This is a genomic window from Anaeromicropila populeti (assembly GCF_900112775.1).
In the GTDB taxonomy this organism is placed as follows: Bacteria; Bacillota; Clostridia; order Lachnospirales; family Lachnospiraceae; genus Anaeromicropila_A; species Anaeromicropila_A populeti.
In genome coordinates this window covers 57672-288357 of the sequence record NZ_FOYZ01000001.1, presented here as the reverse complement: position 1 = coordinate 288357, position 230686 = coordinate 57672, and the positions used below count along the sequence as shown (strand labels likewise).

At 35.4% G+C, this 230686-nt stretch carries 202 protein-coding genes, 1 other RNA gene, 2 pseudogenes and 1 riboswitch (2 of these 206 only partly in view); of the genes and pseudogenes, 179 read left to right on the top strand and 26 right to left on the bottom strand.

Annotation, left to right across the window (positions count from 1 at the left end):
- The 24 genes from BM305_RS19925 to BM305_RS01195 form a co-directional block, all read left to right on the top strand.
- A protein-coding gene (locus tag BM305_RS19925) for an ATP-binding cassette domain-containing protein (protein ID WP_092558882.1) crosses the window boundary here: on the top strand, positions 1–926 show its 3' portion. 583 nt of this gene lie to the left of the window's left edge; only the last 926 of its 1509 coding nucleotides appear in the window; its start codon lies off the left edge, out of view; the stop codon is at positions 924–926.
- 21 nt (positions 927–947) lie between these two features.
- On the top strand, positions 948–1649 hold the full coding sequence (locus BM305_RS01305; protein WP_092558881.1) for an amino acid ABC transporter permease: 702 nt from the start codon (positions 948–950) through the stop codon (positions 1647–1649).
- 29 nt (positions 1650–1678) lie between these two features.
- Positions 1679–2362, top strand: a complete 684-nt coding sequence (locus BM305_RS01300; protein ID WP_092558880.1) for an amino acid ABC transporter permease — start codon at positions 1679–1681, stop codon at positions 2360–2362.
- Between the two features lie 203 nt (positions 2363–2565).
- Positions 2566–2997 carry a MarR family winged helix-turn-helix transcriptional regulator gene (locus BM305_RS01295; RefSeq protein WP_207649449.1) on the top strand — a complete coding sequence of 144 codons (432 nt, stop codon included), beginning with the start codon at positions 2566–2568 and terminating at the stop codon, positions 2995–2997.
- A gap of 47 nt (positions 2998–3044) precedes the next feature.
- A complete protein-coding gene (locus BM305_RS01290) occupies positions 3045–3536 on the top strand; it encodes a GNAT family N-acetyltransferase (RefSeq protein WP_092558878.1) in 492 nt (163 codons plus the stop codon).
- 32 nt (positions 3537–3568) lie between these two features.
- Positions 3569–4405: a nucleotide-binding protein gene (locus tag BM305_RS01285; RefSeq protein ID WP_242940423.1), complete on the top strand. Its 837-nt coding sequence runs from the start codon at positions 3569–3571 to the stop codon at positions 4403–4405.
- Positions 4406–4431: 26 nt separating this feature from the next.
- On the top strand, positions 4432–5781 hold the full coding sequence (locus tag BM305_RS01280; RefSeq protein ID WP_092558877.1) for a nitrogenase component 1: 1350 nt from the start codon (positions 4432–4434) through the stop codon (positions 5779–5781).
- A gap of 25 nt (positions 5782–5806) precedes the next feature.
- The gene (locus BM305_RS01275) at positions 5807–7111 is read left to right on the top strand and encodes a nitrogenase component 1 (protein WP_092558876.1); all 1305 of its coding nucleotides are present in this window, start codon (positions 5807–5809) and stop codon (positions 7109–7111) included.
- Positions 7112–7126: 15 nt separating this feature from the next.
- Entirely contained in the window at positions 7127–7312 is a 186-nt protein-coding gene (locus BM305_RS01270) for a hypothetical protein (RefSeq protein ID WP_092558875.1), read from the top strand.
- A 30-nt stretch (positions 7313–7342) separates the two neighbouring features.
- The gene (locus tag BM305_RS01265; RefSeq protein ID WP_092558874.1) at positions 7343–8542 is read left to right on the top strand and encodes an acetylornithine/succinylornithine family transaminase; all 1200 of its coding nucleotides are present in this window, start codon (positions 7343–7345) and stop codon (positions 8540–8542) included.
- Between the two features lie 23 nt (positions 8543–8565).
- On the top strand, positions 8566–9444 hold the full coding sequence (gene dapA / locus BM305_RS01260) for a 4-hydroxy-tetrahydrodipicolinate synthase (protein ID WP_092558873.1): 879 nt from the start codon (positions 8566–8568) through the stop codon (positions 9442–9444).
- Positions 9445–9495: 51 nt separating this feature from the next.
- Positions 9496–10497: a tRNA lysidine(34) synthetase gene (locus BM305_RS01255; protein ID WP_092558872.1), complete on the top strand. Its 1002-nt coding sequence runs from the start codon at positions 9496–9498 to the stop codon at positions 10495–10497.
- A 16-nt stretch (positions 10498–10513) separates the two neighbouring features.
- Complete coding sequence (locus BM305_RS01250) at positions 10514–11476, top strand: hypothetical protein (RefSeq protein ID WP_092558871.1); 963 nt, start codon at positions 10514–10516, stop codon at positions 11474–11476.
- A 55-nt stretch (positions 11477–11531) separates the two neighbouring features.
- The gene (locus BM305_RS01245; RefSeq protein ID WP_092558870.1) at positions 11532–11780 is read left to right on the top strand and encodes an acyl carrier protein; all 249 of its coding nucleotides are present in this window, start codon (positions 11532–11534) and stop codon (positions 11778–11780) included.
- Positions 11781–11802: 22 nt separating this feature from the next.
- Positions 11803–13278 (top strand): AMP-binding protein, encoded by a 1476-nt coding sequence (locus BM305_RS01240; RefSeq protein WP_092558869.1) that lies wholly within the window; start codon positions 11803–11805, stop codon positions 13276–13278.
- 28 nt (positions 13279–13306) lie between these two features.
- On the top strand, positions 13307–14119 hold the full coding sequence (locus BM305_RS01235; RefSeq protein ID WP_092558868.1) for a radical SAM protein: 813 nt from the start codon (positions 13307–13309) through the stop codon (positions 14117–14119).
- A 52-nt stretch (positions 14120–14171) separates the two neighbouring features.
- Positions 14172–14876, top strand: a complete 705-nt coding sequence (locus BM305_RS01230) for a DUF5714 domain-containing protein (protein WP_092558867.1) — start codon at positions 14172–14174, stop codon at positions 14874–14876.
- A 31-nt stretch (positions 14877–14907) separates the two neighbouring features.
- Positions 14908–16692, top strand: coding sequence for an FAD-binding protein (locus BM305_RS01225; RefSeq protein WP_092558866.1), 1785 nt, complete (start codon positions 14908–14910; stop codon positions 16690–16692).
- A gap of 42 nt (positions 16693–16734) precedes the next feature.
- The gene (locus BM305_RS01220; protein WP_092558865.1) at positions 16735–17910 is read left to right on the top strand and encodes a homocitrate synthase/isopropylmalate synthase family protein; all 1176 of its coding nucleotides are present in this window, start codon (positions 16735–16737) and stop codon (positions 17908–17910) included.
- Positions 17907–18260 (top strand): cupin domain-containing protein, encoded by a 354-nt coding sequence (locus tag BM305_RS01215; protein ID WP_092558864.1) that lies wholly within the window; start codon positions 17907–17909, stop codon positions 18258–18260. Before BM305_RS01220 ends, BM305_RS01215 begins: the two co-directional genes overlap by 4 nt.
- A 9-nt stretch (positions 18261–18269) precedes the next feature.
- A complete protein-coding gene (locus tag BM305_RS01210) occupies positions 18270–19523 on the top strand; it encodes a 3-isopropylmalate dehydratase large subunit (protein ID WP_092558863.1) in 1254 nt (417 codons plus the stop codon).
- A gap of 24 nt (positions 19524–19547) precedes the next feature.
- The gene (locus BM305_RS01205) at positions 19548–20069 is read left to right on the top strand and encodes a LeuD/DmdB family oxidoreductase small subunit (RefSeq protein ID WP_242940422.1); all 522 of its coding nucleotides are present in this window, start codon (positions 19548–19550) and stop codon (positions 20067–20069) included.
- A 14-nt stretch (positions 20070–20083) separates the two neighbouring features.
- Positions 20084–20725, top strand: coding sequence for a hypothetical protein (locus tag BM305_RS01200; RefSeq protein ID WP_092558862.1), 642 nt, complete (start codon positions 20084–20086; stop codon positions 20723–20725).
- A gap of 29 nt (positions 20726–20754) precedes the next feature.
- Positions 20755–21261, top strand: a complete 507-nt coding sequence (locus tag BM305_RS01195) for a pyridoxamine 5'-phosphate oxidase family protein (protein ID WP_092558861.1) — start codon at positions 20755–20757, stop codon at positions 21259–21261.
- 112 nt (positions 21262–21373) lie between these two features.
- On the opposite strand, the gene BM305_RS01190 is transcribed toward BM305_RS01195, so the two are convergent.
- A complete protein-coding gene (locus BM305_RS01190; protein WP_143099110.1) occupies positions 21374–22741 on the bottom strand; it encodes an esterase/lipase family protein in 1368 nt (455 codons plus the stop codon).
- Between the two features lie 10 nt (positions 22742–22751).
- Complete coding sequence (locus tag BM305_RS01185; protein ID WP_177214489.1) at positions 22752–23642, bottom strand: LysR family transcriptional regulator; 891 nt, start codon at positions 23640–23642, stop codon at positions 22752–22754.
- Between the two features lie 143 nt (positions 23643–23785).
- Between BM305_RS01185 and BM305_RS01180 the strand changes: the two genes are divergently transcribed.
- The 29 genes from BM305_RS01180 (at position 23786) to BM305_RS01040 (ending at position 49195) form a co-directional block, all read left to right on the top strand.
- Entirely contained in the window at positions 23786–24439 is a 654-nt protein-coding gene (locus BM305_RS01180; RefSeq protein ID WP_092558859.1) for an L-threonylcarbamoyladenylate synthase, read from the top strand.
- Between the two features lie 13 nt (positions 24440–24452).
- On the top strand, positions 24453–25637 hold the full coding sequence (locus BM305_RS01175) for an MFS transporter (RefSeq protein ID WP_092558858.1): 1185 nt from the start codon (positions 24453–24455) through the stop codon (positions 25635–25637).
- 14 nt (positions 25638–25651) lie between these two features.
- Entirely contained in the window at positions 25652–26341 is a 690-nt protein-coding gene (locus tag BM305_RS01170) for a metal-dependent hydrolase (RefSeq protein WP_207649448.1), read from the top strand.
- A gap of 22 nt (positions 26342–26363) precedes the next feature.
- A complete protein-coding gene (locus BM305_RS01165) occupies positions 26364–26627 on the top strand; it encodes an acyl carrier protein (RefSeq protein WP_177214488.1) in 264 nt (87 codons plus the stop codon).
- Between the two features lie 79 nt (positions 26628–26706).
- On the top strand, positions 26707–27192 hold the full coding sequence (locus tag BM305_RS01160; protein WP_092558856.1) for a LeuD/DmdB family oxidoreductase small subunit: 486 nt from the start codon (positions 26707–26709) through the stop codon (positions 27190–27192).
- On the top strand, positions 27183–28442 hold the full coding sequence (locus BM305_RS01155; protein ID WP_092558855.1) for a 3-isopropylmalate dehydratase large subunit: 1260 nt from the start codon (positions 27183–27185) through the stop codon (positions 28440–28442). The genes BM305_RS01160 and BM305_RS01155 overlap by 10 nt, the downstream gene beginning before the upstream one ends.
- A 14-nt stretch (positions 28443–28456) precedes the next feature.
- Entirely contained in the window at positions 28457–28981 is a 525-nt protein-coding gene (locus tag BM305_RS01150; RefSeq protein ID WP_092558854.1) for a LeuD/DmdB family oxidoreductase small subunit, read from the top strand.
- Positions 28941–30191, top strand: a complete 1251-nt coding sequence (locus BM305_RS01145) for an aconitase/3-isopropylmalate dehydratase large subunit family protein (RefSeq protein ID WP_330393391.1) — start codon at positions 28941–28943, stop codon at positions 30189–30191. Before BM305_RS01150 ends, BM305_RS01145 begins: the two co-directional genes overlap by 41 nt.
- Before the next feature lie 11 nt (positions 30192–30202).
- A complete protein-coding gene (locus BM305_RS01140; RefSeq protein ID WP_092558853.1) occupies positions 30203–30598 on the top strand; it encodes an acyl-CoA thioesterase in 396 nt (131 codons plus the stop codon).
- 15 nt (positions 30599–30613) lie between these two features.
- The gene (locus BM305_RS01135) at positions 30614–31735 is read left to right on the top strand and encodes a beta-ketoacyl-[acyl-carrier-protein] synthase family protein (protein WP_092558852.1); all 1122 of its coding nucleotides are present in this window, start codon (positions 30614–30616) and stop codon (positions 31733–31735) included.
- Positions 31732–32790 carry an NAD-dependent epimerase/dehydratase family protein gene (locus BM305_RS01130; RefSeq protein ID WP_092558851.1) on the top strand — a complete coding sequence of 353 codons (1059 nt, stop codon included), beginning with the start codon at positions 31732–31734 and terminating at the stop codon, positions 32788–32790. Before BM305_RS01135 ends, BM305_RS01130 begins: the two co-directional genes overlap by 4 nt.
- An 18-nt stretch (positions 32791–32808) precedes the next feature.
- Entirely contained in the window at positions 32809–33204 is a 396-nt protein-coding gene (locus BM305_RS01125) for a hotdog family protein (protein ID WP_092558850.1), read from the top strand.
- Complete coding sequence (locus tag BM305_RS01120) at positions 33194–33937, top strand: SDR family NAD(P)-dependent oxidoreductase (RefSeq protein WP_177214487.1); 744 nt, start codon at positions 33194–33196, stop codon at positions 33935–33937. The genes BM305_RS01125 and BM305_RS01120 overlap by 11 nt, the downstream gene beginning before the upstream one ends.
- Before the next feature lie 28 nt (positions 33938–33965).
- Positions 33966–34754, top strand: coding sequence for an enoyl-ACP reductase FabI (locus tag BM305_RS01115; RefSeq protein WP_092558848.1), 789 nt, complete (start codon positions 33966–33968; stop codon positions 34752–34754).
- Entirely contained in the window at positions 34754–35125 is a 372-nt protein-coding gene (locus BM305_RS01110; protein WP_092558847.1) for a hypothetical protein, read from the top strand. The genes BM305_RS01115 and BM305_RS01110 overlap by 1 nt, the downstream gene beginning before the upstream one ends.
- An 11-nt stretch (positions 35126–35136) precedes the next feature.
- The gene (locus BM305_RS01105; protein WP_092558846.1) at positions 35137–35904 is read left to right on the top strand and encodes a beta-ketoacyl synthase N-terminal-like domain-containing protein; all 768 of its coding nucleotides are present in this window, start codon (positions 35137–35139) and stop codon (positions 35902–35904) included.
- A gap of 3 nt (positions 35905–35907) precedes the next feature.
- Positions 35908–37320 carry a class I adenylate-forming enzyme family protein gene (locus BM305_RS01100; RefSeq protein ID WP_092558845.1) on the top strand — a complete coding sequence of 471 codons (1413 nt, stop codon included), beginning with the start codon at positions 35908–35910 and terminating at the stop codon, positions 37318–37320.
- Positions 37321–37555: 235 nt separating this feature from the next.
- Positions 37556–37990 carry a hypothetical protein gene (locus BM305_RS01095; RefSeq protein WP_092558844.1) on the top strand — a complete coding sequence of 145 codons (435 nt, stop codon included), beginning with the start codon at positions 37556–37558 and terminating at the stop codon, positions 37988–37990.
- Entirely contained in the window at positions 37968–38951 is a 984-nt protein-coding gene (locus BM305_RS01090; RefSeq protein WP_092558843.1) for a hypothetical protein, read from the top strand. The genes BM305_RS01095 and BM305_RS01090 overlap by 23 nt, the downstream gene beginning before the upstream one ends.
- A gap of 34 nt (positions 38952–38985) precedes the next feature.
- Positions 38986–39864, top strand: coding sequence for a diadenylate cyclase CdaA (gene cdaA / locus BM305_RS01085; protein WP_092558842.1), 879 nt, complete (start codon positions 38986–38988; stop codon positions 39862–39864).
- Positions 39845–41215 carry a CdaR family protein gene (locus BM305_RS01080; RefSeq protein WP_092558841.1) on the top strand — a complete coding sequence of 457 codons (1371 nt, stop codon included), beginning with the start codon at positions 39845–39847 and terminating at the stop codon, positions 41213–41215. Before cdaA ends, BM305_RS01080 begins: the two co-directional genes overlap by 20 nt.
- Positions 41216–41257: 42 nt before the next feature.
- Positions 41258–41512 (top strand): HPr family phosphocarrier protein, encoded by a 255-nt coding sequence (locus BM305_RS01075; protein ID WP_092558840.1) that lies wholly within the window; start codon positions 41258–41260, stop codon positions 41510–41512.
- 23 nt (positions 41513–41535) lie between these two features.
- On the top strand, positions 41536–42222 hold the full coding sequence (locus tag BM305_RS01070) for a response regulator transcription factor (RefSeq protein ID WP_092559038.1): 687 nt from the start codon (positions 41536–41538) through the stop codon (positions 42220–42222).
- Positions 42207–43667 carry a sensor histidine kinase gene (locus BM305_RS01065; protein WP_092558839.1) on the top strand — a complete coding sequence of 487 codons (1461 nt, stop codon included), beginning with the start codon at positions 42207–42209 and terminating at the stop codon, positions 43665–43667. Before BM305_RS01070 ends, BM305_RS01065 begins: the two co-directional genes overlap by 16 nt.
- 201 nt (positions 43668–43868) lie before the next feature.
- On the top strand, positions 43869–45536 hold the full coding sequence (gene leuA / locus BM305_RS01060) for a 2-isopropylmalate synthase (protein WP_092558838.1): 1668 nt from the start codon (positions 43869–43871) through the stop codon (positions 45534–45536).
- 97 nt (positions 45537–45633) lie between these two features.
- Entirely contained in the window at positions 45634–46035 is a 402-nt protein-coding gene (gene tagD, locus BM305_RS01055; RefSeq protein WP_092559037.1) for a glycerol-3-phosphate cytidylyltransferase, read from the top strand.
- Entirely contained in the window at positions 46032–46844 is an 813-nt protein-coding gene (locus BM305_RS01050) for an HAD-IIA family hydrolase (protein WP_177214486.1), read from the top strand. The genes tagD and BM305_RS01050 overlap by 4 nt, the downstream gene beginning before the upstream one ends.
- 43 nt (positions 46845–46887) lie before the next feature.
- Positions 46888–48057 carry a CDP-glycerol glycerophosphotransferase family protein gene (locus tag BM305_RS01045; RefSeq protein ID WP_242940421.1) on the top strand — a complete coding sequence of 390 codons (1170 nt, stop codon included), beginning with the start codon at positions 46888–46890 and terminating at the stop codon, positions 48055–48057.
- Position 48058: 1 nt separating this feature from the next.
- The gene (locus tag BM305_RS01040; protein WP_177214485.1) at positions 48059–49195 is read left to right on the top strand and encodes a CDP-glycerol glycerophosphotransferase family protein; all 1137 of its coding nucleotides are present in this window, start codon (positions 48059–48061) and stop codon (positions 49193–49195) included.
- Positions 49196–49740: 545 nt separating this feature from the next.
- On the opposite strand, the gene typA is transcribed toward BM305_RS01040, so the two are convergent.
- A complete protein-coding gene (typA, locus tag BM305_RS01035; RefSeq protein ID WP_092558836.1) occupies positions 49741–51573 on the bottom strand; it encodes a translational GTPase TypA in 1833 nt (610 codons plus the stop codon).
- Between the two features lie 176 nt (positions 51574–51749).
- Between typA and BM305_RS01030 the strand changes: the two genes are divergently transcribed.
- The 7 genes from BM305_RS01030 to BM305_RS01000 all read left to right on the top strand — a co-directional run bounded on the left by BM305_RS01030 (position 51750) and on the right by BM305_RS01000 (position 59161).
- Positions 51750–52382 carry a single-stranded DNA-binding protein gene (locus BM305_RS01030; RefSeq protein WP_092558835.1) on the top strand — a complete coding sequence of 211 codons (633 nt, stop codon included), beginning with the start codon at positions 51750–51752 and terminating at the stop codon, positions 52380–52382.
- A 141-nt stretch (positions 52383–52523) separates the two neighbouring features.
- Complete coding sequence (locus tag BM305_RS01025) at positions 52524–53021, top strand: cob(I)yrinic acid a,c-diamide adenosyltransferase (RefSeq protein ID WP_092558834.1); 498 nt, start codon at positions 52524–52526, stop codon at positions 53019–53021.
- Between the two features lie 71 nt (positions 53022–53092).
- Positions 53093–53266: riboswitch (Lysine riboswitch) on the top strand.
- A gap of 155 nt (positions 53267–53421) precedes the next feature.
- Positions 53422–54306, top strand: coding sequence for a 4-hydroxy-tetrahydrodipicolinate synthase (gene dapA, locus BM305_RS01020; protein WP_092558833.1), 885 nt, complete (start codon positions 53422–53424; stop codon positions 54304–54306).
- A 123-nt stretch (positions 54307–54429) separates the two neighbouring features.
- Positions 54430–55185, top strand: coding sequence for a 4-hydroxy-tetrahydrodipicolinate reductase (gene dapB / locus BM305_RS01015; protein WP_092558832.1), 756 nt, complete (start codon positions 54430–54432; stop codon positions 55183–55185).
- A gap of 177 nt (positions 55186–55362) precedes the next feature.
- Entirely contained in the window at positions 55363–56310 is a 948-nt protein-coding gene (locus tag BM305_RS01010; RefSeq protein WP_092558831.1) for an ABC transporter ATP-binding protein, read from the top strand.
- Complete coding sequence (locus BM305_RS01005; protein ID WP_092558830.1) at positions 56304–58574, top strand: Gldg family protein; 2271 nt, start codon at positions 56304–56306, stop codon at positions 58572–58574. The genes BM305_RS01010 and BM305_RS01005 overlap by 7 nt, the downstream gene beginning before the upstream one ends.
- On the top strand, positions 58574–59161 hold the full coding sequence (locus BM305_RS01000; RefSeq protein WP_177214484.1) for a DUF4340 domain-containing protein: 588 nt from the start codon (positions 58574–58576) through the stop codon (positions 59159–59161). Before BM305_RS01005 ends, BM305_RS01000 begins: the two co-directional genes overlap by 1 nt.
- Before the next feature lie 58 nt (positions 59162–59219).
- On the opposite strand, the gene BM305_RS00995 is transcribed toward BM305_RS01000, so the two are convergent.
- Positions 59220–60611: an NCS2 family permease gene (locus BM305_RS00995; RefSeq protein WP_092558828.1), complete on the bottom strand. Its 1392-nt coding sequence runs from the start codon at positions 60609–60611 to the stop codon at positions 59220–59222.
- 189 nt (positions 60612–60800) lie between these two features.
- Between BM305_RS00995 and BM305_RS00990 the strand changes: the two genes are divergently transcribed.
- Positions 60801–62654: a SpoIID/LytB domain-containing protein gene (locus tag BM305_RS00990; protein ID WP_092558827.1), complete on the top strand. Its 1854-nt coding sequence runs from the start codon at positions 60801–60803 to the stop codon at positions 62652–62654.
- Here the strand turns inward: BM305_RS00990 and BM305_RS00985 are convergent.
- Positions 62638–63426 carry a YihY/virulence factor BrkB family protein gene (locus BM305_RS00985; RefSeq protein WP_242940429.1) on the bottom strand — a complete coding sequence of 263 codons (789 nt, stop codon included), beginning with the start codon at positions 63424–63426 and terminating at the stop codon, positions 62638–62640. The two genes, BM305_RS00990 and BM305_RS00985, sit on opposite strands and share 17 nt — an antisense overlap.
- A gap of 471 nt (positions 63427–63897) precedes the next feature.
- Between BM305_RS00985 and BM305_RS18865 the strand changes: the two genes are divergently transcribed.
- The 8 genes from BM305_RS18865 to BM305_RS00945 all read left to right on the top strand — a co-directional run bounded on the left by BM305_RS18865 (position 63898) and on the right by BM305_RS00945 (position 75006).
- Positions 63898–67776: a pectate lyase family protein gene (locus BM305_RS18865; RefSeq protein WP_092558825.1), complete on the top strand. Its 3879-nt coding sequence runs from the start codon at positions 63898–63900 to the stop codon at positions 67774–67776.
- A gap of 285 nt (positions 67777–68061) precedes the next feature.
- Positions 68062–68532: a VanZ family protein gene (locus tag BM305_RS00975; RefSeq protein WP_177214483.1), complete on the top strand. Its 471-nt coding sequence runs from the start codon at positions 68062–68064 to the stop codon at positions 68530–68532.
- Positions 68529–68855, top strand: coding sequence for a DUF6142 family protein (locus BM305_RS00970; RefSeq protein WP_092558823.1), 327 nt, complete (start codon positions 68529–68531; stop codon positions 68853–68855). The genes BM305_RS00975 and BM305_RS00970 overlap by 4 nt, the downstream gene beginning before the upstream one ends.
- 118 nt (positions 68856–68973) lie before the next feature.
- Complete coding sequence (locus tag BM305_RS00965; RefSeq protein ID WP_092558822.1) at positions 68974–69675, top strand: response regulator transcription factor; 702 nt, start codon at positions 68974–68976, stop codon at positions 69673–69675.
- 1 nt (position 69676) lies between these two features.
- On the top strand, positions 69677–70882 hold the full coding sequence (locus BM305_RS00960) for a sensor histidine kinase (protein WP_207649447.1): 1206 nt from the start codon (positions 69677–69679) through the stop codon (positions 70880–70882).
- Positions 70879–73191, top strand: a complete 2313-nt coding sequence (locus tag BM305_RS00955) for a hypothetical protein (RefSeq protein WP_092558820.1) — start codon at positions 70879–70881, stop codon at positions 73189–73191. The genes BM305_RS00960 and BM305_RS00955 overlap by 4 nt, the downstream gene beginning before the upstream one ends.
- The gene (locus BM305_RS00950; RefSeq protein WP_092558819.1) at positions 73188–74132 is read left to right on the top strand and encodes an ABC transporter ATP-binding protein; all 945 of its coding nucleotides are present in this window, start codon (positions 73188–73190) and stop codon (positions 74130–74132) included. Before BM305_RS00955 ends, BM305_RS00950 begins: the two co-directional genes overlap by 4 nt.
- Complete coding sequence (locus BM305_RS00945) at positions 74116–75006, top strand: ABC transporter permease (RefSeq protein WP_330393388.1); 891 nt, start codon at positions 74116–74118, stop codon at positions 75004–75006. Before BM305_RS00950 ends, BM305_RS00945 begins: the two co-directional genes overlap by 17 nt.
- A 107-nt stretch (positions 75007–75113) precedes the next feature.
- Here BM305_RS00945 and BM305_RS00940 read toward each other — a convergent pair whose 3' ends face one another.
- A complete protein-coding gene (locus BM305_RS00940; RefSeq protein WP_092558817.1) occupies positions 75114–75902 on the bottom strand; it encodes a hypothetical protein in 789 nt (262 codons plus the stop codon).
- Positions 75903–76372: 470 nt separating this feature from the next.
- Between BM305_RS00940 and BM305_RS00935 the strand changes: the two genes are divergently transcribed.
- The 9 genes from BM305_RS00935 (at position 76373) to BM305_RS00895 (ending at position 92599) form a co-directional block, all read left to right on the top strand.
- Complete coding sequence (locus tag BM305_RS00935; protein ID WP_092558816.1) at positions 76373–77305, top strand: cell wall hydrolase; 933 nt, start codon at positions 76373–76375, stop codon at positions 77303–77305.
- A gap of 108 nt (positions 77306–77413) precedes the next feature.
- A complete protein-coding gene (thrC, locus tag BM305_RS00930) occupies positions 77414–78904 on the top strand; it encodes a threonine synthase (protein WP_092558815.1) in 1491 nt (496 codons plus the stop codon).
- A gap of 472 nt (positions 78905–79376) precedes the next feature.
- A complete protein-coding gene (locus tag BM305_RS00925) occupies positions 79377–81890 on the top strand; it encodes an Ig-like domain-containing protein (protein ID WP_092558814.1) in 2514 nt (837 codons plus the stop codon).
- A 148-nt stretch (positions 81891–82038) separates the two neighbouring features.
- A complete protein-coding gene (locus BM305_RS00920; RefSeq protein WP_177214481.1) occupies positions 82039–83916 on the top strand; it encodes a ComEC/Rec2 family competence protein in 1878 nt (625 codons plus the stop codon).
- A 166-nt stretch (positions 83917–84082) separates the two neighbouring features.
- On the top strand, positions 84083–86479 hold the full coding sequence (locus BM305_RS00915; RefSeq protein ID WP_092558812.1) for a CDP-glycerol glycerophosphotransferase family protein: 2397 nt from the start codon (positions 84083–84085) through the stop codon (positions 86477–86479).
- Positions 86480–86481: 2 nt separating this feature from the next.
- A complete protein-coding gene (locus BM305_RS00910) occupies positions 86482–88758 on the top strand; it encodes a polysaccharide pyruvyl transferase family protein (protein ID WP_092558811.1) in 2277 nt (758 codons plus the stop codon).
- Positions 88759–88777: 19 nt separating this feature from the next.
- On the top strand, positions 88778–91009 hold the full coding sequence (locus tag BM305_RS00905; protein WP_092558810.1) for a Coenzyme F420 hydrogenase/dehydrogenase, beta subunit C-terminal domain: 2232 nt from the start codon (positions 88778–88780) through the stop codon (positions 91007–91009).
- Positions 91010–91023: 14 nt separating this feature from the next.
- Complete coding sequence (locus tag BM305_RS00900; RefSeq protein WP_092558809.1) at positions 91024–91803, top strand: ABC transporter permease; 780 nt, start codon at positions 91024–91026, stop codon at positions 91801–91803.
- 94 nt (positions 91804–91897) lie between these two features.
- Positions 91898–92599, top strand: a complete 702-nt coding sequence (locus BM305_RS00895; RefSeq protein WP_092559034.1) for an ABC transporter ATP-binding protein — start codon at positions 91898–91900, stop codon at positions 92597–92599.
- A gap of 55 nt (positions 92600–92654) precedes the next feature.
- Here the strand turns inward: BM305_RS00895 and BM305_RS00890 are convergent, their stop codons facing one another.
- Both BM305_RS00890 and BM305_RS00885 read right to left on the bottom strand, forming a co-directional pair.
- Complete coding sequence (locus tag BM305_RS00890; RefSeq protein WP_092558808.1) at positions 92655–95156, bottom strand: Ig-like domain-containing protein; 2502 nt, start codon at positions 95154–95156, stop codon at positions 92655–92657.
- A gap of 155 nt (positions 95157–95311) precedes the next feature.
- Entirely contained in the window at positions 95312–95857 is a 546-nt protein-coding gene (locus tag BM305_RS00885) for a peroxiredoxin (RefSeq protein ID WP_092558807.1), read from the bottom strand.
- Positions 95858–95930: 73 nt separating this feature from the next.
- On the opposite strand from BM305_RS00885, the gene BM305_RS00880 reads away from it, so the two are divergent.
- The 6 genes from BM305_RS00880 to BM305_RS00855 all read left to right on the top strand — a co-directional run bounded on the left by BM305_RS00880 (position 95931) and on the right by BM305_RS00855 (position 101669).
- Entirely contained in the window at positions 95931–97430 is a 1500-nt protein-coding gene (locus BM305_RS00880) for a recombinase family protein (RefSeq protein ID WP_092558806.1), read from the top strand.
- 173 nt (positions 97431–97603) lie between these two features.
- On the top strand, positions 97604–98026 hold the full coding sequence (locus tag BM305_RS00875) for a hypothetical protein (protein ID WP_092558805.1): 423 nt from the start codon (positions 97604–97606) through the stop codon (positions 98024–98026).
- An 84-nt stretch (positions 98027–98110) separates the two neighbouring features.
- Positions 98111–99277: a hypothetical protein gene (locus BM305_RS00870; RefSeq protein WP_092558804.1), complete on the top strand. Its 1167-nt coding sequence runs from the start codon at positions 98111–98113 to the stop codon at positions 99275–99277.
- An 18-nt stretch (positions 99278–99295) separates the two neighbouring features.
- Positions 99296–100156, top strand: a complete 861-nt coding sequence (locus BM305_RS00865) for a hypothetical protein (protein WP_092558803.1) — start codon at positions 99296–99298, stop codon at positions 100154–100156.
- On the top strand, positions 100149–101018 hold the full coding sequence (locus BM305_RS00860; protein WP_092558802.1) for a hypothetical protein: 870 nt from the start codon (positions 100149–100151) through the stop codon (positions 101016–101018). The genes BM305_RS00865 and BM305_RS00860 overlap by 8 nt, the downstream gene beginning before the upstream one ends.
- 9 nt (positions 101019–101027) lie before the next feature.
- On the top strand, positions 101028–101669 hold the full coding sequence (locus BM305_RS00855; protein ID WP_092558801.1) for an ATP-binding cassette domain-containing protein: 642 nt from the start codon (positions 101028–101030) through the stop codon (positions 101667–101669).
- A gap of 497 nt (positions 101670–102166) precedes the next feature.
- Here BM305_RS00855 and BM305_RS00850 read toward each other — a convergent pair whose 3' ends face one another.
- On the bottom strand, positions 102167–102313 hold the full coding sequence (locus BM305_RS00850; RefSeq protein ID WP_092558800.1) for a redoxin domain-containing protein: 147 nt from the start codon (positions 102311–102313) through the stop codon (positions 102167–102169).
- A gap of 722 nt (positions 102314–103035) precedes the next feature.
- Between BM305_RS00850 and rfbA the strand changes: the two genes are divergently transcribed.
- From rfbA to BM305_RS00825, 5 genes are read left to right on the top strand one after another with little or no spacing between them, the layout of a single operon-like run.
- Positions 103036–103908, top strand: a complete 873-nt coding sequence (gene rfbA / locus BM305_RS00845) for a glucose-1-phosphate thymidylyltransferase RfbA (RefSeq protein WP_092558799.1) — start codon at positions 103036–103038, stop codon at positions 103906–103908.
- Between the two features lie 32 nt (positions 103909–103940).
- Complete coding sequence (gene rfbC, locus BM305_RS00840) at positions 103941–104480, top strand: dTDP-4-dehydrorhamnose 3,5-epimerase (RefSeq protein ID WP_092558798.1); 540 nt, start codon at positions 103941–103943, stop codon at positions 104478–104480.
- A gap of 27 nt (positions 104481–104507) precedes the next feature.
- On the top strand, positions 104508–105401 hold the full coding sequence (gene rfbD, locus BM305_RS00835; protein WP_330393401.1) for a dTDP-4-dehydrorhamnose reductase: 894 nt from the start codon (positions 104508–104510) through the stop codon (positions 105399–105401).
- Positions 105398–106474, top strand: coding sequence for a dTDP-glucose 4,6-dehydratase (gene rfbB / locus BM305_RS00830; RefSeq protein WP_092558796.1), 1077 nt, complete (start codon positions 105398–105400; stop codon positions 106472–106474). The genes rfbD and rfbB overlap by 4 nt, the downstream gene beginning before the upstream one ends.
- Before the next feature lie 20 nt (positions 106475–106494).
- Positions 106495–107418, top strand: a complete 924-nt coding sequence (locus tag BM305_RS00825; protein WP_330393385.1) for an AEC family transporter — start codon at positions 106495–106497, stop codon at positions 107416–107418.
- A 14-nt stretch (positions 107419–107432) separates the two neighbouring features.
- Here BM305_RS00825 and BM305_RS00820 read toward each other — a convergent pair whose 3' ends face one another.
- A complete protein-coding gene (locus tag BM305_RS00820) occupies positions 107433–108104 on the bottom strand; it encodes an Ig-like domain-containing protein (RefSeq protein WP_092558794.1) in 672 nt (223 codons plus the stop codon).
- Positions 108105–108324: 220 nt separating this feature from the next.
- On the opposite strand from BM305_RS00820, the gene BM305_RS00815 reads away from it, so the two are divergent.
- The 5 genes from BM305_RS00815 (at position 108325) to BM305_RS00795 (ending at position 113088) form a co-directional block, all read left to right on the top strand.
- Complete coding sequence (locus BM305_RS00815) at positions 108325–109017, top strand: response regulator transcription factor (RefSeq protein ID WP_092558793.1); 693 nt, start codon at positions 108325–108327, stop codon at positions 109015–109017.
- A gap of 23 nt (positions 109018–109040) precedes the next feature.
- Complete coding sequence (locus tag BM305_RS00810; RefSeq protein ID WP_092558792.1) at positions 109041–110540, top strand: sensor histidine kinase; 1500 nt, start codon at positions 109041–109043, stop codon at positions 110538–110540.
- Positions 110541–110556: 16 nt separating this feature from the next.
- A non-coding RNA gene (gene ssrS / locus BM305_RS00805) (6S RNA) lies at positions 110557–110738 on the top strand.
- 141 nt (positions 110739–110879) lie between these two features.
- Positions 110880–112826: an NAD(+) synthase gene (locus BM305_RS00800; RefSeq protein ID WP_092558791.1), complete on the top strand. Its 1947-nt coding sequence runs from the start codon at positions 110880–110882 to the stop codon at positions 112824–112826.
- Positions 112810–113088 carry a hypothetical protein gene (locus tag BM305_RS00795; protein ID WP_092558790.1) on the top strand — a complete coding sequence of 93 codons (279 nt, stop codon included), beginning with the start codon at positions 112810–112812 and terminating at the stop codon, positions 113086–113088. The genes BM305_RS00800 and BM305_RS00795 overlap by 17 nt, the downstream gene beginning before the upstream one ends.
- Positions 113089–113147: 59 nt before the next feature.
- Here BM305_RS00795 and BM305_RS00790 read toward each other — a convergent pair whose 3' ends face one another.
- Complete coding sequence (locus BM305_RS00790; protein ID WP_092558789.1) at positions 113148–113588, bottom strand: hypothetical protein; 441 nt, start codon at positions 113586–113588, stop codon at positions 113148–113150.
- Between the two features lie 133 nt (positions 113589–113721).
- Between BM305_RS00790 and addB the strand changes: the two genes are divergently transcribed.
- From addB to BM305_RS00775, 3 genes are all read left to right on the top strand, one after another.
- Positions 113722–117192, top strand: a complete 3471-nt coding sequence (addB, locus tag BM305_RS00785; protein ID WP_177214480.1) for a helicase-exonuclease AddAB subunit AddB — start codon at positions 113722–113724, stop codon at positions 117190–117192.
- Entirely contained in the window at positions 117149–120799 is a 3651-nt protein-coding gene (gene addA, locus BM305_RS00780) for a helicase-exonuclease AddAB subunit AddA (protein ID WP_177214479.1), read from the top strand. The genes addB and addA overlap by 44 nt, the downstream gene beginning before the upstream one ends.
- A 179-nt stretch (positions 120800–120978) precedes the next feature.
- Positions 120979–123186 carry a methyl-accepting chemotaxis protein gene (locus BM305_RS00775; protein WP_177214478.1) on the top strand — a complete coding sequence of 736 codons (2208 nt, stop codon included), beginning with the start codon at positions 120979–120981 and terminating at the stop codon, positions 123184–123186.
- Positions 123187–123203: 17 nt separating this feature from the next.
- On the opposite strand, the gene BM305_RS00770 is transcribed toward BM305_RS00775, so the two are convergent.
- Complete coding sequence (locus BM305_RS00770) at positions 123204–123410, bottom strand: small, acid-soluble spore protein, alpha/beta type (RefSeq protein WP_092558785.1); 207 nt, start codon at positions 123408–123410, stop codon at positions 123204–123206.
- A gap of 77 nt (positions 123411–123487) precedes the next feature.
- A complete protein-coding gene (locus tag BM305_RS00765; protein WP_177214477.1) occupies positions 123488–124669 on the bottom strand; it encodes an ROK family transcriptional regulator in 1182 nt (393 codons plus the stop codon).
- 173 nt (positions 124670–124842) lie between these two features.
- On the opposite strand from BM305_RS00765, the gene BM305_RS00760 reads away from it, so the two are divergent.
- From BM305_RS00760 to BM305_RS00705, 12 genes are all read left to right on the top strand, one after another.
- Entirely contained in the window at positions 124843–125607 is a 765-nt protein-coding gene (locus BM305_RS00760; RefSeq protein ID WP_092558783.1) for a class I SAM-dependent DNA methyltransferase, read from the top strand.
- 20 nt (positions 125608–125627) lie between these two features.
- Positions 125628–126515 carry an Hsp33 family molecular chaperone HslO gene (gene hslO, locus BM305_RS00755; protein WP_092558782.1) on the top strand — a complete coding sequence of 296 codons (888 nt, stop codon included), beginning with the start codon at positions 125628–125630 and terminating at the stop codon, positions 126513–126515.
- 93 nt (positions 126516–126608) lie between these two features.
- The gene (locus BM305_RS00750) at positions 126609–129002 is read left to right on the top strand and encodes a glycoside hydrolase family 94 protein (RefSeq protein WP_092558781.1); all 2394 of its coding nucleotides are present in this window, start codon (positions 126609–126611) and stop codon (positions 129000–129002) included.
- Positions 129003–129148: 146 nt separating this feature from the next.
- Positions 129149–130387: a serine hydroxymethyltransferase gene (gene glyA, locus BM305_RS00745; RefSeq protein ID WP_092558780.1), complete on the top strand. Its 1239-nt coding sequence runs from the start codon at positions 129149–129151 to the stop codon at positions 130385–130387.
- A gap of 130 nt (positions 130388–130517) precedes the next feature.
- Positions 130518–131105 (top strand): P-loop nucleotide/nucleoside kinase family protein, encoded by a 588-nt coding sequence (locus BM305_RS00740; protein ID WP_092558779.1) that lies wholly within the window; start codon positions 130518–130520, stop codon positions 131103–131105.
- Between the two features lie 100 nt (positions 131106–131205).
- Entirely contained in the window at positions 131206–132090 is an 885-nt protein-coding gene (locus BM305_RS00735) for a DegV family protein (protein ID WP_092558778.1), read from the top strand.
- A 24-nt stretch (positions 132091–132114) separates the two neighbouring features.
- The gene (locus BM305_RS00730; RefSeq protein ID WP_092558777.1) at positions 132115–132750 is read left to right on the top strand and encodes a lactate utilization protein; all 636 of its coding nucleotides are present in this window, start codon (positions 132115–132117) and stop codon (positions 132748–132750) included.
- 66 nt (positions 132751–132816) lie between these two features.
- The gene (locus tag BM305_RS00725; protein WP_092558776.1) at positions 132817–133293 is read left to right on the top strand and encodes a TspO/MBR family protein; all 477 of its coding nucleotides are present in this window, start codon (positions 132817–132819) and stop codon (positions 133291–133293) included.
- A 58-nt stretch (positions 133294–133351) separates the two neighbouring features.
- Complete coding sequence (locus BM305_RS00720) at positions 133352–135358, top strand: DNA topoisomerase (protein WP_092558775.1); 2007 nt, start codon at positions 133352–133354, stop codon at positions 135356–135358.
- A gap of 24 nt (positions 135359–135382) precedes the next feature.
- Complete coding sequence (locus tag BM305_RS00715; RefSeq protein ID WP_092558774.1) at positions 135383–136048, top strand: acyltransferase; 666 nt, start codon at positions 135383–135385, stop codon at positions 136046–136048.
- 199 nt (positions 136049–136247) lie between these two features.
- The gene (locus BM305_RS00710; RefSeq protein ID WP_092558773.1) at positions 136248–136940 is read left to right on the top strand and encodes an iron-sulfur cluster assembly scaffold protein; all 693 of its coding nucleotides are present in this window, start codon (positions 136248–136250) and stop codon (positions 136938–136940) included.
- 39 nt (positions 136941–136979) lie between these two features.
- Complete coding sequence (locus tag BM305_RS00705) at positions 136980–137990, top strand: GGGtGRT protein (protein ID WP_092558772.1); 1011 nt, start codon at positions 136980–136982, stop codon at positions 137988–137990.
- 344 nt (positions 137991–138334) lie between these two features.
- Here BM305_RS00705 and BM305_RS19920 read toward each other — a convergent pair.
- Positions 138335–138465, bottom strand: a pseudogene (locus BM305_RS19920) (IS91 family transposase); the annotation flags it as partial.
- On the opposite strand from BM305_RS19920, the pseudogene BM305_RS00700 reads away from it, so the two are divergent.
- From BM305_RS00700 to BM305_RS00650, 11 genes and pseudogenes are all read left to right on the top strand, one after another.
- A pseudogene (locus BM305_RS00700) lies at positions 138463–139011 on the top strand (transposase); the annotation flags it as partial. The pseudogenes BM305_RS19920 and BM305_RS00700 overlap by 3 nt on opposite strands.
- Positions 139012–139356: 345 nt before the next feature.
- Positions 139357–139539 (top strand): hypothetical protein, encoded by a 183-nt coding sequence (locus BM305_RS00695; RefSeq protein WP_092558770.1) that lies wholly within the window; start codon positions 139357–139359, stop codon positions 139537–139539.
- Positions 139540–139694: 155 nt separating this feature from the next.
- Positions 139695–139886, top strand: a complete 192-nt coding sequence (locus tag BM305_RS00690; RefSeq protein WP_092558769.1) for a hypothetical protein — start codon at positions 139695–139697, stop codon at positions 139884–139886.
- A gap of 241 nt (positions 139887–140127) precedes the next feature.
- Positions 140128–141513, top strand: a complete 1386-nt coding sequence (locus BM305_RS00685) for an MATE family efflux transporter (RefSeq protein ID WP_330393382.1) — start codon at positions 140128–140130, stop codon at positions 141511–141513.
- 261 nt (positions 141514–141774) lie between these two features.
- Positions 141775–142758: a SagB/ThcOx family dehydrogenase gene (locus BM305_RS00680; protein ID WP_177214476.1), complete on the top strand. Its 984-nt coding sequence runs from the start codon at positions 141775–141777 to the stop codon at positions 142756–142758.
- A complete protein-coding gene (locus BM305_RS00675) occupies positions 142759–145947 on the top strand; it encodes a non-ribosomal peptide synthetase (RefSeq protein ID WP_092558766.1) in 3189 nt (1062 codons plus the stop codon). It begins immediately after the preceding gene.
- A gap of 15 nt (positions 145948–145962) precedes the next feature.
- Positions 145963–147120: a LuxE/PaaK family acyltransferase gene (locus BM305_RS00670; RefSeq protein WP_092558765.1), complete on the top strand. Its 1158-nt coding sequence runs from the start codon at positions 145963–145965 to the stop codon at positions 147118–147120.
- A 25-nt stretch (positions 147121–147145) separates the two neighbouring features.
- A complete protein-coding gene (locus tag BM305_RS00665) occupies positions 147146–148435 on the top strand; it encodes a U32 family peptidase (RefSeq protein WP_092558764.1) in 1290 nt (429 codons plus the stop codon).
- A gap of 49 nt (positions 148436–148484) precedes the next feature.
- The gene (locus BM305_RS00660; RefSeq protein ID WP_092558763.1) at positions 148485–149186 is read left to right on the top strand and encodes a thioesterase II family protein; all 702 of its coding nucleotides are present in this window, start codon (positions 148485–148487) and stop codon (positions 149184–149186) included.
- Positions 149187–149283: 97 nt separating this feature from the next.
- Complete coding sequence (locus BM305_RS00655) at positions 149284–150327, top strand: HAMP domain-containing sensor histidine kinase (protein ID WP_092558762.1); 1044 nt, start codon at positions 149284–149286, stop codon at positions 150325–150327.
- 16 nt (positions 150328–150343) lie between these two features.
- Complete coding sequence (locus tag BM305_RS00650; RefSeq protein ID WP_092558761.1) at positions 150344–151033, top strand: response regulator transcription factor; 690 nt, start codon at positions 150344–150346, stop codon at positions 151031–151033.
- Here BM305_RS00650 and BM305_RS00645 read toward each other — a convergent pair.
- Genes BM305_RS00645 through BM305_RS00635 form a run of 3 tightly spaced genes read right to left on the bottom strand, consistent with a single transcriptional unit; the run spans position 151020 to position 153240 of the window.
- Complete coding sequence (locus BM305_RS00645; RefSeq protein WP_092558760.1) at positions 151020–152087, bottom strand: sensor histidine kinase; 1068 nt, start codon at positions 152085–152087, stop codon at positions 151020–151022. The two genes, BM305_RS00650 and BM305_RS00645, sit on opposite strands and share 14 nt — an antisense overlap.
- Entirely contained in the window at positions 152071–152757 is a 687-nt protein-coding gene (locus BM305_RS00640; protein ID WP_092558759.1) for a response regulator transcription factor, read from the bottom strand. Before BM305_RS00640 ends, BM305_RS00645 begins: the two co-directional genes overlap by 17 nt.
- Before the next feature lie 12 nt (positions 152758–152769).
- On the bottom strand, positions 152770–153240 hold the full coding sequence (locus BM305_RS00635) for a MarR family winged helix-turn-helix transcriptional regulator (protein WP_092558758.1): 471 nt from the start codon (positions 153238–153240) through the stop codon (positions 152770–152772).
- Positions 153241–153474: 234 nt separating this feature from the next.
- Between BM305_RS00635 and BM305_RS00630 the strand changes: the two genes are divergently transcribed.
- Positions 153475–154032 carry a TetR/AcrR family transcriptional regulator gene (locus BM305_RS00630; protein WP_092558757.1) on the top strand — a complete coding sequence of 186 codons (558 nt, stop codon included), beginning with the start codon at positions 153475–153477 and terminating at the stop codon, positions 154030–154032.
- 123 nt (positions 154033–154155) lie between these two features.
- Positions 154156–155925 (top strand): oleate hydratase, encoded by a 1770-nt coding sequence (locus BM305_RS00625; protein ID WP_092558756.1) that lies wholly within the window; start codon positions 154156–154158, stop codon positions 155923–155925.
- Positions 155926–155975: 50 nt separating this feature from the next.
- On the opposite strand, the gene BM305_RS00620 is transcribed toward BM305_RS00625, so the two are convergent.
- From BM305_RS00620 to BM305_RS00610, 3 genes are all read right to left on the bottom strand, one after another.
- The gene (locus tag BM305_RS00620) at positions 155976–156830 is read right to left on the bottom strand and encodes a pyridoxamine 5'-phosphate oxidase family protein (protein ID WP_092558755.1); all 855 of its coding nucleotides are present in this window, start codon (positions 156828–156830) and stop codon (positions 155976–155978) included.
- 34 nt (positions 156831–156864) lie between these two features.
- The gene (locus BM305_RS00615) at positions 156865–157635 is read right to left on the bottom strand and encodes an EFR1 family ferrodoxin (protein ID WP_092558754.1); all 771 of its coding nucleotides are present in this window, start codon (positions 157633–157635) and stop codon (positions 156865–156867) included.
- Positions 157636–157768: 133 nt separating this feature from the next.
- The gene (locus tag BM305_RS00610) at positions 157769–158593 is read right to left on the bottom strand and encodes a response regulator transcription factor (RefSeq protein WP_177214474.1); all 825 of its coding nucleotides are present in this window, start codon (positions 158591–158593) and stop codon (positions 157769–157771) included.
- A gap of 222 nt (positions 158594–158815) precedes the next feature.
- Between BM305_RS00610 and BM305_RS00605 the strand changes: the two genes are divergently transcribed.
- The 9 genes from BM305_RS00605 to BM305_RS00565 all read left to right on the top strand — a co-directional run bounded on the left by BM305_RS00605 (position 158816) and on the right by BM305_RS00565 (position 166509).
- A complete protein-coding gene (locus BM305_RS00605) occupies positions 158816–159211 on the top strand; it encodes a RidA family protein (RefSeq protein WP_330393381.1) in 396 nt (131 codons plus the stop codon).
- 30 nt (positions 159212–159241) lie between these two features.
- The gene (locus BM305_RS00600) at positions 159242–160378 is read left to right on the top strand and encodes a tyramine oxidase subunit B (RefSeq protein WP_092558751.1); all 1137 of its coding nucleotides are present in this window, start codon (positions 159242–159244) and stop codon (positions 160376–160378) included.
- Positions 160379–160403: 25 nt separating this feature from the next.
- Positions 160404–160727 (top strand): (2Fe-2S)-binding protein, encoded by a 324-nt coding sequence (locus tag BM305_RS00595; protein WP_092558750.1) that lies wholly within the window; start codon positions 160404–160406, stop codon positions 160725–160727.
- Positions 160728–160730: 3 nt separating this feature from the next.
- Complete coding sequence (locus BM305_RS00590) at positions 160731–162308, top strand: FAD-dependent oxidoreductase (RefSeq protein ID WP_092558749.1); 1578 nt, start codon at positions 160731–160733, stop codon at positions 162306–162308.
- A 1-nt stretch (position 162309) separates the two neighbouring features.
- The gene (locus BM305_RS00585; protein ID WP_092558748.1) at positions 162310–162639 is read left to right on the top strand and encodes a (2Fe-2S)-binding protein; all 330 of its coding nucleotides are present in this window, start codon (positions 162310–162312) and stop codon (positions 162637–162639) included.
- A gap of 2 nt (positions 162640–162641) precedes the next feature.
- Complete coding sequence (locus BM305_RS00580) at positions 162642–163769, top strand: NAD(P)/FAD-dependent oxidoreductase (protein ID WP_092558747.1); 1128 nt, start codon at positions 162642–162644, stop codon at positions 163767–163769.
- 103 nt (positions 163770–163872) lie between these two features.
- Positions 163873–165237, top strand: a complete 1365-nt coding sequence (locus tag BM305_RS00575; RefSeq protein ID WP_092559033.1) for an APC family permease — start codon at positions 163873–163875, stop codon at positions 165235–165237.
- An 88-nt stretch (positions 165238–165325) separates the two neighbouring features.
- Positions 165326–165913, top strand: coding sequence for a superoxide dismutase (locus tag BM305_RS00570; protein ID WP_092558746.1), 588 nt, complete (start codon positions 165326–165328; stop codon positions 165911–165913).
- Between the two features lie 224 nt (positions 165914–166137).
- Complete coding sequence (locus BM305_RS00565) at positions 166138–166509, top strand: type II toxin-antitoxin system PemK/MazF family toxin (RefSeq protein ID WP_092558745.1); 372 nt, start codon at positions 166138–166140, stop codon at positions 166507–166509.
- 366 nt (positions 166510–166875) lie between these two features.
- Here BM305_RS00565 and BM305_RS00560 read toward each other — a convergent pair whose 3' ends face one another.
- Positions 166876–167448: an N-acetylmuramoyl-L-alanine amidase family protein gene (locus BM305_RS00560; protein ID WP_092558744.1), complete on the bottom strand. Its 573-nt coding sequence runs from the start codon at positions 167446–167448 to the stop codon at positions 166876–166878.
- Between the two features lie 158 nt (positions 167449–167606).
- Here BM305_RS00560 and BM305_RS00555 point away from each other — a divergent pair, with 158 nt between their 5' ends.
- From BM305_RS00555 to BM305_RS00440, 24 genes are all read left to right on the top strand, one after another.
- Complete coding sequence (locus BM305_RS00555) at positions 167607–170972, top strand: tetratricopeptide repeat protein (protein WP_092558743.1); 3366 nt, start codon at positions 167607–167609, stop codon at positions 170970–170972.
- A 10-nt stretch (positions 170973–170982) separates the two neighbouring features.
- Positions 170983–172674, top strand: coding sequence for a molecular chaperone HscC (locus BM305_RS00550; protein ID WP_092558742.1), 1692 nt, complete (start codon positions 170983–170985; stop codon positions 172672–172674).
- Positions 172675–172692: 18 nt separating this feature from the next.
- Positions 172693–173547 (top strand): DUF5685 family protein, encoded by an 855-nt coding sequence (locus BM305_RS00545; protein ID WP_092558741.1) that lies wholly within the window; start codon positions 172693–172695, stop codon positions 173545–173547.
- Positions 173531–174139, top strand: a complete 609-nt coding sequence (locus BM305_RS00540) for a J domain-containing protein (protein WP_092558740.1) — start codon at positions 173531–173533, stop codon at positions 174137–174139. The genes BM305_RS00545 and BM305_RS00540 overlap by 17 nt, the downstream gene beginning before the upstream one ends.
- A complete protein-coding gene (locus BM305_RS00535; protein WP_143099108.1) occupies positions 174124–174663 on the top strand; it encodes a hypothetical protein in 540 nt (179 codons plus the stop codon). The genes BM305_RS00540 and BM305_RS00535 overlap by 16 nt, the downstream gene beginning before the upstream one ends.
- A gap of 162 nt (positions 174664–174825) precedes the next feature.
- A complete protein-coding gene (pflA, locus tag BM305_RS00530) occupies positions 174826–175545 on the top strand; it encodes a pyruvate formate-lyase-activating protein (protein ID WP_092558738.1) in 720 nt (239 codons plus the stop codon).
- A gap of 16 nt (positions 175546–175561) precedes the next feature.
- Positions 175562–177790, top strand: a complete 2229-nt coding sequence (gene pflB, locus BM305_RS00525) for a formate C-acetyltransferase (protein ID WP_092558737.1) — start codon at positions 175562–175564, stop codon at positions 177788–177790.
- Between the two features lie 130 nt (positions 177791–177920).
- Positions 177921–179513, top strand: coding sequence for a putative bifunctional diguanylate cyclase/phosphodiesterase (locus BM305_RS00520; protein ID WP_177214473.1), 1593 nt, complete (start codon positions 177921–177923; stop codon positions 179511–179513).
- Positions 179514–179802: 289 nt separating this feature from the next.
- The gene (locus tag BM305_RS00515) at positions 179803–180576 is read left to right on the top strand and encodes an amino acid ABC transporter ATP-binding protein (RefSeq protein ID WP_330393379.1); all 774 of its coding nucleotides are present in this window, start codon (positions 179803–179805) and stop codon (positions 180574–180576) included.
- 43 nt (positions 180577–180619) lie between these two features.
- Complete coding sequence (locus BM305_RS00510; protein ID WP_242940419.1) at positions 180620–181495, top strand: ABC transporter substrate-binding protein; 876 nt, start codon at positions 180620–180622, stop codon at positions 181493–181495.
- A gap of 24 nt (positions 181496–181519) precedes the next feature.
- Positions 181520–182254, top strand: coding sequence for an amino acid ABC transporter permease (locus BM305_RS00505; RefSeq protein ID WP_242940418.1), 735 nt, complete (start codon positions 181520–181522; stop codon positions 182252–182254).
- On the top strand, positions 182251–182952 hold the full coding sequence (locus BM305_RS00500) for an amino acid ABC transporter permease (RefSeq protein WP_092558735.1): 702 nt from the start codon (positions 182251–182253) through the stop codon (positions 182950–182952). Before BM305_RS00505 ends, BM305_RS00500 begins: the two co-directional genes overlap by 4 nt.
- A 39-nt stretch (positions 182953–182991) precedes the next feature.
- A complete protein-coding gene (locus tag BM305_RS00495; RefSeq protein WP_092558734.1) occupies positions 182992–184152 on the top strand; it encodes an iron-containing alcohol dehydrogenase in 1161 nt (386 codons plus the stop codon).
- A 16-nt stretch (positions 184153–184168) separates the two neighbouring features.
- A complete protein-coding gene (locus tag BM305_RS00490; protein ID WP_092558733.1) occupies positions 184169–185440 on the top strand; it encodes an aspartate aminotransferase family protein in 1272 nt (423 codons plus the stop codon).
- Positions 185441–185472: 32 nt separating this feature from the next.
- Positions 185473–186456 carry a C-terminal binding protein gene (locus BM305_RS00485; RefSeq protein WP_092558732.1) on the top strand — a complete coding sequence of 328 codons (984 nt, stop codon included), beginning with the start codon at positions 185473–185475 and terminating at the stop codon, positions 186454–186456.
- 33 nt (positions 186457–186489) lie between these two features.
- Complete coding sequence (locus BM305_RS00480; RefSeq protein ID WP_092558731.1) at positions 186490–186864, top strand: RidA family protein; 375 nt, start codon at positions 186490–186492, stop codon at positions 186862–186864.
- A gap of 19 nt (positions 186865–186883) precedes the next feature.
- Positions 186884–187207: a (2Fe-2S)-binding protein gene (locus tag BM305_RS00475; protein WP_092558730.1), complete on the top strand. Its 324-nt coding sequence runs from the start codon at positions 186884–186886 to the stop codon at positions 187205–187207.
- Positions 187204–188352 carry an NAD(P)/FAD-dependent oxidoreductase gene (locus BM305_RS00470; RefSeq protein WP_092558729.1) on the top strand — a complete coding sequence of 383 codons (1149 nt, stop codon included), beginning with the start codon at positions 187204–187206 and terminating at the stop codon, positions 188350–188352. Before BM305_RS00475 ends, BM305_RS00470 begins: the two co-directional genes overlap by 4 nt.
- A gap of 5 nt (positions 188353–188357) precedes the next feature.
- The gene (locus BM305_RS00465; protein ID WP_092558728.1) at positions 188358–188861 is read left to right on the top strand and encodes a 4Fe-4S binding protein; all 504 of its coding nucleotides are present in this window, start codon (positions 188358–188360) and stop codon (positions 188859–188861) included.
- Positions 188858–189142: a (2Fe-2S)-binding protein gene (locus BM305_RS00460; protein ID WP_092558727.1), complete on the top strand. Its 285-nt coding sequence runs from the start codon at positions 188858–188860 to the stop codon at positions 189140–189142. Before BM305_RS00465 ends, BM305_RS00460 begins: the two co-directional genes overlap by 4 nt.
- The gene (locus BM305_RS00455) at positions 189139–190320 is read left to right on the top strand and encodes an NAD(P)/FAD-dependent oxidoreductase (protein WP_092558726.1); all 1182 of its coding nucleotides are present in this window, start codon (positions 189139–189141) and stop codon (positions 190318–190320) included. Before BM305_RS00460 ends, BM305_RS00455 begins: the two co-directional genes overlap by 4 nt.
- Positions 190321–190338: 18 nt before the next feature.
- A complete protein-coding gene (locus tag BM305_RS00450; protein ID WP_092558725.1) occupies positions 190339–191115 on the top strand; it encodes an aspartate/glutamate racemase family protein in 777 nt (258 codons plus the stop codon).
- A gap of 20 nt (positions 191116–191135) precedes the next feature.
- On the top strand, positions 191136–192050 hold the full coding sequence (locus tag BM305_RS00445; RefSeq protein ID WP_092558724.1) for an AEC family transporter: 915 nt from the start codon (positions 191136–191138) through the stop codon (positions 192048–192050).
- A 20-nt stretch (positions 192051–192070) separates the two neighbouring features.
- Entirely contained in the window at positions 192071–192757 is a 687-nt protein-coding gene (locus BM305_RS00440) for a FadR/GntR family transcriptional regulator (protein ID WP_092558723.1), read from the top strand.
- 60 nt (positions 192758–192817) lie between these two features.
- On the opposite strand, the gene BM305_RS00435 is transcribed toward BM305_RS00440, so the two are convergent.
- Positions 192818–193384: a manganese efflux pump MntP gene (locus BM305_RS00435; RefSeq protein WP_092558722.1), complete on the bottom strand. Its 567-nt coding sequence runs from the start codon at positions 193382–193384 to the stop codon at positions 192818–192820.
- An 863-nt stretch (positions 193385–194247) separates the two neighbouring features.
- Here BM305_RS00435 and BM305_RS00430 point away from each other — a divergent pair.
- From BM305_RS00430 to BM305_RS00380, 11 genes are all read left to right on the top strand, one after another.
- A complete protein-coding gene (locus tag BM305_RS00430) occupies positions 194248–194724 on the top strand; it encodes a glutathione peroxidase (protein ID WP_092558721.1) in 477 nt (158 codons plus the stop codon).
- Between the two features lie 164 nt (positions 194725–194888).
- Complete coding sequence (locus BM305_RS00425) at positions 194889–196607, top strand: methyl-accepting chemotaxis protein (protein WP_092558720.1); 1719 nt, start codon at positions 194889–194891, stop codon at positions 196605–196607.
- A 250-nt stretch (positions 196608–196857) separates the two neighbouring features.
- Complete coding sequence (locus BM305_RS00420) at positions 196858–198516, top strand: dynamin family protein (RefSeq protein ID WP_177214472.1); 1659 nt, start codon at positions 196858–196860, stop codon at positions 198514–198516.
- A gap of 19 nt (positions 198517–198535) precedes the next feature.
- Positions 198536–200656, top strand: a complete 2121-nt coding sequence (locus BM305_RS00415; protein WP_092558718.1) for a dynamin family protein — start codon at positions 198536–198538, stop codon at positions 200654–200656.
- 112 nt (positions 200657–200768) lie between these two features.
- A complete protein-coding gene (locus BM305_RS00410; RefSeq protein WP_092558717.1) occupies positions 200769–202358 on the top strand; it encodes a peptide chain release factor 3 in 1590 nt (529 codons plus the stop codon).
- A gap of 75 nt (positions 202359–202433) precedes the next feature.
- Complete coding sequence (locus BM305_RS00405) at positions 202434–203324, top strand: aldose 1-epimerase family protein (RefSeq protein ID WP_092558716.1); 891 nt, start codon at positions 202434–202436, stop codon at positions 203322–203324.
- A 43-nt stretch (positions 203325–203367) separates the two neighbouring features.
- A complete protein-coding gene (locus BM305_RS00400) occupies positions 203368–203979 on the top strand; it encodes a cytidylate kinase-like family protein (RefSeq protein WP_092558715.1) in 612 nt (203 codons plus the stop codon).
- Between the two features lie 230 nt (positions 203980–204209).
- Entirely contained in the window at positions 204210–204986 is a 777-nt protein-coding gene (locus BM305_RS00395; RefSeq protein ID WP_092559029.1) for an ABC transporter ATP-binding protein, read from the top strand.
- Positions 204983–207127, top strand: a complete 2145-nt coding sequence (locus BM305_RS00390; RefSeq protein WP_092558714.1) for a COG1361 S-layer family protein — start codon at positions 204983–204985, stop codon at positions 207125–207127. The genes BM305_RS00395 and BM305_RS00390 overlap by 4 nt, the downstream gene beginning before the upstream one ends.
- A gap of 22 nt (positions 207128–207149) precedes the next feature.
- Positions 207150–207686: a hypothetical protein gene (locus BM305_RS00385; protein WP_092558713.1), complete on the top strand. Its 537-nt coding sequence runs from the start codon at positions 207150–207152 to the stop codon at positions 207684–207686.
- Positions 207673–209013: an ABC transporter permease gene (locus BM305_RS00380; RefSeq protein ID WP_092558712.1), complete on the top strand. Its 1341-nt coding sequence runs from the start codon at positions 207673–207675 to the stop codon at positions 209011–209013. Before BM305_RS00385 ends, BM305_RS00380 begins: the two co-directional genes overlap by 14 nt.
- Before the next feature lie 99 nt (positions 209014–209112).
- Here the strand turns inward: BM305_RS00380 and mgrA are convergent, their stop codons facing one another.
- Positions 209113–210102, bottom strand: coding sequence for an L-glyceraldehyde 3-phosphate reductase (mgrA, locus tag BM305_RS00375; RefSeq protein WP_092558711.1), 990 nt, complete (start codon positions 210100–210102; stop codon positions 209113–209115).
- Between the two features lie 176 nt (positions 210103–210278).
- Between mgrA and gltX the strand changes: the two genes are divergently transcribed.
- The 4 genes from gltX to BM305_RS00355 all read left to right on the top strand — a co-directional run bounded on the left by gltX (position 210279) and on the right by BM305_RS00355 (position 216919).
- Entirely contained in the window at positions 210279–211739 is a 1461-nt protein-coding gene (gene gltX / locus BM305_RS00370; RefSeq protein WP_092558710.1) for a glutamate--tRNA ligase, read from the top strand.
- Between the two features lie 71 nt (positions 211740–211810).
- Complete coding sequence (locus BM305_RS00365) at positions 211811–213832, top strand: ATP-dependent helicase (protein ID WP_092558709.1); 2022 nt, start codon at positions 211811–211813, stop codon at positions 213830–213832.
- 13 nt (positions 213833–213845) lie between these two features.
- A complete protein-coding gene (locus tag BM305_RS00360; protein ID WP_092558708.1) occupies positions 213846–216248 on the top strand; it encodes an ATP-dependent DNA helicase in 2403 nt (800 codons plus the stop codon).
- 11 nt (positions 216249–216259) lie between these two features.
- Positions 216260–216919, top strand: coding sequence for an HAD family hydrolase (locus tag BM305_RS00355; RefSeq protein WP_092558707.1), 660 nt, complete (start codon positions 216260–216262; stop codon positions 216917–216919).
- A 62-nt stretch (positions 216920–216981) separates the two neighbouring features.
- Here the strand turns inward: BM305_RS00355 and BM305_RS00350 are convergent, their stop codons facing one another.
- The 3 genes from BM305_RS00350 to BM305_RS00340 all read right to left on the bottom strand — a co-directional run bounded on the left by BM305_RS00350 (position 216982) and on the right by BM305_RS00340 (position 220601).
- A complete protein-coding gene (locus BM305_RS00350; RefSeq protein ID WP_092558706.1) occupies positions 216982–218019 on the bottom strand; it encodes a proline-rich domain-containing protein in 1038 nt (345 codons plus the stop codon).
- An 80-nt stretch (positions 218020–218099) separates the two neighbouring features.
- Entirely contained in the window at positions 218100–219149 is a 1050-nt protein-coding gene (locus tag BM305_RS00345; protein ID WP_092558705.1) for an LCP family protein, read from the bottom strand.
- A gap of 21 nt (positions 219150–219170) precedes the next feature.
- The gene (locus BM305_RS00340) at positions 219171–220601 is read right to left on the bottom strand and encodes an undecaprenyl-phosphate glucose phosphotransferase (RefSeq protein ID WP_092558704.1); all 1431 of its coding nucleotides are present in this window, start codon (positions 220599–220601) and stop codon (positions 219171–219173) included.
- 261 nt (positions 220602–220862) lie between these two features.
- On the opposite strand from BM305_RS00340, the gene BM305_RS00335 reads away from it, so the two are divergent.
- From BM305_RS00335 to BM305_RS00295, 9 genes are all read left to right on the top strand, one after another.
- A complete protein-coding gene (locus tag BM305_RS00335; RefSeq protein ID WP_092558703.1) occupies positions 220863–222410 on the top strand; it encodes a S1C family serine protease in 1548 nt (515 codons plus the stop codon).
- Positions 222411–222538: 128 nt separating this feature from the next.
- Positions 222539–223945, top strand: coding sequence for an ATP-dependent Clp protease ATP-binding subunit ClpX (clpX, locus tag BM305_RS00330; protein WP_092558702.1), 1407 nt, complete (start codon positions 222539–222541; stop codon positions 223943–223945).
- 238 nt (positions 223946–224183) lie between these two features.
- Positions 224184–225554, top strand: a complete 1371-nt coding sequence (locus BM305_RS00325; RefSeq protein ID WP_092558701.1) for an alanine/glycine:cation symporter family protein — start codon at positions 224184–224186, stop codon at positions 225552–225554.
- Positions 225544–225990, top strand: coding sequence for a GNAT family N-acetyltransferase (locus BM305_RS00320; RefSeq protein ID WP_092558700.1), 447 nt, complete (start codon positions 225544–225546; stop codon positions 225988–225990). Before BM305_RS00325 ends, BM305_RS00320 begins: the two co-directional genes overlap by 11 nt.
- Before the next feature lie 224 nt (positions 225991–226214).
- Positions 226215–227339, top strand: a complete 1125-nt coding sequence (locus tag BM305_RS00315) for an ABC transporter substrate-binding protein (RefSeq protein WP_092558699.1) — start codon at positions 226215–226217, stop codon at positions 227337–227339.
- Positions 227340–227495: 156 nt separating this feature from the next.
- Positions 227496–228377, top strand: a complete 882-nt coding sequence (locus BM305_RS00310) for a branched-chain amino acid ABC transporter permease (RefSeq protein WP_330393376.1) — start codon at positions 227496–227498, stop codon at positions 228375–228377.
- Between the two features lie 9 nt (positions 228378–228386).
- On the top strand, positions 228387–229364 hold the full coding sequence (locus BM305_RS00305; RefSeq protein ID WP_092558698.1) for a branched-chain amino acid ABC transporter permease: 978 nt from the start codon (positions 228387–228389) through the stop codon (positions 229362–229364).
- A gap of 3 nt (positions 229365–229367) precedes the next feature.
- Positions 229368–230126: an ABC transporter ATP-binding protein gene (locus tag BM305_RS00300; RefSeq protein ID WP_092558697.1), complete on the top strand. Its 759-nt coding sequence runs from the start codon at positions 229368–229370 to the stop codon at positions 230124–230126.
- Between the two features lie 13 nt (positions 230127–230139).
- Positions 230140–230686 carry the 5' portion of an ABC transporter ATP-binding protein gene (locus BM305_RS00295; protein WP_092558696.1) on the top strand. It continues 164 nt past the right edge of the window, so the window shows 547 of its 711 coding nt (coding positions 1–547); the start codon lies at positions 230140–230142; its stop codon lies off the right edge, out of view.

The window sequence follows — 230686 nt, the reverse complement described above, 5'->3', positions numbered from 1 at the left end:
ATGGTATGACTATGGTAGTTGTTACGCATGAATTAAGTTTTGCCCGTAGAGTTGCTACTCGAGTGGCATTTCTTGATAAAGGAGAGCTTATCGAGATAGGGAAACCTCATGATATTATTATGCATCCCAAAATGGAACGTACCAAGTTATTTATGAATAAAATCCACAATGAAAGGTCTAGACTTTATGATATAAAAAAGAGAGGTTCCATTAATATTGGAATTGTAGATAATGCCCCACCTATGTGCTTTCATGAGAAAGGCGGAGAACTGATAGGATTTGACGTAGACTTGGCGCATAGTATTGCACGGCGTTTAAATGTAACTTTGAATCTGATTCTTCTAAAAAATGAAAACAGAATGGATTATATCCTTGCCAACAAAGTGGATGCTTGTATTGCGAAATTAAATCATACCAAATCAAGGGATAAAATGATTGACTTCAGTGTTTCCTATCTTCAAGATTGTAAAAAGATTCTTATGTACAAAGACAATATAAAGTCCATACGGGATCTTGCGGGGAAAGATATTGCTTATTCCATAGGGACAAGTACGGCAAATGAGATTGAATCTTGTTTCAAAAAGTGCAATTTGGAGAAACCTAATTTTATTGCCTACTCATCAGATGCCCAGGCATTTGAAGCTATGAAAAATAAACTTGTAGAAGGATACGCAAGTGATGAAATCATCGGTAATTATTTCATCACTACGGAGATTGATAAGGAGGAATTTCAATATCACCCAGAAGTATGCTGTTATTCCTACTTTTCTATAGGGGTTTCGGAAAATGATTCCCAGTGGCTGAATGAATTAAATAACATTTTGCTTGATATTTACGACACAGGAGATTATGAGAAGATTTTTAACACGTGGTTTAAGACGAAAGATAAGAAGTTTTTAAGACCATTCGAAAAATGGGATGTATAATTTCAATTAGAGGAGATAATTATGAATTACGAATTTGACTGGCAGGCAATTTTAAGTGGGCAATACTTAGAATGGATATTGCAGGGACTTCAATGCTCAATAAGTCTTATGATACTGTCGTCTTTGATTGCCGTTGCTATAGGGGTATTTGTTACTTTTGGTAATTTATCAACGAATCCACTAATACATTTCATTTCTTCCGTTTACATAGAGTTGTGCAGAAATATTCCTACACTTATCTGGCTGCTGTTTTTTTACTACGTATTTCCGGAACTTTTTCCAGAGAAAATCGAAATAGCACTCAATTCCAGCACAATGCTCAATTACTGGGCTGCAATAGCAGGATTATCAATCAGCAGCAGTGGATACATTAGTGAAATCATTCGTGGAGGAATCATGGCTGTCCCGAGAGAACAAATTGCAGCTGCGTACTCGTTAGGTCACTCAAAAGCCCATATATGGAAATATATTATCTGGCCTCAAGCGATACGAAACTGTTTTCCACCTCTAGTTACTAGAATTATTCATAATGTGAAAAATACTTCGTTGGCATTATCTTTATCAGTACATGAGATTATGTGGGCTACCCAGCAGATTGAGTCCATCACATTCAGAGGATTGGAAGTGACCATATTAGCAACCATATTCTATTTGACCATCAACTTTGTGTTGAGCCATCTGGCTTCGTTGGCAGAAAAGCATGTATTAGCTACTAAAAACTGAACTGTATATGGATAAAGAAGGTGAAAAAAATGACTGATATTCTAAAAATAATAAAGATGTTCTTGATTGGACCCTTTCCACAAGGGGAGCTTGGTGGACTTGCAATTAATATTATCCTAGCATTACTTACAATGGTTTCAGGATTTGTATTGGGCTTACTCTTAGTATTGGGCCGGATATCAAAAAAGGCTGTTATCCGTAAAATTACTACATTTATTGTTGAAATGATTCGTGCCTTGCCTTTGTTGTTAATCGTTTTTTGGTTCTATTTTCTAATTCCTCTTTTTTCAGGGAAGACATTGCCACTCTTTTTAAGTGCGTATCTTTCCGTTACCTTGTATTCAGCAGTAAATCAGTCGGAGATTTTTCGTGCTGGTTTTATGAACATCAGTAAAGGACAGTGGCAGGTAGCATCCTGTATGGGAATGTCTTATTCCCAGTGTATTATACATATTATTTTACCTCAGACATTAAGAATGATGCTTCCTTCGTTTGTTGGATTCTTGTTATCCCTTTTCAAAGATACTTCAGTCATATCTATTATAGGTCTTATCGATTTGACTCAGACAGGTATAATGCTTAGTCAGAGAGAACCGAATAAGCTTGTATTTTCCTACATAGTAATGGGTGGACTATATTTTGTATTCTGCTTTGCGCTCTCAAGGGTTGCAAAAAAAATAGAGTTGAAGCAGCAGGGATGTGGTGCTAAGTAGTTGTAACTATCAACTAAATAGTTGTTAATTGCAACTAAATAGTTGACAAATGCAACTAATTATGATACTGTAAATTTAATGAAAAGGGCTGATAAACATAAGAAAAAAGTCCAAAGTAACTGAAAGGTTTTATAGACAAAATCTAGGAAAGGAAAGAGTGATACTTCATAATTTAGTGAATGTCAAGAAAAAGTGTATATAATATGGATGAAATAATTTTACGTGAACTCATTAGAACAATGGAGAAAAAACTGGGAATTATACTGGAAAAGGGAAAAACAGATTATTGTTGTCCCATTTCATTTTCCCAGTGTCATATTATAACGGAAATCGGAAAGAGTGGAAAAATGACTCTAAACGAATTGTGTGTTAGCTTAAATGCAGATAAAAGCATTATGAGCCGTACTACCCATAAGTTGATTGCCAAAGGATTATTAAATAGTTGTGTCAATGAGAAGGACAGACGATCCATTACACTTACGCTTACCGAACATGGCTATCAACTATATGAGATGATACAAGACAATATGCAGCAATATTTCAAAGGAATTTTAGAAAATATACCAGCTGATAAAAGAGAATCCGTTTTAGAAAGTCTTGAAATTCTAAATGAAGCTATTACAAAGCATATTTAGCTGCTTGTATACATGCAATTACGAAAGAAAGAGGATGTTATTGTAAGATGAAAGTAATAGAGATTACCAACCAAAAAGAAAGTAACAGTTTAATTGTGTTCCTCGACAAGATGTTTGCCAATTGGCTTGAGAAGAGTTCCTTTGCCAAGGAAAATGCATGCTGTCCAGGCAGAACCTATGATCAGATCAAAGAGAAGATTGAGCAGATGGACGAGAACCCATATAAATTTATCGTATGCACAGATAACGAAGAAGTTGTGGGGATGACTTATGTATCTTACTTCGATGAGGAATGTCTGTATCTAGGGTTAATTAATGTACATCCTGAATATAGAAAGAAGGGTGTCTTTAAAGAAATTCTAGATAAGGCAGAAGAGATATGTAATGAAAAAAATATGAAATACATGCGTTTGTGTACATGGCAGGGTAACGAAGCAGCCATACATACATTTCAAAAATGTGGATTTGAAGTCTACGCTGAAAATGAAAAGTCTATTGAATTACGAAAATACATGAAGATAAGTGACGAGTATAAATAAGTTTTGATATACAAATCATAAGGAGAAGGATTATGAAAAAGATGAAGCAAATAGCTATATATGGAAAGGGTGGAATTGGTAAGTCAACTACATGTTCAAATCTTTCAGCATCACTATCATTGCTCGGCTATAAGGTGTTACAAATCGGATGTGATCCAAAAGCGGATTCTACAAAAAATCTGATTGGAGGAAAATCAAAGCCAAGCGTGCTGGACTATATCAGAGAAAGTTCGGTCAAGGTAACCAAGGAAGGTATTTTAACAAAGGGATTTTCTAATACATACTGTATCGAAGCAGGAGGACCTGAACCTGGTGTGGGATGTGCAGGAAGAGGTATTATAACTGCAATAGAAATGATTAATGAATTAAATATTTTTGAGGAATTAGATATTGATGTTGTAATCTATGATGTCCTTGGCGATGTAGTATGCGGAGGTTTTGCAGTTCCATTGCGAATGGGCTTTGCAAAAGAAGTATATCTGGTAACCTCTGGTGAAGCAATGGCATTATATGCAGCCAATAATATTTCAAAAGCAATCCAAAGATTTGGTCAGCGAAGTGATGTTCGATTGGGGGGCATTATTTGCAATCAGAGAAATGCATATATGGAGAAAGAAATTGTAACAGGCTTAGCTAAAAATCTGTCTTCACAGGTTATCGGCTGGATTCCAAGGGACAATATCGTGCAAGAGTGTGAGCTGAAAAATGCCACAGTTGTAGAAGGAAGTCCAGAGTCAGATATGGCAAAGGTATATTCCCAACTAGCCAGCAACATTATGTCCAATGAAAACTTCGTGATACCAACTCCGATGGACGATATGCAATTTGATTTCATGATAAAGCAACCAATGAAAATGCAAATACAATAAGAAAAGGTTGAGGAATACAAAATAATATGAATACAAATAATGAACGAAAGATGGCAAAATTAATAGACTTAGTTAAACTAGTTAAAAGTGACAGACTTAAAATCAAAGAATGTATGGATATGCATCAATTTTGTGCTTTTTGGGGTTCATACGATGTATTAGCGTATTTTCAAGATGTAATAATTTTAGTTCATGGAGCAACAGGGTGTGTGGGAAATCGCCACTTCCTGAATGCAATGGGCAGTCACAATAAGTGTGATAATAAGGCGCATCTATCTACTGAACTAACGGAAAAAGAAATAATCTTTGGTGGTGAAAAGAAACTTACGGATTGCATCTTTGAAGTGGAGGAGAAGTATCCAGATAAAACAATAGCGATATTAACCAATTGCTGTGCAGATATTATCGGTGATGATGTTGAGGGGTGTGTGGAATCATTACCAGCCAGATTGAGAGAGAAAATCATCTTTCTTAACACAGGTGGATATTCTGGTAAATCATATCGTCATGGAACAGAGAATGCATTTCATATGTTAGGAACAATAGCAGGAGAAGGCAAAGAACATGCAATAGATGCCTCTGATTCAAGTAAGAAAGTGAATCTGTTTCTACGAAGATGGCTGTGGGATACAACCAAAGATAAGGAAATAGAAGAAGTCAGAAGAATGCTTGATATGTTAGGCATAAAGATTAATGAGATATTTAATGATGATATGACTTTTGATAAATTAAGAAGAATGAAAGATGCTGATTTAAATATCGCATTATGTTTATTCTTTGCCCGCGGATTCTTTGAAGCAATGGATCAGCAATTTGGGATACCACACTCTCAAGAAACCACACCAATAGGTTTAAAGGCAACAATAAGCTGGTTAAAGGATATTGCAGATACTTTGGATATTGAGGTAGATATTGAGAGTTTTGACGAAGTGCAAAAGCTAGAAGAAAAGAGAAAAGAATTAGTACATAAGATTGGAAAAGGCAGAGACTGCATTATATGGAATCAGACAGGTGACAGATTACTTGCACTTACAAAATTTGCAATAGAGTTAGAAATGAATCCGATTATTGTGGGCATCGAACCGTCTATCATAAAAGATAAAATTTTTATATTTGAAAAGGAAGTTTTGGAACATAATCTGGATGCGAAAATTTTTGCGTCTAAGTATATTGAAGATATTCAGCAGCTCATTGATGAGTTAGACGATCCAATCGTTATATGTAACAATAATTATTTTCCTAAGAATAAAGTCTTTAAATATAGATTTTCTAATAATCCAGTATATGGATTTCGTGGAGTTGAACAGATGTATGAGGAATTGTCTGAAACACTGGATAGAAAAACAAATGATTACTCTTTCTTTATTGAAAATTAAGTGTATTTAAAACATAGGAGAAATTATGAATAATGAGATTGATAATACAGTACATAAGAAATGTCTGGATTCTATTGAAAAATGCGGAATCCTGGGAGTTTCCCAAGTGATGGCACAGATAAAAAATGCATCAGTTGTAATACATGGTCCACGAGGATGTGTATTTCCAGCATATGAAGCATCAATAGTCGATAATTTAAACTTCTCATATACAGAAATGTGTAGACGTTCCACTATTTTTGGGGGCGAAAATGATGTTGCTGAGAAAATTCTTGATGAGTATTATGAAAATCATCCTAGTACAATTGCAGTTGTTACCACATGTGGATCTCAGATTATTGGAGATGATATAAAAGGCAGTATTAACAAACTGGACTTACAGATTCCAGTCATTTGCATTGAGGGTGGAAGTTTTACCAATTCACAAATAAAGGGCTTAAATAAGACGATGTATCAGATTGTAAAGTCTATCTGTAGAAAAAATAGTAATCCACAACAAATTATAAATATATTTGCTACAGTCGGAAAAAGCTATACATGGAAGGAAGACGCAAGACAGTTAAAGGCTCTTTTGCATGAATTTGGTGTGGAAGCAAGAGTCCTGTTCCTGGACGCAGAGATAGAGGAGATTAAGGAATATTCTGACGCTATACTAAACGTAATGCTTGACCAGAATTATGGTAAGCAATGTGCTGAGTATATGAAGGAAGCTTTTTCGATTCCATATATTCAAGTGCCGTATCCAATAGGATTAAAGAACTCTGAGAAATTCGTTCAGAAGGTAATCCAGGCATGTAACATGGAAGTGTTAGATTTGGAAGAAAAACTGATGGAGAAAAGGACGCAGGCAAGAAATAAATTTTTAAGCAGCTTAGGCCGCGTTAATACATTTCGACATTTTGAATCTATAAAGCGACTGACAAAAGCAATTGCCGCGTATGAAGATATATCCTTTGGGTTGTTGGAATTGATGATTCATGAATTAGAGGATTCTGTAGATTACGTCGTAATAAAGACAACTGACTTAGATAAGAAAGAAGAAATCAAGCAATACATAGAAGATAACTATTCCGTTAAGGAAATATTAGTTACCAATGACAGAACAGAAGTAATAACATTTTTACAGACTCATGAAGTACAAGTGCTTTTTGGTAGTGACGTAGAATACTATGCAGTCAGAAATAATCAGCCAGTAGCCTATGTTAACATTGAGTATCCTGGAACATATGAGATTCACATGAAAGATGAGAGTTACACAGGATTTTTAGGAACATTGAATTTTATTGAGAATTATTACAATAAAATTGTTAATGCACATAAAATGATTTAGAAAGGATGAATGAAAATGAGTGAAGAAATGAAAAAAAATTGTTGTGAAAATGAGGAAACCGAAAAGAAATGTTGTTGTGAAGAAAGTGCTGACAGTGAAAAACAGGAGAAAGATGATTTAGATTGCTGCTGTGACCTTTTCAGCTATGAAAGACCAACAAAGGATGATATGCAGAAAACCAAAAGAAAAACATGTTGTTAATGAAAAAATAAGAGTTTGTGAGGTAAAGCTATGGAGCAAAAAGAGTTTAACGAAAATATTGCAAAAGCAAAGAAATCTATTATGTATGTAACGGATAGACCTGAGATAATATTTGAAAAAGGTGAAGGTTCATACTTATGGGATACATTTAATAATAGATACTTAGATATGATTCAGGGATGGGCTGTCTGTTGCTTAGGCCATTGCGCGCCAGTAATGGTACAGGCATTGGAGGAACAAGCTAAGACGTTAATTAATCCTAGTCCATCATACTATAACCTGCCTGCAATTCAACTGGCAGATGAGTTAGTGAATAGTTCTTGCATGGACAAGGTTTTCTTCATAAACTCAGGAGCCGAAGCAAATGAAGGCGCCATTAAACTTGCAAGAAAATATGGGGCTAAATATAAGAATGGAGCATATGAAATCATTACGGCAGTCAATGGCTTTCATGGCAGAACACTTGCCACAATGTCAGCATCAGGTAAAGAAAAATGGAAAGACATATATTCTCCAAAAGTAGATGGGTTCAAATGGGCAGAATATAACGATATTGAAGCAATCAAACAGAATATCAACGAGAATACTTGTGCTATTATGCTTGAATTGGTTCAAGGTGAAGCTGGCGTAATCGTTGCAGATAAAGAATATGTAGCAGAAATTAGAAAACTCTGTGATGAGAATAATATTCTTTTAATCTTCGATGAAGTTCAGACTGGTATGGGACGTACGGGTTATATGTTCGCGTATGAATACTACAATATAGAACCTGATATCATGACGTTAGCCAAAGGAATTGGCGGAGGATTTCCACTATCAGCATTATTAGCCAAAGACGCTGTCTGCTGTTTTGAAGCAGGTGATCAAGGTGGAACCTATAGCATGACACCATTAGGATGTGCAGTTGGGTTATCCGTATTCAAGGAATTAAAAAATAAGGATATCTGTGGAAATGTTCAAAAAATGAATGAGTATTTCAAAGGTAAATTAGCAATGCTGATGGAGAAATATGCCGTCATGAATGAAATCAGAGGATTAGGACTACTGCTGGCAATAGGATTGAAGGAAGAAATTGCAGTAGAAATTACAAAAGAATGCATGGATAAGTTTTTATTGATAAATGCACCAAATCCTAAGACGTTAAGATTTATGCCAGCACTGAACATTAGCGAAAAAGAAATTGATGAATGCATTGCTATCTTAGATTCGGTATTTGCAAAACATCTATAATATTGGAGAAGGGAGACAAAGACATGAAGTTAGAAGGAATATATATTGCTGTTGCCACTCCATTTAACAATGGGAAAATTGATTTAGATGGTTATAAAAAGTATGTAGAATCTTTAATTGATAGTGGAATAGCTGGTGTTGTAGTATGTGGAAGCACAGGGGAATCCTCTATGCTGTCAATGGAAGAACATGTAGAGTTGTTAAAGTTTACGAAAGAGTTTGTTAATAACAGAATACAAGTTATTGCAAACTGTGGTGCAAACTCTACCAGTGAAGCCATCTATTTGACACAAGAGGCAGAGAAATTAGAGGTAGATGCCGTGTTGTCTGTTGTACCTTACTATGTTAAGCCAACACAAGCAGGTTTATACCAGCATTTTAAATCGATTTATGATGCAACAGAAAAAGTGCCAATTATCATTTACAACGTACCAGGAAGAACAATTACGGATATATCTGTTGATACAGTTGCAGAATTAGCTAAATTGGACCGTATGATTGGAATTAAAGAAGCTTCCTCTGATATGGAAAAGGTTGCTGAAATGGTAGCAAGAACACCTGAAGATTTCTCAGTATTATCAGGAAATGATGCTACGTTCCTTCCTTTGCTTGCTGTTGGAGGAAAGGGAGTTATCTCTGTAATCGGTAACATTATGCCAAAAGAGTTAGTTGAATTATATAATGAGGTAATGGCTGGAGATTTAAAGAAAGCAATAGCGATTAACAAAAGGATGATAGAAATGAACAAAGCCTTGTCATTAGAGGCTAATCCTATTCCTGTAAAGTACGCTTTGTATAAGACAGGCCATATGAACAACGAGCTAAGATTACCATTAACACCAATGAGTGAAAAGAATGCTGCCACTATGGATCAGGTATTACAAGAGCTAAAACTTATCTAGTGCTTAAAAATCACAAACGAGAGTTAGATATGATATAAGGAGAAGTACTATATGAATAATAAAATGAAAGAAGATTCATTTTTACCAGTATTTGAAGCGGCCTATAGTAAATTTAGTAAAATGGTGCAAGATTATGAATTAATTCCAGATGATATCGATAAGGTATCAATTGGAATGTCAGGTGGAAAAGATGCGCAGGTAATGGCGTTAATGTTACATGAATTCAAATATCGTGAAAGAAATGATCTGGAGCTTGAACTCTTAACTGCCACAACTCCAGCTTGGAAATTTCGACCAGATGAGTTTTTTAAAAAGGATTCTGAACAGTGGCAATATGCTGCCGAACAGAAAAAAGCAGTTGATGTCACAAGAAAGTTCTGGGAAGAAAAAGGAATTCCTACAGTATATGTAGATCAGGCGCCTGGAGTAGACGAAAACGTAATATATAATGCAAAGACTCCTTGTGTAATGTGCTTTATTGGACTATATAGAGCAATGTGTGAATACTTAAGCAAAGAATACAAGAGTGGGAAAAAGGTGACATTATCCGTTGGAATAACCAAATTCGATCTTTTATATGTGTTAGAATCACTTACAATCAGATCCAGCGGAAGAACATGGGAAGAGGACAAGAAAAATTATCCTTCCAAATATTATTTTAACCGGTTACAGACCTCGTTTTTCAGCCCATATCCAAAGATTCTGCTTGGTATACCAGATACTGATATAACGAAAATTACACCAATTGTCAATTTAACAGATAACGAAACTCGATACATTGCAAATGCTATGAATTTACCTAGAATTGCGGATCCTTGTGCGAAATTGTACGGTGAGCGTTTTGTATCAGATAAGAGAAGTTTTGATGCATACTTGGCATCAACAACAACGGAAGATATGAATCTTGATCATGTAAATAGTGGATTTTTTGCAGAGTATCAGTCACTATTGGATACCTTTACAAGATTAGGTATTTTACCTCCAAAGGAAGATATTGATAATATTCTGTATCCGGCAATTAATAATCAAGATATTATATCAATTTATAATTAATAGAAAGTAGGGTCATATGAGTTCATACATATGTTATATGGATTACCTTCTTCCAGAACAGAAGATGGATGTGGAAGGTATTTTTCATAATCTGTCAGAAGACAAAAAAAGTAGTATAACAGATATGGATGCACATATTAAACGATTCAAAGAGGATACAAGATTAGATAGAATTGCATATTTTAAAGATGGACAGGAATTTTCTGAAAAAGTCTATGAGATGGTAGATAAGATGTTACAAGCTGCAAATATTGATGTGAAAAAGGTGACCTATATCATGTGTGGCAATGAACATTTGTTTAGGGCAAATCATGTATCTACTATACATAGTTTACAAGCTGATTTTGGTTTCTCTAATAGTATGATTCTTCCTATCATGCATCCATGTGCAGCAACCTTATGCGGTCTTAAAATAGCAGATAAACTTCTGGAAGAGGATAAGTATATTTTAATTATCTCTGGTTGCTATTGGGAGAATGTTGAAGACAGATATATTGGATTTACAATGAGGGGAGATGGGGTCGGGCTGACTTTGGTCTCCTCTCATGGAGAATTAAAAGTATGCGATAATAAGTCTCTGAATTATAATAATGCAGTATATGATATTCATGGAGCGATGCGACACGATCCTTCCTTAAGCAGAATGAATTTGATTCAGAAGGGGTCGGAATTCTTGGTTGAATCCATGAAGCAATACAAATGTAATGAGAAAACAATTCGGAAAATCATTCAGCCCAATGCAGGATATAGTGTATTTCACGATTTGTATAGCTATTATGCAAAAGTGAATCCAGAATTATTTTATTATGACAACATTGCTGATGGCGGGCATATGTGTGATATCGATATTATAAGAAATTTAAAAGATTATATGGAACAGCAGGAAATAAATAAGGGAGAGTATCTGATGATATACACTCCTGATGTGGAACCTACGTTTGATATCAACTATTATAGTTCATTATTGCAAAAAGTGTGAGTTTCAGTAGGTTGAAGCTCTGGGTTCATTTTTAGAATGGCAGAAAGGATGGCATATGCAGGAGAATGATGTAACAGAATTTGTGCTGAACTTAGTAAATGAGATGGCATTGGATTCAAATATTACAGTTCAAAGCAATATTAAAGCCGATGTAAACATTGATTCCATCGGCTGGCTAAGATGTTTAATTCGTCTTGAGGAAAAGTATCAATGTTCCTTTAGCCCTGAGTTTTTAATTGATAACAGTATCAATACAATTCAGGATTTCATTGATAAGATTAATCGTTATTTAGCAACGAAATAAAAGAAAGAATAAGGTGATATAATTGCAGTTTCATAATTTTTATGATGTTTTTACCAGTATGAAAGACAATGATAAAAATCACATCGATTATCTCTTATGGAATGGATCGGGATACGAGACGATTAAGAAGACATTTCAAGAGATGTATTGTGATATTAGTAAATGTTATAGCAATTTAGTTAGTCAAGGAATTAAGGCAAGCAGCATTGTAGGTCTGGAGATTGAAAATACTTACGAATTCCTGGTTTGTGATTCTGCATTATTACTGATAGGTGCACAGACGATTATATCAAACGGGAGAGAAAAAGAAGAACTATTAGATGAACGACTAACGAGTTTCCAAACAGAGTATGTAATTACAAATAGAAAATCAGTCAATTTGTCACAAAAGCAGATTGCAGCAGCATCCTTATTGAAAGAGGATGGTTCCACAACAATGATTGAACTACAGCCAGATGAAAATGATGAAAAGGACATAAGTATTATGTTTTCATCAGGTACAACTGGAATTCCAAAGGCTTTGGGAATTACAAAGCAGGGTTCTCTTTGGAGCTCAAATAATTTCTTTCATTATATGGAATTTACTCCAGAAGATAAATTTATGATTTTTATGCCTTTATCAAATTATCAGCAGAGATTTTTATCCTGGGGCTGTATTATGAATCATGTTAATATTTCACTTGGAAATGAATTGTTATTATTTCATTCACTAAAACTTTTAGAACCAAGTATTCTTTTAGCTGCACCTAACTTTTTCTATAATCTGAGCTATGAGCAAAACAAGAATGGAAAAAGCAAAAATGATGTCTTAAAGAGTATTTTAGGTAATAAAATGCGTTACTTATTAACAGGAATGGCACCAATCGATAATAATATACTGGAATTTTATCGTGATGCAGAGATGGAAATCTATCAGATTTATGGACAGACTGAGATTGGAATGATCTGCTGTAATAAAGTGGGCCTGAATAAAATAGGTTCTGTTGGAAAGCCAATTATTGATGTGGAAATCCAGCAGGACGAGCTTATTACCAATAGTCCAAATCCAATTGTAAGTGGTTATTACATCGATGGAAAGCTGGACAGAATGGAGAAAAGAAGAGCGACAGGTGACTTGTGTAAAATGGATGAAGAAGGCTTTTTCTATGTCAATGGAAGAAAAAACGATACAATGGTGCTGAATAATGGTAAAAAAATCAACCCAGCTAGTATCGAACAAAAAATCAAGGGCCTTTTTGATATTAAAGATGTTGTTATCTATAAAAAGCAGACCAATGATGATAAATTCGTATTAAATATTGTAGTGCTCTATGATAAAGGAAATGTTGCAGATTTTACTAAGATAGAAGAATACATTAACAAAATGGGAGAAATACAATCTGCTACAGATAAAGTTGAGATTCAATTTTATCTTATGAAAGAGGAAGATAAGAAAACTATGTACACAGAGAATGGCAAGTTTTCTCGTGCAAAAGCAATTGATACTTTTCAAAAGTAAATAATAAATACTATCATAGGAGAAAAATATGAACGAAATAGTACATCCTTGTTTTGATGATGTGGAGAGTGGATATAGATTTCACTTGCCAATAGCACCTAAGTGCGATACAAAATGTAATTTTTGTAAGAGACAAATCTCAGGTGACCAGGAGAGACCTGGGGTGACAAGTGAAATATTGAAGATTAATGATATTGAACATTATATCAATAGGAATATTAGTCTTTATCCAGATTGTAGAATAATAGGTGTAGCAGGTCCTGGAGACCCAATGTCCAATCCTACAGAATTATTTAGTACATTTAAAATTGTAAATGAAAAATTTCACCAGTTTAAAAAATGTATGTGTACAAATGGATTTTATCTATCGAAATATAAGGATGAGTTTATCGACGCAAAGCTAGATTATGTTACGATAACGCTGAACTCACGAAATGCCGAGACATTAGGAGACATATATGAATTTCTAAAATATGATGGTGAATTGTACCAAGGGGTGGAGATGGGCAGATTAGTAATGCGGCTACAGGATGAGGCTTTACGTATCATTGATGAGATACCAGATTTAAAGTTAAAAATTAACATCGTTGTTATCCCTGGTGTAAACGATAATGAGTTAGAGGATATGATTGATTATATTTCACAATTCAATGTTTATACTGTGAATCTGATACCAGTTCTTCCTGTGAAAGGGACGGCATTTGAAAAGGTTCCTAGTTTGAGCAAGGAAGAAATACAATCCCTAAAGAATGAATTAAGGGGAAAGTATAACTCAATGAAGTTTAAAAAGCATTGTAGTAGATGCCGCGCAGATGCATGTGGGAAGATATGTTCTAAGTGACATTGAAAGATACCGAAAATGCAATACAAAAGAATGATATGGAGGATTTGTTATGAGTTTTGGAAAATGTTCTGTATGTGAATCAGACGTCTTATATAATCCTGAAATGAAGATGGGGAAATGTAGTATATGTGGAAAAGAGGAAATGACATATATTCTATGTGAAGAAGGACACTATGTTTGTGCAGATTGCTGTGCAAAAGAAGTTATGGATAATATTCGTCAATATGCACCAAAGGTTACATACAAAAATCCTGTTGATGTTGGGGAATATATGTTGGCCAAGTGTGGTCTTTCAGGACACACTCCACATACGATTGCAGCAGTTTCTTTTCTGATCGCAGTAAAAAATACGACAGGACACTTGACGGATGAAGATATCGAAGAAGGAATTGAAAGAGCATATAAGATTCCAGCGGGATGGTGCGGTTATTATGGTGCATGTGGAGCGGGAATAGGACTGGGTGTTGCATTTAGTATTATCCTGAAAGCAACTCCAAACAGTGATAAGGAGAGAAGTATTGCAAATATGGCCACAGCAGATTCGTTAAAGAGAATTGCAAAACTTGGTGGACCTTGGTGCTGTGTAGCTTCTGTAAGAGCAGCAATGATAGAATCTCTTCATTTATCAGAGAAATATTTTAATCTAAAATTTCCGCCAAGAACATTGTCTACAAAGAAATGCTGGGCTTCTAATTTACAACATAATTGTAAACATGAGAAATGTGTTTATTTCACACAGATAAGTGAAGCTTAAACTTTTGCGGTTGAAATTGACAGGAGGGGTTATGATAGACATTGTTGTATTGACAAAACTCGTGCCAAAAAATGTTTGCACAAGAATTACAGAGGATAATACAATAGACAGATCTTCAAAAGGAGTTATTAATCCCAATGATTTATTTGCTATTGAATCAGCTTTACGATTAAAAGAAAAAAATGAATGTAGAATAACTGTTTTATCAATGGGCGCCCAAAATTCTACTGCAATGCTTAAAAAGGTATTGGCCCTAGGCGTTGATGAAGCAGTTTTAGTAAGTGATACAGTTTTTAGAGGTTCGGATACTTATGCAACTGCCGCCATATTAAAGAGAGCAATTGAATACTTAAATGGATTTGATGTGATTATATGTGGTAATCAGACCGCAGATGGATCAACTGCCCAGGTTCCAGCAGAACTGGCGGCACTTATGAATATTGATTATGCAACAAACGCATATAGTTGTCAGGTTTCAGATGGGTACTTGAGCTGTGACTGCTACATGAAATCCTTTATTAAAAATGAAAAATTGACTTTGCCTTGTGTGGTATCTATTGCTAAAGATGCTAATGTACCAAGACTGGCATCTCCAGAAGGGATTCTAGCAAGCCGCAGCAAAGAAATCAGAGTAATTACAAATGAGGACTTAGCAATTAACCAGGAGCTATGTGGTTTAAAGGGCTCCTTAACAAAAGTAGAAAAATGCGTTCCGATGGCTAATAGCATTAAACGAAAAGAAGAAAACATTTCTCTCCAACAGTATAGTGGCATTTTACAGACCCTGGAACAGGACAGTACAAAAATAACTAATAAGGACAGTAATGTGCTGGCTGAAACGATACTTATGGAGCCAAACAATCGTAAAACAGTTATGGTATTGTGTGAATTTGTTGAGGACAATATTTGTGAGGAGAGCATTGAAGTGTTAAATCAGGCTTGTGAACTGGCGCAGAAATTAGCAACGAATCTTTCGGTTATTACTATAAATAAATATAGCAAGACAAAGAAGGACTGGTTTTCAGCGTACGGAGTTACAAGAGCCTATCCATTAAATGTTGATAATATGCAAGCAGCCTCTTATCGAAGCCTGGCAGAGGCAGTTCTAATGGCCGCAGCCAAGGAAGAACCACAGATACTGCTAATGGCAGGTACTGTTCTTGGTCGAGGAGTTGCTCCCTATGTTGCTGCTAAATTGAAATCAGGTTTGACTGCTGATTGTATCGAACTTGATATTCAAGTGGATACGGGGTATCTTATTCAAACCAGGCCAGCTTTTGGTGGTCAGCTATGTGCTGTGATTCTCGCAAAGGACTCTAGTGTACAAATGGCGACTACGAAGCCTAATACATATGGTAAACAGTATGTAGTGAAAGGAATTAATACTGGTATTGTGGAGGACTATCAAGACCTGGTAATCCAACAATGTGAAGCTGAGAAAATCGAGAAAGAACAAATCAGATTCAATCAAAAGGTTATTATTGGTGTAGGTAAAGGAATTGGCAGCAAAGAAAAGTGTGAGATGGTAAAAGAATACTGTAAGAGCAAAGGCTATGGTTTCTGTATCACACGAGAAGTTGTAGATAGTGGATGGGGGAACTATCAATATCAGGTTGGTTTGACTGGTAAGATTATTGCACCTGATATCTATATTGCTTTGGGAATCTCAGGTGCTAGTGAGCATAAAGTTGGTATTCAGCGAAGCAAAACCATTATAGCTGTCAATATAAAAGAAAAAGAAGCAATGATGAGGGAAGCAGATTACTACATAGTAGAGGACGTAAATCGATTTTTAGAGCAATTTATAGCGGTATAATTTCATTTTTTAGGAAGCATATAAAAGAGGTGATTAAAAGGTATGAATTACGAAGCATATGATAATATGAATTTAAACTCTCATGAGCAATTAAGGTTTTTTGTTTGTGATACAACACTTAGAGATGGAGAGCAGGTGAATGGTGTAAACTATTCGCCAGAGCAGAAGTTAGAGATAGCAATGCTTCTGGATAAAATGGGTGTTGAATCAATAGATGCAGGATTTGCTGCAACATCCAAAAGGGAACGCGATGCGATTAGACTTATTAGTGAAGCCAAATTAAACATGAGAATCATGAGTATGTGCAGGGTTGTGAAAGAAGACGTTGATTATGCAATCTCATGCGGTGTTGATGGAGTGATTTTATTTATACCAAGTTCCGATACTCATATAAAAGCAAAGTTCGGACCAGATATCATAAAGGAAAGAGAAAAGATAGTAGAAAAAGCTTTGAATTCTATTAAGTATGCAAAAGAGAAAGGGCTGTTTGTAGAATTTGGCTTGGAAGATTCCTCTCGAACAAATGTTGACATTGTGTTAGAGATTCTCGCTAAAGCGGAAGAAGCAGGTGCAGATTTATTGGGAACGACAGATACCGTTGGCTGGATGACACCTGAGAGAACATATGCATTCATAAAAAAACTAGTAGATAATTTGAATAGACCTGTCGGGATACATTGTCATAATGATCTAGGGCTTGCAACTGCGAATACAATAGCTGGATTACTTGCAGGAGCAGGATATTGTTCCCCTACTGTAAATGGAATTGGCGAACGTGCAGGTAACGCATCCCTGGAAGAAGTCATTATGACACTAAAAGTATTGTATGGACAAAATTTAAAGTACGATACAAAAGTAATTAGTGAATTGAGCAGTACAGTAGAGCGTTATTCAGGAGTCAATATGGATATTTTGAAACCTGTTATAGGAAGAAATGCATATACCCATGAATCAGGAATCCACATTCATGGTATGTTGAAAGATACGAATACCTATGAGATATTTGACCCAGAAATGGTTGGAAAATCAAGAGAGTATATTATTGGAAAACATGCAGGAAAGAATACGATACAGCATTTCCTTGCAAAACACGGATATGAAGTAACCCTGGAAGAGGCTGGCGAGTTTTGGAATACGCTAAAGGATAGGGATTGTAATGACGAATCTTTTACGGAAAATGATGTAATCAAATTCTATAAGGAGTATAGGGAAAAATGATTATTGATAATTGGGTAAAAAGCTATAATGAAATACTAGGAGATAAGTGTGATATGAAGCTGGTCTCCTCGGAAAATATTACAGTATGTAATTTCCATATCAAGGAAAGTGTTGAACTGACAAGACATGAACATGAGCATGAACAAATTACAATTGTACTTGAGGGAACCATGGAGATTAAGTATGGGGAAGTAATAAGGGTGTTAGAAAAGGGCGATGTATGCGTAATCCCTGGCGGTGTTCCTCATGAAGCCAATATTTTAAAAACACCATTTAAATCACTTGATATATTTAATCCAGCCAGGAAAGATTTTATTGAGAATATTAGCAAATACAGTAAAGCTGAGTAGGTAATCAGAATGGGACAAACATTAATTGAGAAAATGATATCATTAAAATTGGGAAGAGATATTTACAAAGGTCAATCAGTATTTGTACCCGTTGATATCATAATGGGAACCGATGGTACCACACCATTGGCTCTAAAAGTTTTAGAAGAATATAATATTAATAAAATAAAAAATCCAGAAAAAATCATTTTTGTTCACGACCACTTTGCTCCTCCTAAGGATATTAGCACTGCCAATCTCTCACGAATGCTGGATCAGTTTGCAAAGAAATTTCATATTACCAGCTATAAAGAGGATAGAGGCGGAATTTGCCATGTATTACTTCCAGAACTTGGAATTATGAAACCTTATGATATTGTAGTGGGAGCTGACTCCCATACTTGTACATATGGAGGTCTTGGTATCTTTTCTATGGGAATCGGTTCCACCGATATGGCATGCGCTATGGCTACCAGCAAACTATGGATTAAGGTACCTGAGACAATAAGAATCAAAGTATCTGGAAACTTAAAAAGTGGTGTTGAAGCCAAAGACTTAATCTTATCTATCATTGGGATGCTTGGTACAGATGGGGCCAACTATAGAGCCATTGAATTTTGCGGAAGTACCATTGAAAAATTGACGATAGCAGAGCGAATGACAATTTGTAATATGGTAATTGAATGTGGTGCAAAAGCAGGGATTATTAACATAGATAAGGTTACAGAACAGTATTATTATGAAAAAGGAATACAAGATTGTCAGAGGATAGAAGCAGATAGTGACGCCAATTATCTGGAAACATACGAGGTAGAAGCTGAGCAATTAAAACCTCAGATTGGCTGTCCATATAGCCCTGCCAATGTAAGAAATGCAGAAGAACTGATTGGTACGAAGATTAATCAAGTAGTAATCGGGTCTTGTACCAATGGAAGAATAGAAGATTTTAGAATAGCCTATCAGTATATGAAAGGAAAGCAGGTACATAAGAATGTCAAATTGATATTGGTACCGGGTTCTCATAATGTCCTAATGCAAATGGAAGAAGAGGGAATGCTGAAGGATTTTATAAAGAGTAATGCAATTATTTCGCCACCTTCTTGTGGTCCATGTATGGGAGGACATATGGGGGTTTTGGCGGATGACCAGGTTGGTTTGTATACCACCAATCGAAACTTTTATGGAAGAAATGGGTCTCCGTCATCAAAGGTATATCTAAGCAATGTAAGTATTGCTGCGCTTTCTGCTATAGAGGGTGAAATCCAAGTACCTGAAGTAAATTAGTATTCAGAAACATGAGAGGAAAAAATGAGTAAAACGGATCAGATAAGTCAAATGAACATAGATGGGTGTGCACACATTTTTGGAGATCATATTGATACGGATATTATCATACCAACACAGTTTTGCACAACTACTGATAAAACAGAACTGGCAAAGCATTGTATGAATGATGTGAGAGAGAATTTTTATGACAGTGTACAGGATGGAGATGTAATAATTGCAGGAGATAATTTTGGCTGCGGTTCCTCAAGAGAAGCAGCACCGATAGCAATATTGGGCTGTGGAATTCAATGTGTAATAGCAAAATCATTTTCGAGATTATTCTATAGGAATGCAGTTAATCTTGGCTTACTCGTTATTGAAGATAAAGAATTATATAAGAGGGCTAATGAAGGTGATAGAATAGCAGTAGATTTGGATACCAATAGAATTTTTGTCAATGGAGTACACGTTTCCTGTATCCAAGATGATGAGTGCGGTATTGTTGCCGAGATTGTCAAGGAAAAAGGGTTGATGAATTACTTATTACATAACAATATGATATAAGGAAAGGATATGTAATGGAAAGTACAAAATACAATAATGAGATATGTAAAAAATGTGTGGAAAAAAAAGATAGAATGGCTGCATACATGAATGGTAGAAAATGCAAAATTGTAACTATGGGACCCCAAGGAACTACAAGCAGTGAAGCTGCAAGATACTTTCAGAATTACGCTATCAATGAACTAGGTGCTGATAGCATGAAGATATCCTTATATGATACATTTGAAATTGCGTTAAAAGAATTGAAAGGCGGCGGCGCTGATTTTATTATTTTACCCAATGCGTATGGTAAGATGACAAATTTCTATTGGGATAATATATTAGAGTTAATGTTTACTTTTATCATTCAGACACCAGAGTATGGTATTGCAGCATTGGATATGGACGCAGTTAGGGGAAAACAGAAGATATCAATAGCAACTTGTAAGGCGGTTGAACACTTAGTAAGTGACATGTGGAAAGAACTTAACATGCAAGAACAGGACTATACAATTGTGGAGGCTTACTCTACAACGAAATCTTTGGTGCTTCTAGAAGAGGGAAAGGTTGACTTAGCATTAACCAATAATTCAAGTCTGGAGAATAGCAATGCTTTCTTTGTTACCAAAACTATGCATACTGAAGTATTATGGTCAGTATTTATGGTCAAAAAATAAAAATACATCAATGAAGAGGAGAGAAGTTTATGAAGGATTGTAATATTGTTAAGGAGATAATAACAAGAAACAGCTTTATGACATTAGCAACAAGTGATAGCGAGGGAAATGTATGGGCAGCACCTATGACATTTGCGTTTGATGAGGATTTTAATATCTATTTCCATTCGGCTCTAGATAGTAATCACATTCAAAACATTGTTGAAAATCCTGAAGTAAGTTATGCTATCTATGATTCAGTACAAATGCTAGCTGAGATGGATGGAGTTCAGGCTAAGGGCATCGTAGGACAGATTGCTGACGATGAAATTGAGAAAGTACATAGCTTATTCTTCAAACGTCATATGCCAGTGGAAGAGATAAGACAAAAATTTGCTCCACCGGCAGCTTTATATAACTCTGCTCAATTTCCACAGATTCGTTTCTTTAAATTAATTACAACAGAGATTCATAAAAAGAATATTGAGCTTTTAGGTGTTGCGAGAAGAACAACAATTGACTTAGAAGAACTTAAAAAGGTTTTCAAGGAAGCTTAATAGTCAAATATTGAACTATATGTGCAAGAAAAAAGCAGTCACTTTGAAGCGGTTACACAATAAAAGGCTCTAGTTAAAAGAACTGTAACCGCGTCAAAGGTTCTTTCCAACGTTAATATCCCATCTCCTTTAGTTCTTTCACCAGCCCCACATAGAATTCACGCACATCAAAATCATTTATATTTTCTCGGTTCAAATCAATTACATCCCCATGAGAAATGCCACGATTCCCTTTCGACGACAAAAACTGTACCTTAGTGCCCCAAGGAAAGGAATCCTCACCCACCAGACCATCATTGGCCCCATCAAAATAATTTACCAGATGATACGAAAAATTAAGAGGAAATCTTCCACTTAATGCATGACTTAACTTAGAACCAATACTTTGATAATACACCCCTTCAACGTCCTTAATCAGTTCGTTCCGTTTCTTACATGCGTCTGCTGTTAAATCAAAAACCGCTTTCAGAAAATCGGGATTGGTATCACCAACCTTTCTTAGTGCTGAATTATATGCATTTGCAATCATTTGCTGTTTTTTCTCAGAAATTTTACCTAATAAATAGTCAGCAAATTCACAGCCACGATGTGGAGTATTGATTGTTGTAAGAGATGCTGTATATTTTGCGGCACCTAACATAGAGATTGCATACCTGCTGTCTAATCCACCTTTGGAATGTGCAATAATATTCACTTTTTCACATCCTGTTTTTTCCACAATCTCCTGAATTCGCTGGGCTAGTTCTTTCCCACAGTCTTCAACAGAAGCCGCAGACTGCTGGTTTCCATAATAAACAGCTGCACCATTATTCTCTAATTCCTTCGGAATTCTGCCCCAATAATTAAAATACCGAAAGTCTCTGAAAAATACACCATGCACCAAAAGGAGAGGATATTTTGTTTTACAGATTTGTTGTTCTTTGCGTTCTAGGTTACATAATATTTTTTTGTTTTCAAATTGAACCTCCTTGGATGCCGTATGTATTATAATTCCAAGAGCGGCTAAATGGGCAATTGGTATCCAGCCACATACAATGCCAAGGATTCGATACCGCAGTCCAAGCTGCTTAGAAGTTGCATATACTCGGATAATTCCATTCCAAAAGATAATTGCCTCAAAACCAATAGAAAAGAGAAGATTAAACATCCATAGTTTAGTATCAGAAAGAAAATTACCAGCTTCTCTATATAACCCAAACCAGCCAGCAATAGAATAAATTGCTGTAAAAGCAGTAGAAACTAAAAAGAGTATTAATAAGCGGCATCCATTTCCGCACGTCTTCAGTCTTTTACTTTTCAAACTTGCATTTTTGACAGAAGGAACAATATTTAAAAATAAGTAATAGAGAATTAGACAAGGTAATACAGCTTTGCTCAAAATGTGTGGCCGTAGCGCAGGATAGTTTGCAAGGACAGTAATAATAATTGTGTTCACCGCAAACAGTATGTAATCCAATATGTGGGTTCTAGTTTTATTCATTTGGCACCTCTCAAGTTTTCAGACTATAATATTTTATGAATTTTTGTATGGCTTTTGTTTTTACCTTCCCATTCTTCATGGCAATTCCAATCTGCCTTTTGGGAATAGGCGGAAGAAAAGACACTTCCATCAATTCATCCGTCTTAAGTTCATTGGCAACAATTTCTTTAAATACAATGCCAGCTCCCATTTCCTGCCGAACCAGGTCTACAATAAAATCCATGCTGCTGGTAGTAATTTCAGGCTCCATTTCAATATTTAATTTTTTTAAATATTGTTCATTATATTCCCTTGTTATATTTCCTTTTTGCAAAGAAATTAACGTAATCTTTTTGCAAAAATCAGTTTGATTCTTTATTTTATTTTTCTTTATGTAATTAGGAGTAGCAACGATTACTTCCTGTATTGTATTTAAGGGATAAAATTCAATTCCGGTTAAATCAAAGGGCTTACTAACAATTCCAATATCTACATCGCCCTGTGCTAATAAATCAAGGGTGTTGTAAGAACTGCTGCAATCAATAAAATTAATAATTAAATTATTATGTTTCAAAAACTCTTTCAAATAGGGGAGAATAAAAAGTTTGTACAAGGTTGAGCTTATTCCTAAAGTTAAGGTGTTCTGCTCCTTGGAATAAACATCTTTTATGGCCTGTTCACCAGCAAAAAGATTTTCCATTGCTTCTGAGACATATTCATATAATATTTCTCCTGTATCTGTAAGATGCACACCTTTATTGGTTCGGTAAAATAAAGAAATACCCAGCATACTTTCCAGCTTTTGAATAGAACGAGATACAGCAGGCTGCCCAATAAAAAGTAATTCGGATGCTTTGGAAATGTTCCCTTGTGTAGCGACATAATAAAATATCTTATATAATTCTAAGCTAATATCGTTCATTGACATTCCTCCAGTGCATGATTGTATTCCAAATATGCATTTTTATTATAACAATGTTTGGGATATAATGCAATTACATTCAATTTATAGAAGACGAGAGCAAGAAAGAAGCTTGTAGCAGAGTTTAGAAGGGAGTAGTTAATATGTTAGAATTAAATAATATTCTGGATGCATCACAGAAGAGTTTAGAAATTGCAGCCACATGTGTAAAATCAGGAGGAGTTATTATTGCACCAAGTGATACCAACGTGGCATTAACCATAAATCCATGGATAGAAGAATCAATAGATAGAATTTTTAAAATAAAAGGAAGGCCAGCAACTTCACCATTAACGTTGTTTGTATTAGAACCCGATGAATGGAAAGAATATGCGGAATCAGAAGATGCAGAAACCGTTGATTTGTTAACCAAAGCTTTTTGGCCAGGACCACTTAATATTATTTTGAAAAAGAAGGAAACAGTCTCAAATCGAATGGTGTGTGGTGGTGATACAGTATCGATTGGCTGCTTAAGCAATACACTGTGGAGAAATTTTATGAAAACATTAGAAATGCCAGTTGCTATGACTTCTGCAAATTTATCTGGTCAGGCCGATGGAATTCTTGTAGATTTTGATTTGGCTTGTGAACAGGTGGGAGATAAGGTGGATTATTTGTTACCTGGTGAAGACATTAACACAACAGCTTCCAGTACCATTATATCTTTAGTAGGAGAACCCGTTATTTTACGATTAGGCGATATTACAAAAGAGGAAATTGAAGCTGTCATAAAAAAGGAAGTCAGATTAAAGGCATAACAGGGGGAGTATCATGAAAAAAAATATATCAGGTTTCTATTTGTACCGGTTCTTTTCACGTTTCTATTTTCATGTACCGATGATATTTGTGTTTTTTTATCAGTTTCAGCTTTCGATTATTACCATTGAATTATTAATTGCATTGTATGGAATCATTCTTATGATTGCACCTAAGTTGATTCTAGGATTAAAAAATAAATATATGCAGAAAGCAATTATTATAAGTGGCGAATTGATAAAGGCATTGGGGTTAGGCTGCTTTATTTTGGCAGTATACTGGCCGTCTGGACAATTTCCATTATTAATTGCAGGCCAGATATTATCAGGACTTGGATATAGTTTTACTGCTGGTACAGATTCCAGTTTATTAAGAAAAGTATTTGCCAGATATGAAGACACCTCCTATGACTATAAACAAGTGGAAGCAAAGTCCAACAGCATTATGTATGTGGCATTTTTAACTGCTGGGGTATTGGGGAGCGTCGTTTTTCAAATTAGTAAAGTATTCATGTTTTCTTTGTCTATTTTATCCAATGTGCTTTCTATTCTATCCATTATGCTAATGGAAGAAAAAAAGGAAGAGACAGCAGAGAAAACTTCCAGTTCATCAAATGAGAACGAAATAGAAGTAGATAAAAAAGAAAAACAGGAAGTGAATTTCTGGAAGAATTACTATGCAAGTTCAAGAGCAGTTACGTTAGCAAGTTTTACAGGATTTCTGCCATATTATTTTTTCCTTGTAGTAGATGTGAATTTGTGGTATTTTAGTGCAATATTAAGTTTATTCAATTTATTTGGCTTTATATCATCAAGAGGGGTATTAAAACTTAGTGAAAAAATTGGATATAAGATGCTTACAATAGGCACCTCCATTATTTTGCTAGTCGCACTTATTATTTTTGGGTTCTCCAACAATCTCATTATCAGTATCCTGAGCATTAGTCTGTTAGGCTTGGCGTCAGGAGGAGTACGTCCGATTACATTGTCTAATATAAATAAATCAGACATTAGTCAAAAATCTCGTATTAAAATGCTGTCATCAATGGAACAGCTTTATGGATTATATAATGCTAGTTTATTAATAGCAGGGGGTATTGTGTTACAAATATTTAACTTTCATTATTTAATGATAATTATTATAGCGTTATACGCTGTATTGATTATAGGTAGCTCATTAATACAGAAAATACATAAATGAAAGGAAGAATGTATATGACGAAAATTAAGTATTTAGGACATTCCTGTATTTTGCTGGAATCTGAAGATGGAAGTGTGATTATTGATCCATTCCTAAGTGGAAATCCCCAGACAAAAGTAGTGCCAGAGGACATTAAAGTAGATGCTGTACTGGTGACACATGGTCATATGGATCATGTAGGAGACAGCATTGAAATAGTGAAAAACAATAATTGTGCTCTTATTGTGATTGATGAACTAGGTAAAGCGTTTCAAAGTGTAGATGATTCATTAAACATTGTGCCTCTCAGCATAGGTGGAGAGCGCAGCTTTAGTTGGGGAAAGGTAAAAATGACGGTAGCTTTTCATGGGACAGATGTTGAATTTGTAACTCCAATGAAATCGGCTCCTCCTACAGGCTTTATTATTGAGATGGGAGGAAAAACCTTGTACCATTGTGGCGACACAGGGGTTTTTAATGATATGAGTTTAATCGGAGAATTAAATGATATCGATGTAACAGCCTTACCAATAGGTGGTAACTTTACAATGGATATAAAAGACTCAGTTGTAGCTGCAAAGATGATAAAGTCAAAAAAATATATGCCAATACACTTTAATACGTTTGATATTATTTCTCAAAATGTGGATGACTGGGTTGATGAGATGAAGAAAAACAATTTAGATACGGTTGTATTAGAAAATGAAGAGTCATATACAATTTAATGAACTGAATGGAGGAATTGCTATGGAATTAAAATTCACAGAAGAAAGTATGAGCAAAGAATTACGAGAGTTTTTAATTGATGAACTTTTAATTGATATGGAGCCAGATGAAATATCAGCAGATGCAAGTCTGGGCAACGAAATAGGAGTAGATTCCCTAGGATTTACTGAGTTAATGGCACATATTGAAGATACATATAAAATTAAGATTTCAGATGAAGAATTTACACCAGAAAATTTTAGAACAATCAATAATATAATTAAGCTGATTCAGAATAAATTGTAATGTTTTTTTGATGCATACATAATCAAGTGTGATTTGTATGCATTAAATTTAAATTTGTTCTTCACTTGGGAGGTAAACATTGAAAGATCATATAATAAAAGTAGGAAATGATATTGATACAGATCAGATTATTGCATCACAGTATCTTTTGTTAAACATTGAGGAAATGGCAAAGCATACCTTTGAAACATTAATTGAAAACTTTCCTGAAACTAAAAATGGTTCCATTATTGTGGCAGGTGAAAATTTCGGCTGTGGTTCATCAAGAGAACAGGCACCCCGTGTTTTAAAGCAATTGGGCATTCAACTAGTTGTTGCATCGTCATTTGCCAGAATTTTTTTTAGAAATGCAATTAATGTAGGGTTGCCAGTAGTCGTTTGCAAAGGTATTTATAAAAATATCCAGGATAATGATTTTCTAGAAGCAGACATAGAGGACGGTATACTTACAGTAAACAATCAAGAGTATAAATGTACAAAGCTGCCAGATCACATGGCTAATATATTAAAAGCAGGTGGTTTGATTGAATTTCTAAATCAGGGAGGAGCAGGAACATGGGAATGACACTTGGTGAAAAAATATTGTGCAGAGCTTCCAATAATCAAAAGGTTACTGCGGGACAAATTGTTACTGCAAATGTTGATTTGTGCATGAGCAATGACGGAACATCTCATATTACAATTAATATGTTTGAAAATCAGATTAAACATAAGGTAATTCATAATCCTGATAATACTATTTTTATTGCCGATCATTTCATGCCTTCCGATAGTGTGGAAACGGCCAATATACATAAAATAATGCGTGATTTCACAAATAAATATCAGATTAAATTCCATGAGGGAGATGGTGTCTGTCATCAGATTATGATAGAAAGCTATGTACAGCCAGGCACTTTAGTGGCAGGAGCAGATTCGCATACCTGCTCGTATGGAGCTTTGGGAGCTTTTGGAATTGGCGTAGGTTCAACTGACTTTCTGTATGCAATGGTAACTGGAACTACCTGGCTTATGGTTCCAGAATCAATCAAAATTAAACTAAAAGGTAATTTGAAAAAAGGTGTTTTTGCAAGAGACTTAATGCTTAGTATCATTGGAGAGATAGGAGCAAACGGAGCCAATTATAAAATCATGGAGTTTTCAGGAGAAGCGGTTGACAATTTTTCTATGAATGACAGAATTGTTCTTTGCAATCTTGCAATTGAAGCAGGAGCGAAAACCGGACTGATGGAACCAAATCAAGTAGTAGAAGATTACTTGAAAAACAACCGGACAGATTACAGAGAAGGTGTCTATTTAAAAGCAGATGAGGATGGGGTTTATTGTAAGGAGCTTTCCTACAATTTAGATGAAATTGTTCCTGTGATTGCAAGACCTCATTGTATTGATGATGTTGTTCCTGTATCAGAGTGTGAAGGAATAAAATTTCATCAAGGATTTATTGGTTCCTGTAGTAATGGAAGGATAGAAGAACTAAGGGTTGCCGCATCCATTTTAAAGGGTAAGAAAGTAGCAAAGGACGTCAGGTTAATCATTACACCAGCATCCAATAAAGTATATTTGCAGGCACTGAAGGAAGGACTTATTAATATTTTATCTGAAGCGGGTGCCATGATTATGAATCCAAATTGCAGCGTCTGCTGGGGAAGCTGTCAGGGAGTAATAGGAGAAAATGAAGTATTATTGTCCACTGGTACACGTAATTTTAAAGGTCGTTGTGGTCCAGCATCTTCTAAAGTATATTTATCATCTGCTGCTACGGTAGCTGCCTCGGCAATAAGAGGAGAAATTTGTGATCCAAGAGAGGTTTTATAGAGGGGGTACTAACGATGTTTGAATGTAACGGTTCCATTTGGAAATTAGGAGATGATATTGATACAGATATCATTATCCCAACGCAATATCTTGCGATGAAATCGGTATACGACATGAAAGATTTTGCATTTTCAGCATTGCGTAAAGATTTAGCAGGTCTTATTTCACCAGGAGATGTGATTGTAGCAGGAAAAAATTTTGGCTGTGGATCATCCAGAGAGCAGGCTCCAGAGGTGATACTGGCATTAGGTGTAAAGTGTATTATTGCAAAGTCATTTGCAAGAATATTTTATAGAAATTCATTTAACAATGGACTGCTATTAATTGAAAACTCCAAGATACAGGATAACTGTAACGAAAGAGATCACATTATAGTGGATCAGGCGCAGGGGATTTTATGTAACGAAAAGATATATGATTTTCCTGTTTTACCAGAAAATCTTTTAAAAATAATTGAAGATGGCGGACTGGTAAAGAGAATGCAAAAAATTAATAGGAATGGAGCGGATAGTAGTGACTCTTGCAGAACAAATTATTAAATGGAAAACAAATAAAACCAACGTATTACCGTCAGAGATTCTTATGGTAAAGCCAGATAAAATTATGATCCATGACATATTTATTCCTTTTGTAGTAGAAAAGTTTTACGAGATGGGATTTGAGAAAGTATTTGATCCAGACAGAATTGTAATTATTTTTGATCATTTAGTTCCAGCAGCAAAAGCAGAAGATATCAGACATTTTAAAATCGCTCACGAATTTATAGAAAAGCAAGGCATTAAAAATGTCCATGAGTCAGACGGGATTTGTCACCAGCTGATGCATGAACAGGGTTATGTAAAACCAGGGGATATTGTATTTGGAACAGATTCACATACTGTTACATATGGAGCCCTTGGAGTGTTTTCCAGTGGCCTGGGATATACGGATATTGCTTCTATTATAGGAACGGGAGAAACATGGATTAAGGTTCCAGAAACAATTCGTATCAAAATAGATGGCAGCTTACCAAAAGGTGTTTATGCAAAAGATGTGATCTTAAAAATCATTGGTGACATAGGTGCAGATGGTGCCTCCTATAAAGCAATTGAGTTTGTAGGAAGTACGGTGGAAGCCATGAGCATTTCCTCCCGGTTAACTATGTCAAATATGGTGGTAGAAGCAGGTGCTAAAGTTGGATTGTTCTATCCAGACGAAAAAACATGTCGGTATGCAGATGTTTCCAATGATATTCTTACTAAATTTCAATTAGAGGATAGTGCATCCACAATAAAAGTATTAGAGTATAAAGCAGAAGAGTTTGTTCCAGTAGCAGCCATACCATCCAATGTTGACAATGTAAAAGCAATTAAGGAGCTGGATGAAATAAAAGTGGATCAAGTTTTTATTGGCTCTTGTACAAATGGGCGATTAGAAGATTTGGAAGTGGCAGCAAGTATTTTACAAGGGAAACGAATTAGTAAAAATGTAAAATTAGTAGTGACTCCTGCCAGCCGTGAAGTTTATGAAATGGCAGCAACAAATGGATATTTGGAAACGTTTGTGAAAGCAGGGGCCATCATCACTCATCCAGGCTGTGGTTTATGCTGTGGACGAGGCGGCGGTATCGTTGGTGACAATGAGGTACTGGTTGCAACGAATAATCGTAATTTCTTAGGAAGAATGGGTAGTGAATCGTCAAAAACATATTTAGTATCTCCCGCAGTTGCGGCATTGTCTGCAATCAAGGGATTTTTAACTTATGAGTAGGAGGGTGATCTATGATATATGAACTAGAACATAAAGTATTGCCAGAGGAAGTGGATGCATTTCAGGTAGTTAATTTTTCAAACTATCTGAGATGGTGCAGCATGACATTTATTCATTATTTGGAATCAGTGGGTCTGGATGTAAGGTTTAATAACGGAGATACTGAATTCCGGGTAGCCAGATTAAATGTGAATTATGTTGCTTCGGCTAGATTAAATGATGTAGCAAAAATATCTATTTGCTCTTTTAAAAAAATGAGAAATAAATTAGAGATACACTTAGTCATAGCAATGGAAGGTAAAGTTCTGACAAGGGCAAAAATGGCCATTGCATTTGTGCAGTCATGCAACAGCCAGCTTACCTTTATTCCAGAAGAACTGGCAAAGGTATTAGAAAAAGCAAGCTAAAGAAGGAGAACAGATATGAATATTAGTATTAGTGGTATGGGAGTAATTACCTGCCTGGGAAATACTACTGAGCAAATCTGGGACGCTCTTTCTCATAATAAATCTGGAATACAGGAAGTAGATTTATATGATGTTTCAGAAGCTCGTAGTAAAATGGCAGGACAAATAAAAGAACCTTATTCAAAAGATGGATATAATCGAATGAAAGAATTTTCTAAAATCGCTATTTATAATGCCATTCAAGATGCAGGTTTAACAAAAAAAGAAATCAATGAGAACAAGTCAATCCTTGTGATTGGAACAAGCCTGGGGCATATGTTTCAAAATGATTCGAAAGCAGTGATGCTAGATGATTATGTACCAGAGGTATTAAAAGAACTGGACTTAAAAATTCCCTATATATCCGTATCTACTGCCTGTTCATCAGGGACGGATGCAATTAGTATGGGAGCCGATTTTCTTGAATTCAATGAATTTGAAATTGTTATTTGCGGTGGAGTGGATGTTCTGGATATTTATAAAACAATGGGACATTCGTCCTTACAAACATTAGCCCCTTCACAATGCATTCCTTTTTCCCACATGGAGCATGGAACAACACTAGGTGAGGGTGCAGCATTTATTGTATTACAGGATAAAAAGCATATGACACATGATAAATACGGAATACAATTAATTGGCCGAAGTAATACAACAGATACCATTTCGGTTACAAATCCTGATATTAATGGTACAGGTGCAATCAGGCTGATTCAGCAGACTTGTGGAGAAACAGGAATAGAAAGTATTGGGTATATTAATGCCCATGGCTCAGGAACAGATACCAATGACAAAATGGAAAGTAATGTATACAAACAAGCGTTTTGCAATACAAAACCTTGTATTTCATCAACAAAGGGTGCCTTTGGGCATACTCTGGGTGCAACAGGAGCGATAGAAGCAGTTGTTGTGATTCTTTCTCTTTTATATAAGGAGGCACCACCCAATGTTGGATGTGAAATTCCTTCAAAAGAATGGGACGGAGAAAATCTTGTCCTGAATCAATCTAAAAAATATACTGGTAATGGAATTAGTGTAACATATGGGTTCGGCGGAACCAATGCGGCCTTATTGTTTCAAGGAGATAAGTGCCTATGAAGAAAATACTAATGACAGGAATAAGTGGTTTTTTGGGTAATGCGTTAGCAAGTTTATTTATTCTAAATAATATAAAAATCTCAGCTCTAATCAAAGAAGATATAGATTCTGAAAGAATAATCAAAAATATTTCCCTTGGAATGTACAAAGATGTATTAATGGAAAATAAAATAAGAGACAGCATTGATTTTATAAAATATGAAAATTTTTATGATTTCGATCAGTTAAGCAGACTCTTAGATGGACAAGAATTCGATGAAGTCTGGCATTTGGCAGCTCATATGAGTTATGATCCGGCTGAACTTGTAGAAAGTGTTACAGTAAATAGTGTTGGAAGCACAACATTAATGAAAGCAGTTAAGGAGTGCAAAAGATTCTATTTTATTTCTACAACAGGAGTGGCGGGTATCGGAAGTAAAAACACAGAGCCTCTAAAAGTTCCAGAAGCGCTGTTATCTTATTTTGAACCTACCAATCCCTATACCGTATCAAAGGTACTGGCAGAATATATGCTGTTTGAACAATCAGTTAAAATGAACATGCCAGTTACGATTATCAGACCAGGAAGTATTATTGGTTCAAGTAAGACAGGCTGGGTTAACAGTACAAAGTATGGGTATTACTCGTATTTATATATGCTGAAAAAATTTAAAAATAAAAACATAGATTTTTATCTTAATATTAATGAACATAGGAAATTTCCTGTGATTCATATTAATCACCTTGTTGAACTGTGCATTCATTTACAAAACAGAAAACATGCAGAAGACAGAGAAATTTTTCATGCCATTAATCAAAATTTAATGACTGCAAAAGAGCATTTTGAAATTTTTCAAGAAAAATGCGGCTATCCGCTGAAAATTAAGTATGGTATGGGTGAACTGGGCTTTAATAGAACATTTAATAAGATGAATCAGGACAATAATCATTTTCTAGGTGTCAATTGTATATATGAAAATAATAAACTGGCAGAAGCAATAGGAGCTGGCAGTCTGCCTCCTGCATTAACAGAGGAAAGTATCGCCACAGTGATGTCAAATTATTTAAGCAGGTAGTCAGAAGGGAGGGGTAGCATGAAATACAGAAATTATCCGATTGATAAAGAATTAGAATATATTCCCAATGATAAACTGGTTGCACTGAAATATATATCTTGTCAAGAACCAATTTTTAATGAACATTTTCCGGATTTTAATATATATCCAGGTTCCATGGTTATTGCCTCTGTATTTGAAACGTTTCGTCAGTTTATTAAGTATTCACAAGAAAAGGTAATACAGAATAATTCCATTTCCTTAAAAAATATACGGTTTAAAAAAATGTGCCTTCCAGGTGAAATATTGAAAATAACAGTGGAAGCCAAAGATATTTCAAAATGGGTATATAGTTTTACAGCACATGGCTATTTCGATGATGAAATATTGTGCACAGGAGGAATACAGTATAAGGAGAAAAGGAATGGAAGATAAAAACAAATTAGCAATTGTAACAGGTGGAAGCAGGGGAATTGGAAAAGCCATAGTTGAAAAATTGATTGCAGAACAGTATTTTGTTGAATTTACCTATGTCAGTTCAAAGGATGAAGCAGCTAATTTGGAAATGACTTATCCAGGAAAATGTAAAGCTGCATTGGTGGATGGGAAAGATAGCGATCAGGTGGACTTATTTGTAAAGTCAGTGGTTGAAAAACACAACGGAAGGATTGACTTATTAGTAAATAATTCAGGAATCACCCAAGACGTATTAATCAAAGACAGTACCTATAACGATTATAGAAATACCTTTGATAATAATGTAGGGGCTACGTTTAATTTTTCTAAAACCGTGCTTCCAGTTATGATGAAAAACAGATATGGAAATATTATTAATATTTCCTCTTTGGCAACAAATAACATTCGCTATGGCAATGCATTTTATGGTACTTCCAAAGCGGCAATTGAGCGTTTTAGCAAATCACTGGCATTAGAAGCCATTCGATTTAATGTTGCTGTTAATGTGATAGCACCTGGCTTTGTAGAAACAGATTTAATTAAAAGAATGACAGAAGATATGAAAACCAGAAAAGAGCTGATTAGTCAGATTCCAAGAAGAAAATTCACACAGCCAGAGGAAGTTGCTGATTTGGTTAAATTTCTAGCTGATAGAAAACCGTTACTGATCGGGGCCATCATACCTTTAGGGGGCGGAGGACAGTTGATTTAATTGGTGTTTATTGTAAAGGAGCGTACATATGAAATTATTAGAAGGAAAATGTGGGGTAATAACCGGTGTTGTCAATCATCGTTCCATTGCCTGGGAAATTGCAAAGGTTTTCAGTGAAAACGGGGCACAAATCATTTTAACCTATGGAAATGAGGATAGATGGATTTTTAAACTGGCATCCAAAATTAATGCGGTAAAAGTATTAAAATGTGATGTTACAAATTCAGAAGAAATGAAAGAAACTTGTGAAAAAGTCCAAAGTGAATTTGGGACAATTGATTTTTTTGTTCATTCCATTGCCTATGCAAGCGGAAATGATTTAAAGGCAGGAGTCATCAATACATCTAAAGCTGGATTCTTAAAATCAATGGAAATCAGTGTGTTTTCATTAATTGAATTTTGCCATAACTTCTATCCATTTTTCAACAACAATGCCTCTGTTATTTCGTTATCCTATTTAGGGGCAGAAAGAGTATGTGCAGGTTATAACTTAATGGGAATTGCTAAATCTGCCTTAGAGAGTGCAAATAAATATTTAGCAAATGATTTAGGGGAAAAGCAGATTCGATCCAATGTAATATCAGCAGGGCCTGTTCGTACTTTAGCTGGAATAGGGCTGCCTAATTTTGCAGAAATGATAGAAAAAAGAGCGGCTTTATGCCCAATCAAGCAAAATATTACTCAGCAGGATGTTGCTAAAACAGCACTATTTCTTGCAAGTAATCTGTCCGAAAGAATAACTGGTGAAGTACTGCACGTAGATAGTGGATATAGCGTTATGGGCACATGGAGTGAAAAAAGCAGTGAGGTAAAATAATGTATTTAGAAATGTGTAATAATCTGGAGTATGTGAAGGACTATTTTATAGCAGCCTTTGAACCACAAAAAAGTAATGTAGAAATAGATAGCGAAGAAGTACCAATTTTCCTTATGCTGGAGGGTTTTGCACAAATAGCATGCAGGGCAAGCAGCAGCAATTTGTTTGATCAGCAGCCCTGTTTCCCTGCTGCCATAAAAAAGTTTGAGTATTTGACAACTGACATCATAAAAATGGATGACAGTAATTTGAAGCTGAGTGCTTCTGTAAAAAGATGCGGTGAGTACGGTGTCTCAACTTGTTACTTACTAGATAAAAATAATGCAGAACTAGCATTAGCAGAGGTATGGGTTACAGTAAGAAAAAAGTAAAGAGGTGGACTATGCATAAATTTAATTTACTACCTGTATGTGTATATACGTTAGAAGGGGAAGAATTTATTTCCGTACAAAAAGATAAAATGGATGTTAATAAAAGAATGCTCCAGCCAAAAGTTTTGAGAGGTCTGGCACCAAAAATAGATTGGGCATCTGCATTAGTAGTGCTGGCGTCTGAATTGTTTGGTACTACGCTGGCAGACTTAGACCACCGGTATATAGGTGTTTGTATTGGTACGGTATATGGAAATCATTTAATGGCAAAATCATATTCAGATAAAATTAGAAGAGGAGCTGTCTCCCCAACGTCATATAGTGTTTCGGGTTATAATATGTGCGCCAGTCTTACGGCTTTAGCCTATCAATTTCAAGGTCCAAGTATTGTAATTCCTGGTTGCAACACCAGCTTTGGTGATTTATTGCTGATAGGTTCTAATTATCTTCATCGAGGAGATGCAGAAGCAATGATTGTAGGAAAAGTTGATATTGATGAGAGTGGTACATGGGGCATGTCAAGCTTAACCTGCATAATAAAAAATGAAACAGCTGATGCTCCTTATCAATTAGTACTAGGTTCTGATGTTACAGCAGCAGATGTTACAGAGGAAAATGCTGATATCATTGAGAAAGTAAGTAAGCATTCCCAGTATATGGCGGATACCGTAATTCCGTTTTTGTTTACCAATGAGCAGGGAGAACAGTTACACCAGAATAAAATCTGTGATTGTCCATCCATGAATAATTTAGGAAAGACAATCATACAAAGGAAGTAGAAGATGAGTAATATAAATAAACTTTTAAATGAATTGAAAAATAATTATTATGATCAGGGAATATATGACTATGCCCGTCAGTTTGAAAAATTTAGTTATGGTGAATTAGTTAAAAGAGTAGAGGAAGAAGCAGGGTACTGGGAAGAACTAGGGGTGAGAAAAGGCTCATGCGTATTATTTATATTACCGACAAGCATCGACTTATTAATACATATACTGGCTGTTTTGAAAATTGGAGCAACCCCATCCCCTATTTCCAATGTACAAAGTAGTGTTGGTTATTCATACATACAGGAAAATTTGAAGCCGTTTCTTATTTATACTACCAATAAGAAAATTGAGATATCTGTAAATTTTCAAGAAACTAAACATTGTTTTGCTGATAAGGGGAGGCTGTTTTGCTGTTCTGATAACCAATATAATGAAATTTATAAGAATAGTATTGTATTGACTTCCTCAGGTAGTACAGGATATCCAAAATCCATACTTCATTATGCTGATAATATTATTTTAAATGCCCAACTTCATATGGAAGCAATCGGGGAAAAACCAGGCGGAACCTATTTATCATCCTTACAGGCGTTTTTTTCTTATGGACTGGTTGCAGGAATTATCGGTTCACTCACTATGGGGAAAAATATAGTAATGCCAGAACGCCCATTCTATCCAAATACCTGGTTTGAATATTGCCAGCGCTTTGATATTACGTTATCTTCTATGACACCAGGTTTGTTAAAAAAATTATTACGGCTAGACGAACCATTTCCAGCAAGCCTAAAAAAAATTACAATAGGGGGAGAGCGGGCTGATTTTAATGATATAGAAATATTAAGATCAAAGTACAAAGGAGATATTTATTTAACGTATGGGTTATCGGAAGCCGGCCCAAGAGTATGTACAAATGAAATTCTCGATACAAATAAAAATGAGTGGCAATTCATGGGTACTCCAATGTCTGGTGTGGATATAAGAATTATGGACGATATGGATTCAGGTGAGCTTTTGATTTTTACACCGACACTGATGAGAGGATATGTAGAAAAAGGGAACTTATTATGTAACCATTCCAGTGGAATAATGAATGGGAATTGGTTACGGACAGGTGACATATGTATAAAACGTAACAATCATTATCTCTATGTGGAACGCGCAAAGAAAATCATTAAGTGTAATGGAGAAATGATATTTCCAGCATTAATTCGAAATGTAATTATGGAACATGAAGAAATAGACGATGCAGTGGTAGTAGCAAAACCCAATGAAGCAATGGGATATGAACCAATTGCATATATTAAATTAAAAGATGGTGTAAGAGCAATACCTGATTTGAAAAGACACTGTTCAAAAAAATTGAGATTGCTGGAAATTCCAAGGGAGTTTATTGTCTCGGATAAGATAGAAAACTTTAAAAAGTAATGATGGAGCAGCCATTGTAGTAAAACACAGGGTGTATTTTCTTTTAAACGAAAATACACCCTGTGTTTTCGAAAAAAGAAAGCAGATTGTACCTGTTTTGATACATTGGATAAATCAGAAAAAAGTTCTCGAATTTATATAAACTTTATGATATACTTAATAATGATGCCCTTGGAAGGATAAGCTAATTATATTTTGCGTAAGGGTCAGCTGAAATAGAGGCAGGAGGGTTTGCATGCTTAATGAAAAAAAGATTCATACCATGACGAAGCTGGCAATGTTTGAGGAGAAAAAAGGGAAAGAGGATTTAAAAATTAATAAATATTATCGGATTGATTACATCCGGCTGCGTTTATATAATTCTTTTGTTTGTGTAACCATCGGTTATGTTATATTATTAGCTGCTGTTATTTTATATTACTCAGAATATTTGTTACAAAATGCTGTAAAGCTGAATTACAAAGAGATAGGTGCTCAGGCATTAATTATTTACATTGTACTATTGATTGTATACGGCTTTATTACAATTCTGGTTAGTATGTATTCATATGACAGAGCTAAAAAAAGGTTGAAGAAGTATAAGAAAAATTTAAAAATGCTTCAACAGTTTTACAATGAAGAAATGGAATCAAAGCAGGAGGAAATACATGACGAATCTATTGGAATTTAAAGAGAGGCTGAACCAGATTTATCAAAGAGGTGGTATTTACATTAAGCCTGTGATGAGATTTTTATTATCTTTTATCGTCTTTTCCGTAATCAATGGGAATATTGGATATGATACAAGATTATCAAGTACACCAGTTGTTTTATTATTATCTTTACTGGGGGCTTTTACTTCTTCTTCCGTTTTTGTGCTTTTGGCTGGAGTTGTAAGTGTACTTCATATTTATAGTGAATCTGTGATATTAGCAGTAATATTAGTAGGAATGCTTTTTATTATATACTTTCTATTATTGCGGTTCACGCCTCAGATGGGATACGCGGTATTGGCGGTACCAGTATTGTATTTGCTGAATATTCCTTTTGCTATACCAATTTACCTGGGATTAACCAGTGGACCTATTGCAATAATTCCGCTAAGCTGCGGAGTCATTATTTACTATCTATTTAAGGTAATAAAGACAGCAGTTATGACCAATGGAGCAGGTGCCATGGCAGATGTTCTTGGACTATATAAGTACGTAGTGGATAATTTACTGAATAATAAAGAGATGGTACTTGCATTGGTAGTATTTGCAGTGATACTGCTGTTAACTTATTTTATTCGCAATTTGTCTATAAACTATGCATTTTATATTGCAATTATTGCAGCAGCTGTCGTTAATGTTTTAGCATTATTAATGGGGGAACTGGCACTGGGGATTACAAATCAAATTGGGACTATTATTTTAGGAAGTTTAGGTTCTGGAATTATTGTATTTATCATACAATTTTTCCGATTGACGTTAGATTTTTCTACGGTTGAGTACACACAATTTGAAGATGACGATTACTACTATTATGTAAAAGCCGTACCTAAGGTGAAAATTGCTGTATCTAAAAAGGATGTTAAAAGAATAAACGCACAAAGAAATGTATCTAAAGTAAGACGGCATACGGAAGAGAAAGCGGATGAGGATTTTCGATGAATTTTTATGACAGAGTCATAGGAAGAGGTTATGGATGGAAACAATTAAAAACTTTTTCAAAAATTATGTGATACAGCTTTCAGTACCTAAAATCACAATAATTGATATTTTAGAAATTATAATTATTGCATTTGTCACTTATCATATTATTATATGGATTAAAAATACAAGGGCATGGATGCTTGTAAAAGGGCTAATCGTCATTGGTATTTTTGGTTTGTTTGCTATATTTTTAAGAATGGACGTGATACTTTGGATTTTTTCTAAAACCATTGGGTTTGGAATTACAGCAGTCATTATTGTATTTCAGCCAGAAATACGTAATGCATTAGAACAGCTTGGAAGACGTGATATTTTTAAAACGATTATGCCATTTGATGATACAAAGGATCGAAAAGAAAAGTTTACCACTAAGACGATTAATGATATTGTAAAAGCAACGTTTGAACTGGCAAAGAATAAGACAGGAGCCTTGATGGTAATTGAAAGAGAGGTTACATTGCATGAATATGAGAGAACTGGTATTATTCTGGATTCCCAGATAAGCAGCCAGCTGTTGATTAATATATTTGAACATAATACTCCTTTACACGATGGAGCAGTCTTAATTCGGAATGACAGAATTGTGGCAGCAACCTGCTATCTTCCTTTATCTGACAATATGGCGCTTAGTAAGGAGCTTGGAACAAGACATCGTGCTGGTGTTGGGATTAGTGAGGTTACAGACAGTCTGACCATAATTGTTTCTGAAGAAACGGGAAATGTTTCGATTGCAGCCAATGGAGAAATCATTCGAGGGGTGGATGGAGATTATCTAAGAACTAAGCTGGAGCAGGTTCAGGGTAAGAGTATGGAAGCAAAGAAGAGGAAGTTATGGAAGGGAAGGCAGAAAGATGAAAGAAAAATTAATTAACAATCTAGGGCTTAAAATATTATCTCTTTGCCTTGCTGCGTTTATATGGATTGTTATTATTAATATTGAGGATCCCATAAAAACAATTCAATTCACTAATGTCCAGGTTACAGTTTTAAATGAGAACTATATTAAGGAGAGAGGTAAGGCGTATACCATTACGTCGGGTGTTTCTGTAGATTTTACCGTAGAGGGAAAAAGAAGTGTACTGGATGATTTGAAAAAAACAGATTTTGTAGTTACTGCGGATTTGGCTACATTAGTGTCTCCGTGGAAAGCAATCGGAATTGATATAGAGTGTCCAAAGCATTCTAGTGAAATTGATATTATTCCAGGAAAAGTAAGAACGATGGGTATTTCATTAGAGGACATTGTTACAGTAAAGGTACCAGTACAGATCGAGACTACAGGAACGGTTGCGGAAGGAAAGGCAACGGGAGCAGCTTCCTATTCTCCGATTAAAATAGAAGTTACAGGTGCTGAATCCATTATAAATAAAGTGTACGAGGTAAAGGTGCTGGTTGATATTACAGGAGCTACGGAAGAGATTAAGCAGAAGCTAGAGCCAAAAGCATATGATGAAAATGGAAAGGAAATTAGTAGTGACAAATTAACTTTTGGAGTTAGTAAGATTTCTGTAACCATTCCTTTGTTAGATACGAAAACAGTTCCAATTGAATTTTCAGTTACAGGTGAACCTGAAACCGGATACGCATATGTAGAGAATGATTATGATCCAGGTGAAATTACTATTAAGGGGGACGCTGAGGATTTAGAGAAAATTGAAAAAATCCCTGTTTCAATTGATATTTCGGGTCAATATAGCGATGTAGAAGGTACGTATTCCTTATCGGATGTATTGCCAGATGGAGTCAGCCTTGTCTCACAGGAGGAAGAAAACATTGTATACAAAATTGGAATTGTGAAACTGTCTAAAAAGCAGATTACAATTAATATGGGCGATGTTTTAGTTAAAAATCTGCCAGATGAGTATTATTGTGAGTATCCGAATGAAACATGTACCGTTACTATCGTTGCACTGTCAGAAATATTAGCCGATTTGGGAGAAGAGGATATCGGCGTGAAAATAGTGCCATATATCGATTATAAGGATATTCAGGAAGGGAGACAGAAGGTGCAGCTCAGCCTGACTCTTCCAGATAATGTTCAGACTGAGAATTTACCTGTTATTACAGTTGTGATTAAGAAAAATGTTGAGGAAACAGAGGGAAATCCTGATGAGGAACCAGTAAATACTCCACAGGCAACAGAGGATTTGGCAACACCTTCTTTACCAACAGAAACACCAAATTCTGAGACTAGTGAAGAACCACAGGCAACAGAAGAATAAGAATAAGGGTCAAGCAAAAAAGATAGATTGGGAGGGAATTGCATGATAAGTGCAAGAATCCAGATGAATAATCCATTAGGATTACATTTGCGTCCAGTTGGTGTTTTATGTACAGAGGCGTTAAATTATGAGTGTAAAATTGAAATTAAAAAAGATAATATAGTTGCAAATGCAAAAAGTGTTTTAAGTGTTCTGGCAGCAGGAATCCGGTACGGAGAAGAATTTGAACTGATATGCAGCGGAAGTGATGAAAAAGCTGCTCTGGATACGCTGAAAAAACTGTTTGAAGATAGTTAAAAACAGAAAGAGAGTTGATAATTATTTCAAAAAAAACAATTTTGATTGCAGAAGATGAAATTCGGATAAGAAGGATGTTAAAAGATTTTTTGACCAGCTGTAATTATATTATTATGGAAGCAGAAAATGGTCAGCAGGCACTCAATCTTTTTTATGCAGAAAATAGCAGGTTAGATATGATTATTTTGGATGTGATGATGCCAGTAAAGGATGGTTTTGAAGTTTTAGCAGAAATAAGAGAGGTTTCTTCTGTGCCGATTATTATGTTAACTGCTAAAAGTCAGGAATATGATCAGTTATCGGGTTTTAAAAGAGGTGCTGACGATTATATTACAAAACCATTTTCCCCTGTCATTTTACGGGCGCATATTGAGGCGGTTTTAAGACGCAGTAAAACTCAGCCTAAGCAGAGAGTGGCTTATGGACCTATTGTAATTGACAAAGAAAGTATGCGGGTAACTGTTCAGGGAAATGAGGTAAATCTAACGCCAAAAGAGTATGATCTCCTGCTGTTTTTTACAGATAATATCAATATTGTGTTAACCAGAGAATGTCTTTTAAATGAGGTTTGGAGCTATGATTATCTTGGAGGGAGCCGGACTGTTGATACACATATAAAGCAGCTACGATCAAAAATCGGTACAACATTTATACAGACAATACACGGTAAAGGGTATCGATTCGAGGTGAGTCCATGTTCAAATCAATAAAGACCAGGCTGACAGTTACTATATGTGGCATACTGTTCTGTATGTTTGCTGTACAGATGGCGGCTAATTTTTTGTTTGCAGAAAGATATTATACCTTTCAAAAAATGAAGATGGTACAGAAGGTGTACAATGAAATACAAGAGGCCACTGCTTCAACACAAGAAAGCATAATTAACATTTTGGAAGAAAAGGAAAATGATAATAATCTGGAATTTATTTTAGCGGATGAAAATTTGGAGTTTCTTTATACAAATAAAAATTTAATGCCAAAAGATAAAAAGCCAGATAATAGAAACAGTCAGAAATATACAGATATAGATCTTAAAAAGTATACTAATGACTTTTGTAAAGATGCAAAGCCTATTCTGGATAGAACTGGATCTGATTACGATAAAATACGTTTATTTGGGATAGTCCAACAAAATGAAACGATTTATCATCTTGTAATTCGTGTTTCTGTAAAATCTATCAGTGATGATATGACAAGCACCAATTTTTTTCTGCTATATATCTCAATATTTGCATTGATGGCTGGTGTTATTATTGTTTATATTATAGCAAAGCAAATAGCAAAACCCATAGAAGATATTAACCAGGTTGCCATTCATGTGTCAAATCTTGATTTTTCTGTGCGTGCACCTGTGAATAATTTGAAAGATGAACTGGGAAGTCTTGCGGCTAATATAAACATCATGACCGATAAGCTTGAAAATAATATTTTAACACTCAAGAAAACCAATGAGCAGCTGGAGAAAGATAATGAGTATATGAACAAGCTTGATGAAATGCGAAAGGAGTTTATTGCAAATATTTCTCACGAACTAAAAACGCCTTTATCCATACTGACTGGTTACGCGGAAATGCTAAATAATGATGTACCAGGCATTGACAGGAACTTCTATTATGAAACCATATTAGATGAAACTCACAAGATGGATATTTTGATAAAACGATTGCTGAATTTGGCTAGTTTAGAAAATAAAATTATAGATATTCAAATGGAAGAAATTAATCTGGCAGAGCTGGCAGAGCATGTTATTCAAAAAAATCATATATTGTTTAAGGATAAAGGAATTATATGGGAATTCCATACCCTTCCCTGTGGTATGGTTAAGGGTGATCCCGTTTACTTGGAAGAAGCAATTAATAATTATATTTCAAATGCTATCCACCACACCCCAAGGGGGAATAAGATTATAGTAAAGGTAGAGCCAGAGGGAGATAGAGCGACTTTATCGGTATATAATGAAGGAACTGCTATTAGTGAGGAGCATATTGATAAAATATGGAACAATTTTTACCGCATAGATAAGGCAAGAAAGAGAACAGAGGATCATAACCTGGGAATGGGACTTCATATTGTAAAAACCATTATGAGTGCTCATCATGGAGAATGTGGTGTGAGAAATAAAGAAAGAGGAATTGAGTTCTGGCTGTCACTATAAATTTTGATAGGAGTACTTGCGAAATAAAAGTGATAGTGCTATAATGAAATGCACAATAGAAAGAGAAAAAGGAACGTGATAGCGATGGGGCTAAGATATATAGTAAAAAAATGTTCATAATAAGAATATATAGTGTGATTTATCGACTCCGTAGTATAGAATCGTGCAGATAATAGGAACTATAAATCAGGAGGAGATAATATGTTGAATTTTAAAAGATATAGAAGAGTACCAGTGGTAAATTTACCAGATCGTCAGTGGCCGAATAAAGAGATAGAGAAAGCACCCGTATGGTGTAGTGTTGATTTGAGAGATGGCAATCAGGCTTTGATTGAGCCAATGGTTGTAGAAGAAAAGATTGAATTTTTTAACTTTTTAGTGAAGTTAGGTTTTAAGGAAATAGAGATCGGCTTTCCATCGGCTTCACAGATCGAGTATGATTTTTTAAGACAGTTGGTTGAGCGGAATTTAATACCAGATGATGTAATGGTTCAAGTCTTAGTTCAGTGCAGAGAACATTTAATTGAGCGTACATTTGAAGCAATCCAAGGTATTAAGCAGGTAATTGTTCATATTTATAACTCTACTTCGACATTGCAGAGAGATGTTGTTTTTGGAATGAGCAGGGAAGAAATTAAGCAGATTGCCATTGAAGGAACAGAACTTGTAAAGAAATACGCAAAGGATTTTGAAGGAAAGATTACTTTAGAATATTCACCTGAAAGCTTTACAGGAACGGAATTAGATTTTGCATTAGAAATCTGCGATGCTGTTGTTGACATTTGGGGCGGAACCAAAGAGAATCCAGTTATCATTAATTTACCAGCAACGGTTGAGATGAATACACCGAATGTTTATGCAGATCAAATCGAATGGATGAATCGGAATTTTAAAAAGAGAGAAGCTATTATTTTAAGCGTACATCCTCACAATGACAGGGGGACTGCTGTAGCAGCGGCAGAACTTGCTTTATTGGCAGGCGCGGACAGAATAGAAGGAACTTTATTTGGTAACGGAGAAAGAACTGGTAATGTAGATATTTTAAATATTGCGTACAATATGTTTTCACAAGGCATTGATCCACAACTGGATATTGAAAATGTGAATGAATGTATTGACATATATGAGCGTTGCAATAAAATGCAGGTACATTATCGACATCCATATGCAGGGAAACTTGTATTTACTGCATTTTCAGGATCACATCAGGATGCCATTAATAAAGGCATGTATGCCTTAAAGGAAAGAAATCAAGAATATTGGGAAGTGCCTTATCTGCCAATTGATCCTTCAGATTTAGGAAGAGAATATGAACCAATTGTACGTATTAACAGTCAATCTGGCAAAGGCGGAGTAGCTTTTGTAATGGATACTTATTTTGGGTTTAAGCTTCCAAAAGGAATGCATAAAGAGTTTGCAGATATTATTCAAGTTATTGCCGAGGAAAAGGGCGAGGTGGCACCAGAACAAATTATGAGTGAATTTAAAAAGTGCTACTTAGATCAGAAGGAACCATTACATTTTAGAAAGTGTAAGGTTGAAGATTTGTCAGATGCAGATAAATCTTTTGATACACAGGTATTAGTGATGTATACAGAGAGTGGCAAGGAAGGCTCTTTTATAACAGCTGGAAATGGTCCAATAGATGCTGTACAAAAGGGAATACAGGAATTGTATGGTGTTCGGTTTAAGGTGCTAGATTATTCAGAACATGCTTTAAGAGAAGGTTCCAATGCCCAGGCAGCAGCATATATTCACATGTTGAACATGGATACCAATGAAGCAACCTATGGTGTTGGTGTTAGTTCTAACATTACAAGGGCTTCTATACGAGCTATCTTTAGCGCAGTTAACCGGTTAAAGAAGTAAGGAAAGTTGTGATATAAAATATTCTGAGTGGGATTTTAATGAATCCCGCTCTTTTGTGAATTATAGGAAAAACCAGAGGAGAAAGGAAGTAATGGTGATGAAGAAAGTAATTACGTATGGAACATATGATTTATTGCATGTAGGTCATATTAATTTATTAAGGAGAGCAAGGGAATTGGGGGACTACTTAATTGTTGTATTGTCCTCAGATGAATTTAATGCCATAAAACATAAAACAGCATACCATTGTTATGAAGATAGAAAGATGATTCTGGAATCAATTAAATATGTGGATGAGGTGATTCCAGAGTATAACTGGGAACAAAAAATTAGTGATGTACAGGACAACAATGTGGATGTTTTTGTTATGGGGGATGACTGGAAGGGACAGTTTGATTTTCTAAAGGATTATTGTGAGGTAGTATATCTGCCAAGAACGGATGGTATTTCTACTACAAAAATAAAAAGTGACTTAAACATGGGAAGCAGCACAAAATGAAGCAGCTAGATAGGGAAATGCAAAAAAAGAAGCTGTTCTTATTAGATATTGACGGTACAATTGGTTTTGATGGAAAGTTATTTGAGGGGGCAATGGAATTTTTCCAAGAGGTTCTCAGGCAAAAGGGAAAATACGTTTTTATTACAAATAATTCAACCACCAGTATTGCTGATTATGTTTTGAAATATAAGAAAATAGGGCTAGAAGTAGATGAAACTAATTTTATTACTTCGTCGTATGCCTCTATACTGTATTTGAAAAAGGAATTTGGAAGTCAGAAGTTGTTTGCAGCAGGTACTAAGTCCTTTATTAATGAACTGAAAGCCGCTGGTCTACGTGTTACAGAAGAAGTTGAGGAAGATGTTGTGGCAGTAGTGGTTGGATTTGATAATGAATTGACCTACCAAAAAGTATTTAGGGTATGTGAAATTTTGCAAACGAAAAATGCAGCATTTATAGCTACTAATCCTGATTTGGTATGCCCAGTTGGGTTTGGATTTATTCCTGATTGCGGGGCAATCTGCAATATGATTGAAAATGCAGTGAAAAGAAAACCTATTTATATAGGAAAGCCCAATCCAGTTATTGTTGAGATGGCAATGAAGACATTTAATGCTTCTGCTCATGAAACTGTTGTAATAGGGGACAGATTATATACAGATATTGCCTGTGGGATTAATGCAGGAGTAGATACCGTTGCTGTTTTTAGTGGTGAAGTAAAAAAAGAGGACTTGGAAGATACAAGTTATAAGCCAGCATTTTATTGTGACAGCATAAAAGATATTTATGAATCACTGCGGAAAATTTAGAAAACTAATTAAAGGGTGTAATATGAAAAAGTATATAAAAAGCATGGCAAAGAAAGTCTTTCTTTTATTATATAAAATAGAGAGAACAATTTTACCTGTTTCTGAGAATGTGATTTTATTTGAAAGTAATGTAGGTAGAAATTATACAGGAAATCCAAAAGCAATTTATGAAGAGATGGTGCGGCAGGGTTTGGATCGTCAGTATAAGTGCTGTTTTATTCTGGAAGATTTACAGGTGGAGATTCCAGGAAATCCAATTAAGGTAAAAAGGCTTAGGTGGAAATACTTTTATTATTTTGCCATTGCCAAGATATGGGTTAGCGATTCGCGGTTTCCGACATTTATTGTAAAAAGAAAGGGTGTAACTTATATACAGACATGGCATGGAACACCGCTGAAAAAGCTTGCTCTGGATATGGAAAGTATTCATATGGATGGGGAAAAAAGTATAGAGGATTACAAAAAAGCATTTGTTTCAAATACGAGTACGTGGGATTATCTGATTTCCCAGAATTCGTTTAGCACAGAGACATTTAGACGTTGCTTTTCATTTCACAAAAATATGCTGGAGGTTGGGTATCCAAGAAATGATAGTCTGATTCGAGATAATTCTGCGGCTAAAATCAAAGAGTGGAAAGATTTATTGGGTCTTCCAGCAGATAAGAAAATATTACTTTACGCACCAACCTGGAGAGATAATGAATATTACGGTGAAAATCTTTATAAATTTTATTCTAATATTGACTATGACAGAATGAGGAAAGAGTTGGGCGGAGAATATATAATGATAGTGAAATATCATTATTTAGTAAAAGATCACATTGACTGGTCTTGCTACGCGGACTTTATTTATAAATTCGATTCAGCAATGGATATTACCAGTCTTTATTTAGTATCGGATTGTTTAATAACAGACTATTCCTCAGTTATGTTTGATTACAGCATTTTAAAAAGACCGATGTTCTTTTACGCCTATGATTTGGAAAACTACAAAAACAATCTCAGGGGTTTTTATTTTGATTTTATGAAGGAAGTTCCTGGGCCAGTTTCGAGGACAACAGAGGAGTTGATTTACCAGATAAAGAATTATGAATTTTCTCAGTATACAGAGAAATACGAGATTTTTTTGAAAAAATTTAATTCCTATGATGACGGGAAAGCTTCTGAGCGGGTAGTAGAGCTATTGAAAAATATTATGGAGGATGGAAAGTAATATGAAAAAAATAGGCTATTTTATATTTGCATGCTTTTTCTATTTGTTTCGTATTCTGCCTGTGAAGCCTAAAAAGGTATTTTGCATTATGACTCATGACAGCAGTGAGGACAGCAGTGTGGGAGTGGTGGTAAAGGCATTAAAGGAAAAGAGAGAGGGCTATTCCTTTTATTATATAAAAAAAGATGAAAGAGAGCGTGCCAAAAAACATTTTATCAGAGAGTTCCTCTCTTTTTTTGTTGTGAAAGCATATCATCTTGCAACAGCCTCTTATGTAATGCTAGATAATATTTTTTTACCAATGGCTTATTTGAAATTTAGAAAGAAGGTTTGCATCATTCAGCTTTGGCATGGAACAGGTACTATCAAAAAGTTTGGACAAAGTATAAATAAAGGTGATTTAAAAAAACTAGAAGGTCGGGGCAATAAAAAAATCACCCATTTAATTGTAAATTCCCAATACACAAAAGAACAGTATAGTGAGGCTTTTGGAATTACAGAAGATAAGATTTATGTTTGGGGGCTTCCAAGGACAGATGAATTTTTTAATGCAGAACTAGAGGAAACAAAGAGAGATTTATTTTTTAAAAAGTATCCTGAATTAAAGGGAAAGAAACTGGTTCTTTATGCACCTACTTTCCGGGATGATGAAACAGACCGGCCTAAAATGAAACTGGAGTTATCTGCAATCATTGAGAATACAGATGAAGATATGGTATTTTTATTAAAATTACATCCATTTGTAGCAAAAAACTTTTCCTTTTTAAAGGAGCAAAGGGATATTTCTCAAAGAGTATTGAATGTATCTCATTATCAAGATATTAATACATTACTTTTTGTATCAGATATTTTAATTACAGATTACTCATCTATTATTTTTGAATATTGTCTGTTAGAAAGACCTATGATATTTTATGCTTATGATTTGGATTTATTTGAAAAAGAAGGCAGGGGATTTTATGAAGATTATCAGCAATATGTTCCAGGACCAGTTGCAAGAACTACAGATGATGTAATCGAAATTATTAGAAAAGATAAATTTACCATTGAAAGAGTGAAATTGTTTAAGAGACAAAGTTATGAATATTTGGATGGCAGGTCAGGAGAGAGATTATTAAATAAAATTTTCATATGGTAAAATATGACAAGAAACAAGATAATACAAAATTATCCAATGTTTTGGTTGTCGCAACGCCAATCTTTGTGTCGAAATAGTTCAAAATAAGAAAATGGTTTATTTATAACTGCTATAGTCAAATAACTGTAGAAATGTTACAATATAGTCTGTATTATATACTTATGTGGATATGAAATTGAAGGATGTCATGATTTCGAGTATAATAATAGTAGAAGTACTGCTATACAGTGTATAGCAGGTAAATGTTACATGATAGTAAAATAATTTAGGAATTTCGAGAAATAAGAATTACTACGATAAGATAAAAGCATAAAAAGCTAAGGCACATAATGAAAAGTATTCATTTAGTATGGAAGCATAAGAGTAAGATAATATTCGGGATATCCAGGATTGGTGTATACATAGGAAGACGTTGGGTAGGAATATTTAGAGGAGCAACATGATACGTTCATAATTTCTAAGGCCAGCTTATTTTTCGAGGGCTAAATAAGAACGAAAGCAAAATTAAGGAGACATATTTGCACACATCTCCTTAAAAAAGAACATTATTTGCTATTTCTTTTAGAACGATAGCGTTCAGTACTATCTAATATTTTCTTGCGGATTCTCAAGTTTTCTGGAGTAACTTCCAGTAACTCGTCTGTATCGATAAATTCCAATGCCTGCTCAAGACTTAATACTTTTTTAGGAACGAGTCTTAGGGAATCATCTGAACCAGAAGCTCTTGTGTTAGTTAATTGTTTACGTTTACAAACGTTTACTTCAATATCTTCAGCTTTGGCATTTTGACCCACTACCATACCACCGTATACTTTTTCGCCAGGTCCGATGAAGAGAATGCCTCGCTCTTGTGCGTTAAAGAGGCCATAGGTGATGGACTCGCCAGATTCAAAAGCAATAAGGGAACCTTGTTTACGATATTGGATATCTCCTCTATAGGGGCCATACTCTTCGAAAACAGTATTTATAATTCCATTTCCTTTTGTATCTGTTAGAAACTCACCACGGTAACCAATCAGCCCTCTTGAAGGAATAAGGAATTCAAGCCGTTGGTAAGAACCATTTGCAGAAGACATATTCTGTAGTTCCCCTTTACGGCCGCTCAGTTTTTCAATAACGCTGCCAGCGAATTCTTCAGGAACATCAATAAATGCCCGTTCAATTGGTTCAAGTTGTTTGCCGTTTTCATCTGACTTATATATAACCTCGGCTTTACTTACTGCAAACTCATAACCTTCACGACGCATATTTTCAATTAATACAGAAAGATGAAGCTCGCCACGGCCTGAAACTTTAAAGCTTTCAGTTGTATCTGTTTCCTCAACACGAAGAGAAACATCTGTATTTAATTCACGGAATAAGCGCTCGCGTAAATGGCGGGAGGTTACAAATTTACCTTCTCTGCCAGCCAAAGGACTATCGTTAACAATAAACTGCATAGAAATAGTTGGTTCAGAAATTTTTTGAAAAGGAATGGCTACCGGACTATCGGAAGAACAGATGGTATCGCCAATGTGAAGATCTGAAACACCTGAAATAGCTACAATAGAACCGATACTGGCTTCTGTAACTTCAATTTTTTTCAGACCATCAAATTCATAAAGTTTATTGATGCGGACCTTGTTGCATTTTGTTTCATCATGGGCATTTACAATGACAACATCTTGATTCACCTTTAAGGATCCGTTGTCGATTTTACCAACACCAATTCGACCAACATATTCATTATAGTCGATAGTACTTATTAAAACTTGTGTTGAGGCATCTGGATCTCCTGTTGGAGCTGGGATGAAATCAATTATTTTTTGAAATAATGGCTTCATATCAACAGGTTCATCCGATAAATTTTCATAGGCATAACCAGATTTAGCTGAGGCGAAGATAAATGGACAATCTAACTGCTCTGGAGAGGCATCTAGGTCAATGAACAATTCCAAAACTTCGTCAATTACTTCTTCTGGACGTGCTTCTGGTCTGTCAATTTTATTTATACAGACAATAACAGGGAGTTGAAGTTCTAGTGCTTTACGTAGAACAAATTTGGTTTGTGGCATAGCACCTTCAAAGGCATCTACCACCAGAATTACGCCATTTACCATTTTTAAGACACGCTCAACTTCACCGCCAAAATCTGCATGACCAGGCGTATCAACAATATTAATTTTTATATCATTATAAAATACAGCAGTATTTTTTGAGAGTATGGTAATACCACGTTCCCGCTCAATATCGTTGGAATCCATGACCCGCTCTTGAACAGTCTGGTTAGAACGAAAAACACCACTTTGTTTGAGAAGCTCATCTACAAGAGTTGTTTTACCATGGTCAACGTGAGCAATAATAGCTATATTTCGAATAGATTTATTTGTAGTTATCATAGGGACCTCCATGCTTTCTATAAGTGCAAGATTATTAACTTTCTTATTGTAACACATAAAAAGAAATTTACAAGAGTTAGTTCTAAAAAGGTGATAGGGTGCATATATATAATAATGACAATTTTTAAAATACACAATTAGCATACGCTAAAAGAAAAAGAGAGGAGTTATACATGATGACCGATAAAATTTTTGAAAACAATCAAGTTACAATTGCTGGTGAGGTTGAAAGTTTATTTCAGTACAGCCATGATGTGTTTGGGGAGGGCTTTTACATATTAGATGTAAGAGTGAATAGACTAAGTACATCAAATGATACCATTCCTCTAATGGTATCTGAGAGACTAGTTGATATTAATGAGGATTTAAGGGGGAAAAATATTGAGATAACAGGTCAATTTCGTTCTTATAACCGACATGAAGAAAATAGAAACCGTTTAATGCTTTCTGTATTTGTTCGTGAGTTGGTAGTTTGTGACGAAGAATATGTAAGTCAAAAACCAAATTACATTTTTTTAGACGGGTATATCTGTAAACAGCCAATATACCGTAAGACTCCATTAGGAAGAGAAATCGCAGATTTGTTACTTGCAGTAAATAGACCATATGGAAAGTCCGATTACATACCATGTATCTGTTGGGGCAGAAATGCCAGATACGCTGAGAAATTTCAAATTGGTGGACATATTCAAATATGGGGTAGAATCCAAAGCAGGGAATATCAAAAGAAACTAGATGAGAGTGAAGTAGAAAGAAGAGTTGCGTATGAAGTATCTGTAAGTAAGCTGGAGTATTTGGGAGATGAATAGAAAATAAAGGTAAATTAAATGAAGATAAATATTATAATAGATTTTTGCTGAAGGATATGATATAATACAAACTGTTTCATTTATTTTGAAATTACTTTATGAGAATATCTGTTAAATCAGGTACTCTTGAGGAGGCTTACAATGAATAAGAAGATTGTTCAGGTTTATTGCGGCAAAGGAAAAGGTAAAACGACAGCTGCCGTTGGACAATGCATTCGAGCAGCCAGTATGGGACATGAGGTTATTATTATCCAGTTCCTAAAAGGAAGAGATGCCGAAGAGTTTTCGTTTTTGAAAAAATTAGAGCCAGATATAAAGTTATTTCGTTTTGAAAAGGAACAGGAATATTTCTTGGATTTAACGAAAGAACAGCAAAATGAAGAGATTAAGAATATTTTAAATGGTTTCAATTTCGCTCGAAAAGTTATTGATACGGGGGAATGTGACGTTTTAGTATTAGACGAAGTATTAGGATTAATTGAGCTTGGAATTATAACCATTGATGATGTAATAAAGTTAATCCAACTGCGAGATGACTATTTTAAATTGGTTATGACTGGACATAATTTACCAGAAGAGTTAGTAGAATATGTGGATATGATTTCAGAGATTATTCCAATTAAGGAATTACAAAATTGAGGATTGACAAAAGATTTTATCAATGCTAAGATTGGTTAAAGAACAATTAAATATATTTCGAATTGTTAAATATTTGAGGTAGAGGTGCGTCTTTTAAGAGTAAAGTACCAGACATGGTCAGGCATGGAGGAAGGTATTAGAAAGGAAAAGATGCCGAAGGGAATATTAACCTGTTAAGTATTTCCTGGGCATATGATGAATAATCATATGACTGTCATCAAGCTGGATGGAGTGCTACCTAAAGGATTTTAGCCCGATTTTATTACGGAATTTTCTTTAGGAGCCCACTTTCAAGTGGGCTCCATTTACGTTAAGAAGACAACGAGTCAGGCAAATGTCTGCACGATTGACATAGAATCAGAGTAGCCTTATATCTATATAAATTAAAGGAGGTTTTATTATGGCAATTTTTACAGGTGCTGGTGTTGCATTAATTACACCGATGAAGGCAAACGGAGAGGTAAATTACGAAAAGTTAGAGGAATTAGTAGAATTTCAAGTGAAGAACAACACTGATGCAATTATTGTTTGTGGTACAACAGGAGAGTGCGCAACTTTATCAGAAGAAGAACATGCAGAAGTCGTGAAGGCATGTGTAAATTTTACGAAAAAGAGGATTCCTGTTATTGCAGGAACAGGTAATAATTGTGCCAAGACAGCAGTTGAACTTTCGGTTCTGGCAGAAAAAGATGGAGCAGATGGATTGCTGGTTGTTACACCATATTACAACAAGGCAACACAAAATGGATTAATTGCATATTTTAAAGCAATTGCAGATGCAGTGAAGATTCCTGTAATTCCATATAATGTACCAGTTAGAACAGGGTGTAACCTATTACCTGGGACACTTGCAAAGTTATATCATGAAGTTGACAATATTGTAGGTGTGAAGGAAGCAACAGGGGATGTATCGCAAGTTGCACAGATTATGAATCTGACAGATGGGAAAATCGATTTGTATTCTGGTAACGATGATCAAATACTGCCAATTCTTTCACTTGGCGGAAAAGGTGTAATATCTGTTTTATCCAATGTTCTACCAAAGGAAACACATGACATAGTAGAGAGATTTTTTAATGGTGATTTCCAGGGCAGTCTGGAACAGCAATTAAAATATATACCATTTATCAAGGCACTATTTAGTGAAGTTAGTCCTATTCCAGTTAAAAAAGCTATGAATCTGATGGGAATGGAGGTAGGTGGCTTACGTTTACCACTGACAGAAATGGAAGAAGCAACGAAAAATGTAATGGAAGCTGAAATGAAGAGGCTTGGAATTATCTAAACGGATAAAAAGGTTGGAAGAAAATATAATGAGAAAGGTCTGCCATATAATGATTCTTTCAACCTGTATAAATATGGCAGTATTATATCTGTAACCAGATGTAATATGCAGATGGTGTAAAAAATGACAAGAATTATAATGCACGGTTGTAATGGGGCTATGGGTCAAGTCATTTCTGGCATTGTACAAAAAGATGAATTTGCCAGTATTGTTGCAGGAGTTGATATTGTAGATAATAGAGATAATGGTTACCCAGTATTTTCTTCTATAGAAAAATGTGAGATAGAAGCAGATGTTATTATTGATTTTGCATCTCCAAAGGCAAATGACAAGCTTTTAGAGTATGGAATTAATAAAAATATTCCGATTGTCTTGTGTACAACAGGACTTTCTGAAGAACAGATTCAGAATATTAAAAAAGCCAGCAGCAAGGTAGCAATTTTTAAGTCTGCAAATATGTCTTTGGGAATCACAATATTAAGTAAATTGTTACAAAAAGCGGCAACTGCATTGGCGGCCGCAGATTTTGACATAGAAATTGTTGAAAGACATCATAATCAGAAAGTAGATGCACCATCAGGAACAGCATTGCTTTTGGCAGATTCTATTAATGAAGCTTTGAACCAGGAATATAATTATGTTTATGACCGTTCTGGAGTAAGAGAAAAAAGAACAAAAAAAGAGATTGGTATTTCAGCAATACGGGGTGGAACAATCGTTGGCGAGCACGAAGTGATTTTTGCAGGAACAGATGAGGTAATTGAATTTAAACATACGGCCTATTCAAAAGCTGTTTTTGCAAAAGGTGCCGTAGAAGCCGCCAAATTTTTAGCTGGACAAGAACCAGGTCTGTATGATATGAGTGATGTAGTAGGATAACAATAAATAAAAATTGATTCTCTCCATAAGCAAGAAATTGTTTATGGAGTTTTTTTTATTTGAAGAAAATTCTAATTTTGAAAATTCTGTGAACACAAAATATTTCATAATTTGTACACAATATTTTGATATTCTGCAAGTAGAATTAAAATGTAATAGTTATTAGGAGGGAAGATAATGATCGAAGTAACTAACCTGGTGAAAAAGTATGATAACTATATAGCGGTTGATCAGCTATCCTTTACACTGGAAAAAGGTAAAATTCTTGGATTTCTAGGTCCGAATGGTGCAGGTAAATCAACTACAATGAATATGATTACAGGATATATAGCTCCTACGGAGGGAACTATCAGGGTAAATGGTTATGAAATTACGGAAGAACCAGAGATTGTAAAACAGTCAATAGGATATTTGCCGGAAATTCCGCCAATTTATCCAGAAATGAAAGTAAAGGAATATTTGGAATTTGTAGCGGATTTAAAGGGTGTTAAAAAAACAGATAAAATAGAAATGATTCATGAAATTGAAGAAATGACTGGATTGACAGAGGTTCAGGAACGTTTGATTAGATATTTATCAAAAGGATTTAAGCAGAGGGTTGGTTTAGCAGGAGCAATCATGGGGTATCCAGAGCTGATTATTTTGGATGAACCTACAGTTGGTTTAGATCCTGTGCAGATTATTGAAATTAGAGATTTGATTAAAAAACTAAGTGAAAAGCATACGATTATTTTAAGCTCCCACATACTTTCAGAGGTAAGTGCGGTGTGTGATGAAGTAATGATTATAAATAAAGGAAGGTTTGTAGTGCGTGACACGCCAGATAACCTAGTAAAACAGCAGAAGGGAGCGACAGGTATTGAGTTAAGCGTAAAGGCATCAAAAGAAGCAGTGGAGCAGATTATAACTGAAATAGAAGAAATTCAGGAAATTAAATTTATTGAAAAAGAGACTAGTGAATTGGTACATTGCAAAATTTTTTATTCAGAAGAGGAAGAGCTTAGAGAAAAAATATTTTATGCGTTTGCAAAAGCAGAGTGTCCGATTTATGAAATGAAGGGTATTTCTACTTCCCTAGAAGAGATATTCCTGCAATTAACAAAGGAGGCAGAAGACTTATGTTAGCGATATATAAAAAGGAATTGAGATCATATTTCCATTCTATGATAGGATATGTGTTTATCGCATTCTTTTTGGCGATTGTAGGAATATATTTTTATGCATATAACATGGTGTATGGACTTGCAAATTTTGAATATGTTTTAAATACAATTAATTTTTTGTACATTATTCTGGTGCCGATATTAACTATGAAATTAATGGCAGAAGAAAAAAGGCAAAAGACAGATCAGCTGTTATTTACGTCTCCTGTTTCAATCTATAAAATCATTTTAGGAAAATATCTTGCAGTAATAACATTATTTTTAGTCTGCATTATGGTTACTTGTACTTATCCATTGATTTTAAGTCTTTATGGAACTGTTTCGTTTGGAACCGCATATGCAAGTATTCTTGGGTTTACGTTAATGGGAGCAGCTTACATTGCAATTGGTTTGTTCATTTCGATTTTAACAGAGAGCCAGGTGATTGCGGCAGTAGTAACCTTTCTCGTTATGCTGCTGACATACTTAATGACTGGAATAGCCAGTATGCTGCCAAGCGACAAATTATCATGTTTGATTATGATATCCATTCTGGCAGTGCTATTCTGCTATATAATCTATTTAACAATGCGAAAAATAAAAATTTCTATTGGTCTTTTTGTGGGGATTGAGGCAGTGCTTGTTATAGTATACCGAATAAAACCAGAATTATTTGATAATCTGCTGGTGAAGGTACTAAGTTGGTTTTCTGTAATGGATCGATATGAGAATTTTTCACTGGGCATATTCGATATGACTGCAATTGTTTATTATATTAGTGTAGCAGTTTTATTTGTTGTTTTAGCAGTGTTGTTTACAAAACAATCTTTATGTGACAAACGAAATATTGCTGGTTTGTATAGAACAGGTGTAATGGTTTTTGTAACCGTTACAGCCATTTTAATCAACATGGCTTTCAGCGTGCTTGACTTAACCTTTGATTTAAGCAAAAATGGACTTTATTCGATTTCAGATGCAACAATTGATTTAGTAAAAGGATTAGAGGATGATATTACTATTTATTATGTTGTTCAAGATGGAAGTGAGGATAGCTTAATCGAGAAAATTGTAAGTAAGTACGAAAAGACTGGTGAAAAAATTAATGTTGTAAAAAAAGATCCAGTATTGTATCCTGCCTTTTGTGCCCAATATACAAGTGAAGATGTGAGTAACAACAGCTTAATTGTAGTAAATAATACGACAGGTGTCTCCAGATATTTACCATCAGAAGAATTATATATTACTGATATTGATTATTCCAGCTATCAGTCGTATCACTCTGGAATAGACGTGGAAGGCCAGCTGACTTCTGCCATTTCCTATGTAACAAGTAACGAACTTCCTAAAATATATACTGTTACAGGGCATGGAGAAACGGCACTAAATGAAATGGTGATTAAGTCCATTGAAAAGCAGAATGTTACGACAGAAGAGTTATCTACCCTGACTGCTGAAAGTATACCAGATGATTGCAGCTTGCTTCTTATTAATGGTCCAGTATATGATTTTCAGGAGTCAGAAATATCTATTATAAAAGATTATATGGAAAATGGGGGAAAAGCAATTATATTTACATCCTATACCACAGAAAAAATGGATGTATTCTATGAATTTTTGGGAAATTACGGAGTGGAAACGGTTGAAGGAATTGTAGTCGAAGGAGCAGGCTATTATATGAATAATATGCCAACCTATTTGGTACCTGATTATGTCAGCCATGAAGTTACAGCTACAGCCGAGGCAGAAGGAAAATATGCAGTAATTCCTTACGCACAGGGGCTTACGATTCAAAGTGAGTTAAGAGATACACTTTCGGTAGTTTCTTTCTTAGATACATCACCAGATTCATTCTCAAAGGTGGATGTAAATTCTAATACCATTGAAATGGAGGATGGAGACATCAAAGGACCCTTTAGTCTTGGAGTTGCAGTGACTGAAACACTGGATGCAGAGGAAGGTGAAGAGGCAAAAGAAGCCAAGCTAATCATTATGTCAACTCCGTATGTAATTGATTCTAATATTGTAGCCACTAATCAATTTGGTAATTTAAATATATTAAATGACAGTATTTCATGGATGACAGAAGTGAAAGCTGGTATTAGTATTCCTTCTAAAAGTTTTGATGAAAACTATATTACGATAGCAGGAAACATGGCTAATTTATGGGGAGCTGTTCTTGTATTCATTATCCCTGGAGCAATTTTAATTGTTGGGGTTGTAGTATGGGTAAAAAGGAGGAAATGTTAGTGAGCAGGAAGGAAAAAAAGGAAGTCAGAATTATCGTGACCTTATTTCTATTTATGATAATTGCGGTATTGGGATATATTGCCGTTTTGAATTATAGTAATAAGAAGAAGGAAAGGGAAACTTCTGTTGAAACAATCACATTAATGACAGTAGATAGTGAATCAGCAGTAGAAGTAAAGCTTGAAAATGAAAATGGAACGCTGGAATTTGTAAAGAAAGATGAAATGTGGAAAAAGGCAGACGACGAAAAGTTTGTTGTGAATGAAACAGAAATAAACAATATTATCTCGGCACTTTCTACTGTTACTGCAAATAAGCTTATACTGGATCGGAACGATTCTCTAGGGGAATACGGATTAGACAACCCAGCAGCAACAGCAACCCTGACGTTAGAGAATGGTACCTGTGTGGTATTAGAACTAGGAAGTGCAATACCTATTGAAGGGGGATACTATGGAATGCTAGATGATGGTGATGCGGTATATAGTTTTGATGAATCAACCTATCTTTCGCTATTTGACGGCGAAGAGAATCTGAAGGCTGAAGAAGTGGAGGCTACAGAAGAAGTAAAAGCTACAGAAGAATAGAGTTTATAAGAATGTCTTACAAAGGATCTGATATCCCTTGTAAGACATTTTGATTGCGTTACAGTAAACAGTATTTTAATACAAACAAAATTGCTAAAATGATCATCAAAAGACTAATTTTCTTTTCTTTAAATTTGCCACAAAGCACGTTAATGAGCACATAAGAAATAATACCTAAAGAGATACCTTCTGATATACTATACATAAATGGCATTGCAATGATACAAATAAATGCTGGAATACCTTCGGTCATGTCCTCGAAATTTATTTTTACCACACTACCCATCATATAAAAACCGACTACAATAAGAGCTGGTGCAGTTGCAAATGAAGGAATTGCAATAAATACTGGGGATAAGAATACTGAAATACCAAAGAGCAGGGCTGTTACGACAGCAGTTAAACCAGTACGGCCGCCTTCCGATACGCCGGTAGCACTTTCAACATAAGTGGTAGTTGTAGAAGTTCCCAATAGCGCACCAGCAGTAGTAGCAATTGCATCTGCCAGTAAAGCACCTTTTATTTTTGGCAATTTACCGTCTTTATCAAGCATGTTTGCTTTGGAGGAAACACCAATTAAGGTTCCTAACGTATCAAACATATCAACAAAAAGGAAAGAGAATATGATTACAACGAAGTCCATAGATAGAATATTTTTAAAATCAACTTTAAAAGCAACATCACCGAGTGCGTCTAGATGTAATCCACCTGAGAAATCAGGAATCATACTATAGTAACGCGCATCGATATCAACCACATAAATTCCAGTTAGTTCACAAATAATTCCTAGAACCCAGGTAATTAGTATTCCAATTAAAATACCTCCCTTTACTCTTTTTACTAAAAGAATGGACGTAATTAGGACACCAAACAATGCCAAAATAACGCCAATTCCAGTTGTATGAAAGGTTTCCTTTGAAAAAGAATAGAGGGCAACCAGTACATTTTGATCACCGATTACAATATGAGCATTCTGCAATCCGATAAATGCAATAAACAGTCCTATACCGCAGCTAACGGCATACTTAAGTGTCTGGGGTATAGAATTAAAAATTGCTTCTCGTACATTTGTCAAAGATAATAAAATAAATATGATACCTTCTACAAAAACGGCTGTTAATGCCACTTTCCAGGAGTATCCATATCGAATTACAACTGTGTAACTAAATAAAGCATTCAGTCCCATACCAGGAGCTAGCGCAAAGGGATAATTTGCTAAAAACGCCATTAATAAAGTTCCAATAAACGATGCAAGTGCAGTTGCTAGAAAAACGCCTCTTGGGTTCATCTGGGCGTCTGCCGGCAGTTGTAAAATGTCATTAAATGCAGTCATGGTAGTTGGATTGACTGCTAAAATATAGGCCATTGTCATGAATGTGGTAATTCCGGCCAGAATTTCTGTTTTTACAGTAGTATTATGCTCTTTTAATTTAAATAACTGTTCTAACATTTGAATCCTCCTCAGTGAGTAAATTTATGGTTATGATACCAAAATGAGTGTAGCAAAAAAAAAATTAATAGTCAATGATAATATTGATTTTACAAGCATATCGTGTTATTTTATGTGGGACAACATATTATTTGTACTTGTCTAATATAATACACTATAACAATTACATATAGAAAAGGGAGGGACAAGGTGAAAAAGAAAAGAAAAGTATTTTTTTTACTATTCAGTCTGCTTATTTTAACAGGAATTTATGCCAGAGCTGTATTTACTAATCTGGAAAGTACCGGACCAGATGAAGTAACAGAAAGTCCAGAGAGTCCAAAGGAGCCAGAAGAAACAGTTCTTTATAATGCATGGATTTTAACAGGAAGGGATCAGGAAGTAAAGGTGTTTTATAAAGGGAGTGAATATACATATTCTGCAACCAAGATGATTAGCAAGGAGATTAAGGAGACAATTGGAGATGTTTATTTAAAAGATGGGAAGGTGGAAGAAATTCAATTAAAGCCTGAAGTAATTGAAGGCAGGGTATTAACTACAAAATCAGATTATATTGAAGTTGAAACGAAAGAGGATACAAAAAAACTACCTCTTTCGGAACAGTTTGTTATCTATAAAATGGGAAAAGAACTTACGATGGAAAACGCAAATGCAATATTAGTGGGATATAGTAACACCCGTTTCATTGTAGCAGGTGGACAGGTATGTGCTGCCCTAATTGAAGGAGATGTTGTTGCAAAAAACATCAGGGTATTAATCAGTACAACAGATTATGAAGGTCCATTACACGATTCAGTAACAATTACCTCTACCTCTAAATTCAAAATAATTATGGGAGAGAAAGAAAAAACGTATGCAGCCAAGAAAAAAATTGTTTTAGATAAGGATAGTCCTCTCCTGAAAGAGGGAAGAATTAAAATTATGTCTAGTGAAGAGAATGGAAAAATTAAAATTTCTTCCATTAAACGGGCAGATGGCGCACCATCATACAGGGGAATTTTGGAAGTTTCGGTAGAAGAGGGAAAACTAGTTGTAGTAAATGAACTTTCATTGGAGGAATATTTATACAGTGTAATTCCAAGTGAAATGCCTGCTTCCTATGGGTTGGAGGCATTGAAAGTACAGGCAGTTTGTGCAAGAACTTACGCGTATAATCAACTGATGGAAAATAGATATGGGGAATATGGGGCCCATGTAGATGATAGTGTTTCTTCCCAGGTATATAATAATATCTTTGAGTCAGATGTATGCACTCAGGCAGTGAAAGAAACGTATGGGCAGGTAATGACCTATGAAGGGGAAATTATTGCAACCTATTATTTCTCAACCTCCTGCGGTTATACTGCTAGTGCTCAGGAAGTATGGCTGAATACTGTGGAAGTACCTTATCTCCAGGGAACCCTGCAATGTGAAAAAGAAGAAAGTGATACAGAAAGTGCAGACTTGTCAAATGAAGAAACATTTCACGATTTTCTGGAAAATGAAAATCTGGAAACCTATGATGCAGAATTTCCATGGTATCGATGGAAAACTACTGTAAGCGGAAAGGAACTTACTGATGCAATAGATAAAAACCTGCAAGCAAGGTATGAAGTAAATCCAAGTCTAATATTAAAAAAAGATAAAAGTGGTAAGTTTGTAAGTGCTTTCATTCAATCAATTGGAATGCTAGAAGAAATAGAAATTGCAAACAGAACAAAGAGTGGGTTGGTAAATGAGGTGATTCTACAAGGTTCTGAGGCAACTATTAAGGTTCTGTCTGAGTATAACATCAGATTATTGTTAGCACCATTAAATAGCAAGATTACAAGAAAAGACAATTCTATAATAGATGGAATGAAAATGCTTCCAAGTGCTTTTTTCTATGTGACAAAAAAGTCAAAGAACAATTCAACAAATTTCACATTTTATGGAGGAGGCTATGGACATGGAGTTGGTATGAGCCAAAATGGTGCTAAAGCAATGGTAGAGCAAGGTAAAAGTTATGAAGAAGTATTGGCTCATTACTACCATGACATGGAAATGTCTAATCTTTATCTGTAAGCACTTTCAGCCAGACGTTAACTGCACCGCCAATAAATAAAATATACATGCAGGCATAGAGCCAAAGCATTAATAAAACGATAGCTGTTAAGCTTCCGTAGGTGTAGGAAAAGTTACTTAAGTGCTCGATATAATAGGAATAGAGATAGGAAAAAATAAGCCATCCTGCTGCGGACAAAATTGCACCTGGTAGTTCGTTTAGTAGTTTGGATTTTCGATCTGGAACAAACAGATACAGAGCCAGGAAAAAAGTGACTAACACTAGCATAATAACAATCGTGCGGAGGCTTATAATAACTAAAGCCAGTTCCTCCAATTTTGGAAGCCTGTGCTGAATCCATAGAAAGAGGCTGTTTCCAAATACGAGAAAGCACATAGATAATATGAGCATGATGGCAAAATTCAATGTATAAAAAGTTGAAACCAGCCTTAGTTTGAAATAGTTTCTAGTTTCGTGGATGCCATATACACTGTTTAGTCCGCGAATAACGGCAAGAAACCCCCTGGATGCAGACCATAGAGCAGTAATTGCAGTAATAGAAATAATAGTTCCAGAGGCTTTATCATATATTTCTGTAATTATAGAAATTACAGTAGCATTTATTGCGGGGGGGATATATTCTGCAACTAAAGAAAGCAATGTGCTTTCAGTAAATGGAAGGTACTGGATTAAAGTAAGCAAAAACATAGCAAAAGGAAAAGCAGAGATGATAATGAAGAAGGCAGCTTGTGCAGAGAAGCTTGACACATAATCATCTCTTAATTTATGCATAAAAGCTAATAGTTTTCTGTATAGGGATAATATTTTCATATATAAATTCCTTTCTTAAAAACATTCGAATTACATTATAATAGTATATGCTTTTTTGAATTGCAATAGTCAGAATATACAACTAATAGAACAACTATTACAAGTAAATGTATAGTTTGCACAAAAAATATAGTTAAAAATTAGTTCTTTTGATGATTGTAAGTACTTACAAAACAGTATATTATAGTATTATAAAAAAAATGTTAAGATTTCATTAAGTACATATTTTTTAGTCGAAAAAAACACATATGAAGGACATATTTAGTAGAAAGTAGGCTTATCAAATTTTAATTTATGAATGGAAGGAGGAGGGAAAACGTTCTTTAATAAGATTTGTAAGCTTATTTATATATTCAAAGTTATTTTATATTTTTACTAATGAGATAAACAGTAGAATAAGTCACTTATTTTTTATTATTATAGGAGGTAAATATGTGTGCAAAAAAAGTAAATAGGAAAATATCAATACTATTAGTCTGCGTATTAGTACTTACAATGATACTACCACAAAATATGGTATCACAGGTTGTAAAGGCAGCAGATTTAACTGGTTTCGACATGGAAGGTTTGGCACAGGCTACTAACGTTACAGGCGGAGGAGTAATTAGTGAGAGTTCTTCAAACTACATAAAAGTTAGTACAGCAGAAGAATTTCTGGCAGCAATTAATAAGAAAGATCCTAGTACAAATAAAGTATGGGATGGGCCTAGAGTCATTGAATTAACAGCAGATATTGATTTAGGGTATAATTTATTATCAGACACAGCTAAATCTTACAATGTAAGTGCAGCAAATACACCAAAAACACATCCAACATTATTGCAAACAGGTGTATCGAAGGTATATATTCAAGAAAGAAGTAATTTGACAATTTTTTCAAAGAATGGTGCTAAGATTAAGCATGCTTGTTTTACAGTGAAAGGTGAAACAAACAATTTAATTATTAGAAACATTGAATTTGATGAAATTTGGGAATGGGATGACGGTGGTTCCTATGATAGCAATGACTGGGATTATTTCACTATCGAAGGTGCAAGCTATAATATATGGATTGATCACTGTACATTTCATAAAGCATACGATGGTATGATTGATATTAAGAAAGCATCTCATGACATTACCGTTTCCTGGTGTTCTTTTTTACCTGGAAGCAAAGATGATGCATTCTTTATGACTATGATGAATTATCTTGAAAACAATCAATCAAGTTTTAGTAACTATAAAGCAGCAAGAAATGCTGGGGTATCATTTGATGAAATGTGTACATATGCAGCAGCTCAAAAAAAGACTCATTTGATTGGTCATTCTGACAGTGACAGCACAATGAGTCAATTAAGTGCTACATTTGCAAACAATTATTATAAAGAACAAACAGATCGTCTGCCAAGATTACGTGGTGGTAAAGTACATGTTTACAATTGTATTATGGATTGTACTGACACATGGAATTTGAAAAATTCTTTGTCTAGCCGTGGAATTTCCATGCCAAGTAATTTGAAAATTGTAAGCAATGGTGCTATTTCAGCTTGTGGTGGTTCTATTTTACTAGAGAACTGTGATATTAAAAATATTAACATTCCTTTAAGAAATAACAACACAGATCCAGATGATTCTTCTTTAACTGGAAAAATAGCAGCACTTAATACAAGGTATACTATAAATAATATTAGTCGTTCATGGAGTGAATATTCAAGTGTAATACCACAATCCTATACAGGAACATATTCTTTTACAGGTAATAGTTCCGATAGTGGAACATTATTATGTCCGTGGCCATGTACACCATTAGCATTTGACGTAAATGCATTTAAATCAAGTTTAGGATATTCTTATAATGTATATCCAGCATCAACATTAGAAAGTGTACAAAGTGGACGGGTAGGAGCAGGTACTATAAGTATGACTGCTACAGAGTGGATGCAGACAAGTTATGGTTCCGGCAGTATTACACCAACTGTTGCTCCAACTCAAACGGTATCGCCAACACCAGTAGTAACACCAACACCAGTAGTAGTAACTCCGACACCAGTAGTGGTAACACCAACACCAGTAGTGGTAACACCAACACCAGTAAACGGAAATGCAATTGAATTAACTACAAGTGGAAGCAGTTGGACTGGTGGATACAATTTGAATGTGGCAATAAAGAATGTAATGAGTTCAAGTATTACAGACTGGAAATTACTATTAAGTACTTCGGATATTACAATTAATAGTATTTGGTGTGCAAAGGTAAGTACATCTGGAAGCACAATTACGATTACACCAGAAAGCTATACTCAGTCCATTGGATCTGGGCAAAGTGTAAGCTTTGGACTTAATGGTACAGGTACAATGCCAAATAGTTTAAATTATACATTTAAATATGTAGTAAATGGTGTGGAATATACGTATACAAGTGGTGGAACAGCAACAACACCAACACCAGTAGTAACACCAACGCCAGTAGTAGTAACACCAACACCAGTAGTAGTAACACCAACACCAGTAGTAGTAACACCAACACCAGTGGTAGTAACACCAACACCAACGTCAGCAGCAGTTTTAGAGTTAAATGTATCAACTGATATAGCGGCAGGAACGTATTCTTCCGATTTCACTGTAAAAGGATTTACTTTTATTACAGGTGGATCAAGCTGGACGGTAGATTCAAGTACAAAAACATTAAACGGTGTAACCTTTACGCAGCGTGCAAAATCAGGCGGTAAGGGCACAACTACTAAGAGAGCAGTTAAGTTTACAGCAGCAAGTTCAGGAACTTTAACAGTATATGCGATGAGTGGAGGAAGTACTGATCGTAGAATTACGTTAAGTTATAATGGAACAGATTTACAGAGTGAAACAACTGTGGCAAGTGTATTAAAGGAATTTACATTTAATCTTCCACAAGCAGGAACTTATGTTATTTATCCACCAGATGACAATATTGGTATTTTCTATATGAAGGTTACGTCAGGAACTGCTATAGTAACGCCAACACCAGTAGTGACGCCAACACCAGTAGTGACGCCAACACCAGTGGTGACACCAACACCAGTGGTAACGCCAACACCAGTGGTAACGCCAACACCAGTAGTAACAACTGGAGATATTTTTGTTTCTCCAAATGGAACTGGAAATGGTACGCAAAACAGTCCTACTAATATTGAAGCGGCAATTTCATCAATAAGTGCAGGTGGAACAATTTATTGTTTGGCAGGAACCTATACATCAGCTTCACAGCTGACAATACCTTATGGTAACAATGGTTCATCAGGAAAATATAAAACAATCAAGCCTTACAATAATGCAAAAGTAGTATTTAATTTTTCATCACAAACTTATGGAGATACAGCAACAAATGCAAGAGGAATTCAACTAGAAGGAAACTATTGGCATATTTATGGAATTGAAGTGACAGGTGCAGCGGATAATGGAATATTTGTTGCAGGAAATTATAATACAATTGAAATGTGTAAGATTTATGCAAACAGAGATACTGGTCTGCAAATCAGCCGTCGTAATTCCAGTTTATCAAGTATGTCTGACTGGCCAGCATACAATACAATTAAAAACTGTACATCATTTAATAACATGGATCCAGCAACAGGAGAAAATGCAGATGGTTTTGCTGCTAAATTAACATGTGGTCAAGGAAATGTATTCGATGGTTGTATTTCTTACAACAATGTAGATGATGGTTGGGATTTATATGCAAAGACAGCAACAGGTCCAATTGGTGTAGTAACAATCAAAAACTGCATTGCCTTTAGAAATGGTTCTACTTCAACAGGTGTGTTTACAGATAATAGTGATGGAAATGGTTTCAAATTAGGTGGCTCAGGTGTAGGAACAGCTCATGTTATTACAAACTGTATTGCTTTTGAAAACAAGAATCATGGTTTTACTGATAACAACAACCCAACTGCATTAAAGGTATCAAATTGTACATCATTTAACAACAGCCGTGCAGATGGAGGAAAAGCAAACTTCCAGTTTAACAGAGCAGGAAGTGGAGCAGCTTATAGTAACTGCATCGGCTTCAGTACAAATACAATTGCAAGCGACAAGTTTATTGGAACTATTAGCAATTCCCTTTACTATAACAGCTCAAAGTATTATTTAGTTACAAGTGCTACAACAATTAATAATACAAAAGTTGGCACAGCTGTAACAGCACCAACAGCTTCTGATTTCGCATCAATTAGTACACCAGCTTTAGGAGCAGATGTACATACGTTGTGGAGAAATGCAGATGGTTCCATTAATGTAGGTAATTTCTTAAAAATTACAAACTCAACATATAGCGGATTCGGAGCAGATTTAAATTAATTATAACATTTATGTTTTTGGAGAAGGTATAAATGTTGGAAAAACTATTTGATTACAAAAGTATATGGGGTACTAGTGTAACGGAATAGGAGTATTACAAAGAGGAGAGTTTCAACTACTGCAATTTTTATATTAAAGCAGATGTTGAAACTCTTTTTCTTACTAAACTATGTTAACAGTCACAACTACTGGAGAGATATAAAAAAGTGTCCTTTTTCCTCTTTACGACTTGAAAGGAATCGTTTATAATAAATAAAGATTTACAGGAACTGTAGGAGAGGCACATTGGAAAAGCAAAATAAAATTATTATCAAAAATATTTCAAGGGTATTGTTTGTGATTTATATTATAACTCTTTTATATTTTTTGTTTTTTAGTGAAGGATTTAATCGAAGCGAAATAACATTAGAGTATCGATATAATTTGGAATTCTTAAAAGAGGTAAAACGTTCTTTTTGGTGTTTAAGAGCAGGTAATACCTCTTATTTTGTCATTAATTTTTTAGGTAACATTGCTGCGTTTGTTCCTTTTGGCTTTGCAGTCCCATTAATAGGAAAGAAGAAGAATTTTTTTTATGTATTATTCTTGACAATAGAATTTACTATATTTGTAGAACTGCTCCAGCTTGTTCTTCGGGTTGGAAGCTTTGATGTAGATGATATTTTTTTGAATACCCTAGGTGGCATACTAGGATATATTATTTTTTTTGCAGCAAAATTGTTGTTTGGTAAGCACGAGAAAGGTGGCAGAAAATGAGAAAGAAGAAATCAGGTAGTTACACATTTTCAGACCGGGTTCATCCGGTTCAGGGTATCATATCTGCTGGAGTTGGTGGAAGTACAATTATTGCTATGCTAGTACTATTTTTTCTGTCAAGCCGCTCAGGTGGGAATGGTGGAATTGAGCTGGGAGTTCTGGGAGTGTTGTTTTTTGTGCTTTCTTCAGCTGGTTTGATATTGGCGGTTCTGGCTTTAAAAAGAGATGAGATACATTACCGTTTTCCTCTATTAGGATTAGTATGGAATGGAATTATGGTAATTATATATTTTTTATTATATATAGTAGGAGCAGTCCAGTAGAAATGGGCATGAAAGTGTAATACAAAAGCCAAATAGTTAAATAAATTAAGGATTTTGTAAGGATTAATAAAATTTTGTATGATACTATTAATAAAGTAGACAGGTTGGGAGAAGATACATGGATAACGAGAAAATCTTAGTTGTTGATGATGATAAAGAGATAGCTGATTTAGTTGAAATACATTTGGTAAGTGATGGATTTCAGGTTGAAAAAGCGTATTCTGCAAGTGAAGGTTTAAAAATTCTAGAGGAATCAAAGATTAAACTGGTAATCTTGGATATTATGATGCCGGGTATGGATGGTTTAATGATGTGCCGAAAGATTAGGGAAGGAAGTACAGTGCCTATTATTTTTTTAAGTGCTAAATCAACAGATTTGGATAAAATTATTGGATTAGGTGCTGGTGCAGATGATTATGTGATAAAGCCTTTTAATCCTTTAGAATTAATGGCAAGAGTGAAATCCCAGCTGAGAAGGTATACGGAATTAAATCCTAATACAATAGAAAGAGACAGGGAAACAGAACTGCATTTAGAGAATTTAGTGATTCATAAAGAAAATCACGCTGTTACGGCATATGGAAGAGAAGTAAAACTGACACCGATTGAATTTGAGATTTTATATTTACTGGCCTCTAATCGTGGTCGTGTTTTTAGTACAGACGAGATATTCGAGAGGGTTTGGAATGAAAAAATGTTTGAAGCAAATAATACCGTTATGGTACATATCAGACGTATTCGCGAGAAGATTGAAGTTGATTCCAGAAATGCAAAGATTATAAAAACAGTTTGGGGAGTGGGTTATAAAATTGACAAATAAAGTGAAGAGTTTTCGAGTTCAGATTATTGTATACTCATTCTTAAGTTTACTTTACACAATAATAACAGAGCTGGTATTCTTTGGCATTTTTTATTCTGCAAAAACTCTTTTTCAAGATGCAGCTCATTCTGGCGAAAAAGTTGGTGATGGTACGCAGCGGCTTCCGGACATTTCTAATAATGTTTACTTTAATCCAGGTAATGAAAACTTGAATTATTATAATCAGAAAACCTCAGGAATTTTTACGAATAGTTTATATTTATATATTATAATAGCCATTGTAATAGGGGCATTGCTATTTGTGCTTTTTTTTCTAGTTATGACTAGGAAGTTTACAATTTACTTAAAAGAAATTATATCAGGAATTAATGAAATTTCACTAGGTAATTTTGAAGCTAAAATTATGGTTAACAGTAATGATGAATTTGCATTAATGGCAGATCAGATTAATAATATGTCTAGAAAAATTAATTTATTAATAAAAGAGGAACGGAAGGCAGAAGAAGCAAAAAACGAGTTGATCACTAGTGTTGCACATGATTTAAGGACACCGCTGACATCTATTATAGGATATCTATATTTAGTTTCTGTTAACAAAAATCTTGAAGCTGAGAAAAAGGATAAATATATTGAAATTGCGTATGATAAATCAAAAAGATTGGAGAATCTGATTGAAGATTTATTTCGATATACAAAGTATAGTTCTGGAGAGGTAAAGCTTTATAAAGAAAAGATTAATATTGTAAAGTTTATGGAGCAGATGATAGAGGAGTTTTATCCAAGTGTTCAAGAAGCTGAGTTAGAACTAGAGTTTTATTCTAATGTAAAGGAAGGTTTCATTTTTGCGGATGGAGAACGACTAGCTCGTGCAATTGGAAATTTAATGGTAAATGCAATTAAGTATGGGCGTGATGGTAAAGTAATACGAATTAAATTAGAAATACTAGAAGGAAACATAAAAATAGCAATTGTCAATTATGGGGCTGTTATACCTAAAAAAGATTTAGATAATATTTTTGATCGTTTTTATCGTGTTGATAATTCCCGCTCACGAGAAACAGGAGGAAGCGGGTTAGGGTTAACAATTGCAAAACGCATTATTACAATGCACGATGGCTCTATAGCAGTTAAAAGCGATTTTGACGGAACAGAATTTAATGTTGTTTTTAAAGAATATGTAGCAAAAGAGGAGGAACAAGCTACATGACAAGAAAAGATAGAAGGAAAGCTGCCTGCTGTTTTGTTCGTGTTGGGATTCTTCTTTTGAGTATGGTTCTATTAGGTGTTTCAAGAAACGAAACGATTCAGATTTCTGCAAAAAATAAAGCTGAATTTCAGATGAAGGTAACTTATGGATTAGCTGGAACGGTAAAGCATGGAAGATTTGCTAATGTACATTGTGAAGTGACAACGGAGCTTGAAACGTTTCAAGGGTATTTGCAGGTGATTATTCCTATTGGCAGTGGTGCCAGTAATGAGATGTATCAAAAAGAAATTATATTGAGCCGTCAGGTAACCAAAAGTATAAATATTGTGGTTCCTACAGACGGATTTTATAAGACATACAAAGTTTGTATTCAGGATCAAGATGGGAATATTATGTACTCACATGAGTATGAAATACAAATGATCAGTGGTACAAAGGCTGTTTTTATGGGAATTATAAGTGATGAGTATGAAAGTATGGATCAGCTTTGCCAAGGAGAAATGGAGCAATTTCCGCTAGAAATCAGCAAGTTTCCAGAAGAAGAAAGGGGCTTAAGTGCACTGGATATCATTTATATGGAAAAGTTTGATTTGGATCAGCTTAGCCATAAAATGTGTTCTATCATTGTAGAATGGGTAGAAGACGGCGGAACTTTAGTGTTAGGGCTGGATTGTAAGAATGAAAATGGCTACTTTGAGAATTATTTAATAAATGGGAAAGTAGTAGGAGATGTGTGGGATGAAGATTTATTTTATCGGTTTGATGTAAAAAGTGGGACGATATTAAGATGTATAGACCGAGAAGATTTCAACGTATCGGATTCCAACGAAGAATTTGTTACTGTTTTTCTAGAAGGAATTTTGGATAATTTAAGCCAGATTAAAAAAAATCAATTGCGGAATGAGGATTATGATATTACATCTGAGGATATGTATTTTGTGAATTCGCTTAATACGGTAAAGAAAGAGTATATGCCGAAGTTAGTGGTTTTTATGGGAGTTTACTTAATCTATATTGTATGTATTGGACCTGTTTTATATCTTGTTTTAAATAGAAGAGATAAGAAAAGAATGATGTGGATTATGGTTTATGTTTTATCTGTTTTTTTTACTGGAATTATTTATTTAATGAGTACAAAAACACGAATTAGTCAGCCTATCCTAGACTTTATTTCTATATATGAATATTCTTTAGGTGATGATACGGTAAAGGAGGATACTTTTATCCGGTTTTTGCAGCCGTTTCAGGGAAAAACAGAATATACCATTGATGGAGACTATCAAGTAACTTCACGAGATGATGTATTTAATTATTATTATGAACCAGTTGAATTAGACTCGGATGCATTTTATAAAACAGGTATTACACTGGGAGAAGGTACTACAACTGTAGACATTAATAGCACGGGTAGATTTCAGTCTAATTTTATAAAGGCATCCACAGTGCATAACATGGAAGGTGAAATATCCTGTCAGTTATTTTATAAGAATCTGAATTTATCAGGCACCATTACAAATAATCTGGGATACAATTTAACTAATGTTTGTTTGTATACTAATCTGACAGTAGTTAATATTGGTGATTTTTTTGATGGCACATCGGTTGATATTGCAGACAAAAACAAGTATTTTCCTTTTGTAGAAAGAACTGCACCTTATGATAATACAGGAGGTATTGATGTTTTCGAAGAAATTTCTGGAGGAAGTCCATATGTTTTAACTCAGGATGCAGAGGCAGTACAAAGGTACACTGTTCTAGAAAACTATGTATTTGACCGACGTATAGAAAGTGACGGCCTGCTAATTGGATTTATGAAGGTAGATAAGAAGCTTGGTTTCATGGGGGATGAACAAACAACAAGAAGTGGTATACAGGCAGTTATCATTCCGTTAAAACAGGTTGAGGCAACTTATCAAGGAGAAAGAATTATCCCAGATATCGAGAAATATCTGAATGATTTAGAGGGAGAATGCTATCCTTTTGGAAATTATATGGAATCAGATCAAGTTCTTGCAGAGTATCAGTTTCCATCAGATGTAAAGGTGAGTAGTATTCTATATCTGGAAGAATTGAATCAGATGCAGAATGGGGATGATGATTTACAGTTTCAAGGGACTATTAGTGCATGGAATTGGAAGCTGCAAGAATATGTTAATTTGTATCAAAATGGAGAAGTGCTTTCACTTGAAGATATTGAGGATTATTTTGATGCAGAAAATAAAGTATATTTATATTATCAGCTTGATAATACGGTAGATAATTCGTTAGCGACTCTGCCTATTATTTCAGCAACTTGCGAGGTGAAATGATGCTGCAACTTGAGAATATATCGATAGCATACGGAAAATGCAAAGTAGTGGAAGACTTGAATCTAGATATAGCAGAAGGGGAAATGTTTGGGCTGGTCGGACCGTCAGGAGCGGGAAAGACATCCATTTTACGAGTGATCGCTGGTATTATTAAACCTAATGGTGGAGCAGTGCGAGTAGATGATATTAATATTGTGGTAAACGAGAAGAAGAGAAAGCGAATGATTGGGTATTTACCAGCTGATTTTGGAAGTTATGAAAGCTTGAAGGTATCCGAATATTTGCAATTTTATGCGTCTACTTATGGCTATGGAGGGAAAAAGACTACAGAGGTATGTAATCAAGCACTCTCGTTTGTACATTTGGAGCAGAGAGAGAATGAGTTGGTAGATGGGTTGTCAAGAGGAATGAAACAGCAGTTGTCTCTGGCAAGAAGTATAATTCATAATCCCAGAGTGCTAGTTTTAGATGAACCATATTCAGGAGTTGATCCAATTGCGTTAAAGGAAATTAAGAAGATTTTAGTCAAACTAAGGCAGTTAGGAAAGACTATTTTAATTACTTCACATATGTTACCTGAAATATCAGATATTTGTACTTCTTTTGGCGTATTAGATCGTGGAAAGATGATTATTCATGGAAAGACAGAAGAAGTAATTACTTCTATTAATGTTATCAATCCGATTGTAATACAAATACTAGAGGGAGAAGAGAAAGCATTAAAGATATTAAAGGAAGAAGTACTGGTAAGAACGGTTTCAATTGAAGATAAAAGGATAGCAATTACGTTTAGTGGTGATGAATATGAGCAGGCAAAGCTGTTGACAAAACTTACGAACAGCGGGGTATTAATTGGATCCTATAACCGGATAAAAGGTGATTTCGATGCATTGTTTAATGCGATTGTGCACCAGCCTGATTTGAATGGAGGGGAAAGATGATTTGAATATTAATGCAATATATCAAAAGGAAATGCTTTTAAATTCCAGAAAAATGAGAAACTTCTTATATATATCTTTCTTCAACTTGTTTTTAGGTGCAGTTAGCTTGATTATGTTTTATTCCTTTTTTATGAAGTCAAATTATTCAGGTATGATTCAGTATGAGAATATATTTCAGGTGTTTAACATGATAGGCGTAACGGAACTGGGAATGGTTTGCGTTATGGTGCCACTGCTTACTGCGGGATCTATAGCAGGAGAAAAGGAAAGGAAAACTTTGGACAGTCTATTAGCATCAAATTTAGTATCCTATGAGGTTATTATAGGTAAGATTTTTTCTTCTATAGGTATAATAATGCACTTAATTGTATCAAGTTTTCCAATTGTATCAATTGTATTTTCAATTGGCGGTGTAAAAATTACAGATATTGTAAAACTCTTTGCACTATGCCTGGTAGCAGCTATTTATATAGGAAGTGTGGGTGTTTTCTTTTCTGCATGGATCAAGAGAACGATTGCAGCTACCGTAGGGACGTATATTTATGTTTTATCTACAGTCTTTGGAACGGTGTTTTTAGTTAGAATTTTTAATATTTTTTGGTCCAGTAATAATTTAGCAGTAAAATATGGAGGAAGTTTTGAACAAGAGAAGTTTATGTATATTGGATTATTGAATCCTTTCTTTTCTTTGTCAGAGGTAACATGTGTAAAAAATAAAGTGAGCTCTCTATATCAGATATCATTAATAAAGGATTCTTCAAAAAGCTGGTTCGGATTAAGTATTACAGTGCAGCTTATATTGGCTCTTATATTTATTCTGGCCGCATCTAAAAAATTGATTCCATCAAAAAGGAAATGCCAAAAGCAAAAATAAAAAGAGACTGATGCAAGCGTTTTACATCAGTCTCTCTTTTATGAAAATGGAAGAAGAAATATAATATACTAAGATTATAGCATATGATTTTGAAAAAAGATAGTAAATTATAGAAGTCGTATGCTTTTTCCTATTTTTATTCGATTATATAAGGATGCATAGGTTATTGCATTCAGTTCTGATATATAATTTTTGGTATAATTTTTATGAAACCCCTTCTTTTCTAATAAATCAACGGCTTTATTATATGCTATGGCGGCTTCAATTTCTGTTGGGTAAAGTCCAATCTTATAGTTACCAATAATATGAATAACAGAGAGGTAGGAAGTCCGCCCATTAGTGGTAATTCTCCGAACACCATGATATCTATTAATAATTTCTATGTTCCTATACCTAAGATCTTGGGAGTCTCCATTTACAAATTTATAATCTCGATTTTCAACAGCGTAATTTTTTATACCATAGCGGGAAAAAATATTTACCTGCATTCCATAATCTGATACAAAAAGATGTCCGCCTCTCTTCATTATTTTATGATTTGAATAATAAAATAAGTCATCTACATCAAATTTCAGAATGTCATTCATGGATATATAATAAAGAAAGTAGGAGTCCTTCAAATAAATGGGAGTTTTAATATAAATGCCACTATCTCTGAAATTTATCAATATAACCCATTTTTCAAAAGAGAGAACGGGGACGCAGGCATCATAATCTCTAATGGAAAGTTGAACTGTTTCTAAGATGTTCTTAGCTTCCAGATAGGATTTATGAGCGTTATCTTCAGAAGAATAGCTTCCTAAGCTAATGTGGCGGTTCTGACACGTAATGGAACTGCGGTAATATACTTCACCATTTTTCTTAATAGCTTTATAAACACCTGGCAATAAAGACATTTTTTCACCTCAAATTCCCTTGTTGTTTAAAAATATTATAACATAAGATACAGAAAAAAGTGTAGAAAAATTGTTACATAAATGTTACAGATTAAGGAGTCTAAGCTTCTAATCTATCTGTATATGAATTACATAAAACCCCTAAAATAGAGTGACTATAAAGAAAATATAGACTAGAATTTAATTTTTAATGAATAAAACCAAAAATATGGAATAAAATTATTAATAAATCGTTAACAAAGTATTAACAAACGAGTGGAAAAAATAAATAAAAATACAGAACAAATATAAAGTTTTGTTGTGGAATTTGTTGGGCAGTTTAGAAAAAAATGTATTTTGAAAAGTAACGTTTACTAAAAATTGCTAAACGATATTGACAAAAAAAGGAACTTTATTTTACAATGCTAAGCAACCCATAGTGTTATGGATAAAAAATCAAGAAATGAGAATGATAGAAAAGAGGAGTATCTATGCAACGTTTAAACTCAGTTCTTCCTGTACAGACTCAAGAAGGGGGACTACTTTTCAAAGGATGCAGATTAAGTATGCTAATCATGGCATATGCCTTAGTGGCAATTATTATAGTAATCAGCCAGGACAGCTCATATGCAGGAGGGGTATATGCTGCGGAAAAGGGAACAGTTGGTCTTACTTATGAATTTGCGGAAAACTCAGCAGAAAAAGCACAAGTACAATTTGCTCATATATATCAGGCGACTTATGGTTCTTTTGGACTAAAAAATCAGGCAAAGGAGTTTGTAACAAAGACACTAGAAAATCAGTCGCTAATTGAAAACCGAATTATGCTAAAAGGACAAAATCTGGCAGTTGATGAAAGTATGCTGGGGGTAAATCTTAAAACGGCAGATTTAAAATCAGTTTCCAAAGAAGAGATAATAGAGAGCAATCAGGCATCTAAAAGTAATACAGAGGCTCTTGCAATAAAGAAGAGCAAGAAAAAGTCTCAAAAAACAAAAGTGATTGAGAAGGAAAAGAAAGAAGAGAAAGAGTCAGTTACATTGTCAAAGAAAGAGAAAGAAGTTTTGCTAAGGATTGTAGAAGCAGAGGCAACTGGTGAAGATATAAAAGGCAAGATGCTGGTAGCCAATGTAGTGCTAAATCGTGTTAAAAGCAAAAAGTTTCCCAATACAGTGGAAAAAGTTGTATTTCAACATAGTGGGTCAAGTTATCAGTTTTCACCTGTAAAAGATGGCAGGTATTATTCAGTTGAAATTACCAAAGAGACAAGACAGGCTGTTGAAAAAGTGCTGAGTGGAGAAGATGATTCAAAGGGAGCACTCTATTTTATGTCAAGAAGCCGGGCATGCCAGTCAAGTGTTAAGTGGTTTGACAATAGTCTGACAAAGGTTGTCCAATATGGGTGCCATGAATTTTATAAATAATATGCTGTTAGATTGCTAGTTGATACGAATTTAGAAACATGATATAATAACGTCGATTAGAATTACAAAGTAGCTTGATAAAACAATTTAGGAAAAGGAATGAATCAAATGAATGTACTATATAGCAGCACAAGAAGTAAAAATGAAACAGTAACAGCATCACAGGCGATTTTGAAGGGCCTTGCTGATGATGGCGGACTTTTTGTTCCCAATATAATTCCAGAGTTTACTTGTAAGATGGATGAGTTATGTGACATGTCGTATCAAGAAGTGGCATATGAGGTAATGAAGCTGTATTTAACGGATTTCACTGAGGAAGAATTAAAATATTGTATACAGAAGGCATATGACAGCAAATTTGACACAGATGAAATTGCACCTGTCCGAAAGGCAGAAGGAGCTTATTATTTAGAATTGTTTCATGGTTCTACGATTGCATTTAAAGATATGGCATTATCTATTCTGCCATATTTGTTAACCACAGCAGCAAAGAAGAATTGTGTTAAGAATGAAATTGTAATTTTAACGGCTACTTCAGGGGATACTGGAAAGGCTGCTTTGGCAGGATTTTCTGATGTGGATGGAACAAAAATTATAGTATTTTATCCGAAGCATGGAGTGAGTCCGATACAAGAAAAGCAGATGGTAACACAAAAAGGCGCCAATACATATGTGGTAGGCATCGAAGGAAATTTCGATGATGCACAAAATGGCGTAAAGGAAATGTTTCGTAATAAACAACTGGAAGAAAAGATGCTTGCTTCTGGGTATCAGTTTTCTTCTGCTAATTCCATTAATATCGGACGTTTGGTTCCACAGATTGTATATTATGTGTATGCATACACTAGATTGCTGAAGCAGGGAGAGCTTAGCAATGGAGAAAAAATTAATGTTGCAGTTCCAACTGGTAATTTTGGCAACATTCTGGCAGCATACTATGCAAAGAATATGGGACTGCCAATTGATAAGCTGATTTGTGCCTCAAATGAAAATAAAGTTCTCTTTGATTTTTTTCAGACAGGAAGCTATGACCGTAACAGAACATTTATTTTAACCTCATCACCATCCATGGATATATTGATTTCCAGCAATCTGGAAAGGCTGATTTATAAAATTGCCGGGGATGACGCGGATACCTGTGCAAGTCTGATGAAAGCTTTAAGTGAAAAAGGAAGCTATACTATTACAAATGATATGAAGGAACGGTTGTGTGATTTTACAGGTGGCTTTGCAAAGGAAAAAGAAACTTTTCGTGTGATAAGAGAGCTTTATCATAAAACAGGTTATGTTATTGATACACATACAGCAGTTGCCGCAAGTGTTTATGAGCAATATAAGGCAAAAACCCAGGATACCAATAAAACAATTATTGCGTCTACAGCAAGTCCTTATAAGTTTACCCGCAGTGTTATGAATGCAATAGATGAGAAGTATGATAAAATGGGTGATTTCCAACTGGTAGACCTTCTAAGTGAATTAGCAGGAACCCGTGTACCAGATGCAATTGAAGAAATCAGAACAGCTCCTGTTTTGCATGATACGCTGTGTTCCAAAGATAAAATGCAGGAAACAGTGGAAAAGATATTAGATTTGAAATAAGTAAAAATGTTAAGCAGTTCGGTTTTTTTGCGAAGCCAGAACTGCTTTTTCTATTTATAAGTCTAGAGCAATTTTTAAAAATGACAAAAAAAGTAAGTATAATTTTAAAAATAAACCGTTTGTGACAAATGGGTGACATAATTTTGCCATAAACAAAAGGCATAATGTAAACAGTTCAGTGATACGGAATACACCGTATCGGAAGAACACGATAATTGTTTCAGATAACTGCAAAACAGGGAAAACAGACAGTACTTCCTTGAAGTAGCAAACAATCAAATTATTGGGAAAACTACTTGACCTTTAGTTTGAATGTTGATATAATCATCTTGTTATTGGAACAATTATATTTCACAGTGTTACACATAGGTTTTCAGCCATACATATTATTCCGATAATGTTGCTATGTGTTGAACTTATGAAGTGGCAGGCAAATATAATATTAACCAAAATTTAAGGAGGAAGAAAGAATATGAAGAATTTCTTTAAGAAATTAGCTCTTGTACTTGCTTTAGCAATGGTGGTAGCATCCGTTACCCCTACAGCACTTTCTGTAAGCGCAGCAAGCAAAATCACACTTAAGAGCGGAAAAGCAGCACCAAGTACGGTGTATGTAGGAAAAACTTATTCATTAAAAGTTGCTGGAACAACTGTTAAATTTTACTCTAGCAACAAAGCTGTAGCAACTGTAGGTTTAACTGGTGGAAAATTAACTCCAAAGGCTCCTGGAACAGTAACAGTTACTGCAAAGAGCAAAAAGACTGGTAAAACAGTTGCAACAAAGAAATTTACTGTAAACGAAAGAGCAGCAAGTGTTGCTGTTGATCAAGCTGAATTATATTTAGCAGTTGGTGGCACAGCTACTATTAAAGCTACTAAGACTCCAGCTACATCAACTGACGTTGTAAGATTTTTATCAACTGATAAGGCTGTAGCAACAGTTGGATTAACTGGCGGTAAAGTAACAGCTAAAGCAAACGGTAAAGCTACAATTAACGTTTACTCAATGGCTACTAAAGCTACTAAATCTACTAGCAAATACAACAAGACAGCTACTGTAACTGTTTATGTTGGAACATACCTTGACACTGTTAAGCAGGTAAGCACAACTAAGCTTGAACTTACTTTCAAATCAGATGTAGCAAGTGTAAAAACAAGTGATTTCAAAGTTGTAAGAGATGCAACTAGCGCAACTCTTCCAGTAAATACTGCAACTGTTAGTGATACTAATAAGAAGGTAGTTACTGTTACAACATTTGAAGAAATGAAAGATGGCAAAACTTATACTGTAACTTATGGTGAAAACAAAGTTCAGTTTACTGCAACTGATGCAACAGTTACACAGCTTGAAATTACTCCATTAACAGTTCAGTATGGTACTGAAACTGAAATGAAAGTTCTTGCTAAAGATGCAAATGGTGTTGTTGTAACTGAAGTTGTATATGGTACAGCTAATTCTAACATTGACTTTACACTTAACACAACTGGTGGTTATATTAATGGTTCTAAGTTGTCATTATCTAAGATTGGTAATACTGCAACTGCAACTGCAACTTACCATACTTATACTTATGATGAAAATGGTCAGGAGAAAAACGTTGTTAAAACTGGTGATGTTACAATTACAGCAGTAGAACAAGTAGCTATTACTCTTGATGCTTATAATTACCACATTGCTAACTCTGATGTTACAAGTGTTGATTTCAACAAATTAACAGAAAGAAATACTACACTTGCTGTTGGTGAAACTAAGAATGTTGTTTTCAAATTTGTTGATTCAAATAAGGCTGAAATTACTAACTATGAAAACTACACAGTAGTAAGTTCTAATACTGATGTATTATTAATTAACCAAGCTTTAAGCTCAACAGTTAAATATGCAAGTATTATTGCAGTTAAGACTGGGGATGCATGTATTCTTGTTAAAGATGCAAAAGGTAATGTTGTAAAAACATTAGCTGTAACAATTGTAGCTGCAAGAAAAGCAACTTCTATGACATTAGATAAATATTCTGTATCAGTTTCTAATGCTGCAACTGTAGCTGAAACAGCACCTGTAGTGGTTAAAGTATTTGACCAGTATGGAAAAGAAATGTCAACTGAAGTAGAAGCTGCTGATATTACAGTTGAATGTACAAAAGTATCTACAGCTACTCCAACTGCTTCAACAGTAAATGGTTCTCTTGCAACTTATGTAACTATTGCTGATGGAAAAGTAACATTTTTAGGTGCAAGCACTACTGCTGCAACTTACACTTATACAGTAAAAGCTGGTAGCCTTTCTAAGCAAATCGTTGTAACTACAAAAGCTCCAAGTGGTACACCAACATACGAACTTGTTTTAGGTGCAACTACTATGGATGCAGTTGTTAAAGGTGAAGATGATATCAAGAAGACAATTTCAGTTAAATTAGCTGAAAAATTAGGCGGAGTTATTAATTCTTATGTAGCTGGTGCTACAATTACTGTATTAGATTCTACAGGAAAAGATGTAACTACTAAATATTATGATAGTGCAAATGGTGTATTTAAAGTAACAGATAATGATGCAGGTGTTGTAACTAAGACTCCAGCTGGTTCTTATACAATTAAAGCAGTTGCTACTATTGGTGGAAAAGATGTTTCTTTAGTTCAAGGTATTGTTATTACTGATACTCAGGGAACAATTACAGCTGCTCGTCAGGTACAGTCCATTACTGCTCCATCTTATACATCAGATATGCAAATGGTAAGGGATACAATGACAGCTGCATACAAATTAGTAGATGATGGTACAGCATATGCAATTGATAATACAAAGTATATCATTCCATCTACAGCTGAATTTAGTGCAGAGTACAACTTATACAAGAATACTTCAAATGTTTACACAGGATTATTTGTTAAAACAGTTGTTGTTTACAAATATGTAGGTCAAACTTCTACTAATGTAGATATTTTAGTACCATTTACTGTAACAGTAAATGAAACAATTAACTTTAACTAATTTGTAACATTGTCAATATAAAAAAAGAACCTTAAAGATTTCTTTAAGGTTCTTTTTTGCGTAAGGACATAATTTTACCACATTTAAAAATTATACTATAAAAGTAGAATGGTAGAAAATGTTAGGCAAAATGAAAGGATAGTTGATGATGAAGTGTTTAAAAAAAGCAAGGCTTGCCAGATTACTGATAGGAGCTATTTTTATAGTATTGTTTATAGTTCAGCATAAGACCATTGATGCTGGCAGCAGTAAACTGACAGTTACATTTTTAAATGTGAAACAAGGAGATGCGGCGCTTTTAGAGAGCGATGGAAAGACGATGCTGATTGATGGAGGGCCAACAGCGGAAGGAAATACAGTTGTAGAATATTTGAAAGCGAAAGGAATCAATAAGCTGGATTATATGATTGCAACCCATGACCATGCAGATCATATAGGTGGGTTAATAAGTGTTTGTAAAGAAATAGAGGTGGGGAAGATATATCGGACAAGGCAGCCTTATATAGATGCTACCTCTACTACTTTTAATCATATTATAATGACGAAAAATATTGCACAGGTATATCCATCAATGGGAAGTACCATTCAGTTTGGAAGTGCAACAATAACATTTATTGCGCCAAATAGTAGCGGATACAGCAGTTATAACGATAATTCACTTGTAGTAAGGATTGTAAATGGACGGAATTCTTTTTTGTTTACGGGAGATGCAGAATTTCAGTCGGAAAGTGAAATGATTCAAAAGGGTTATGAATTAAAATCGGATGTATTAAAGGTTGGACATCATAGTGCATTAACTTCTTCTTCAGATGCCTTTATACAAGCAGTAGACCCGTCTATATCAATTATATCCTGTGATGAGAAGCATCAGGCTGGTTTTCCTAGAATAACCACATTGAGAAAATTAACAGATAGTAATATATATCGTACGGATATTTCAGGAAATATTGAAATGGTCAGTGATGGATTTACAATTACAACAGAAGCAATTCCTTATTCCTATGCAAAATATGGAATTGACGTGGTGACTGGGAAGGTTACATCAACAAATGCTAAGGAGAGTAAAAATTTATCTAAACTCAGTGCAACTTCAATGAGCGGAGAAATTACATTAAATAAAATGTCTGCGGATGAAGATTATGATCCTATCTATAAAAGTCCATTAACAATTTATTTTCAAGCAGATTGTGGTATTAGTTCAATAGAATCCATAGAGTATTTTTTGGCTGAGGCGGGGGTTGTCTATAACCTAAATCAGATTGAATGGACAAAGCTTGATTATAGATATGTAACTTTAGCAAATGACTTTGTGGGATGTATTTATGTGAAATTTGTAAACCAACTTGGAAATGTGGTGATTAGAAAAACCAATGGATTTACGCTAGACGTTAAGGCTCCAACAAATTGTAAGGTAGAATCTACAGTTAGTGGATTAAATTTAGTAGAAGTAGATGAAAAAAATTCATATAGTCGATATGGATATGAACCTGTGCACTTAAAGTTTTTGGCCGATTTTGGTGTTAGTGAAGAGGAAAAAACGGAATATATGTTAGTCAATCGTGGTGCAGGTTTTAATGAAAATAGAGAGTGGACAGAAGGAAATGAAGTTACAATAGAGGATACATTTATTGGACGTGTTTATGTAAGATTTACAGATGGTGCAGGACATGAGAAAATAGTGAAGACTACCGGCTTTACGTGGATTGAAGGAAGCCCGATTAATACAAAAGTGGTTACAAGGAAAACTGAAATTACCTATATAGGATTTTCAGAAGAAAGTCCAGAATCTATAGAAGTAAAAAATAAGTTAACGTTAGGATTTAAAGCCGATTTTGGATATGGTGGAAAGAAGTCAATTCGATATAAAGCTGTTGCTGTTGGAGAAAATTATAAGACCAGTGGGAAATGGATAACAGGAAGTAGTGCTGTGCTAAAAAAAGGATTTGAAGGCTGCGTATATGTAAGGTATACAGATAAAGCTGGTCACACTGTTACAAGAAAAACAAATAATTTCAAAATAATTTAAGGAAAAATGAGAAAATATAAAAGTAACCGAATTGCCAGAGAGAAGGGAGCAATTCGGTTATTGCTTTCTATTGCCATGAGAGATTGACAATTTCAAAAGCGTGATATATTATAGTAAGGACATAGAAATTAGAAATAAGTGGAGACACTTATAAAGGAGTACAAAAATGAAGCTTCGTAGCGTAATTAAAAAATGTAAAGTAATTGCGTTTAATTCTTATTATGCGCATTATTATTACAAGAATGAACTAAAAGAGAACATTATTTTAGTAGAATCAAAGAATGGCGGAGACTTGGCCGGTAATATGTTTCATATACTAAAGGAATTAACTAGTGGAGGCTATCAAGAGTATAAAATTGTACTTTCGTGTACAAAGAAAAAGCATGCCGAAATTAAAGAAAGACTAGATAAATATGAAATAAAGAATTTAGAATTTGTGAATACCAATACCTATGCATATTATAAAATGCTGGCAACAGCTAAATATTTATTTACAGATACAACCTTTACAAGGACATATTTAAAAAAAGAAGGACAAATTATTACTAATACCTGGCATGGAACTCCTCTCAAATTTATGGGACGTGATGTGGAAGACAGGGCATATGCCATGGGAAATGTGCAGAGAAATTTATTATATGCAGATTATTTAATTTATCCCAATGAATATATGAAAGAAAAAATGGTAACAGCCTATCATTTGGATATGGCATATGAAGGAACTATTTTAAATGAAGGATATCCGCGGAATTCTGTTTTTTTTGATAAAGCAGCAGGCAGTTCTATACGTACTGAATTAAACATAGAAGATAAGCAGGTATATATTTATATGCCTACATGGCGGGGAACATTGACAAATAAAAATACAGATCATTTATTGGCAGTTATGGAATATTTATTACTAATGTTGGACCAGCAGTTATCAGATAATCAATGTGTATATGTTAAGCTGCACCCATTCATTAGTAAAGGAATGGACTTCTCTAAGTTTACTCATATTCAAGATTATCCAGCTCAGTATGATGTATATGAATTTATGAATATGTGCGATGGACTTATTACAGATTATTCCAGCGTTTTTTATGATTTTGCCAATACGGGTAAGAAAATTATTTTATGGGCGTATGATGAGTCAGATTACTTAGGTGAGCGTGGAGTATATACTACGCTAAAGGAAATGCCATTTCCTGTAGTTAAGAAAGTGGAAGATTTGGTAACAGAAATCAATACACCGAAGAACTATGATGATACCCTTTTTAGAAATGAATGCTGTACGTATGATGGTCCAGGGGCAGCAGAGCGAATCTGTAAACATGTTATTAGAGGAGAAAAAGTTTGCAAGGAAGAAAAGCTTAATCACGGAAATAAAGAAAAAGTACTTATGTATGGTTCTGCACTTGCACAGAATGGATTAACGACGTCTTTACTTAACCTGTTTGAAAATATTGATTTAACAAAAAGAAATTATTTTGTTTCTTTTACGGAGACGGCGGTTAAGAAGCAGCCACTTCGGGTTTCTAGAATACCAGAAAATGTGGGTATTATGCCAATGAGCAGTGAAGCAAGCTTTACTATTTTTGAAGCAGCAGCATACATTTTATTTTTTAAAAGGAATAAGGAAAATAAGTTTACCAAGAAATATTTGGACCGATTGTATAAGCGGGAATTGATTAAGCATTTTGGAGGAGTAAAGTTTGATTATTTTATACAGTTTGCGGGATACGAAAAGAAGATAATTAATTTGTTTGAAAGATTTGACGGACCAAGGTTTATTTATGTTCATAATGATATGGTTGCTGAAATGAAAGCAAGAGGAAACCAACATTATCTGACCTTACGGAATGCCTATCAGAATTACGATAAGGTTGCAGTAGTTACAAGAGACATTGTTCCGCCTACATTGGAGATAAGTAATAAAAAAGATAACATTGTAATAGTAAATAATTGTCATGCCCATATGGAAATTAGAAGACGGGGAGATTTACCAGTAGAATTTGATGATGATACAATATGTAATGTAAGTTTTGAAGAATTGCAAAGCGTATTAAAAAGTAAAAATAAAAAGTTCATTAGTATTGGAAGGTTTTCTGCTGAAAAGGGTCATATGATGTTAATGCAGGCGTTTGAGAGGTTTAATAAGGATTATAAGGACAGTGTGTTGATTATTATCGGAGGACATGGTAACTTATGGAGACAAACATTTCGATATGCCAGCGAATCTAAGGCACAAATTATTACAATACGTTCCATGAAAAATCCTATGTCCATATTAAAAAAATGTGATTTATTCATATTGTCTTCTGTATATGAGGGACTTGGATTGACGATGCTTGAAGCAGATGCATTAGGAATTCCAAGTATGTCTACTGACATTCCTGGACCTCAAGGGTTTATGCAGGATTATGGTGGATATCTTGTGGAGCCAAGTGAAGATGGTCTTGTAAAAGGTATGAAAGCATTCATGAAGGGGAAAGTAAAAGCAATGAATGTAGATTATGACCAATACAATCAAAGAGCAGTGGAACAATTTGAAAGTTTATTTGAAAGACTAGGAAAGAGGTAACTATGAAAATCGGTATTGTTACATTTAATAGTGCGCACAATTATGGAGCTGTTTTGCAGGCATGGGCCTTACAGGAATATTTGAAATCAGAAGGCCACTCACCTTCCATTATTAATTATAGAATTTTTGATATTGATAAATTGTACCGTTTATATAAACCAAAAAATCCTTACAAAAAACCTGTGCTAAATGATTTAGTGCATAGGGCACAGGAATTTAAAGCCAGATTAAGAGACAAGAATAAATATAAGAAATATAAAAAGTTTGAACACTTTATTAATCACACATTATATACAACCAATCCAGTAAAAAATTATGGACAGCTTTTGAAAGAAGAATTTGACTATGATGTGATGATAGCTGGCAGTGATCAGATTTGGAATGGTGTGTTTACAAAAATGAATCCAGGATATTTTCTGGCATTTGGAAATGATGATGTGAAACGTATTTCCTATGCAGCAAGTATTGGAAAAGACGAAATTTCTGATGTTGAGGCTATGCCATTTCAAAAATATATTCGAAATTTTGACTATATTTCTGTAAGAGAAGAAAAGGCAAAAGAACAGGTTCAACGATTTACTGATAAAGATATTGAAGTGGTGGTAGATCCGACTCTGTTGCTGCCAAGAGAAAAATATGATGCTTTGAAAAAGGATCCTAAATTAAAGAAGGAATATATCTATGTGCATAATGTACATCTTAATAAGGTAGATGAAAGATTAAATGCAATGGCAGAAGAACTGTCGAAAAGAACAGGCTTAGGTATTGTTCAAAACAGAGCAGATTATACTTTTCCCAATGAGTACCATAAATTTATTGATGGTGGGCCAGAGGAGTTTATAGGATGGATTGCGAATGCAAGATATGTAATTGCAAATTCATTTCATGCAACAGTATTCTCCATGATTTATCATAGAGAATTTATTACGATTCCACATTTTCAGAATCCAGACAGAATGCGCTTTTTTTTGGATTCGTTAGGCATAGGAAGTCATTTAATTGACGTTCCGGAGCATCTTCCAGAAGATTTATCAAAGTTACGCATTAATTATAGTGAAGTGGAAGAAAAAAGAAAGAGAATGAGGGAACGGTCCATTGCATTTTTAAAGCGTGCTATAGAGTCACGAAAAACTACAGCAGGATATGCAAAAGACAAGAAATACTTTGATTATAACGATCCATATCGCTGCTATGGGTGCAGGGCTTGTGAAAGTATATGCCCGACAGGTGCGATTCAAATGGAAGGTGATAAGGAAGGCTTTATATATCCCGTAATCCAATATGATAAATGCATTTATTGTAACAAGTGCCGAGAAGTTTGCATTTACCAAAAACCAGAATTATTTATTCCAATGACAGAGAATCTACCCAAGGTATATGCTGCTTTTCATAAAGATGAGGAGATACGAAAGAAGACTGCCAGCAGTGGTGTCTATCATGCATTTTATGATTATATGAAACGAACAAAGGGATTTGTGGTAAATGTAAAAATGGATAGTGAATATAATCCAGTCTACGCAATTGAGGCAGGAGATGCATGCAATGATTTTTGTGGTGTAAGATTTGTAAATGGAAATAGTAAACAAATTAAGCCTACTGTAAAAAAGTTATTAGAAGAGGGTAAAAAAGTATTCTATTCAGGAAATCCATGTGAGATTGCTGGTCTACACAGTTACTTAGCAAAAGAGTATGAAAATTTATATACAGCTGAGGTAGTATGTACAGGAATTCCATCACCAGAAGTCTATCAACAATATAAAACATTTTTAGAAGAAAAATATCATTCCCAAATAGTAAAAATGGATTTTGATAATAGATTTAAGGGAAAGACAAAAGGATATTTTATTGCTGAGTTTGAGTCGGGAGAAGTACTTTTGGAGGAATCTAGGAAAAATAATTATGTAAATAATTATACAAATTATAATTTGCAAAGACCTACTTGTTATACGTGTGAATTTATGAATAGCCAAGAAAGCGTTGCAGATATTACCATAGGTGCTTTTGCTAAAGTAGAAAAACTTCATCCTGAGATGGGAGAGTTTTATGGAACATCGTTTATACGTCTTAATACAATAAAAGGACAGGTATTATTTGAGGGTGTAAAGGAGAATTTGAATATAGAAGAATCAACCTTGGAAAATGCGTACCAGAATACCCGGAAGTCAGCAATTCCGCTTACATTTTCAAGAAGCTTACTAATGAATCAATTAAGCACTAAAACAATAAATGCTCTATTGCAAGAGTATAATTCATTAAAGCATAAAAAGAAAAAACGGTAAATGGAAAGGGGAATTAGCCTTGAAGGTTGGAATTGTTACGTATTTAAAAAATGACAGCATATCTGAGATATTACAGGTCTGGGCGCTAAAGCGTGCCTTTGAAAAGAAAGGCTGCCAGGTAAAAATAGTAAATGCTTGTTTTGAAATGAATGAGGATTTTAGTAGAACGAATCACAGCTTAAAAGGATGGAAGCAGTGGCTGCCCTTTCATCCAGTTAGAAAAAGTAGTGAGGATGCTGGCATAGAACCGAAAAACATGCACTTCAAGGAAGAAGACATTAGTTTTTTTGACGATTATGTCGAATGTTTTGACAAAAACATTTTTACGGAAGAAGTAAATCATATGGATCTCTGTGTTGTAACAGGAGAAAAAACTTGGTCAATTCGAAACTGGAATTCATTAGAGGAAACACTTTTTTTAGCTGAAATTAAAGAAGGGGTAAAAAAAGCAGCATTAGGAGTTGGTGATAATCAACTAGGGTATTCAGCAAAAGAGCGTAAAATGCTTAAAAAATGGGTCAATGAGTTTTCGTTTATAGGAGTAGTTCAAAGTGAATTTCAGCAGGAGCTGCAAAAGGTTATTAAGAACCAAGTTACTGTAATTCAAGACAGTACACTCTTGCTTAGAAGAAGTGAATATAGTATGATAAAGAAAGACCTTTTAACTGAGCAGCGATTCATTTTGGTTGATATGAATCAATATGACAGTCAGCTTGTGGAAATTGCAGATAAAGTTTCCAATGAATCTGGACTGCCAATCTATTGTTATCAGTACAAGGGTGTATTTCAAAATGAAGTAGAAGAGGAATATGTTACACAGCCATCGGAGTATCTTGGAGCAGTTGAAAAAGCGGATTATGTCATAACCAATCATTTTCATGGTACAGTATTTGCGTTGTTGTTTGAACGTCAAATGCTCTATATTTCGGGGCGTGAAGTCTATAAGAGAACGGAAGAATTGTTGGATAATCTGGGTATGAAGAAGCATAGGATAGCAGTTGCTTCTGAATATAAAAATCTGAAACAGGCTGAAATCGCAAATAAGTATGCACTGCCAAAAAAGATGGGTCTGTTAAAGGTAGAAACGTTAAAGAACATGAATATTTTATTAGGAATTTCAGTTGGTGAGGAACTAGTAGATTGTCCAACTAACATAATGAAAAAGGATTGTTGTGGATGCTATGCCTGTAAGGAAATATGTCCGCACAATGCCATAACCATGGTGCCAGATCAAGAAGGTTTTTCCTATCCTATAGTGAATCCTGAATTATGTACAAGCTGTAAAGCGTGTGAAAAGGTATGTGTGATTCGTGAACCAAAGAAAGTTGAATGGAAACCAGAATTTCCCAAAGTATACGCAGCATATCGAAGTGATGAAAAAATTAGAATGAAAAGTACTTCTGGAGCAATTTTTCCAGGACTTGCCCGGCATATTATTTTGACGAAGAAGGGATATGTCTGTGGTGTCCGTTACGATGAGGATATGAATGTAGTAATGGATATAGCAGATAATATGGCAGATGTAAAGAAATTTTATGGGTCAAAATATGTGAAGAGTGACCTGAATGGGGTATATCCCCGTATAAGAAAATTATTGCAGGAGGGTCAGTATGTGTTGTTCTCAGGACTTCCTTGTGAATGTTCTGCCCTGCGTTCCTATCTAAGAAAAGATTATGGAACATTATATATATGTGAAATTCTATGTCATGCAGCGCCTTCTCCAAAGTTATTTAAGAAGTACGTGGAATATCTGACAGAAGAGTTTGGCTCAAAGGTAACAAATATTAAATTCCGTGATAAGAGGAAGGGATGGCTGATTCATCAAAATACGATGGTGATCGAGTTTGCAGACCGGAGTCCTAAGCGTGTAAATGCCAGAAAAAATAATTATTTTCGTGCATTTTTAAACGACTATATTGCAAGACCAAGCTGTTCTGATTGTAAGTTCACTTATTTAGAAAGAGCAGGGGATATTACCATTGGAGACTATTGGGGTATCCAAGACATAGATCCAGAATTGTTTGATAATAAAGGTGTCAGCTGCGTTTTTATTAATAACAAACGAGGGCTGGAGATATGGAATCGAATAAAGCAGCATTATGAGTATAAAGAGAGTACATTGGACTTGGCATATATGAAGAACCATAAAAAACCAAGCCCTTACCGTTCAGAAAGAGAAGAGATTTTTGGAAGATTTGACAATGAGCCAATTGACATATTGTTAGAAGAATTCAATGATCTGAAAAAATAATATGGAGAAAAAAGATGAAAAAGTATTTTAAAAATTTTATGAAATATAGGCATCTGTTAGTTGAGTTAGTGAAAAAGGATGTTAAGTTGAAATATAGAAGATCTTATCTGGGCATTTTATGGACGCTACTGGAACCATTACTAACAATGATTGTACTAAGTGTTGTATTTGGAACGTTATTTGGTAAGGATGAACCTACATGGCCAGTATATATTTTAACAGGCAGGTTATTATATTCCTTTTTTTCCAATAGTACAAAGGCGACGATGAAATCAATTCGAAATCATGGAGCAATGATTAAAAAAGTTTATGTACCAAAATACATTTATCCTCTTTCAAGTACTTGTTCCAGTTTTGTGACATTTTTAATCTCATTGATTGTATTGGTGGCAGTTTCTATTGTCTTAAAGGTGCATGTAACCTATTATGTATTTTTGGCAATTATTCCGTTGGCAATTTTATTTGTGCTTACCTATGGAGTAGGAATGATTTTAGCTACTATGTCGGTCTTTTTCAGGGATTTGGAGTATTTGTGGTCAGTAGGTCTTATGATGATTATGTATACCAGTGCTATTTTTTATGAAAGTGATCGATTAATAAAAAGCGGGTATGATTGGATTTTAAAATATAATCCTGTGTATGCCATAATATTGAATTTTAGAAATGCTGTATATTATGGACAGGGATTTGATACTTATTCTCTGGTATATTCCACTGGATTTAGTCTAGTAACATTAGTAATAGGGCTACTACTATTTTACAGAAAGCAGGATAAATTTATCTTATTTATTTGATTAATGCAGATGAATTTATTTATGAAACTAAAGGTTGAAAATATGATGGAGGTGTGCTGTGGCTAAGGCAGTCGTGGATGTGAAAGACGTTACTATGCGTTATAACATCAGTTCACAAAAGGTAGATAATTTAAAGGAGTACTTTATAAAGTTTGTTAAAAAGGAAATCATGTATAATGAATATACAGCACTGGATCATGTGTCTTTTCAGTTGGAAAAAGGTGATCGTTTAGGGATACTTGGACTAAATGGTGCCGGGAAAAGTACACTGCTAAAAGTGATTGCTGGAGTACAAAAGCCAACAGAGGGTTCGGTATCAGTAGCAGGACGGATTGTGCCGCTGCTTGAGCTGGGAGCAGGATTTGAGAAGCAATATACAGGTGCTGAGAATATATATTTGTACGGGACGGTACTGGGCTATTCAAGAGAATTTATTAAAGAGAAGTATGAGGAAATTATAGAGTTTTCGGAATTGGGAGACTTTATTAATGTGCCAGTGAAGAATTATTCCTCTGGTATGAAGTCACGGTTGGGGTTTGCAATTGCAACAGTTGTGGAACCAGATATTTTGATTTTAGATGAAGTGTTGGCAGTAGGCGATGCAAAATTTAAAAAGAAATGCGAAGCTAAAATACAAGGTATGTTTGATAGAGGCATTACGGTATTGTTTGTATCGCATTCACTTCAGCAGGTTCAGAGAATTTGTAATAAAGGAATTTTATTGGAAAAAGGCAGGCTCATTGCAAGTGGCATGATAGATGAAGTAGCAGCATTATATGAAGAAAAGACTAAATAGAGAAAAGGATGTCCTAATGAATGACAGGACATCCTTTTCTTTATTGTGTAATCTTTTAAGCACCTAAAACAACAGAAAGAGCAGTATTCAATAATTTTTGATTATTTACATCAACAATATAGTTATCAATACATGGATTTAGTAAAATAACTGAATTAGCCGATAGCGTATCAGTGTAAGTAAAGGTTATGGTATTACCTGATATTGTTGTGTTGCTGATAGAAAGTGTTTTATTGTTACAAGTAAAAGTAAAGTTTACTTTACTTGAAGTACTGATAGAAGTTGAAAAAGTAATTACAATCTGTTTTTTAGCTGTATTTCCACTAATACTTTTAACTTCTAATGTTTTGTTATTTGTCAAAACAATCATTTCTTTATAATTCTGCATAGTGGTAAAGGAACCTTTATAACCTTTTATTCCACTAACTGATATCTGGTAGGGAACACCAGAAGTAATTGAGTTTGAAGCAATCGTTAGTCTTACAATAGCAGGAGCATTGTAATTATTAGCAATCAGGCTGACAGAAGAAATAGTAAGTCCAGATATGCTGTAATTTGCTTTGTCTTGCGCAGTAGTAGTATCTAACATGTTTTGAAATGTAAAATAAATGTATTCGTTATTGGTACCGCCAATTTGAACATTAGATGGACCAGGCAGCGGTGTGCTGTCACCAGCAGTTTTTACAGCAGTTACAGTTGTTTCAGTACTATAATTATTATAATAATCTACGATAAAGCTGGCAGGCAGTGTAAAGGTATAGGTTCCTAATTCCTGAAAAGAATCTGTAAAAACAAGCTTAACTTGTTTACCGCTTGCTGTTGCTGTAAAGGCATAAGGAGTAGAGGCGCTTACAATCCCATCAATACTGCTAATAACATTCATATACCCTTTTGTAGTTAGTAAGGTAATATCTGTGCTATAAGTAAGCGTTAACACATTTTGAGAAGCATTATTATCCTTTACAGTAGTAAAAGTAGTCGCTGTAACAGACGGAAGTTGAACAGCAGAAGAAAAATTCACATAGCGGGTTATATTTGTTGATGGAGTGTTGGCATTGTAACTGCTATAGCCACTTAAAATCACCTCTGCATTTCCTTTTAAGTTTACAAGATTGGTATTCATTAAATTATAAATTACCTGTTTCTTATTAGATTCATTTACCTTACCTGATATATAATTACCACTTATTAATGCATAGCCAGGTGTTTTAATGGATTTATCAAATAAAGCAATTAGGCTGTTTCCATTTCGGTAAATAGTCTGACAGGATGCCTGAGCAGAAGGTGTTGTATTGGTATACAGCTGTACGATTAGTGGATAAGGGTTTGTTGTATTATCAGCGTAGTCTGTTATTCCATAAAAAGTGACTTCTATTGTAGTATTTTGATCAGTTGTATACAAGGAAGACAAATCCAGTACAATAGATTTCTTATCCTCAGATAGCTTATAGTTACTTTTCGTAGTAAAAAGTGCTGCGTTTGTTACAGAAGAACCATTGATTTTTTTTGGAGAAGTAGCCTCTAGGTTTGTTATATCAATTGGCTCACTGAAATTTAAGCTGACAACTAATCCTGTGTCATCAGTGGTACAGTTTAAGTAAGTCGGCCTCACATTATCTAAAAGAGTCAAATCCTTTGAGAATGCCGTTAAAGCATATCCAGAAGCTGACTTAATCGTACTGTCCAGACTAATCCCATAAGAACCCTTAAATTCATTTGTATTAGAAATATACAAAGTTTTTTGATCGGAGGACAAAGACCCCTTTAAGGTACCTAAAGCGGATGCATTACTGTTGGCGCGAATACTAATGGAATCCAGTAAGTAATTGTTAGAGTCCAGAAGTGTAGAAGCAGCCATAGCCTCTGAAAATTCAACAGCCAGTTCTTTACCGTGATTCAAAGAGCAGTTCTTAACAGAAACATCAGGTTTTGTAATATATAATAATATTTCTTGTTTTACCGTATTTGTAGCAGCCATAGCCTTTTTTTCAGTGGCACCAGCGCAAACAATTAATTTTGTAATTCCAGTAGAAAGTGGAGTTACAATACCCTTCGTTTTATGTACGGTTGCCTTTGATGTATCTTCAATATAATAACGAATGACATCCGTAGAGGAGCTTTTGGAAGAAGAACTGATTTTTTTAGCATTAAAATCATAGTTTGTCCCAACAGTTAATACATGAGCATTATATTGCTGATCAATTACCGCATTTGTAAATGTAATTGATTTTGCTGGAACCTTTACTGTTATTTTACAAGTTAATTTTTTGGTTGTACTTCCAGATTTGACTGTACAGGAAATAGTTACAGTACCGCGTTTTTTTGCAGTGACAACTCCTGCCTTGCTGACAGAGGCAACGGAAGTATTTGAACTTTTCCAGGTGATTTTACTATTAGAAGGAGCAGCCGCCTTTAATTTATAGGATTTACCCACACCTGTTATAGTTTTTTTTGAAACATTTAGCGTTGGTTTAACTGCTGCCTTTGCCTGAAGTGATGGAATGGCAAAAACCATCAGAAAGAAGCAGATTGCCAATAAGTGTAACCTTTTTTTCATAGTTTCCTCCTTATTTCTTATTTTGATGTTTGAACACTGATAAAATAAATGTCCCTAAAGATATTGTAAACTTAATTATCAGCTTTGTCAAAATGTATCTTTCAGCTAAGGCTGTCATTATAGTTTGAATGACAGCCTTAGCCTGATTTGAGCAATTATTTGGTTGTAAGAATTGGTTTGTAGCACCAGAACCAGTCTGCACATTCAAGTCCTTGTTGGGAAGGATCATTTACACGCTCCACAAGTTGCGTGTAGGTTCTTGGAGGAGGTACCAATACTGGATCACCTGGCTGCCAGTTGGCAGGTGTGATTACGTTAAATTCATCTGTGGTCTGAAGGGCAATTAGAAGTCTTAGAATTTCAGGGATGTTACGTCCATTTGTAATGGGGTAAACAAGAATTGCCCGGATAATTTGTTCTGGATCAATAATAAAAACATCCCGTACAGTAGATGTATTGCTTACATTAGGAGCAATCATTCCATATAAGTTAGCAATTTCACCGATTCGATCAGCTACAATAGGAAATGGAATCTGTGCGCCAGTAAGCATGTAAATCTGATTAACCCATGCCAAATGGGAAAGGTTACTGTCAATACTTAATCCAAGCAGGTCGGCATTGTGAGATTGGAATTCTGGATAAAGCTCTGTAAAGGCAAGAAATTCGGATGTACATACAGGCGTGAAATCACCAGTATCAATAGACTAAAAGGAATTGACATGTTTTTATTGTTTTATTATACTATTTTTAGGATTTAATACAAGGAGAAAGTATATGAAGACAATAGCCATTTATTGCAGACAGTCAATTGATAAACTAGACTCGGTCAGCATTGAAGCCCAGATAGAACAATGTAAGCGATACCTGGATAGTGATAATTACGAAGTCTATTTTGATAAGGGGTGGTCAGGGAAGCATATTAGCAGACCTAAAATGAATCAACTGGTTCAGGATATAAAAAATGATAAGATTTCAAAGGTAATCGCATACCGGTTAGATCGAATCAGTAGAAATATAGTGGACTTTGGGAACCTGTTAACTCTTTTCAGTGAGTACAATGTTGACTTTGCGTCTGCCACAGAAAATTTTGATACTTCGACTCCCATCGGCAGAGCAATGGTCTATATCGTAATGGTTTTTGCACAGCTAGAAAGAGAGACAATAGCTGCGAGAATAAAAGATAATTATAAATTTAGAAGTTCCACAGGAAAGTATTTTATGGGTGGTAATGTGCCGTTTGGATATGAAAGTCAAAAGGCAATAGTGGATGGGAAAAAAGCAAGTATTATTGTTCCAGATGAAAATAATGCAAAAATACTAGAGGATATTTTTGATGCATTCATAGCTGGTGAAAGTCTGTATAATATTGCTCACAAGTTAAATATAAATGGAATTAGAACGGCATCAAATAAAATGTTTTATGAAAACGCAATAAGACGAATTTTGCAAAATATAACTCCCTGTGCAGCCGATGAAAAAATATATAATTATCTTTTTTCACTGGGATATAAAATAAGTAACCCAGTAGAAGATTTTACAGGGGATAACGGAATGTGTATATTTTTTAAGAATAAAAATCGAAATGAAGAAAACGATATATCAGAGCATGTGGTAGTTGTTGGAATTCACAAACCAATAATCCAGTCCGAGAAATATATTCGTGCGCAAATATTGTTAGGTAAAAACAGTAAAACAATGAGTAAAAAGCGTTCAAAGCAATCTTTTCTAGCAGGATTATGTACGTGTGTTGAATGTGGTAAATCGTTTGGTTTGAAAAGTTCATCAAGGTATAAATACTATTGCTGTAGGGGCAGGCAAACAACTGGGATGTGTAACAACAGGTTATATATAAGAGCAGACGAATTTGAAAAGGCAGTTATTGAGCAGTGTATTAATTATTTGAACCAATTTTCCCATACAAAAGAAGAAGTAGAATTAGAACAAATTCCTGACAATACAAATAGTATTGCGTTGATTGAACAGCAAATTGCTAATTTAATAGAAAACATCGGAAAAGGCAATAGTGTTGTCGATGAATTGCTTACTAATAAGATAACTTCATTGCAAAATCAAATAGATTCCTTTAGGGTGGAGAAAGAAAAAGAAATTGTTGGGAAAGTGGAAGCCAGGGAGATAAACGATTTAAAAAGCATATTTCAGGATTTTGACAGCTTAGACATAGATAAAAAAATATTGAATATAAGAAAAATTGTAAAGAATATTGAGATTACAAAAGATGAAGAGGTGAAAATTTATTACTTAATTAAGCCATAACTAAACTAGGCATTTTTGATTTATTTAAACTGTTAAAAAATTACAGATAAAGTTTGAGTTTAATTAAAGCGATGGATTTATTTGACATATTTTTTATTAAGTGTTACAATAAATAACATCTTAAGATGATTATCCGAGTATATATTTGGAAATAGAAATAAGGAGTGTTAAATATGAAAAAGAAAATTTTTAGAGGTATTGCATCACTTGCAGCAGCAGTTGGTGTTCTTTCTCTAAACCCTATGATTGCAAAGGCTGCAATTCCAAACAATATTATTTTGTATTATACGCAAGGAGCGCCTAGCAGCTGCACCTGTACTTATAGTAGTTTTGAGTATACTGCATGTGGAAATTCATCGACTGTTTTACGTATATCAAACTTTTCAAACCCTGATCCATATATAAAGATTAATACAACTCCCGCATTATCAACTCGATATTATTATGGAGTAACTAATGGGTACATAGAAGTGCCATATGCAAATGGGGCGTCAACAATAAGAGGTTCCATGGTACCAACAAATGTTACCTTATATAACTATTCAAATTGTGGCAGCTGTGCTGTGTATGGTGTTATTACAGAAGCGGATGGCTGATAAGAAAACTTTTTTCACTTCCCTATATCATATAGGGAAGTGAAATTATTATTTATATCAAAAATGAATAGAAGGGTATCGCTTATGAAGAAGAAATTTTACATATTTTTGTATGTAGGAATATTAATATTATTAGTGAGCTGTCAGAAGGTTCCTGAAGAAGTAATGGAGAATACCAATTCTGGTGATAAAATAGAACAAGGAAGCGTGGATACGAATTATGATACACTAGAAAATATATATAAAAGCTATGAACAGGTAAAAAGTAATACCTATGATAATTTGAACTTTTCAACAGACTTTTCCATTAACATGCCTGAAGAAATTGGTCTGCTGACATTTAAGCAAACGGAACACTTCTATGATAATAACAAGGAGCTATTGAATCAATTTGTTAAAAATGTGAATACGGATTTGATAATGGAAACTGATGCGAATGCCTATATGACAGGAATGCAGTACAATGATGTAAAAAAGAATGAGTCGTTTTCTATATGTAATAATGGATTTTTTTTCTATGAAAAATATAAATATAGTGACTGGATAAATGTAGAAAATAGAGATCTCGTGGACTATACCTTAATGGATGAAATATTTATGAGAAAAACCAATCAAAATTATACTACGGAAACGTATGATTGGAATCATAAAACCTTTACTTTAAGTGACGTTATTCAAACGGCGTCCAACTATGTGAAGGAGATGGCTTCTCCATATGATACGATGGATTGGATTCCTGAAAATATAAAGATTTATCAGTATACAAGCGGAGAATTCTTTTTTCGGCTTGCATTTACGAAGTCCTATAAGGATGTACATCTGTTTTATAATAATTGGGGAAATAAAGCTAATACTATGAAAGAGCCATATGTCCGTGTGTATCAGCCTATTTTGGTAATGGATTCCTCTTTAAAAGTATTTTTTATAGACAATTATCCAGGTATTATTGAATATGTGGAAACAAAGGAAACGTATGATAAAATTATTACATTAGAGTATGCTACTGAAAAACTATCGGAGCTTCTTTCTTCCTATCGGAGGTATAGTGTACAATGGATTTCATTAGAGTATAGATTAATCCTAGAAGGTGGAATCGTTTCTGGTGATACGATTAATGATACTTCTGTTGCTGGCAATGTATATGAAGCACGTCCCTGTTGGACCTTTTATCTGAATAATGATCCCAACAATTTAATTTTTGCTATGGTGGATTGTGTAACAGGAGAAATTGAATTTGTCTGTAATAATTAGAGAAAAGAAGAGGATACAATGAAAACATTACATACATTAAAGATTGAATTATGGAAAACCATAGGTAATCTTGGTTTTGTAGTATCTATCTTTATTACATTTGGTTTATTATGTACGACAGAGGTTTACATAGATACTATGACAGGAAAGGCTTATAACGTAATAGAAGCGTTATTACAGATAAATCAGGAAATTGCAAAGACAGAGATTTCATTTGCTGCTCCTATCATTTTGCAAGGAGCATTTTCTAGCTATTTTGCTATGTTTATACCTATTATTGCGGCATTTCCATTTATACCAAATTTCTGTGCTGAACGGAACAGTGGTTTGATTCGATATACCATTCAACGGACAGGAAAGATTCGTTATTACATAACAAAATTTTTATCTGCTATTTTAGGTGGAGGTCTTTCGGTATTATTAGGGTATTGTTTATATGGTGCAATGATTACTATGCTATTCCCATCTATTAAAGACTATAATCTGCCAAAAGAAATTTTAACACTATATACAGGAACCAATATCATGCTACGCAATCTGCTTCTCATTATAGGCATTTTTTTATATGGCTGTTTTTCAACCATACCTGCTTTCTTCTTGGCAGCTTTTGTAAGAAACCGTTATATTATAACTTGCGTGCCATTTATGGTTACTTACCTATTTAGCAGCAGTCTGACAAAATTAATATACGATGGCATGGCAACACAAAATCAAAAATTAATTGATATTGGAAATACACTTAAACCAGAAGGAATCAGCCGTCTTTATCAGCAAGATGCTATCTCAAGAAACTGTCTGCTGATTTATCTCGTTTTTATGAGCATCTGTTTTTTATTATTTGTCATAATTATGAATCGGAGGTTTGATCTGGGTGAATAAATTAAAGTTAAAAAAAATTTTATCAACCGCAAAAATGGAGTATATAAAATGGATCTGCAATGCCCGGATGATCTTATTGGGGGTCATGGTTCTATTTATTCATAGCTTTGTTATACAGCCCTTACAGGAGCATGCAATGAAAATGAACTCACCGCTCAATACGTTAGAGCCTTTTATAGCAACTGTAAACTCCGAAGTACTAGTGATTATTGTTCCAGTAATTTTTTTGGCTCTTTTTTCTGATTTCCCCAAAACGGATGGGAATACACTATTTTCTATTTCGCGTATCGGAAAAGTAAATTGGATTATTGGCCAGATTTTATTTGCGGTATATGCCATTTTTACATATGTTGGTGTGATTTTTATTGGCTCAGTTCTTCCCGTCATAGCTTCTTCCTTTTGGGCGAATGGATGGTCATTAGTGATTACAAAATATGCATCGCTTTATCCTAATGACTCTCAGAGCTTTGCCTGTCTGCTTATAAAAAATAATCTCTACAATCAGGTTTCACCCTGGTACGCTGCTATACAAGGCTATGCGTTTATGATGCTGTATCTGCTTGTGATTGCGTTGATTATGTTAGTCTTTAACTGTATGGGCAGAAAAATATATGGGATGCTGACTGCCTCTTGTGTAATTGCCTTTGGTGGTACCATATGTCTGGTAAAAATGCCTTGCATGTGGATTTTTCCTATGGCGCACACCTCTATATGGCTTCACTATACTAATTATTATCGAAAACCAATTATGGAGATGTGGAAATCTTATATTTACTTTGTTGGAATCATAACAATTCTTATTGTAGCTGGTATTAAATCATTAAAAAGATTGAATTTTGACAGTATTCAGGAAATAGATTAGGAGAATTGCATGGAAAATATAATTGAAATTAATGATGTTTCTCTTCAAATAAAAAATACCTCGATTTTAAATAATATTAATATTCATTTTGAACAAGGGAAAATACATGGTCTTGTTGGAAGAAATGGATCAGGAAAAACAGTACTTATGAAATGCATTTGCGGATTTATTAGAATTAATCAGGGTGAAATTATTGTTGATAAAAAGAAAATAGGAAAAGATGTGGATTTTCCAGAAGATATTGGTTTCATCATCGAAACGCCTGGATTTATTCCTTATTACAGCGGCTATAAAAATTTAATGCTTCTAGCTGGCTTACGGAATAAGGCTGGCAAAGAAGAAGTTAAGACAGCATTATCAGCTGTGGGTCTTGATTACAATCTAAAAAGAATGGTTAAGAAATACAGTCTGGGTATGAGGCAGCGGCTAGGAATTGCCCAGGCCATTATGGAGAAGCCTTCTATACTGATTTTAGATGAGCCTTTTAACGGATTGGATAAAGAAGGGGTTCAAGATATGCGGAAATATTTTTTAAGACTAAAGGAACTTGGGACTACCATTTTAATGTGTTCTCATTCCTCAGAAGATATTAATATTTTATGTGATACAGTTGCTGAAATGGACAAGGGGATTTTGACAAAAATCAAATAAGATAAGAAATGGAGCGTATTGTTTGGATGTTATTATAAAATGGGCTTTTTGAATCAAAGATAAGATTACAGATAATAGAGTGAAAAGAACGGTATAAATAATTAACCGTTCTTTTCATTTTTGCTTTTTTCATTATCAGCAGCACATGCCTTAAATGTATTGTAAATATGGTTCCATGATTCATCTGGAAGTAATTCCACCATTTGTAGAATCAAGTTAGTGTCATTTTTTCAGGAAACAATTGATATACATTAATGTAAATTTATTATAAAGGTAGTGTATTGATTATGGCTCTGAAATTTCAAAATATACCTCCCGACATTACAGAAGATGAAAATAAAATAAATGTCGAAAATTTTTTTAATACCTATTATCAGTCCTCTGGTCTTAATAACTTTCACCATTGTTCTTATGATATCAATAAAAAAGTACTACATATATTTCTTGTGAAAAATTGAATATAAAAAAATAAAGGCCTTTTAAAGAGGCTTTTATTCTTAGTCTATTGTAACAGGCGTGAAATCACCAGGATGACTGAAAAAAATAAGCCATTTACCCTTATAGTCAGACATGCTGACAGGTCCGAAGGTTGTATTATAAGTAAACTCAGGAGCAGTCATGCCTAGAGATAGACAATTTAGCATAAGGATGCCTCCTAGAAAATAGAATTTATATAATATATGTATTTTTATAAAAATGAATGTATGAAATAAAGTTTATATTTATAATGAAAAAAGAAAAGCAGACAGACCAAATGAAATACGTGTGGTCTGTCTGTTGAATTACTACATTTAAAATATTATTCTAAACATAAAGCAAGGTAAATAGTTTCCTTATAAAATTAATAATAGTTTACTGCATTTATATATAAAGCTGGGAGTAGTAATAAGGAATATTTCCGAGAAAAATGTAATAATAATAAGAATAATTAGTTTAAGATGTAGAATCAGATTGATTAGATTGTATTGTGTCTTCAATACATATTCGTCGTTGGTGGGGATGCATCGATATAAATTCTGAATAACTAGTGCTAGATTTTATCATCTGAATATTGCACTTATAACAAATTGTGTTGTCTTTCGATACAAATCGGACACCTTTGCATTTGGGACATATGTATAATTTAAGCATAAAGATCTACCTCCTGTATATTAATAATATTATATGAGGAATAAAATAAATTGTAAATCGAAACAGATCGCCAAAATAAGGAAAATAGCGACAATAAACAAAAAATGTAAATTTAAAACTTTGCTCAAAGAGTTTTTTTAATTATGACCTTGAATCCCATTTTTTTTTGGTCTATAATGGAATTCAATTAAGAATAGAAAGAAATACTATAATGGAGAGGAATGGAGGCTATGAAATGAAAGGAATTATACTTGCTGGTGGCTCAGGTACAAGGTTATATCCTGTTACAAAAGCAATTTCAAAGCAGATTTTACCTATTTATGATAAACCAATGATTTATTATCCCCTTTCTGTACTGATGCTGGCTAATATTCGTGATATTCTAATTATTTCAACTCCCAGGGATTTGCCTTGCTTTCAGCAGCTGTTAGGTACTGGTGAGCAGCTGGGGCTGAAGATAGAATACAAGGTACAGGAGCAGCCAAGAGGCTTAGCAGAAGCGTTTATAATTGGGGAAGAGTTTATTGGAGAAAGTCCAGTAGCATTAATTTTAGGAGATAATATTTTTTATGGAAGAAGCTTTTCCCAGACACTTTGCAAAGCTGCAAAAAAGAAAGAGGGTGCAACGATATTTGGATATTATGTAAGAGATCCTCGTGCATATGGAGTGGTTGAATTTGATAAGACTGGAAAGGCGCTTTCCATAGAGGAAAAACCAGAGCACGCCAAATCAAATTATGCAGTGCCAGGGCTTTATTTTTATGATAATGACGTTATTAGTATTGCAAAAAGCATACGTCCAAGTCATCGGGGAGAATTAGAGATAACAACTGTTAATCAGGAATATATGAAAATAGGCAAACTTCAGGTGGAGACGTTGGGAAGAGGTATGGCGTGGCTAGATACTGGCAACCATGATTCTTTACTGGATGCTTCCAATTTTGTGGCATCTATTCAAAAAAGACAAGGCTTATATATTGCCTGTATTGAGGAAATTGCATATAAGAAAGAATTTATTTCCAAAGAGCAGCTGTCAGAGTTGGCAAAACCTTTAATGACAACGGAATATGGAAAGTATTTAATGGATCTTGTGGAAAATAAACATTAGGATTGTTTATTTAGCAGATTAGGAGGATTATTATGAGTAACTTTAGAATAGAGTCATGTGGAGAAATTGATGGTTTATACTGCATTTGGCCACAAGTTTTTGGTGACCAGCGAGGTTGTTTCTTTGAAGTATATCAATATGAAAAATTCAAAGAAGCAGGATTAGACATGATTTTTGTACAGGATAACCAAAGCATTTCAACAAGAGGTGTGCTGCGTGGACTGCATTATCAAAAAAAACATCCTCAGGGAAAGCTTGTTCGTGTTCAGAAGGGAAGAGTATTTGATGTAGCGGTTGATCTGAGAAATGATTCTAGAACATATGGAAAATGGTATGGGACTATTCTGGATGATGTTCAAAAAAACATGCTGTATATTCCAGAGGGATTTGCACATGGATTTTTAGTATTATCAGAGACAGCAGAGTTTTCTTATAAATGTACGGATTATTATCATCCAGAGGACGAGGCAGGTTTCATGTGGAATGATGAAAAAATTGGAATTAAGTGGCCAATAGAAGAGGGAATGGAACTTATTATTTCAGATAAAGATAAAAATTATAATTCATTTTAGGCAAGGGGGAATACATCCGTGATAATTATGATTACAGGGGCAAACGGGCAGTTAGGTCGTGCTCTCAATGGGATTTTAATGAAGCAGAGCAGGAATTGTGTTATCAATACAGATTATGTGAGAGGAGAGCTTCCCAACCAGCCCTTGTATCCTATAGAGCATTTAGACATAACAGAACAGAATGCAGTTGAAACATTTATAGAGAAAGCAAAGCCAGATGTGGTGATTAACTGTGCTGCTCATACCCAGGTGGAAAAGTGTGAAGCGGATGTCAAGAATGCAGTAAAAATCAACGAATTGGGGCCATACTATCTTGCAGTAGCTGCCAAAAAGTCGGGAGCCAGGTTGGTGCAGGTATCAACAGATTATGTATTTGATGGAGAAGCTGGCAGGCCATATGTAGAAGAGGATATCACGAATCCAGTATCTGTTTATGGGAAGACTAAGCTGGCAGGAGAGCTTTTGGTACAGAAACATTGCAGTCAGTATTTTATTGTTCGGACGGCATGGCTTTATGGAGATGGAAATAATTTTGTTAAGACGATGCTTAGGCTTTCCGAAACAAATCAGGAAATCCGTGTAGTGAAGGACCAATTTGGAACTCCGACCTCGGCTTACGAGCTGGCTAAATTAATTCTGTTTTTAATAGAGACAGAAGACTATGGCATTTATCATGGAACCTGCGAAGGTTCAACCTCATGGTATGAGTTTGCAAAGGAGATTTTCAAGCTTAGTGAAAGAGAGCCAGTATTAATCCCGGTTAAATCAGAGGAATATCCAGCAAAAGTAAAAAGACCTAAATATTCTGTTCTGGAAAATCATAGATTGAATACAACAACAGATTACAGAATGAAAGAATGGAAAGAAGCTTTAAGGGACTATTTAGATTCCTTAAAGAATGGAGGAGAACAGGCAGAATGAAAAATTATTTAGTAACAGGTGGGGCAGGATTTATTGGTTCAAATTTTATTCATTATATGTTTGAAAAGTATGGAGATGAAATTTTTATTATTAATCTGGACAAGCTTACTTACGCAGGAAATCTTGAAAACCTTAGTAATGTTCAAAGCAGGAAGAATTATAAATTTATAAAGGCAGATGTCTGTGACCAGAAAGCAGTAGAAGCTGTTTTCCAACAGTTTGACATTGATTATGTGGTACATTTTGCAGCAGAAACACACGTAGACAGAAGTATTCGGAACCCAGAGGTTTTTGTAAATACGAATGTTCTTGGTACACTTAATTTAATTCATACAGCAAAAACAATGTGGGAAGTAGAGAATGGGTATAAGGAGGGAAAGAAGTATCTTCAGGTTTCTACCGATGAAGTATACGGTTCTCTGGAAAAGGAAACGGACTTTTTTTATGAAACGACTTCTTTAGATCCTCATAGCCCGTATTCTGCAAGTAAGGCGTCTGGGGATCTGCTTGTAAAATCGTATATAGATACATTTCAATTTCCAGCTAATATAACAAGATGCAGTAATAATTACGGGCCATATCAGTTCCCAGAAAAGCTGATCCCACTTATGATTCATAACGCACTGCAAGGGAAAAAGCTACCTGTCTATGGGGATGGGAAAAATGTACGCGACTGGCTTTATGTAATGGATCATGCAAAGGCAGTGGATATGGTATTAAATGAAGGAAAGCCAGGTCAGATATATAATATTGGCGGACATAATGAAAAACAAAACATTGAAATCGTATCAATCATTATTGAAGTTTTGCAGGAGGTTTTAGCAGATTCCGATTCAAGGAAAATGAATATATCAAAGGATTTAATTGCATTTGTAGAAGACCGTAAAGGGCATGACAGAAGGTATGCGATTGCGCCCGATAAAATAAAAAATCAGGTTGGATGGTATCCAGAAACAACATTTCAGGATGGTATTAGAAAGACAATTATCTGGTATCTAGAGAATACTAAATGGCTGGAAAATGTTACATCTGGAGATTATCAAAACTATTATAAGGAAATGTACAAAGAGTAATGGAAAATTTTGTTTTTAGCATGAATGCAACAATACCAGTATTTCTGGTAATTGTAATAGGGTACTTTTTGAGGAAGAAGGGCATGGTCAATGAAGAGTATGTCGATATATCAAATAAGATTTTGTTTCATATCTCTATGCCAGCTTCTTTGTTTCAAGATATTTCCAATGCAAATATTAATGAAGTATTAGATGTGAAAATGCTGGCATTTTGTATGATTGTTTCTTCTATCAGTTTTTTTTGTATATGGGGAGGAGCAAAACTGTTTATCAAAGACAAGGAGATTATTGGAGCTTTCGTTCAGGCATCCTTTCGAAGCAGTGCTGCCATAATGGGAATTTCTTTTGTAAAAAATATGTATGGAGATTTAGGTATGACACCACTTATGATAATCGGATGTGTACCTTTGTTTAATGCCTATTCTGTTATTCTGCTTTCAATAGAAGGAAAAGGACGAAAAGGAATTCAATTTAAAGAGATTTTGATGGGAATTGTTAAAAATCCAATTATAATTGGTATATTGTTGGGATTAATTGGTTCTGTATCTGGCTTTAATAAGTATTCACCAGTTATTTTAAATAAAACCATTGATAATATAGCGGTGCTGACCTCTCCCTTGGCATTACTTTCTATCGGAGCTGGTTTTAAGGGAAAAGAAGCGCTGGCTAAGATGAAGCCGACTGTTGTGGCAACCTTTATAAAGCTTGTAGCATTGCCAGCCATTTTCATACCAATTGCAATACTACTGGGGTTTCGAAATCAGGATTTAGTAGCTCTGCTCATTATGACAGGTGCCCCTACTACTGTGTCTTGTTTTATAATGGCCAAAAGTATGAATAATGATGAGATTTTATCTGGAAGTGTAATTGTTCTATCCACTATTCTCTCTTCCTTTACCATTACTTTTTCTATTTATCTCTTAAAAATACTGGGGTACATATAGGAAAAGCGACGTCATTACGACGTCGCTGAACCTTTGTCTCCCGTTACAGGGGATGCCTCAGAAACTATTATTTTACAAATATCTGTTACACCATTTGCAATACTTACACTAATTGTTACTTCTCCAGGAGCAATTGCTGTGATGACACCTTTTGTGCTAACAGACACAACAGATGGGTCAGAAGAAATAAAAATAGGATTTTCAGCAGTACTAAGTGGCTTAAGATCTCGTTTTAAGACATATCTGTCACCAACTACTACATCAATAGTGTTTTCAGAAAATTTAACACTAAGAGCAGGAGGGGTAACTGTAATTTCGCACTTAAGAGTAGCTGTTACTTTGAAACCTTCTTTGATAGTAACAGTAATTGTTGCAGTACCTACGCTTACGCCTGTAACTTCAGCTTCTTTTGTATCAGTTTTTTTAACCGTTGCAACATCAGTGTCGCTTGATTTAAAAAATATCTTTTGTTCTGGATTTGTACGGTAAACCTTTAATGTATAAGTATCGTCACGAACCAGTGATTTGGAATCAACATTTAATCGTTCTGTTTCACCTTCATCCGCCTGAACAATAGTAGAACGTGATAGCAATCCAAAGCTTGTGATTGGTAATAATGATAGTAACAGGATAAAAAAGCTAATTGTAAGCAGTCTTTTTTGTAAATGTAATAAGTGAGCTTTCATTTTTCCACCTCCATTTTTAAGTATACTAAAGGCATAATTAAGTATAAAAAAAAACTTTGTCAGAACAATGGCAAAATGTAATAAATTCTTAAGAAATTTATTATTTACAATTTTTGTATGAAATTGGAATTACAAATTGCTTATTATAACTTGTGTTCAAGTAATAAGTTTATTATAATAGATATAACAAATATATATGTACAAAATTAGGAGGTAATATATGGGTTACATACTAATTGCAGATGATAACGAGGACATTACAGACATTTTATCCACATATGTCACAAAGGAAGGACATGAGGCTTTGGTAGCAAAGGATGGCGAGGAAGCTATGAAGCTATATGAAAAGTATAGTCCAGTTGCTGTTTTGCTGGATGTTATGATGCCAAAAGAAGATGGATATGAGGTTTGTAGAAAAATCCGAAATAAATCAAATGTACCAATTATGCTGATTACTGCCCGTGGCGAAGATTTTGAAAGAATTATGGGATTGGATATTGGAGCAGATGATTATATTGTAAAACCATTTAGTCCAAGTGAAGTAATGGCAAGGCTGAGAGCAGTTTTGAGGAGGGTATCAAAGACCGATACTCAGGTAGAATCAAAAAATCAGATAACAGTTATGAACTTACTAATTAACCTGGATGAATATGTTTTATATATCGATGGACAAAAAATGGCATTGACAAAACGAGAAATCGAAACTATGTGGACCCTTGCAAATAATCCGAATAAGGTATTTACAAGAGATAATCTTTTAGACAGCTTATGGGGATTTGATTATTTTGGAGACAGCAGAACAGTAGATTCACATATAAAAAGACTTCGTGCAAAGTTAGACAAGGTTAGTCATCCTAAGTGGAATATAAAAACCATTTGGGGAGTTGGATATAAGTTTGAAGTAGAAGAATAGAAATCTAAGAACGGTGAGATGAGATGAAGAAAGTAAAAAGGGTAAAGGATAATCTGCCTATTAGATTTTATAATCGCTTGTTCTTTCGGATATTCAGCTATTTTGCAGTTGTCGTTTCTCTATTTGCAGTGCTTTTGGGATTTATCTATATGAAGCTATATGAAAGCGGCACTATGGAAACATATCGGGATGATTTGATTAGGCAGGCTGAGCGAATTGCTTTTCAAGTTTCTGATTTTTCGGCAACAGAGCAGCAGAATGAGTTTATTGCGTATGAAGACGCACTCTATACGGTAGAAGACCCCGAATTGACAGATGTTTGGATTTTGGCAAATCCTAATGTACAGACTCCGTTGGCAGATACTTTCACCAATATTAAGCTTTCAAATGTTACGCTTATGCCAGAATATAATGAAATTCTCAACAAGGCATTTTCAGGAAAAACAGCATATAATGCAGGGAATGATGATGTCTATGGAAGATTGATGGTAAGAGTAGCAGTCCCAGTTATGGACGCAGGAGGAAATGTTGCAGGTGCTGTTATGATTTTATCTGTGATGGAAGGTCAGAAAAAAGTCATTAATCGAAGCCAGTCACTAATCTGGATAAGCAGTGTGGTTGCTTTAATAATATCTGTTATTGTTTCTACAGTTTTTGCAAGGCAGATTTCAGGCCCAATTTCAGAGATGCGGAAGACGGCATTGACATTGGCAGATGGGAATTATGATATTAAAACAGGTCTGGTAAAGCATGGTGAAATCGGTCAGCTGGCGGGTGCCATTGATATTCTTTCGGATCGGCTTAAGGAGAATGAGGCAGAAAGAAAAAATATAGAGCAGATGAGACTTGATTTTTTTGCTAATGTATCACATGAGCTAAGGACTCCTATTACAGTTATGCGTGGGTATACAGAAATGCTTGTAGATGACGTAATTACGGATGAAGCAAAAAAAAGAAAGTATTACGAAAGAATGCTTTTGGAGTGTAAAAGTATGGAACGTCTTGTAGGGGATCTGCTGATCTTATCAAAGATGCAGAACCCAGATTTTGTAATAGATGCAGAACCTGTAAACTTAGTACAGGTATTTGAAGATATTATCCGCAGTGCTAGAGTTATTGCACGGAAGAAGAATATATCGATTAAAATGAAACAGGATACAGAATGTGCAATGATGCATGGTGACTACGACCGGCTGAGGCAGATGTTTATGATTATTATTGACAATGCGATAAAGTTTTCAAAAGAAAATGGAGAAATTTTAATTGAAATAGAGAGCAAAGAACTTTTGAGAATACGAATTACAGATAAAGGGATTGGAATTTCAGGGGAAGAGCTTCCGTTTATTTTTGAAAAATTTTATAAGTCAAAACTGAGACAGAATGCTCAGGGTTCAGGACTTGGATTGGTGATTGCGAAGCAGATTGCCATTAAGCATGGCGGAACTGTGGATGTAGAGAGTGAAGTGGGAATTGGTACCATGTTTGAATTTGCCTTTGACAAAATCGAGTTGGAAATGATATAATAGATACAACAAAAGATGAGTCCTGAGATGTTCGATACTCCTTGTTATTTTGAACCTACATTTCTTTAAAAGGGATTCCTATTATTCGTAAGCCTATGTCAGGCCGCCGTTTGCAGCGGAAGACAGAAGTTTATGTGCGGTTGCCCACCTAGCTATGGCTAGGAGTCAAAATACAGGAAACGGCATTTTGGGTGAATATAATTATGTTGGCAGCGGAAACGCTGCTTTTTTTGAGTAAAAATTTTTACATATACTTGTTTTTTAAATTGATAATAAATATAATAAGATAAAACAACATAACATATGGTCAATACTGTAGTTGAGAAAGGCAGGAGATATATGTACAATGGATATGTAAAAGTTTGTGCTGCAACGCCCAAAATTAAAGTGGCAGATCCCAGATATAATGCAAATCAAATTATGGAACTGGTGAAAAAAAATAGTGAAGCAGGAGCAAAAATAATTGTTTTTCCAGAATTGTGCCTGACGGGATATACTTGCAGTGATTTGTTTCTTCAAGACATCTTATTAGAGGGAGCATTGCGGCAGTTGGAATATATTGCAAAGGAAACAAAAGACAGAGATGTGCTTGTATTTGTAGGTCTGCCATTTATGAAAGAGGGAAAGCTCTATAATGTTGCAGCGGGTCTTGCAAACGGAAAAATACTGGGACTGGTACCAAAATCTTACATTCCAAATTATTCTGAATTTTATGAGGCAAGACATTTTACAAAGGGAAGAAAAAAAATAGAGTATGTAAATATAAATGGTCAAGAAGGAATTCCTTTCAGTACAAATATTTTATTTCGCTGTACAAATCAAAAGGATTTATTGATTGGAGTTGATATTTGTGAAGATCTATGGGTTCCCGTGCCGCCATCTTGCCAGCACGTGTTAAAAGGAGCTACTGTGATTGTAAACTTGTCAGCCAGTGACGAAACAACAGGGAAAGATATGTATCGTCGGGAATTGGTGAGAAATCATTCTGCCAAGCTGATTTGTGGATATTTATATGCGGATGCTGGGGAAGGCGAATCCTCTACAGATTTAGTTTTTGGAGCACATAATATTATTGCGGAAAATGGAACTGTTCTGGCAGAGGCAGAGAGATTCCAGAATGAGACTGTTATTTCAGAGCTGGATCTGGAACGCCTGGTAAATGAAAGAAGGCGGATGTCTACGTTTCCGGCAGCTGAAGAGATGGAACAGGAATATGTTTATGCAGATTTTTACTATAAAGGGCTGGAAGAAACGGTTTTAACAAGGTTTGTTGACAAAGCTCCATTTGTACCTGGCAGTAAAAGTGACAGGGACAGACGATGCAGAGAGATTTTGACAATTCAGGCATTAGGTTTGAAAAAGAGGCTGGAACACACAAATGCCAAGACAGTAGTAGTTGGTATATCTGGCGGGCTGGACTCTACACTGGCACTGCTTGTAATTGCAAAGGCATTTGATTTATTAAAGCTGGAACGAAAAAATATAATAGCAGTTACAATGCCTTGTTTTGGAACAACAGACCGAACGTATCAAAATGCAGTAAATCTGACTTTAAAGTTAGGTGCCACGTTGAAGGAGATACCGATTAGCGAAGAGGTAACGATGCACCTGGATAGTATTGGACATGATATGAAAACCCATGATGTGACCTATGAAAATGCCCAGGCACGTATTCGGACGCTAGTGCTTATGAATATGGCAAATCTGTATAATGGGCTTGTTATTGGAACAGGTGATTTATCTGAGTTGGCATTAGGATGGGCGACCTATAATGGTGATCATATGTCAATGTATGGAGTAAATGCATCAGTTCCCAAAACATTAGTGAAATACCTTGTGTTGTATTATGCAGAAACAGTTGTGGATGAGGAACTGTCTAAGCTGCTTCTGGATATTTTAGATACTCCAGTTAGTCCAGAACTATTACCACCCAAGGAAGGGGCAATCTCACAGAGGACAGAGGACATTGTAGGACCTTATGAGCTGCACGACTTTTTTCTGTACTATGTAATGCGCTTTGGGTACAGACCCTCCAAAATCTTTGTACTTGCATCATATGCTTTTGGCGGAACCTATGACAAAAATGTGATTTATAAATGGCTGACCACATTTTATAAAAGATTTTTCAGCCAGCAATATAAAAGATCTTGTCTACCAGATGGACCAAAGGTTGGAAGTGTCGCAGTTTCACCTAGAGGGGACTTACGGATGCCAAGTGATGCAGTTGCTGAAGTGTGGTTAGAAGATTTAAGAAAATTGGAGGATAAATATGGAGTTGGATTTTGAAGATTTTGTAGAGGAAGTAAAATTTCAGATGACAGAGTATGACAGACTGACAGAAGAAATGATTTTGAACTGGGAAATACAAGCAAGAGAATGGGTGAAAAGGAATAAAAATAAGCCATATCTGACTTATAAGGCACCAGATGATATTATAGTTAAAATAAAATCGGAAGATGATATGGAAGAACTAGCAAGACTTTTTTACAGGGCTGTTCGGGACGACCAGCTAGAGCGTTACTGGAAAAATTTCAAGTTAATCGTTTAATACAAAAGAAGTTCTATCGATTACGAAGAACTCGTATCTCGATAGAACTCTTTCTGCCTTTAAGATTCAGGAACTTTAGCCTTTTCTATGGCAGTTTCAACACCATCTAAAAGAAGCATTTGTGTATATTTGCAGTCGTCCGATATAACAACTTCATCGATTGTTACATTGTTACATAGTTGGGTCTGAATTGTTTCAAGAGCAGGAACTACTAATGGATACATGGTAGTAATTGTGTCATCTAAATTTGAAACAGTAACGGCATTAATATGGTTTTCATCCAAAACCACTTCAATATTTAAGGAGTTATCACCAATTGTAATCTGACTGGTGTAAACGCCAGGTATGTATTGCGACTCATTTTCAGCAACTTTGTTATCTTTGCTTTTCGGTAAAAACATAAAAATGAGCAAGAGAATTAATAAAATACCAAGACCCACAAAAATTGCAGTGTATACAATTTCTTTTAGTTGAATAATAACAATTTTAGTTTTTGACATGAAAACCTCCAATGACTACATAAGATTGGTATTAGTACCGAATATCTTCCTTTTTATAATGATATGTGATTTTTTTATAAATATGATAACTTTTTGAATGATTGCAAAAATATTTTAGACAGGAGTGATGATAATGTCATTACAATTAGTGCTTGGCAGCTCAGGTTCCGGTAAATCTTATCGAGTAAATCAATATATGATAGCAGAGTCTTTGAAAGACATAGATTGTAATTACATTATGATTGTTCCTGAGCAGTTTACACTTCAAACACAGAAGGATATTGTTTCCATGCATCCCAGACATGGAATTATGAACGTAGATGTGTTAAGCTTCCTTAGACTGTCTTATCGGATTTTTGAGGAACTTGGCAAGTCCAAGGTATCTATTTTAGAAGAAACAGGAAAAAGTATGCTGGTTCGTAAGGCACTGGAGGAAAAGAAAGAGGAGTTATCTGTTTTTAAAGCAGATATGAGGAAGCAAGGGTTTGTAGAAGAAATAAAATCGCTTATTTCCGAACTGCTTCAATATAGTATTGAGCCTCAGCAGCTTTTAAAAATGATTGACGTTACCCAAAATAAACCTATGTTATGTGGAAAACTTCATGATACCGTTCTTGTCTACGAAAGTTTTCAAAAGATGTTGGAAAATAAATACATTACAGCAGAAGAAGTTTTGGAAGTATTATGTGACGTAGTAATTAAATCAAAGATTTTAAAAAATAGTGTAATATGTTTTGATGGCTTTACGGGATTTACGCCAAATCAATATAAACTAATCAGAAGTCTTTTTTCAGTGTCCAAAAAAGTAATGATTACTGTGACGTTGGATCCAAGAGAAGATTATATGAAGAAGGGTGAGGAATTCCAGCTTTTCTATTTAAGCAAGAAAACAATACACCAATTGTTCCAGATAGCAAAGGAAACCAGTACAGAAATAGATGAACCATGGTTTGCCGGAGAAAAGGATAAGGTACCCTATCGGTTTGGGAATAGTCCCGCGCTGGCTTCTTTAGAAAAAAATCTTTTTCGGTATCCTTATGAATGCTGCAATATAGTACAAAATGACATTTCACTTTATGCAGCTGGAAGCACAAAGAAAGAAATTCAGTATGTATTGGAAAAAATTCAGTATCTATTACGTGAAAAGGAGTATCGGTATCGAGACATTGCTGTAGTGACAGGTGATATTGGGACATATGAAAGTATCATTGAGAGAGAATTTGAGAAGGCAGGGATTTGCTTTTTCATTGATAATAAAAAGGATGTCCGTTTAAATCCATTTGTGGATTTGTTAAGAGCTTTATTAGATGTATTTGTAAATCATTTTACGTATGAAGGTGTTTTTCGTTATTTACGTACGGGGTTATTAGAGATAAGCCGCAGTGAAATAGATATGCTTGAAAATTATGTTCTTGCTTATGGAATAAGAGGCTATGGAGCGTGGAATAAGGTTTGGAAAAGTAGAGGAAAAAAAGCATCCCAGTATGATTTCGATGAATTGAACGGAATTCGGGCCAGGGTTATGGAACCGTTAATTCCTTTTTATGATGCTATAAAAAGGAAAGACTGTACAGTTGAGGACTATACAAGGGCAATGTATGAGTTCATTGTGCAGCAGAGGCTATATGAGAAATTAGAGCAGTATTGTGAACTGTTTGAAAAGGAAGAAAAGCCCCTTCTTGTGAAGGAGTTTCGGCAGATTTACCGGATTGTAATGGAACTGTTTGATAAAATAGTGGAATTGCTTGGAACGGATTCAATGTCATTAAAAGAATATCAGGAAATATTAGATACAGGATATAGTGAGATGCAGGTTGGATTGATTCCACCAGGAGTAGACCAGCTTATGGTGGGGGATATAGAGAGAACCCGTCTGAAAGATATTAAAGCCTTATTTTTTATAGGAGTTAATGATGGAATTATTCCCAAAAGCAAAGAATCTGGCGGGATTTTTTCTGACAGGGAAAGAGAGCTTTTGAGTGAAAATAAGATGGAACTTGCCCCTACAAAACGGCAGAATGCTTATATTGAGCAATTTTATCTGTATTTCAATTTGACAAAGGCATCAGAAAAGCTGTTTATCTCTTATAGTAAGCTGGGTGCAGATGGAAAAGCACAAAAGCCTTCTTTTCTTATAGGGAAGATAAAAAAAATATTTCCTGATTTAACTGTTACAGAGGAAGACAGAGAGGAAGTAATTCTGGACAAGATATTGGGAGGAGACAGGGGGTGGACCTACTTGTTGGATGGGCTTGGAAAATTTCCCGTGGGTAAAGTTGATATATATTGGAAAGAATTGTTTTCTTATTATATGAGGCAGGAAAATTTCCGAAAGGAACTTAGGAGACTGGTTCAAGGAGTCTATTATACCAATGAGGAGAAAAAACTTTCCAGAGCTGTGGTAAATGCGCTATATGGAACAGAGCTTCATAATAGTGTGACAAGGCTGGAACAGTATGCTTCTTGTGCATTTGCCCATTTTCTTGCTTATGGACTGGGGCTTCAAGAAAGAAAAGAGTTCCGTGTGGCAATCCCTGATATTGGAGATTTATTTCATAAGTCAATTGAGATTTTTTCGAAGAATATTCAAAGGGAAGGGGTTACCTGGAGAGAACTTGGCAAAGAGGATATGGAAGGGCAAAGAGATTTGTTTGTTCACGAGGCAGTTATTCAGGCTGTGGAGGGACATGATAGCCCTGTGATTTTCAGTTCAAAACGAAATGAATATTTAGTGAACCGGCTTGAGCGAATGACCAGCAGAACAATATGGGCCTTGTGCCAGCAAATTTCGCAAGGTGACTTTGAACCGTCAGGCTATGAAGTGTATTTTTCACCAGTCGATCATCTGGCTGCTAATACAATAACATTGGATCAGCAGTCTATTATGAGATTGAAGGGACGAATAGACAGAATAGATGTACTGGAAGAGGAGGAAACAGTCTGCATAAAGGTTATTGACTATAAATCAGGTGAAACAACGTTTGATTTGACAAAAATATATTACGGATTACAACTACAGTTAGTTGTTTATCTGAATGCTGTTATGGAAATGGAGAAAAATAAGACGCCGTTAAAAAAAGTTATTCCAGCAGGAATTTTTTATTATAACATTCAAGATCCAATGATCGAAAGACTTTCCTCAGAGGAAGCAAAGGAGAAGGTTGAAGAGGCCATTTTAAAGGAACTTAAAATGAATGGATTGGTAAATCGTGATAAAAATATTTTAAAGAGGCTGGATCGGGTATTTGAAGAGGAACAGTCAGCAAAGTCAACGGTGATTCCAGTGGAGCTGACTACAAAAGGAAATTTTAGTGCGTATTCCAGTGTTGCAGGGGAAGAAGAATTTAAAGCCCTTTCTACATTTGTAGAAAATAAAATTACCCAATTTGGTAAGGAAATTGTGGATGGAAATACAAAAGCAGTACCATATCAGATGGATAAACGGACAGCGTGTGACTATTGTAAGTTTGATGGGATTTGCGGGTTTGATCGAAAGCTTCCTGGAAATCAGTATAGAAAACTGATGAAACGTAATAAGGATGACATTTGGGAGGAAATCAATGAGCAATATGGTGTGGACCGAGGAACAGAAGAAAGTAATTGAGGCACGGGGACAGAATATTTTAGTATCAGCAGCAGCAGGCTCTGGAAAAACAGCCGTGTTGGTGGAACGTATTATTCAAAAGGTAATTTCCCAAGAAAATCCGGTGGATATTGACCGTATGCTGATTGTTACATTTACAAAGGCGGCAGCTGCTGAAATGAGAGAACGAATTGAGAAGGCATTAGACAGCAAGCTAAGAGAGGGTATGGACAATGTGCATTTGCAGAAGCAGATGACGCTTGTTCATAATGCACAAATCACTACCATTCACAGTTTTTGCAATTATGTGATACGGAATTATTTTAATACCATTAATATTGATCCAGCCATAAGACTAGGAGATGAGGTTGAGCTGACTCTTTTAAAAGGAGATGTGGTAGATGAGCTTTTAGAAGAGAAGTATGCAGAGGAAGAAGAATCCTTTTATCAGTTTATTGAAGCGTACTCAACTGGAAAAACGGATGATGGAATAGGGGATTTTATTTTACAATTATATGATTTTTCTATTAGTCACCCATGGCCAAAGGATTGGCTTCTAGAACAAAAAGAGAGTTTTTCCATTTCTACTGTAGAAGATATGGAGAAAAGTGAGTGGCTTCAGTTCCTGCTCCATGTTATTCATAATAGCTTGACGGAACTTCCTGATAAGTGCTGCCAGGCAATGGAAATTGCAAAGGAACCAGGTGGACCAGGGGCGTATCTAGAGGCTTTGGAAAGTGACTTGGAAATTGCCAGACAGCTGACAGAAAAGTATAGTTTTGTGGAATACTATGATATTATTACAAATGTAGAGTGGAAAAAATTAAAGAGGGTTTCAAAAAAGGATGAGGTAGATCCAGATAAACAGGAACTGGTAAAAAGAATTAGAAGTGAGGTTAAGGAGACAATAGAAGGAATTGCTAAGAAGTATTTTTTTCAGTCTATGGAACAGATGCTTGTGGATTTACAGGCAACGAAAAACCATATGTGCACATTAATTGATCTTACTATTCTATTTGCAGACAAATTTAGAGAAAAAAAGTTAGAAAAAAAAGTAATGGATTTCAATGATTTAGAGCATTTGGCATTGAATATTCTGGTGTCAAAGGATGAAAAAGGGCAGGTGGTTTTTTCTCCTGCTGCTTTAGAACTAAGCGAGTTTTATGATGAAATTATGATTGATGAATATCAGGATAGTAATTTAGTACAGGAATGGATATTGAAAAGCATTTCCAAGGAACGTTTTCAGCAGCCCAATATGTTTATGGTAGGAGATGTGAAGCAGAGCATTTACAAGTTCCGGTTAGCTAAGCCAGAGCTATTTATGGAAAAGTTAAGGGCATATAAACTGGAAGAAGCGGAAAATGGGCCAGGTCTGAGGATAGATTTGGATAAAAACTTTCGAAGCAGAGATATTGTGCTGGATTTTGTAAACTTTATCTTTCAACAGATGATGCAGAAAAAAATGGGGGAAGTAGAATACGACAGAGCCGCTGAGTTGAAACCAGGTGCAGATTATCCAGAAACGGGGGAGAATTATGCAAGTCAAGTAGAAATACTGTTTTTGGTTCCAGAGGAAAAAGAAGCTGCTGGTGAAGAGGGAGAGGAACAGGCTGAAGAGACGGAGCGGGAGCTGGAGGCAAGGATAGTAGCAAAGAAAATTAAAACCATGATGCAGATGCAAAAGGTATATGACAAAGAATTAGGCAGCTATCGTGAAATGAAGTTTAGTGATATTGTTATTTTGCTGCGGACAATTTCTGGGTGGTCAGAGGAATTTACTAACATCCTAATGGCAGAAGGCATTCCTGCTGTTTCAGATACACAGATAGGATATTTTTCGGCATTAGAAGTAAAAACTGTATTGAATATGCTTAGCATAATTGACAATCCTAAGCAGGATATTCCCCTTGCCGCAGTACTTCATTCTCCTATGTATCAGTTTTCTTCAGAAGAACTGGCAATAATCAGGGCATTTTACCTGAAAGGAGATTTGTATGAGGCAGTATATAGTTACGGGGCAGAGGGGGAGATACTAGAGCTTAAGGAAAAGGTCAATGTTTTCCTAAATCAGCTCAATAAGTTTCGCTATATGGTTCCCTATACATCCATTCACAGCTTAATTCAGTCAGTTATAGAAGATACAGGTTATGGCTCATTTGTTGCTGTTATGCCAGCGGGACAGAGAAGAACAGGAAACCTTGATATGCTGATCCGCAAGGCAATTGATTTTGAAGCAACCAGTTATAAGGGATTGTTTCAGTTTAACCGCTATATTGAAAAACTTCATAAGTATAATATTGATTTTGGTGAAGCTGGAGGTGATGAAGCAGCAACAGATGCAGTCAGAATTATGAGTATTCATAAGAGTAAAGGACTTGAATTTCCTGTTGTGTTTGTTTCGGGACTGGGAAAACAGTTTAATTTGCAGGATGCAAGAAGTAAATTACTTTTGCATGAGGAATTGGGGTTAGGACCAGATTTTATTGATCCTGTTATTCGAATAAAGCGTACAACACTACGAAAAAAAGCAATACAGACAAAAATTCAGTTGGAAAGTCTGGGAGAAGAATTGAGGGTTTTGTATGTTGCACTGACAAGAGCGAAGGAAAGTTTAATTTTAACTGGGTTTGTAAAAAAGGGAATAGAGCTTATTGAGAAATGGGAAGAAAATAAGGAAAGAGAGAAGAGAGAACTGGATTTTCTTACGTTATCATCTGCCCATTGCTTTCTAGACTGGATTGGGGCAGCAGTTTATTATCCAAATGCAGCAAAATTAAATATCCAATATGTTAGTCTAAAAAATATGGTGTTTGATGAGGTGAAAAAACAAATAACCGAGGAACTTCAGAAAGAAGAATTATTGAATTGGGATTGTACAAATTCTTATGATGTATTGATTGGAAACGAAATAGCCAGACGAATGGAATACGAGTATCAGTATAGAAGAGAACAAGAGATTCCGGTAAAATTTACGGTTTCGGAGTTAAAACGTCTGCTCGGTAATATAAAAGAGGAAGAAATACAAGAGGGAGAGGCGCTGTTTCCAGAGGAAAAGGGACAGCAGGCAGCTCCAGTGCCTAATTTTATTTCAAAAACAGAAAATACGACTTCCATGCGAAAAGGTATTTTGTACCATAAAGTAATGCAGGAAATTGATTTCAATAAGATAGATACAGAAGACGATATTGTAAAAGAAATAGACAGGTTAGTAGAGGAGGGGCTGATTTTAGAGGAAGAAAAGAAGGAGGTTTCTGTTAAAAAAGTAATGAACTTCTTTGATAGTGACTTGGCAATACTTATGAAGGAAGCAAAAAAGAAGGGAAAGTTGTACAGAGAGAAGCAGTTTGTCATAGGACTTCCAGCAAAAGAACTTCCAGGGGGATTTGACAGTGGAGAACTTGTTTTAATACAAGGTATTATCGATGCATATATTCAAACAGAGAAGGGGCTGGTGTTAATTGATTATAAGACGGATTATGTTCCTCGTAATGGTGTCAGTAGTTTTTTGAATCGTTACAGACCACAGTTGGATTACTATCAAAGAGCACTAGAGCATATTACAGGGGAAAAAGTGGAGAAAAAATGTATTTATTCATTTTTTATGGGGAAGGAGTTCTGGATTTGACCTATATTTGGTGCATAAGTCATACTATGGAATTATAGTATAGAATATACTATGGATATAAACTAAAATGTATTGAAAAATGACGTGAAATGCTGTACAATTTAAAGAGGAATGCAAACATTCTTTTGGTGAAAATATATAGAAAGTTTAATTATTAAATTAAAGAAAGGATGGGGTCTATGGGGAAGGATCGCAAGAATGGCAGAAAAGTATTGAACAGCACATCAGAGAAAACAAAGGTTAAGAAATCGAAACCATGGAAGAGGCCTGCTTTATTTCAGAAAAAGAAGGAAAAAGAAAAAGGGGAAAAATTTTCTGATAAAAAGAAGCTGAAAAAGCAGGTTGATAAGGGAAATAAGAAAGCTAAGAGCCTTCGTTTTACATTGATAGTATCTTTCCTGATACCAGTCCTATTTATTGCAGCATTGGGAATTACATCATATAAGCAGGCTTCGGACGCAATGATTGAGAATTATGAGGAGTCAGCGCAGGAAACCATGGATGCGGTAGATATTTGTGCAGAGATTGTATTAGAGGATGTTGAAAAGCAGACAATCAGGCTGTCTTCGGACTCTTCTTTTACTTCCTATTTAGGGAAAAAGAATGTGGAGGATACGGCAAGATTACAAGCACTTATTGAATTAAGAAAAGAGATAACAACTACAAAGGTTACTTCTCAAAGTATTCAAAGTCTGACTACCATTGGTGAGTATGGGAATGGAATTTCTACCTTAAGCAGTACTGCCAATGAAACAATTTATGCAGAGTTTATAAAAAGTGAGCAGGGGAAAATTATACATTCAGATGAAAAGCTACTAGGGATATGGATGGGCTATAACAAATTTATCGATCAAATATATAATGTAAAAGATGAGGATTATGCAGTTTCTTATGTTAGAAAGGTGTCAAAAGGAAAAGCATACATTTTGGTTAATATCAGCAGTTCTTATATCATTAGTTTATTGGATGGATTGTATACGGACGGAGGAATGACAGGATTTATTTCACCAGATGGAAGAGAAATTGTTTCAACCGAAACTACTGTCTCAGAAGGAACTTCTGTTTTTCTTGATTCCAGTTTTTATCAAGAAGCTGTTAATTCAGAAGATGAAAAAGGCTTTTCTTATGTGACTGCAGGGGGGAAGGAATACCTGTTTGTTTACAATAAAGTAGGTGAAACAGGAATGATGTTCTGTAACCTGATTCCGAAAAGCGTTATTTTGTCTGAGGCTAAGCAAATTGGTAGAGTCACTATTTATATTTCTGTACTTGCAGTACTTGCGGCATTATTTATTGGTTTCTGGATTGCAACAAGCATTGGAAAAACAATTAAGACAATGATGCAGACAATGAAGAAAGTATCAGAAGGAGATTTGACTGTAATTTTTGAAACCAAACGTAAAGATGAATTTAAAGTATTGTCTCAGAGTGTTTCAGAAATGTTGTCTAATATGCAGGGATTGATTCAGAATGTTGCGCAGGTAAGCCAGAGTGTTATGGAATCAGCAGAAGGCTTATCCAGCACGTCAGAACGAATTTTGGATTCGTCTAAAAATATTACACTTGCGGTAAATGAGGTGGCAATTGGATCTTCACAGCAAGTTTTGGATGCCGATACCTGTTATAATCAGATGACTGCATTATCTGAAAAGATAAATGAAGTATATGACAGCACAAACTGTATTGAAGCAATTTTTGAAGATACGAAAACAACGGTATCAGATGGGTTGGAGATAGTCAATAATTTAAATGAAAAGGCAAAAGCAACCACAGCCATTACCAATGTTATTACGGAGGAAGTGGAGAGGCTGGAAGAGAGCTCAGCTAACATTGGAATGATTGTAAATGCAATCAATGAGATTGCAGATCAAACGGATTTACTATCGTTAAATGCGTCCATTGAGGCTGCAAGAGCAGGAGAAGCTGGACGGGGTTTTGCTGTTGTAGCAGATGAGATTCGTAATCTTGCAACAAAATCAATGGAGGCTGCAAATCAAATTCATGAAATTATTACATCTATTCAGCAGCAGACAAAGCATACAGCAAACTCTGCTAAAAAGGCAGAGGAAATTATCCGTTCACAGGAAACAGCTTTAGGTGAAACAACAGCAGTTTTTGATAAAATTCAGCAGCAGGTTGGCCAGTTGGTAGGGAATTTGTCTCAAATTAAAGTTGGTATGGATAAAATTGATACTGCTAAGCAGGACACACTGGATTCTGTGCAGAATATTTCAACCGTCTCTGAACAGTCAGCAGCGGCAGCCCAGGAAGTCAGTGCCACTTCAACAAGTCAGACAGAGGAGATGTCACATTTGGCTACAGAGGCAGAGTCATTAGCAAAAGAAGCCAAGAGACTACAAGAATCTATTCAAAAATTCAGAATATAATTTTAAAGGGGTACACATTACTGTGTCCCCTTTTTTTTTCGGTTAGCAAGAATACCACCTATTCTACCACTTTCTTTTGCTGACAGGGAACGCCAGCCTGTGGAAAAAACCTTATCAATGACACCAATTTCTTCTGCAATTTCATACTTAAGTTGCTCATCTTTTGGCAACATCTTCACGTCTTCCATATTTTCTATTTCTTTTTTTTCTTTCCCTTTTGGCATATGGAACACTCCTTTTTCATTCATAAAAATGAAATTTTCTATCATAACAAAAGTGTTTCCAAATCAATGTGGAATATTCAAGGTTTTAAGATTTTGTTAGGCTTTGACAAAGTTGTGGCAAATTTCAAAGAGTTTATCTTGAGAAAATTTTTTACTAAAACCGTAACTCCACCTAGTAATATAGAATTTTGAGCAAGATAGGAGGGAGCAATTTTTTGATAGAAATTCATCTGACTCTTTAAGGAAGATTCAATTTCATCAATTATTTCAGGAAAATAATTGGTAATAATGCAATTTATTACAATAATATCTGGGTTAAAAATGTTAACTACATTATTAACGCATATGGTCATATATTCAATAAACTGATTCACAATTACTAAAGCAGGTTCTTCATTATTCTGGTAATCAATCAAGAGATCATTTATTGTAATATTTACTTTGTCTGTTAATTCAGCATAATCCTTCATTAATGCTCTTATAGAAGTATATTCTCCAATACATCCTCGGTTTCCACATGCACAAAGACGTCCATTTCTTTCAACAATAATATGTCCTAATTCACCTGCATATCCAGAAAATCCAGAGTAAAGTTGATGATTCATAACCAAACCTAAGCTAATTTCATTATGTACATTAATATTTGCAATATTAGGGTAATGGTACATATATGTATGCTCTCCGAGGGCAGATAAGTTGGCTTCCTTTTCAAGAGTTACAGGAACATGAAAAAACTGCTCCAGTTCTTCTGCTAAATGTATGTTAGATAAATTGTAGTACTGGGTAAATGAAACCCGATTATTTGTTGTAATTCCATGTATTCCAATGGAAATTCCAATTAATCCATAAAATGTTTTTGGAGACTTTCCTACCATTGAGTTCACTAAGTTAATTAATTGGGGAACAATTGCTGGTGGTGCAGCTGGTGTTTGCATTTCCATATATTGAAGTACTTCACCTTTTAAGTTAGTAAGAACCGCAGAGGTGATAGTCAAACCAAGGTCAATACTAATTGCAACACCTGCTCTTTTGTGAAAGGAAAGTAAAATTGGTTTCCTCCCATAGAGGGTTTCATCACTGCCGATTTCAAGAATCAGATTCTGATTAATCAAATCCTGCACGATGGATGAGATAGTTGCTTTAGTAAGCCCTAACTTTTTTGACAAATTAGCTCGTGAAATTGGTTCCGAATTTATAATCGTTTCCAATACGATTGTGCTGTTGATGTCTCGAATAAGTTCTTTATTCCCCGTAATCATGAGTAATTCCTTTCTTTCATAAACTGATTTAACTGTGATGTCGTTGTTTTGTCTATTGTAACACATAAATTTGAATTTTGCTATGTAGTATTCGACAAGATTTAATTGTTATGATAGAATACTAAAGGATTATGGATAAACATCATAGAAATATATAAGAAAAGAGGATAAACATGGAGGCGTATACAGGTTTTGCAGAAGTTTATGACAGTTTTATGGATAATATTCCTTATGAAGAATGGTGCAGCTATCTTACAATGCTTTTAAAAGAAAATGGTGTACAAGATGGACTGGTTGTTGATTTGGGCTGTGGAACAGGTAATATAACTGAATTATTGCAAAAATCAGGTTATGACTGTATTGGAATTGATAATTCTGAAGAAATGCTTTCCATTGCAAGAGAAAAAAATAATGACCAAAGTATTTTGTATTTATTGCAGGACATGCGGGAATTTGAACTATATGGAACAATAAAAGCGGCTGTAAGCATTTGTGACAGCATGAATTATATTCTAGACGAAGAGGAACTGAAAGATGTTTTCCGGCTAGTCAATAATTATTTGGATCCAGAAGGAATTTTTATTTTTGATTTAAATACGGAATACAAATATAGAAATATACTAGGGCAAAATGTGATAGCAGAAAATCGCGAGGAAAGCAGTTTTATATGGGAAAATGAGTATTATGAAGAGGAAGGCATTAATGAATATAATTTAACGATTTATGTGAAAGATAAAGAACAGTTATATCGAAGATATGAGGAAACCCACTATCAGAGAGCATATTCTTTGCAAACCATTCAGATGCTGATAGAGGAAGCAGGAATGGAATATGTAACAGCTTATGATGCTTTTACAAAAGAACCTCCGAAAGAGGATAGTGAGAGAATCTACGTGATTGCCAGAGAAAAGAGACAGGAGAACAAATTTTATAATTAAAAAGAAAAGAGGAAAAATATATGACAGACTATATTGTTAGGGCTACCGCAGCCAACAATCAAATCAGGGCATTTGCTGCAACTACACGTGAACTGGCAGAGTATGCAAGAATGATTCATAATACAAGTCCAATTGCTACCGCAGCATTAGGAAGACTGCTTACAGCAGGAAGTATGATGGGGAGTATGATGAAAGGCGAAAAGGATATTTTGACACTACAAATTCAGTGCAGCGGACCGATTAAGGGATTAACAGTTACCGCAGATGCCAATGCCAATGTAAAGGGCTATGTTGTAAATCCAGAGGTAATGCTTCCACCCAGCGAAAGTGGAAAATTGGATGTAGGTAAGGCACTTGATTTAGGTATTTTAAATGTTATAAAGGATATGGGGCTCAAAGAGCCATATGTGGGACAAACTCATTTAGTTTCTGGCGAGATTGCGGAGGATTTGACCTACTATTATGCAACTAGCGAACAGGTGCCATCTTCAGTTGCACTGGGAGTATTGATGAATAGAGATAATACTGTAAAGCAGGCAGGTGGTTTTATTATTCAGCTTATGCCATTTGCAGAAGAAGAAGTTATCACAAGGCTAGAAGAAAAAATAAGTAAAATTACATCTATTACCGCATTACTGGATAAGGATATGACACCTGAAATGATTTTGGAAGAAATATTAGGCGATTTTGGACTGGAGATTATGGAGACTATTCCGACAAAGTTTCAATGCAATTGCAGTAAGGAGAGGGTAGAAAAAGCAATTGTCAGCATTGGACGTAAGGACATTCAGGAAATGATTGATGATGGAAAACCGATTGAAGTGAATTGTCATTTTTGCAATCAGCATTATAGTTTTGAACTTCCAGAATTAAAAGATATTTTGAAAAGAAGTCGTCCGAATGGGTAAAGAAACACAAAACAGAATTAAAAAAACACATTGAAATAATTCCAGATTCATTGTAAACTATTTTTAAATTTAGATATGAGAAGGAGTAAAAAAATGAATTACGGATATTTTGATAACATTAACAGGGAATATGTTATTACAAGACCAGATACGCCAGCGCCTTGGGCAAACTACCTGGGTTCACCTGAGTACGGTGCTATTATTTCCAATAATGCAGGTGGCTATAGTTTTGTAAAAAGCGGGGCAAATGGAAGAATTCTTCGCTACCAGTTTAATAGTGAAGATAAACCAGGCCGTTACTTATACATTAGGGATGATGAAACAAAGGATTACTGGTCAGCATCCTGGCAGCCCGTTGGAAAAGATATGAGCACTTATAAAAGTGAATGTCACCATGGAACTGCTTATACGAATATGATTGCTGAGTATGCACAGATTAAATCAGAAGCCTTATACTATGTACCATTAAATAAAACCTATGAGGTGTGGAGATTAAAGCTTACTAATACAAGTGACAAAACCCGTAAAATTTCAGCCTTTGCATACGCAGAATTTACCAATGAAAATAATTATGAGCAAGATCAAGTGAATTTGCAGTATACTTTATTTATTACAAGAACATATTTTAAGGAAAATAAAATAGTACAAACCATTAATGAAAACTGTAATAACGCAGTGAACGGAAGCACTGGAAAAGAGCGTTTCTTAGGACTGGCAGGGGCTTCGGTTACTTCTTATAATGGTGATAAGGCTGCCTTTTTAGGACGGTATCATTCTTATGGAAATCCAATTGCTGTGGAAAATGGTATGTGCGACAATGTGTTAAATTACAATTCTAATGGTTGTGGCGCCCTTCATTCTGCACTTACAATAGAACCAGGCGAAACAAAAGAGCTGGTATTTGTTTTGGGACAAAAAAATAATGATGATGCAGATGTTATTTTAAAACAGTATGAAGACATTTCGTTTGTGGAAACAGAATTACAGGAACTTAAGGATTACTGGCATAGTCAATTGGAAAATTTAAATGTAACTACACCAGATAGTGCTTTTAATAGTATGATTAATACATGGAATGCTTATCAGTGCTTTATTACATTTATCTGGTCAAGAGCAGCTTCCTTTATTTATTGTGGACAAAGAAATGGTTATGGCTATCGTGATACAGTGCAGGATATCCAGGGTATTATTCACCTCAATCCTGAACTTGCAGCAGAGAAAATTCGTTTTATGATTTCAGCTCAGGTTGACAATGGCGGCGGACTTCCATTGGTTAAATACGATCATAATGCAGGACATGAGGATACACCAGATGATGCAAGCTATGTGAAAGCAACTGGGCATCCAGCATATCGTGCAGATGATGCGTTATGGTTATTCCCAACGGTTTATAAATATATTGGTGAAACTGGAAACAAAGCATTTTTGGATGAAGTAATTCCTTATGCAAATGGGGGAGAGGATACTATTTATGAGCATTTAAAGCGTGGGATTGGTTTTTCAATGGAGCGTTTAGGTGATCATAAAATGCCAGCTGGTTTACACGCCGACTGGAATGACTGTCTGAGATTAGGAAAGAAAGGGGAATCCTCTTTCGTTGCTATGCAGCTTTATTATGCTATGACTATTTTAAAGGAATATGCAGAGGATAAAAAAGACAGCGAATATATTGCATATTTAACTCAAATACAAAAAGAGTTAGGAGATACAATCCAGAAGGAATGCTGGGAAGAGGATCGTTTTGTTCGTGGAATTAAAGAAGACGGACAAGTAATCGGTTCTAAAAAGGATATTGAGGCAAATATGTGGTTAAATCCTCAATCATGGGCAGTAATCAGTGGTCTTGCTACAAAGGAACAGGCAGAGCTTGCTTTGGAATCTGTTCATCGTGAATTAAATACACCATATGGTGTGCGGGTAATGGCTCCATCCTTCCAGAAACATGCGTTTGAAGGTGCACTGGCATTATTGTTTAATCCATCCACTAAGGAAAATGGTGGTATTTTCTCACAACCACAAGGTTGGATTATCTTGGCAGAATCCCTCATGGGACATGGTAATCGTGCTTATGAGTATTTCAGAGAAAGTTCACCAGCATCTCAAAATGACAATGCAGATGTCCGTTTATTAGAGCCTTATGTACATGGTCAATTTACAGAAAGTACAGAAAGTCCATTTGAAGGACGTTCTCATGTACACTGGCTGACAGGAACTGCATCAACGGTAATGGTTGGCTGTGTAGAAGGCATGTTGGGATTAAGACCAGATGCAGATGGCTTGTTAGTACAGCCGGCAATTCCAAGTGAATGGAAGGAAATTACCATCGATAAAGTATTTCGTGGTAAGAAGATTACAATTAAGGTTGAAAATCCCGACGGTGCTGAAGGCGGATATAAAGAATTTTATCTGAATGGTGAGAAAATGGATAAGAACTATATTCCAGCAGAAAGCTTAAAAGATGTGAATGAAGTAGTTTTAAAAATGTAAGAATATATGAATATGTGAATATAAAAAACTGTGGTTGCTTAATAGAACCACAGTTTTTTTGAGACAAGTTTATAGGAAAAATTTATTTCAATAATCTGGCTGTTGTGTTATAATGGACAAGATAAAATGTTACGGAGGTAAGAAAAATGTTTCAGTTTGAAGAAGTACAAAGCTTTGATCCTGAATTGGCTTTGGCAATGGAAAAGGAAATCGGAAGACAAAATAGCCACATTGAGTTAATTGCTTCTGAAAATTTTGTAAGTAAAGCAGTTATGGCTGCCATGGGAAGTCCATTGACGAATAAATATGCAGAGGGATATCCTGGGAAAAGATACTATGGTGGTTGTGAGTTTGTTGATATTGCAGAAGATTTGGCAAGAGACAGAGCAATGAAGCTGTTTGGCTGTACTTATGCCAATGTTCAGCCACATTCTGGTGCACAGGCAAATATGGCAGTTTTCTTTGCGTTAGTGAAACCAGGTGATACAGTTATGGGTATGAATTTGGCTCACGGCGGCCATTTAACACACGGAAGCCCTGTTAATATGTCAGGAAGCTATTATAACATTGTTCCTTATGGAGTAAATGATGAAGGTTTTATAGATTATGATGAAGTAGAACGAATTGCAAAGGAATGCCAGCCAAAGTTAATTGTTGCAGGTGCCAGCGCATATGCAAGAAAAATTGACTTTAAGAGATTTCGTGAAATCGCAGATATGGTTGGAGCCTTTTTGATGGTAGATATGGCACATATCGCTGGCTTGATTGCAGCTGGTCTTCATGAAAGTCCAATTCCTTATGCTCATGTTACTACTACAACAACTCATAAAACTCTTCGTGGACCAAGGGGCGGTATGATTTTGGCAAGTGAAGAGTTCAATGAAGAATATAAGTTAAACAAAGCAGTTTTCCCAGGAATCCAGGGTGGACCTTTAATGCATGTTATTGCAGCAAAGGCAGTTTGTTTTAAAGAAGCGTTAGATCCAAGCTTTAAGGTATATGCACAAAATGTAATTGATAATGCACAGGCATTGGCGAATGGGCTGATTTCCAGAGGCTTTAACATTGTTTCTGGCGGAACAGATAATCATTTGATGCTAGTAGACCTTCAAAATAAAGGTGTAACTGGAAAAGAAACGGAGAAATTACTGGATGCCGCTAATATTACATGTAATAAGAATACGGTTCCTAATGATCCAGCGTCTCCTTTTGTTACAAGCGGTATCCGTCTGGGTACAGCAGCAGTAACAACCAGAGGTATGAATACAGCTGATATGGATGTAATTGCTGATGCAATTGCGATGTTGATTAATGATGTGAATGCCAATAAGGAAAAAGCAATGGGAATGGTTAAGACATTAACGGATAAATATCCATTATACTAATAGGTAGATTATGATTACAAAGGCTGTCACCTGAACGGAGGTAGACAGTCTTTTGTAATTAGGAAGATCAATATGAAGATTTTAATGTAACGGATTTATATTATATTTAAAATAAGAAAGGTCAGAGCCAATGAAACGATTAATTTTAGTAACATCACCACCTGCTTGTGGGAAAACGTATATATCAAAACAACTGGCAAAAGCGTTGAAACATGTGGTTTATCTGGATAAAGACACTTTAATTTGTTTGTCACACCAGATTTTCAAAGTAGTGGGAGAACTGGTTAACCGAAGCTCACAGTTTTTTGAAGAAAATATAAGAGATTATGAATATGAGGCAGTTGTAGCATTAGCAATGGAAGCACTAGATTACGAGGACATTGTACTAATTAATGCTCCTTTTACAAGAGAAATAAGAGACAAGCAGTATATTGAACAGTTAAAGTCCAAGTTGAAGGAAAAAGATGCAAAGCTTACAATTGTATGGGTAGAAACTTCTGTTGAGGTATGTAAACAACGAATGGTAGAACGAAATTCAGAACGTGATACATGGAAACTTGCTCATTGGGATGAATATATTGCAGGGTGTAATTTTGAAGTGCCAGAAGCTTTGGATAATCCTGAAATAGCGGATGATTTGCTGATTTTTAAAAATTCTTCGGAGGAGGAGTTTCAGCAGTCCTTACTGAAAATTGTTAAAATACTAGAGGCAGAATAGCTGCGAAAATGCAAAGAAGGAATCCGCTCTATACAAAATCCTTTGTATTTGCTATAATAAAAGGATAAGACAACCAGGTAGAGAAAGAGGAGAGCGTAGTATGAGAGAATTTCAGATATTTAGTGATTCGTCTTGCGATATACCGAGAAGTTTAGTGGAACAGCAGAAGATATCTCTGATTCCATTTTATATTACATTTGATCAAGAGAATTATTATAGAGAGAACAGAGAAATTACAAACGAAGAGTTTTACCAAAAGCTTTTAAAGGGCGGTATTTTTCCTAAAAGTTCCTTGCCATCGGTACAGGATTATATAAACTGCTTTACAGAATGCTTGGAAGCAGGAAAAGATGTCTTGTGTTTTTGTCTGACCCATAAGTTTAGTGGTTCCTATCAGTCAGCTGTAAATGCAAAGCTGATTTTGGAAGAAAAATATACAGAGGCAGTAATAACGATAATTGACTCCATACAGGCTACGGCAGGACAAGGTTTGGTTGTACTACAGGCCGCTCAAATGAAGGCAGCAGGTATGTCCTTGGATGAGATTGTTGAAAAGATAGAAGAATTAAAAAGTACAGCAAGAATTATGTTTACTGTAGATACACTTGAATATCTTCAAAAAGGTGGAAGAATCGGTAAGGTAACATCACTGGCAGGCACAATGCTGAATCTGAAACCAATGATTGTACTAAAGGATGCAGAGTTAATTCCATATTCCAATATCCGAGGTAGAAAAAAATCATTAGATAAGATATTGGAAATGGTAGAGGATCATTTTAATGAATTAAATGAGTCCTACGAACAGTATGATTTTTGTTTAGCAAATGCAACTACACTAGATGATACCGAAAAGGTTCAGGAGAAGCTGGAGGCACTAATTGGAAAGAAAATAGATTATCCTGTATTTCAGATTGGCGTTACCATTGGAACGTATACTGGACCAGGTGCAGTAGGAGTGTGCTTTATAAAAAAGTTTCAGGCATAATTATTTGATGAAAGGGGAGGGCGTATGTCACCAAAAAAGCAAGCATATGAGAATCTGGCAAATAGTTTGATTGAAAAATTTAAAATGAGAGGTTTTGAAGGGTTTTACTGCAACACCAGGGAAGAAGCCTGTGAGTTGGTGAAAAGTATGTTTCATAAGGGAGATAAGATTTCCTGGGGAGGTTCAGAAACCTTAAAGGAAATAGGGATTTTTGAAAAGCTACAGGATGCAGATTATGTGCTTTATGACAGGACAAAGGCAGTAACACCTAATGAAAAAGCAGAACTTTATAGTAAAATTGTATCAGTAGATTATTTTATGATGAGTTCTAATGCAATAACCTTAGATGGACAATTGGTCAATATTGATGGTTATGGCAATAGGGTTGCCTGCTTGTGTGCAGGACCTAGAAATGTTATTGTCGTTGCAGGTATGAATAAGATTGTACCAGATACTGATACGGGAATTGCAAGAGTCCGTAATATGGCATCACCTCCTAACGCAGTAAGACTGAATAAGAAAACACCATGTGCTGTTACTGGACAATGCGGGGATTGTTTGTCAGAGGAATGCCTTTGCTGCCAAGTTGTAATTACAAGAAAATCAAATATTAAAAACCGTATTAAAGTAATCTTAGTTGGAGAAGAGCTAGGATATTAAAATATCATGCCATTTTATCCGTGTACCTGCATACAATAGTAATAGATATTGTTTGCAGGTGATTTTATGAGCAAAAAAGAAAAAATAATTATTTCCCTCATTGGTCTGGTTCTTCCAACAGTCGTAGGCGTGATTGCCGGAAAGATAGTTGGAGCAAATGGATTTATGAATACATATGAGAATCAGCCATTAATTATGCCTCCAGCATTTATTTTTCCCATTGTCTGGTCTATCCTATATGCATTAATGGGGCTGGCGTTTTTTATGGTATTGAATTCAGAAGAGGATTGTCAAAATATAAAAATAGCTTCTTTTGTCTTTCTATTACAGTTAGCATTGAATTTTATCTGGCCAATCATTTTTTTTAAGTTACAGTTATGTGGAGTTGCATTTCTTACTATAGCATTACTATGGATGCTCATTTTCATTAACGTTCTGATTTTTTCACGAATTAATAAATGTGCTGGAATTTTATTGATCCCATACTTGTTATGGGTTGCATTTGCCTTGTACCTGAATTTATCAATTTGCATTTTGAATTAAGTTTGTTTATAATAAAACTACTTAAAATTTTTACAAGAAGAAAGTTGGAGTTTTGTTCATGTCAAAGAAACTGTTTATATCAGAAAAACCTAGCGTTGCACAGGAATTTGCAAAGGCACTTAAGATAACCGGGAGTAAAGCCAATGGTTATATTGAATCAGAAGATGCAATTATTACGTGGTGTGTTGGTCATCTTGTGACAATGAGTTATCCAGAAGCTTATGAACCATCCTTAAAAAAGTGGTCATTGTCTACTCTTCCATTTTGTCCGGAGCATTTTTTGTATGAGGTCATTCCTTCAGTTAGTAAGCAGTTTCAGGTGGTGAAGGGATTATTAAACAGAAAGGATGTCAGCATTATATACGTCTGTACGGACTCTGGAAGAGAAGGAGAATATATTTACCGATTAGTAGAGCAAATGGCGAATGTACCAAAGGATAAGGAAAAACGAAGAGTATGGATTGATTCCCAGACCGAGGAAGAAATTCTGAGAGGCATTGGAGAAGCAAGATTGTTATCCGAATATGATAATCTTTCTGCTTCCGCATATTTACGTGCCAAGGAAGATTATTTGATGGGAATCAATTTTTCCAGAGTTTTAACGTTAAAATACGGACAAGCTGTAACCAGTTTTTTGAATCAAAAGTGGACGGCCATTTCGGTTGGACGTGTCATGACCTGTGTACTTGGAATGGTAGTACGAAGAGAGAGGGAAATCCGTAGTTTTGTGAAGACACCTTTTTACCGGATAATTGGACAATTTGAGCTAGATGGACAAAGCTTTGAAGGTGAATGGAGAGCAGTAGAAGGTTCCCGGTATTTCAATTCGCCTTTGCTCTATAAGGAAAATGGATTCAAAGAACGGGCAGATGCTGAAAAATTAGTAGAAGAACTGGGACATAATAGTCCTTTAAATGGTGCTGTTGAGAAAGTAGAGAAGAAGAAGGAAAAGAAAAATCCGCCACTTCTTTTTAACTTGGCTGAATTACAAAATGAATGTGCTAAGCTTTTTAAAATCAGTCCAGATGAAACATTAAAATACACACAGGAATTGTATGAGAAGAAGTTGGTTACCTATCCGAGAACGGATGCCAGAGTTTTGTCAACTGCGGTCAGTAAGGAGATACAGAAAAATATTAAAGGATTAAGTAATATTCCAGGAATAAAGGCATTTGTGGAGGAAATTCTGCAAAAGGAGAAATACCGTGGTATTGAAAAAACCAGGTATGTGAACGATAAGCAGATTACCGACCATTATGCAATTATACCTACGGGTCAAGGGTTTCATAATCTGCGTTCCATGTCCCAGACAGCAGTCAGGTTATATGAGGTAATTTGCAGAAGGTTTTTAAGCATTTTCTTTCCACCAGCAGAATACCAAAAAATATCTATTGTTTCAAAGGTTCAGACAGAAGTTTTTTTTACTAGTATCAGGCTGCTGGTGTCGCCAGGTTATCTGCAAGTCATGGAGTACTCTTTTAAGAAAAAAGAGGAGGAAGCAGCAGAAAATGAAGGAGAATCGCAGGAAACGGTAAATGCAGCATTGGTGGAGGCTGTGGCTCATCTGAAAAAAGGGCATCCATTAACCGTAGCTAGTCTTACAATTAAAGAAGGAGAAACTTCTCCGCCCAAACGGTATAATTCAGGGTCTATGATTTTGGCAATGGAGAACGCAGGGCAATTGATTGAGGATGAAGAACTGCGGTCACAAATCAAAGGAAGCGGAATTGGAACCAGTGCTACCAGAGCAGAAATTTTAAATAAACTTGTAAAAATTGAATATTTAAGACTAAACAAGAAGACACAGATTATAACGCCAACCTTACAAGGTGAACTGATATATGATGTAGTCAATTCATCCATTCGTTCACTGCTAAATCCTGAGTTGACAGCCAGTTGGGAAAAGGGACTGACATATGTTGCAGAAGGAAGTATTTCAGAGGATGAGTATATGAAAAAACTTGAAAGTTTTGTTACAAAAATGGTGAATGGTGTTAAAAATTTAAATAACCAGTCTCAGCTAAATCAATTCTTTGAGTTGGCTGCACAGAATTATAAAAACTAATATGCGTGAAGGGAGTTGTAAGATATGGAAGAATTAAGAAATTATAACTTATTTTCGATGGAACACACAATTGCTGCGAGGATTTTTGAAGATACTACGTACCCTTGGGAAGTGATACCTAAGATAAAGAATTTTATTTTGGCATTGGGAGGAACTCTGCATTATGATGAATATGAGTTAATAGGTGAGAATATTTGGGTTGCCAAGTCTGCAACTATTTCTAAAACAGCATCTATTACGGGACCAGCGATTATTGGAAAAAATGCTGATATTCGCCATTGCGCTTTTATACGCGGTAGTGTTATTGTAGGAAATGGTGCAGTTGTGGGAAATTCAACAGAGCTGAAAAACACTATTTTATTTGATGGGGTACAAGTTCCACATTATAATTATATAGGTGATTCCATTTTAGGATACAAATCACATATGGGAGCTGGTTCTATTACATCTAATGTCAAATCAGATAAATCACCAGTTACAGTGCGTTTTCAAGAATATAAAATAGAAACACGTTTGAAAAAAATGGGCGCTGTATTAGGTGATCACGTTGAAGTGGGATGTAATAGTGTTTTAAATCCAGGAACCATTATTGGTAAAAATAGTACCATTTATCCGCTGTCCTCAGTTAGAGGATATGTACCAGAATGTAGCATTTATAAGAAAATTGGAGAAGTTTGCGAAAAAAAATAAATAAAAAGATGATAAAAAAATTCAATTTAGTATAGACTATTTTGTCATTTTATGAGAAAATAGTTCCGAGTGTGAAGTCAGGTCAATTCATTTAGGACAATAGGACATAACACACAATATATAGGCATTTATGCAGATTATAAAAAGCAATGCGTATAGAGAGCGTTGCACAGTACGTATTTTTGAAAGGAGTCTCATTATGATTTATTCACATGAAGTAGAAAAAATGTGCCCTATCGCACAAGGTGTTAACCACGGAGCTGCTCCAATCCCAGAAGAAGCAAAATGGGTACAGGCAAAGGAGATTAAAGATATTTCTGGATTAACACACGGTGTAGGCTGGTGTGCACCACAACAAGGTGCCTGCAAACTTACCCTTAATGTTAAGGATGGTGTGATTCAAGAAGCATTGGTTGAAACGTTAGGCTGTTCTGGTATGACTCATTCCGCTGCAATGGCATCTGAAATTTTACCAGGAAGAACAATTTTAGAAGCTCTTAACACAGACTTAGTTTGTGATGCGATTAACACAGCTATGAGAGAGTTGTTTTTACAGATTGTTTATGGTAGAACACAATCTGCGTTTTCAGAAGATGGTCTTCCAATTGGTGCTGGTCTTGAAGATCTTGGAAAAGGTCTTAGATCTCAGGTTGGTACAATGTATGGTACATTAAAGAAAGGTCCTCGTTATCTTGAAATGACTGAAGGTTATGTAACAGGTATTGCATTAAATGAAGACAATGAAATTATTGGTTACCAATTTGTTAATTTTGGAAAAATGATGGATTTCATCAAAGCAGGTGATGATGCAAATACTGCATTGGAAAAATCAAAAGGTCAATATGGCCGTGTTGCTGATGCAGTGAAAATTGTTGATCCAAGACACGAATAATTCAGTTTATTCTTGAAAAGATTAAGGAGGATTTTTAAAATGGCTTTATTTGAATCATATGAAAGAAGAATAGATAAAATTAATTCTGTACTTAATAGCTATGGAATTGCTTCTATTGAAGAAGCAGAAAAGATTACAAAGGATGCTGGCTTAGATGTTTACAATCAGGTAAAGGTTATCCAGCCAATTTGTTTTGAAAATGCTTGCTGGGCTTACACTGTAGGTGCTGCTATTGCAATTAAAAAGGGTTGTACAAGAGCTGCTGATGCTGCTGCAGCAATTGGTGAAGGTCTTCAGGCTTTTTGTATTCCAGGGTCTGTTGCTGACCAGAGAAAAGTTGGCCTTGGTCATGGTAACTTAGGAAAAATGTTATTAGAGGAAGAAACAAAATGTTTTGCTTTCCTGGCTGGTCATGAATCTTTTGCTGCTGCTGAGGGTGCTATTGGTATTGCTGAAAAAGCAAACAAGGTTCGTAAGGACCCACTTCGCGTTATTTTGAACGGTCTTGGTAAGGATGCTGCACAAATTATTGCGAGAATCAATGGGTTCACATATATTGAAACACAAATGGATTATTATACAGGTGAAGTAAAAGAAGTTTTCCGTAAAGCATATTCTGAGGGATTAAGAGCAAAGGTAAACTGTTATGGAGCGAATGATGTAACAGAAGGTGTTGCAATTATGCATAAGGAAGGCGTAGACGTTTCTATTACTGGTAACTCTACAAATCCAACTAGATTCCAACATCCAGTTGCTGGTACTTATAAAAAGGAATGTATGGAACAAGGCAAGAAGTATTTTTCAGTTGCTTCTGGCGGTGGTACTGGTAGAACTCTTCACCCAGATAATATGGCAGCAGGTCCTGCTTCTTATGGTATGACTGATACTATGGGACGTATGCATTCAGATGCTCAGTTTGCTGGTTCTTCTTCTGTTCCTGCTCACGTAGAAATGATGGGCTTAATCGGTATGGGCAATAACCCTATGGTTGGTGCTACTGTTGCTGTTGCAGTTAGTATTGAAGAAGCTGCTAAGGAAAATCGTTTCTAAAAACGATTGGTAAAATCCAATAAGTGCAGTAAAATCAATGGTTTTAGAATGTGTGTGTTTGTGTAGGATGGCATGGTTTTTTAGCCGTAATACACAGGTAATACACAGAGGTAATACACAAAAAAATTACGAAAGAGAGTCTCTGGCAGAAGTGTTGTCAAGGCTCTTTTTTGCCTTTATAGGAAATTCCTCAAAATCAAAAAATAGTGTATAATGGAGTAGAAATAAAAATGACATGTCAAAAGAGCGAAGGTGAGACTTCGTCATAACGTTGTCTATGAAGTTTTTTGTTTTGGTTCAACTGCACTATCTGCCGTAAGAGGAAGAATTGATAGAGATTGGAATTATCCATATACCATAACCTTTCTATATTGTTCAAATAGTGCAGTCTTTTTGTAGTAAACTTCTAGAACCAACATAGAAGCACCACACTCTGGACATTTTAAATGGTCATGTCAAAGGATAGAAGGATAGAGCTTCAAATGGATTTGCAGATCCAGATTTATTTGAACTGCTTGAAACCAATGGTACTTCCTATGCAATACGTCTAAAAGCAAATGATACTCTTGCAAAACTGTCAGAATCTCTTGAAAGAGAACTTGATGAGATAACTGCTGACAACAAGGTAGATTATGCCGTTGTCTATGGAGAGTTTCGTTATGCTGCGTTAAGCTGGGGACAAACAAGAAGAATTGTCGTAAAGGTTGAAAAACCAGCTGGACAGCTTGTATATATGCATACCTTTATTGTAACAAACATGGACATGAAACCATCAGAAATCATCCTGTTTTACTGTAATCGTGGTAGGATGGAAAACTTCATCAAGGAATCCAAAAACGGGTTTGATATGGGTACTATGTCTAGTCGCAGCATGGCTATTAATTCTAACAGAATGCAGATTTCGGTATTGGTTTATAACATTTTCAACTGGTTTCGTCGTCTCGTACTTCCTAAGTCTATGAGAAAGTTTCAGATAGATACGGTCCGTTTGAAGTTATTGAAAATCGCTGCTAAAATGGTGATTTTGATTATCACAGGAATTTTTTACCCTTTTTTAGGTACAGTATTAATAATTTCCACCATAATTGAGCTTCAAATATAAAGTTGGTGCGTAGATTAATTTTTTATAGCACTATGAATAATTCAGGTTAAATATTAATGTATCAAATAAAATTAAAAAAATATTTGCTGTTCCTGAAAATTTAATATTCCGTTTATTCAGGAAAGAAAGGCATTGTTAGTCGTAAAAAAGTAAATTAGCAAATGGCAATACCATTGACACCCTATAGTTTTCATAGTATATTAAAAATATAGGGTAAATATTATTTTTATTTGGATATAATAAATATTAGAAGGAGGAGTGCATATGAATTATGCCTGTATGACAAATAAAGCGTTTGTTTCAAGAGGGAAAGTGGTAACGCATAAAAAAATGTCGGAAGAATTTAAAGCACGGCGGCAGTTTTTTAATAATCATAGCTTTACCGTTAATGCCAATCCTTCTGATACTAGTTGCACTATTGAAGTTCATAAGATTGAGGAGAGCTAAAGAAATTTATATGGGAGTCAAAGTAAATATAAAAAAATTTAATGCCAGTTATGGGAAACTGGCATTAAATTTTAATTCAGGAAATAAATATTTAGATCATTTTTTTCCAAATAGAAAATGCATTAGATAAAAGCATAGGAAAAACATATATTTGGTTGAATCAAATTGAATACATAAGAGATAATTTTGTAGGGTTTGAGTTTATTACATTGAATTCTACTAAGGAAGGACTTAAGTTGTATCGGAGATATGAATTTGAAGAACTGGAATCAGATATAAACTTTGCAATAGAAAAAAATGATCTGGAGTGCATTCAGATGTATTTGCCATTGGATTTAGAAGAATAGAGTTTGCATAAATTTATATGTGTAATACACCCGTAATACACAACTTCCTTGAAAGCACCGTATTTCCGACCTTCACAGTCTCTATTGAAGAAGCTGCTATCACAAATAGTTTCCATAAATGATAGGTAAATGTTCAATAATGCAGCAAATTTAATAGATTTAAAGTGTTTGTATTTATTTAAATTCAGTTTAAATAGTTCTGTTATATTATAACAAAAGAATAAATATGGAGGTTGTTATAGTGAACAGACAAAGAACAGATTTAGGAAGTGGAAGTGTTAGAAAGCTGCTGTTGAAGTTGGCGCTGCCTTCCATTGTAGCACAGTTGGTAAACTTATTATATAATGTGGTGGATCGTGTATTTATTGGAAAGTTGCCAGGAGGGGATATTGCAATTGCTGGAATAGGAATATCTATGCCGATTATTATGCTGATTTCAGCATTTAGTCTTTTGATTGGTAATGGTGGAGCACCGTTAGTAGCTATAAAGATGGGTGAAAAGAATCAGAAAACAGCAGAGAAAATTGTGGGAAACAGCTTGTTTATGTTGATTCTTCAGGGAGTTGTACTTACAATTATTTTTATGGTATTGAAAAGACCACTTTTATGGCTTTTTGGTGCAAGCAATGCAACCATTCAATATGCAGTTGATTACTTATCTGTATATTTATTAGGAACATTATTTGTTCAGTTATCCTTAGGAATGAATCCATTTATAACGACACAGGGGTTTGCAAAAATAGGAATGATTTCTATTTCCATTGGAGCAGGTATAAACTTGATATTGGATCCTATATTGATCTTTGGGTTTGGTATGGGTGTAAAGGGGGCTGCACTGGCAAGCATTATTGCACAATTTTGTTCGGCAGTATGGGTATTAAAATTTTTGTTGGGAAAGAAAAGTATTTTAAGAATAAAAAGAAAAAATATGATTTTATCAAGGAAAATAATTCTTCCTGTGATGGGTTTAGGTTTAGCCCCTTTCATTATGCATGGGTCAGAAAGCTTGATTTTGATTTCACTAAACAGCCAGTTATTAAAACATGGGGGAGATATTGCAGTTGGAGCAATGACCATTATGAGCAGTTTGACTCAAATCATTGTATTGCCCCTTTTGGGTCTCGCTCAAGGAGCACAGCCTATTCTTGGATTTAACTATGGAGCTAAAAATGTTGCCAGGGTTAAAGAAACTTTTAAAATGCTGTTTATTTGCTGTTTAAGTTATACCTGCATTATTGTTGCATTATTGATTGCTTTTCCAGAACAGTGGGTGAAAATATTTAACTCTGAGCCACATCTGGTAGAAACGGCAGCCTGGTGCATCCGCATTTATTTTGTTGGCATTTTCGTATTTGGTGCGCAGATTGCTTGCCAGCAGACGCTTCTGGCTTTAGGAAAATCAAAGTTATCCTTGTCATTGGTTTTACTACGTAAAATAGTTTTGCTTATTCCATTAATCTTTATCATTCCAATTTTTGCTCAGGATAAGTTAGCTGGCGTTTTATGGGCAGAGCCGATTACAGATATTATTTCAACACTTGTTACCGTAATTTGTTTCGGATTATTTTATAAAAAACAATTTTTTGAAAATAAAGCAGAAATACTTCAGACAAAATTGCCAGAATAAAGAATAAAATAAAAGAAGGTTCTAAGTAGTTGTTTATACTTAGAACCTTCTTTTATTAATTTGATGTAAAGAAAATATTAAGAATATTTAGTAACTATAAAAAAATGTTTTAGCTACTAAAAAAACGTTGACAATGTACGTGTCAAATAATATAATCAAAATGTAATTATTAATAATTTTTTATAAATATGAATAAAATTTAATAATATTATGTAAAATTATGAAAAATTAATAACGATTTAATAAACAGGAGGTCAGATGTTGAGCGAGGATATGTATTACTGGTCACCGTCTATATTTTGGAAATCAGTACAAAGTAATATACAAATCGAGATGTTTTTGTATGGAGATTTTGTTCCGTCCCTGTTTCCAAAATTATATTTTTTGACACAGGAAGGAATAACAATTGCAAAAATAATTGATGAATTTCCCCAAGTAAATCCTAAGAAACTTAAATTGTTTATTCTTGATTTAATAAAGAAGAATATTCTTATAAACAGATTATTGAATCCACAGGAATTATTTTATACCCAAGGACGAATGTATAAGAACGAATATGATGATAAGTTGTTATTTGATATGGGAGCCATTAGCGCATTTAAAAAGGAAAAGTTGAATCGAAAGTTACAAGTAGAGGATGCAGAAAGAGTTGATTTGTCATGTGACTTTGAGTATGACAAGACGATAACAGAACGGCGTTCTGTCAGGAAGTTTGATGAAAACAACAAGATACCTTTTCTTTCTCTGTCAAAAGTATTAACAATACTACGGCAAATTAAAGAAAAGGACAAAATAAGAAATTATTATGCAAGTGCTGGCGGGTTATATCCCATTGATATTTTTTTGTATGTAAAAGAAGACAGGGTAGAAAATTTAGAAAAAGGAGTTTATTACTATTGTCCATCAGAAAACAGCTTATATTTGGTTAATCCAAAGGCATATATAGAATCTAAGGCACATTTATTTTTTAACAAAGATATATTTGAATCATCTGCATTTTCCATTTACATGTTTTATGATGCAGATGTTAGTATGCCTAAGTATAAAGGAAATGCTTATTTTTATGCATGTCTGGATACAGGAATTATTGTTTCGGCATTAAATTATGCAGCTGAAACGGTGGGAATAGGAATGTGTTCTATTGGAGAAATGGATTTTAATTTAGTGAGAAGTAATTTTAATTTACACAGAAGCCATATTTATTTACATACAATAGAAGCTGGACTCAAATGTATGAACTCATAAATGAAGAGGAAAGGAGTGCAAAAAAATATGAATGACAGCTTAAAGAAAGAGACAGAAGAACAAGCTTTTGAGCTGAGCAATGTACAGCTTGCTTACTTGATGGGGAGAGAAAAAAAGTTTGAACTGGGAGGAACATCAGCTCATTATTACATTGAACTGGAGAGTGAAGTGAATCTTGAAAAATTTAACAGGGCAATCAATCTTTTCGTTCAAAAACATCCAACAGTAAGAAGCGTAATTTTGGAAAATGGGAAACAGCAAATTTTGAAGCAAGTACCATATTATGAAATGGAAGTGGAAGATTTAACACTACTCAGTAGCTTGGAACAGGAAAAGAATATTTTAAGAGAACGGGAAAGAATGTCTCATCATATATTTGATACGAAAACCTGGCCATTGTTTGAAGTGAAAGGGTTTAAGGTTTCAGAACAGAAAAATTATTTGTTTATAGGGTTAGATTTATTAATTGCAGATGCAACCAGCGTAAATCTAATGGCAGAGGAATTGAGATATTTTTGTGATTGTGACGATGACTCAATAGAAGACTTTAGTAGCGAATATACTTTTCAAAATTTTAGAAATGATTGTGAGGAATTAAAGAATACAGTCCAGTATCAAAACGATAAGGATTACTGGATGAGTAAGGTTGATGACTTTCCACTAGCACCAGTTCTTCCTGTAAAGCAAAACCTTAGTGATGTAAAGAAACCGCATTTTAACAGGATAAGCAAGGTAATGGAAAAGGATTACTGGAATAAGATAAAAGAAAAGTGCAAGGAACATGATGTAAGACCAACCGTTGTATTTTGTACAGCTTATGCAAAGCTGTTAGCATTTTGGAGCAATCAGCCTAAACTTGCTATAAATTTGACAATAGCAAATCGATACCCATTTCATGATAGTGTGAAGAACATGGTAGGCGATTTCACTTCCATTGCTCCCATCGATATTGACTTACAGCAGGGAGATTACTTTTGGGATATAGCAAAACAAGTGCAGAATACGTTGAAAGAATGTCAAGAACATAATTATTATGATGGAGGAGATTTTGTAAGAGAATTTTCTAAGGCTCATGGCTTAGAAAAAAGGGCCGTTATGCCAATTGTATTAACCAGTATGATGTTTGGAGATCATCTGCTGAAGTGGTCTAGACTAGGTGAAGTGAAATTCAATATAACTCAAACGTCCCAAGTGTATTTGGACAATCAGATTTCCAGAGAAGGTGATTGCGTAAGAATTGTATGGGATTATGTGGAACAGTTGTTTGAAGAAGAGTATATTCATAGGTTATTTGACCAGTATATTCAACTGCTGAACCAAGTAGTAGTGGAAGAAAACGTTACATTATCGATAAGCAAAGAGGATCAAGAGTTGGTACAAATGTATAATAGTACAGCAAAAGAGATACAAATAGGTACCTTACATAGTTTATTTCAGAAACAAGCATTAGTTTTCCCCGATCATATAGCTGTAATATGTGAAAATGAGCAGCTGACATACAAAGACCTCGACCAGAAATCCAATCAAGTTGCCAATTATTTACGTGAACAAGGAATTGCCCAAAAAAATTATGTTGGAATTATTGCTACAAGAAGAATCGAAACCATTGTTAACATTATGGGGGTTTTAAAAGCGGGAGCAGCTTATATTCCTATTGAACCAAGTCAACCTTTAGAGCGGAGAAACTACATATTAGAGGATGCAGGCAGCCAAGTATGCCTGGATTATAACAGCTATGAAAATTTAAATATCAATGGGTATAGTACAGAGCCATTAGAGGATAAGTCTACTCTTGAAGATGTAGCATATGCTATTTATACATCAGGAAGCACGGGTAAGCCTAAGGGTGTAGTAATTTCACATAGTGCAGCTGCTAATACGATTATGGATATAAATGAAAGGTTTCAGGTAAATGAAACAGATCGAATCATTGGATTGTCTTCCATGTGTTTTGACTTATCGGTGTATGATATTTTTGGAGCTCTTTCAGTGGGGGCAGCCCTGGTAATGGTTCCAGATCAAAAGGATGTTTCGAGTATTAAGAACATATTAGAGGAATATAACATTACAATATGGAATTCTGTTCCAGTAATTATGGATATGCTTATTACTCATATGAAATCTTGCCAGGAAGATGAGGCAGGAGATTATATTCAGAATATGAATAGTAAGAATGTCATGGTGAACTTGGATTATAATGATACACTAAGACTTGTATTGTTAAGCGGAGACTGGATACCATTAAATTTGCCAGAAAAAATTCAGGAAAAATTTATATCTACTGAAGTGATAAGCCTTGGAGGTGCAACAGAAGCTGCAATTTGGTCTATCTATTATCCAATTCATAAGGTTGAAAGTGAGTGGAGAAGTATTCCATATGGGATGCCTTTGGCAAATCAGACATTTTATGTGTTGGATTACAAACAGCAGCTATGTCCAGTAGGCGTTCAAGGAGAATTGTATATCGGAGGAAAAGGTGTTGCATTGGAATATTTGAATGATTCTGAAAAAACAAAAAATGCTTTTGTGCAGCATACAGAATTGGGAAGGCTGTATAAAACTGGTGACTATGGAAAGCTGCATAGAAATGGCACTATTGAATTTTTAGGAAGAAAGGATCAGCAGGTTAAAATAAGAGGTCATCGAATTGAGTTAGGGGAGATAGAAAAAAATATCTTACGAGATACTCGGATTGCTAATACAATTGTGGTGGATCGAACAGACGCCAATAATAAAAAGCATTTATGTGCATATATCGTAAGTGAAGAAAAAATAGAAACCGATGAAATGACAAAATTATTGGAACAGTATCTTCCGGATTATATGATACCATCACATTTTGTAAATATAGAAAGTATCCCATTGACAGCAAATGGTAAAGTAAATAAAAAGGCACTGCCTGAAATTAATATAAAAACAACAGTACATAAATGTCTTGAAGGACGGAATGAGACGGAAAAATGTATTCTTCAAATTTGGAGAGAAGTTCTTAAAATGCCAGAATTGGGTATATGTGATGACTTTTTTGAAATGGGAGGGGATTCTTTAAATGCAATGATGATTTACGCAAAAATGAATCATTATTTTGTAGTAAACTTTAATAGTATTTATGAGTACAAAACAGTTGAAGCATTAAGCAGACATATTAGGTTTAAAGAAGCAGTTGATTTGAAAGCACTAATTGGATAAGAATGGAGGAAGAACATGTACGATAGAGTAGGTAAAATTATAGCGGGAACGTATCTTTTCTACGAAGATATAAGTGTTCAAGAAAAAGCGAAAGTAGAATTAATAAAGGAAAGTTTTCAGTATCATTATACTAGAAATGAGTATTATCGGAATTTGTGTGAGGCTTCCGGCATTACGTTAGATGATATTGTTACATTTGAAGATTTAAATAAAATCCCACTAATACCTATTAGAACTTTTAAACAGCCTGAAGAAGAAAGTAAGTATTTATTGTCGGTTTCATTAGACAAAGTGGAAAATGAAATGAGAAGTTCTGGTACATCAGGAAAATCAAGTGTTGCCAGAAGAGACTCGGACACCTATACGATACAGCAGCTCGCGGCAATAATGACATATCGGGAATTTTTATTTCGCAATAAAGGATTAGAGGTAAAAAGAGGTGGTGTTTATTTAATACCTTCCCCTGCGGAAGTACAAGATATGGGAATGATTAAGGGATTCACTCTGTTTGGATTTGCACTTCATAAGCAGGAGTTTTGTGTAGAAAATATGGAGTTAAATTGTGATAAGGTACTAAATTGTTTAAGAGAATGGGAAGGTAGCCTGGAAAGATTTATTTTAGGCCCACCATTTATGGTAAATACTTTTTTAAATTATCTGCAAGAAAAGGATATTCGACTACAGTTAGATAAAGGCACTAAAATTATTTCAGTGGGAGGTTGGAAGCATCATACAGGAGAACAAATTCCGCGTGAGGAACTTTACAAAAAATGTAAGGAATATTTAGGAGTGGACAAGTGTGATATCCGTGATTTTTATGGATTGGCAGAATGCAATCCGATTATTTTTGAATGTGAAAATAATATAAAGCATATTCCTCCAACTTATCATCTGTCGATTCGTGACTTAAATGATCCAACTAAAGAGGTTGAGGAAGGAAAAGAAGGAGTTGTAGCGATTTTAGATCCAGCTGCCTATTCGTATCCTACATTTATCTTGACAGAGGATCTTGGGATTATCAAAAAAAATGTAAAATGTTCATGTGGAAGAACAAGTGACACACTGGAGATTTTGGGAAGAACTCCTAAATCAGATTTAAAAAATTGTGCACTGACATTAGAAAGATATATGAGTGGAAAAGATAGTAGCAAAAACATGTATACCAATGAATAAAAAAATATAAAAGCGGAGGAAAATTATGAGTCAGGCAAACGAAAATTATAAGATGAAATACTCATTAGCAACGAACTTAGATGTAAAGCTATTGGATGAAATCGCGAAACTAGATAAGGATAAGTCGATTAAAGTAGTATTTGGAAAATTAAAGACAGACATTATTGGGGGTGGAAGATCATCTGGTATGATTCTGGATAAATCCATGGAAGACATCAAAAATTATGCAAAAGCTTGTCACGATATAGGTGTTGAATTTAATTATTTACTAAATCCTATGTGCACAGCAAACAAAGAACTAACTCAGGAAGGGCATAAAGAGGTTGTAGATTTTCTTCAAGTATTGGTAGATTCAGGGGTAGACTGGGTTACAATTAATTCTCCTTATTTGTGTAAAATAATCAAAAAGCAGTTTCCAAGTTTGAAAATTTCAGTTGGAATACATGCTTGTGTATCTGAAATACAGCATATTCGATATTGGGAAGAATTAGGTGCTGATGAAATTACATTACAGATGTTTGTAACAAGAAATTTTAAATTGTTAGAAGATATGTTGAAATATACGAAAAATTCAAAGGTAGGGCTGCGGGTTTTGGGTAATAATTGCTGTCTTCATGCTTGCCCTTATCGAATTAATCATGCTACTGGCCAGTCTCATGCAAGCAGAAAGTCTGAAGGAGTAAGCAAATTTTATATGGATAGCAATCTTACAACTTGTACAATGGGTAAAATTCAAAACCCAGCTAACTTAATAGCATCAGAGTGGATAAGACCCGAGGATGTAAAATATTATGAAGAACTTTGTGAAAAGACAGGAAATTACAACTTGTCAATTAAATTGGTAGAGCGTACAAAAACGACAGAATTTCTTGTTAGAGTTGTAAAGGCATATTTATCTCGAAGTTATGAAGGAAATCTTTTAGATATATTATTATGGCCAGTTATGGATGAGTTTGCAAAAGTGAAGAAAGATAAGGAAAATGCAGCAGAGTCAGAAGTTGCGGCTACCCTGGATAGTCCAGCAAACCACTTTTTCAACTTTTTTAAGCTTCCCGAAATTTACATTGACAACAAAAAGTTAGATGGGTTTATGAAGAAATTTGTAAGAGATTTTGAGTGCAATAAGAAAGCATGCAGTGGAATTGGAAATTTGTTAAATCCAAATTTATATCAAGAGGATGAAACAGTATGCAGTTATTGTAAAGCATGGGCGGAGAAGGCTGTTCAAATAAAAAATCCAGAAGAAACACAAGAATGGCTTGCATTAGCAGAAAAATTTATGAGTGACCTATACGATGGAACAATTTTACCATAATGGATGCAACATAATTTGTAAGTACCAATGAGTAGTCAGGAGGGATAGAATGCAAAAAGTAAAATTGTTTTGTATTCCGTATTCAGGAGCGTCTTCCATGATTTATAACAAGTGGAAGGAAAGTTTAAACGACAAAATTGTAGTTGTACCTGTTGAATTTCCAGGAAGAGGGCAAAACTTTGGGGATCCATTGTGTACTACAGCAGATGAATTAATCGAATATTTGTATGAGCAAATTGAACCTCAGTTGGATGAAAATGCTTTTGCCTTTTATGGGCATTGTATAGGAGGAGCTTTAGCATACGACTTAGCCATGAAAATAGAATATGAAAAAAACAGGATTCCAGTGCATATGTTTTTTTCGGGGAGACAGGTTCCTCATTTGCAATATCGAAAAAAAGTCAGTAAAATGTCAGAAAAGGAATTCTTAGATGAATTATTCAGTATGGAAGAACCAATAAAGTGTATTATGGAAAATAATGATCTAAGAGAAATATATCTTCCGATTTTTAAAGCAGATTTGTTGATGTCAGAAACTTATATTCATGAGTATAACCCAGATACGAGCAGAATGCAGTGTGACATTACTATTCTAAGTGGTATGGAAGATCGTATTGTTTATGAAGAGGATCTTCAACATTGGACGGAGTATACAAAAAGTAAGTGTACATATCATATGCTAAAAGGCGGACATTTTTTTATACATGACAATCAATTAGAAATTGCGAATATTATTAATCATTCGTTATAAAACAGAGTATTGTAATGTACAGAGAAGACAAGTACTGAAAAGGCCTAATAATAGAGCTAATGAGTACTTGTCTGTTATTTTATTATAAGAGGTTTGTATGAAAAGAATAAAAAGAGGCTATATGAAATCTCCTTTTTTTGGAATACTTATATTTAATATGTGTTTAGTCCACATTATACTAAAAAGAAATGGAATTGTTCATTTTAGTGTAATAATTATAGTAACACTATTGATAAGGGAAATTTATCATGCAGTTGTAATGCACTATTTAGAAAAAGAAATTGTAAATCCTTTTAACGAATTGAAGTATGGTTTAGAGGAAGTTATGAAAGAAAACTATAATGTTCACCTGGTACATAATGAAACCGATGAAATTGGGATGATAATGGATTCCTTTAACAAAATGACAGCTTGTTTGTCAGAATCAAAAAAAATAAAGGCGGAGTATGCGGAAAATAGAAAGATGTTAGTTGCAAACATTGCTCACGATTTAAAAACGCCAATTGCATGTATTCAAGGATATGCAGAAGCTGTTTTAGATCAGATTGCTAATTCTCCTGACAAGACAAGAAAATATATTGAAATCATATTAAATAATAGTATGTACATGAATTGTCTGATAGAAGAATTGATTTTATTTACCAAGCTAGATACAGGAAAATTAGAATTTGAATATGAATTAATAGATATTTCTGATTATATGGATGATTTAATGGAAGAATTAAAAATAGAAATAGAAGAGCAGGGGTTTGGTTTTTCTTATGATAACCAACTAAAAATGAATTATTTATGTAAAATTGATGGGAAAAAACTATATCGAGCAATACGGAATATTATATATAATTCTGTGAAATACTCCAATGTTAATTGGTTAGTGATTCAAGTAAAGTTATATGCAGATGGCAGTCATATTGAATTGCAGCTTATGGACAATGGTGTAGGGATACCAGCCGAAAAAATTGATAAAATATTTGAACGCTTTTACCGCATTGATCCTGAAAGAACGAAGGATTTTATGAGTTCAGGATTAGGACTTCCCATTGCAAAGGAATTAGTTGAATTGCATGGAGGAACCATACAGGTTTCCTCAAAAAACAGAAATGGTGTGTGTTTTAAAATCAGGCTTCCAATAGTTGTATAAGAAAGGGATGAATAATATGGAGCATATATTAATCATTGAAGATGATAATCATATAGCGGAATTGGAAAAGGATTATTTAGAATTAGGTGGATTTCAGGTAACAATAGAGAATGATGGAACCAAAGGGGTTCATACAGCATTGGAGGGAAGGTTTGATGTCATGGTATTAGATCTTATGCTTCCTGAAATAGACGGGTATGAGATTTTGCAGATTATTCGGAACAAGTTTGAAATTCCAATTATTATTGTATCTGCAAAGGGAGAAGAACTTGATAAGATAAGAGGTCTTGGACTAGGGGCAGATGATTATATCCAGAAACCATTTAGTCCAGCTGAATTGACTGCAAGAATCAAGTCTCATTTAAACCGATATAAGAGACTTAAGGGAAAGGCTGTTTGTGAAAATGTGCTTGTTGTAAAAGGATTAGAGGTGGAACTTACTTCTGGTAAAGTTTATGTCAATACAAAAGAAGTCCCGTTTACGAAAAGGGAATACGAAATATTAGTTTTTTTTATGAGCCATCCTAACTTGCTTATTTCAAAGGAAGAACTATATCATGCAATATGGAAAGGGGATATAGCCAGTGAATATACCTCTTTGGCAGTATATATACAAAAAATACGAAAAAAAATTGAAAAAAGTCCCGATAATCCAATATACATAGAAACAATTTGGGGAAAAGGTTATCGCTTTAATGGGTGCTAGGGTTCTTAAGTGGTAATGTAACTGTAAAGGTAGTTTCAATAGTAGGTTTACTTTGTACCTGAATAGTGCCCTGATGTATGGATATAATCTTTTGTGATATAGAAAGACCTAATCCATTTCCCCCCAAATCACGCTTTCGTGATTTGTCTTCCATATAAAAGCGTTCAAAAATATACTTGAGATTATCAGGATGTATTCCTATTCCGTTGTCTTTTATATGGACACTTATAGTATTGGAACAAACTTCTATGGAAACGGAAATATTACCATTCTTTTCAGGAGAAAATTTAATAGAATTACTTAATAGATTTATCCATACCTGATCAAGAAGCTCCTCATCTCCATAAATCATAACTGGTGGACAGTCTAAATCAAAAGTAATATGTTTCTTTTCCCATTGTGGTGCTAATATGAGAACACAATTTCTAATCTGCCTGTCCAAAGAATAACAAGAGAACTTTAATTTTTGACTTTCTGAGTCAAGTGCAGACAGACGTAAAAGATTATCTGCTAATTTAGATAAACGTTTGGTTTCTGTTTCAATAATAGTAAGATAGGAATTTCTTTCATCTAGTGGCAGATCACTGTTCTTCAATAAAACCGTAAAACCTTTTATCGATGTTAGGGGAGATTGGATTTCATGGGAAACATTTGATACAAAATCCAATCGCATTGTTTCCATACTTCTCAGATCTTTTGCCATAGAATTAATTTTATTTACAAGTTCACGAATTGTTTTATGATTGGAGTAATCGCTTTCATCTATTATAATGTTAAAATTTCCAGATGAGATTTGTTCTAAAGCATCATGGATTATTTGATATTTTTCGTGGTGCTGTTTTCTGATTATAAATCTGTTTAACAGAAATAGAAAAAAACTGCTGCCAACTATTAAACCTGAAATGGAAGAGAGTAAGTAACAGAAAATCTCCGGAAGTGATTGGGGAAGCTTAAAAAACAAGTAAAAAAGGGCATAACACCCCAAGTAAGCAGTAAGGATACAGCATAAGTAGAGCAATAGCAATTTGTATTTTTTTCTATTTCTTTGCAGCATAAAAATCCTCCAATTTATAACCAAGACCTCGTATGGTTATGATTTTTATATTATACTTTTCGCCTTGAAACCGTTCTCTAAGTCTTCCTATATGTACATCTAATGTTCGTTCATTTCCTTCAAAATCATAGCCCCAAATTGTTTCAATTAAGTATTCTCGTGTAAATATTTTTCCAATGGAACTGGCAAGGAGGAATAGTATTTCAAATTCTTTTAAGGGCAGTGTAAAGCATTCGTTTTTTGCCCGAATTTCAAACTTGTCTTTGTCAATAGTAAGATTGCCAATGGTTATAATGTGGTTTGTATTTATTTTATATCTTCTCAAAAGGGCTTTTACACGAACAGACAGTTCTGCAGGTTCAAATGGTTTTGTCAGGTAATCATCAATACCTAGTTCAAACCCTTTTATTTTATAAGCGGTATCGGACTGAACTGTTAAAATTAGAATAGGAAGATTGCTAACGTTACGTATTTCTTTACATAATTCCCAACCATCCATTCGCGGCATCATTACATCGGTTATCAGTAAATCAATGTTTTCTTCATCAAATTTATCCAGTGCATCCATTCCGTCATTTGCTGTAATTGTATTATAGCCCTGCTTTTGTAAAACTAGTTTTATCAGGTTTCGTATATTTTCATCATCATCTACTATTAATAAGGCTCCCATTCTTCCTCCTATTTAGATTTGGGTTTCATTAATCCAGCAATCGTCTCTTATACTTGTGATGATATAATCTAGAAAATCATCAATGGCAGTTTGCTGCCCAGGGTCTAGCTGTTCTATATAGCTGATAATATTAGAATATATAGCAGCATGATGCTTTGCATGTTCTTCATTGGCAGTTTTTCCAAGTAAAGTCAACTTGTAAAAAACTTCTTTATGATTAACTGGATGCTGGTATTGTTCAACAAGCCCTTTTTGAATTAGCTTTGTTGTCATTTGATTTAATGCGCCATTTGTAATTCCAAGAATTTTTGATAAAGTACTTGCATTACATTCCTTATGGTTTTCAATGCACTCAAGGGTATGTATTTCGGAGCGGTGTAAGGGAATCCCGATATTATAATCTCTTTTGCTTCTTGCACTATTTTTGCACATTAGATAAAAAAAACTATTGAGTTTTTCGATGATTGCAAAATTATTTTCCATGTTATCCTCCTTAGGTATAAAGAAATAGATAGTTTTCTTTATTATATAGTTGCTAAAATAAAAAGTCAATCCTTTTACTTTTTAAAGAAAAGGAAAACCATTCAGTTTAGTTTTTTCACCATTTTTCTTTTGCAAATGCTAAAAATGTTGACATTTGGAAAATAATATAATATTGTTTATTTAGTGATTCTATAAAAATCACTGCCTTTGCAATTTAAGATGGGAGGATCTATAGTGTCACAGACTACAAAGAAAGCATTTGCAACATCATTGAAGAAACTGCTTACGGAAAAATCGTTAGACAAAATCACTGTAATTGATCTTGCTGAAGACTGTGAAGTGAACAGACAGACATTTTACTACCATTTCAAAGACATATATGACTTGATTGAATGGATTTTTTTAAATGATGCAACAAAGGCCATAAATGGCAATAAGACATACGATACCTGGCAGCAGGGTTTTTTACATACTTTCGAGTATATCCAGCTAAACAGGAACTTTGTGAAAAGTACATACTATTCAGTTGCCAGAGAGCATTTAGAACGTTATTTATTCAATGAAACTTATAACTTATTAATAGGAGTCGTAGAAGAAAAAGCAAATGGTATGGTAGTATCTGATGAGGACAAAAGCTTTATTGCTAATTTTTATAAGCATGCTTTCGCTGGTCTTTTGCTTGAGTGGATAAGTACAGGTATGAAAGAAAATCCAAATTTAATTATTGAACGGCTAAGTATTCTAATAGGAGGGGACATTGCCAAAGCACTTACTGCATTTCAAAAGGATTAATGATTTATACAAATACACGGACTTGTCTAAAATTTTGACAGATTACTTTTTTTGTCTATGGTATTTCTTTGCAGGACAAAGTATGCTGTAAAAAAGGAAATTTTAACAAGGGAGGTAATTATTATGTATTATAGTAGTGGAAATTATGAGGCGTTTGCCCGACCTGAGAAGCCAGCTGGAGTTGATAACAAGTCAGCATATCTAGTTGGTTCTGGACTTGCTTCTTTAGCAGCAGCCTGTTTTCTAGTTCGAGATGGTCAGATGAAAGGTGAAAATATTCATATTTTAGAGGAAATGAGCCTTCCAGGAGGAGCCTGTGATGGGATAAAAGATTCCCAAAAGGGTTTTATCATTCGTGGCGGCCGTGAAATGGAAAGTCATTTTGAATGCTTATGGGATTTGTTCCGTTCTATTCCATCCATCGAAACAGAAGGAATATCCGTTTTAGATGAATATTACTGGCTCAATAAAAAAGATCCCAACTATTCACTGATGAGAGTAATACAAAATCGTGGCGAAGATGCACAGACCAATGGAACCTTTGGACTTTCTGAAACAGCTTCGATGGAAATTATTAAACTTTTCATGACACGAGACGAAGACTTGTATGATATTAAAATAAATGAAGTATTTACAGAAGACTTTTTTGCATCTAACTTCTGGTTATACTGGAGAACAATGTTTGCATTTGAAGATTGGCATAGTGCATTGGAAATGAAATTGTATGTACAAAGATTTATCCATCACATTGGAGGATTGCCAGATTTTTCTACTTTAAAATTTACAAAATATAATCAATATGAATCTTTAATTCAGCCAATGGTAAAATATCTGGAAAGTCATCATGTTCATTTTCAATACAATACAACTGTAACTAATGTTATTTTTGATATAACTGAGGATAAAAAGACTGCTAAACAAATTATTTGTACACATAACGAAGTAGAGGAAACGATTGATTTATCAGAGGATGATTTAGTGTTTATTACAAATGGAAGTTGTACAGAGAATGCTACTCTGGGGGATCATAGTCATGCTCCAGCTGCAAATAATTCTGTTGGAGGGTGTTGGCAGCTATGGAGAAACATTGCAGTTCAAGAACCAGCATTTGGGCATCCAGATAAATTTTGTACCAATATAGAAGAAACAAATTGGGAATCAGCTACGGTTACTACGTTGGATGATAAAATTCCAAAGTACATAGAAAAGATTTGTAAGCGTGATCCTTTTAGCGGAAAAGTAGTTACGGGAGGTATCATTTCCATTAAAGATTCAAAATGGTTAATGAGCTACACATTAAATCGCCAGCCTCACTTCAAAGAACAGCCAAAGGATCAGTTGGTTGTATGGGTGTATGGACTTTTTACAGATGTACCTGGCGATTATATAAAGAAGCCAATGAAGGAATGTACGGGACAGGAAATAACAGAAGAATGGCTGTATCACATGGGGGTTCCAGAAAATGAAATTTCAGAACTGGCAGCTAATTCAGCACGTTGTGTACCTTGTATGATGCCATATATAACAGCATTTTTTATGCCTAGAACACAAGGAGACAGACCTAAGGTTGTTCCAGAAGGCTGTGTAAATGCAGCGTTTTTAGGACAATTCGCAGATACTGTACGTGATACGGTATTTACAACAGAATATTCAGTGAGAACAGCAATGGAAGCTGTGTATACACTTTTAAATGTTGACAGAGGTGTGCCAGAAGTATTTGGCTCTTGCTATGATATTCGTGTACTTCTGGATTCTACGGCAAAAATGATGGATGGTAAAAAGCTTGCAGATATTCAGCACCCACTTGTTCAAAACTTATTGACAAGGCCAGAATTTAAAATGATATCAGGTACTGTAATTGGAGAATTACTAACAAAATATAATCTAATTTAGGGTAAGAAATTAAGGGCTGCTGTTAATAAAAAGCAGCCCTTAAAATAGCACTATTCAAGCTCTTTTACTTGTTTGGCTTCATAACCGCTCTTTCTAAAAAGTGAGTTTAGTAGTTCAAAACGATGTGGCAGCACTTTTATCATATGTAAGGTAACAGGCAGTTTTTTTAACTGTTCAGGAGTTAGCTGACGTTTGGTTATTACGGTATTATATTCTTCAGAAAAGAGATCTACAAACATTGCGGCACCACAAACCTGTATTCCTTCTAGCTTGTCAAAACCACTATACTCTTGATAGAGAGCAATACAAACATTTGGATTAACAGCTAGATTGGCAAATTTTTCGCCCCCTTCACTTAAAAAATAGAAAGCTTCCTCATGGTAAGTAAACTCGATTGGTGTGGCGCGGATATTTGTACCAAAACCAGTACAAAGTGTACAGGTATTATGATGTCCGATCATTTCTTTCAGCCAGTCATTTAGGAGACTGACAGGCATATCTTGATTGTCCAGCAGACTACGTCTCATAGAAAGCAATTTCACAGCGGTTTCCTCGTCAGAAGCTGTAGAAGTATCAATAATATCTGAATACAGAAGGTTTTTCCTGGATAAACTCCTTATTTTTGCAAGTAAGCTTATGGATAATGAGTTTTGACTGTCTAACACAAGGACAGCAGTTTTTTTATTTGGGAGTATGTGGGTTATTTTATTGAGAAAAGCATCATCTTCTTGGGCTACAGGTGGACATTTGGGCGAAATTAGGAAAATCATATGTGTGCTGTTTAAAGTATCAAGTGCATTTTCATCATATAACTGGGAAGTGGAAGGTCCTGAAACCTGAAGGACTTTTTGAAGAAGTGCCTTTGGGATATCAGGGTTATTGTAAATAACATGAGTTAAAGTCATATATTATTCCTCCATATCTATCATTTTAATTAAATTACTTTCTTTTTGGCGCACAATATTGAGGCCGCTCTTTCCCTTTGTATAAAATGGAATGAGCAGGGCACATAGAAAAGCATCGCATACAAAAGGTACATTTTTTGTGAAAAACAGGTTTGTTGTTAATCATAGAAATGTTGTTCTTCGGACATTTTCTGGCACAAAGCCCACAGCCTGTGCAGGCATTAGAAGGTGAAAATTTTACTGCAAAAAGGGCGAACAGCCTAGTAAAGACTATGCCAGACAGCCAACAAAGCATATGCATAAGAAAGGATTGGGATTCCTTTGAAGGCTTTTCTTGTATAAAATCAGTTAGTATCAGTGGTAAGTCCTTTTCTAAATTTGATAAATTGTTCGCTTTCTTTTCTGGTGTGGTTTCTGGAAAAGAATCAAAAACTGTAAAATTATTAGCAATAACAAAGCTTTTTGAAGTAATCAGTTGATAGTTCTTTTTCTTTAGCATTTTTTCAATTTTTCTAAAATCTGTATTTAATGGACTGGTCTGAGTACAAAAGAAAAAAACAGGTACAGGCTTTGGGCTGACAGGAAGCATCTTTTTCAAATACTTAATAAAATGAAAAGCTGGATATTCATAATATTTTGGACAGCCCAGTATCAGGCGATCAAAATGGTCTAGATTGGGTATAAAATTTTCTTCTATTGAGTGGAGTTCGGTATCTTCCTTCATATCTTGTAGTACATCTGCAATTCGTTCAGCTGTGTATTTTGTGTTACCTGTACCGCTAAAATATAAAATCAAATTTTTCATAACTTCTCCTTTTCTAAGGGGGCTGAGTGTCTTATAATATAGTATAGGACGATTGGAAAAGTAAGTCAATTAAAAAGGAAATTAAATAAAAATTAATTATTTGATATTTAAGAGGGCAAGGGAAGTACTGGAATTAAGATAATACATGCAATTTTTTGTCATAAGAATTACATAACAGATTATCAATATAACTTGTTGGTGTTAATCCCGATAATTTTTTAAATTCCTTAATGAAATGAGACTGGTCGTAGTAGCCAGATGAAAGGGCAGTATCAATGCCATTAAACTGATTAATCGTAGCAGTTAACTGGGATACTGCTTTTTGAAAGCGAATAAACCGCATCAGATTTTTAGGGTTCATACCAAATTCCTCATGAATTTTTTTATTCAGATATCTTTCAGAATATCCAGTAAAAATACTTAATTCCGTAAGCTTTACATTTCCATTGGATTTCATAATTTCATCTAAAAGGACACCTTTCAGACCTGTCTTTTCTTCAAGCCGCCAATCAAAGTACTTTTGATAATATGTCAAAAAAATATGGATTTTTTCCTCAAAAGACTGGGCAAAAAACATACTTTCCAATAAATATTCTCGATCCTCATATGAAATCATTTCTTCAAATATTTCTTCATTATTTACCAATTCGCTTAATTTCATCAGCTTATTTACAGGATTGGTGCCAGGCATAAAACGCACGCCAAAGACTTCACTGTTTATATGGGTGTCTGTTTCCCCCTTTTCCAGACGTGTGCCTGCAATTCTAGTTGTCATTTTACCATCCTGTTTTACAAATAGAATATCAACACAGGCATCAGGAATCACGCTCATTCGATTGGACTCAGCCGTAAACTGATAAAAATGAGCAATATTATGCTTCATTACAAATTTTTTCGTATAATCTGATGTTACTAGTACAAATTCAGGTTGTTTTGGATTCAGTCTGTCAGTCATCATAATATCGGCTCCTTTATCAGATAACAGTGTTAATTGTACGTATTTTATCATTTCAAAGTAATAAGATCAAGAAAATATAAAAACACTTTGTTTTCTATTTTAGTTCCGATTTTTACAATATAAATAAAAGAAAATGATATAAAATTCAGAAATAGAAAAGGCAGAGAGGTCTTGTGAAAATAAAAGTCACAAGGCCTTTTTCATTTATAGGGAGGTATGAGCATGAAGAGAATGAATTATTCATCAGGAGCACCATTGGAAGAGATAGTAGGTTATTCCCGGATGGTAAAGGTGGGAGAACACATTTATATTGGAGGAACAACTGCGGTACAGCCAGATGGTTCTGTGTATGGAGAATCACCTTATGCACAGGCTAAATATATTTTTGAGAAGTTTATTGGATTATTAAAACAAGCGGATGCACAGCCCAAGGATGTTATAAAGGTAAAGGCATATGTAACAGATATGACCTTTGCAAAAGAAGTAGGGGAAGCATTTTCAGAATATTTCAAAGAAATAAAGCCACTGTTTACAATGGTAGAAACACCAAAGCTCAATCGACCAACACAGTATGTTGAAATTGAGTTAGAGGCAGTTTTGAATTGTGAACTTGTTTAGCGAAAAAAATAAAAAACGGAGGAATAAAGTATGGGATATCCAAAGGTAGATTTTATATATTTAAGTGAAGAAGATATGATTCAGGCAGGTGTAACAGACATGGCAGGGTGTGTGGAGGCTATGGAAGAAATGTTCAAATTGTTGAAAGCAGGAGATTACAGAATGGGTGGACCCAATGGAAATTCGCATGGTGTTATGATGACTTTTCCAGAGGCATCACCATTTTCTAATATGCCAACGGATGGGCCAGACAGAAGATTTATGGCAATGCCCGCATATCTGGGAGGAAAATTTGATATGGCAGGTATGAAATGGTATGGCTCCAATGTGGAAAACAAGAAAAAAGGTCTTCCTCGTTCTATTCTGATGCTTACATTAAATGATAAAGATACAGGAGCCCCTTTGGCATACATGTCAGCCAATATACTCAGTGCATATCGGACAGGTGCAGTACCTGGAGTTGGCGTAAAATATTTTTCCAGAGAAGTTTCTAAGATAGTAGGGATTATTGGACCAGGCGTAATGAATAAAACGGCTTTCGATGCAATTATGGCAGTACGTTCTTCTATTGAAACAGTAAAGGTAAAGGGAAGAAGCAAAAAATCAAGTGACAGCTTTGTATCATATTTAAATCAAAAATATCCCCATATAAAAGACATCCAGATCGTTGAAACGGAGGAAGAAGCTGTAAGAGATGCTGATATTGTCAGCATTGCGACCTCAAGCCCTACAGGAGATGTAAACGAATATCCTTATATTAAGGAAGAGTGGATTAAACCAGGCGCTGTCCTATGTTGTCCAGCAGCAGCAAGATTTGATGATGATTTCATCTTAAATCGTGCAAGAAATGTAGCCGATAATATTGAACTGTACGAGGCATGGGAAGAAGAAATGGATTTTCCAGCTTATCATTCTATTCCAATTCCAGCCGTTCACTGTATGGATTTGATAGCAGAAGGAAAAATGCAAAAAGAACAGGTGGATGACTTGGGAGATGTACTGGTTGGTAAAATTCCAGTTCACAAAAAGAAAGATGAAATTGTAATTTATTCAGTAGGTGGAATGCCAATTGAAGATGTGGCATGGGGAACAATTGTATATCGAAATGCGATAGAGAAAAACATCGGAGTAAAATTAAATTTATGGAACCAGCCTTATTTGGCATAAAATGAAAACGCAAGGAGCTGATAGGATGAGAATAGAGGAACACCCAATTTTAGGGAAGCCAGAAGAAAAAAAAGTGGTTGGATTTATACACGACGGAATAAAGCTTACAGGATTGGAAGGAGAACCAATAGCTGTAGCATTGGAGGCGGCAGGAGTAAGGATTCACAGATATACAAAGAAGCAGCATAAGCCAAGAGGTGTTTTTTGTGCAATAGGAAGATGTACAGACTGTGTTATGGTAGTGGATGGTAAGCCAAACGTAAGAACCTGCATTACGCCGTTAAAGGAAGGTATGATTGTGCAGACCCAGTATGGTGTGGCAGCTATGGAATCAACAGGAGAGGAGTAAGCTATGAAACGATACGATTTAATTATTGTAGGAGCTGGTCCGGCAGGTTTATCTGCTGCAATTGAAGCAGCCAAGAAAGGACTTAAAGTTATTGTATTTGATGAGAATGCCAAACCTGGCGGGCAGTTATTTAAACAGATACACAAATTCTTTGGTTCAAAGGAACATAAGGCAAAAATCAGAGGATATAAAATTGGTGAAGAGCTATTAAAAGAGGCAAGTGAATATGGTGTAAAAGTAGTTTTAAATGCAATTGTAATTGGACTTTACCTGGATAAAGAGGTTACTGTAAAAATAGCGGATGAAATCAGACATTACAAGGGAGATGCAGTCATTGTGGCTACAGGTGCATCTGAAAATATGGTTACCTTCGATGGATGGACATTGCCTGGTGTAATTGGAGCTGGTGCGGCACAGACCATGATGAATCTGCACAGTATTAAGCCAGGGAATAAAGTGCTGATGCTGGGTTCTGGCAATGTAGGATTAGTAGTTAGTTTCCAATTGTTACAGGCAGGCTGCGAAGTAGCGGCCCTCGTGGATGCAGCTCCCAAAGTAGGCGGCTACGGAGTTCATGCTGCTAAAGTGGCAAGGTGCGGAGTACCATTCTATTTATCACATACAATTATAAAGGCAGAAGGGGAAGAATGTGTAACAGGTGTTACAATCGGACAGGTAGACAAAGAATGGAAGGTGATACCTGGAACAGAAAAGCATTTTGATGTAGATACCATTTGTCTTGCAGTAGGGCTATCGCCTATGTCGCAGCTGCTAAAAATGGCAGGATGCAAAATGACAGATACGCCGACGGGCTATATTCCAGAATGTGATGAAACAGGCGCTACCAGTATTCCAGGAATTTTTGTGGCAGGTGACGTATCTGGAATAGAGGAAGCAAGTTCTGCAATGATCGAGGGCCGTATTTCTGGTGTGGCAGCAGCAGAATATCTGGGATTTATCAGTAAGGAAGAGACAGATGACAAAGTTAAGGAACTAGAGAAAGCATTGTTTAGCTTGCGTGAGGGCATGTTTGCCCCTGAAAACCGAGGAAAAGTACTGGAAAAAACAGAAGAAGGAATTGAAATATCCAGAAGTTTGTTAGAAAAGGGTTATGTTGAGGAAGGGGAAATAGAAAGATTTCCTGGCGTGACCCATGGAAAGGGAATACATCCCGTCATTGAATGTACGCAAAACATTCCTTGTAATCCCTGCCAAGATGCCTGTCCTAAAAGATGTATCAGAATTGGTAATAAAATAACATCTCTGCCAGCAATTGATGAAACAAAAGAATGTATAGGCTGTGGAATGTGTGTGGCATCTTGTTCGGGACAAGCAATTTTTCTAGTAGATGAACAGTATGAAACAGGTTTTGCCTCTATTACGCTTCCGTATGAATTTCTTCCACTGCCTGAGCCAGGAGATAAGGGAATCGCATTAGACCGAAGTGGAAAAAAAGTTTGTGATGCGGAAGTAGTAGATGTGAAATCCGCAAAAGCATTTGATCAGACACATTTGCTTACCATGAAGGTTCCAGCAGAAATGGCAATGAAGGCAAGATTCTTTTGTAGTCAGGGGGTATAACATGAAGAAAATAAGTAATCGTTCAACAAATATTGGCGAATTTATTCCACAGCCAGATGATGCTATTATAATTTGCCGATGTGAGGAAATAACAAAGGGTGAAATCCGAAAGGCAGTACACGATGGAATGTATACACTAACAGAAATCAGACGGTATTTACGCACAGGAATGGGGCTTTGCCAGGGACAGACCTGTGGAAAACTAATAAAGGGTATTGTCGCAAAAGAGCTTGGTGTTTCTCCGTTGGATTTAGAGCCTGCTGCGGCCAGAGCACCAATGCGTCCAATTGAAATGAGAGTGTTAGGCAACGAAGGAAAGGAGGCGGAATAGATATGGCAAATTGTGCAGATGTGATTATAATTGGTGGAGGTATTATTGGAAGCTCCACAGCATATTATTTAGCAAAAAAAGGCTGTTCCGTTATTGTTCTGGAGAAAAGCAATGATATCGGAAATGGAGGTTCCAGCAGAAATGGCGGTGGGGTAAGACAGTCTGGACGTGATAAAAGAGAGCTGCCTTTGGCAATGTATGGAGTAAAAAATTTGTGGCCCACTCTTTCAGAAGAACTGGAAATGGACGTTGAATATTATCAAGAAGGAAATCTAAGACTTGGCAAAACAGATGCTCATATTAATATTTTGGAGGGGCTTACAGAAAAAGCGGTTTCCTTAGGACTAGATGTAAAAATGATTGATGGCGAACAAGCCAAAGAAATCTGTCCATATTTATCAGATGAAGTAATAGGAGCAAGCTGGTGCCCAACAGATGGTCATGCAAATCCTATGCTTGCCACATTAGCCTATTATCGAAAAGCAAGACAGCTGGGAGTTCAGTTTATTACCAATCAAGAAGTAGTAAAAATAAAAAAAATAAAAGGAAAAGCCAGACAGGTAGTGACTTCTGAGGCTGTTTATGAAGGGGAAACTATTATTCTGGCAGCTGGCTATGAAAGTAGAAAAATAGCGGCAACGGTAGGAATCGATGTGCCAATGTCCCAGGCACTGCTGGAGGTGCTGGTAACAGAAGCACAGCCACCTATGTTTTATCAGATGCTTGGTACAGCAGCAGCAGATTTTTATGGACATCAGAGTACACATGGTTCTTTTGTATTTGGAGGAACATCAGGCTTTGAAGGCGTAAATAAAGATAATGGAATTCCCGTAACAAATAGTCTGACCGCCTCTTGTATTTGCAGAGGAATTATGAAATATTTTCCTTGTCTGGAAGATGCTAAAATTGTGCGGACATGGGCAGGGTGGATTGATGTTTGTGCCGATCATGTTCCCGTTATTAGTCATGTAGAGGAAGTACCTGGGTTTATTTTAGCGTGTGGCTTTTCAGGACATGGTTTTGGTATTTCACCTACAGTTGGTACTATATTAGCTCAAATGGCTTTGGGCGAAGAGACGATTCTGGCTATCAATGATTTTCGATACGATCGTTTTCAGACAAAAATTTAACAGTGACCGTTATATATGGCAAAGACGTCTAATACAAACAGGATGTCTTTGCTTTTTTCTTATGCAGACTTCCAGGTTTGTGGAAAAAGAAAGGAGCATGTATATGAAAGAGAGAAAATTAGGGCTTGTCAGTGCAATATCAGTCTGCGTAGGACTAATTGTTGCAACTAGCTGTCTATTATCCTTAGGACAGGGTATGGGACTGGCAGGAAAAGGATTTATTGTATCCATGTTTATTGTAATTATTTTAAATGCTTTATTAGCAATTTCATTTAGTGAGCTGCATAATTTAATGCCAGAGGTAGAAGGCGGTCTTGGCCAATATACGTTAGTAGGTTTAGGCCCTGTACCTTCCATTGTTTCCAACCTTTCAGCTTATGTGCTTACCAATCTTTTGGCAGGATCTGTGGAAATGGCTATGTGTGGGATGGTAATTCATAATACATTTTTAAAACAGGTACCAGCTGTGGTAATCAGCCTGATTCTTTTGGCACTTCTGGCTTTGGTAAACTATATGGGAGTCGACATTTTTTCAAAAATTCAAAATATAGTTGTTATTTTACTATTGGGTTCACTGGCGGTTCTGGGAATTCTTAGTACATTTAAATTAGGAACAGGACAAGTCATTGAAGTGGTAAATCAGACTCAGCCTGTTGTTACTGGATGGAAAGGAATTACTTCGTTATCTGCACTGGCATTCTGGTTGTTTATAGGAATTGAATTTGTTATTCCGATTTCTAAAAATCTAAAAAATCCAAAACGAGATGTGCCCCTTGCCATGATTTTAGGTATTCTTATTTTGTTTGTGGTACAGACCTTAATTGGAATTGGAATGACAAATTATGTGACACTGGAAGAGCTATCAACCAGCAGTATGCCACATATGGTTTTTGCTGAGAATCTTTTAGGGAAGGCAGGGGGTTACTGGATGGGGTTTGTAACCATTCTTGCCGGGGTGAGTACAATTAATACGGTATTAGGAAGTGTAACAAGAATACTAAGTGGTATGGCAGATGCACAGATGATGCCAGAAATTTTTAGCAGAAAGAATAGCAAGGACACACCGGTTGCGGGACTCATTCTTATGGTCAGTATAGTTGCAGGTATTTTAATTACAGGTTTTGCAAGCAGTTCAAGTCTTACCAATCTGCTTTTGGCTGCCTCCTGCTTTTGGCTTACCTCTTACATCATGGTGAATATTTCCGTACTGGTACTACGAAAAAAATATCCAGATGCTCCAGGACGCAATAAAAAACTGACATTGTTTGGAATACCACAAATTATTTGTATTGCAGGAGATATCTTTATGATTTGGAATATTGCCGAAGGAGAAAACAGGATTTTTGTATATAAAATATTCTTTGCTTTTCTAATCATTATGACAGCCTATGCCTATACATGGGTAAAAATAATTAAGAGAACCTCTTTTCAGGAATACATCACATTAGAAAGTATAAATGAAAATTAAATTTATGTAGAAAATAACGGTTTTACTAATAAACCTCCAGATATGATGCATACATATTTAGTATGACAAACATACTGGAGGTATTTATTTGAAATTTAAAATGTTGGAGTTTCAATATTCAAAAGAGGTTACTGTTATTAATAAAGAACAATTTGATGTTCATATGAAATTATACGAAGGATACATAAATAAAATGAACGAAATCGATGGGCTGCTCTTAGAGGGAGGAGATTTAGAAACAGCCAATGCTACTTATAGTAAATACAGAGGAATAAAGAGAGGCGAGACATTTGCACTAAATGGTGTTATTCTCCATGAACTTTATTTTGAAAACATTGGTGGAAATACAAATAAACCTTGTGATGCAAGCACCGTGTATCTGATTCGGGATTTTGGAAGTGTAGAGCAGTGGCAAAAACATTTTATTGCTACAGCAAAGGCAAGCAGAGGCTGGGCAGTGTTATTGTTTGATTATCGCTCAAAGCGTTTGAGAAATATCAGCTTAGACGCCCATGATATGGGAAATATTACGTTTGCAACACCGCTGTTAGTGTTAGATATGTATGAGCATGCTTACTTTCTGCAATATGCAAATAAAAAGGATGAGTATATTCGGAATTTTATGAATAACATTGACTGGGATATTGTAAATAGAAGAATAAAATGGATTGAATAGTATGTTATGAAAATGTAAGAAATACTTTATGTAAATGTCAAATAATAATGAAAGTGAACCATATACATAGGCAGGGCTGGGGGGAACATGTCAGATCATACGTAAATAGTGTAAAATACATAGAGTGTATTGTTATTTTGCAGGATTTCCTTTATTATATAATTGTACAAAAGATATCAATAGGTTAATGAGAGCGTGATTCTATTGAAAAGAGGTTGATAAGTATGCTAGATAATATTAAACGTGGAGATATAGTATATGCTAATTTTGGGAACTATAACCGAGGCAGCAGGCAGGCAGGTATCAGACCAGCATGTATTATATCCAATAATAAGGCAAACCAACATAGTCCTGTAATTACGTTGATACCGTTAACTTCCAAGAACAAGAAGAAGGAACTGCCTACGCATGTTTCCGTATCTGTAAATGATGCTACTGGGTTAACTACAGATTCTGTTGCTTTAACAGAACAAATAATTTCAGTTGATAAAAGGGATATTAAAAAAGTAGTTGGAGAGATAACAAACAATTACATATTACAGGCAATTACGAAGGGTATTCAGATTCAGGTTGGTGTTTTCTCAAAATATAACTAAAGATGATAATTGTAAAAGAACAGTGAGAGTTTGATGTCATTTTGTTAAGCGTTTGATTTTTCACAAGGGGAATAATAATAATTTAAAATAGGGTTGATATTCAAAAGAATATTTGTGGCCGCTTTCGTTTCTGATTATTTTTTGAGGTAACGAAAGCGGCTATTTAATTTTCTCATAATTTCCTCCTTATCCTTACACTTGTTCATTATATCATAGTTCTATCTAATTGTGGAATTTATTTGCTTTTCAAAAAAATCATCAATCTAAAAAACGATCTCAGATATATTGGTAATATCCAAAATCGTTTTTCTACTTTACTCACTATTTAAATGATATGGAGCGAGATGCTTCTCTTTAAATATACCATTATAACTGGGGAAGGCCAAAGTAATTAAGCAGTCCTTCATAAATCCCATAGGCAAACTGATATTGGTCATTTCTTAATTTTTCACTGTCCTCGTAATTGGTTAAATATCCAAGTTCAACTAAAACCGAAGGCATGGTAGTTTTTCTTAATACATAAAGCGATGGGTTTAAGCGGACAGCATTATTGCGGGTGCCTACTCTTTCCACAATTGCTGCAACAATATCATAGCCTAAATAATAGGCTTCTGAATATGCCTCTGCAACATAGGCTTCCGTTCCGTTAATGGCAGGGTTTTCATTTGCATTTGCATGAATACTAATAAAATAATCAGCAGGCCAATTATTAGCCATATCAACCCGTGTCTGTAAGCTGGTAACCTGAGAAGTTCCCAGATATTCCTCAGGATTGGTTCGCGAGGTGCGTACCTCAAACCGATAGTCATTGGATAAAAGATTAGCTAAGTAGGTACCTACATTATAAGTAATATCTTGTTCGCGAAGTCCGAACCCTTCTGCACCAGCATTAAATCCAGTTGGATTATGTCCCTGATCTACAAATATTTTAATTGCCAAGTTATCACATCTTTCTTTCCTAATATGGAACTATTCCGATTGCTATTAATATATGAAATAAAAACACGTCCTGTGAAAAACATTTTAACAAAGGCTTGTAAGTTATAAGGTGTTTTTTTATAATAGAAATAGTTCACAATGTTTGGGAGGTATCTAAAATGGAAAACAGCAGGATATGGGATATACTTGGTTTAGAAAAAACAAAAGATCAAAATAGAATTAAGCAGGCATATCGAGAGAAACTGGTTCAGGTGAATCCGGAAGATAATCCAGAAGGATTCAAGGAACTTCGTGGGGCGTATGAAGCGGCAGTTCAATATGCACAGGGAAACGAGGAAGAGGAAATCAATGAACCATGGGAAAAAACAGGAAATCCTGTGATAGATGCATGGATGGAACAGGTATCTGATACCTACTGTTCTATTTCCAGAAGAATTGATCCGAAAGAGTGGAAAAAGCTTGTAGAGGATGAAGTGTGCACGGCACTAGATACCAGTATTGAAGCGAAAGAATGTTTACTGAATTTTCTGATGAATCATTTTCGACTTCCTAATTGTGTGTGGAAGGTACTGGAGGATGAGTTTCGTTTCATTGAAACCCAGGAAGAGTTAGAGGAAAACTATTCAAAGCAGTTTATTAACTTCATTGTGTATCAAATCAAGAATGAATTTTTTATTGATATGAAGTTATTTGAAGGAGATGAAAATGCCGATTATGACAAGTATATTAATCAGTATTTCAACTTAAAAGAACGAATAGACGGGAAGAATTTTGAAGGTATCGAAGCAGTTTTTACTGATATAGAGCACCTACATATTTATCATCCCTATCTTGATGTTGAAAAGTTAAGAGTTGCACTGGCAAGGGAAGATTATGAAAGAGCGTGTGAGATAGCTGACTGTCTAGGAGAAAAATATAAGGAAAATACATATTGTTTATTTTTTTCAGCAGAGGTTTCATGGAGGAAAAAGGAATATGATAGAGCAGCAGAGATTTATCAAGAAATTTTAAAAATAGCACCAGATCACTATTCGGCAAAACTAAAGATGGCAGAGTATTATTATCTGATGGAAGATTATGAGCATTCCAAAGAATTTTACCTGGAAGTATTGGATGTGGAACCCAATGACGAGCAGGCGCTGGAGGCCATGAGAAAGGTAAATGATTTTTTGATTCAGGATTTTGAGCAGAAGCTGGAACAGGAGCCAGATAAGCTGAAAATCAGATTAGAAATGGGATGGTGTTTCTTCCAAAATGAGAAGCTTCAAGAGTGTATCCAGTTGTTAGAGGGTTTGGAACCAGATGAGGAAAATGCAATAGATTACTACAATTTGGCTGGAAGAACCTATTTGGCTATGAATAACCATAATAATGCCCTTCCGTATCTGCTAAAATGGCTGGAATATATAAAAGATGTAGAGGATGATGGGACGAAGGAAAATCAAAGAAGAAAAAAACGTCTTGGATATGCCAACTATACAATTGCGGTATGTTATCAGGAATTAGCACAAGAGGAGGAAAGTCTGGAAGAGTTTTTTAAAAAAGCATTTTATTTTCTAGATGAGGCGATAAAGGCTGAGAAGGACGATAACATGAGACGGATTTATTTAACAGAACAAGCTCGTGCTTATTTAAAAATAAATCAAAATGAAGCCTGTATTGATATTTGCGATAAGATATTAAGTGAGGATGAAGGGTATTATCCAGCATATATTAATAGACAGGAAGCATATTTTAATTTAAAATATGGACAGAATGTAATTGATGATTTTTATGCCGCTATCTCTATTTATCCAGGTTATGTTAAGCCATATGAACTGGCAGCAAAGGTTTTTCTTTATATTGAGCAGTATAAAGATGCACTGGATATTATTCAGAAGGCAGAAGAAAACCAATTGGAAAGTGGTGAGTTGCAGTTAATTCAGATTAAAATTAACAGATATACATGGGACACCATTGAAGAAAGGAAAAGATGTCTGAAACTATGTGAATCTTTATTGGAGAAGGTGGAGCTGGATAACGGCGTAATAGAACGTGTAGAAGAACTTCACTTTGAGATGGCATTGTTCTATTTGGATATGGAGCAGTTGGAAGAAGGAATGGAACAGATTGAAAAAGCCATAGCCCTTTCACCAGAATCCTACCAGTATTATTTGGTTAAGGCAGATTTATTAATGACACAGGGCAAATACAAAGAGGCATTAAGCTTTTACCAAGAGTTGGAGGTGAACTTTCCAGATAATCCACTTGTTCTATATGACAGCGGTGATTGCCATGAGAAAAACAATCTGATTGAGGAGGCACTAGAAAGATTCGGCAAGGTTCTGTTACTCTATCCTGAACATAGAAGTGCCAATGGACGGATTAAGAATATTTATTTGGATCGGTACCGTGAAACAGAAAAACTGGAATATTTCCAGAAGGCGCTGATTCACGCAAACCAACAGCTTGAAGTATTAGAAAATGATTATTATTTTATTGACAGAGGGCTTTTATATCTGGCAGGGTACAGGCTGGAGGAAGCAATGGAGGATTTTCAAAAAGCGTTACAGTTAAATCCTAGGAATTTGTTTGCATACAATAATGCGGGATTTGTTTATAAGATATTGGAGCAGTATGATAAGGCTCTGGAGATGTACCAGCATGCTGTAGAAGAGCTAGAGGAAGAAAGTTCAGTACTTCCATATGGAAACATGGGTGTCTGCTATGAAGTGTTAGGCCAGGGAGAGAAAGCAGTAGAGTGTTATCAAAAGAACATAAAGTTATATCCTGATAATTGTTCCTGTTATGAAGATGCAGCAGATATATTGCGGACATTAAAAAGATATGATGAGGCAGTACATTATTATGAGGACGCATTAAATAAAAGTAAAACCAGCAAAAGCTATTATTTAGCGAAAATAGCAAACACATATCTGGAAGCAGGAAAAGAGAAATTGGGGTTGAAATTTTATCAACAGTCTATAGAGGCCGATAAGAAAAATAGTACTCCGTTGACAGAGCTAGGGGAATATTATTTTTATATTTCAGGAAATCCCAAAAAGGCATTGAAATATTTTAAGGCTGCCTATGAAATTGAAAAGAATAATCAGGACAGTGATTATTTTCAATGCTGCGGCAACTTGATTATGACTTATGGCTTCCTGAAAAAGAAGGATAAGGCAGCAAAATATTATCAGTTGGCTATGAAATTTTTGGAAGAAACTTATGGAGGAAGTGACAAGTATACAGATTATTTGCCATATCGTCCACAAAGGCTTTATAATATCGGTATTATATATTATAATATGGAATTATATGAACAAGCAAAAGAATGCTTTGAAAAAATGAATTCTTGTACAAAATGCAGAAACTGTCATTATCGTTTTTGCTGGGAGGCATTATATGGGGAGGCACTATTGCTGGAACTGGAAGGAAAGTACGAAGAAGCGAGGGAACGCTATCAAAAAATAGCGGATTGTGACCCCAATATAATTGAGGTAAAGTGGAAACTTAAAAATCAAAAGAAATTAAATAAAAAGTGAGAGATGAACTGTGATAATTGGAATTGATTTAGGAACGACAAATAGTCTAGCGGCTTATTTTACAGAAGAGGGACCAAAGATTATACCAAACCGGCTGGGTAAGAATCTTACACCATCTATTGTGAGTGTGGATGAACAAGGGCAGATTTATGTAGGAGAGACAGCTAGGGAATTGCTGGTATTGGAACCAATGAATTCAGCAAGTGTGTTTAAGCGTAACATGGGCAGCGATAAAAAGTACCAGCTTGGAATGAAAACATTTACAGCAGAAGAGCTTTCTTCCTTTGTGCTGCGTTCTTTAAAGGAGGATGCAGAGGCATTTTTAGGGGAACCTGTTACAGAAGCAATTATTAGTGTTCCAGCATATTTTAATGATGCCAGAAGAAAGGCAACTAAAAGAGCTGGCGAACTGGCAGGTTTAAAAGTGGAACGTATTATTAGTGAACCTACGGCAGCAGCTATTGCCTACGGACTATATCAGAAAAACAAGAATACAAAATTTCTTGTTTTTGATTTGGGAGGAGGTACCTTTGATGTTTCAATTCTGGAACTGTTTCACACGATTTTAGAGGTCAGGGCGGTTGCAGGAGATAATTTCTTAGGCGGTGAGGATTTTACAGAGGTGCTGGAGCAGATGTTTTTTACTGCAAAGGAGATAAACAAGGATGAGCTTGATCAAAAAACGAGGAATAGTATTCGTCAGCAGGCAGAAAAATGTAAAATTGCATTTTCACAGCAAAGAACTTCAACTATGAGCTGCAATATAAATGGAGTTTCGTATGATTATGAAATTGAGATTTCAGAGTATGAGGAGGCATGCCAGCTTTTATTGGAAAGAATCAGGCAGCCAATAAAAAGAAGTCTGGCAGATGCCAATATAAAGCTTTCAGAAATTGATATGGTGGTATTAGTAGGCGGAGCCACAAAGCTGCCCATTGTGAGAAAGTTTGTAGGCAAATTATTTAAAAAGCTTCCGGACACAAGTGTAAACCCAGATGAGGTTGTTGCATTAGGAGCAGCTATTCAGGGTGCAATGAAAGAGAGAAAAGAAGCAATTAAGGAAGTAATTCTTACTGACGTATGCCCATTTACCCTAGGAACAGAGGTAGTGGTGGAAAGAGAAGGAAACCGATTTGAAGAGGGGCACTTTTGTCCGATTATTGAGCGGAATACGGTTATTCCAGCAAGCAGGACAGAAAGGCTGTATACCGTAAGAGATAATCAGACCAAAATAAGGGTTAATATTTTACAAGGGGAGAGCCGTTTTGCTGTCAATAATCTGCCTCTTGGAGAATTACAGATTGATGTTCCCAAAGCTCCTGCTGGCCAGGAGGCGGTAGATGTTACGTATACCTACGATATGAATTCTATTCTGGAAGTAGAGGTTACGGTAATTTCTACTGGGAAAAAGGTCAGAAGAATTATAAAAGGGCAGAATTCGGATATGACAGAAGAAGAAATTGAGAAGAGAATGGAAGAGCTTTCTTATTTAAAAATTCATCCAAGAGATCAAGAGGAAAATAAGCTTCTTCTTTTACGCGGAGAACGGTTGTATGAGGAAAGTGTTGGGAGAGCAAGGATTCAGCTGGAGCATGAGATCCGGAAATTTGAGGATGCATTAAGCACAAGGGAAAAAAGCAGAATAACTGGAGCAAGAAGAGAACTAAAAGATTTTTTAGATGAGTTGGAGGAACTGAATTAGATATGACTGGAGGCATGCATGTTCGGATATGTTACAATTCATAAACCGGAACTGAAGGTAAAGGAGTATTATCGATATAAAGGCTATTATTGTGGATTGTGTAATACTTTAAAACGGAAGTATGGGAAAATAGGTCAGATGACATTAACCTATGATATGACGTTTCTGGTTATTTTATTGACTTCTCTCTATGAAAGTAAAGTAAGAGAGGAAAAACACAGATGTATTGTTCATCCTGGAAAAAAGCACTGGATGCTGGAAAATGAAATTACGGAATATGCAGCGGATATGAATATTGCATTAACCTATCATCATTTACTTGATAACTGGGAGGATGAGAAAAGTCTACCAGGATTAGCAGCAGCCAAAATACTAAAGAGGCAATATTGTTTAATTGCACAGAAGTATCCAAGGCAATGTACAGTAATGGAAACAACATTACAGGAATTACGGCGGCATGAAAAAAGTCGGGAAGAAAATATAGAGGTTCTGGCAGATTGTTTCGGAAGACTTATGGAGGAGTTGTTTGTATACCAGGAGGATGTATGGGCAAAGTCTTTACGCATGATGGGATATTTTCTGGGGAAATTTATTTATATTTTAGATGCTTATGTGGATATTGAGCAGGATATTAAGAATAATTGTTTTAATCCATTAAAGTCATTTTGTTGTGAGGAAGATTTTGATGTAAAATGTATGGACATACTCACAGCAACAATTTCGGAGGGTGTAAAAGAATTTGAGAAGCTTCCACTAATGGAAGAGGTGGAAATTTTAAGGAATATATTATATGCAGGAGTCTGGATTCAGTTTAGTAAAACCAGAATAAAAAGGAAGGAAGGCAAAGAGGAAGAGCATGAAAAATCCATATGATGTATTAGGGGTTGCCCCTAATGCTGCACAGGAAGAGATTAAAAAAGCATATCGTGAGTTAAGCAGGAAATATCACCCAGATTCTAATCCGAATGACCCACGCCCAGAATATACAGAAGCAAAATTTAAAGAGGTTCAAGAAGCATATGAAAGAATTATGGAAGAGAGAGCAGGTGGATCGGCAAGGGGCAGTAATCAAAATTTTTATGGCAATTATGCAGGAAACGAATCTGCTGAGCTTCGCCAGGTATACGCGTTGCTAAATATGAGACGTTTTCGGGAGGCATTAATTGAGTTGGATAAAATCCCAGAGAGGACTGCCAGATGGCATTATTATGCGGCCGCTGCCTACGCAGGAATCCGCGATCCATATAATGCACAGGTGCACGCAAGACAGGCAGTGCAGATGGAACCCAATAATATAGAATATATTAATTTTTTAAATCAAGTACAAATGAATACCAATCAATATCAGACAAATAGCAGAAGATATGGCAACTCAAATTACGATACTTGTGATTTTTGTTGTGACTTATGGTGCTTAGATACCATGTGTGAATGTATGGGAGGCGACTTGTGTTCATGCTTTTAAAGGCAAGGAAAATAGCTTTTTTAGGGTTACTTATGGCGTTTCAGGGCATACTGTTTTTTGCAGGATCAATAATTGAAGTAAATACGCTGTTCTTTTTGGCAGCGGCTTCTTTTTGTGTTGGAATTGCTGTACGAGAAACAGGAATTTGGCATGGGGCTGGCTTTTTAATTGGTGCCGTACTTATGAATTTTATCATTATGCCACAAAAGCTGTATTGTTTCACTATGGCAGGGTTTGGTGTATATATTTTTATGGTAGAATATTTACAGGCAAAAAAGGTTAGTAAATACTTTGGAAAATGGAACAGGTACGTTACTATTTTGGCAAAACTATTGGTTTTTAACAGCATGTACCTTCCAACAGTTGTACTTGCCCCCCAGTTGGTTTTTGAAGGTCAAGTAAATAGAAACATTCTAGTTCTAATGATTGTGGGAGGGCAAGCTGCTCTTTTTGTTTTTGATAAGGCGTATGAAGTGTTTATGAATAAGCATTGGGCGAGATTGGGGAATAAAATAAGAAAATGACAGATGGGTTGATAAGGAAAAAGAGTTGATTTTGAAAAAAATAACTAATGAGAGTAATTATCGAAAATGGAAGCAGAAGTATATTGATGTTATCTGAATTCTATGTTAATATGATTAGCAGTTAAACAGCAGAAAAGTTTAGATGGTAAAGAGGGGAAAAATATGTTAGGACAAATTCATTCGATTGAAACTATGGGCTTAGTAGATGGACCTGGAATTCGAAGCGTTGTGTTTTTACAAGGTTGTCTGCTCAGATGCTGTTTTTGTCATAATCCAGATACATGGAGTTTAAAAGATGGAAAAGCGGTTTCTCCAGAAGAACTGGTGAAAAAATTAATTCGATTTCGGCCGTATTTTGAGAAAAGCGGCGGTGGAGTAACTTTTTCGGGGGGTGAACCGTTATTGCAGCCAGGTTTTTTAGAAGAAGTGTTATTTCGTCTGAGGAATGAAGGAATACACACTGCTATTGATACAGCAGGGGTAGGAGCTAGAGAATGTAATTATGGAAAAGTATTAAAGTATACCGATTTAGTCCTCTTTGATGTGAAGCATTATACCAGTGAAGGATATAAGCGAATTACAGGAAGAGACATAGGAGAGACGACCCGGTTTATTGAAGCACTGAATGCTTCTCAGTGCAAAGTGTGGATTCGCCATGTTGTAATACCTGATTTAACCGACAGTAGGGAACATTTAGTGGAATTGAAAAACTATATTTCTCAGATTTCTAATGTAGAGAAGGTAGAACTGTTACCCTATCACCTATTGGGCGTTAATAAATATAAAGTTATGGACATACCGTACCCATTAGAAGGGGTGGCGGCCATGAATGTAGAAAAAACAAAGCAATTGCAACTAGAGTTATTTCATATGTGGAAATAGAAGTGGAGGAGATCAAATGATAAAAGCATGGGAAGGTTTTCAAGAAGGAGAATGGTTATCTTCAATTAATGTACGTAATTTTATTGAAAAAAATTATACGTTGTATGAAGGTGATGATTCATTTTTAGAGGGAACTACAGAAAAGACAGATAAAGTCTGGAACAAATGCCATGAACTCATTTTAGAAGAGATCGAAAAAGGTATTCTGGACGTTGAAACAAATAAGGTCTCTGGAATTGATAATTTTGACCCTGGTTATATAGATAAAGATAATGAGTTGATTGTTGGCCTTCAGACAGATGCACCACTAAAACGTATCGTAAATCTATATGGTGGAATGAGAATGGCAACTTCATCCCTGGAACAGTATGGTTATCATTTAAATGAGGAAATTCAGCAGCATTTTGCAGAATATCGGAAAACCCATAACGAAGGTGTTTTTGATGCATATCCAGAAAGAGTGCGTCTGGCTCGAAAAGCAGGCCTTTTGACAGGTTTGCCAGATGCTTATGGAAGAGGACGAATTATTGGAGACTACCGCCGTATTGCATTGTATGGAATTGATTATTTAATAGAAGAGAAAAAGAAAGATTTAAGTCATTTAGATGGCTTTATGAGCGAAGAAAGGATTCGTTTAAGAGAAGAAGTATCGGAGCAAATCAGAGCATTAGGTAAGGTGAAGAAAATGGCTGCCAGCTATGGAGTAGATATTTCTGCACCTGCAACTAGTGCAAAAGAGGCAGTTCAGGCACTTTATTTTGGATATTTAGCAGGAATAAAGGAGAATAACGGTGCAGCTACCTCTTTGGGAAGAACGTCTACCTTTTTAGATATTTATATTGAAAGAGATATTCAGAATGGAGTTATTACAGAAAAAGAGGCTCAGGAATTAATTGATCAGTTTATCATTAAGCTTCGTCTGGTACGTCATCTGAGAACTCCAGAGTACAATGAACTGTTTGGGGGAGATCCTACCTGGGTTACAGAAGCTATCGGTGGAGCAGCTGTTAATGGAAAACCTCTGGTTACAAAGAATTCATTCCGGTATTTGCACAGTTTGACAAACTTGGGAACTGCGCCAGAGCCTAATATGACTGTTTTGTGGTCAGAAAAATTGCCAGAGAATTTTAAAAAGTATTGTGCAAAAATGTCTATTGAAACGGATTCAATACAATATGAAAATGATGATGTTATGCGTCCAGTTTATGGTGATGACTATGCCATTGCGTGTTGTGTTTCTGCCATGACAGTTGGCAAGCAGATGCAGTTTTTTGGGGCGAGATGTAATCTGGCAAAATCTCTTTTGTATGCAATTAATGGTGGTGTTGATGAAAAACAAGGGATACAGGTTGTACCAGGAATTGAACCAATTACGGATGAGATAATTGACTTTGAAAAGGTGAAAGCAAACTATTATAAGGTGTTAGAGTATGTTGCTGAGCTTTATGTGGATACCATGAACATTATTCATTTTATGCATGATAAGTATGCATATGAAGCAAGTCAGATGGCACTTCACGATACTAATGTTGAACGATTGTGTGCATTTGGAGTTGCTGGCTTATCGGTGGCAGCAGATTCCCTTTCAGCAATTAAGTTTGCTAAGGTTCGGCCTATCCGTAATGAACAAGGAATAGCAGTTGATTTTGAAACAGTGGGAGACTTTCCGAAGTATGGTAATGATGATGACAGAGTTGATGACTTGGCAGTAGCGGTGATTACAAAATTCTCAGATGAATTAAAGAAACATCCATTATATAGAAATGCAATTCACACCTTATCTGCTTTAACCATTACTTCAAATGTGATGTATGGCAAGAAAACAGGAAGTACACCAGATGGACGTAAACTTGGGGAACCATTGGCTCCAGGAGCAAATCCAATGCATGGAAGAGATGAAAATGGAGCATTGGCATCGTTGAATTCAGTAGCTAAAATTCCATACCGGAATGTATGTCAGGATGGAGTGTCCAATACGTTTTCAATTGTCCCAGCGGCATTGGGAAAAGAGGATCAGCAGCGAATTGAGAACCTGGTTGCAATTTTAGATGGCTATTTTGTACAAGGTGCACATCACTTAAATGTAAATGTAATGAATCGTGAACTGCTAATGGACGCTATGGAGCATCCAGAAAATTATCCAACATTAACGATCCGTGTATCTGGATATGCAGTAAATTTTAATCGTTTATCTCGTGAGCAGCAAGAAGAGGTAATAAGCAGAACATTCCACGAATCCATGTAATAAATAAGACTGCTGTGTAAGAGAAACCTGCACAGCAGTTTTTTTAGCTGGACATGACTTTTTGTTTATGATATTATAAAAATACTGAGGTAGTAATTGTATAATAATAGTGGACTTACGGGAGATGGGCATGAAAATGCAGAATAAATCGGGATTATCAAAAAGAAGGCTGTATGCTGTCATGTTTGCAGTTGTGGGAACGGGTATATTAACATTACTTGCAATTTATGAGTTAAATAGTTTTATGAGTGAATTAAAGGCTTACATTTACTTTGCGAATAGCCACCAGGAGGTACTAAATGTTAATAGTGTCTCAGCAGATGAAAAAATTTCAACTTCATTTTTAATGTGGGTGCTTAAGCATTCACTTTTAACAATTGCATTAGCTGCGTCGTTTTCTGGCGTAATATTTTACAGTGTATTATTCTGGAAGGGCTTTTTGAATAAAAAAGAGAATCAAAAGGGACAAGTAGATTTGGTGACAAATTGGAAGAATTATAACCAGTTTGAGTTGGATGCAGAAAAATGTTTAAAAGAAAGAAAAAATCAGGAATATGCTGTTGTTACATTTGATATTGACCAGTTTAAGTTGGTGAATGAACAGTATGGTAAAAAGACAGGGGATGAAATACTGGCTGCTATTTCAGATAAGTTACAGTGTTTCATAGAGAAGAAAGAGTATTTTTCCAGATACAGTGCAGATCAATTTGTTCTTTTGCTGAAATATGATGTTCAGGAAGAATTTAATCAACGTCTGGAACGGTTGAATAAGCAGTTTTTACAAGAATTGGAAGTGAAATCAGTTCGTTTTTCTTTCGGAGTCTATGCCATTTCCAATTACACTTGCTCTTTTATGCAAATGAGTACATATGCAACAATAGCCAGAGATACAGTTAAAAGTTGCCATGAAAACAAAATTGCATATTATAATGGGGAAGTTCGGAATGCCATGCTTCGTGAGAAGGAATTAGAAAATAATATGGAAGCAGCATTAATCAATCAGGAGTTCTATATTGTTTTGCAACCTAAATATGTTGCCAATGGTGAACGGATTATCGGTGCTGAAGCATTGGCAAGATGGAACAGTGCGGCACTTGGTGCCATATCACCAGGAGAGTTTATACCAATCTTTGAGAAAAATCAGTTTATTTTTCGGTTGGATATGTATATGCTCCAAAAAGTTTGTGAGCAGCAGAGAAGGTGGCTGGATGAAAAGAAAAAGATAATTACAATTTCAGTGAATATATCCAGAGTGCTTTTAAATGACAGAGGACTGGCTGAAAAAATTAAAGATTTAGTAGATTCTTATGAGATTCCGCATAATTTTATAGAAATTGAATTAACTGAAAGTGCTTTTTTTGATGATGATGGTTCGCTTTTTAATACAGTTAAGAAGCTGCGGCAATACGGATTTCTAGTTTCTATGGACGATTTTGGTGCGGGCTATTCTTCCTTGCTATCTTTAAAAGAGATTTCACTGGATATCGTGAAGATGGATGCACAATTTTTTAGAAATTCAGAGCATGATCAACGAAGCCAGATTATTATCCGTGATACAATAATGATGGCTAAGCATTTGGATATGAAAACGGTAGCAGAAGGAATTGAAACGGAATATCAAGCTAAGTTTTTGGAGGAATTAGGGTGCGACTATATACAAGGCTTCTATTATGGAAGACCAATGATGGTAGAAGATTTTGAAAAATTATTATATCAGGAATAAAAAATGGACTTTATAAAAGAAGGCAATGTCGAAAAAAATACAAATATAAAACTCAATTGGGAGGTAAAATATTTGGAATCTTTTTTGATATTGTCTTTTTTGTATGTAATGTACTAAAGATATTAAATCTTAAGAGAAGTTATTGTGCATATTTTACTGTTGACAAATAACTGGTCATACCAGTATAATGTGCTTCAACAACTGGTATAACCAATTTAATAACAGGGTACAAAAAAAGCAAAGATGCTATTAGATTTCTAATAGCATTTTTTAGTTGGGAGGAATGTAGATGGAAGTGAGTCAGGAAGTAAAGAATGAAAAAAAGATTATGGTAAAGTTGGAGTGTATGCATAAAGCATTTGGCAGTAATAAAGTATTAAACGGCGTAGACCTGCAAATCAGGAAGGGTGAAGTGGTAGTAATTCTAGGTCCCTCTGGATCAGGCAAGACAACATTATTAAGATGTATTAATTTTTTGGAAAGAGCCAATCAAGGAAAGGTAACTGTGAACCAGTATACAGTAGACTGTAAAAAGGCATCAAATGAGCGAATCCGGACTTTGCGGACAAAAACAGCAATGGTTTTTCAACAATATAATTTGTTTCGCAATAAAACAGCACTTCAGAATGTAATGGAAGGACTCATTATTGTAAGAGGGATGAAAAAGTGTGATGCCAAAGTATTTAGTGAGCAGGCACTGGAAAGAGTTGGTTTAGCAGATAAATTTGATTTTTATCCATCTCAGTTATCAGGAGGACAGCAGCAGCGTGTTGGAATTGCAAGGGCAATTGTAATGCAGCCAGAAGTTATTCTTTTAGATGAGCCAACGTCGGCATTGGATCCTGAATTAGTGGGTGAAGTACTAGGTACGATAAAGGAAGTGGCAAAAAGCGGAATTACAATGATTATTGTAACTCACGAAATTGCATTTGCAAAAGAAGTTGCTTCCAGAGTAATTTTTATGGAAGGTGGAGTGGTAGTAGAGGATGGTACACCAGAAGAAGTAATTAACCATCCAAAGGAATTGAGAACAAAACAGTTTTTAAGCAGAATTCATTCATAATAATTCGCTTTATAAAATAACAAAACAATAAGGAGGACTTTGTATGGAAAAATGGAAAAAAGCAGTATTTATAGTAATGATTATTTTGGTGGCTGGCAGTCTGGCTGGCTGCAACAAAGAAACGGAGGAAAGTAAGGAAGGTGGAGACACCCCAACAAAGGATAATCCAAAAGTAGTTGAAATTGCTATTTTGGATGGAATGGCACCTTACACATACCAAGACGAAAATGGTGATTTTCAAGGATATGACTATAAATTTCTTGAAAAGTGTGATGAGTTGTTAGAAGAATATGAATTTCATTACAATGCAGTTGATCCAGACGCAGGAGCAGCAGCTGTACAGGCAGGGACTTATGCTTTATCTTGTTCAGCACATTTTGTAACACCAGCTAGAGAAGAAAATTTTCTTCTTTCTATTCCACAAAGCTATTATCCAGTAAATCTGATTTCCAGAACAGAAGACAGTTTCACAAAATTTGAAGATTTAGATGGACAGGTTGTAGTACCAAATCCACCGAATGATGGATTGTATGTTGTGCTATATAAAATGGCTGAAGAATTTCCAAATGTTAAATTCAGCCAGGAAGAGGTGTCAGAATATGTGTCCTACTATGACAGCTGTAAAGGCGTTGCAAATGGAACCTGGGATGTCTGGTTTGGTGGTAAATCAATGTACGATGACATTATTGCACAGGAACCAATGGATTTATTCTGCTCCGATCCAGTATATTGTGCAGATTGTGTAGTAGTTATTAACAAAGAATATGAGGATTTAAGAGATAAACTAAATGAGTGTATTGTTACCCTGTATCAGGATGGAACCCTGTCTGAATTATCAAAAGAATGGCTTGGAATGGATTGTTTCCAGGTTGCAGAGGAAACAGGTGCCCTATACGATTATGACTCTTACAAAAAATAAAAACACTTGTCGGGAGGTGCTTACATGAAGATTATGATAGAATATTTTCCCTATTTGGTAAAGGCGTTGCCAATGACCTTTTACATTTTATTTACATCTGTGTTTTTGGCACTCATATTAGCGTTATTCTTAACATGGGCAAAAGTCGGTAAAAATAAAATTGCAAAAGCATTTGCAAGTGTCTATATCTCTTTTATGCGAGGCACCCCCATTATTGCCCAGCTGCTTATTGTGTTTATTGCTGTTCCGCTGATTATGAAGGACCTTGGGATACGTACAAATAACTGGAATAACTCGGTATATGCAATTACAGCTTTTGCACTAAATGAAGCAGCATTTTTTGCTGAAATATTCCGTTCTGCATATATTGCGCTTGATAAAGGACAAATCGAAGCTGGACAAAGTCTTGGAATGAGTGGGATTCAGGTGTTTCTCAGAATTATTTTACCACAGGCGGGAGCCAATGCTCTTCCCAATACAACCAATATGACTATTGAACTAATGAAAAATACCTCACTAGGTATGGCAATTGGAGTGTATGACATTATGGGAAAAGCAACCCAGCTGGCACTAAATAATTATGGTGTTGGCCAGAGGGAACTGTTTTTTGAGGTTTCCATTATGTTTTGGATGATTGGTCTTGGGTTTATGTTTTTAACAAATCGATTAGTAGATTATTTAAATCGAGGAACATCCGAACATATTGGTAAAAATAATAGACTATTTAAAAGATTACAAGTGAAGGGAGGAAGGGTATGAGTTTTGATTTTCATTATGCAATTACTTGCATTGAGCCAATCTTAAAAAAGCTTCCAGTTACTATGAAGTTAACTTTGTGGTCAATGGCAATTGCGTTGTTAGGAGGAATTTTATTTGCACTGATGAAAAAAAGTAATAATAAAATTCTTGCAAATGTATGCCGGCTAACTTCTTCCTTTTTAAAAGGTGTTCCCATTTTAGTTTTTCTATACTTTTTTTATTATTCCATGGACGACATTCTCCATGCATTAGGAGGAACATTTCGGTTTGAGTATGATTTGAGAAATCCGCCTAAAATCCAGATGGCAATTGTAGCATTATCTATTTCTTATATTCCTTATATGAGTGACATGCTGTTATCGGCATTAGATACTATTCCAAAAGGTCAGTTTGAAGCCTGTTACGCAATGGGATTTACTAAGTTGCAGATGATGATTCGGATTATTATTCCTCAGTTAATTGTTGTTTGTATTCCTAACATAGGAAATCATTTTGTCAATTTATTAAAAGCAACATCACTGGCTTATATGGTAACAATAGTGGAAATGATGGGGGCAGCTAAAAACTTTGCCGTAAAAAATCAGAGATTTTTAGAAACGTATATTATGGCAGCATTTGTTTACTGGGTAATATTTATTATGTTTGAGCAATTGTTTCAATTGATAGAAAGACATTCAGGAAAATATTTAAAAAGATAGGGCAGTTGGTTAGTCTTATAGAAAGGATATGGTGGATAAATGAAAGATTTTATATTCAAATGTCCCACCAGAATAATCTATGGAGAAGGAAAAAGTTTTGAACTTCACCAGCTTTGCAGAGAATTAAAAGCTGAAAAAATAATAATCGTAACAGGAAAACGGATTGAGAAGACAAAGCAATTTCAGACAATATGGGATAAATTGGTGGAACAGAAAATAGAAGTAACAGTTTTTTCAGATACAAAACCAGAACCACCAGTAGCGGATGTGGATCTGGCAGCTGAAAAATTACGTGAAGCACAAGTAGATTTAGTAATTGCAGTTGGCGGCGGCAGCGTAATGGATATGGCAAAGGCAATGTGTATGCTTAAAACCAATGAGGGTTCTTGCCGGGAATATCTTTTTGGAGGGAACAGAATAGTTGAAAAACAATCTCTACCATTAATTTGTGTTCCCACAACAGCAGGAAGCGGAAGTGAAGTAACAGCATCCAGTGTGATTTCGGATGAAGAAAAGCAGTGTAAATTATCCATAACCCATGAATATCTGGTTCCTAAAATTGCAGTGGTAGATCCTATGATTCAACTTGATATGCCAGTTGATATTACGGCAAGTACTGGAATGGATGCATTAACACATGCAATTGAGGCCTACGTATCAAAAAATGCCAATCCCTTAAGTGATATGTATGCAGAAATGACAATAAAACTAATTGGAAAATCATTAAGAACAGCCGTTTTCAGGCCTACAGATGTAGAAGCAAGGGGAAATATGGCACTGGCCAGCACATTAGGAGCAGTTGCATTTCTAAATGGCGGACTAGGAGCAGTACATGGCATTTCACAGGCCATGGGAGGAATTGCACATGTTTCTCATGGGATGGCTAACGCTATGATGCTGCCATATGTAATGAATAAGAACCGAAAAGGAAATATAGAAAAATTTTCAACAATTGCTAGTTTGTTAGGAGAAAACATCCAGGGACTGTCTCTTGCAGATGCTTCTCATAAAGCAATTGACGCTGTAAAAGCAATGATAAGTGATTTTCAAATTCCCCAGTCATTAGGTGAGGTAGGGATAACAAAGGACATGTTCCCAGCTATCGTAAAAGGGACAATGGAATACAGGCTTCTGGCAATGAACCCAGTGTCTTATACCGAAGAAATAATATATCAAATTTTAGACGAGGCAATGAAATAATAAGGAGGAAACGAAGATGGAATTTAATCAATATAAGGAATATTTGAGTCCAGCACTGGCAAAGGCAACAGATTTAATTATTACAAGCGGTGAGGGATGTTATTTGACAGATATTAATGGAGAACGGTATTTGGATTTTGTACAGGGAATTGCTGTTAATGCATTAGGACATTCCCATAACAAAGTAGTAGATGCCATTTGTGGACAGGCAAAAAACTTAATTAATGCATCCTTTAATTTAGTGAATTTTGAGCCTACATTAAAGCTGGCAAAAAGACTGTCAGAGGTGACACCAGGAGATTTAAATTCTATATTTTTTTCCAATGGTGGTGCTGAGGCAACAGATGGTGCAATTAAGCTTGCAAAGGCTTATACAAAAAGACCAGCTATTATTTCATTTAAAGGTTCTTTTCATGGAAGAACAATTGGAGCAACGACTGTAACGGCTTCTAATTCTAAGTATAGAAAATATTATGAACCAATGATGGGGTCAACGTATTTTGTACCATATCCATCTAAGGATCTGTGCCCAAAGGGATTTGATGAGCAGCAGCGGACAGAATACTGTCTAGAAGAGCTAAAAAGTCTATTTAGTTATGTGGTAGCACCTGAAATGGTGGCAGCCATTATTATGGAACCGATTCAAGGAGAAGGTGGATATGTAGTTCCAACAAAGGAATTTGTACAAGGCATTCGAAGTATTTGCAGTGAGCATGGAATTCTGTTGATTTTTGATGAAATACAGGCTGGATACGGAAGGACAGGGAAAATGTTTGCCTGTGAAAATTTTGATGTAGTACCAGACATTATGACGCTGGGAAAGGCAATTGCTGGAGGACTTCCAATGAGCGCAGTAGTCAGTACCAACGAAATTATGGAGGAATGGCATCCGGGAATGCATGGAACAACATTTGGAGGAAATCCTGTGGCAGCGGCAGCAGCAAATGCAGTACTAGATGTGTTTGAAGAGCAGAATATTTTAGAAAATGTGAATACAATGGGAAGTTATTTAAAAGAAAAATTATTTGAATTAAAGGAAAAATATAGTTGTATTTCGGATGTTCGTGGATTGGGGCTGATGCTGGCAATTGAATTTTCACATGAAGATGGTACCCCAGGGGGCGATATCTGGGCAAAGGTAAAGGCAGAGTGTTTAAGAAATAAAATGTTAACGCTAAATTGTGGTGTACATGGAAATGGGATGAGATTTGCAACGCCATTAAATGTAAAGAAGGAAGAAATTGATCAGGGTATTATGATTCTGGAGGCAGCTTTGCAGACACTTTAGCAACTGCAAAAAGAAATGAGGAGGTCAGAAGGATGGACAAAAATAAAGTGATTTACTATAACATCGATGATAATTTGAATTTTGAAAATACACTTTTGAAGGAATGGGAAGTGGAAGATATAGAATTAATAGAAATAAAGAATCAGTCAAATGAAAAAAGCTTTGTTGAATGTGTAAAAGAAGCGGATGGATTAGTGGTTGAGTATGAGCAGATTACAAGAGAAGTGATAGAACAGCTTCCTAATCTTAAAATAGTTTCCTTGCAATCTATTGGTTATAACAATGTGGATTTAGAGGCTGCCACAAAGCAAGGTGTCTGTGTAACTAATTCGCCAGGCTTTTGTGCAGAGGAAGTAGCACTGCATTGCATTGGCTTGGCAATTGACCTTGTAAGAAAAATCAGTTTTTATGACAGAAGTGTACGTAGAGGAAAGTGGGACCCCTTACTTGGCTACAAAACATATCGTATTACAGGAAAAACCTTTGGCATGGTTTTCTTTGGGGCTATACCGAAAGCAATGGTTCCTGTCCTTCAGTCCCTTGGCCTGGAAATCTTGGTATATGCGCCAACAAAATCAAAGGAGTACCTGGAAGGCTTTGGATGCAAAAAAGCAGAAACTTTGGACCAATTATTAGAAAACTCGGATTTTGTTTCACTACACTGCCCGTTAATGGCTGAAACCACTCATTTAATAGGAAAAAATGAATTGAAAAAAATGAAGGAAAGTGCATTCTTAATTAATACAGCCAGGGGGGCAGTAGTAGATGAAACCGCTTTGGTGGAAGCATTACAGACTGGTGTAATAAAAGGCGCTGGTATTGATGTGATTGAAGATGAGGTAAATGAAAAGAGTGATTTGTTTGGGCTGGAAAATGTGGTAATTACCCCACATGCAGCATTTATTTCGGAAGATTCATTTTATGATGCACGTGTAAAGGCATTGAGTCAGCTGGTATCCAGACTTTCTAAAAAGGAAATGCCAACCTTTATCGTAAATAAACAAGTGAAATTTTAAATGAAAAAACATAATTACAGGAGGAAATAAAGTATGAAAGAGCAGATTATTACAAAAAAATGTGGAGAATGCCACGGACCTTATGCGTTAGGAATTAAGTACGGAAATATGGTATTTACGACACAGATTGGAACGGATATTACAGGAGAACTTGTTGCAGGAGGAATAACAGAGCAGACAAAACAGTTAATGGAAAATGCAAAAGCTGTACTAGAAGCAGCGGGTTCCTCGATGGACCAGATTGCAAAGGTAACAATCTATGTATTAGACATGGCAGTTGTGCCAGAAATGAATGAAGTGTATAAGACTTATTTTTCAGATAATTATCCTGCCAGATGCTGTACACAATGTGCAGGAATGGTAGATGGCTGTCTAGTTGAAATGGAGTTTACTGCATTTGCAGACTAAAAATAAGGGGGCAGATACGATGTGTTTACGAGTAGAAAATCACGTAATACTAGAGGTGGACAACAATGTGCCGTTGGTGCAGATTACGGTAGATGGGAAAATGATTGCGGCAAAAGAAGGGGAACCCATTCTTGCTGCGCTCCTGGCAAATGGAATTAAAATCAACCGCTATACGTTAAAAAAACAGGAACCAAGGGGTTTGTTCTGTGGAATAGGACAATGTACAGACTGCGCGATGGTGGTAGATGGAAAACCAAATGTAAGAACCTGTATCACTCCCGTTCGTGATGGTATGGTAGTGGAAACACAGAATGGTCTTCATAAGGAGGTGGAACGGAAATGATAGAAAAGGATGTTGTAATTGTGGGAGCTGGCCCAGCAGGTCTGGCAGCTGGAATTGAAGCCTCAAAAGCGGGTGCCAATGTACTTATTATTGATTTGAATATAAAGCCAGGAGGCCAGCTGTTTAAGCAGATTCATAAATTTTTTGGCTCAAGTGCACATCGTTCTGGAACTAGGGGGATGGATATTGGGATGCTTCTTCTAAGGGAAGCAGAAGAAAATGGAGTTGAAATATGGCTGAAAAGTACTGTTATCGGATTGTTTCCAGGAAATAAAGTGGCAGTAGAAAAAGGACTTGAAAATGAAGCAAAGGAAGTTGTGACTATACTTGCAAAAAAAATTATTGTTGCAACAGGAGCAAGTGAAAATGTAGTCCGGTTTAAAGGATGGACAAAACCAGGGGTTATGGGGGCTGGAGCAGCCCAGACCATGATAAACGTAAACCATGTAAAACCTGGAGAAAAAGTTGTTATGCTGGGAAGTGGAAATGTAGGGTTGATTGTTTCTTATCAGCTTATGCAGGCGGGTTGTGACGTTGTTGCATTAGTAGAAGCAGCACCTAAAATTGGCGGATATGCAGTTCATGCGGCAAAGATTAGAAGAGCTGGCGTTCCTATATACATGAAGCATACGATTATAGAAGCAATCGGCGATGAAACGGACTGTGTAAAAGAAGTTGTCATTGCAGAAGTGGATGACAAATTTCAGCCAATCAGCGGAACGGAAAAAGTAATTGAAGCGGACTGTGTAGCAATTGCAGCAGGTTTAAAGCCAACAGTTGAATTAACAAGGCTGCTAAATTGTGAGTTTACGTTTAATGGTGTATTTGGTGGATTTATTCCTCTGCATAATAAAAATATGGAAACATCTGTAGAAGGAGTATATGTAGCAGGAGATGCAACTGGGGTAGAAGAGGCCAATACGGCATTGGAGGAAGGAAGAATTGCAGGGATTGCAGCAGCTCAAAGTCTTTCACTTATAGCAGACAAAGAGGCGGAAGAGAAGAAAGATGCTATATGGAAAAGACTTGAAATGTTAAGACTGGGACCTTTTGGAGAAAGAAGGCTGTCAGCAAAAGAGGTAGTATTAGCAGAGTATCTTAATAAAGTAGGGATGCCTCAGGCAGAAATTAAGTTGAAAGGGTGAAAATTATGGCTCTAGAAAATACAGGTTATCTAGAATATGAAGAACTGGTTCAGATTCAAACAATACCAGACGAAGAACGTTTTAAAAAAGGTGCCGTAGCTGTTATTGAATGTGTTCAGCAGATACCATGCAATCCTTGTGAAGCAGCGTGCAGCCGAAAAGCAATTATAATTGGAAATCCTATTACAAATCTGCCGATTGTAAACGGGGATGAGTGTACAGGCTGTGGAATCTGCGTTTCAAAATGTCCTGGTATGGCAATTTTTATTGTAAATAAGGTGCATAGTGAAACAAAGGCAACAGTGGCATTTCCCTATGAATATTTTCCTATTCCAACAGAGGGCGAAGAGGTAAAGGCTGTAAATCGAAAAGGTGAAGTGGTTTGTGATGGAAAAGTAATTAAAGTTATGAATCCAAAAGCATTTGACCATACACCAGTTATTACAATAGAAATCCCGAAAGAGTATGTGGATCAGGTAAGAAGCATTCAAAGGAGGAGAGCAGAATGAGTGAAATTATGCCAGATGATATGATTGTATGCCGGTGTGAAGAAATTACCGTTGGAGAAATAAAACAGTCTATTAGAGAAGGTGCAAAAGATATTACAGGTGTAAAAAGACGTGTGAGGGCAGGAATGGGATTATGCCAGGGCAGAACCTGTGAAAAGCTGGTACAGCAGATTCTATGCAGTGAATTAAATATTTGTCCAGAACAGACAGGGCGTTCTACAGCCAGACCACCAGTTAGACCTGTTACATTTGGGGAGTTAGCAGAGGGAGGGGTAGTATGAAGGCATATGATGTAGTAGTAATTGGTGCGGGTGCTATTGGAACCAGTGTGGCTTATCACTTGTGTGAAAAGGGCTATGAGGTTGCATTAATTGATCATGGTGATATTGCAAATGGCTCCTCCAGCCATTGTGATGCAGTAGCACTTATCTGCGATAAGCAGCCTGGGCTAGATACCCAGATGGGAGCAGCAAGTATTGCATTGTACAAAGAGCTGGCAGCGAAATTTTCGTATGATTTTGAATTTGACCAGAAGGGCTGTTTATACGTCTGTGAAACAGAATCAGAATATGAAGCGGCTTCTGCTTATGCCAACAGACAGGCGCAGGATGGTTATGACATGTCTATGGTAGATGCAAAGACTCTTGCTGAAATGGAACCTTATCTGGCAAAAGATTTAATTGGCGGAATCTGGACACCAGGAGATGCAGCAATGAGTCCGTATAAAGTCTGCTTTGCTTTTACAGAGGAAGCAAAAAAATTAGGATTGAAAGTATATACCTATTGCAGCATACAGAAAATTCTTCTTGGGGAGAAAAATCAGGTAGAAGGAATCGAAACCGATCAAGGAACAATCTATACGAAAAAAATAATTAACTGTGCAGGGGTATGGGCACCTGATGTGGGAAAAATGGCAGGAATTGAAATTCCAATTCAGCCAAGAAAAGGAATGAATTTGATTTCAGAAAAGACAAAGCGAATTGTATGGCACAAAATACTTGAATTCGGATATATGATGTCGAAGTTTGACGACATAAATTTTAAAAGAAATGTAAGCCCTTTGGTTGAAGAATATAATGTAGCGTTTAACATTGAATATACCAATGATTCAAATATTTTACTGGGAGGGTACCGTGGTTTCCGTGGATTTGATGCACGTTCAGAAATTGAAGCCATGAAAGCAATTGCCGAGCGAGGGATGAGGTTTTTTCCATGTCTGAAGGACATTAATTGTATTAGAAGCTATGCTGGTGTAAGGCCTTTTGTTGTGGATCACCTGCCAATAGTATCAGATGTTGAGGCAGTTCCAGGGTTTTATATAGCAGCAGGGCATGAAGGAGATGGAATCTGTCTGTCGCCAATTACAGGAAAAATCATGGCGCAGGTTGTAGCTGGTGAAAAAACGGAATTTGATATTAGTAAATTAAAATTCAGCAGATTTGAAAAAAATGTGTTATAATCTAGGGGGATATAAAATATGGAACATGTGCAATATGGATATTTTACACCTTTTCAGAAAAATTCTGTTGTAAAAATGAAAAAAGGACAGAATATTTCCGGGTTTCCAGTTGGAATTCTTTACATTGAGGATGTCTGGTATCCTATGGTTCCAGGGAACATTGTAAATGGATATACCTTTGACTTTCCAGTACGCCTAAAAGCTGTTCAGAATCTGAATGTTGATAATCTGTTCAGGATGGAAGAATCTGTATGGCAGAAGGTGTTAGAAGCAGGACGTGAGCTGGAAAAGGAAGGTGTGCGGGCAGTAAGTGCAGCATGTGGCTTTTTTGGAAATTATCAGAAGGAACTGGCAAAGGAGCTGAATGTACCAGTTGCCATTTCCAGTCTGGTTCAGATACCGTGGATATTACCACTTTTAAAGCCAGGGCAGAAAATAGGGATTTTGACAGCGGATCAGGCATCTCTTACTACTAGACTGCTAGAAAATTGTGGCGTATTAGATTCTGAAAGAATTGTGATAAAAGATTTAAGACATAAAAAAGAATTTTCCTGTATACTAGAGGGGCGTGGTGAGTTTGATAACCATAAGGCAGAAGGGGAAGTAGTAGATGCAGCTATAGAACTGGTAAGGGAAAATCAAGAAATTGGGGCAATTTTGCTGGAGTGCAGTGATATGCCTCCATATGCATATAAAGTGCAGGAGGCTGTGAAGCTGCCAGTTTTTGATTTTACTACTTTAATTAAATGGCTTCATAATGCAGTAACCCAGCGGCCATATACTGGATTTATATAAAATAGGAAAGAAGGCAGCAAATGGAATCGGTATTTAGTTTAATGCTTCGAATTGTAATTATGATTAGTATTGGTGTAATATTGAAGAAAGCAAACATCATAACCAAAGAACTTCAAAAAGGAATTTCAGATGTATTATTGAAAGCAATATTACCGTTAAGTATTATATCGAGTACAGAGGCTGCATTTTCAAAGGACACTTTTCAGGGAATAACAGCTACCTGTATATTTGCGGGTGGCTATTATATTTTGAGTCTGGCTGGAATAACGCTATTGAGCAAAAGGCTTTCGGTTTCTGTTGAGAAAAGAAAAGTTTTTATAACGATGTGTGTATTTGCCAATACAGGATTCATTGGATTCCCAGTGGCAGAGGAAGTTTTTGGAACATCGGCTATGTTATATGCAGTTTTATATAATTTATTTTATCAGATATTCTTTTTTACCTATGGAATTCAGATATTAGACAAGGAAAGTGGAATGAACATAATGAAAGTATTTCAGACACCAGTTACAATTGCTTCTATGCTGTCTATCATAAAGTTTATTTTTCAGATTCATTTTCCTGAGCCAGTACAAGCTGCATTTACAAGTGTAGGAAACATGACAGTCCCCCTTTCTATGATTATTATCGGCTGTACAATTGTAGAGATGAAATGTTCAGAAATTGTAAAGGATTTCTATTCCTATCTGGTATCCTTATTTCGGTTGATTATTTTTCCGGTAATTGCCTTTGGGATTTTTAAAGTGATAGGAGATTCCTCAATGACAGCTAAATTATGTATATTATTAACGGCATTACCGTCTGGCTCATTAAATGTAATTGTTGCAGAGCAGAAAAATTGTGAACCTGAGTTTGCCGCAAGAACAGTAGTGCAGAATATGATTTTTATGCTTATTACATTGCCATTTATAATTGGTTTATTAAAATTTCTTTAAACAGTGGAAAAGGAGGAAATATGGCAGAATTACTTTATGAAAAGATAGCTGGTGAAATCGAAGAAAGAATTAGAAGCGGTGAATTACAAGTAAATGCTAAGCTTCCTTCAGAAAGGGCGATGGCGGAACAATATGGTGTCAGCAGAACAGTAATACGGGAAGCCCTGAAGGTCTTAAATGAAAAGGGTTTGGTTGAAATTATGACCTGTCGTGGCGGGTATGTAACTCAGCCTGATCAGCGGGATTTGATGAGCAAGTTTGAAAATGCAGTAGATTCCAGTAATGTAAATCCGTTTGATATTTTAGATGCTCGTATTGCGATTGAAACGGCTGTGGGAAAAAGAGTAATAGAAAGGGCTGCTGCCAGTGATATTTTAAAGCTGAAATTAATCTATAGCCAAATGGAAAGTGCATTAGAAGACAGCAGAGAATTTTCACAGTATGATGCACAATTCCATCTTCAGCTGGCTGCCTGTTCTGGAAACGAAGTACTGGTTCTTATTACTACGACCTTAAACAATTTGACGGATCGTTCTGATTATCTAGGAAGTACAGGTGGAAGTGAAATACGATTACATGCTCAAAAAGAACACAAGGAAATGATCTGTGCAGTGGAAGAGAGGAATATTGAAAAATTTGAACAAGCAATGGAGTCCCATATTGAATGTATCCGGAGACGTATCATGGAACATCGTAACGAACTATAATAGAAAACTATTTTAACGAAGAGAAAAGGGATAGATACTCTTCGTTAAAATAGAGCAGAGTTAAATAATATTAAGCCCTTCTGCCAAAATTTTTACACCCATTAAAATAAGAATCAGACCACCAGCAAATTCGGCTTTTGCTTTATATCTGACGCCAAAGCTGTGACCGATGCGTACACCGGCAGCCGATAATAGAAACGTTACAATACCAATAATCGAAACAGCAGGCACAATATTTTCGTTCAAACATGCGAAAGTAACACCTACGGCTAAAGCATCAATACTTGTTGCTAGAGCTAAAACAATCATATGGTGAAAACCAAGACTGTCATTTTCTTCTTCGTCTGGAGAATGGGATGCAAAAGCTTCCGTTATCATCTTCGCTCCAATAATGCCTAATAAAATAAAGGCAATCCAGTGGTCGACAGACATAATTCTTTTACTGAACTGAATACCTAAATAGTATCCAATTAGCGGCATGGCAGCTTGAAAAAAACCAAAATAGAATCCCACGATATACATGTCTGCAAACTTCAATTTTTTTCTGGAGAGTCCTTTACAGACAGATACTGCAAAGGCATCCATGGAAAGTCCTACAGCAATTGCTAGTAGTTCAATAATACTCATAACATTTCTCCTTTTATCACATAAAAAAAACCTACCTACAGCTGGACTGTAGATAAGTCTCATTATTTAAAATAAAACCAGATATGTAAAATATCAGTATGTTGGCTTTATTACACTTCAGTGCTAACTACTCCCTTATCATTACTGATAAATTATATTATTATTTTGTATTTTTGTCAATAGAATTAGATAAATTAAGTAAATTTCAAAGTAAATATAGGTTAATTTCTATTTGCTTGACAATTGAAACATGCATTTCTATAATTGACAAGAAAGATTTTTTTATGTGAATTGTAAAGTATAGGAGTTTCAGATTAAATCAGAACAGAAAGCAAGTATTATATCAAAAATAACTGATATTAAAGCAATAAGACATGAAAAAAATAGAAAAAACCATGAAAATAGTGTAATATGAAAAAACATTTTACAGTTTGTTGTTTAAAACAGTTTTTTTTGCTATAATATATTATCAAGGGAGTGTATAAAACGAAACAGGATATAAGGAGAGTGTTTCGAATAAATAAGGAAGGAGGTTTCAAAAAGAATAATTATTTTCTACTGGGGTAATAGATAGATAATTATAAAAAATATACACCTAGTTATATTGACATTTTAATGAAAAGTTTGTATCATTAGGCTGGTTTATTGTGATTGCATTTGTTACATACAATATAATTGGCTGTCAGTGAAAAATTATCAGTGCATATGATAAGACATCAGAACATTGTACGGTTAACTTATGATTCTATATAACTAGACAAACGACTAGAACTGATTGAACCGATAAACGAATAGTTAATAGTTTTAAGTTCATTAACAAAATTGAGTACAGGTTAGGATTGCATAAGAAAGGAAAGGTATTTATGAATTTTTACGATTTTTCTGCTAGGGGATTAAATGAACATGAGGTTAAAATGGAGGAATATAAGGGGAAGGTTGTTATTGTTGTAAATATCGCAAGTAAATGCGGTTTTACATCACAGTTAAAAGAATTGGAAGAAATTTATAATGAATACAAGGACAGAGGTTTTGTTGTATTAGGTTTTCCATGTGCACAGTTTACAGCAGACGAACCACAGGACAAGGAAGAATTAGTTGAATTCTATGTGAATAGCAGCGGAATTACATTTCCACTGTTTGAGAAAGCGGATGTCAATGGGAAGACAGCACATCCATTATTCAAATATTTGAAGAGTCAGGATCCTGAGTATTTTGCTGGGGAAATTAAATGGAACTTTACAAAATACTTACTAAATACTGAAGGAAAAGTAGTTAAGAAATTTGCGCCAACTGTTTTGCCATCTAATATGAAAAAAGAAATTGAAGGTTTATTAAAGTAAAAAATATAAAAAAGGTGTTGCTTATTTCATAAGCAGCACCTTTTCGTCTTATTATAAAGAAAAAAGTTGTATTTACATGAAAAAGATAATGTGGTAAAATATAACTGTATTTTGTGTATTTTGCTAGATAATAATGAAAAGTGAAAATCAAAGGGGGATATTCCATGGATACCAAAAAAATGGAAAACCAAAAAGTGAGACTGCTTTACTCGCTACAGGTAAAGATCATTGTACTTATTATTATGGCAGTATTATTATCGTCAGCAGGCATTTTATGTATTACAGTGCCAAGGGTAATCAACGATAAAAGTAAGACGATAAGTAATAATATGTATGATCTAGCTGTTTTATATGGTAAAGCAATTGAACATGAGGTAGAAGTACGCGGTGAAGTGCCTTCACTAGATGTGCTGACAGAACTTCTTAGTGAGGCAAAATTATCAGAGATAGAATCTAGTTATTCATACTTAGTTGCAAGTGACGGCATTATGCTTTATCATCCAGTAGAAAGTAAGGTTGGACTGCCAATTGAAAACGATGTATCAATCATTAAAGAGATTATGGAAGAATTAGAGGCAGGAAATATTCCAAAAGCTAAAGTTGTGGAATATATGTATGAAGGGGAGAAAAAATATGCAGCATATAGCGTTTCACCCAATAGTAAATTGATTTTTGTTGTTGCAGCAGACAAGTCTGATGTGATGGATAGTGTGAATCAGATGGTCAAGGTATCCGTTGGATTCAGTGTATTAATCAGTCTGATGCTGGTGATAATTGCAGCCTTTGTTTCTTTAAGAGCAACTACACCATTAAAGCAGATCTCTATTGTTCTGAAAAAAGCAGCAGAGTTTGATTTTGCAGATGATGGAACATTGGAAAAATTAAGTAGAAAAAAAGATGAAAGTGGTCTGCTGGCACGTACTGTATTTGTGATGGAAGAGAATTTAAGAGATATTGTGACAAGAATTGAAAGTACATCAAAGAATCTCAGTCTGAATTCTGATGAGTTAAAAGAAGTTACAAATAAAATGAATGATTTTTCAGCAGACAATTCAGCTACTGCGGAGGAGCTGGCAGCTGGGATGGAAGAGACAAGTGCTACAATTGAGGCAATTGACGGAAATGTAAATCAGATAAAAGGAAGTGCCAATGAGATTAATAGAAAAACAACTGCGGGAGCACAATTAGCAGAAGAGATTATGAATCGTGCTGATGAGCTTAGAACCAGTACAGAGAATGCAACCCAGAAAACAAAGGTAATCTATGGGTCGGTGAAAGAAAAAGCAGCTGAAGCAATGGAACAATCGAAAACGGTTGATAAGATTAATGTATTAAGCAATACCATTATGGAAATTGCGGATCAGACGTCGCTATTAGCGTTAAATGCATCAATTGAGGCAGCAAGAGCTGGAGAGGCAGGAAGAGGTTTTGCAGTGGTTGCCAATGAGATTAGCAATTTAGCAAGCCAGTCTGCGGAGACGGTTAGTAACATTGCGGCAATTGTAGGAGAAGTACATAATGCAGTATTTAATATGTCAGACTGCCTGGAAACGGCACTTGATTTTCTAGAAGCGACGGTTTTGCCTGATTACCGTTATTTCTTGTCAGTTGGAAAGCAATATGATGAGGATGCAAGAGAAGTACAGGCGGCAATGGACGTAATACATAAGGAAATGGAAGAACTCAGTGAGATAACAGGGCAGATATCCGAGGCGGTTTCTGGCATTAACTTAACAGTTGGAGAAGCTACTGGAGGTGTTGCAGACATTGCAGGGAAAACGTCAGATATTGTTGCCCTTACAGGAGAAACCTATACACAGGTAAAAGTAAGTGCCAATTTAGTCAATGAATTGGAACAGGTAATAGACATCATGAGACATTAATTAAATACAGAATAGTAAGGAAGAAATCTTTGTATTATTTATTAAAAAATAAAATACAAAGATTTTTTCTATCATAAACGCTTAGAAATACAGCATTATGAAGAAAGAGCGGATTGGGAAAGTGCTATTGAAATTGAAGTGTCTTCATGCTAAACTGAATAGGTAAGAGTGATACGATCATGCATTCAATAATATAGTAATGGTAGTAGAATGTTATTCGAATAATTTTGTAAAGGGGAGCACGGGTTATATGAAATCGTATTCGGAGGAAAACAATATGCAGTACAAGGATGAAATAAGGAAAAATATGCAAATTATTGCAGAAATTAAAGAAAAGTACGGTCTGGATTCTTCGGACATAAAAAGGCATTTGGAAGAAATGGAAGAATTTAGGGTGACATCTCCAGTAATTGGGAATTTTAGTACTGGGAAAAGCTCACTGATTAATGCCATTTTAGAAAAGTCTCTGCTAAGTGTGGATATCACACCAGAAACAGCAGTTCCCACTGAAATTTATTATGGTAAAAACAGAGCATATCAGCATTTTGGCGGAAAGATAAAAGAGTATGGAATGGAAGAGCTCCCACTAAAGGATTTAAATGTAAGAAATACAGATTTTGTAAGAATTGAGTATGAATGTGATTTTTTAAGAGAAATTCCAACCGTAAAAATTGTGGATTTACCAGGCTTTGATACCAGCATTGAACTGCATAACAAGGCGATTGACCAGTATCTTCCAAACAGTCTGGCGTATTTACTTGTTGTTTCTTCAGATGAACCCGTTTTAAAAGAAAGTATAGCAGATCTCCTAAAAGAATTAAAAATACATAAAATTCCCGTCTATTTGATTATTACCAAATGCAAACGTCTTAGCCAGGATGATTTAATGGCATGTAAGAACCTTTTACAGTCACTGGTTAAGGGGATTCTGGAAGTAGATGAAGTGAAATGTGCCTGTGTTGAGTCTGTAGGAAACATACAGGTGGAGGAAGTAAAGGAGTTTTTAAGAGAAATTCAGCAAAAGACTGCGGAAATATTTGATTATAAGTATCTTCAGATTTTAAGAAAAAGTGCAAAGTTCGTTGAAGTGTATATTTTGGACCGAATTGACAAAAAGGATTTGTCAACATCTGAATTGGAGCAGGAAAAAGAAAAGCTGGAAAAGGAAATTCAAGATGCGATGAATCGGATTGACAAAGAGATGCAGGGATTTGATTCACAAACAGATGAATGCATTGAGGCGGTAAAGGACAGGATTCGAAAAGATTTGGAAGAGGCATTGGATGTCATTGCTGTTTTGGTTCGTAATGGAAATGATATTTCGGAAAGGGTCAATGGAATCGTAAGAAATGCAGTTGCAATTAGTGTAAAAGCAGAATTTGAACCACGTTTACATAAATATATGCAGAATATTTCAGATGTAATTCAGGTTGACACACCATATTCAGAAGAAATGAGGATACAATTTAATAAAATGTTTGGTGATAACATTATAAAAAGTATCTTTACCACAGCAGCACCTATTGTAATGGCAGCAATCGGTGTGGCAATTGCAGGACCAATTCTTGCTGTAATTGGAGGAATACTAGGTGCTTTTGCAGATGTTGCATTTAATATTACCAATGAGAGAAAAAAGGAACGGCAGGCAAAAAAAGCGGCGAAGCAGATTATAGAGAAGGTAGCAGAGACTGCGGCAGAGACGGTAGAGTTAGGAATCCGGGAATACGTTGTAAATGTTAATACAGAAATAAAAAGCAAGATATTAAAACATCAGAGAGTACTTGAAAAATCCCTGGAAGATATAAAAACCATGCTTGATTTAGAAGAATATGAAAAGTCACAGGAAATTGCAAAGCTGGAAAATGATTTGCAGGCAATTCGCAAGTTGATGACGATTGAAGAAATGTAAGCAAACGGGAGGAAATGAAATGGAAATTTTTGACAGGACTCGGGAAGATGAATTAAAGTTTGAGGCATTTACCAAAAAAGTAGATACCATTAGTGAAGAACTTAAATTATTTGAAAGTGAAATTGCGTTATCCGATATAGATGAAATAAAGCAAAGCTTTATGTTTAAAACAAAGGATTTTTTCCGAGAAGACAGAAAGCTGAACATCGGCATTATTGGAAGGGTGAAAGCAGGAAAATCAACTTTTCTTAATGCGTTTTTATTTGGTGGGAAGAATGTTCTTCCTATGGCGGCAACACCTAAAACAGCAACATTAACAAGAATTGAATATGCAGAAAATAATAGTATTGAGATAGAATATTATAGTAAGGATGAGTGGACAGTTATTGAAAACAATGCCAAAGTTAAGTCCCAGAAAGGAGAATACGCGGTAGGCCGGGAAATTATTTCTATGGTAAAAGAGAGCGGATTAAATGCGGCTGATTATATTGGCAAGGATAAAGTTATAATTGAGTTTGACACGTATGATGAGCTGATGAAGGATTTGAATGATTATGTAGGGGAAAATGGGAAGTATACGCCTGTTGTTAAATCGGTTGTGCTTTATGTGGATAAAGAGGAATTAGAGGACATTTCTATAGTAGATACGCCAGGACTTAATGATCCAATTGCATCTAGGACGTTTAAGACAAAACGCTTTATAGAGTTGTGCGATGTGGTATTTTTTCTGAGCAAGGCTACCAGTTTTTTGGATATTAATGATTTAGAACTATTAGTGGCTCAGCTCCCTCAAAAAGGCGTAAAAAAGCTAGTCTTGATATGCAGCCGCTTTGATGATGGACTAAGGGATATTCTATGGGACAAAAAGGAGATAGCAGCAGCTGTTGCAGAAAACAAGCAGAAGCTTAGAACCTATGCAGAGCGTACTTTAAATAATTATAAGAAGAATAATTTTTTTATTCGAGATGATGTAATTACACAATGTAAGAATCCTGTTTTTATTTCTTCGATTGTTCATAATATGTCGCATAAAAATCCAGACGAATATAATGAACAAGAAAAAAGAATATATGATGATTTAAACCTTCATAAAGATTTAACGAAGGAAATTCTAAGTGAAATTGGAAATATGGAAGAGATTACAGAAATTTTTAATGAGGTTGTGGAAGTAAAGGAAGAAATCTTAGAAGAGAAAGCAGGTTCTTTTGTTCCAACTGCAATGGAAGAGCTGCGCGCAAAACTTATTAGGATTGAAAAAAATTCTGAAAGAAGAATTATGCAGCTGAACCGATACGATCGAGAGCAGATTCTAGAGCAGAAGAAACAGTTTACTTCTCAAATTCATGCAATTGAGTCAAATTTGGAAGAAATTTTTGGAACGTGGTGTGCAAAAATAGAAAATAATAAAACACAGGCTATTCGGGATTTAAGGGGATATTACCGAGACTATTTACAACTCAGTGAAAAAGAAGGAATTAAAACCCACTTTGAGACGAAAGCAGTTTCTACATCAAGATGGTTTATGCCTTGGACCTGGGGGAACAGCATGCGGGAAATATACAGTTATGATGAGAGGTATAAGTATATTGATGCTTCAGATGCACTTGAAAATATTCGTAATTTTGCAAATGACGCTGCAAGCTGTATTGAAGATACGTTTAATAAATCACTTGATATTGCATTGACAAAGAGACAATTGTTAAATACTGTAATTGAAAATTTTGATGTTACAGATGATAGTTATACACCTACCTATTATAAGCTTATGGTTGAGAGGGTACTGAATAGTATAAAATTGCCAGTGATAAGTATTGATGTTTCGGTGTATTTAAGCAATATCGCAGCTCAGTTTTTTGGTGAGATACGTGATAATGCCACAAGAACAGATTTGAAAAGAGTTCTTTCCAATGTAATAAGTGATTTGTTTAATGAAATATGCCGCAGATTTGAGCAGGAGGTTAAGGAATTTAAGGAAAAAGTGGAGGCTATAAAGCAGGAATTTTCTAATAATTTGCTTGAGGATATTCACAGAGAGTTAAATCAGGTTCTAGAGCAATTTGATGATAAAGAGAATGAAATCAAGAGGTATTATCAGCTGTTGGATACATTAAAGCGAATTAATTCCGATTTGAACTACTAGTCCTTGCGTTCTATCCTTGACAGAAAAGTCTGTTGTATTATAGAATGTACAAAGATTGTTAAGCGATGAGTCGTCTCTATGTGAATGAGACGAAATACGAGGAGGAAATAACGTGACGGATATAACTAGTGAAATAAAACAAAGAAGGACTTTTGCTATCATTTCCCATCCAGATGCGGGAAAAACAACATTAACAGAAAAGTTTTTATTATATGGAGGAGCCATCAATCTTGCTGGTTCAGTAAAAGGAAGAAAGTCTTCCAGACATGCAGTTTCAGACTGGATGGAGATTGAAAAGGAAAGAGGAATCTCTGTAACTTCTTCCGTTCTTCAATTTAATTATGATGGATATTGTATAAATATTTTGGATACACCAGGACATCAAGACTTCTCAGAGGATACTTATCGGACACTAATGGCAGCAGATTCTGCTGTAATGGTAATTGATGGTTCAAAAGGTGTAGAAGCACAAACCATTAAATTGTTTAAGGTTTGTGTAATGAGAGGAATCCCTATTTTTACATTTGTAAATAAAATGGATCGTGAGGCAAACGACCCATTTGAACTGGTAGATGAGATCGAAACAGTGTTGGGAATTAGAACCTGTCCGGTAAACTGGCCAATTGGATCAGGAAAAAATTTTAAAGGTGTGTATGACAGGCAAAAGGGAACAATCACCCGTTTTTTTGCCGCTCATAATGGACAGAAGGAAGTAGAGTCTGTAGAAGTAACACTTGGGGATGAGCATTTAGATGAATTGATTGGTAAGGATAACCATGATAAGTTAGTGGAAGATATCGATTTATTAGATGGAGCAAGTGATGAATTAGACCTTCAGCGGGTACAGGAGGGAAAGCTGTCACCTGTATTTTTTGGTTCTGCGTTAACAAATTTTGGAGTGGAAACGTTTTTAAGACACTTTTTGGATATGACAACGTCTCCTCTTCCACGTAATTCCAATGTGGGAGAAATTAGTCCTTTTCAAAACGATTTTTCAGCATTTGTTTTTAAAATTCAGGCAAATATGAATAAGGCACATAGAGATAGAATTGCATTTATGCGAATTTGTTCAGGAAAGTTTGATGCTGGGATGGAGGTATTCCATATACAGGGTGATAAAAAAATTCGCCTTTCCCAGCCACAGCAGATGATGGCTCAAGAAAGGCATCATGTTACAGAAGCTTATGCAGGAGATATTATTGGAGTATTTGATCCAGGGATTTTTGCAATTGGAGATACTTTGTGTGCCAGCAGTAAACGATTTGAATATGATGGTATTCCCACTTTTGCACCAGAGCATTTTGCAAAGGTCAGACAAGTGGACACCATGAAAAGAAAACAGTTTATTAAGGGAATTGAACAGATCGCTCAGGAAGGTGCCATACAGATATTTCAGGAATTTAATACGGGGATGGAAGAAATTATTGTAGGAGTCGTTGGGGTACTTCAGTTTGATGTATTAAAGTTCCGGCTGGAATCAGAATATCGTGTAGAAATAAGGCTAGAAACATTGCCATATGAGCACATCCGATGGATTGAAAACAAGGAACTGGATATTAGCAGCCTAAGTGTTACTTCTGATACAAAAAGAATAAAAGACTTAAAAGGCAATCCATTATTATTGTTTGTACATCCATGGAGTATCAGGACAGTTCAAGAAAGAAATGAAGAATTAATCTTAAGTGAATTTGGGAAAAATTAATGATTTTTTTGGGCGACAGTGATATAATGTAATAGGAAGACAAGAAAGCAGAAAGTAATTTAGTTAGGAGCTATTATGGCAGTTCATCATATAGAGAATGATTATTTGGAAATTAAAGTGAATGACTTTGGCGCTGAACTAGTCAGCATAATCCATAGACAATCTCAGACACAGTATTTGTGGAATGGAGAGGAGACGTATTGGAAACGTCAGTCTCCCATTCTGTTTCCTATAGTGGGAAGCCTGCGGAATAAGGAGTATACATATAAAGGAAAAACATACTCTTTGCCTCAGCATGGTTTTGCACGGGATCGTGAATTTAAACTAGTGGAGAAATCAGAACATAAAATAGTACACAGGCTGATTGCAGATCAGGAGACACTACAGGTATTTCCATTTCCATTTGAACTAGAGGTAAGTTATGAATTGATTGAGCATGAAATAGTTGTGGAATGGAAGGTTAAGAATACAGGAGAAGAGGTCATGCATTTTTCGATTGGTGCTCACCCAGCTTTTATGTGTCCGTTGGATACTGCCCATGAAAAGCAAGCGGACTATTATTTCCGGTTTGATTCTATAAAACCATTAGTGTTCCATAAGCTGTCTGGTCAGGGCTTATGTCTTGACACAGGAGAAATACTGGAGACAAGAAATGGGATATTCCCAATCAAAGAAGGATTGTTTGATGAAGATGCTCTGATTTTTCAAAATAATCAAGTTCATAAAGTAGAATTATTAAAGCCGAATCATTCTGTATACCTTTCAGTAGAATTTGATGCACCGTTATTTGGACTATGGTCACCAGCAGGGAAGCAGGCACCATTTGTCTGTATTGAACCTTGGTATGGAAGATGTGATAGTGTGGGGTTTCAAGGTGACTTGGCAGAACGAGAGTGGAGTAATCAAATTAATGCAAAGGAGACCTTTCACAAAACATATTCGATAAAAATTTTTCAGGAATCTTAAGAAGCAGGTACAGCGTGGAATGGATTAATAAGGAGGTTTTTGTATGAATAAGATTATTACAATCAGCAGGCAGTATGGTAGTGGTGGAAGACAGATTGGGAAGAAGACGGCGGAGATTTTCGGTATTCCATTTTATGACAGTGAAATTATTACCCAGGCTGCAAGAGAAAGTGGGTTTGCAGAACAAGCCTTTGAAAAAGCAGAGGAGAAGGCAACAAATAGTCTGCTGTATTCTATTACCATGGGAATGAATGCATATGCAGCACATGACTATGGGGTGGCTGGTTTGTCCGTAGATGACAGGATTTTTCTTGCCCAGTCAGACGTAATCCGCAGAGTGGCAGAAGAAGGCTCCTGTGTGATTGTAGGAAGATGTGCAGATTACATTTTAAAGGATAAAGAGAATGTTGTAAACATATTTATTTGTGCTGGTCTGGATTTTCGCATACAACATGCAGTGAGTCAGTATGGTCTAAGTAGTACAAAAGCTGCTGAAAGTATATTAAAATATGATAAAAGAAGAGCAAATTATTATAACTATCATTCTACTCAGAGATGGGGAGATGTAAATAATTATCATTTATCCATCAGAAGTGATTTTGGTGGAATTGATCATGCAGTAAATTGCATAAAGGCATTTTTGGAAGTGGAATGATAATGCTGTATAAAATTGGCACTATTTGCAATGTCGAAGATATTATAAAGACAAATGTAAGATAGTGCTGTTTTATTACATGAATATTAAGAAAAATGTAAGATATTAGACAGTCTTATTTTAATAAATAGTAGATATGATTAAAAGTATTGTTATATTAGTGAGGTGATTAAGTGGAGCAAAATGGCGAAAAAGTGATTGAGGTAAAAAATGTGAAAAAAGTTTACCGAATGGGAAGAGAAAGGATACTTGCGGTTGATGATGTCAGCTTTGAAATTTATAAAGGGGAATTTTGTTGTTTACTTGGAACATCGGGATCAGGTAAATCTACCTTGTTGAATTTAATGGCGGGCATTGAAAAACTTTCAACGGGACAAATCATTATTAAAGGAAAGAATATTCATAAGATGAGTGAGAAGGGATTGGCAAAGTTCAGACAGCGTTATCTGGGTTTTGTATTTCAGTCTTATAATTTGATAAATTCTATGACGGCATTGGAAAATGTTGAGCTGCCTTTAGTTTTTAAGAAGGTCAGGCCAAGAAGCCGGGAGAAGATGGCACGAGAGATGCTGACAAGTGTTGGGCTTGGTAAGCGGATGCGTCACAGGCCTAAAGAAATGAGTGGTGGACAGCAGCAGAGGGTTGGAATTGCAAGAGCCTTTGTTGCAAAGCCAGAAATCGTTTTTGCAGATGAGCCAACAGGAAATCTGGATACAAGAACGACCAAAGAAGTTATGAATATTATTAAGGATATTGCTAAAAAGAATAATCAGACGATTGTCATGGTTACTCATGACAGAAGCTTGGCGCAATATGCAGATAAGATTATTCATATTCTGGATGGGAAAATTCAGGAGGTTGAAGTTGTGGATAGAGAAGAGATATGCGAAGTAAATGCAGCCGAAGCAGCCCAACAGCCAGAAGTAAAAGCAGTGACAGTAGAAGAGGCGATATCAAAATTAAATCAAGAACAAGAAAATATAAAGGAGCAGGTTGAGATTTTATGAAAATGAAATTTAGTAAAGTTAAGTGGTTAAGTATTTATTTAGTGGTAATGATAGTAGTTACCTGTTCAGGTGGGAATATCTGTATGGCAACGGAAGACAGTGGAACAGCAACAACAGGTGCAGTAACGATTTATGTAACAGATGATTCAAAAGATATTATTGTAACTCCAGGCACAACTACTTATATTAGTGTACCAGTGAAATCTAATACATATTGTCAAATTAATAAGATTTCTCTGATTACAAAGGATACTCCGTTTACGTTAAATGGAAGTATTGAATTGTTGAAAGAGGGAACACAAAATCCAGTTAAGGATATCAGTAATATTCAACATTATCTGACCTTTTCCATTGATACCAGTGAAACAGCAAAAAATGGAACATATGAAGTAAATGCATCCTTTTTATGCAAAGATAATTACGAGGAAACTTTATTTACAACAACACTACTTGAGACAATTAAGATTAAGGTTACAGGTGAAAAAACAAAGGCAAGCCTTTCTATTACAGATATTGAATGCCAACAGGGAATGGAACCAGGGGATACAACGGACTTGACATTTCAGCTTAATAATCTGGGGACAATGGCAGCAGAAAATGTGAAAGTAACTGTGGAAGGTTTTGCAGATGATGGTGTATTGCCGGGTTCAGAGGGGACAACACAGAAAATTACTAAGATTGAAGGAAGTGGGAATTACACAGTTTCATTTCCTATCAGAGTATCAGCAAATGCAGTTACTGGTTCAAAAGCATTGACAATTTCTGTAGAATACAAAGCAGCCAGTACAGATACGGATAAATCGACGGAGACAACGTCTACTTATGTAGAGGTAAAGGGAAAAACAACAGCATCGGATACAGCCAAGACGTTAAAGCTGTTAGTTTCAGATGTGAAGCAGAATCCTTCTGTGCCAGTTGCAGGTGAAAGTCTTCAGGTAAGCTTTAATTTGAAAAATATTAATACAAAAGACGTATATAGTATTACCATTACACCAACTAATTTATCTGCCACGAATTTTAGCCCAGTTCAGTCAGAGCCTTATCAATTTGTAAAGAAAATAAAGGCTGGAGAAAGCGTAACAGTTTCTAATGCACTGAAAGTCTCAGATCAAGTGGTAGAGGGATTAAATCAGATTGAATATGCCATTACCTATAAGGATGCTAGTGGAACAGAGTATTCCGATACAGTAAAGGTGTTTGTTATTAATGTAAAAAATCCTGAAGAGGAAACAGCTGGAGTTCCAAAGCTGATCATTAGCGATTATTCAACAGGAGATGAAGATTTAAAAGCTGGTCAGACTTTTACTTTTGCATTTGATATTCATAATACACATTCTAACTTAAGTGCAAATAACATAAAAGTAACTTTATCATCTGACGAAAATACATTTGCAATTACGGAAGGCAGTAACAGTTTTTACTTATCAAGCATTAAAGCTGGAGAAACACAGCATAAAGAAATTGAGCTTAGGGTAAAAGCGGATTGTGTAACAAAGGCATACCCATTAAAAATACAATTTGAATATGAGTACGAGGGAATGAAAATTCCTGAGGATGCGGTTTCTTCAGGATTAACGGTTTCTGAAACATTGAATCTACAGGTTATGGAAAACTCCAGACCGACAGTAAGTAATATTGTAGTTGGAACTTATGATCAGCCTATGACAAATACACCATGTGGAATGATGTTTGACTTTTACAATATGGGAAAATCAATATTATATAATGTTACTGCACGAATCGAAAGCAGCGATTTTGTTGCTACTCAGGAAACGGTGTTTATTGGGAATGTAGAAGCAGGTGCAGGAAACAGTCATGAGATGGAAGTTACACCACTAGTGGAAAATGTGGATGCTGTGGGAACACTAATTGTTACTTATGAAGACAGTAATGGAAATAGTTATGAGATACCAACGGAATTTACAGCATATATACAATCTGTAACAACAATTGATGATCCAGGAATGTTTGATCCAGGAATGTTTGATAACAGTGGAGAGGCAAAGAAGCCAATTGTAAAGGTGTGGATATTTGTAATAATTGATGTTGTTTTATTCTTATTTGGAATGTTCATTGTGAGAAAGGTTATTATTTCATTGTATAAAAGAAAATTAAGAAGAGCGGAAGAAAGAGAGCTTTAATCAGGTAGGAGGAACGTAAATAATGAAAATTGTATTAGATAATAATTTTGCAGCGACTGTTTTTTTATCAAGTACGTCTGCAAGTGTGGTTTCAAACGAAAGTAGTGAAACGATAGAGGCTGAGGTGGTAGAGGATAAAGCTGTCGCCGAGGAGAAATCAAAAGAGGTGACGGAAGAAGAAGTAACAGAGGGAGAAGAAGTGACAGAAGGAGAAGAAGTAACAGAAGGAGAAGAAGTAACAGAAGGAGAAGAAGTGACAGAAGGAGAAGAAGTAACAGAAGGAGAAGAAGTAACAGAAGGAGAAGAAGTAACAGAAGGAGAAGAAGTAACAGAAGGTGAAGAAGTAACAGAAGGTGACGTGAGCATGGAAGGTGATGGAATGACTGGTATAGATGAGATGCTGGCTGGTACAGAGGCTACAGTCAAGGATCCTTTAATGTCTAACTGGTTTTTTGTAGGTGGAATTGCACTAGGAGTATTTATTATTGGCGGAGCACTGGGAGCTTTATTAGCCAGAAAAAAAATAAAAAAAGGAATTGAGTTATATGAGGATTTCTGATTTAGTTAAAATGGGATTAAAAAATCTCAGCCGCAGAAAGGCCAGAACAGCGTTAACAGTAATAGGTGTAATCATTGGTACAATTTCCATTGTAGTTATGATTTCTATTGGTTTGGGAATGAACCAGAGTTTTAATAAATTTGTAATGGAACTGGGAAGTCTGACTATGGTTACCATTGAACAAAATACATGGGTGCAGGATGATGACGATGAGTATAGTGGTAAAGTAGTTGTACAAAAATTAGATGATAATCTTGTTGAAACACTAAAGCAAGTGAAACATGTTAAGGCAGTGTCACCAATTTGGCAGGCTCAGGCGGAGTTGCAAACTTCTGGAAAGGCAGAAAACAATGTTCAGATTATAGCAGTGGATTTCGATTATTTAGATGATTTGGGTTTAGCGGATGTTTCTTATGGAACTATGCCAACTGCTGATGAGAAAAATAAAATAATTATTGGCGGACGTGTCATGGAACAATTTTACAAACCAAGTAACTGGAATTATACTCCGATTGAAGTGGATCCAGCAAAAGAAAAAATTTTTATGACCTTTCAGAACTGGGAGTATAGTACGGAAAAGGAAATGAAAAAGCAGCTGTTAAAAGATTTCTGTGTATTAGAAGCCACAGCAAGTTATACCAATTACGACTGGAGTATCATTGTAGATGTCAGTTATTATAAAGAACTATATACAAAATGGTCCAAAAATTTAAAACTTACTGATCAAAAATCTGCTATGAAAAAGTTGAAGGAGTACAGCAGTATACAGGTTATTGTGGATAATGTTAAAAACGTAAAAGATGTTCAAAAGAAAATTGATGAATTAGGTGTAAAATCGACGTCTTTATCATCTACCCTGGAACCGATGAAGGAAACTTCTAATATGTTACAGATGGTACTGGGTGGCGTTGGTGCAGTAGCCATGATTGTATCTGCAATCAGTATTGCCAATACAATGATTATGTCAATTTATGAAAGAACAAAAGAAATTGGTGTTATGAAAGTTCTGGGATGTGTGATTACAGATATTAAGAAATTATTTCTGTTTGAAGCAGGGTCTATTGGAGCAATTGGAGGCATTATTGGTGTATTAATCAGTTATTTTTTATCGTATTTAATTAATCGATTTGGAGGACCCGTATTTGCAGGATTGATGTCAGGAAGTGGAATGCTGGGTGGAGAGGATGCAACGTATTCATTAATTCCATTTTGGCTGCCAGTTTTGGCAGTGGCATTTGCATTTTTCGTTGGTGTATTTTCTGGGTATTATCCAGCTAGAAGAGCTACAAAAATTAGTGCAATTGAAGCAATGAAATCAGAGGGATAATAATTGCTTTTATGTGTGGAGAGAATAAAGTTAAAAGAAAAACAGCTTGAATTTAAGTTATTCAGGCTGTTTTCATACAATTCAATATTGTATTTGTTTCTACTTTAAAATCTGCTCAATTCGTTCTAATTCATCTGGCGTAAAGTCAAGGTGTCTGATAATTCCTGCATTATCCACTATTTGAGATGAACGGCTTGCACCAATAATAACGGAAGTTAGTTTTCCGACCTTTAAGGCCCAGGATAAAGCTAACTGTGCCATTGACTGGTCACGTTCCATTGCAATTTCATTTAATTGTTTCACTTTATTCAAAATATCATTAGTAATAGAATCCTCAGATAGAAAAACACTATTGGCACTAGCTGCTCTGGAGTCCTTTGGAATGCCTGTTAAATACCTATTTGTCAGCATTCCTTGAGCAAGAGGTGAAAAAGCAATCGATCCTACACCATTCTCCTCTAATACTTTAGTAAGTCCATCTTCAATCCAGCGATTTAGCATAGAGTAACATGGCTGATGGATAAGAAGTGGAGTGCCAAGTTCTTTTAAAACTTTGCAGGCTTTTAGGGTTTCTTCAGCAGAATAATTAGAAATACCAACATAAAGAGCCTTTCCAGAACGCACAATGTAATCAAGTGCCCCCATTGTCTCTTCCAGTGGTGTTTCGGGATCAGGGCGGTGATGGTAAAAAATGTCTACATAATCAAGTCCCATACGCTTAAGGCTTTGATCTAAGCTAGCAACTAAATATTTTTTGCTGCCAAAATTTCCATAAGGTCCAGGCCACATATCATAGCCAGCTTTACTAGAAATAATCAACTCATCACGATAAGCACCTAGTTCATTTTTTAAAATTTTTCCAAAGTTCTCTTCTGCAGTTCCATACCGAGGACCATAGTTATTTGCCAAATCGAAATGTGTAATGCCTAAATCAAAAGAAGTAGTAATCATATCTACCATGTTGTCGTAATTGTTTACAGAACCGAAATTATGCCATAAACCAAGAGAAACGACTGGCAGCTTAATACCGCTTTTTCCACAGCGGTTGTACTGCATTGCTTCATATCGCTTTTCATTTGCTTGATACATGAAATACCTCCTATCGTTTAATCTGCTTTATTATAGCATAACAAGAGAGAAAAAAGAATGGGTACAAACTAGCAAAAAGATGTGGAATCTTAGCTTGATATAGTATATAATAAACGTAATTGGATTTCCAGGAGGAAAGCCATAAGCTTTATATTATTTGAAATGAGGTTTTTCGTATGACGAAAATTAGAACAAGATTTGCACCAAGTCCAACAGGAAGAATGCACGTTGGAAATTTAAGGACGGCGTTATATGCTTATTTAATAGCTAAGCACGAAGACGGTGATTTTCTATTAAGAATTGAAGATACAGATCAGGAGCGTTTTGTAGAAGGAGCGCTTGACATTATATATCGTACTATGGCGGGTACTGGATTAACCCATGATGAAGGACCAGACAAGGATGGGGGATTTGGACCATATGTGCAGAGTGAGAGACAGGCACAGGGAATTTATCTGGAATATGCGAAGCAGCTGATAGAAAAGGGAGAAGCCTATTACTGCTTTTGTACAAAAGAACGTTTAGAAGGACTTAGAAGCAAGGTTTCAGAAGAAGATGATAAGGAAATCATAAAGTATGATAAGCATTGTCTGAATTTATCCAAGGAAGAAGTGGAAGAAAAGTTACTGGCTGGAATTCCATATGTAATCCGTCAGAATAATCCTTCAGAAGGAACAACAACTTTTAAAGATGTGATTTATGGAGATATTTCAGTTGATAATGAAGAACTGGATGATATGATTTTGATCAAATCCGATGGATATCCTACGTATAACTTTGCTAACGTTGTGGACGATCACATGATGGAGATTACCCATGTGGTAAGAGGTAATGAATATTTGTCTTCTTCTCCAAAGTATAATCGTTTATACGAAGCATTTGGATGGGAAGTGCCAGTTTATGTGCATTGCCCTACCATTACCAATGAGGAACATAAAAAATTGTCCAAGCGTTGTGGACATGCATCTTATGAAGATTTACTGGAACAGGGATTTTTAACAGAAGCTATTGTGAATTTTGTTGCATTACTTGGCTGGAGTCCTACTACCGATCAGGAGATTTTTTCATTAGAAGAACTGGTGAAGGAATTTGATTATCATAGAATTAATAAGTCTCCAGCTGTTTTTGACATGGTAAAAATGAAGTGGATGAATGGTGAGTATCTAAAGACAATGGATTTTGATAAGTTTGTAGAAGAAGCTAAACCATATATAAAGGAAGTAATTAAAAAAGATTTGGACGTTGTCAAAATTTCTAAGCTGATAAAAACCAGAATTGAACTTTATTCTGATATTAAGGATATGATTGATTTCTTTGAAGAACTTCCAGAATACGAAATTTCCATGTATGTGCATAAGAAAATGAAGACAAATGAAGAATCTTCACTCCGTGTATTACAGGAAGTGCTGCCTGTATTGGAAGAAATGGAAGAGTATAGTAACGATGTACTTTACAATGCATTAATTGAATTTGTAAAGGAAAAGGAATATAAAAATGGTTTTGTTATGTGGCCATTGAGAACGGCTGTTTCTGGTAAGCAGTCTACACCAGGTGGAGCAACAGAAATCATGGAGATTATAGGAAAAGAAGAGTCAATTCGAAGAATTAAAATAGGAATTGAGAAATTGTCCAAGTAAATAAAAACAGTTAAAAGCACAGCAGGAATGTAAGCTGTGCTTTTAAAGTTAGCAAGAAAATGGAGTAGGGAATGAATTTAAGTAAAGCACAGGAAACAGTAGTTACCCATGAATTGGGGCCCATGCTTGTACTGGCAGGGCCAGGTTCAGGCAAGACATTTGTTATAACAAGGCGGACAAGATATTTGATTGAACAGTGTGGAGTGGATCCAAGAAACATTCTTGTTATAACGTTTACAAAAGCAGCAGCTGACGAGATGAAGGAACGATTTGAACAACTAATGGGTGAAAATAATTATGGAGTGAATTTTGGCACCTTTCATGCAATCTTTTTCAAAATACTAAAGTATGCATACAATTTTAATGGAAATAACATTTTGCGTGAAGAAGTAAAATACCAGATGATGCAGGAAATTATTCGTAAACTAGATTATGCAGTAGAAGATGAGAAGGATTTTATTGAAAGTATTATTAGTGAAATTAGTCTGGTAAAGGGAGAAGGAATTCAGATTGATTTTTATTACTCAATGAACTGTCCTGAAAATTTGTTCCAGAAGATTTACAAAGAGTATGAAGAAAAACTGCGGCAGGCAAATTTAGTAGATTTTGATGATATGATGTTATTATGTTATCAATTGCTCAAGGAAAGGGAGGATATTTTAAAGCTGTGGCAGAAAAAATATCAGTATATTATGGTGGACGAGGCCCAGGACAGCAATCAGATGCAGTATGCAATTACTAAAATGCTTGCTGGAGAAACAAAGCATCTTATGCTGGTAGGAGATGATGACCAGAGTCTGTATCGGTTTCGTGGAGCAAAGCCTGAGATATTGTTGAATTTTAAAAAGGATTTTCCAAATGCGAAAAAGGTATTACTTGATTATAATTACCGTTCACAAGAAAATATTGTGAAGGGTGCTTTGAAGGTAATAAAAAATAACAAGAAACGATTTGAAAAAGATATTAAGCCAACAAGAAAAGGTGAAGGTGAAATTGTAATATCAGGATTTCAAACTATATTGGAGGAAAATAAGTCAGTAGTAACCAAAATTCAAGAGATATATCAAAAGGGAACACCATATAGAGATATTGCAGTTTTATTCCGCACTAATACCCAGCCTAGAGCTTTGGTAGGATTATTAATGGCGTATAATATACCATTTCGAATGAAAGACACTATGCCAAATATTTATGATCATTGGATTGCCAAAAATATATTAGCCTACATCCGGCTAGCAATGGGACAACGGGAAAGGAATTTGTTTCTTGAAGTCATGAATAGACCGAAACGTTACATTGCAAGGGACAGTGTAAAGGAAAAAAACGTTGATTTCAATACTTTGAGAAGCTATTATTTGGATAAGAGTTTTATGGTGGACAGAATTAATAAGCTGGAGTATGATTTGAATCTAATGAAATCCATGAATCCATTGGCAGCAATTAAATATATTCGAAATGGAGTAGGATATAATTCTTATTTAGAAGAGTATGCAAAATTTCGTAATATTAAAGTGGAAGAGCTTCTTGAGGTACTAGAGGAATTAGAAGAAAATTCAAAAGATTTCAAGACCTATTCACAATGGTTTTCGTTTATGGAACAGTACCAGGAAAATTTGAAGGAGCAGATACAGCATAAGAATGAGAAGGACTATGATAGCATTTCTCTTATGACATTTCATGGATGCAAAGGGCTAGAATTTAAAAACGTTTTTATTGTAGATGCGAATGAAGGAATTACACCTCACAGGAAGGCTGTTTCTAGTACCGAGATGGAAGAGGAACGAAGAATGTTTTATGTTGCCATGACAAGGGCAAAGGATAATTTATTTCTTTATTATATAAAAGAAAGATATGAAAAGAAGTTGATATGCTCTCGTTTTATAGGTGAGTTATTGTCAGATTCTTCCGAAATAAAAGAACAGGCGCGGGTGGAGCATAAAACTTATGGAATGGGTACTGTCTTAAGCCTGAATGAGAAGAAGTGCACAATTAAGTTTGACCAGTTAGGAGTTCCCAAGGTGTTAAGTCTTGAATTCTGCATACAGAATCAATTAATAAAAGTAATATCAGAACAGGAAAGAAACAGGGGATAGAAGCAGGTGGAGTATGGGAGTTAGAGTCGTGAAAATATCTGTTCGCAATTTGGTGGAATTTGTATTGCGGAGTGGAAATATTGATAGCAGAGGTGGTTATCGGGATGCGGATGCCATGCAGAAAGGCAGCAGAATACACAGGCGTATTCAAAGGCAGATGGGGCCGGAATACAGAGCAGAAGTTTCTCTGGCGGTTGAGATGCCAGTTTCCTGTGACGGACTGGACTTTTGTATTATAGTTGAGGGACGGGCGGATGGAATTATTGATACTGAAGAAAAAGTAACTATTGATGAAATAAAAGGTATCTTTATGGAGCTGGAATATCTGTCAGAACCTTTTTTGGTACACAAGGCTCAGGCAATGTGCTATGGATATATTTATGGAAAAGAAAAGATGTTGCAGCAGATGGTCATCCAAATGACATATTGCAATTTGGAAACTGAAGAAATCAAAAGGTTTCAAGAGGAGGTTTCCTTTGATTACTTAAATCAATGGTTTTCAGAGCTTGTGCAGGAGTATGCCAAATGGGCGGCTTGGCAGTTAAAGTGGATTGAAACGAGAAATGAAAGCATTCAGGGAGTAGAATTTCCATTTCCATACCGGACGGGCCAGAGAGATTTAGTGGTAGGTGTGTATAAAACTATTCTGCGCAAGAAAAAGCTGTATATTGAGGCACCAACAGGTGTGGGAAAGACGCTTTCCACAGTTTACCCGTCTGTAAAGGCAATGGGAGAAGGAATCGCAGCAAAGATTTTTTACTTAACTGCGAAAACCATTACAAGGACAGTTGCAGAAGAGACTTTTCAGATTTTGCGTGACAGTGGGATGAGGCTTAAGACTGTCACGCTGACGGCAAAGGAAAAAATCTGCCCCCTAGAGAAAATTCAATGTAACCCAGATAGTTGTGAAAGGGCAGAGGGCCATTTCGATAGGGTGAATGAAGCTGTTTTTGAGATGATAACCAGAGAAGAGGAAATTACTCGTGAGATAATTTCAGAGTATGCCCAAAAGCATAGAGTCTGTCCGTTTGAAATGGCCTTAGATGTTACTTTATGGGCAGATTGTATTATATGTGACTATAATTATGCATTTGCACCAAACGTTCAGTTAAAGAGGTTTTTTCAAAATGAAAAGAAAAACGATTATATATTTTTAATTGATGAGGCTCATAATTTGGTAGACAGAGCTAGGGAAATGTATAGTGCAATCTTATTTAAGGATGATTTTCTTGCGGTGAAAAAAATTATTAAAGGAAAAAGTAAGAGGCTAGAAAAAAAGCTGACAGTTTGTAATAAAGATTTGGTGGATTTGAAAAAGAATTGGGAGGAAAGAAGGGAGGAGCAGGGAGGAACAGGTTATGTGATATTAGAAAATATAAATAATTTTGTAGTTGATTTAATGAACCTGGTAGGCGAATGTGATTTGTTTTTAAAGAATCATCTGGATTTTGAGGAAAGAGAGTTTGTGCTAAATTTTGATTTTCAGTTATACTATTTTTTGAATATCTTTGAATTGGTAACTGATAAATATGTAATTTATAGTAATGTGGAAGAGAGGGATGGGAAGCAGAGATTTTTTATCTGTCTGCAATGCATGAATCCGGCAGATAATTTGAAAGGATGTCTGGAAAAGGGAATTAGTACGGTTTTCTTTTCTGCTACTTTATTACCTATTCAATATTACAAAGAACAATTGGCAGGTTTACCTGAGGATTATGCCATTTATGCACCATCACCCTTTGACGTTAATAAAAGAAGTATCCTAATTGCAAGAGATGTTAGTACAAAATATACAAGAAGGAATCAAATGGAGTATGAAAGGATTGTATCTTATATTTTTCAAAGTGTAAGAAAACGACCAGGAAACTATTTTGTGTTTTTTCCATCATATGCATTTCTTCAGTCAATTTATAATTTAATCGAGGATGATCAAATGTGGCAGAAGGCATTCTGGGATATGGATATTGTAATACAAGGACAAAGTATGTCCGAGGAGGAAAAGGAAGCTTTTTTAGATGGGTTTCAATCTGGAACAAGAAAAATTGGTTTCTGCGTTATGGGAGGTATTTTTAGTGAAGGCATTGACTTAAAACAAAATCGGCTTATTGGAACAGTGATTGTCGGTACAGGGCTTCCTATGGTCTGTGATGAGAGAGAACTGTTTAGAGAATATTATGATGAGAAGTGTGGAAAAGGATTTGAATACGCCTATTTGTATAATGGCATGAATAAGGTTTTGCAGTCGGCAGGACGGGTTATCCGTACAACGGAGGATGTAGGAACGATACTTTTATTAGATGAACGGTTTATGAAGCAGCAGTACAGAGAGTTGTTTCCAATGGAATGGTATCCATATGAAATCGTAACTCTAAATTCAGTAGAAGGATACTTAGAGAAATTTTGGAACAAGATTTAGTGGAGGATTGTATGAGAAGTATTAAAGGAGCATTATTTGATTTAGACGGAACATTAGCAGATTCGTTAGAATCAATTGCAGTAGCATGTAATAAAGTCTTAGTAGAGCTGGGATTTCCTGTTTTGCCAAAGGAAAACTATAAATATTATGCGGGAGACGGGGTAAGAGTATTGTGGAAGCGCGTGCTGGAGCAGGTAGGTGATAAGGAAGGGAAAAATTTTGACGAAGCATATGCAAAGTATACAGAAATTTTTAAAATGGATTGTACGTATCAGGTTACTGCTTTTAAGGGGATGAGGGAAGTACTGGGAAATATGAAATCTATGGGAATCCGTTTGGCAGTGGTATCTAATAAGCCACATGACAGAGCAGTTGAGGTTGTGGAGAGATTGTTTGGGAAGGGCTTTTTTGATGAAGTACTTGGGTTAAAAGAAGGATATCCCAAAAAACCAGATCCACTGGGAGCGTTAAGTGTGGCGAATTCTATTGGTGTATCACCCAAGGAATGTATATTTGTGGGAGATACCAATGTTGATATGCAGACGGGAAAGGGGGCAGGAATGCTGACCATAGGTGTTTTGTGGGGTTTTCGGACAAAGGAAGAACTAGTTAATCATCATGCGGATCATATAGTAGAGTTTCCAGAGGAACTATTGGATTTAATCAAATAAGCGATAAATAAAACCGGGTGAGGCATGATTTCATTTTTCACCCGGTTTTACTGTAACTGTGTTTATCCTAATAGCTGGTACACATATTTTTTTAGCTGCATAGTAGTCTCATTAAAAAGAACGGATAAAAGAATATTGATTCCGATGCAAATGATTATAGCTAGAAAAGCAAAAGATTTACTTGTTCCACCATCATCTTTTATGTAGCTTACGTTTTTCTCACTGTGAATTTCTGAATTATTCTGACAGTGAAAACGGTTTAAGGATTTCTTAGTATGGCGCCAGTAGATTCGATCTCCCAAAAAACCCATTAGAATAGTCTGTAAAATTAAAAAGCTGTAGCGCATAACGGACATTCCCATAGCGGAAGACAGTGTTAATTGATGAATGTCCATCAAATATTGCAGCAATGTAGTATAACCAATCACAAAGGAAAAGTAAATAATCCAGAATATTGTGCTGGCAGCAAGCATCTTCCGATAGGCAAGCCAGTAACCTGAAAATAGAAAAGCACACCAGTTAAAACTCATCTTATGACTATCTATTTTTTCAAATTTGCGTAAGTAGGTATTTGCTTTTTTTCCTATGAAGGCACGTAAATCCCGATGCAAATATCCTTCAATTCTGGGACCAGACGTTTTCTTCAAGGATGATAATTTCTGTGCTTCTCTATAATTATCCGCAATATGAAAATCGTCTAATCCTAAGTCAAAATCTGATTCAGATGGTGAATAGGCAGAGGATATAGAAGAAAACTCTTCTTTTATCGGAGAAGAAATTGTCTGCTGCTGAAAAGCAGTATCCTGTTGCTGCTGATAAGGACTTTGAGGAGGAAAAGCATTTCCTTGCTGCTGGTAAGGACTTTGAGGAGGAAAAGCATTTCCTTGCTGCTGATAAGGATTCTGAGGAGGAAAAGCATTTCCTTGCTGCTGATAAGGACTTTGAGGAGGAGAAACCATTTCCGTTGGAGCTGGAGTTGGAGGTTCATATGTATGAGAAGTCCCCTCGTCGGACTCGCTTAACATGTGATCACAATAACTACAGTATTTGCTATAAATAGAAATTTGAGCCTTGCAAAACGGACATTCTTTATATTCCATAGAATTACTCCTTTCATAAATATACTATAAGAATAATATAAAAACAGAGAAATTTCAATTAGATTCTGCTATATAAAATGTTACTTTGACTCTATTTCACTACTAATAGACTGAACGGTAGAAGAAGGTTCAAAATTTTCAGTTCCAAATAACATTTTATGCATTTCTTTTACATTGCTGGACAGAGTATCAGGAACTACAACAGATGCCTTGTTAATTGTCCTTGGATTTTTATCAAATGGAAAGCCATTTTGTTCTACAACATCATATGAAAAAATTCCAGGGACTAATTTTAATATTTCAGCGGTACTCATGCTAGTGTAAATCTGTGGAAGCATTTCATTGGTTACGTCGTATAATGTTTTCAAATTAGAAGACTTTACCTTTTTCAAAATTGCCTGCATTACAGTTCTTTGGCGCTCTGCCCTGGTAAAATCCCCTCCGGCGGTATAGCGGACACGGCAATAGGCAGTAGCCTGAGTACCATTTAATATTTGCTTTCCAGCTGATTTTAAGTAAACACATTTAGTGCCATTAATTCGAGCAACATCCCTCGTGTAGTCATTTACATAATCTAATTCATCCTCAGTAATCTCAATTTCCACACCGCCAAGCATATCAATAATATTTGTAACGGCACTAAAATTTACGGTAACAAAATCTGAAATATTCAGGTCAAAATTTTTGTTTATGGTGCTGATAGCCAATTCAGGGCCTCCATAAGCATAAGAATGATTAATTTTTGTATACCCATGCTCGTCAATACTTACAAATGTATCGCGATAAATGGATAGGAGTTTTATATCCTTAGTTTTCTTATGAATACTTACAATAATAATGGAGTCACTTCGTGTATTCTGATCCAGTTCATTTGCTCTGGAGTCTACCCCAAAGACCGCAATATTAATATAGTTATTTATGTTTGAATCTGAAAAATCGTTTTGAGTGACATTTTCTAAATCCACAGTATATGTTTTAATCTTGCTTAAATTAGCTACAAGAAATGCCAATGGCAACAAAATAATAAGAAGTAACAGTTCTACAACTAATAACAAACGCAGTTTCTTTTTCTTCCGCCCTTTTTTCTTTTTTTTTGGAGCAGCAAGTCTTTCTCTATCTCTTTGATTCATATGATAACCTCTTTTCTATGATTAATAAGCATTTTTATTTACGAAGCCTCTAAAAATAGTCAAAAATAAGATTTTAATATCAAACCCAAGTGTCCAGTTTTCAATGTAATATAAATCATGTTCAATCCTTTTTATAATAGAAGTATCTCCACGAAAGCCATTTATCTGTGCCCATCCCGTAATTCCAGGACGAACCTGGTGTTTAATCATGTAACGCGGAATTTCTTCTTTAAATTTTTCAACAAAAAATGGACGTTCTGGACGGGGACCTACCAAACTCATATCACCTTTTAAAACATTCCAAAGCTGAGGTAATTCATCAATGCTTGTCTTACGAATAAATTTTCCAATCGGAGTGACACGGGGATCGTTCATAGTAGTCCATGCCTTTTTCTCCTGAGATTCAGACTGTATTTCCATTGAACGAAATTTGTACATCTTAAATTCTTTGTTATGAAGCCCTATTCTTGTCTGAGAAAAAATCAGAGGGCCTTTTGAAGTTGTTTTAATAATAACTGCCACTATAATCATTGGAAGAGAAAATAAACAAATTGCAAAAAAGGCACCTAAAATATCAATTGTCCGTTTTAAATATCGATTAAAAAGATTACTTAACGGAACATTACGAATATTAATCACTGGCAGACCACTTAAATCTTCCATATATGGCCGTGTTGGTATCATATTATTGTAGTCGGGAATAAATTTTGTATGGACACCAGATTTTTCACAAATTGCAACAATACGTTCTAGTTTTGAGTATTCATCAATGCTTAAAGTAATGGCAATTTCATCCAAATCATTATTCTCCAAAAATTCTTCTAGTTTATCAATTGTGTTAATAATATTAATATTTTTATAGGTAGTACCAATTTTTTTCGTGTCATCTAAAATGCCATGAATTTTATAACCCCATTCTGGATTTAAAAGCACCCGTCTAATATAGCGTTCTGCTGTTCGGCTATATCCTACAACCAAGACATGCTTTAAATTATATCCTTTTTTACGGTAAGATTTTAAAACAAAACGGATGATTACTCTCAATGTAAAAGCAAGTAAAATATTAATGCAAAAAAAGATAAATAAAAACGCACGAAGATATTTGGTATCTACTTTTAAAAAGAATATCATAAAGGAAAAAAAGGTAATACCAACAACATTGGCTCTAAATATATTCCAGAGTTCCATGCGGTTGCTTTTGGCACGTTTTGGTCCATACATATGTGAATAATAATAAATAATCAAATAAGCAGGAACAATAACAATAAGCATAACCCTCTTTGCTAAAAGCATTGCATCGGGATAGTAATTGTACGGTGTAAGAAGAACGTACTTTGTTGTTAAAAAACTTTCAAATCTCAACCGGTGTGTAAGGAAAAAGGATACAACTATTAAAAAAGCATCAATTAACACATGAAACCGGTTTAAAAGCTTTTGATTATCTTTAATCATCTTATATCATGCCTTTCGTAATAAGCAGTAGTATTTTTTTGACATAGTCCATTTATTATAATACAATAATGAAATAGAATCTACAATTAATATTTTATAAATTTTTATTTGGCAACTGCCAGACTTGAGTTAACAGTTACGAGAATGTTAAAACTTTTTTCACAAACAGAACACAAAATGATGTTATAGTATAAACATGATAAATAAAACAAAAGCAACCCATTAAAATATAAACGATTACATGATAAGGAGTGTTAAGGTATGGATAACAATTATAATAATAACAATGGATTAAATTCAATGGGCAATGAGACAAATAGTCAGCATGATGGCTATGTACAGCAAAATTATAGTAATTATGATTATAACCAAGGAGTGGAACAAGATTTTGGATATAACCAAATGCCGATGGGCAGCCAGCCAGATGGGCAGAAACCACCCAAAAAGAAAATGACGTTTACGAAAAAAATGATTATTGCAGCAACAGCAGCCTGCTGTTCAGGAGTTTTAATTGGAGGGGCTTACCTGGGAGGTAAGTCGGCAATTAGTTATGTATTAAGCAAACAGTTTGATACAAGTGCTCTTGAAGAAAATGCAATAGAAGTGAATGAAACGCCAATTGATCAGACCGCTGTATTAGAAACAGTCAGTACAGAAAACACAGTTGCAGATGTGGTAAAGGAAGCAATGCCATCTATTGTATCAATTACAAGTACAATTGAACAGGAATATAATTATTTTGGACAGTCCTATAGCGAAGAGGCAGAAGGAAGTGGCTCCGGAATTATTGTAAAAGAAACAGATAAAGAATTGTACATTCTAACTAATTACCATGTAATAGAAGGTGCAAAAACGATTATGGTTACGTTTTGTGATGAGAACATGGTAGAAGCTACTGTAAAAGGATACGATTCTACGGCAGATTTGGCTGTTATCATTATTAATAAAAGCGATTTAAAGGAAGAAACATTAAGTGCAATTAGTGTTGCAAAGCTTGGAGATTCAGACGCCATTCCAGTGGGTGATCAGGTTGTTGCAATTGGTAATGCATTAGGATATGGACAGTCAGTTACTGTGGGATATGTAAGTGCCAAGGATCGTGAAATCGATGTAGAGGGAACCACAATGACACTAATCCAGACAGATGCTGCTATAAATCCAGGTAATAGTGGTGGTGCCTTGATTAATATGGACGGGGAAGTAATTGGTATTAATTCCTTGAAGCTTTCCGTAACAGAAGTAGAAGGCATGTGTTATGCCATCCCAATTTCTAGTGCCATTCCAATTATGAATGAACTGATAACAAAAGAACAAGTAGATGAAGGAGAAGAGGGCTATCTTGGAATTACAGGTGAAGATGTAACAGAGGAACAAAACGCAAGCTATGGCGTGCCAATGGGAGCACTGGTTGTATCCGTTGCAGAAGGCGGCGCTGCCAGCAAAGCAGGTATATTAAGTGGAGATATTATTACTGCGGTAAACGGAATAGAAGTAAAGTCCATGGCTGCTTTAAAAGAAAAAACAACAAGTTATAAGGCAGGCTCAACCATTACATTTACCGTGATGCGTAATTTAAATGGTACTTATGAGGCACAGGAAATCAATGTGACACTTATGTCTGCAACAGAATTTAATCAGCTTAACTTAGGCCAGGATAATGCAACTGAGGAAGATAACAATACAGAACAATACCAAAATCCATATCAAGATCCAAATGGAGATGGTTCAGACCAGTATGGAAATGGTTCCGATGATTTTGAAGACTTCTACAATTACTTTGAAGAATATTTTAATCAATTTAATCGTTAGAAATTTTCAATACAGCATTCTTCATAAAAATTTAGTGTAAATAACTTGTAACAAAATTCAATGTAAGATATAATAAAAACAATTTCAGTCATTACAGTAATTTGTTACAAATAGTAAGGAGAAAGAATATGAAGGATGAAACAAAGGATATAGTAGATAACACAGATAATCAAAAAGATAATAATATATATGAAGACATTTGCTATATATGCAGGAGGCCGGAAAGTAAAGCAGGTAAAATGATTCATATTCCCAATAACATCTGCATTTGTTCCGATTGTATGCAAAAAACCTTTGATACAATGAATAATGGTGGAATGCCATTTATGGATTTTGGTTCAATAAATCCTAATATGATGGGCTTTACTCCGCCTCCAAACGTAAAGAATGAGATTCCAAAGAATCAGAAAATTAAAAAAAGAGCAGAGAAAAAGGATACGGTAAAAGCAGTCCTGGATGCCAGTAATCTTCCAGCACCACATATCATTAAGGCAAGCTTAGATGAGTTTGTTATTGGACAGGAGTTTGCAAAAAAAGTGGTTTCTGTAGGTGTTTACAATCATTACAAAAGAGTTGCAACAGGAACCATGGAGGATATTGAGATTGAAAAGTCCAACATGCTTATGCTGGGACCTACTGGAAGTGGTAAAACGTATATTGTAAAAACCCTTGCTCGTATTTTGCAGGTACCATTGGCAATTACAGATGCAACTTCTCTAACGGAAGCAGGATATATTGGAGATGATGTGGAAAGTGTTTTATCAAAATTACTGGCAGCTGCAGATAATGATGTAGAAAAGGCAGAACGTGGAATTGTTTTTATTGATGAAATTGATAAAATTGCAAAGAAAAAAAGCACTAGCAGCCGAGACGTTAGTGGTGAGTCCGTACAACAGGCGTTGTTGAAGCTGTTAGAAGGAAGTGATGTGGAAGTGCCGGTTGGGGCAACTAGTAAGAATGCCATGGTGCCGTTAACAACAATTAATACACGGAATATTCTGTTTATTTGCGGCGGTGCTTTTCCGGATTTAGATAAGATTATTAAACAGCGGTTAAATAAGCAAAGTTCCATTGGCTTTAGTGCCGATTTGAAGGATAAGTATGATTCGGATCCAAAGCTGTTATCCCAGGTGGCAACAGAAGATTTACGAGAATTTGGAATGATTCCAGAGTTTCTGGGACGTCTTCCGATTGTGTTTACTCTGGATGGCATGTCAAAGGAAATGCTGGTAAAAGTTCTGAAGGAGCCAAGAAACGCTATTACAAAGCAGTATAAAAAACTGCTGGCACTGGATGAGGTGGATTTGGAATTTGATGAAGGAGCCTACGAGGCAATTGCTGAAAAGGCCATTGAAAAGAAAACAGGTGCAAGAGCACTAAGAGCGATTATAGAAGAATTTATGCTGGATATTATGTATGAAATTCCTAAGGATGAAGCAATTGGACGAGTTATTATAACGAGAGAATATATTGAAGGGAAAGGAGCACCTCAGATTGAAATGAGAGGAGTGCCAAAGCTTCCAGCTGAACTGTAAGAATATTTAATTTAAAAAATAGATATCCCTGCTCATGAGACAATTGTTGTTTTGTGAGCAGGGATTTTTTTGTCTGCACAAAACAGGAAGAGTCTGGGGTAATTCTAATTCAACCTCAAAGAAATATAGAATTGTGTTAAAATAAATTTAAATATGCAAAAAAATATGGTATAATAGAATTTATTATGTGTGCAAATATGTGTATGCACTTTTAAAAATTTATTTTTTGGAGGAAAAAATGGAACAAGTACTAAAAGTATTCAATCAAATCTATGATTTTGTATGGGGACCGCCATTACTAATCTTGCTGGTTGGGACTGGAGCTTATCTTACTTTACGTCTTGGATTAATTCAGGTGTTAAAATTACCTCTGGCGCTTAAGTATTTATTTTCAAAAGAACAGGAAGTAAATAAGGCAGAGGGTGATGTCAGTAGTTTTGCAGCACTATGTACCGCTTTAGCAGCCACTATAGGAACTGGTAATATTGTAGGTGTGGCTACTGCAATTAAAATAGGGGGACCAGGCGCACTTTTTTGGATGTGGCTGGCAGCTTTTTTTGGTATGGCGACAAAATATTCAGAAGGTCTGCTGGCGGTTAAATATAGAATTGTAGATGAAAACGGGCAAATGTCAGGTGGACCGATGTATTATATTGAACGTGGTTTAGGGATAAAATGGCTTGCTCGAATATTTGCTTTTTTTGGCATATGTGTGGCTTGTTTTGGAATTGGTTCTTTTGCGCAGATAAATTCTATTACACAGGCAACTAATGTAGCATATCATATACCAGTTTGGGTATCAGCCACAATTATTACAATTCTTGTTGCACTAGTTACATTAAATGGAATCAAAACGATTTCTAAGGTCGCAGAAATCATTGTTCCTTTTATGGCGGCCTTATATATTCTAGGGGCTTTGATTATTTTGATTGTAAACATTAGATTACTTCCAGGAGCAGTGGAACTAGTAATTAAAAGTGCATTTACGACAACAGCGGCAGCAGGCGGATTTTTAGGTGCCACAGTTAAGCAAGCAATACAAAATGGTGTAGCAAGAGGTGTTTTTTCCAATGAATCAGGACTTGGAAGTGCACCGATTGCAGCGGCAGCAGCAAAGACCAATTCTTGTGTACGTCAGGGATTAATCTCTATGACAGGAACATTTATTGATACTATTATAGTATGTACCATGACAGGACTGGTAGTAATCATAACAAATTCATGGAATCTGGGGCTAGAAGGGGCAGCAGTTACCAATTATGCATTTTCTACAGGATTACCTGGAGCAGCAATTGGAAAATTTATTGTAACAATAGGTCTGGTATTTTTTGCATTTACTACTATCATAGGCTGGAACTATTATGGGGAGCGATGCACAGAATATTTATTCGGAGTCAAAGGAATTAAAATTTATCGACTTATTTTTATTGTGCTGATTGGGATAGGAGCCTATATAAAACTGGATTTAGTATGGTTAATCGCTGATATTGCCAATGCATTGATGGCATTTCCAAATCTAATAGGAATCTTAGGACTAAGTAATGTTATTATTTCAGAAACCAAAAGTTATTTTAGTATGAATAAAGAGTTGAGGGCAAATGGTAATTAAAAAATTAGAACCGGAAAAAATGGATAGTGCCATCGAACTTGTGTGGAAGGTTTTTCAGGAATACGAAGCACCAGACTATCCTGTAGATGGAGTGACTACATTTTATAATTGTATTCATGATAGTTTATTTTTAGCTACCTTAAAGTTTTATGGTGCTTTTGAAAGGGACAAATTGATTGGAGTAATCGCCACAAGGAGTGCTGGCAGCCATATCTCGTTATTTTTTGTAGAGAGCAGTTATCAGCAAAAAGGAATTGGGCGGCTGCTTTTTGAAAAAGTATTGTTGGAAACTTCATCACCTGTGATTACAGTTCACTCATCTCCCTATGCCGTTGAAGTGTATCATAAGCTGGGTTTTGTTGATCGTGACAAAGAGCAGTTGACAGCTGGGATAAGATACACACCTATGCAGTATATAAAAGACAAATTGAAATAATCTTTTTAAGCCAGAGTCGTGAAGCTCTGGCTTAAATTTGAAACCCAAAGCATATAAAATAGAATATATTAATAATTTCTTAGAATAAGTGCATTTCACCGCTGCTGGTATAAATAAAAACTTGACAAAATTTAATTTCTAGATTAACATATTTTCATGGATAAGGACGTTCTACACGGGGAGGAACGTCATTTTTTATTTGATAGGAAAGGAAAGTGAATATTATGAAAATAGGAAAGAAATGTATTAGTTTATGTCTGGCTGCTGCCATGATGGTAACTGTAACAACTGGCTGTGGGAAGAAAGATACAGGAAGCGGCGAGGATGCATTTGTAATTGGCGGATTAGGACCACTTACAGGTCCAGCGGCTTCATATGGTATTTCGGTGAAGCAGGGGGCAGAAGTTGCAGTAGAAGAAATTAATGCTGCTGGTGGAGTTAACGGACAAAAGTTAGAATTAAAGTTTATGGATGATGAAGCAAGTGAAGAAACAGCAGTTACTGCGTATAACACATTAATGGATGAAGGAATTGATGCATTAATGGGTACCGTAACCAGTGGAGCATGTTTGGCAATTGTAGACTTGACAAAGGAAGACGGTATTCTTCAAATCACTCCTTCTGGTTCTGCAAAAGGATGTACAGAATATGATAATGCATTCCGCTTATGCTTTACAGACCCACTTCAGGGAGAGAAAATGGCAGAATTTGCAGTAAATGAACTTGGTAAAACAAAAATAGCAGTACTTTATAATAATGCAGATGAGTACAGCCAAGGTGTTAATGATGCATTTGTTGCTAAGGTGAAAGAATTAGGAGGAACCATTGTTTCTGAACAGTCTTTTAAAACAGATGACATTGACTTTAGTGCCCAGTTAACCAGCATAAAATCAACAGATGCAGAAATCATTTTTGTACCTGCATATTATGGAGATGCTGCATATATTACAACTCAGGCAGCTGATCTTGGAATGGAACTTCCTTTTATCGGAAGTGATGGATGGGATGGTGTACTACAGCAGGTAACCAATAAAGATGTGGTAGAAGGTGCAATTTTCTTAAGTCCATTTTTGGCAACAGATCCTTCCGCTGCTGATTTTGTAAGTACTTATAACGAAAAATATGGAACAACACCAGATCAGTTCGCAGCAGATGGCTATGATACTATTTATGTAATTAAGGCAGCGATAGAAAAGGCTGGCGCAACTGACAGTGAGTCCCTGATTGCTGCGATGACAGAAATTGAAGTAGATGGTTTAACTGGTAAGGTATCATTTACAGCAGATGGCGAACCAAACAAGGATGCAATATTTGTTGAAATTAAAAATGGTGAATACACTGCAAGATAATTTTGAAATGACAGAGTGAGAGAAGGAATTGTTTTCTCTCATTCTTTTATCAAAAATAAACTGTTTTCGATAGCTATTTCGGTTGATAAATATTGCTTAGGGGCAATATTTATTAGTCGAAATTTTCTGTCTAATGAAAGAATTAGAGGTGACATAATGGAAAATTTCATTGAAATATTAATCACAGGGCTTCGATCAGGAAGTATTTATGCGCTGATTGCGCTAGGATATACAATGGTTTACGGTATTGCCAAAATGATTAACTTTGCACATGGAGATATTATTATGATAGGTGCCTATGCACTATATGTATTTATTGAACTTCTTCATATGCCTGTAGTTCCCGCTGTAATTTGTACCATAGCTGTTTGTGCAGTTTTAGGAATCTGCATTGAAAAGGTAGCATATAAACCGCTTAGAAAAGCAACACCATTAGCAGTACTTATTACTGCCATTGGTGTAAGTTATTTCTTGCAAAGTGCGGTATTACTTATTTTTGGAGGAACTCCGATTAGCTTTGCATCTATAATTGATTCAAAAGCATTATCTTTAAAAATTGGAAGTATCACTTTATCAGGTATTACAATCGTAACACTAGCAGTCACTACTATTTCTATGATCGCGCTGACGCTTTTTATTCAAAAAACAAAGACAGGCAGAGCAATGCGTGCAGTATCAGAAGATAAGGGTGCAGCTGAATTGATGGGGATTAATGTGAATAGAACAATTTCCATTACGTTTGCAATTGGTTCAGCTTTAGCTGCGATTGCAGGTATTTTATATATTTGCCAGTTCCAGAGTTTAAAACCAACACTAGGGGCACTTCCAGGAATTAAAGCTTTTGTAGCTGCTGTATTAGGTGGCATTGGCAGTATACCAGGTGCCATGCTGGGAGGTATTTTGTTGGGAGTCATTGAGTCTGTCTCGAAAAATGTTTCTGGAGAACTGGCGGATGCCATTGTTTTTGGCGTTCTGGTAGTTGTTTTGCTTGTAAAACCATCTGGTTTACTTGGCAAGAACAAAACAGAGAAAGTGTAGGTGGCATCTATGACGAAAAATAGAAAAAACGATAAAATAAAAATAGTTTATAGTATATTAGCAATTGTTGTGATTTACATTTTGCTAAAAATAGCAATTGATGGAGGGATTCTAAACCGTCAGTACCGTTCTCTTATTGTTCCTATCGGAATCAATATTATTTTAGCAGTATCACTGAATTTAACAACGGGTTTTTTAGGAGAATTGGCACTAGGTCATGCAGGTTTTATGGCAATTGGTGCCTATGTGGGGGCGCTGATTACACTAAATATGAACGCATCTGTATATGTGGAGCTGCCACTTGCACTTCTGGCAGGGGGATTGTCAGCAGCTTTGGCTGGATTAATTATAGGTATACCTGTACTAAGACTACGAGGAGATTATCTGGCGATTGTAACACTGGCTTTTAATCAGATCATTATTTCAATCATTAATAGTATGAAGGTAACCAATGGAGCCCAGGGTTTATCCAAAATTGAAACCTATACGAATTATAAGCATTTTACGTCAGCTTTCATTTTAGTAGTAATTACGATTATTGTAATTCGCAATTTTGTACATTCCAAACATGGCCGAGCAGTTTGTGCTGTACGTGATAATATGATTGCAGCCGAGGCATCAGGCCTACAGGTCAGTCGATACAAAATCCTGGCATTTGCTATTGCCGCATTTTTCGCTGGAGTAGCAGGTGTTATATATGCTCATAATGTAAGTATTATAAAACCAACAAATTTTGAATATACAAAATCAATTGAAATATTAGTTATGGTAGTGCTTGGTGGAATGGGAAGCATAAAAGGATCTATTATTGCGGCTGCGGCGCTAACTGTTTTACCAGAGTTTCTTCGTGGAGCGGATGACTTTAGAATGCTTTTATATGCTACCGTATTGATTGTTATGATGCTGTTTAATCAGTCTGGTGTCAGAGACAGACTATTGGGAAAACGTAAATTATTAAGCAATTCTAAAAATGTGAAGGGGGAATAGGAGATGGCTTTATTAGAAGTGAAAAATCTGGGTATCTCCTTCGGTGGTTTACGAGCTGTGGATCAATTTCATGTATCTATCGAAAAAAGACAGTTATATGGACTGATTGGACCAAATGGAGCTGGGAAAACTACGATTTTCAACCTACTGACAGGAGTTTACAAACCAACAGAAGGAAGTATTTTATTAGATGGAATAAGTCTTGTGGGAAAAGGACCAGCACAAATTAATCAAGTTGGAATAGCAAGAACTTTTCAGAATATCCGGCTGTTTCATAAAATGACTGTGTTGGATAATGTGAAGGTTGCTCTTCATAATCAGATTAAATATTCTGTGATGGAGGGAGTATTGCGGCTGCCTGGCTATTTTAAAAGGGAAAAGGAAATGGACAAGAAGGCTTTGGAACTTTTAGAGGTATTTAACCTGCATGAAGAGGCTGGTATCATAGCAGCTAATCTTCCCTATGGAAAGCAGAGGAAACTAGAGATAGCAAGAGCAATGGCAACCAATCCTAAGCTGATATTACTGGATGAACCTGCTGCTGGTATGAATCCAAATGAAACAGAAGAATTAATGGAGAATATCCGTTTTATCCGGGATAAATTTGAAATGACAATATTACTAATTGAGCATGACATGAAATTAGTAGCTGGTATCTGTGAACAAATTACAGTTTTGAATTTTGGTACAGAATTAGCATCTGGCACGCCAGATATGGTATTAAATGATCCAAAGGTAATCACAGCTTATTTGGGTGAGTAAGGGAGGAAAAATCATGGCAATGTTAGAGGTTAAGAATTTAGAAGTTTACTATGGAATGATTCAGGCAATAAAGGGGATCTCCTTTGAAGTGAATCAGGGAGAGGTAATTGCGTTAATTGGGGCAAATGGAGCTGGTAAAACTACCATTCTTCATACTGTTTCTGGATTGATGAATTCCAAGGCAGGAAGCATCATCTTTGAAGGAAAAGATATTACAAAGGTGCCTGGACATAAAATCGTTTCACTGGGTATGGCTCACGTTCCAGAGGGAAGAAGAGTTTTTTCAGAACTTTCGGTATATGAAAATTTGAAACTAGGTGCATTTACCAGAGAGGATAAGCAGGAAATACAGGATACGTTACAGATGGTTTATAAAAGATTTCCCAGACTGGAAGAAAGAAAAAAACAGACGGCGGGTACATTAAGTGGTGGAGAACAGCAGATGCTTGCAATGGGCAGGGCACTGATGTCCCATCCTAAAATTATTTTAATGGATGAGCCTTCCATGGGGCTTTCACCATTGTACGTTTCGGAAATTTTTAATATTATCAAGGAAATTA

Bases quoted from the DNA above. Each gene is read 5' to 3' on its own strand.
- BM305_RS00420 (WP_177214472.1), top strand. From the start codon at position 196,858: ATGAAATCGTATTCGGAGGAAAACAATATGCAGTACAAGGATGAAATA.
- BM305_RS01040 (WP_177214485.1), top strand. From the start codon at position 48,059: ATGAAAAAAATAGGCTATTTTATATTTGCATGCTTTTTCTATTTGTTT.
- BM305_RS01150 (WP_092558854.1), top strand. From the start codon at position 28,457: ATGTTTGAATGTAACGGTTCCATTTGGAAATTAGGAGATGATATTGAT.
- BM305_RS00695 (WP_092558770.1), top strand. From the start codon at position 139,357: ATGAATTATGCCTGTATGACAAATAAAGCGTTTGTTTCAAGAGGGAAA.
- BM305_RS00365 (WP_092558709.1), top strand. From the start codon at position 211,811: ATGAATTTAAGTAAAGCACAGGAAACAGTAGTTACCCATGAATTGGGG.
- BM305_RS01135 (WP_092558852.1), top strand. From the start codon at position 30,614: ATGAATATTAGTATTAGTGGTATGGGAGTAATTACCTGCCTGGGAAAT.
- BM305_RS00715 (WP_092558774.1), top strand. From the start codon at position 135,383: ATGGAAGAATTAAGAAATTATAACTTATTTTCGATGGAACACACAATT.
- BM305_RS00810 (WP_092558792.1), top strand. From the start codon at position 109,041: ATGAAGAAAGTAAAAAGGGTAAAGGATAATCTGCCTATTAGATTTTAT.
- BM305_RS00545 (WP_092558741.1), top strand. From the start codon at position 172,693: ATGTTCGGATATGTTACAATTCATAAACCGGAACTGAAGGTAAAGGAG.
- BM305_RS01175 (WP_092558858.1), top strand. From the start codon at position 24,453: ATGAAAAAAAATATATCAGGTTTCTATTTGTACCGGTTCTTTTCACGT.
- BM305_RS00565 (WP_092558745.1), top strand. From the start codon at position 166,138: ATGCTAGATAATATTAAACGTGGAGATATAGTATATGCTAATTTTGGG.
- BM305_RS01275 (WP_092558876.1), top strand. From the start codon at position 5,807: ATGAATAATGAGATTGATAATACAGTACATAAGAAATGTCTGGATTCT.
- BM305_RS00815 (WP_092558793.1), top strand. From the start codon at position 108,325: ATGGGTTACATACTAATTGCAGATGATAACGAGGACATTACAGACATT.
- BM305_RS01180 (WP_092558859.1), top strand. From the start codon at position 23,786: ATGTTAGAATTAAATAATATTCTGGATGCATCACAGAAGAGTTTAGAA.
- BM305_RS00315 (WP_092558699.1), top strand. From the start codon at position 226,215: ATGAAAATAGGAAAGAAATGTATTAGTTTATGTCTGGCTGCTGCCATG.
- BM305_RS00500 (WP_092558735.1), top strand. From the start codon at position 182,251: ATGAGTTTTGATTTTCATTATGCAATTACTTGCATTGAGCCAATCTTA.
- BM305_RS00970 (WP_092558823.1), top strand. From the start codon at position 68,529: ATGAGAAAGAAGAAATCAGGTAGTTACACATTTTCAGACCGGGTTCAT.
- BM305_RS01225 (WP_092558866.1), top strand. From the start codon at position 14,908: ATGATAGACATTGTTGTATTGACAAAACTCGTGCCAAAAAATGTTTGC.
- BM305_RS00750 (WP_092558781.1), top strand. From the start codon at position 126,609: ATGAATTACGGATATTTTGATAACATTAACAGGGAATATGTTATTACA.
- BM305_RS01105 (WP_092558846.1), top strand. From the start codon at position 35,137: ATGCATAAATTTAATTTACTACCTGTATGTGTATATACGTTAGAAGGG.
- BM305_RS00735 (WP_092558778.1), top strand. From the start codon at position 131,206: ATGAGAGAATTTCAGATATTTAGTGATTCGTCTTGCGATATACCGAGA.
- BM305_RS00925 (WP_092558814.1), top strand. From the start codon at position 79,377: ATGAAGAATTTCTTTAAGAAATTAGCTCTTGTACTTGCTTTAGCAATG.
- BM305_RS00620 (WP_092558755.1), bottom strand. From the start codon at position 156,830: ATGACTTTAACTCATGTTATTTACAATAACCCTGATATCCCAAAGGCA.
- BM305_RS00355 (WP_092558707.1), top strand. From the start codon at position 216,260: ATGAGAAGTATTAAAGGAGCATTATTTGATTTAGACGGAACATTAGCA.
- BM305_RS01270 (WP_092558875.1), top strand. From the start codon at position 7,127: ATGAGTGAAGAAATGAAAAAAAATTGTTGTGAAAATGAGGAAACCGAA.
- BM305_RS01285 (WP_242940423.1), top strand. From the start codon at position 3,569: ATGAAAAAGATGAAGCAAATAGCTATATATGGAAAGGGTGGAATTGGT.
- dapA (WP_092558873.1), top strand. From the start codon at position 8,566: ATGAAGTTAGAAGGAATATATATTGCTGTTGCCACTCCATTTAACAAT.
- BM305_RS01170 (WP_207649448.1), top strand. From the start codon at position 25,652: ATGACGAAAATTAAGTATTTAGGACATTCCTGTATTTTGCTGGAATCT.
- BM305_RS00625 (WP_092558756.1), top strand. From the start codon at position 154,156: ATGTATTATAGTAGTGGAAATTATGAGGCGTTTGCCCGACCTGAGAAG.
- BM305_RS00590 (WP_092558749.1), top strand. From the start codon at position 160,731: ATGAAACGATACGATTTAATTATTGTAGGAGCTGGTCCGGCAGGTTTA.
- cdaA (WP_092558842.1), top strand. From the start codon at position 38,986: ATGGAAACAATTAAAAACTTTTTCAAAAATTATGTGATACAGCTTTCA.
- BM305_RS00495 (WP_092558734.1), top strand. From the start codon at position 182,992: ATGAAAGATTTTATATTCAAATGTCCCACCAGAATAATCTATGGAGAA.
- BM305_RS00740 (WP_092558779.1), top strand. From the start codon at position 130,518: ATGAAACGATTAATTTTAGTAACATCACCACCTGCTTGTGGGAAAACG.
- BM305_RS01210 (WP_092558863.1), top strand. From the start codon at position 18,270: ATGGGACAAACATTAATTGAGAAAATGATATCATTAAAATTGGGAAGA.
- rfbC (WP_092558798.1), top strand. From the start codon at position 103,941: ATGAGTAACTTTAGAATAGAGTCATGTGGAGAAATTGATGGTTTATAC.
- BM305_RS00660 (WP_092558763.1), top strand. From the start codon at position 148,485: ATGCAAAAAGTAAAATTGTTTTGTATTCCGTATTCAGGAGCGTCTTCC.
- BM305_RS18865 (WP_092558825.1), top strand. From the start codon at position 63,898: ATGTGTGCAAAAAAAGTAAATAGGAAAATATCAATACTATTAGTCTGC.
- BM305_RS00890 (WP_092558808.1), bottom strand. From the start codon at position 95,156: ATGAAAAAAAGGTTACACTTATTGGCAATCTGCTTCTTTCTGATGGTT.
- BM305_RS00335 (WP_092558703.1), top strand. From the start codon at position 220,863: ATGGATAACAATTATAATAATAACAATGGATTAAATTCAATGGGCAAT.
- BM305_RS00445 (WP_092558724.1), top strand. From the start codon at position 191,136: ATGGAATCGGTATTTAGTTTAATGCTTCGAATTGTAATTATGATTAGT.
- BM305_RS00460 (WP_092558727.1), top strand. From the start codon at position 188,858: ATGAGTGAAATTATGCCAGATGATATGATTGTATGCCGGTGTGAAGAA.
- BM305_RS00635 (WP_092558758.1), bottom strand. From the start codon at position 153,240: ATGGAAAATAATTTTGCAATCATCGAAAAACTCAATAGTTTTTTTTAT.
- BM305_RS00430 (WP_092558721.1), top strand. From the start codon at position 194,248: ATGAATTTTTACGATTTTTCTGCTAGGGGATTAAATGAACATGAGGTT.
- BM305_RS00470 (WP_092558729.1), top strand. From the start codon at position 187,204: ATGATAGAAAAGGATGTTGTAATTGTGGGAGCTGGCCCAGCAGGTCTG.
- BM305_RS00600 (WP_092558751.1), top strand. From the start codon at position 159,242: ATGGGATATCCAAAGGTAGATTTTATATATTTAAGTGAAGAAGATATG.
- thrC (WP_092558815.1), top strand. From the start codon at position 77,414: ATGAATGTACTATATAGCAGCACAAGAAGTAAAAATGAAACAGTAACA.
- BM305_RS00505 (WP_242940418.1), top strand. From the start codon at position 181,520: ATGAAGATTATGATAGAATATTTTCCCTATTTGGTAAAGGCGTTGCCA.
- BM305_RS00385 (WP_092558713.1), top strand. From the start codon at position 207,150: ATGAAAATTGTATTAGATAATAATTTTGCAGCGACTGTTTTTTTATCA.
- BM305_RS00655 (WP_092558762.1), top strand. From the start codon at position 149,284: ATGAAAAGAATAAAAAGAGGCTATATGAAATCTCCTTTTTTTGGAATA.
- mgrA (WP_092558711.1), bottom strand. From the start codon at position 210,102: ATGTATCAAGCAAATGAAAAGCGATATGAAGCAATGCAGTACAACCGC.
- leuA (WP_092558838.1), top strand. From the start codon at position 43,869: ATGTTGAATTTTAAAAGATATAGAAGAGTACCAGTGGTAAATTTACCA.
- BM305_RS00415 (WP_092558718.1), top strand. From the start codon at position 198,536: ATGGAAATTTTTGACAGGACTCGGGAAGATGAATTAAAGTTTGAGGCA.
- BM305_RS00475 (WP_092558730.1), top strand. From the start codon at position 186,884: ATGTGTTTACGAGTAGAAAATCACGTAATACTAGAGGTGGACAACAAT.
- BM305_RS01280 (WP_092558877.1), top strand. From the start codon at position 4,432: ATGAATACAAATAATGAACGAAAGATGGCAAAATTAATAGACTTAGTT.
- BM305_RS00440 (WP_092558723.1), top strand. From the start codon at position 192,071: ATGGCAGAATTACTTTATGAAAAGATAGCTGGTGAAATCGAAGAAAGA.
- BM305_RS00705 (WP_092558772.1), top strand. From the start codon at position 136,980: ATGGCTTTATTTGAATCATATGAAAGAAGAATAGATAAAATTAATTCT.
- BM305_RS01100 (WP_092558845.1), top strand. From the start codon at position 35,908: ATGAGTAATATAAATAAACTTTTAAATGAATTGAAAAATAATTATTAT.
- BM305_RS00300 (WP_092558697.1), top strand. From the start codon at position 229,368: ATGGCTTTATTAGAAGTGAAAAATCTGGGTATCTCCTTCGGTGGTTTA.
- BM305_RS01010 (WP_092558831.1), top strand. From the start codon at position 55,363: ATGATCGAAGTAACTAACCTGGTGAAAAAGTATGATAACTATATAGCG.
- BM305_RS00720 (WP_092558775.1), top strand. From the start codon at position 133,352: ATGTCAAAGAAACTGTTTATATCAGAAAAACCTAGCGTTGCACAGGAA.
- BM305_RS00380 (WP_092558712.1), top strand. From the start codon at position 207,673: ATGAGGATTTCTGATTTAGTTAAAATGGGATTAAAAAATCTCAGCCGC.
- BM305_RS00760 (WP_092558783.1), top strand. From the start codon at position 124,843: ATGGAGGCGTATACAGGTTTTGCAGAAGTTTATGACAGTTTTATGGAT.
- BM305_RS00595 (WP_092558750.1), top strand. From the start codon at position 160,404: ATGAGAATAGAGGAACACCCAATTTTAGGGAAGCCAGAAGAAAAAAAA.
- BM305_RS00540 (WP_092558740.1), top strand. From the start codon at position 173,531: ATGAAAAATCCATATGATGTATTAGGGGTTGCCCCTAATGCTGCACAG.
- addB (WP_177214480.1), top strand. From the start codon at position 113,722: ATGTCATTACAATTAGTGCTTGGCAGCTCAGGTTCCGGTAAATCTTAT.
- typA (WP_092558836.1), bottom strand. From the start codon at position 51,573: ATGATAACTACAAATAAATCTATTCGAAATATAGCTATTATTGCTCAC.
- BM305_RS00945 (WP_330393388.1), top strand. From the start codon at position 74,116: ATGGAGGGGAAAGATGATTTGAATATTAATGCAATATATCAAAAGGAA.
- BM305_RS00305 (WP_092558698.1), top strand. From the start codon at position 228,387: ATGACGAAAAATAGAAAAAACGATAAAATAAAAATAGTTTATAGTATA.
- BM305_RS00940 (WP_092558817.1), bottom strand. From the start codon at position 75,902: ATGTCTTTATTGCCAGGTGTTTATAAAGCTATTAAGAAAAATGGTGAA.
- BM305_RS01095 (WP_092558844.1), top strand. From the start codon at position 37,556: ATGCTTAATGAAAAAAAGATTCATACCATGACGAAGCTGGCAATGTTT.
- BM305_RS01065 (WP_092558839.1), top strand. From the start codon at position 42,207: ATGTTCAAATCAATAAAGACCAGGCTGACAGTTACTATATGTGGCATA.
- BM305_RS00405 (WP_092558716.1), top strand. From the start codon at position 202,434: ATGGCAGTTCATCATATAGAGAATGATTATTTGGAAATTAAAGTGAAT.
- BM305_RS00610 (WP_177214474.1), bottom strand. From the start codon at position 158,593: ATGATGACTGACAGACTGAATCCAAAACAACCTGAATTTGTACTAGTA.
- BM305_RS00455 (WP_092558726.1), top strand. From the start codon at position 189,139: ATGAAGGCATATGATGTAGTAGTAATTGGTGCGGGTGCTATTGGAACC.
- BM305_RS00615 (WP_092558754.1), bottom strand. From the start codon at position 157,635: ATGAAAAATTTGATTTTATATTTTAGCGGTACAGGTAACACAAAATAC.
- BM305_RS00935 (WP_092558816.1), top strand. From the start codon at position 76,373: ATGCAACGTTTAAACTCAGTTCTTCCTGTACAGACTCAAGAAGGGGGA.
- pflA (WP_092558738.1), top strand. From the start codon at position 174,826: ATGTTAGGACAAATTCATTCGATTGAAACTATGGGCTTAGTAGATGGA.
- BM305_RS00915 (WP_092558812.1), top strand. From the start codon at position 84,083: ATGAAGCTTCGTAGCGTAATTAAAAAATGTAAAGTAATTGCGTTTAAT.
- BM305_RS00800 (WP_092558791.1), top strand. From the start codon at position 110,880: ATGTACAATGGATATGTAAAAGTTTGTGCTGCAACGCCCAAAATTAAA.
- BM305_RS00585 (WP_092558748.1), top strand. From the start codon at position 162,310: ATGAAGAAAATAAGTAATCGTTCAACAAATATTGGCGAATTTATTCCA.
- BM305_RS00895 (WP_092559034.1), top strand. From the start codon at position 91,898: ATGCGTTATAACATCAGTTCACAAAAGGTAGATAATTTAAAGGAGTAC.
- BM305_RS00515 (WP_330393379.1), top strand. From the start codon at position 179,803: ATGGAAGTGAGTCAGGAAGTAAAGAATGAAAAAAAGATTATGGTAAAG.
- BM305_RS01215 (WP_092558864.1), top strand. From the start codon at position 17,907: ATGATTATTGATAATTGGGTAAAAAGCTATAATGAAATACTAGGAGAT.
- rfbB (WP_092558796.1), top strand. From the start codon at position 105,398: ATGAAAAATTATTTAGTAACAGGTGGGGCAGGATTTATTGGTTCAAAT.
- BM305_RS00345 (WP_092558705.1), bottom strand. From the start codon at position 219,149: ATGAATCAAAGAGATAGAGAAAGACTTGCTGCTCCAAAAAAAAAGAAA.
- BM305_RS01245 (WP_092558870.1), top strand. From the start codon at position 11,532: ATGCAGGAGAATGATGTAACAGAATTTGTGCTGAACTTAGTAAATGAG.
- hslO (WP_092558782.1), top strand. From the start codon at position 125,628: ATGACAGACTATATTGTTAGGGCTACCGCAGCCAACAATCAAATCAGG.
- BM305_RS00665 (WP_092558764.1), top strand. From the start codon at position 147,146: ATGAGTCAGGCAAACGAAAATTATAAGATGAAATACTCATTAGCAACG.
- BM305_RS00425 (WP_092558720.1), top strand. From the start codon at position 194,889: ATGGATACCAAAAAAATGGAAAACCAAAAAGTGAGACTGCTTTACTCG.
- BM305_RS00855 (WP_092558801.1), top strand. From the start codon at position 101,028: ATGGAAAATATAATTGAAATTAATGATGTTTCTCTTCAAATAAAAAAT.
- dapA (WP_092558833.1), top strand. From the start codon at position 53,422: ATGGCAATTTTTACAGGTGCTGGTGTTGCATTAATTACACCGATGAAG.
- BM305_RS01005 (WP_092558830.1), top strand. From the start codon at position 56,304: ATGTTAGCGATATATAAAAAGGAATTGAGATCATATTTCCATTCTATG.
- BM305_RS00645 (WP_092558760.1), bottom strand. From the start codon at position 152,087: ATGCTGCAAAGAAATAGAAAAAAATACAAATTGCTATTGCTCTACTTA.
- BM305_RS00820 (WP_092558794.1), bottom strand. From the start codon at position 108,104: ATGAAAGCTCACTTATTACATTTACAAAAAAGACTGCTTACAATTAGC.
- BM305_RS01205 (WP_242940422.1), top strand. From the start codon at position 19,548: ATGAGTAAAACGGATCAGATAAGTCAAATGAACATAGATGGGTGTGCA.
- BM305_RS01155 (WP_092558855.1), top strand. From the start codon at position 27,183: ATGGGAATGACACTTGGTGAAAAAATATTGTGCAGAGCTTCCAATAAT.
- BM305_RS00390 (WP_092558714.1), top strand. From the start codon at position 204,983: ATGAAAATGAAATTTAGTAAAGTTAAGTGGTTAAGTATTTATTTAGTG.
- rfbD (WP_330393401.1), top strand. From the start codon at position 104,508: ATGATTACAGGGGCAAACGGGCAGTTAGGTCGTGCTCTCAATGGGATT.
- BM305_RS00910 (WP_092558811.1), top strand. From the start codon at position 86,482: ATGAAAATCGGTATTGTTACATTTAATAGTGCGCACAATTATGGAGCT.
- addA (WP_177214479.1), top strand. From the start codon at position 117,149: ATGAGCAATATGGTGTGGACCGAGGAACAGAAGAAAGTAATTGAGGCA.
- BM305_RS00650 (WP_092558761.1), top strand. From the start codon at position 150,344: ATGGAGCATATATTAATCATTGAAGATGATAATCATATAGCGGAATTG.
- BM305_RS01145 (WP_330393391.1), top strand. From the start codon at position 28,941: ATGGAGCGGATAGTAGTGACTCTTGCAGAACAAATTATTAAATGGAAA.
- BM305_RS00350 (WP_092558706.1), bottom strand. From the start codon at position 218,019: ATGGAATATAAAGAATGTCCGTTTTGCAAGGCTCAAATTTCTATTTAT.
- BM305_RS00640 (WP_092558759.1), bottom strand. From the start codon at position 152,757: ATGGGAGCCTTATTAATAGTAGATGATGATGAAAATATACGAAACCTG.
- BM305_RS00825 (WP_330393385.1), top strand. From the start codon at position 106,495: ATGAATGCAACAATACCAGTATTTCTGGTAATTGTAATAGGGTACTTT.
- BM305_RS01075 (WP_092558840.1), top strand. From the start codon at position 41,258: ATGATAAGTGCAAGAATCCAGATGAATAATCCATTAGGATTACATTTG.
- BM305_RS01250 (WP_092558871.1), top strand. From the start codon at position 10,514: ATGAGTTCATACATATGTTATATGGATTACCTTCTTCCAGAACAGAAG.
- BM305_RS00340 (WP_092558704.1), bottom strand. From the start codon at position 220,601: ATGATTAAAGATAATCAAAAGCTTTTAAACCGGTTTCATGTGTTAATT.
- BM305_RS01090 (WP_092558843.1), top strand. From the start codon at position 37,968: ATGACGAATCTATTGGAATTTAAAGAGAGGCTGAACCAGATTTATCAA.
- BM305_RS00995 (WP_092558828.1), bottom strand. From the start codon at position 60,611: ATGTTAGAACAGTTATTTAAATTAAAAGAGCATAATACTACTGTAAAA.
- BM305_RS01295 (WP_207649449.1), top strand. From the start codon at position 2,566: ATGGATGAAATAATTTTACGTGAACTCATTAGAACAATGGAGAAAAAA.
- BM305_RS01025 (WP_092558834.1), top strand. From the start codon at position 52,524: ATGAATAAGAAGATTGTTCAGGTTTATTGCGGCAAAGGAAAAGGTAAA.
- BM305_RS01080 (WP_092558841.1), top strand. From the start codon at position 39,845: ATGAAAGAAAAATTAATTAACAATCTAGGGCTTAAAATATTATCTCTT.
- dapB (WP_092558832.1), top strand. From the start codon at position 54,430: ATGACAAGAATTATAATGCACGGTTGTAATGGGGCTATGGGTCAAGTC.
- BM305_RS00675 (WP_092558766.1), top strand. From the start codon at position 142,759: ATGAAGAGGAAAGGAGTGCAAAAAAATATGAATGACAGCTTAAAGAAA.
- BM305_RS00310 (WP_330393376.1), top strand. From the start codon at position 227,496: ATGGAAAATTTCATTGAAATATTAATCACAGGGCTTCGATCAGGAAGT.
- BM305_RS00325 (WP_092558701.1), top strand. From the start codon at position 224,184: ATGGAACAAGTACTAAAAGTATTCAATCAAATCTATGATTTTGTATGG.
- BM305_RS01125 (WP_092558850.1), top strand. From the start codon at position 32,809: ATGAAATACAGAAATTATCCGATTGATAAAGAATTAGAATATATTCCC.
- BM305_RS01190 (WP_143099110.1), bottom strand. From the start codon at position 22,741: ATGAATAAAACTAGAACCCACATATTGGATTACATACTGTTTGCGGTG.
- BM305_RS01265 (WP_092558874.1), top strand. From the start codon at position 7,343: ATGGAGCAAAAAGAGTTTAACGAAAATATTGCAAAAGCAAAGAAATCT.
- BM305_RS00955 (WP_092558820.1), top strand. From the start codon at position 70,879: ATGACAAGAAAAGATAGAAGGAAAGCTGCCTGCTGTTTTGTTCGTGTT.
- rfbA (WP_092558799.1), top strand. From the start codon at position 103,036: ATGAAAGGAATTATACTTGCTGGTGGCTCAGGTACAAGGTTATATCCT.
- BM305_RS01230 (WP_092558867.1), top strand. From the start codon at position 14,172: ATGAGTTTTGGAAAATGTTCTGTATGTGAATCAGACGTCTTATATAAT.
- BM305_RS00400 (WP_092558715.1), top strand. From the start codon at position 203,368: ATGAATAAGATTATTACAATCAGCAGGCAGTATGGTAGTGGTGGAAGA.
- BM305_RS00865 (WP_092558803.1), top strand. From the start codon at position 99,296: ATGAAAACATTACATACATTAAAGATTGAATTATGGAAAACCATAGGT.
- BM305_RS01045 (WP_242940421.1), top strand. From the start codon at position 46,888: ATGGCAAAGAAAGTCTTTCTTTTATTATATAAAATAGAGAGAACAATT.
- BM305_RS00870 (WP_092558804.1), top strand. From the start codon at position 98,111: ATGAAGAAGAAATTTTACATATTTTTGTATGTAGGAATATTAATATTA.
- BM305_RS00795 (WP_092558790.1), top strand. From the start codon at position 112,810: ATGGAGTTGGATTTTGAAGATTTTGTAGAGGAAGTAAAATTTCAGATG.
- BM305_RS00670 (WP_092558765.1), top strand. From the start codon at position 145,963: ATGTACGATAGAGTAGGTAAAATTATAGCGGGAACGTATCTTTTCTAC.
- BM305_RS00965 (WP_092558822.1), top strand. From the start codon at position 68,974: ATGGATAACGAGAAAATCTTAGTTGTTGATGATGATAAAGAGATAGCT.
- BM305_RS00730 (WP_092558777.1), top strand. From the start codon at position 132,115: ATGTCACCAAAAAAGCAAGCATATGAGAATCTGGCAAATAGTTTGATT.
- BM305_RS00320 (WP_092558700.1), top strand. From the start codon at position 225,544: ATGGTAATTAAAAAATTAGAACCGGAAAAAATGGATAGTGCCATCGAA.
- BM305_RS00875 (WP_092558805.1), top strand. From the start codon at position 97,604: ATGAAAAAGAAAATTTTTAGAGGTATTGCATCACTTGCAGCAGCAGTT.
- BM305_RS00450 (WP_092558725.1), top strand. From the start codon at position 190,339: ATGGAACATGTGCAATATGGATATTTTACACCTTTTCAGAAAAATTCT.
- BM305_RS00920 (WP_177214481.1), top strand. From the start codon at position 82,039: ATGAAGTGTTTAAAAAAAGCAAGGCTTGCCAGATTACTGATAGGAGCT.
- BM305_RS01115 (WP_092558848.1), top strand. From the start codon at position 33,966: ATGAAATTATTAGAAGGAAAATGTGGGGTAATAACCGGTGTTGTCAAT.
- BM305_RS01140 (WP_092558853.1), top strand. From the start codon at position 30,203: ATGATATATGAACTAGAACATAAAGTATTGCCAGAGGAAGTGGATGCA.
- BM305_RS00580 (WP_092558747.1), top strand. From the start codon at position 162,642: ATGGCAAATTGTGCAGATGTGATTATAATTGGTGGAGGTATTATTGGA.
- BM305_RS01300 (WP_092558880.1), top strand. From the start codon at position 1,679: ATGACTGATATTCTAAAAATAATAAAGATGTTCTTGATTGGACCCTTT.
- pflB (WP_092558737.1), top strand. From the start codon at position 175,562: ATGATAAAAGCATGGGAAGGTTTTCAAGAAGGAGAATGGTTATCTTCA.
- BM305_RS00435 (WP_092558722.1), bottom strand. From the start codon at position 193,384: ATGAGTATTATTGAACTACTAGCAATTGCTGTAGGACTTTCCATGGAT.
- BM305_RS01220 (WP_092558865.1), top strand. From the start codon at position 16,735: ATGAATTACGAAGCATATGATAATATGAATTTAAACTCTCATGAGCAA.
- BM305_RS00790 (WP_092558789.1), bottom strand. From the start codon at position 113,588: ATGTCAAAAACTAAAATTGTTATTATTCAACTAAAAGAAATTGTATAC.
- BM305_RS00605 (WP_330393381.1), top strand. From the start codon at position 158,816: ATGAAGAGAATGAATTATTCATCAGGAGCACCATTGGAAGAGATAGTA.
- BM305_RS00490 (WP_092558733.1), top strand. From the start codon at position 184,169: ATGGAATTTAATCAATATAAGGAATATTTGAGTCCAGCACTGGCAAAG.
- BM305_RS00575 (WP_092559033.1), top strand. From the start codon at position 163,873: ATGAAAGAGAGAAAATTAGGGCTTGTCAGTGCAATATCAGTCTGCGTA.
- gltX (WP_092558710.1), top strand. From the start codon at position 210,279: ATGACGAAAATTAGAACAAGATTTGCACCAAGTCCAACAGGAAGAATG.
- BM305_RS00770 (WP_092558785.1), bottom strand. From the start codon at position 123,410: ATGCCAAAAGGGAAAGAAAAAAAAGAAATAGAAAATATGGAAGACGTG.
- BM305_RS00480 (WP_092558731.1), top strand. From the start codon at position 186,490: ATGAAAGAGCAGATTATTACAAAAAAATGTGGAGAATGCCACGGACCT.
- BM305_RS01200 (WP_092558862.1), top strand. From the start codon at position 20,084: ATGGAAAGTACAAAATACAATAATGAGATATGTAAAAAATGTGTGGAA.
- BM305_RS00950 (WP_092558819.1), top strand. From the start codon at position 73,188: ATGATGCTGCAACTTGAGAATATATCGATAGCATACGGAAAATGCAAA.
- BM305_RS00360 (WP_092558708.1), top strand. From the start codon at position 213,846: ATGGGAGTTAGAGTCGTGAAAATATCTGTTCGCAATTTGGTGGAATTT.
- BM305_RS00710 (WP_092558773.1), top strand. From the start codon at position 136,248: ATGATTTATTCACATGAAGTAGAAAAAATGTGCCCTATCGCACAAGGT.
- clpX (WP_092558702.1), top strand. From the start codon at position 222,539: ATGAAGGATGAAACAAAGGATATAGTAGATAACACAGATAATCAAAAA.
- BM305_RS01305 (WP_092558881.1), top strand. From the start codon at position 948: ATGAATTACGAATTTGACTGGCAGGCAATTTTAAGTGGGCAATACTTA.
- BM305_RS01120 (WP_177214487.1), top strand. From the start codon at position 33,194: ATGGAAGATAAAAACAAATTAGCAATTGTAACAGGTGGAAGCAGGGGA.
- glyA (WP_092558780.1), top strand. From the start codon at position 129,149: ATGTTTCAGTTTGAAGAAGTACAAAGCTTTGATCCTGAATTGGCTTTG.
- BM305_RS00880 (WP_092558806.1), top strand. From the start codon at position 95,931: ATGAAGACAATAGCCATTTATTGCAGACAGTCAATTGATAAACTAGAC.
- BM305_RS00555 (WP_092558743.1), top strand. From the start codon at position 167,607: ATGGAAAACAGCAGGATATGGGATATACTTGGTTTAGAAAAAACAAAA.
- BM305_RS00520 (WP_177214473.1), top strand. From the start codon at position 177,921: ATGAAAATGCAGAATAAATCGGGATTATCAAAAAGAAGGCTGTATGCT.
- BM305_RS00765 (WP_177214477.1), bottom strand. From the start codon at position 124,669: ATGATTACGGGGAATAAAGAACTTATTCGAGACATCAACAGCACAATC.
- BM305_RS00510 (WP_242940419.1), top strand. From the start codon at position 180,620: ATGGAAAAATGGAAAAAAGCAGTATTTATAGTAATGATTATTTTGGTG.
- BM305_RS01185 (WP_177214489.1), bottom strand. From the start codon at position 23,642: ATGAACGATATTAGCTTAGAATTATATAAGATATTTTATTATGTCGCT.
- BM305_RS01290 (WP_092558878.1), top strand. From the start codon at position 3,045: ATGAAAGTAATAGAGATTACCAACCAAAAAGAAAGTAACAGTTTAATT.
- BM305_RS01255 (WP_092558872.1), top strand. From the start codon at position 9,496: ATGAATAATAAAATGAAAGAAGATTCATTTTTACCAGTATTTGAAGCG.
- BM305_RS00725 (WP_092558776.1), top strand. From the start codon at position 132,817: ATGAGCAAAAAAGAAAAAATAATTATTTCCCTCATTGGTCTGGTTCTT.
- BM305_RS01165 (WP_177214488.1), top strand. From the start codon at position 26,364: ATGGAATTAAAATTCACAGAAGAAAGTATGAGCAAAGAATTACGAGAG.
- BM305_RS00485 (WP_092558732.1), top strand. From the start codon at position 185,473: ATGGACAAAAATAAAGTGATTTACTATAACATCGATGATAATTTGAAT.
- BM305_RS01110 (WP_092558847.1), top strand. From the start codon at position 34,754: ATGTATTTAGAAATGTGTAATAATCTGGAGTATGTGAAGGACTATTTT.
- BM305_RS01235 (WP_092558868.1), top strand. From the start codon at position 13,307: ATGAACGAAATAGTACATCCTTGTTTTGATGATGTGGAGAGTGGATAT.
- BM305_RS01130 (WP_092558851.1), top strand. From the start codon at position 31,732: ATGAAGAAAATACTAATGACAGGAATAAGTGGTTTTTTGGGTAATGCG.
- BM305_RS00775 (WP_177214478.1), top strand. From the start codon at position 120,979: ATGGGGAAGGATCGCAAGAATGGCAGAAAAGTATTGAACAGCACATCA.
- BM305_RS01050 (WP_177214486.1), top strand. From the start codon at position 46,032: ATGAAGCAGCTAGATAGGGAAATGCAAAAAAAGAAGCTGTTCTTATTA.
- tagD (WP_092559037.1), top strand. From the start codon at position 45,634: ATGAAGAAAGTAATTACGTATGGAACATATGATTTATTGCATGTAGGT.
- BM305_RS00900 (WP_092558809.1), top strand. From the start codon at position 91,024: ATGAAAAAGTATTTTAAAAATTTTATGAAATATAGGCATCTGTTAGTT.
- BM305_RS00850 (WP_092558800.1), bottom strand. From the start codon at position 102,313: ATGCTAAATTGTCTATCTCTAGGCATGACTGCTCCTGAGTTTACTTAT.
- BM305_RS01030 (WP_092558835.1), top strand. From the start codon at position 51,750: ATGACCGATAAAATTTTTGAAAACAATCAAGTTACAATTGCTGGTGAG.
- BM305_RS00465 (WP_092558728.1), top strand. From the start codon at position 188,358: ATGGCTCTAGAAAATACAGGTTATCTAGAATATGAAGAACTGGTTCAG.
- BM305_RS00395 (WP_092559029.1), top strand. From the start codon at position 204,210: ATGGGAAGAGAAAGGATACTTGCGGTTGATGATGTCAGCTTTGAAATT.
- BM305_RS00985 (WP_242940429.1), bottom strand. From the start codon at position 63,426: ATGCATAAATTAAGAGATGATTATGTGTCAAGCTTCTCTGCACAAGCT.
- BM305_RS01195 (WP_092558861.1), top strand. From the start codon at position 20,755: ATGAAGGATTGTAATATTGTTAAGGAGATAATAACAAGAAACAGCTTT.